Source organism: Streptomyces sp. NBC_01217 (assembly GCF_035994185.1).
Classification (GTDB): domain Bacteria; phylum Actinomycetota; class Actinomycetes; order Streptomycetales; family Streptomycetaceae; genus Streptomyces.
The window spans coordinates 7,270,898-7,501,583 of record NZ_CP108538.1 but is presented as its reverse complement, the minus strand read 5'-3'; the positions used below and the strand labels follow the sequence as shown (position 1 = coordinate 7,501,583).

The following is a 230,686-nucleotide window of genomic DNA, read 5'->3' as shown; positions in this document are numbered from 1 at the left end:
CAGCGAGCACCCGGACGTCGTCGAGGCGGTGCTGCGCGGCTCGGTGAAGACCAACGAGTGGATCAACGCCAACCCCGACAAGGCGAAGGCCTCCGCCAACGCCGCGCTGGAGAAGCTGACCGGCAAGCCGCTGCCGGCCGACATCCTCGACCCGGCGTGGAAGTCGATCCAGATCACCGACGACCCGCTGGCCGCCACGCTCGACGCGCAGGCCGAGCACGCGGTGAAGGCCGGCCTGCTGGAGAAGCCGGACCTGACCGGCATCTACGACCTGAAGCCGCTGAACAAGGTCCTGAAGGTCGCGGGCAAGCCCAAGGTCGCCGACGCCGGTCTCGGCGTCAAGTAAGCCGCCCGAACCCGAACCCAGGATTCCCAGGAGGTGACGACCATGGCGACCACCCTCACCAAGGCCGAGGACCGTACAGCGGTCGGGCACGCCGCCCGTATCGCGCATGTCTCCAAGTCCTTCGGCGGACCGCAGGGGCAGCAGCTCGTCCTGGACGACATCACGCTCGATGTCGCGCCGGGCGAGTTCGTCACCCTCCTAGGTGCCTCCGGGTGCGGTAAGTCGACGCTGCTCAATCTGGTGGCCGGACTCGACCGCCCGACCGCGGGGTCCATCGAGACCCCCGGCGGGCGGCCGGCCCTGATGTTCCAGGAACACGCCCTGTTCCCGTGGCTGACCGCGGGCAAGAACATCGAACTCGCGCTGCGGCTGCGCGGCGTGGCCAAGTCGGAGCGCCGCGCGGAAGCGGAGCGGCTGCTCGAACTCGTACGGCTGGGCGGGGCGTACGGGAAGCGTGTGCATGAACTCTCGGGCGGTATGCGGCAGCGGGTGGCACTGGCCCGGGCGCTCGCCCAGGACAGTCAGCTGCTGCTGATGGACGAGCCGTTCGCCGCGCTCGACGCCATCACCCGGGACGTGCTGCACGATGAGCTGACCCGGATCTGGCGCGAGACGAACGTCTCGGTCCTCTTCGTCACCCACAATGTGCGCGAGGCGGTGCGGCTCGCCGAGCGGGTCGTCCTGCTGTCGTCGCGCCCCGGCCGGATCGCCCGTGAGTGGACCGTGGACATCGAGCAGCCGCGCCGTATCGAGGACACCGCGGTCGCGGAGCTGTCCGTCGAGATCACCGAACAACTGCGTGGGGAGATCCGCCGTCATGGCCAGCACTGACACGAAGCCCGACGATCTGGCCGGTCTGGAGGCCGGGCTCGACGCGCTGGACGCCGTGCAGGTGCGCCGGACCCCGGTGCGCGAGGTGCTGCTGAGCAAGGTGCTGCCGCCGCTGCTCGCGGTGGCGCTGGTGATCGTCGTCTGGCAAATGCTCGTCGAGGCCCAGGTCACCGACGACTACAAGCTGCCGTCACCCTCAGCCGTGTGGGACAGCGCGTCCCAGATGTGGGCGCAGGGGACCTTGCTCGACGTCATCTGGACCAGCATCTCGCGCGGGCTGCTCGGCTTCCTGCTGTCGGTGGCCATCGGTACGCCACTGGGCCTGCTGGTCGCCCGGGTGAAGGTCGTACGGGCCGCGATCGGCCCGATCCTGTCCGGACTGCAGTCACTGCCGTCGGTCGCCTGGGTGGCGCCGGCCGTGATCTGGCTCGGGCTGAACGACAAGATGATGTACGCCGTGATCCTGCTGGGTGCGGTCCCCTCGGTCGCCAACGGTCTCGTCTCCGGCGTCGACCAGGTGCCGCCGCTGTTCCTCAGGGCGGGCCGTACGCTCGGCGCGACCGGGCTGCGCGGGACCTGGCACATCGTGCTGCCGGCCGCGCTGCCCGGCTACCTGGCCGGTCTCAAGCAGGGCTGGGCGTTCTCCTGGCGCTCGCTGATGGCCGCCGAGATCATCGCGTCCTCCCCCGATCTCGGCCTGGGGCTCGGCCAGTTGCTGGAGAACGGCCGCAACAACGCGGACATGCCCGGCATCTTCCTCGCCATCATCCTGATCCTGTTCGTCGGCATCGCGATCGACCTGCTGATCTTCAGTCCGCTGGAGCGGTGGGTGCTGCGCAGCCGCGGTCTCCTCGTCAAGAACTGAGCCACGCCATGTCCGCCCCGGTCCTCCTCGTCATCGCCCACGGCAGCCGCGATCCGCGGCACGCGGCGACAGTGCACGCGCTCACCGCGCGGGTGCGGTCGCTGCGGCCGGGGCTGCGCGTGGAGACCGGTTTCCTGGACTTCAACGCGCCGTCGGTGTCTCGGGTGCTGGAACGGCTCACGGCACAGGGCGCCGAGGACGTCATCGCTCTGCCGCTGCTGCTCACCCGGGCCTTCCACGCCAAGTCCGACATCCCCACGGTGCTGCACGAGGCCCGGACCCGGCTGCCCCGGCTGCGCATCCGGCAGGCGGAGGTGCTCGGCCCCTCGCCCCTGCTGAACTCGGCGCTGGAGCGGCGGCTGTACGAAGCCGGGGTCCGTCCCGGCGACCGCGGCTCGACCGGGCTCGTCCTGGCCTCGGCGGGCTCCACAGACCCGGAGGCGATCGCAGTGATCGCTGAAATCGCGCGGGAGCTGCGGCACACCGGTTGGTGCGCCGTGCGGCCTGCGTTCGCCTCCGCCGCATCTCCCGCGGGGTTCCCCCGCACCGAGGACGCCGTACGGGCCCTGCGCGCCGAGGGTGTACGGCGGGTGGCGGTGGCCCCCTATGTCATCGCACCCGGCCGGCTCCCGGACCGTATCGCCGCGGGAGCGGCCGGGGCGGACGTGCTGGCCGATGTCCTGGGCGCGTCACCGGAGTTGGCGCGGCTGCTGCTGGCCCGGTACGACGAGGCCGGTGTCCCGCTCGCACGGCCGGCCTCGCTCAGCGCGTGACCCGCTCCCCCTTCCTCCCCGTCAGCCGACGTCCAGGCTGCCCGTGCGGGTCCGCTTGAGTTCGAAGAGGTCCGGGTGCCCGGCGAGTACCCGGAAGCTGTCGAAGATCCGTGCCGCCTCCTCGCCGCGCGGTACGGCCCGCAGGACCGGCCCGAACCAGACCGAGCCGTCGACATGGATCGTCGGCGTACCGACGTAGGCCTTCGCCTCCGGATCCTTTCCTGCGTCGTGGCTGAGCCGCAGTGCCTCGTCGTGCGTCTCCGTGTGGGCGGCGTCGGCCAGCGCGGCGGGCAGTGCGAGTTCCGCGAGGGACTGGGCGATGACCTGGTCGAAGTCCTCGTTCTTCTGCCGGTGGATGCGGGTGCCCATCGCGGTGTAGAGATCGCGGAGCACACCGTCGCCGTGGCCGGCCGCCGCGGCGACCGCGACCCGTACCGGGCCGATCGACTTGTCGACCAGTTCCCGGTACCAGTCGGGGAGTTCGTTGCCGATGTTGTGCAGGTAGAGGCTCATGACGTGGAAACGGAGATCGATGTCGCGCTGCTGTTCCACCTCCAGCATCCAGCGGGAGGTGATCCAGGCGAACGGGCAGGCCGGGTCGAAGTAGAAGTCGACGACGGTCCTGTCCGTGCCCGGGGTGCGGTGAGTGGTCATTCGAAGAGCCTAGCCAGGTATTGGTATACGGGCCCGGGCCATTCATCACCCGGTCGGCTGGGCCACTTTCAGGCCCCGGTCCAGTGCGGGTCGCGCCCGCTGCGGGCCAGCGCCCGTTCGAACACCGACGCGGAAGCGGGGACCGTCACCTCGTCGGCGAAACCCTTGTACTGCCGGTAGAGCGCGGCGGTGCGGTCGATGACTTCGAGAACGTAGGCGGCCGCCGCGTCGGAGAGCTGAAGCTCCTGTCCGACGGCGCGGGCCACGTCCCAGGTGTGCAGGACGGTCTCCTCGATGAGCATCGCGGCGATCTCGGAGGCCGGGGAGGTCGAGCCCCCGAGGTCGATCTCGCCCTCCCAGACCGCCGGGTCCGACCAGGCGGCGACGGCGCGGTCCAGTTGTGCCGCGTAACTCTGCGCCCAGTCGGCGTCGGCGGTGAAGTCACGGGTGGTGAGCTCGTCGGGGAGGTCCTTGCGCAGGGCGCGGTGTTCCAGGCCGTGGGAGGTGTAGAGCACCCAGTGGTTGATGAGCCCGCGCAGGTCCCACTCGCCGCAGGGCGTGGTGGCCGTGTCGAGCTGTCCGTTGCTGATGGAGCGGGCGATACGGGCCGCCTCTGCGGCGCATTCGGTCATGTGAGCGTGCTCGTTCTTCATGCGCCCCACGCTAGGGCGGGCCGCCGCGGCCGGTATTGAAAAAAGGCGACGGCGGCCGGATCCGCTTCTTCAGGAGACGGCGTCGACGAGAGCGAGGAGTTCGGACACGGACATCGAGCCGGGCTGCCTGCGCTCGCGGGCGAAGGTGTCCGCGGTGCGCTGCAGCACGTCGTTGACGGGTGTGGGCACGTCGTGCAGACGGCCGAGGAGCACGATCTCGCCGTTGAGGTAGTCGGCCTCGATCGTGCCCGTGCCCCGGCTGAGGCTCTGCCAGGACGAACCGCCGCCGCGCGGGGAGCCGTCGAAGGGCTCGAAGCGGATCCTGCCGGCCCGTACCGCGGCCTGTTCCTCCTGGCCGACCGGATCGATCCCGGCGGCCGCGAGCACGGCCCTGCCCTCGGCGAGTGCCCGCTTGAACAGGGCGGATGCGTCCTGTTCGGTGAGCGGCCCGGTGACGGCCTCGATCGCGTTGGCGAGGTTGGCGAGCAGCTTGCCGTACTTCCAGCGCATCACGTCCGGCACGACCGGGGCGAGCATCTTCGACTTCTCCAGGTCGGCGGCGATCCGCCGGGCCGTGTCGTCGGTCCCGGTGGGGTAACGGCCCAGGTGCAGGATGCCGGTCAGGGGTGTTCCGGCGGCGGAGACCTCGCCGGGTTCGACGAAGGTGGCGGGCAGCCAGACGCACATGCCGGAAGCGGCGCAGTGCGAGGCGTTCGCTCTCCACCCCGTTCTGCGCGCAGACCAGCGGCAGCCGCTCCCCCGCCGTGGAGCCGCCCCGGACGGGCCGGACGCTCCAGGTGTCGAGGGCGGCCGTGCTGTCCTGCGTCTTCACCGCGAGCACGAGGACGTCGTCCGCTGTCAGGTCCAGTGCTTCGGGGCCGTCGACGACGGGGAGCAGATGGGTGCGGGGCCCGTCGGGTGTGACGAGCCGCAGCCCGCCGGTGCGCAGCGCCTCGTACTGCGCACCGCGTGCGACGAGTACGACGTCGTGGCCGGCCTCGGACAGCCGTCCCCCGATGGCGCAGCCGACGGCGCCCGCCCCGACGATGATGTAGCGCATCCCGACTCCCGTTCCGCGGCCTCACAGCTGAGAACACCGGTCACCGCAGGGCCGGCAACACCTCAGCATAGGACGCGGGGTTGTGGCGCCGATTGCCACTAGTGTTCCCGTCATGTCTGACACGTCACACCCCGCCTCCGAGGTGTTCCTGCTCGGTGGCGAGCTGCCCGTACGCCGTCTCGGTTACGGCACCGCCCAGCTGACCGGCCCCGGATACTGGGGGCCGCGCGGGGAGCGGCGGGATGCCGTGGCCGTGCTGCGGGCGGCCGTCGAGCGGGGTGTCACACTCATCGACACCGCCGACAACTACGGTCCCGGGCTGGCCGAGGAGCTGGTCGCCGAGGCGCTCCACCCGTATCGCGAGGATCTGGTGATCGCGACCAAGGGCGGTGTGGTGCGCACCGGCGACAGCGCCTGGCACATCGCGGGCCGTCCCGAGCAGCTGCGGGCGATGTGCGAGGCCAGTCTGCGGCGGCTGCGCACGGACCGGATCGGCCTCTATCAGCTGCACCGGCTGGACCCGCAGGTGCCCATGGCCGACCAGCTGGGCACTTTGGATGAGCTGAGGCAGGAGGGCAAAATCCGGTACATCGGTCTGGACACGCTCACCGCCGACCAGCTGGAGCAGGCTCTCTGCCTGACCGGGATCGCCTCGGTGCAGAACCGGTTCAATCTCCTCGACCGTGCGTCGGACGCGGTGCTGAAGGTGTGCGAGGCCCACGGCCTGGCCTTTCTGCCCTGGTTCCCGCTGGCCAACGGCGCGCTGACCGGTGAGGCAGCCGCGGCACTCGACGGTGTCGCCGATCGGCACGGTGCCACCCGAGGGCAGATCGCCCTCGCGTGGCTGCTGCACCGCTCCCCCGTGCTGTGCCCGACTCCGGGCACCGGTTCGCCCGTCCATCTGGCGGAGAACCTCGGGGCGCGACGGATCCGGCTGTCCGCCGAGGACATGAGCCGCCTGGAGGCGCTCGGGTCCTAGTCCTGCCCGGGACCGCTGTCGGCGGCCATGGCGAACGGTGTGGCCTGGTGGAAGTAGAGCACCCAGCCCGTGTCGGTCAGCCGCCACAGCGAGCTGCGGTGGGCGAGGTGTCCCTTGGTCTCGGTGTCGTAGGTGAGGTGGACGAATTCGTCGTCCAGCTGCTCTCCGCACATCCGGGACGCGGTGAGCGGGCCGGGGCGCGGGGCGTCCTCGGCGGTGAGCGAGGCGATCATCGTGTCGCGGTTCCAGACGCGGCCTGCGGAGTCGATCTCGCGGTAGTCGGGGTGCAGCACCTGGGTGAGGAGTTCGGCGGAGGCGCGTACCAGCGGGTCCAGGAGGCGGAGCTCGCCCTCCATGGCCGCGGCCACACCGGGGGAAGGTTCGGTCATGTGCGGGCTCCGTCATGTGCGGTCATCTCCACCAGCCTGACCACGGTGTTCCAGTTGCGGGTGGTGGCGGTGACGCCCTTGGTGAGGGCCGGCCGGGACAGGGCGTCGGCGAGTCTGGAGCGGCCCAGTCCGTCGGGGGCGTAGAGGTAGAGCGCGCGATCCCCGAGCCGGAACTCCTCGGGGAGGAAGTCCGCCGGGTCGACCGGGGCGAAGCGTGCGGCGTCGACTGGCTGCCCGTAGTAGGTGATGTGCAGCTGCCTGCCTTCGAGTTCGGCGGCGGGGAACGGGCAGGCCGCGGCAACTGCAGCGAGGTAGGCGCCGTCCCGGACCAGGCAGGGGACCGCGAAGCCGAACCGGTTCTCGATGGCCCGCTCCAGCTCGGCGGCGAGTGCGTTCTCGTCCTCCGATGTGCTGCTGAAGACGGCGTTGCCGCTCTGCAGATGGGTGCGGACGTCCTGGTGACCCAGTTCGGTGAGCAGTGTGCGCAGTTCGGCCATCGGAACCTTCTTGTGGCCGCTCACATTGATCCCGCGCAACAGCGCCGCGTACATCGTCATGGGCACACCATAGGACGATCCCCCCACGCAGTGCGGCCGCCGCGCCCCGTGGGGGAGGGCACGGCGGCCGCCGTTCAGGTTGCGCCGGGCGTCCGCTGCCCGGTCACGGCTGCGTGGGCCGGTTACTCAACGACCTTCAGCAGCTTGTTGGGCGTGCCCTCGGTCGCGTCGGAGATCGCGTCGGGGGTGGCCCCGTCGGTCAGCGCCGTGGCGACCTCCGCCGGGGTGGCGTCCGGGTGTCCGGCGAGGTAGACGGCGGCGGCGCCGACGACGTGCGGGGTCGCCATGGACGTACCGGAGATGGTGTTGGACCCGTCGTCGCTGTCGTTCCAGGACGAGGTGATGTCCGATCCGGGGGCGTAGATGTCCACGACCGAGCCGTAGTTGGAGAACGACGACTGCTCGTCGTCCACCGTGGACGAGGCGACCGTGATGGCCTCCGGGACGCGGGCCGGGGAGTTCTCGCTCGCGTCGGTGGACTCGTTTCCGGCGGCCACCGCGAAGGTGACTCCGGAGGCGATGGCCTTCTGGACCGCGGAGTCGAGCGCCTCGTCCGCACCGCCGCCGAGGCTCATGTTGGCGACCGAGGGGCCCTCGTGATGGGCTGTGACCCAGTCGATGCCCGCGACGACCTGCTCGGTGGTGCCGGATCCGGAGTCGTCCAGGACGCGGACGGCGACGATCTTCGCCTTCTTGGCGACCCCGTAGGTCGCACCGGCGATCGTGCCCGCCACGTGGGTGCCGTGGCCGTTGCCGTCGTCGGCGCTGTCGTCGTTGTCGATGGCGTCGTAGCCGGAGGTGGCCCGGCCCTCGAACTCGTTGTGCGTGGTACGGACACCGGTGTCGATGACGTACGCGGTGACGCCCTCGCCCGCGCTGTCCGGGTAGGTGTACGCGTTGTCGCCGGCCGTCTCGGTCTGGTCGATCCGGTCCAGCCCCCAGGACGGCGGGTTGTCCTGGGTGGCGTCGATGTGGAATTTCTTGTTCTGGACGACCTTGGCGACGGACGGGTCGGCCGCCAGGCGCTTGGCCTCGGCCAGTGAAAGGCCGCTGGCGGAGAAGCCGTTGACGGCGGAGCTGTAGTTCCGCTTGAGCTTGCCGCCGTACTCCTCGGCGAGCTTCGCCTTGTCGGCCTTCTGGTCCAGCATCACGATGTAGCTGCCCGAGACCGCGGTCGCCGCGTCCGCGCCGTAGACGGTGCCCGTCGCGGGGGCGGGTGCGGCTCCGGCGAGGGAGGTGCCCAGCAGGGTGACTCCGGCCGTCGCGGCGACTGCGGATATCGCCGCGGTCAGCTTGATCCGACGTGCGCGCTTGTGAACTGCCATGAAGAGGGGTCTCCTCGTCATTCTTTGTGGGGGGATTGACCCCCGGCCGGAAAATCTCCGGGGGTTGGCTCGAAACCCTCGCCGATTGACGCGCTCAGATCAAGGCCTTCATGCGGCTGTGACTTACTCAACAAGGTTTCGTAATAAGAAACCGGCCAGCCGCACCCAAGTCGGGCAGAGGCACCGCAACCTCCTTCACGCGTACGGGGCTTGCCGCTCCCGCAACGGCGGCCCGCACACTTCGCACGAGGGAACGCGGAGCCGGCGATCGCGCTCGGGCGGACGAGGAGACGGCCTGATTCCGCCCCCTCCTGTCAGCCGGGAAGTTCGGCCTCGATGAGGTCGGCCGCCTGCCTCATGCCGCCCTCCCCCGCCATCCGTTCCCGCACGGCCGCGGCCCTCTTCGCCACCTGGGGGTCACTCACCAGGCCGAGCACGGCGGCCCGCAGCGAGTCGGGCGTCACGTCCGCCATCGGGAGGTGGCGGGCGACACCGAGCGCCTGGAGCATGTCGGCGTTGCCGAACTGATCCACGGCCTGCGGCACGGCGACCATCGGGGTGGCGGTGGCGAGCCCCTCCTGACTGCCCCCGGCGCCCGCATGGGTGATGAAGGCGTCCGCCTGTTTCAGCACGGAGAGCTGCGGCACCCAGGAGTGCACCTCCACATTGGCCGGTACGTCGCCGAGTTCGGCGGCGTCGACCCAGGCGCCGATCTGGAGCACGACATGCCAGCCGGGCAGACCGCCGAAGGCGGTGACGCAGTCGCGGTAGAACCCCGGCTGGTCGGTGAAGGTCGAGCCGAGCGAAACCAGCAGCACCTTCTCCGCGCCCTCGGGGCGCTGCCACTCCCCCTGGTCGGCGCGGTCGCCCTGACACGCGCCCACGAAGGTGTGGACCGTTCTGTCGACGCGTTCGGCGTTCGGCTGGAGGACCTCGGGGATCAGGACGACGGACCGCGGCGGCCGGCCGACGAACGGGTCCGGGTGCCGGTCGATCCCGTTCTCGCTGAGCCAGTCCTGGAAACGCCGGTAGTAGGCCCGCCCGCGCTCGGACCGTTTCAGCTCGGCCGTCATCGGCTCGCCGACCTCCTCCTCGTATCCGTCCCAGGCGACCAGGTTGGGCGAGAGGGAGACGGCGGGCACGCCCCAGCGATGGGCGAGGACCCGTGCCGGGTAGGAGGTGATGTCGTGCAGGACGAGGTCGGGTTCGTCCCCCTCGAAGGCCTTGATGAGCTGGGGCAGGGCCTGGACGGCGTCGTCGAGGAAGGGTTCGAGGTTGTCGATCAGTTCGGTGCCCCAGGCGTCCGGGGCCTCCTCGGTCGGCAGCACCGAGGTGTAGAGCACCGGCCGTGCGCCGGTGGCGGCGACCTTCTCGGCGAAGGAGGCCGGGATGGCGTAACTGACGCGGTGCCCACGGGCGACGAGCTCCCGGATGATTTCCAGGCTCGGGTTCACGTGCCCGTGGGCGGCGATGGAGAACATGGCGACATGGGCGCGCTCGGTATTCGTCATGCCCCGACCGTAGGCGAGACGAGACGTCTCGTCCATATGGTTTTCCGGGTGCCTCAGCGCTGATAGCGGGCCAGCACCCGGTTCCCGTCGTCGACCAGACGCTTCCTCAGCTCCCCCTCGCCGATGGCCCCGCTGTAGTACTCCTGGAGGGCGGGTGTGGCGACCTTGTCCTTCCATTCCGGGTAGCCGCGGACCGACTGGGCGGGCGCCGGGCGGAGCTCCTTCGCCACGGCGACACCGGTCGACCAGCCGTCCTTGTCGGTGTGCAGGGCCGGGTCCGCGAGGGCGGCGGTGCCGGTCGGGAGCATCCAGTCACCCTTGGCCAGGCGCACCATGTTCTGCGGCCGGAGCAGGAAGTCGATGAACTGCGCGGCCTCCTTCTTGTGCGGGCTGGCCTCCGATACCGAGAGGGTCTGCGGGCTCACGCCCTGGGCCAGGCCCCCGCTTCCGACGGGAGCGGGCAGGACCGTCCACTCGAAGCCCTCGGGAGCCTGCTCGACGACCTGCTGACGGTAGGAGAAGCCGAGCGGGACCATCGCGTACTTGCCGCCGAAGAATCCGGGGAGCGTGTCGGAGCCGCCCATGCCCAGCGCGGTGCGGGCCGCGCTGTGGTCGGTGTTGACCTGGTCGTGAATGGTGCCGGGGACGATCCGGTCGCCCGCCTCCGCCCGGATGGTCACCTTGCCGTCGGCTCCGGGGTGGAAGAGCCGGCCGCCTGCGGAGAGTCCGAGGTTGAGGGTGACGGATACGGGCTCCTTGAGCGGCCAGGCCACGCCGTATCTCCCCTTGCCCGTCAGCTCCTTGGTCACCTGCCGGAACTCGGTCCAGCTCCAGGGACTGCCGGGAGTCGGGATACGGACCCCCGACTCCTTGAGGATTTCGGTGTTGGCTATCAGGACGCGGGGCTCCTGGAGGAACGGCACTCCGTAGACGCCGTCGCCGAAGGTCGTCGTCCGCCAGCTCTGCTGCGGGATGTCGGCGGTCAGCCGGCCGGGCAGCAGAGTGCGCAGATCGGCGAGGTAGCCGCCGTACGCGAAGTCGGCGAGGTCGTCGGAGGCGTCATGGATGACGTCCGGCGCCTCGTCGCCCTCGAAGGAGGTGAGCAGCTGGTCGTGGACGGTGTCCCAGCTGCCCTGTACGTAGTTGACGTGGATGTCGGGGTGGGTCTCGTTCCACTCCTTCACCAGCTGCTTGTTGGCGTCGACGGACTCCTTCTGCCAGGCCAGCGACTGGAAGTCGATCTCGATCCGCCCGTTGCCGTCCCTGCCGTCGCCCGTGCCCGCGCAGCCGGTGAGCAGCAGGGCCAGCGCGGTGGCCACGGCGGCGGCCGCCGTCCGTACGGGTGCGCGCATCAGCTCTTCACCGCCCCGGCCAGCATGGAGCCCGTGATCCGCCGCTGGATGATCGCGAAGACGACGAGCGAGGGAAGGGTCGCGAGGAACGCGGCGGCGGCGAGCGGTCCGAGGTCGGCCGCGCCCTCCGCGCCGATGAAGTGGGTCAGTACGACCGGCAAGGTCTGCTTCTCCGGTGTCTTGAGCAGGACGAGCGCGAAGAAGAACTCGTTCCATGCGGTGATGAACGCGAAGAGCGCGGTGGCGACGATGCCCGGGGCCAGCAGCGGGGCGGTGACCGAGACGAGCGTCCGCAGCCTGCCCGCGCCGTCGACCGAGGCGGCCTCTTCGAGCTCGGTGGGCACGGCTCGTACGTATCCCACCAGCATCCACAGCGCGAAGGGCAGCGCCCAGACGACGTACACCATGATCAGCCCCCACAGGGTGTTGATCAGATGGAGGTGCTTCAGGATCAGGAAGAGCGGAATGATCAGCAGCACGAACGGGAACGCCTGGCTGACCACGACCCATCCGGAGGTGGCCGCGGAGAGCCTGGAGCGGTGGCGGGCCATGACGTAGGCCATGGGCGTGGCGATGAGGACCGCGACGACGGCGGCGCAGAGCGCGGCGATCAGCGAGTTGGCGGCGGCCTGCGGCAGTGGTTGTTCGTCGAACGCCTTGCGGAAGTTGTCCAGCGTCGGATGCTCGGGGATCCAGGTCGGGTGCAGGGAGCCCAGTTCGCGCGCCGGTTTGAAGGCGGTGGAGATCAGCCACAGGAACGGGAACGCCAGGAAGACCAGATAGCCGAGCAGGGCGGCGTACTGTCCGGCGCGTGCGGATCTGCTGGTACGCAGGCTCATCGGTCCTCGCCTCCCCTGAGCCGGCCGACGAGGTACACCGCGAGGATCACCGAGATCACCGCGACCATCACACAGCCCATCGCCGCGGCGTAGCCGAACTGTCCGTAGCGGAAGGCCTCTTCGTACGCGAAGAGCATCGGCAGCCGGGTGCGGCCACCGGGTCCGCCGTTGGTCAGTACGTAGACCAGGGCGAAGGAGTTGAAATTCCAGATGAAGTTGAGCGCGGTGATGGAGAGCGCGACCGGTCTGAGCACGGGCCAGGTGACGGTACGGAACCGGCGCCAGGCTCCCGCTCCGTCCAGGGCGGCCGCCTCGTGGAGTTCGTGCGGGGTGTTCTGCAGTCCGGCCAGGAGGGCGACGGTGGTCTGGGGCATGCCGGCCCAGACGCCCACGACGATCACGGCGGGCAGGGCGGTGGCGAGTCCGGTGAGCCAGTCCCGGCCGTCACCGAGGCCGAGATCACGGATGGTCTCGTTGAGAATGCCCGCGTCCGGGTTGTAGACGAGCCGCCACATGATGCCGACGACGACCTCGGGCATCGCCCACGGAATGATCGCCAGCGCCCTCGCCAGCCAGCGCATCCGCAGATTCTGGTTGAGCAGCAGGGCGAGGCCGAGCGCCAGTACGAACTGAGGGACGCTCACGCCGACCGCCCACAGCAGACCGATCCGGAACGAGTCCCAGAAGAGGGCGTCGTGCAGCAGATCCTGGAAATTCAGCCCGCCGACCCACTGGGTGGAGCGGGTGCGGCCGGACTGGGCATCGGTGAAGGCCAGAGCGATGCCGTAGAGGAGCGGGCCGACGCTCAGGATCAGGATCGGGATCAGCGCGGGCAGTACCAGGAACCAGGCACCGGCGTTCCGGTCGACGGACCGGGACCGCTTGTCGTGCGGGCTGCCGGGCGGACCGTGCCTCCCGGATCGTACCGTTGCACTCGTCAATGTCATGAATTCGCCCCCTTGCGTCATTCAATCGGTTTGATCCCGTTTCGGCCGCTCAGGTAGCCCTCGTCATCGTGCTGACGGGCCGTCGGTTCGTCAACCCGGCCTGCACAGATGCGAAAATCGCAGCCATGAACGAGATGCGTGCGCGTGAGGTGCTGACCGCCGCCGGACTGTCCGGCGGTGCGGAGCTGCTCGCGCTGGGTGAGAACGCGGTGTTCGCCGTGGACGACCTGGTGGTCAAGGTCGGCCGGGACGCCGTGCAGCACCCGGAACTGCGGGACCGGGCCGAGCGCGAGGTGGCCGTCGCCCGATGGCTGGCCGCCTCCGGTGTCCCGGCCGTACGGGCCGCCGAGCCCGGGGCACGGCTGGTGGAGGGCCACCCGGTGACCCTCTGGCACCGGCTGCCCGAGGCCGTACGCCCGGCCGAACCGCAGGATCTGGCGCGGCTGCTCACCCAGGTCCACGCACTGCCTGCCCCGGAGGGGTTCACCCTGCCGCGCCGTGAGCTGCTGGGCGGGGTCGAGCGCTGGCTGCGGCTCGCGGGCGATGCGATCGACCCGGCCGACGCCGGCTATCTGCGCGAGCGCCGCGACGGCTTCGCGGCGGCCGCGGCCGCGCTGGTCCCCCATCTGCCGCCCGGGCCGATCCATGGTGACGCCCTCCCCCGTAATGTCCACGTCGGCCCGGACGGGCCGGTGCTGGTCGATCTGGAGACCTTCTCCGCGGATTTGCGCGAGCACGACCTGGTGGTGCTCGCGCTGTCCCGGGACCGGTACGGCCTCGCGGCCGAGGCATACGACGCGTTCACCGCCGCGTACGGCTGGGACGTCCGCGAGTGGGACGGCTGCGCGGTGCTCCGCGGGGCACGGGAGACGGCCAGCTGCGCCTGGGTGTCCCAGCACGCGCCGACCAACCCGAAGGCGCTCGCGGAATTCCGCCGCCGGGTGACGTCGCTGCGCGACGGCGACGAGGCGGTGCGGTGGCATCCGTTCTAGGACGCGGGTGACCGGGGCCGGGGCGCGAGTGACCGGGGCCGTCCGGTGGCCGTCGCGTCCTCAATCGCCGGACGGCTTGGTTTTCGCGCGCCGGACGGACCTGGATTCCGAGCCCGTCACCCGGGCCGGTTCTCGCAGGGGCCAGTGGCCGTCGATCACCGCATCCGCCGTGCCCTTGCGGCGCAGGAACTGCTGGAAGTCGGCCGCCCATTGTGCGTACCACTCCACCTGGCGTTCGTGCAGCTCGGCGGCGGTCAGCCCGGCCACCGCGCCGTGCCGCTCGGCTATCGCGTACGCCACCCGGACCGCGGCCAGCGCATCCGCCGCCGCGTCATGCGCTCCGCCGTGCACCACGCCGTACTCGACGCAGACCGCTTCGAGCGTGCGCTTGCCCTTGCGGTAGCGGTCGACGGCCCGGTCGATGGTGTACGGGTCGATGACCGGCCCGATCCCGCCCCCGTCGAGCCGGTCGCTCAGCGACGGCAGCCCGTGCCGCCGCAACTCCGCCGTCAGCAGCGTCAGGTCGAAGGCCGCGTTGTACGCGACGACCGGGACGCCCTGGCGCCAGTAGCCGGTGAGGGTCTCGGCGATCTCGTCGACCACCTCGCCCGCCGGGCGGCCCTCCGCCGCCGCCCGCTCGCTGCTGATGCCGTGGATCGCCGAGGCCTGTGCGGGGATCCGGATGCCCGGATCCGCCAGCCAGATGCGCTGCCGCACCGGCTCCCCGTCCCTGCCCCCTACGCCGACGACCGCGGCCGTCACGATCCGGGCCTCCAGCGGTTCCGTACCCGTCGTCTCCAGGTCGAAGCCGACCAGCGCCTCTCGGTGCCAGCTCATCCCGTACCTCCTTCGTGGTGCTCTCCCCCAGGTGATGACCACCCTCGCATGCACCACTGACAACGGACGGACAGCCCCTCAGGAACAGCCCTGCAGGAACAGCCCTTCAGGAGACGGGCCGGGAGTCCGTCCACACCGACTCGAATTCCTCGCGGTACGTCTCGAACAGCCCGTGCTCGCTGTCCTGACCCGCCCGGACCACCGCACGCCCGCCGCCCCGCAGCACCAGCACGGGTGCCTCCATGCCCCGTGCGCTCCGCAGATACGGCTGGACGACCCCGACCGCGTCCGTCCCGTCGCCGTCCACCAGATAGGCCGTGAAGCGTGGCGTCTCGTCGAAGACATGGATCTCGAAGGCGCCCGGGTCGCGGAGCTTGGAGCGGACCCGGCGCATGTGGAGGATGTTCATCTCCACCGACCGGCTCAGCTCGCCCTTCTTTAGACCCAGCTCCCGCTCCCGGCGCTTGACAGCGCTGCTCGCCGGATTGATGAAGAGCAGCCGGACCCGGCAGCCCGACTCCGCGAGGCGGATCAGGCGGCGGCCGGAGAAGTTCTGCACCAGCAGATTGAGTCCTATGCCGATCGCGTCGAGGCGGCGCGAACCGCCGAAGAGATCCTCGGCGGGCAGCTGGCGCTGGAGCCGCACCCGGTCGGGGTGGACGGAGACCACGTCCGCGTACCGGTCGCCGACCAGTTCCTCGACGGCATCCACCGGGAGCCGGTCGGCCGACGGGACCGCGGCGCCGCTGCCCAGGATCTCCAGCAGCCGGGCCGAGGCTCGCTCCGCCTGGGCGAGCACCGCCTCGTTCAGGGCGCGGTTGCGGGAGACCACGTTGCGGGCGACCTCCAGCTCGTCGAGGGCCAGCTCCACCTCGCGCCGGTCGTCGAAGTAGGGCTCGAAGCACGGCCAGTGCTGGACCATCAGCTCACGCAGCTGCGGCAGCGTGAGGAAGCTGAGAACGTTGTCGTCGGCCGGGTCCAGCAGATAGCCCTTGCGGCGCGAGACCTCGCGCACGGCGACGGCGCGCTGCACCCACTCCTGCCCGGCGGGTCCGGCGGCGGCCACCACCCAGTCCTCGCCGTGGACCGGCTCGTAGATGGGCCGGAGCACCGCGGCGACCACGGCGCGCAGCCGCTGCTCCACGAGATTCAGCCAGATGTAGGCGCGCCCCGCCCGCTGGGCGCGCGTGCGCACCTCGCCCCAGGCTTCCGCTCCCCAGTCCAGTTCCGCGCCGATCTCCATGGGTTGCGCAAGCGAGACCGCCCCGGGCGGGGCATCGGTTGAGTCCCCCTCGTGACCTGCGTCACCTGGGGGCAGCTCGAACCCTCCCGAGCTCACCCGCGCACCGCCTTCCACTCCCCCACCAACGATCAAGGAAGGGTACTCCGCGAGCGGGAGCCGGTGCAGCCGGATGCACAGGCTGCTCACTCAACTCCCCTATGACACAGGCACGTTCCCGAAGGGAACATCTTCCGTAGTGAGCGGATTCATAGTGATTAACCACCCCATCCCGGGCGCCGGACCGGGTCCTCGACCCGCCCTGGTCCCCGGATTCCGGTTCCGGGCGACACGGAGAGGCCCGATGTTGACCGGTCCGCGCGACGTCTTAGGTAGCCGCACCTCTTTCGGGGAAGATCTGGCTCAAGCAGCCCGCAAGCCCCAGGCACCCGGATCAGAAGTGGAAGAGTCAACCTATGCAGGTCTGGCCGGGACAGGCGTATCCCCTCGGTGCCACGTACGACGGCGCCGGGACCAATTTCGCGGTCTTCTCGGAGGCCGCCAACCGAATCGAGTTGTGCCTGCTGCACGACGACGGTTCCGAGACGGCGGTGGAGCTCAGGGAGACCGATGCCTTTGTCCGCCATGCCTATCTGCCCGGGGTGATGCCCGGTCAGCGGTACGGATTTAGGGTCCATGGGCCGTACGAACCGGAGCGCGGCATCCGCTGCAATTCGGCCAAACTGCTGCTCGACCCGTACGCCAGGGCTGTCGCGGGGCAGATCCAGTGGGGCGAGGCGGTGTACGGCTATCCGTTCGGCCGGCCCGACGCGCGCAACGATCTCGACTCGGCGCCGCACACCATGACCTCGGTCGTGGTCAACCCGTACTTCGACTGGGGCGACGACCGGCGGCCCCGTACGGACTACCACCGCACGGTGATCTACGAGGCCCATGTGAAGGGTCTGACGATGCTCCATCCGGGGCTGCCGAAGGAACTGCGCGGGACGTACGCGGGGCTGGCCCATCCGGAGGTGATCGCCCATCTGACGGAACTGGGCGTCACGGCGATCGAATTGATGCCGGTTCACCAGTTCGTCCAGGACCACCGGCTGGCGGATTCGGGTCTGGCCAATTACTGGGGTTACAACACCATCGGCTTCTTCGCCCCGCACAACGCGTACGCCTCCTGGGGGGACCGCGGTGAGCAGGTGCTGGAGTTCAAGCAGGCGGTGCGGGCGCTGCATCAGGCCGGCATCGAGGTGATTCTCGACGTGGTCTACAACCACACCGCGGAGGGCAACCACCTGGGTCCGACGCTCTCTTTCCGGGGTCTGGACAATGCCTCGTACTACCGGCTCGCGGACGACCAGCGGTACTACATGGACACCACGGGGACCGGGAACTCCCTGCTGATGCGGTCGCCGCACGTACTCCAGCTGATCATGGACTCGCTGCGGTACTGGGTCACGGAGATGCATGTGGACGGCTTCCGCTTCGATCTGGCGGCCACCCTGGCCCGGCAGTTCCACGAGGTGGACCGGCTGTCGTCGTTCTTCGACCTGGTGCAGCAGGACCCGGTGGTCAGCCAGGTGAAGCTGATCGCCGAACCGTGGGACGTGGGCGAGGGCGGCTACCAGGTGGGGAACTTCCCTCCGCTGTGGACCGAGTGGAACGGCAAGTACCGGGACACCGTGCGGGACCTGTGGCGGGGCGAGCCGCGGACCCTCGCGGAGTTCGCCGGGCGGCTGACGGGGTCGTCCGACCTCTACCAGGACGACGGACGCCGGCCGCTCGCCTCGATCAACTTCACCACCTGCCACGACGGATTCACGCTGCATGACCTGGTCTCGTACAACGACAAGCACAACGAGGCGAACGGCGAGGGCAACCGGGACGGCGAGAGCCACAACCGGTCCTGGAACTGCGGCGCCGAGGGCGAGACGGACCAGCCGGAGGTGCTGGAGCTGCGCGAACGGCAGATGCGTAACTTCATCGCCACGCTGATGCTCTCGCAGGGCGTGCCGATGCTGAGCCACGGCGACGAGTTCGCGCGTACGCAGCGCGGCAACAACAACGCGTACTGCCAGGACAGCGAGTTGTCCTGGGTGCACTGGCCCGAACCGGCCGCGGTCAGGGGGGGCGGCACGGACGATACGGACGAGGACGCTCCGGCCGATGGGGACGGCCTCGGCAGCAGTCTGCTGGAGTTCACCCGCGCGATGGTCTGGCTCCGCCGCGACCATCCGGTCTTCCGGCGCCGCCGGTTCTTCCACGGCCGTCCGGTCGAGGGCACGCACGACGAGCTCTCGGACATCGCGTGGTTCACGCCCGCGGGCGGCGAGATGAAGCAGCGGGACTGGCAGGCCGCGCATGCCAAGGCGCTGACGGTCTTCCTCAACGGCCACGCGATCTCGGAACCGGGGCCGCGCGGCGAGCGGATCTCCGACGACTCGTTCCTGCTGATGTTCAACGCGAGTGCCGAGCCGCTGGAATTCTCCGTTCCGGTGAATCACGGCCGGCAGTGGATGGTGGTAGTCGACACGGCGCGCCCGGCCGGGGTGCTTCCCGGTTCGGGGCCGAAGGTGTCGGCGGGCGAACGGGTGACGCTGGTCGGGCGGAGCATGGCGGTGCTGCAGCGGCCGGCGTAGGTCCCGTCCGCCGGTCCGGGCAGCGGCCGACGACACCGCCGGTCGAGCCCTTTGCGGTGTTCGGTGACACAGAAGCGGCCAGGCTGGGTACGTAACGGCGCATGACGCCCACCGCCACCTACCGGCTCCAGCTCCAGCCGGACTTCCCGTTCTCGGCCGCCGGACACGCCGTGCCGTATCTCGCCGCGCTCGGCGTCTCGCATCTGCATCTGTCCCCGGTCCTGGAGGCCGTGCCCGGCTCCAGACACGGCTACGACGTCGTCGACCACGGCCGGGTACGGGCCGAGCTGGGCGGTGAGGAGGGGCTGCGGGAGCTGGCCCGCACGGCGCGTGAGCACGGTCTCGGGCTGGTCGTGGACATCGTGCCGAACCACATGGCCGCCGTCCCCCGCCACAACCACGCGCTGTGGGAGGTGCTGCGCGAGGGCCCCGAGTCCCCGTACGCCCGCTGGTTCGACATCGACTGGGAGGCGGGCGGCGGCAAGGTGCTGCTGCCGGTGCTCGCCGGGCGGATCGGCGACGAGATCGACGGGTTCCGGGTCGACGGCGAGGTGCTGCGCCACGGCGAACAGGAGTTCCCGCTGCGGGCCGGCACCGCCCGGTTGCCGCTGCCCGAGCTGCTGGATGCCCAGCACTACCGGCTCGGCTGGTGGCGGCTGGCCCGTACCGAGCTGAACTACCGGCGGTTCTTCACCATTTCCGATCTCATCGGCGTACGGGTGGAGGACCCCGAGGTCTTTGCCGCCACCCACGGCAAGATCCTCGAACTGGTCCGGGACGGGGTCGTCGAAGGGCTGCGCATCGACCACCCCGACGGGCTCGCCGATCCCGCGGCCTATCTGGAGCGGCTCTCGGCGGCGACCGGCGGGCGGTGGACGGTGGTCGAGAAGATCCTCGGCCGTACCGAGCCGCTGCCCGCGGGCTGGGCCGTCGCGGGGACGACCGGGTACGACGTGCTGCACCGGATCGACGGACTCTTCGTCGATCCGATGGGCGCCGCGGAGCTGGTCGGCCGCTACCGGGAGTACGCGGGACCCGCCGGGGACCGCGGCGGTGACTGGCCGTCGACCGTGCGCCGGGCCGCGTACCGGGTGGTGACGCATGAGCTGGCCGCCGAGACCGCGCTGCTGACCCGGCTGGCCGCGCGCATCTGCGCCGGGGACCTCGCGCTGCGCGACCACGCCCCGTGGACGCTGCACACCGCCGTGCGTGAACTGCTCGTACGCGTACCCGTCTACCGCCCCTATGCGACAGCGGGCGGTCCCCGCACGGAGGCGGCGGAGGCGACGCTGACGGATGCGGCCGTACGGGATGCGAAGGCGGTGTTCTCCGTTCCGGAGGAGGCCTCGGCCGTCGACGTGGTGCGGGAGTTGGCGCTGGGGCGGATGGGCGGCGGGCCCGACCGGGCGGCGTTCTGCGCCCGGTTCGCCCAGACCGCCTCGGCGTTGCGCGCCAAGTCGGTCGAGGACACGGCGTTCTACCGGTACGTACCGCTGATCTCGGCCAACGAGGTGGGCGGCGATCCCGGGCAGCCTGCGGTGACGCCGGAGGAGTTCCATGCCTTCTGCGCCCGGCTGGCGCGCGACTGGCCGGCCACGGGCACGGCGCTGACCACGCACGACACCAAGCGGAGCGCCGACGTCCGGGCCCGGGTCGCGGTGTTGACCCAGTGTCCGGGGCGGTGGTCCGAGCTGCTGGTGGAGCTGGAGCGGGCGACGCCCGCGGCCGCGCCCGATGCGCAGCTCGCCTGGCAGGCGTGGCAGACGGCCTTCGGCTGCGTGAAGCTGCCGGTCCGGGAGATGGCGGGCCGGCTGGAGCCCGCGCTGCTGAAGGCGGTCCGCGAGTCGGGGCTCTTCACCAGCTGGACCGAGCCGGACGCGGCGTACGAGCGGGCGGTGACGGACTTCGTCGCTGCGGGACCGGCCGCCGACGACGGCCCGGTGCGCGAGGCGCTGGAGCGGTTCGCAGGCGGCCTGGACCCGCACGTACGGGCCAATGTGCTCGGCGCGGCGCTGGTGCAGTTGACGATGCCGGGGGTGCCGGATCTGTATCAGGGCACGGAGCGGGAGTATCTGGCGCTGGTCGATCCGGACAACCGGCGGCCGTTCGGAGCGCCGGCCGGGGACGGGGCCCTGGGCGAGAAGGGCGAACTCACCGCGGCAGCGTTGCGGCTGCGGCGCGAGCGGCCCGAGGTGTTCGGCGAGTCGGGCACGTACGCACCGTTGGACGCGCACGGCCCGGCGGCGGCGCACTGTCTGGCCTTCTGCCGCTCGGGCGAGGTGGTCACCGCGGTGACCCGGCTGTCGTTGCGGCTGGCGGAGTCGGGCGGCTGGCGCGGGACGGAGCTGACACTGCCGGACGAGGGGCCGTGGACGGATCTGTTGTCACCCGGCCGGAAGTTCACCGGGGCCTCGGTCGCGTCGGCGGAGCTCTTCGCCGAGCGGCCGGTGGCGCTGCTCAGCCGGGACGAACAAGAAGGGTCCGCGGACCGCGAGTGAGCAGTCGGCTGACCGTCACGCGGGACGCCGGAACCGGCCGATGCGGCCTGCCCTCAGGCAGGGGGGCCGAGGACCGGCGCCGAGAGGCGGAAGCTCATCCGTCCGAAGCTCACCTGGTCGCCGTCGCGGACCGGGACCGTGCCGGTGACCCGCTGGCCGTTGACGCAGGTGCCGTTGGTCGAACCGAGGTCGCGCAGCAGCCAGCGGCCGTCCTGCACGGTCAGTTCCGCGTGGAGCCGGGAGACGGTCTCATGGTTGAGCCGCAGGCCGTTGCCCGGATCGCGGCCGATCAGCAGGGGGTACGGGCTCGGTGTGGGGAGCAGGAGCTTCGGGAGCCGTTCGGTCTGCCAGACCCGGCGCACCCGGCCGGGGAAGCCGGACACCCCGCTCACGACCCGGAGTATCCGCCGCGCCCAGCGGCCCTCGCTCTCCAGGTCGGCGGTGAGCGCCTCCAGCTCCTCCGAGCGCCGTGCGGTGAGGGCCAGTTCCATGCGCCGCATGAAGGTGTCGTGGGACAGCTTGCCCTGTGCCGCGCCGTCTCTGAGCACGCCGAGAACACGGTCGCGCTGGGCGTCGGACAGCCGCGCGGGATACGTGTGGAACTCGAAGGGGGACGTCACGGAGCCAATTGTCGGGCCGACCGGGCCGGAGTGTCCAGAACAACCCCGCTTTCCGCCCCCCTGACCTGCGCGGAACACCCGCTCCGTAAATGCCGGGCGGTGCCGGCAGGACGTTGCTAATGTCACCCGCCGCGTGCCGCCCGCCGATCGCGGGGGCCTGTTGCGCCGTTGCGCACCTCAAGGAGACTTTGTGACCTCTGCACCACAGCAGTTGACCATCCGTCCGCTCGCCGGTCCGCAGGAGCTGGAGCTCTTCTGCCGTCTGTCGTACGTTCTCGACCACGAACTCGCCGAGGACCTGGAGAGCGGACGCCGCCGTCCCGGGTGGATGTGGGTGGCGCTGCGCGGCGAGCGCGTCGTGGCGCGGATCGCCTGGTGGAGCCGGGGCGGTGACGTACCCCTGTTCCTCGACTTCTTCGACCTCGACGACACCCTGCCCGAGCCCGAACGCGGCGAGGCGGGCCTGCGGCTGCTGGAGGCGGCGACGGCAGCGGTCGTGCCCGCGGGCATCCCACGGCCCGAGTACGGACGATTCGTACCGGCCGACTGGCGCGAGGACCCGGCGGTCCGTGATGCCGTCGAGACCCGGATACGGGTCATGGAGCGCTCCGGTGCGCGGATGCTGGTCGAGCGGCTGCGCCTGGAGTGGCGCGCCGGTACGCCGGTCCCCGCCGAAAGCGGCCGGCTGCGGTTCCGCCCGGTCGACGGGCGGGAGGATCTTCTCGCGCTGATGACACCGGTGATGGAGGGCACCCTCGACGCCCACGGCCGGGCCGACCTGGCCTCCGGACTCAGCGCCCGCGAGGCGGCAGAGAAGCACTACGACGAGGAGCTGGCGACGTACACGACACCACGGGAATGGTGGCGCATCGCCGAACTCCCCGACGGTGAACCGGTCGGGTTCGTGGTCCCGGCGCGCAACAGCTACAACCCGGTCATCGCCTACATCGGTGTGCTGCCCGCCCTGCGCGGCCACGGCTACATCGACGACATCCTCGCCGAGGGAACCAGGGTGCTGGCCGCGCAGGACGGGGTGGAACGGATCCGCGCCAGGACCGACCTCGACAACGTCCCGATGGCCAGGTCCTTCGAACGCCTGGGGTACGTGAACTTCGAGCGCAGCTTCGACATGGTCTGGGATTGATCCGGTGGACGGTACCCCGGAGGATGTCACGTGTGGTGTGCCACTCGGCGCGGTGAGGTGGTGGGTCAAGACAGGTTGCCGGGGAAGCGGAAGATGATGGTCGGCGTCTCAGTGGGCTGATCCGCCGGAGCCGGTGTCGGCGCCGGAGCCGGAGCCGGAGCCGGTCTTCTGTGTACGGATCAGGTCGCGGTACCAGATGTACGAGTCCTTGGGCGTCCGGCGCAGTGTCTCGTAGTCGATGTGGACCAGGCCGAACCGCTTGCCTGCGCCCTCGGTCCACTCGATGTTGTCGGTGAGCGACCAGGTGAAGTAGCCGCGCACGTCGATGCCCGCGTCGATCGCCGTCCGCAGGGCCTTCAGATGTCCTTCGAGGTAGGAGATCCGGCGGGTGTCCCTGGCCGGCTCGTCGACCGCGCAGCCGTTCTCGGTGATGTAGAGCGGCGGGAGGCGGTCGCCGTAGCGGCCGTCGAGCTGTACGAGGGTTTCGCGCAGGCCGTCGGGGACGACGGGCCAGCCGAAGTCGGTCTTCTCGTAGCCCTCTATCTCCCGGATGCCGAAGGGGAGTCCGGTGGGCATCCCGAAGCCGGAGAAGGAGTCCAGGGCCTCCGCGCCGGGGGCTCCGACGAGGGTGGGGCTGTAGTAGTTGACTCCGTACCAGTCGAGCGGGGTGGAGATGGTCGACAGGTCGTCCCCGACCGGGCCGGGCATCAGCGCGGCGAAGTTCTCGTCGGGGTAGCGGCCGGTGAGGATCGGGTCGGCGAACATCCAGTTGGTGATCGTGTCGTACAGCTCCGCGCCCAGGCGGTCCTCGTCGGTGTCCCCTGCGGTCCAGACGGGGGTGTGCGAGACGGCGACGCCGATGTTGTCCGCGCCCGCGCCGCGCAGCGCGCGCACGGCCAGGCCGTGGGCGAGGAGTTGGTGGTGGGCGGCGGGCAGGGCGTCGAAGAGGAGGGTGCGGCCCGGTGCGTGCTCGCCGAGCGCGTAGCCGAGCAGCGTCACCTCGGCCGGTTCGTTGATGGTGATCCACATCGGTACGCGATCGGCGAGGCGCTCGGCGACGATGCCCGCGTACTCGGCGAAGCGGTAGGCCGTGTCCCGGTTGAGCCAGCCGCCCACCTCCTCCAGCGGGAGCGGGGTGTCCCAGTGGTAGAGGGTGGGGGCCGGGGTGATGCCGTGGACGCAGAGTTCGTCGACGAGGCGGTCGTAGAAGTCGAGCCCCTGCGGGTTGACGGCTCCGCTGCCGCCGGGCACCACGCGCGGCCAGCTGACGGAGAAGCGGAAGGCGTCGGCGCCGAGTCCGGCCAGGAGGGCGATGTCCTCGCGGTAGCGCCGGTGGAAGCCGGTTCCGCGGGTGGTGTCGGTGCCGTCCTTGATCCGTCCGGGCTGAGCGGCGAAGGCGTCCCAGCCGGAGGGGCCCTTGCCGTCGGTGTCGGACGCCCCTTCGGTCTGGAAAGCGGAGGCGGAGGCTCCCCAGAGGAAGCCGGGCGGGAACGACGGCACAGTCATCTCGGCCTCCACGGCCATCAGAGGGAGTGCGTATTGAGCAGTGCGTATTAAGGAGTGCGTATTGATGCGTATTGAGCAGAACCCGACGGGGCAGTGATCAGGACCAGACCTTAATCGCCAGTAACGGGCTCGATCCAGTGTCGCGAGTCAGTCGCCGCGGCTGATGCCGACCATGGGGCACGGGAGCGAGGAGACGAGGAGCGTTGCATGCTGTTCGAGGTATGGGCACCGGTTGCGGACTTGGTCGGACTGCGGCTGGCGGGTGCGCTGCGGGCCATGGAGCGTGATCCCGCGCGGGACGGGTGGTGGACGGCCGAGGCGGAGGCGTCGGACGGGGACCGCTACGGCTTCGTGCTGACGGGGGGTGGGAGCGGGAGCGGCGGGGCCGATGGGACCGTGCTGCCCGATCCGCGCTCGCGCCGCCAGCCGGACGGGCCGGACGGCGAGAGCGCCGTCGTCGACCATTCGGCGTACGCCTGGCGCAACGAATGGGCGGGCCGCGGGCTGGCGGGCGCCGTCCTGTACGAGCTGCACATCGGTACGTACACCCACGAGGGCACCTTCGACGCCGCGGCGGCCCGGCTCGGCCATCTCGCCGAGCTGGGCATCACCCATGTGTCGCTGATGCCGGTCTGCCCCTTTCCCGGCACCCACGGTTGGGGGTACGAGGGGGTGTCGCTCTGGGCCGTGCACGAGCCGTACGGCGGCCCGGAGGGGCTCAAGCGCTTTGTCGACACGGCGCACGGTCTCGGGCTCGCCGTCGTCCTGGACGTGGTCCACAACCACCTGGGCCCGTCCGGCAATTACCTCCCGGCCTTCGGCCCGTACTTCACCGAGACCCACCACACGCCGTGGGGCGCGGCGGTCAACCTGGACGCGCCGGGTTCGGACGAGGTGCGGGCGTATCTGCTGGGCAGCGCGCTCGCCTGGCTGCGGGACTACCGGCTGGACGGGCTGCGGCTGGACGCGGTCCATGCCCTGGCCGACACCCGGGCGCTGACGTTCCTGGAGGAGCTGTCCACGGCGACCGACGCGCTCGCCGCCGAACTCGGCCGTCCGCTCTCACTGATCGCCGAGTCCGACCTCTGCGATCCGCGGACCACGACACCGCGCGAATCGGGCGGCACCGGACTGCACGCCCAGTGGAACGACGACTTCCACCACGCTCTGCACACCGCGCTGACCGGTGAGTCCCAGGGCTATTACGAGGACTTCGCCGCCGCCCCGCTGGCCGCCCTCGCCAAGACCGTGACCAGCGCGTTCTTCCACAACGGTACGTACTCCAGCTTCCGCGGCCGCAGCCACGGCCGCCCCGTCGACATCGTCCGCACCCCGGCCCACCGCTTCGTCGGCTACGCCCAGACCCATGACCAGATCGGCAACCGGGCCCTGGGCGACCGGCTCTCCGCCACCCTCTCCCCCGGACTGCTGGCCTGCGCCGCGGCCCTCGTACTGACAGGGCCCTTCACCCCGATGCTGTTCATGGGCGAGGAGTGGGGCGCCCGCACCCCCTGGCAGTTCTTCACCGACCACACCGACCCCGCACTCGCCGAGGCCGTCCGGAGCGGCAGACGCCGGGAGTTCGCGGCGCACGGCTGGGCCGGGGAGGACATTCCGGACCCGCAGGACCCTGCCACCCGGAACCGTTCCTGTCTGGACTGGAGCGAACCGGCACAGGAGCCACACGCCCGTCTGCACGCCTGGTACCGCGAGCTGATCGCACTGCGCCGTACTCTGCCCGACCTCTCCGACCCCGACCTGGCCTCGGTGCGCACCGCCCACGACGAGCAGGCGCGCTGGCTGGCGTACCGCAGGGGCGATCTGCGGATCGCCGTCAACCTCGACGAGAAACCGGCCACGATCGCGCTGGGCGGCGGCCGTCGCCGGGGCGGCGCGGGCAGGGTGGTGGCCGCGTGGGAGCGGGTGGAGGTCCCGGGCCGCGACGGGCTGCTGCATCTGCCCCCGGAGTCCTGCGTGGTTCTGGCCGACGACTGAGCTCCGGGGCGCGCGGCAAAGCGCGAAACCCTTGTCCTCGGGTGCGCTCCAACTCGTACGGTCATGACCATGAAGCAGCGATTTCTCGGCAGGACAGGGCTGCGCGTCAGCGAACTGTGCCTGGGGACCATGACGTTCACCAGGGCGGGCGACGAAGCGGCCGCCCACCGCATCCTCAACACCTTCACCGAGGCGGGCGGCACCTTCATCGACACGGCGGACATGTACGACCGCGGTGGATCGGAGGAGGTGCTGGGCCGCTGGCTCAAGGGGCAGGACCGCGACGGTCTCGTCATCGCGACCAAGGTGTGGGCACCGATGAGCGACTCCCCCAACGACGCCGGGCTGAGCCGCAAACACATCCTCTCGGCCGTCGAGGCAAGCCTGCGGCGTCTGGGCACGGACTACATCGACCTCTACCAGACCCATCTCTGGGACGCGAACACACCGATCGAGGAGACCTTGGCCACGCTCGACACCCTGGTCGGGTCGGGCAAGGTGCGCTACCTCGGTGCGAGCAACCTCGCCGCCTCGCAGCTCCAGCGGTCCCTCGATCTCGCCGGGCACCTCGGCCGGACACCGTACGTCTGCCTCCAGCCGCTCTACAACCTCCTGCACCGCGAGGTCGAGTGGGAGCTGGCGCCGTTGAGCGTACGGGAGGGTCTCGGGATCATCCCGTGGTCGCCGCTGGACGGCGGCTGGCTGTCCGGCAAGTACCGGCGCGGCATGGCGGACGCGCCCGCCGACTCCCGCGCGGCCCGCAACCGGGCGAGCGGGGGCGACGACTGGCAACGCAGGGACAACGAGGAGACCTGGCAGGTCGTGGACGCCGTCCTGGCCGTGGCCGAGGAAGCCGGCCGCACCCCCGCCCAGGTCGCACTGAGCTGGCTGCTCGGGCGGCCGGGCGTCACCGCCCCCATCGTCGGGGCGCGCACGATCGAGCAGCTCACCGACAATCTCGGCGCCGTGGGCTGGGAGCTGACGGCCGATCAGACAGCGAGGCTGGACGCCGCGAGCGCCCGTCCGCTGCCGTATCCGTACGACGTCCTGGAGCGGCTGAGCGACCGCGACCGGTAGCGGCCGGCCGGGCGCTACTCGACGATCGCCATCTCGCGCGGGGTGCTGTTGAGGCGTCGGCCGCCGTCCTCGGTCACGGTCACGATGTCCTCGATCCGGACTCCGAACCGGCCCGGCAGATAGACGCCCGGCTCCACGGAGAAGCACATCCCGGGCACCAGCAGCCGTTCCTCGCCCTCGATCATGTAGGGCGGTTCGTGAGTGGTGACGCCGATGCCGTGGCCGGTGCGGTGGATGAAGCGCTCGCCGTAGCCGAACTCGGTGATGACGGCGCGGGCGGCCCGGTCGATCTCCTGGCAGGCGACGCCGGGCCTGACCGCGTTGCAGCCCGCTTCCTGGGCCTCGCGCACGATGTCGTGGACCCGCTGCTCCTCGGCGGTGGGTTCGCCGACATGGACCGTACGTGAGGTGTCGGAGCCGTAGCCGTGCTTGAGGCCGCCGAAGTCGAGCACGACCATGTCGCCCCGCTCGATGGTGCGCTCGCCCGCCTCGTGGTGCGGATTGGCGCCGTTCGGCCCCGAGCCGACGACGGTGAAGTCCACCTGCGAGTGCCCGAACTCCTTGAGCAGACCGGCCAGATCGGCGGCGATGTCGGTCTCCTTGCGGCCGGCGAAGCGCACCTTGAGGATCTCGCCGTACGTGGCGTCGGCGGCGGCCCCGGCGGCCGCGATCCGCTCCAGCTCAGCGGCGTCCTTCACCGCGCGCAGCATCGGCAGGGCCTCGGTGAGGGAGACGTACGTGGTGTCCGGGAGCGTCTGCTGCAGTCCGAGCAGATGCATCGCCCAGGCGTTGTCGCTTACCCCGAACCGGCCCCGGCCGTCGAGCAGCGGGGCGGTGACGGCGTACGGGTCCTTGCCGTCGGTCCAGTCCCGCAGGGTGAGGGCCGGTGCGCCGACGGACTTCTCGGCGTCCGGGGCCTCCAGGGTCGGGACGACGAGGACCGGGTCCTGGCCGGCCGCGAGGACCAGGACGGTGAGGCGTTCGGTGTTCACGGGCCGGTAGCCGGTGAGGTACACCAGATCGGGTCCGGGGGCGACGAGCACTCCCGCGAGCCCGGCCTCGGCGGCGGCCCCGGCGGCACGCGCCATCCGGGCCCGGTAGTCCTCGGCGGTGAACGGTACGGGCTGGCTGGGGCTGGACATGCGGGACCTCCTGGCGACGCGACGCGGCATACAGCATCCTGCCCGTGCGTGCCGGTCCACGCGAGCGGGGGTCAGGTTTCCGGGTGCAGCCGTACTTCCGGGTGCAGCCGTACGAGAAGACCGGCGCGGGGGCGGCCCCGCTCGATCAGGCGCGCGTTGATCTCGTCGGACTCGGCCACCCAGCGCTCCGCGTACGGCCGCGGCTTGCCGAACCGCACATGCCGGTCGACGAGGCGGCGCACCCGCAGGTCCGGGTCGAGTTCCAGGAACCACGCCTCGTCCAGCAGCCCGCGCACGGGCGCCCAGGCCCCTTCGTCGTGCAGGAGGTAATTGCCCTCGGTCACGACCAGCGGGACGTCCGGGGGTACGGGGACGGCCCCGGCGATCGGCTCCTCCAGGGCGCGGTCGAAGGCGGGGGCGTACACGGTGGTTTCCGGTTCCGGGTGGCGCAGGCGCCGGAGCAGGGCCGCGTATCCGGCGGCGTCGAAGGTGTCGGGGGCTCCCTTGCGCCCGGCGCGGCCGAGCCGTTCCAACTCGGCCCGGGCGAGGTGGAAGCCGTCCATGGGGACGAGGACGGCGAGCCCGTCGAGGGCATCGACGAGTTGTGCGGCCAGGGTGGACTTTCCGGCTCCGGGCGGGCCCGCGATGCCAAGGATGCGGCGGTGTCCGGGGACGGCGAGGCGCAGAGCGCGGGCCGTCAGCCCGGTGAGGTCGGTGATGTCCATGTGCTGCATTGTCCCGGTGCGCCGCGGCGGGCGGGACGGCCGCCCGGCTGTGGTCACGGGCAGCAATGACCGCGCGAGCAAAGTGAGCCTTACCCTTCTTCGCTTCTCGACCCACGCGATCCGGCCGGCAATCTCATGCAGCGCGTGCCCGGCACCCAGGTGTGGCACTGGTCTGAAGTTCCACCGTTGATCTGGACAGACTGATACTGGGACGGATGGGTCCCGGAGGAAGCAGTCCAGGTAGTGAGTAGCAAGAGCAACATGAGCAAGCGGTATACCGCCGAGTTCAAGCGCGATGCCGTGGAGCTGGCGCTGGCCTCCGGCAAGACCGTTACCGAGGTCGCCCGGGACCTCGGAGTGAGCCCCGAGAGTCTGCGCGGCTGGGTCAAGCAGGCCAAGGCCGACCGGGGCCAGGGCCCCGAGGGTGCTCTGACCAGCGACGAGAAGGAAGAACTGCGGCGGCTGCGGCGGGAGAACCGGGAACAGCAGCAGACGATCGAGATCTTGAAAAAAGGTCTGGCCTTCTTCGCGAAGGACACGATGAAGTAGGCCAATTGTGCCGCTTCATCGACGCGGAGAAGGCCGCCGAGGACAACCCCGGCGGCTACAGCGTCAGTCTGCTGTGCCGGGTCGCGGGCCTGAACCGCTCCACCTGCTGCTCCTGGCTCGCCGCTCGGCCGGCGGTCGCCGGGCGTCGGCGTGCCGAGGACGAACTCGCCGAGGAGATACGGGAGATTAACGCCGCTTCGCGCGGCGCGTACGGTGCCCCGCGCGTCCACGCCGCGCTGCGGCGAGGGGGCCGTGCGATCAACCGGAAGAAGGTCGGGCGGATCATGCGCGAGCGTGACATCCGTGGCGTCACCCGCCGCAAGCGCCGCCATCTGACGAAGCAGGACACCAGGGCCGCCCCGGCCCCGGACCTGATCGGCCGCGACTTCACCTCGGCCGTACCCGGCACGAAGCTTGTCGGGGACATCACGTACCTGCCGACGATCGAGGGCTGGTGGTATCTGGCGACGGTCATCGACCTGGCGACACGCGAGGTGATCGGGTACGCGATGGCCGACCATCACCGCGCCGGGCTGGTCACCGACGCACTGCGGATGGCTGCGGCCCTCGGCGGCCTGCAGCCTGACTGCATCATGCACGCCGATCGCGGCAGCGAGTACACGGGCAGCGAATTCCGCCGTGAAATAAGGAAGTTGAACCTGAGGCAGAGCATGGGGCGAACCGGTATATGTTATGATAATGCCGCAGCCGAGAGCTTTTTCGGACTGCTGAAAGCGGAGATCGGCACCACGGTCTGGGAGAGCCGCGAAGCGGCCCGCGCCGATGTCTTCCGCTTCATCGAGGTCGAGTACAACCGCACCAGGCTCCGCAAACACCCCGAGTTCGGGTACCTCACCCCACTCGAAACCCGAGCCAGGCTGCAACAAGACTTCACCCCCGCAGCGTAAGCAACCGCTGTCCACGATCAGGGTGGAACTTCAGGAGGCACCTGGATCCGGTACGCCGCCGAAGACCCCCTACGGTCACCATCGGGCTGGACTCCACAGGGGACTCAACACAGTTGAACCAGTGAACTGGCCAGCACCCAGGCCGTGGTCGACTTGGGTGGTTCCTCATACCTGCGGGCGTCCCCTTCGGTCTGGTACTCCGCAGCGAGGCACCGATGACACCGAAGCGGTCAGCGGCAACCGTCAACGACCACGACCCAGGCGATCGGCCCAGCGACGAAGACCGCGCCGCGGACGGCGAGGACGCGGCCGAAGAGGCCGTAGGCCCCCCTCGCCCAGCTGACCGGCTTCGCCACGGCCCGGCCTCCATGGGTCGTCAGGCGAGAGTATCGGCACCTTACGTTCTGCTTGCGCCTGGATCTCATAGTGAGATTCGTGAGCAGTCCCATGGAATGCCTCATCGTAAGAGGCCATGGCTCCCCGGATGGCTGCACCGGCAACACCGCGGCGCCGGATAAGGGACGCCAGCCACGTAAAGAAGCCCATGACCACGGCCAGGGCACCGGCGACTACCAGAAGCGGCAGAAACTCATCCATGAGACGAGCCTATGTCCGACCGCCGCGTAGGTCAGTTACGCACCCGCCACCTTGCCGTCGCGGCGAGCTGATGACACTCGGGCCCCTTTCTCCACAGGTGCTGGCTCCACCTTGACGCGCGAACGCGGTCGGCCGAGGAGGCTGCCGCCTGCTGTTGCCGGGGGCTCACCTATCAGTGCGTCACACGACCAGGCTGGTCGGCGGTCCCGAGCAACCAGCCGACATGGCCCTTAGAGATCACGCAAGATCACGAACGCACCCAGCACAGCGGAGAACTCGCGACAGTTGATTACGCGAGCTCACCAGTATCACACCCCTGTTTCGGCCTCGGGCCGGAAAGCGCCTACGGCGGGAAAGCACCCGGAGGAACTGATCGGCCCGGCCCGTAATCGCCTTTCACGTCGGGCTGCCGCGGACTAGTGTGCGGGGCGGCAAGTGACCCATGAGGAGCGAGACATGCCCGGTCGTCCGAGCGCGCGTTGACGTCGTAGGCCGTGAGCGGCCTGTCATCGCGTGCTGCCCTTGATACGCGGCACAGCGAGCCTTTTCCCCGCCTGAACCCAGTCGGTGCACCTGCCGTGCGCCCGGTGGCGGGTCTCGTCCGCGGCAATTCAAGGGGTTTCTGTGCCGTCCGCTTCCGCCGGATCCGAATCCGTATCTCATCGACGTGTGCCGCCAGGTCCGTGGCGGGACGGCGACTTCCGCAGACTCTGGGTGGGCCAGACGGCCTCCCAGCTCGGCGAGCACGCCAGCCTGGTGGTCCTGCCGCTGATCGCCGTACTGACGCTCGACACCGATGCCGGCCGGCTGGGCGTCCTCCGCGCGGTGGGACAGGCACCGATCCTGCTGCTCTCGCTCTTCGTCGGCGCGTGGGTGGACAGATGGCGGACCCGCACTGTGATGGCACTGGCGGACCTCGGCCGCGCCCTCGCGCTGGGCGGAGCCGCCGTGGCCGGCCTCCTGGGCGGACTCGGCCTGCCGGCTCTGTTCATGGTTGCCTTCGCCGTCGGGGCCCTGTCCGTGTTCTTCGACGTGGCCTACCAGACGTCTCTCGTACGACTGGTGAAACGTGATCAGCTGGTGCGAGGAAACAGCGCACTCGAAGGCAGCCGGTCCGCGGCCCAGATCGGGGGCCCCGCCCTGGGCGGCATGCTGGTGTCGCTGCTGTCGGCACCGATCGCCGCCGCGGCCGGTGCGCTGTTCTTCGCGCTGTCGTTCCTGTCGATCAGGCGGATCCGCCGCCACGAGTCGGTCCCGCGACGGCCGGAACGCTCTCCTCGGGTCCGGCGGCGGATCCTTGAGGGCCTCCGCTTCGTCGTCGGTAACGCCTCACTGCGGGCCGTGGGCCTCGCCTCGGGTGCCTTCCAGTTCTCCTTCGCGGCCATGATGACCGTCCATCTGCTCTTCCTGACCCGGGAACTGCACCTGTCGGGCACCGCCGTCGGGCTGACGCTCGCGGCGACGGGACCGGGCGCGATCCTGGGCTCGCTGCTCGCGGCCCGCCTCCCCGGCCGGTTCGGTCACGGCACGGTGCTCATCTCCGCGGCGGCACTCGGCGACGGCGTGATGCTGTGCGTGCCCGCGCTGCACGGCGCCTCGGCGGTGACGATCCCCGCCCTGGTCGCGGTCAACTTCGTGTTCGGCACCTTCGGCCAGCTGGTGAACGTCACGGTCATGGCCGTCCGGCAGGCCGTCACTCCGGACGGGATGCAGGGCCGCGCGGTCGCCTCCATCACGTTCGTCGGCATGGGACTGACCCCGCTCGGCTCACTGCTCGGCGGCTTCCTCGCGCAGGAGTGGGGTCTGCGCGCCGGCCTCCTGGTGACAGCCACCGGCATGATGCTGTCCCCGCTGCTGATGGCCCTCTCCCCGCTCGCCCGCCTGGGACGAACGCTGCCGGCCCCGCAGGGCACGTAAGGGACCATCCCCACGGGTACGGGGATGGTCCCCGTTCAATGGACCGGTTGAACTCGGCGCGTTCCTGCTCCCTGCACCCGCGCAGGACGTCGTCCTCACCCGCGGCAAGTTGCTCCGGACGGCGGTTGGCGGTGCCGCGCACAGGAGTGCACTCCGGGTGCGGGAAGTGCGGCCGGCCGGTCGAGTTGCAGATCGTCCGGGTGGAAGAGTGCCTCGGCGATCCGCTGCACGTGTCGAGCCACATGTCGGCATCGGCTGCCTGGAAGACGATGCCGGAGTCGGCGCCGAGGTGCTTGGCTGCCCGTCCCGGCGTCGACCGGCGCAGCCCGTACCGTTCGCACCGATCCGTCAAGCGTCACAGGAGGCGAGACGACGTCCGCTCCGGCCTCGGCGTGCTGCACGGCCATCTGTCACATCAGGTGAGACGTCGCGGTGGGGTCGATGTCTCCGGTGAAGCAGGCAGCGGCAGTGCCGCTTCCCGTACCGCCGCCGCGGCCAGTGCGTCGAGCACCGGTGCGATCAGCGGGTGCCCCTCCGCGCCGTGCCGCACCGCGGCGAAGACACGGCGGGTCGGGGCGCTGCCCTCCACCGGACGCACCACCACCCCCGCAAGCTCCATCCCCCGCAGCGCCGACCGCGGCACCAGCGCCACCCCGGCACCCGCACCGGCCAGGGCGACCACCGCACGGAAATCGTCCGAGGAATGCTCCAGCCTCGGCTGGAAACCGGCGAACTCGCAGGCCAGGACCACCACGTCATGGCACGGGTTGCCGGGGTAAGGGCCGATCCACGGGTCCTTCTCCAGGTCGGCGATCGCCACCTGTTCCTGGTCGGCGAGCCGGTGCCCGACCGGCAGTACGGCGTCGAACGGTTCCGAGTACAGCGGTACCCGGGTCAGCCGCCGGTCGTCCTCGTCCGGTGCGCCCCGGTACTCGACGGCGACCGCGACATCGACCTGCCGGTCCAGCACCATCGGCACACTCGCATCGCCCTCCGCGTCCTGGACCCGGACCCGGATGCCGGGCGCGGTGAGCGTCAGTTCGGCGATCGCGGGGGCGAGGACCAGGCCGATGCCGGTGGCGAACGCGGCGACCGTGACCGTACCGGCGTCCCCCGCGCTGTAGGCGGCAAGCTCCGCCTCCGCCCGTTCCAGCTGGGCCAGCACCGCGTTGGCATGGGTCAGCAGGATCTCCCCTGCGGCTGTGAGCCGGACGCCGCGCGCGCCGCGGTCCACCAGCCGGTGCCCGGTCTCCTGCTCAAGCGCGGCAAGCTGCTGGGACACCGCGGAGGGCGTGAGATACAGCGCGGCGGCCGCGGCGGTCACCGTACGGTGGTCCGCCACCGCACGGAGAATGCGCAGCCGCCGTGCATCGATCATGTGCCCCATTGTCCCAGGTCACGAAGGGCCCGGACGACACCCGCCGACAGGCGCTACTCCCCCAGCGCGGCCCGCGCGTCGACGAACGCGTCCACGGCGCGGTTCACATCCGCCGTGGAGTGCGCGGCGGAGAGCTGGACGCGGATACGGGCCGCGCCCTGCGGGACGACCGGGTAGGAGAACCCGATCACGTACACACCGCGCTCCAGGAGCAGCTCCGCCATCCGGCCTGCCTTCGCCGCGTCCCCGATCATGACGGGGGCGATGGCGTGGTCGCCGGGCAGGATGTCGAAGCCTTCCTCGGTCATCCGGGTACGGAAGAGCGCGGTGTTGGCGTTGAGCTGCTCGCGCAGGTCGCCCGCGGCCTCCAGCAGGTCCAGGACCTTGAGCGAGGCCGCCGCGATGACCGGGGCGAGCGAGTTGGAGAAGAGGTACGGGCGCGAGCGCTGGCGCAGCAGGGCTACGATCTCGGCGCGGGCCGCGACGTAACCGCCGGACGCACCGCCGAGCGCCTTGCCGAGGGTGCCGGTGATGATGTCGACACGGTCCATGACGTCGTGCAGCTCGGGGGTGCCGCGGCCGCCGGGGCCGACGAATCCGACGGCGTGCGAGTCGTCGACCATGACCATGGCGTCGTAGCGCTCGGCCAGGTCGCAGATCTCGCGCAGCGGGGCGACGTACCCGTCCATCGAGAACACGCCGTCGGTGACGACGAGCCGGCGCCGGGCCCCGGAGGCCTCCTTGAGCTGCGTCTCCAGGTCGGCCATGTCGCGGTTGGCGTAGCGGAAGCGCTTGGCCTTGGAGAGGCGGATGCCGTCGATGATGGAGGCGTGGTTGAGGGCGTCGGAGATGACCGCGTCCTCCGGGCCGAGGATGGTCTCGAAGACACCGCCGTTGGCGTCGAAGCAGGAGGAGTAGAGGATCGTGTCCTCCTGGCCGAGGAACGTGGAGAGCCGCTGCTCCAGCTCCTTGTGGACCTCCTGGGTGCCGCAGATGAAGCGGACCGAGGCCATTCCGTAGCCCCAGCGGTCCAGCGCCTCGTGTGCGGCGGAGATCACCTCGGGGTGGTCGGCGAGGCCCAGGTAGTTGTTGGCGCAGAAGTTGAGCACCTCACCGGGGCGGCCGCCCGCGGTGACGGCGACGCTCGCGGACTGCGGGGTGCCGATCACGCGCTCGGGCTTGTGGAGCCCGGCGGCCTTGATCTCGTCGAGGGTGGTGCGCATGTCGTCGCGTACGGAGTCGAACATAAGGGTGTCTCCCGGCTCGATAGCTGGATACGGGTGGTCAGGAGGTCCAGTCGAGGATGACCTTGCCGCCGCGGCCGCTCGCCGCGTCGTCGAAGGCCGCTTCGAAGTCCCGGTACCCGTACCGGCCGGTGATCACGGGGGCGAGGTCGAGGCCGCCCTCCAGCAGTACGGACATGGCGTACCAGGTCTCGTACATCTCGCGGCCGTAGATGCCCTTGATCGTGATCATCGAGGTGACGATGCGGGACCAGTCGACGGGGAACTCCTCGGACGGCAGTCCGAGCATGGCGATCCGGCCGCCGTGCGTCATGTTCGCGATCATGTCGCGCATCGCCTCGGGGCGGCCGGACATCTCCAGGCCGATGTCGAAGCCCTCGCGCAGGCCGAGCTTCTGCTGACCGTCGGCGATGGTCTGCTCGCCGACGTTGAGGGCGAGGCTGACGCCGACCTTCCTGGCCAGCTCCAGCCGGGCCTCGCTGACGTCGGTGATGACGACATTGCGGGCGCCCGCGTGCTTGGCGACGGCGGCGGCCATGATGCCGATCGGTCCGGCGCCGGTGATCAGGACGTCCTCACCGACCAGCGGGAACGAGAGCGCGGTGTGCACGGCGTTGCCGAACGGGTCGAAGATCGCGGCGATGTCGAGGTCGACGGGAACCCGGTGCACCCACACGTTGGACGCGGGCAGCGCGACGTACTCGGCGAACGCCCCGTCCCGGCCGACGCCGAGCCCGAGGGTGGCGCGGCACAGGTGGCGGCGGCCTGCCAGACAGTTGCGGCACTTCCCGCAGACCAGGTGGCCCTCGCCGCTGACCAGGTCGCCGACGTTGATGTCGACGACGTCGGCGCCGGTCTCCGCGACCTCGCCGACGAACTCGTGTCCGAGGACGAGCGGGGTGCGTACGGCCTGCTGGGCCCAGCCGTCGTAGTTCCGGATGTGCAGATCCGTGCCGCAGATGCCGGTGCGGAGCACCTTGATCAGTACGTCCGAGGGGCCGATCTCCGGCTCGGGCACGTCCATCAGCCAGAGTCCCGGCTCGGCCTTCTGCTTCACGAGTGCCTTCACGGCTGCGGCTCCCTGCGCTGGTGCGGCGTTGAGTACCCCGGGCCGGGGGCAGCCCTGAGAAAGCCTGCGGCCCGGGGAAGAATGAGAGGGACGGCATGGCAGCACGCGTCGATCGGCTGCCGCGCACCATCCTCTGCCGTCACGGAGAAATCTGCCGCACCCCGCGCCACAGGTCCATCGAGGATTTCTTAAGCGCGCCCGCAGCTCCGCTTCACGCCTTCCCGCGATTCCGCTTCCTGCACGCCCGGGCTCCGCGCCGCACCTTTCCGTACGGCCCCAGGAAGCGCGCCCGCCCGCTTCATTCATCTGGTGCGGCAGCGAAGGGTGGCCCAGCTGTGATCGTTGCGGTTCGGGCGATGGTCCCTGACCGTCCGCCTGGTGCTGGTCCTCGCGGCCGCCGTCGTCACGGTGTTCTCCATAGGCACCGGTACGTACGTGCTCACGCCCGCCGAGGGGGTCCGCACCCTGTTCGGGGACGGGCCGCAGGGTGCCCACTTCATCGTGTGGGAGCTGAGGCTGCCCCGGGCCCTCGACGGGCTGCTGGTCGGCTTCGCCATGGGCAAGGCCGGTGCCGTCTTCCAGTCCCTGACCCGCAACCCACTGGGCAGCCCCGACATCACGGGGTTCGGCAACGGCGCATCCGCCGGTGCGCTGGTCTCCATCGTCCTCTTCGAATCCGGCGCTCCGCAGACGGCGATCGGCGCCGTCTGCGGAGGACTCGCGACCACCGCCGCCGTCTGCCTGCTGGCATGGAAGAGGGGCGTGCACGGCTACCGGCTCGTACTCGTCGGCATCGGGGCGTCCGCGGTGCTCGGCTCGGCCACCAGCTATCTCTACGTACGTACCGGGTCGGCGGGCCCCAACGTGCTGCCCGCCGCCTGGATGGGCGCGGTCCTCGTCGGCGGAGCCGACTGGGCGACCCGACGGATCGCCAGTACGACCCTGCTGCCGGTGGGGGTCGTCACCGGTGTCGCGGGCGGCGTCTACCTGGCGTGGCTGCTGCTGCGGCAACGCAGATCGGGCCGGCTGTGACGTGCCGGCTCATGACGCGCGCCAGCCGCTCCAGCGCAGGACCGAGACCTCGACGACCGGTCCGCCGGGGGGCCGGTCGGCGTACTGCCGGTATTTCGCCGTGAGCAGGCCGATGCCCCGGGCGGCCTGCGGCGACCGGCCCGGCGGCGGGAGCACGCGGGCCTCGCCATCGGCCCTGGCCCACCACAGACGGTCCCAGTCGTCCTCGTAGTGGTCGGTTAGCAGGCAGACCGACGGGTTGGCCGCGATGTTGGCCAGGCGTCTGAGCCGCGTCGTCCGCTTCGGCTTGTGGTCCACTGCCAGCATCACCGCGTCGCCGTCCAGGGCGAACACCACCGGAACCAGGTGCGGGCGGCCCGCCGCGTCGGCCGTCGCGAGGTGGGCGATGCGCGCCACGGCGAACCGCTCCCGTGCCTCGGCGCTCGTCAGGGCGGGCATCGCACCCGTCTCCCGTCGGCTCTCCCCTCGGCTCTCCCCTCAGCCGAACCGGGCCCTGAGTTCGACCAGCCGGTCCAGGTACTCCAGGGTCTCCCGTTCGGGCATCGTCGGCACGTAGAACAGCAAGCGCTCGACCCCCAGACGGCCGTAGCCCTCGACCTGCTCGGGATCGTCGGGAACCGCGTACACCGCCACCGGCACCTCCCGGTCGGCAAGCGCGCGCAGCCGCTCGATCTGCGGACCGATCTCCTGCGGCGACGTACTGAGGGCCAGCCACGCGTCTCCGAGCCGTGCCACCCGCCGGAACGCGCCCTCACCGCCGCCGACGTAGATCGGCGGATGCGGGCGCTGCACGGGCTTGGGCCAAGCGAAGACCGGGTCGAAGTCCACGAACTCCCCGTGGAACTCGGCCTTCTCCTCGGTCCAAAGCTCCCGCATGGCAAGCAACCGCTCGTCGGTGAGCCGGCCTCGGGTGGCGGGGTCGGTGCCGTGGTTCATCATCTCCTCACGGTTCCAGCCGATACCGACGCCGAGGATCACCCGGCCGCCGGAGACCAGGTCGAGCGAGGCCACCTCCTTCGCCATGATGATCGGGTCGCGCTGCGGGATCAGCGCGATGCCGGTGCCCAGCAGCAGCCGCTCGGTCACCACGCCGATCGCCGTCAAGGCGACGAAGGGGTCAAGGGTTCGGTAGTACATCTCCGGCAGCTCGCCCCCGGCCGGGTAGGGCGTCTTGCGGTCCACCGGGATGTGGCTGTGCTCGGCGATGAACAGCGCATCGAACTCACGTTCCTCAAGGGCGGCTCCGAGCGCGGTCGGGCTGATCCCCTGGTCGGTGATGAAGGTCGAGACCCCGAATTTCACGACGGCTCCTCAAAGGCTCGGGTACGGGAAGGACGGGTGGCACCGATCTCCTGACTACCCGCCCCGGGTGATCACGCCCCCATGACCACCCGGGTGAACCATCACGCCGTACGGCATGCGGCATGCGGCATGCGGCATGCGGCATGCGGCATGCGGCATGCGTGACATGACACCGCGCCGCACAACGGATCAACTCCGTTGCGCGGCGCGGCGGACATCAGTGGTCAGGCCTCGGACATCGGGCGCCGGACATCAGGCGCCAGGCGTCAGGAAAGCGCCAGCTCGATGATGTTTTCGGCCTCCAGGACCCACGACGCGTTCAGGCCGCCCTCCTTGACCCGTGCGTCGCCGTCGCCCCTGAGGACGCCGATGCGGTTGCCGGACAGGGCGATCTGAATGGCGTGGGCGTACTCGTGTACCCACGCCGCGCTCAGGCCGCCCTCCTTCACGTACGCGTCGCCGGTGTCCTTCAGGACGCCGATGCGCCGGCCCGACAGTTCGAGCTGGATGACGTCGTGGGACTCCTTGACCCACCTGGCGCTGAGACCGCCCTCCTTCACCCAGGCGACGCCGTCACTCGTGAGCACACCGATACGGTTGCCCGCCAGGTCGATGCCGATGACGTTGCCGGACTCCTTGACCCACGGGGCGCTGAGGCCGCCGTCCTTCACGTACGCATTGCCGTTGCCCTTCACGATGCCGATGCGGTTGCGGGACAGCTCCAGTTCCTTGACCTTGTGGGCCTCCAGGACCCACGGGGCGCTGAGGCCGCCGTCCTTCACGTACGCGTCGCCGTTGTCCTTCAGGACGCCGATGCGGTCGCCCGAGAGCGCGATCTGCTTGACGTCGTCGGCCTCCCGGACCCAGGTCGCGTTGAGAGCGCCCCCCTTCACCCAGGCGACGCCGTCACCGGTGAGGACTCCGATGCGGTTGCCGGACAGAGCAACCTGCTTGATCTCCCCGGCCTCCTTGACCCAGGTCGCGTTGAGGCCGCCCTCCTTCACGTAGGCATCGCCGTTGTCGCGCAGGGTGCCGATGCGGTTGCCTCCGTCGCCGGAGACCGTGCCGGGTACCGCGTCCGCCGTGGACGCACCGGTGAGGCCGGCCAGGGCCAGAACGGCGGCGAACGCGGAGAGAGTCTTGAGATTCATCCGAGTAACTCCTGTACGCAGAGCAACCCTTGGGCCCAAGGAGCGGAGCCCGCGGGGGATTGAACAATCCGAAGACGGTCAACGAACGGAACCGCGGACGGTGCGTGGGCCATTGGAGTGAGGGGGGCGCACTGAGCAGGGTTCCTGCCGCGCGCCGGGCTTGGACGGCAGGGACGTGACGCCGCCGGCCAGGATCAGTAGGCGAAGCTGGACTTGCCCAACTCCGTCGTCGCGACGCGCAGGACGGCGCTGCCCGGCGGAAGGACGGTCATCGGCTTGCGGGTGGAGTTGATCGTGCCGTCGCCGAGCTGCGCGTTGGCATCGGCGCCCCAGGCGATCACCGAACCGTCGTCGCGGGCGGCGACGGTGTGGTCCACCCCGCTCGCGATGTCCGTGACGCCCTGGAGGACATCGATCGGCACCGAAGTGGTCCGGTTGAACAGGGTGTCGTCACCGAGCTGCCCGACGTCGTTCGTGCCCCAGGCACTGACACTGCCGTCGTCCAGGGTGGCGAAGCTGCTGTAGGTGTTGGCGGAGAGCTTGGCAACGCCTTCGAGCCACAGGACGTCGACCGGCGCGTTGCTGTCGGTCAGCGACTCGTTGCCGAGCTGGCCGAAACCGTTGTAGCCCCAGGACTTGACGGCGCTCGGCGGCAAGGAGGACTACCGGCTGCACGCGGTCATCGACGGCCCCTCGCGTGCCGTGCCCGACCGCATGCTCCAGCGCACCGGCCCCATGTCCGAGGTGGAGAAGCAACGTTGTGCCGCGTCCCGGCCGATGACCAGCACCCCGGTGGGCGCGGGCTCCGCGGCATCCTCTGCGGACAAGGGCCAGTTGGACGTCCCGACCGCGCCGGGCGTGCGGGCGCTGCGTACCGTCCCGCTGGACTGAGCGCACCGCACGCCTCCGTGGCCGCCCCCCTCCGTGGCAGCTCAGTCCAGCAGGGTCGTGACCACCAGGAAGTCGTCGTGGGCCTCGCCGTACTGCTTGGCGGCGAGAAGGAACATGGAACGGTCGGTCAGGGCCCTGGCCAGCAGGGCCCGGCCTTCCTCCGCGCCCAGGTCGTCCAGGCGGCGGGCGAGTGCCACGCCGTTGTCGAAGAGCGGCCGGAGCGGTTTCAGAATGCGGTGGGTGCGGTTCTCCCGGTGGAGCGCCGAACGGATGGTCATCCTGCGGTGGGTGGCGATCAGCCCCGGGAGATGGCGGTGGGGGTCGGCCGCGGCCGCCTCGGTCAGGCGGGCGGTCTCCTCTTCGAGGGCGGGGATGCCCTCGACGTACGCCTGCCTGGTGTCGTGCGACCAGGTGGTGGAACCGAACGGCGGTGCGGGTGTACGGGCGGACGCCGCCGGCTCCTCCGCGCGGCCCGACAGGCTCAGCAGCATGGTCCACCAGGACAGGATGTTGCTCCAGCTCTTGCGCTCCCCCGTCTCCCCCAGTTCGGCGAGGAGACCGAGTGCCTCTTTCCTGGCCGCCCTGGCTCCGGCCCGACGCCCGGCGGCGTCCAGCATCTGGGAGTGGCGGACCAGTTCCCACGTCAGGATGGCCAGTGACGTGCTCCCGGCATCGAGTTTTCGGCGGCAGGCGTCCACCATGTCCGCGAAGGCGTCCAGGGCCTCGTCGCCGCGTTCCTTCTCCAAGTGGCAGGTGATCAGCGTGGCGTCGAGGTCCAGGACCAGACCGGGAAGCTTCAGGCCACAGGCCCGCGCGGCAGGTATGCCCCGTCTGATTTACGCGATCCGCGAGTGCCGGGGCCGCAAGGACGAACCGAAGGGCTTCGGCTGCCGCGATCTGGTCCTCCGCGCCCATGCGCAGCTCAGCGGTCCGATCGTGCTGGTGTGGGACAACCTGCGCATGCACCTGGTCACACCACTGCGGGAGTTCTTCGAGGCCAACGCCCAATGGCTCACCGTGTTCCAGTTACCGACGTACGCTCCGGACCTCAACCCGCAGGAGGGTATCTGGTCCCTGGTCAAACGCGACTTCGGCAACCTTGCAGCCGCTGACCTCGGCCAGGTCACCCGCGCCGTGAAGCGCAAGCTCAAGATGCTGCAGTACCGGCCGGAGGTGATCGACGGCTGCCTGGCGGGCACCGGCCTGACCCTGCCGGCGTGATCGTCAGAAGATGCCGAAGAAGCGATGCCACCAACTGGGCCGCTGAACGTGCCCGGGCAGCTGGCTCGGCCCGTCGTAGTCGAGCTCCAACAGCTCCTCGGCAACCACCACATAGCCGAGCTCGACCAACGCTCGATTGACCTTGGCAAGGTCAGCGCCGTCCAGCTCGCCCTCGGCCTGGGCGTCCTCAGTCCCAAGGAAGGCGCCGGGGTTGTCCGCGCAGACCAGAGCCAGTGAGCCGAACTTGCTCACACAGACGACGATCCGGGTTCCGCATACGGTCGCGTCCCCGGGCACGACGACGCGTCCGTACTCGCTGGAGTCCTGAGTGTCCTGCTCTGCCGTGCAGCGAGCTGCGAAGTCACCTTCGAGCCGAGTCACCAGACCGCCGATGAGGGCTGCGGTCTCACCGCGGTTGTAGTGCTGCGGCCACTCCAACCACTCCGGATCATCGAGCTCACGCAGCAACGCCAGCAGATCCGCTTCACTCTCGGTCATGTCCTCATCCTGACGCGACAGCCACACGCGGAGCGGCTCGGGGTACCACCACGTTCACGCTGCCCCGACAACACCCGTTCAAGTTCAGTAGCCTGCACGCAGAAAGTGACTTCCGCTTGGTACGACAGAACCCCTCGACAAGGTTCATCGTCCCAATTCGGAAGGCAATTTCGTGTTCTGGGCCACCACCTGAACCGCCGCAAATGAAACGGCGAGGTCAGCACGCTGTGGTGGAAGCCGGGGTCGTCCAGTTCCATGGCGTGAAGTCGGCCCGGAGCGCGGTCCCGGCCTTTCGGCCGGGTCGTTTCTCCGGGCCGCTTCCCGCACCCGCCGTGCGCCTCTCAACGCAACGGGCGCTCCACAAGCCCCGGTAGTTCCTTGATGGTTGCCTTCATCCCGTGATCGGCCATGGGGAGGGGATGACTGATCCGCGGTAGCGGTAGCGCGTGGTGTGCACTCTCGCCGGGCTGAACAGATCCCGTTCCTCGCTGGCCGGCCACCAGCCACCGCCGCAGAAGCGGCGGCGCAGGTCCTTCCAGTTCATCCGGGGGTGCTTGCGCCGAAGCCACCAGATCACCCGGCCCCAGACATATGAGCTCAGGTACTGGAAGACCGCGCTCGACACTCCCGGCCGGAAGTAGGCGCACCAGCCCCGCAGCATCCGGTTGAGACAGATGAGCAGGGTGTCGAACGGCACGTCCGTGCCTGTTCTGCGGCACTGTGCCTTGACCTTGGCCATCACGGCCGCGAGGGCCTTGCGTGACGGATAGGTGTAGACGTAGTGCTTGTTGGTGCCTCGCTTGCGATGGCGCTGGATGCGCCAGCCAAGAAAATCGAGGCCCTCGTCGATGTGGGTGATCAGTGTCTTCCCCGGTGACAGGCGCAAGCCCATCGTGGAGAGGACTTGGGCGGCCTCTTCCTTGAGCGCCTCCGCGTCGGCCTTGGTGCCCGACACGACCAGGCACCAGTTGTCCGCGTATCGGATCAGCCGGTAGTTCGGCAGTCCGCGACGGCGGCGTTTCTGGCGGTCGTTGAAGGTGCTCGCCGGACCTCCCGGGCCCCGGGCAACATGCTCGTCCAGGACGGAGAGGGCCACGTTGCTCAGCAACGGGGAGAGGATTGATCCTTGCGGGGTTCCAGCGCCGGTCTCCCTGAACTCCCGGTCCTCACCGAGGATCCCGGACTTCAAGAATGCCTTCACCAGGGCCAGGACGCGTTTGTCCGCGACGCGAGCGCGCACCCGGTCCATCAGGGCGGCGTGCGAGATCTCGTCGAAGCAGGCTTTGATGTCGCCCTCCACGATCCACTCGTAGGAGTGGGAGGTGAAGTGGCGGACCTCGGCCACCGCGTCATGGGCCCGGTGATTCGGGCGGAACCCGTAGGAACACGGGAGGAAATCCGCCTCGAACACCGGCTCCAGCACCCGTTTCAGGGACGCCTGCACCACCCGGTCCCTCACGGTCGCGATCCCCAGACGGCGCTGCTTGCCGCCCGCCTTGGGGATCATCCGTTCCCGGACCGGGAGCGGGCAGAAACTGCGGCCCTTGAGCGAGGAACGCAGCCCGTCGAGGAAGTTCTCGACGCCCCGCACGGTCTCCACGTAGTAGGCGGTCTCGCCGTCCACTCCTGCCGTGCGGGCTCCCTTGTTGCCCCGCACCCGAACCCACGCGACCAGAAGGAACGCGGGGTCGGCAACGAGGTTGAACAGATCACTGAACCTGCGATGAGGATCCTCGCGGGCCCACCGGTGCAGCTTCGTCTGGATCTCCAGTACCCGGTGCTCCGCCCTCATCAGGACGTACTCCAGCTCGTCGGTATTCACCAACGACACCTCCTGGCCTTCCAGTTCTTCCGCTGCTGACTTGCTGTCCTCCTTCGCCATGTACGCGCCTCTCGCGCGCTCGGACTACTACGAGGACTCCGCCACGATCCGCTGCCATCAGCCGACGACGGGCCTGCCCTCCGCCCGGTTGGCTGCCGGGATTTGGGCGGCATCGGACCGCTTCCCACGTTCACCGCTATCCGGTTGTCGAGTGAGCCGCCCAGCTGTACCCCGGCAGCATCGCCATGCCTACGCCGCAGACCTTCAGCATGGCCTCCGCGCCAGCGCACTTCACCAGCGGCGGAGTCGCGACCGCCGCGATTAGGCGGTCACGCGCACTGCACCCGGCCCAGATCCACCAGGTTCGAGCCGGTTCAAGTGTTACGAGGCTTCAGGCACTGGTTCCTCTCGTACGGCTTCTCGTCTCGCTTGCCGGGCCCGTACCGTCTGGCAGTACCAGTACGTCCCGTCGTTGTCAGGGCTGCTTGCCGCCCTCCCGCGCGTCTCCGCGATCAGGCTGCCCTCAGTTTCACCGGCCTGCTGCGACAGACCAGCAGCGGGGGTCTTTCACCCCCGCCCGGAAATAGCGGCGCCTCGTGGCGCACCATCGCGTACTTGAAGTCGATGCGTCAGCGGACCGCCTCGGCTGCCTGCCGGTCCGAGGACCGAACACGAACTGCAGCACGCAGACGGTGCCTTCGTATGCCGCGGCGACCACTGCGAGACCAGGCGGCCCCCTCGGAGATCAGCCTTCAACGCGGATCAGGTAGGGACTCATGTCGTCGTCGGCATCGCCGGCCTGAAATCCCGCGGATCCGAGAATTGCGATCAACGTCGCGTACATGTGCTCGGTCACAAAGCCGAAATACCGGAACGCCGATGACTGGATCTCACCCTTCTGCGCACTCTCCGCTGCAGCGCGATTGAGGGACGGATTGATCAGCCATCGAACGAAGACTCCTCCCCTGGAGTCATCTGCCGGGTCCACCCAGACCAGCGCGCCCAGCGCGGCAGACGCCTGGTTTACGTCCCGATGCACGGTGAACCCGGCCATCGCCAACGCTTCGGCCACCTTACCGGCCAGATCGTTCCGTTCGGCGATCTCCGCCTCGCTCGCCTTTTTGATTTCGAACATCACTACCTGCTGTCATTTCGCCATGAGGAGGGGTGGATGACCCATCGGGTCACCCACCCCATTGCATCACACAGGCCCTAGCCGGCCGAGATCAGGAGCTAGGGGCGCCCCTGGGCCTGGATCAGACCCGCCAGAACATTCTCGAACGCCCTGTTCATCAGTCCATTCGATCCCCACTGCACGGACCACGTGATCTCTGTGCCCTCCTTGAGGAGGTTCTCCAGATTCGGTCCGCACACGGGGCACGGCTGCCGTTCGGTGTAGAGCGCGTTGATCTGCTTCGGTGAGACATCCTTTGCGGCCAGCTGAGCGAGGATGTCGTCCTCCGCGTGGAACCCGCCCCCCTTACTGAAACCGATGACGAGATCGCCGGTCTTCGGGTCATTCCAGCCCGGCACCCTCGCGACGGCCACATTCCTGTTGCCGAAGATACCGAAACCCGACTCGATTCTGGCCCGATAGGCCATGTTGGAGAGTTCGGTGCTGTTGTACGCGATCAGCCCGACGCAGGAATACTCGGGAACCGGACTCCCGATGGTGCCCATCGGAACGACAGTCGCGACCCGCGGCTTCGGCGCGACAGAGGCGACCCGCGACACCTTCCGGCAGGAGGCGTAGAACTTCTCCGCCATCTTCCCGGCGATTCCGGCCATGGCGGCATCGGAAAGCCTGAGGGCGCTCAGCGCCTTCCACGCGTCGACGAAGCCGATTCCGGTCCTGGCGGCACCGTCCATCGCCCGGACGGCGTCCGCGATGGGACGGATGATCTTGCCGGCGAACATTGCCGCCACATCCACCACGGCCCAGGCGCAACCGCCCCAGCTCCCGTTCTCACCACCGGGGGTGAGTTTCTGGGCGCATCGGATCCAGCTGCCGAAGAGGATGTCGACGGGGTCGATGCCCTGCTGGTACTCCGCGATCGTGATGGTGTGCGTGACCTCGGTGTACAGCGTGTCCGTCTTGTGCTCGCCCAGGTACAGCGTGTCCCCGGAGAAGCACGAGTTCTCCCAGACCTCCGTGGTGCACATGTACAGATCGAGGTCGGCCTTGTACCCGATCTTCTGGGTCATCGTGCAGTCGCCGTCGTAGGCGAGCTGGTCCCACCAGCCGTCGCAGCCCTCGGTCTTCTTCAGGATCTGGGGTTCGCCGACCTGCTCGATGTGGTCGACGACGTAGAACACGCCACCGATGAGTCCGCCGGCGTCGTCCGGGACCGTCCCGGTCTCGATCTGCTTGGTGTTCCCCGCGTTCTCGGCCTGAGTCGCGGCTTCCTGGGCTGATTCGGCGTACGCCTGGGCGTCCTTGGCGGCTTCCTCGGCCGCTGTCGCTGCGGCGTCGGCCCGCTCGGCGGCGGCTCTGGCCTGGCCGGCGGACTCTTCCGCCTGCGTGGCAGCCGCGCGGGCGGCGTCCGCGTCGAGGGCGGCGGCGTCGGCGGAGGTGCGGGCGGTTTCGGCGTAGCCTTCGGCGCGGCCGGCGGCCTCGTCGGCGGCCACTGCGTCGGCGGTGGCCTGGGCCTGGTAGCCGATGGTGCGGGCCAGTGACTCCTGCGACTTCGCGGCGGCGGTCGCCGCGGCGGCCGCGTAGGTCAGTGCCTCCTTCGAGTAGCCGCGGGCGTCCGCGGCGTGTTTGGCGGCGTTCGCGGCGTGCTGGTAGGCGGCCTTGGCGTCGCCCTGTGCCTGGTCGGCGATGATCTGGGCGGCCGCGGCCTCCTCGGCCGCGTTGGCGGCGTGGGCGTCCGCGACGGCCTTCTGCTGCTCGGCGATGGTCTTCGCCGCCTGGCCGGACAGGACCACCAGAGAGGCGGCCGAGTCCTTGGTGACGTAGGGCGAGCCGAGCTGGATCGCGTCGTTCGCGGGAGCTGCGACCTGCGCGGCCGAGTTCCCGGCGTCCACCGCGGCCTGCGCGGTGACATAGGCGAACCCTGCCGCCTTCGCTGCGGCGACGGTGGCCTTGTCGGCCTCGGCCTTGGCCGCGTCCGCCTCGGCTTTGGCCGTCTTCGCCTGTGCCTCGGCCTCGTTGGCCGCCTTGACCGACAACGCGGCCTCGGCCGAGGCGTGCTCGGAGGCGTCGATGGCGTCGGCGGCGGCGCTGGTCGCGGTGCGCACCGCGGCGTCCGCCTTCAGCTTTGCCGCCTGCGCGTCGTCCGCGGCTGCGCGGGAGCGCTTGGCGGCGGCCTCCGCACGGGTCGCCGCCGCGTCCGCGTCCGCTGCCGCCTGGGTGGCCGCGTCGGCCGCAGTTCGAGCCCGGCCGGCCGCCGCCTCGGCGTCGTTCGCGTGCTGGTCGGCCTCATTGGCAGCCGCCCGCGCGGCGTCCGCCGCTTCCCCCGCTTCCAGGGATTCGGCGTAGGCCTCCTTGGCGTCGGCCTTGGCGCGCGCCGCGTCCGCCTTCTGCTGGGCGTCCCACGCGTCGTCGCGCAGTTCCCCGGCACGATCCTTCGCAGTTTCGGCGTCGTTCTTCCGGGCCACCGCCGTGGCCTCCGCCGTCTCGGCCCTGCCCTTGGCTGCCTCGGCGTTGGCCGCTTCGGCTTCCGCGGTCTGCCGGTGTTGGGCCGCCTCCGACTTTTTGAGGTCGGCGGTCTCCTTCTCCGCCTTCGCCGTAGCCTCTTCGGCCTCGGCCTTCAGCCGCTTGGCGTGCGCCTCGGCCGCCGCCGTTTTCGCGTCTGCCTCCGCGGCCAGGGACTCGGCGAGCTTGGCCTCGGCCAGCTCCTTGTCCTTCTTGGCGTTGTCACGGTGCAGCTTGGCCGCGTCCGCGGCCGCCTGGGCCTGCAGTTCGGCCCGGTAGGCCGCCTGCTTGCGGAACTCCGCCTTGGACTGCGCGGCCTGCGCCAGCGCCCGCTGGGCAATCGTGGCGCTGTCCGCGACAGCCGCCCGGGTGGCCGCCTCGGCGGTCTCGCCGGCCTTCACCAGCGCCGCGACCGCGGCCGCTACTCCCTGCGTGACCTGCGCCTTCTGCTGGCCTACCAGCAGACCGCGACCCCGCGGCGCCCCGTTGGCGTCCGCGATCGCGTACGCCGCCTGTTCGGCGGTGGCGCTGGCGGTCTGGGCGGCCGTCGCGGCCGTCGCCTGGCGCTTGAGCTCGGCCAGCTCGGCCTGCGCTCCTGCGCGCGCGGCGCTCAGCCGCTGTGACGCCTTGGTGAACTCCGTGGACGGCGGAACGCTGCCGTTGTGCTCGGAGACCTTGAACAGCACCTTCTGCGTGGCAGCGGTGCTGCAGGCGGCCGCGAGCGCGTCCTGCCCGGCGGTGTACGTGGGGAAGTTCAGGCACTTGTTCGCCCCCAGGTTCTGCAGGGTCGCGCTGACCCGGGCGCTGAACTTCCACGTCTGCATGGGCGTGCCGTTGCAGGTCCAGATCTGGATCTTCGTCTGGTTGGTGGCGACGTCGAGGCACTTCTGCGAGTTGACGTTCTGCAGGCTGTAGCCCTCGCCGTAGCCCCCGTTGATCCTCCACTGCTGGGCGGCTGCCGTGGAGCAGGCGACGACCTCGACAGCCGTGCCGTTCGCGGTGCCGGAACCCTGCACACCCAGGCACTTGCCGGTCGCACCCGGGATCTGGACGGCCATCGGGGAGGTACCGATCCAACCAATGCCGCCCGAGGACCAGTAATCCTGCCAGCGGGTGATGTGGTCGGCGACCCACGAGTGTCCGAGTATCTTGCCCATCGACTCGGATGCCATGGTCAGCGCCTGGACGGCGTTCTTGTTCGCGGTCAGGATGTCGTTGCGCTTGGCGGCCTGCGAACCGACTTCCTGCTGCCACTCCGCCCCGGCGGTCGCGGAGACCTCGCCCAGGACCTTCTCCGGGTCCATCGGATCACGCCACGCACAGGCGGCGAAACGGGACTTGAGGTCCTCGACCGCGACCCGGTGCTCGGCGGTACCCGGCACCGGCGCCTTGTCCGGGAAGCCGCCCGAGCTCAGGAAGAGGCGGGCGTTGTCCGCGCCGGTCGGCTCCAGGCTCCAGTCCGTCAGGTGCTCGTAGGCGGACCGCAGGGCGAGCTGTCGGTCCCAGTCCGGCAGGGACGGGTCGGGTTCGCTGCCGTACAGCGGCTGTCCCAGAGCCTTGACCGCAGCGACGGTCTCCGCGTCCGCCGGCGGAGTCGCGTCCTCGTAGAAGTCGCTCTCGTCCTTCCAGAACCGGTCGGCGATCCACCCCATGAGACCGGTCTGGGAATGGAAGTCCTCACCGTCGTCACCGCTGGTCCCGGGCGGCCACTCGAAGTCGGCGACAGAACCAAAGCCCCCGGGCGTCTCGAGCCCGGATATCTTCCAGCTGTCGTGAAGCGCGTCGAGCCGGTCCAGCTCAGCAGATGCGGCATCCCGGTCCGACTGGTACGCGGTGGCGAGCGGCGTGTCTTCCCAGTAGTCCCGGTTCGCCAACTCCCGCAGCCGCTCCGGACTCTGGTTGAGAGCGTCCTGCGCGCTGACGGCCATGGCCGGCCCGCCCAGCCGCAATACGTCGCTCATCAGGCACTGATCCTGCCGCAACTGCTCGGCGGCGGTGTCCTCGTACCAATCGTAGTCGGCGGCCAACTCGGTCGGCGGTGCCGTGTATTCGGTGCTCACACCCACCCCCGCCAACAAGGCCATGGCGAGCAACGGCGGGAGCAAACGGCCTGTCAGGCGGGAGAGTCTAAGCAGGGGTCTGGGAGACCCCGGGGGTCTGGAGCGCAATGGAATACCACTTCTGGCCAGGGAGCCGACCGAAGGCTGCGGCGGGGCCGGCATGACTCAGCGGCCTCGCGCCCTCGAACCTGACGGTCGCTCAAACAATGGGTCCGAACATAGAACAAAAGTCCGAACTTGGGGGCAGGATGGTACCCAGAGGGCGGCAGGCGTGAATAGAGGATGATCTTTCCCCGGCAGGAGAGTTGAGAAGCTGTTGTCTTTCCGGGTGCGGTCGCCGGGCTTTCAGCGGAGTAGCCGTCGGCACCGGCGGCTGGCAAGACTTCCAAGCCATCAGCTAACCCCACCGATCGTGTGCCGCGCCCATAACCATGGGCGCGGCACAGCCACATCAGCTCCGAAGAATCAGTGGAGACACCGGTAGCGGGTGCGCTTCGACAGCACGTTGTCGACGGCGAGTTGGGCGATCCGGGTACCGTCGGCAATTCTTGCGGGTGCGACGTCGGCGGCGCCCAGCTCCCCGCACGCTGGAGAAGTGCTCGATGACGCTCCGGTCGAAGTGCGGTGTGCACGGTATGTGACACTGATCGTCACGTGAAGCCACGGGCAGCGGACTTGATCTCAGCAGACCGGTTCCTACCAGGAACTTCACGCCCGTCCGGGAGCGGAGCTCCTCGCGCAGCAGCAGGCTCCCTTCACGCGGCCTCACGACCCGTTGCTGTCAGCAGCTCATCGACCCCTGGTTGTTTTCAAGCCATGGACGGATACCGGCTCCGGCCGATGACACCCGCCTCGCGCCACCCCAATTAAGTTCCGTTCAAGGGGAGTTGCCCGGGCGGCCCCGGCTGCCCGCCTCGCGTCTTCACGCGAGCACAACGGCATGGAAATGTTGTGATCGGCGCCACACCACAACGCTGCGTGCACCGCGCCGAGCCAAATTGATCGTTTTATGCGTGCATTACGGCGGCCCACCCACCCGACCTGCACATACACAGAGCCAGAAGCGCCTCTGCGCGCTCCGATGGCCGGTATGGACTCTTACTCGAAAACACAGGCTCCGCATAAATTTCCAACGTTTGCAGCGATCACGTTCATCCGCTTCAACGGGAGGGGAAACTCCATGTTCAACACACTCAGGTCCACCGTCTCCGCCGCACTGGCCGTCATCGCGGTCGTCGCTCTCGCCGCACCGCAGGCGTCGGCCGCGGAGCGGCCCAGCGCCTCGTCCGAGAATGCCGCCGTGCAGGTCGCGGAGACCGCCGACGCCACGACCCGGGCCATCGCCCAGTCCGACCCGCAGGCCGTGGCCGCCGCCGCGAACGTGTGCGGAACCGGATACACGCTGAGCAAGGGGATTCCTCTCCCGCTGGGAACCGATCCCCAGCTGCGCCTGGCCACCCTGTTCGCGTATGAGAACGGCGGCAAGGGCTGCGCGATCCTCGACAACAACGTGGGCGCCTCGCGGTACATGTACCTGAAGGTCTGCAAGGTGGACGGCACGGGCTGCGACACCGACACGGGCAACTTCAGCGAGTACGCGGGCCCGGTCTACGTCTCCAGCTTCGCCTGCGCACCGGTGACCGCAAAGATGGGAACGTCCTCCAGCAGCCTCTTCATCAACTACTCGTCCGACTACGTTTTCCCTTGTAACTAGAGGCGCGGCCGGCAAACGCCGGTCACTTGCCCCTGAGGCCTTTCGCCAGGGTGCATGCGGGGGCGGCGCGCCTTGATAGCGTCGCTCCCGCGATTGCGGACCGCTCCCCGCCGGGGTCGTCGCTGCGCCCGGATGGCCTGCCCTCGACGGCCGACGGAGCGAGCGTGTTGACGGTACGGGGACGTTCGCGGCAAGGACGAAGAGGGCCGACGCATGAGCCTCGCGCAGTTGCACTACACCTCTGCCTCTGCGGGGGACGACGGGGGCGACGCACGGTTCACGGCGGTCAGCGCCGGGATCCCCACACCGGTGCTGGCCGAGGCCGAGCAACTCCTCGGCTACGAACCGCCGCCCGGGGCCCCGTACCACCCGACCACCTCCGAACTCCGCGCGTTCCCCGAGGCGTTCAGCTTCAGCGCACTGTCCGACGGCAGCCATCTGCTGAGCCGTACGGTGGCCCTCGGCGGCCCCGGCGCCGGACGTTTCCACGCGCACGCCGTACATCTCCCCGCCGGTACCCAACTGCCGGGCGACGCACTGCCGATCACCGCGTGGCGGTCGCCGAACTGGGCCGCCACCGCACCAAGCGGCGGTACGCCCGGCCGAATAGCCTCCCTGCCCGCCTCCGCCTCCTTCGGGCCCGAGGCGCTCAATGACTTCGCGGTCTCCCGGAGCCCCTGGCTGGCGGCGGTCTTCGCCGATCTGCGCCGGGTGAGCGAGGAACCGTCCTCGGCACGCCTGGTTCTCGTGGAGCGGCAGAGCGCGGACGTGGCCCGGTGGATCGCGCTCGCCGGGGCCGTGCTCCCGCCGGAGCACGCGCGACGGCTGACCTTCACGACCTACACCCGGCGTCCCGCGCGGTCCCCGTACCAGATCGTCGGGGTGCTGCCGCAGGACGCACCGGGGCCCGGCGGCTCCGGCATCGCCTTGCGGGTGCACACCTGCACCGGGGCGCGCCCCGAAGGGGCGGTGGACGACGCCTGGGCCGAGACCTGCGCCAGGATCTGGCGCAGCCGGTCCCCGGAGCTGTTCCGGACGGCGGCGGAGCTGCCCGGCGAGCCCTTCGCCGCCGGACCGCTCGCCGTCACGGCGCTCTGCGCGGGCGTCGCGCTCGGCCCCGCCGGGCGTGCCGCAGCCGCGAAGTGGGCCGCCGAGCGGCCGTACGCGCTGGACGAGGAGCGGACGCGGCAGCTGACCGACGCGCTGACCGCTCCCGGCATCGACCGCACCACGGACGAACTCACCGGTGTCTCAAGCCTGTTGACGGCTCTGGACGGGCGGTCCCCCGCCGCCACGACCGCATCGCTCGCCGCTCTGCTGGTGACGGAGGCGGTACGCGGTGGCGATGTCGCACTCGAACCGCCCGCGCGCTCGGCCTTCGCCGAACCGGTCGGTGAGCGTGCCGCAGCGGCACTCGTCGCGGCCCTGGGCGACGACCTGCGTACCGAACTCGCCACCGGTGCGACCACCGCGGCGACCACGCCCACCGTGCCGGGCCGGGGTGTGGCACGCGCAGTGCAGCTGCTGCGGATCGCGCGGCTGCTCGATGTGGACTGCGCGGACCTGCTCCCCGATGTCGTACGCCGCATGGCCAGGTCGCTGCTGAACGAAGGGGCGACGGACTGCGCGCCGGTGCTGCTCGACCTCCTGGACGAGCAGTTCGACGTCCGTACGGCGCTGCTGGGCGAACTGGACCGGATCGCGCCGCACGATCCCGCGGCGACGGAGCGGCTGCTGACCGGGGTCGCTCTGCCCTTCACAGGAACGCAGGCGCTGCCGCATCTGCGGATGTGCGCGGCAGCGCCGGCCGCCAGGGCGGGCGGCGGCGACCGGATGAAGGTCCTGCACACGCTGGTCCGCGCCGGTGGAATGTCACCTTTCACCGAACCCCTGGTACTGCGGACCGGGATGGGGCTTGTGTGGGGCGAGGAGACGCCCACGGCCGGCGAGGCCCGGCAGCTGCTGGGCGGAACCACCTCCGACGCGCACCGCACGGCCGGTACGTGGTCCGCTCTCGTGGCGGCGGCGCTCGGCGCCCCAGCCGACGACGAGGAGGCCCCCGAACTCGCCCACGACCTGCTGCGCGGCTTCCCTCTGGAACTCGACGCCCGGGTGCGCGGCGCCCTGCTGCTCCTGGAGTTCGCGCGGGACGTGCGGTCGGGGGCGGCTGAGCCCGGCTGGGCGGAACGGGCGCTCAGGCTGCGCGCCGGGGCCGAACCGGTGGAGCCGGGCGTACGCGACCAGGCGTTCGGCGCGCTGGCCGGGAAGCTGCTCGCCGCGGACCGGCCCGAGGCGGAGCTGTACGCGTTCGTCCACAGCGACGACGCGGATCTCGTCGCGGCCTACGGCAGGATCGCCCGGCAGGACACGGTCCTGACCCGGCTGCGCTCCGACCCGTCCTATGTGGCCGACTGTTTCACCGTCTGGAGCTCCCATCCGCACGCGGGCCGCGCCTGGAGCGAGACCCGTACCGCACTGCTGGCGCAGGTGCTGCGGCCGGTGGTGCGCGGTCTGTCCGCCGATGAGGTGGGGGCGGTGGAGGAGGCCGCCGAGCGCACGGGCAGCAGCCGCACGGCGGAGGCGTTCCGGGCGTGGAACCGGCCGAGCGGCCTCGGCAGGCGGCTCGGCAGCAGACTGACGGCACGGGTGCGGCGGGCGCTGTAGCGGCAGCGCAAGCGGCCCCGTGGAGCCCTGGGTGTCATGGCCCGCCCGGGGTGACCGGTACCGTGTGACATACCGATCTCGTGTGCTCCCGGCGGGCTGCGTGACACCCCCAGGAGGAACAGATGACGACGAACCGCGGACGCAAGGACGTCATCCGGGACCGGATGGCCGCGACCGGAGAGTCGTACAACGTCGCCGCCCGCAATCTGAAGGCGATGAAGGACATGGGCGCCACGCGTGAGGCCGTCCTCACCCAGCGCTGGCACCCCGCCGACTCGCTCGACGTACCGTGCCCCTGCGGCGGCACGTGCGAGCCCGGCGAGCGGTGCGAGCGCTGCCACGCGCTGCACCGGCACGTGGCGCGGTACCCCGGCAGCGTCACGGATGTGGAGACCTGGGCGGACCGTTACGACTGCATGGGCTGCGCGTCCTCGTACATCCTGACCGTCGTGCTGCCCGGCCGGCCCTGGGGCGTCGCCGAGACGGTGGTCCGGGGCGGTTCCGCGGAGCCGGTCGTGCGGGCCCGGGTCTTCCCGGGTGTCGCCCATCCGCTGCTGCGGCAGGAGAACCCCAAGGACAACGAGAACCCCGAGAACGACGACGAGGGCTGACGCCGGGCGTCAGCCCCCGATCGGGTCGTGGCCGTCAGCCCTCGTCGGGCGTCAGGCGCAGTGAGATCGAGTTGATGCAGTACCGCTGGTCCGTCGGGGTCGGGTAGCCCTCGCCCTCGAAGACATGGCCCAGGTGCGATCCGCAGCGCGAGCAGCGGACCTCGGTGCGGACCATGCCGTGGCTGCGGTCCTGGATCAGTTCGACCGCGTCCGTGTCCTTCGGGTCGTAGAAGGACGGCCAGCCGCAGTGCGACTCGAATTTGGTGTCGGAGCGGAACAGCTCCGCGCCACAGGCGCGGCAGGAGTAGACGCCCGTGGTCTTGGTGTCGGTGAATTCACCGACGAAGGCGGGTTCGGTGCCGGCCTGGCGCAGGACCGCGTACTCGGCGGGCGTCAGCTCCGCACGCCACTGCTCGTCCGGCTTCTCGATGTCGTACGACACGTCGCTCCCTCAGCTCGACAGGTGGTCCAGGATCTGCGGGCCGAGGTCCGTGACGTCGCCCGCGCCCATGGTGAGAACGAGGTCGCCGGGCTTCGCCATTCCCGCGACGGCCTCGGGGACCGCCGCCTTGTCGTGGACGGCGGTGACGTCGGCGCCCGCGGACCGCGCGGCGTCGATGATCAGGTCGCTGGTGATCCCGGGGATCGGGTCCTCGCGGGCCGGGTAGATGTCCAGGACCACGGAGGCGTCGGCCAGCGCGAGAGCCTGGCCCATCTCGGCGCCCAGCTCCTGGGTGCGGGAGAAGAGGTGGGGCTGGAAGACGACCAGGATGCGGGCGTCGGATGCGGCGCCGCGCATCGCTTCGAGGTCCGCGGTCATCTCGGTGGGGTGGTGTGCGTAGGAGTCGATGACCTGCACGCCCGCGGCCTCGCCCTTGAGCTGGAGGCGGCGCTTGACCCCGGTGTACTTGCCGAGGGCCGAGGCCAGGTTGTGCGCCGGGATACCGAGGGCGACACCGGCGGCGAGGGCCGCCACGGCGTTGAGCGCGTAGTGGCGGCCGGGCACGGAGACCGTGAACGTGAGGTACTTCCCGTTCAGGATCACCGTGACCTCGCTGGTCAGGCCGCGCGGGGTGATCTTGTGGACACGTACGTCGGCGGTCTCGGACTCGCCGTAGGTGACGACGTTCACCGAGGACCGGGCGCGCACCCGCTTCGTCAGCTCGACGGCGCCCGACTGGTCGGCGGAGATCACCAGGGTGCCATCGGGGACGATCTTGCCGGCGAACGTCTCGAAGGATTCGTAGATCTCGTCCATCGAGGCGTAGTTCGCGTGGTGGTCCAGCTCGACGTTGAGGACGATCGCGACCTCGGGGTCGTACTTCTGGAAGCTGCGGTCGCTCTCGTCCGCCTCGGCTACGAAGATCCGGCCCTCGCCGTGCGTGGCGTTGGTGCCGGGGCCCGCGAGGTCGCCGCCGATGGCGTACGAGGGGTCGAGGTTCAGCTCGGACAGGGCGACGGCCAGCATCGATGTGGTGGTCGTCTTGCCGTGCGTCCCGGCCACCGCGATGGCGCGCAGTCCGTCCATCAGGGAGGCGAGTGCGTCGGAGCGGTGCACGACGGGGACCGACAGCTCGGCGGCGCGCACCAGCTCCGGGTTGTCGGGGCGGATGGCGCTGGAGACGACCACGCACGAGGCGTCGTCCGCCAGATGTGCGGCGGCGTGCCCGATGTGGACGGTCGCCCCCAGCGCCCGCAGTGCCTGGGCGGTTCCCGACTCCTTGGCGTCGCTGCCCGCGACCTTCGCGCCACGCTGGGTGAGGATCTTGGCGATGCCCGACATTCCGGCGCCGCCGATGCCGATGAAGTGCGGCCGTTCCATGGCGGCAGGAATACCGGGTGCCATGCGTGTTCTCTCCCCAGAAGTTGAAGCCAGGAGTTGCAACCAGAGGTTGCAACCGGATGCTGCAATCAGACCCGCACAGCCTATTCGCTGTGCGCGAAGAGCTTGAGCACCGGGACGCCGACCTTGTGCCGGGCCCGGGACGCCCAGTCCCGGTGGAAGAACTCTTCCACGTAGTGCGGGGCGGTCAGCACGATGACCTCGTCCGCCTCCGCGTCGTCGACCACGGACTTCAGCTTGTCCAGCGGGTGCTCCTCGATCACCTGTCCGACCGCTTCGGAGCCCGCCTGCCGCAGGGCTCCGAGTGATACTTCGAGCGCCAGTTCGGCGGATTGCCGGGCATTCTTGCCCTCCGGCTCCGCACCCTCCCGGGCGGCCTCCTTCAGTTCGCCCATCGCCAGGTCGTCGATGGCCCGCAACAGCACATCGGCCTGGTCACCGCGCGGCTGCATGAGCACGACGAAGGAGGTCTGCTCCTCCCCGTGCAGGGTGGTGACGAACTCGACGTCCTCGGAAGTGAGGGCCTTCTCGATCATCAAAACGCTGGTGAACACCACGGGCGCCCTTCTTCTTCAGTGACCGTCACCGGTCTCTGCTGAAACCATCCTTCCCCGTGCTCGCACGGGGACTGCGAGACTAATTGTGCCCACCGGGAGCTAACCGGAACGGCAAATTCCGCCGATTGTCAGATCCGACGGTATCGGGTGAAGAGGAACCCGGCCTCTTCCAGCATCGATGCCAGGGCGAATCGTTCCGGCACGGCCACCGAGGGACCACCGGCGATCCGCTGCGCATCCCCGGCGGTCAGCATCGGCGAAAGGGTCAGACAGAGCTCGTCCAGCACCCCGGCCGCCACGAACTGGCCCAGCATCCTGGGCCCGCCCTCGGTCAGCAGCCGCTTGAGTCCGCGCTCCGCCAGCTCCCTTACGGCCCGGGCGGGGTCCACCCGGGTGCCCTCCCCCGCGATCACCACCTCGGCGCCCGCCCTGCGGGCCGCCTCGATCCGGTCCTCGGGGGCCCCGGTACCGGTCAGCACGAGCGTCGGGACGAGCGGCGAGACGAAGAGCGGCAACGAGAAGTCCAGGTCCAGGCTGCCGCTCACCACCGCGATCGCCGGTGCGGGCCCCTGCCCTGCCGCGGCCCGGCGGGCGGCGAAGGCCTCGCGGGCCCTGGCGGGCCGGTAGCCCTCCTGCCGTACGGTCTCCGCCCCCGCCACGACCACATCGGCGAGACCGCGCAGGGTGCCGAAGATCCGCATGTCGCTCTCGCAGGAGATCGGCTGCGAGCGCCCGTCGTGCTGGGCGGCGCCGTCGAGCGTCGAAACCATGTTGGCGCGCAGCCAGGGGCCGTCCTGTTCGGGGTACGCGTAGGCATCGGCGAGATCGCCCAGGCTCCACTCCCCCTCGTCGTCAGCCGGTGTCAGGTCGGTCACAGGGAAGAGGCGTCGCATGTTCTGCAGTCTGGCACGGCGCTTAAGGTGGAGAGTTGTGTCGTCCTCCACCGCCGTGCCTGGGCAGAGCCCCATAGCCGAAACGGCCCCGCTGTCCCTGTGCGCCCTTGAGCCGCGCGTCCCCGCCGACCGCCTGGTCGCCGAGATGGTGCCGCCGCCGCGCTTCGACTCCGTACGCTTCGATACGTATGTCCCGGACCCGAACCAGCCGAGCCAGGTCGAGGCGGTCGAGGTCCTGAGCGGCTTCGCGGCCGGGCTCGGCGGGGCGCACGCCACCGGCTCCGGTCGGCGCAAGTGGTTCAGCAGGAAGCCCGCGGCCCCCGCGGCGCCTCGCGGGGTCTACCTCGACGGCGGCTACGGCGTCGGCAAGACACACCTGCTGGCCTCCCTCTGGCACGCCACGCCCGCCGCGCCCTCACTGAAGGCGTTCGGCACCTTCGTGGAGCTGACAAACCTCGTGGGCGCCCTGGGCTTCCAGCAGACCGTGCAGACGCTGAGCGGGCACCGGCTGCTGTGCATCGACGAGTTCGAGCTGGACGACCCGGGCGACACGGTCCTGGTGTCCTCGCTGCTCAGCCGGCTGGTCGAGGCGGGGGTCGCGCTCGCCGCCACCTCCAACACGCTGCCCGGCAAGCTCGGTGAGGGCCGGTTCGCCGCCGCCGACTTCCTGCGGGAGATCCAGGGACTGTCCTCGCACTTCCGTCCGCTGCGGATCGACGGCGAGGACTACCGCCACCGCGGGCTGCCCGAGGCTCCCGCGCCGTACTCCGACGAGCAGGTCACCAAGGCCGCGTACGCCACCGAGGGCGCCAGCCTGGACGACTTCCCCTCACTCCTGGACCATCTCGCCCGGGTCCATCCCAGCCGCTACGGCGCGCTGACGGACGGCCTGCGGGCGGTCTGCCTCACCGAGGTCCAGCCGGTGCCGGACCAGTCGACCGCGCTGCGGCTCGTCGTCCTCGCCGACCGGCTGTACGACCGGGAGATCCCGGTGCTCGCCTCCGGGGTGCCGTTCGACCGGCTGTTCAGTGAGGAGATGCTGAACGGCGGGTACCGGAAGAAGTACTTCCGGGCGATCTCCCGGCTGACGGCACTGGCGCGCGACGCAAAGGGGCTGGTGGCGCAGTAGGTTCGGATGCGGCAACTCCACCATCCGAAGGGAACCAGCATGGCTACCACGCGTCAGGCGCACACGGTCTGGGAAGGCAACCTGATCGAGGGCAAGGGCGTCGTCACCTTCGACTCCTCCGGCATCGGCGAATACGAGGTCTCCTGGCCGTCCCGCGCGGAGAAGGCGAACGGCAGGACGAGCCCCGAGGAGCTCATCGCGGCCGCCCACTCCAGCTGCTTCTCGATGGCACTGTCCAACGGTCTGGCCACGGCCGGTACCCCGCCGACCCGGCTGAACACCCAGGCCGAGGTCACCTTCCAGCCCGGCACCGGCATCACCGGTATCCACCTCACCGTCCAGGGCGAGGTCCCGGGGCTCGACGAGGCGGGCTTCGTCAAGGCCGCCGAGGACGCCAAGGCGAACTGCCCGGTCAGCCAGGCGCTCACGGGCACGACGATCACGCTCACCGCGTCCCTGGCCTGATCCCACGGGCCCCTGCGGTCCCGTGACACGCATGAGCCCCGGTGACCCGCATGGTTCCCGCGCGACGATACGCGTGGTACACACATGCGGGTCACTTCTCCTGTCCGCCAGCAGGGAGTTGCCTCATGTCATCAGCAGCAGCACGACAACACGCAACACGACGACAGGTCCTGGCCGGCAGCGGCGCGGCCGTTGCCTCGGTCGCCTTCGCCGGGGCGTTCTGCGAACTCTTCGCGGGTACCGCCGCCGCCCGTGGCCACCACGGCTACGGCCCGCTCATCCCCGACCCCGACGGCCTGCTCGATCTCCCGAAGGGCTTCCGCTACCGGGTCCTGTCCCGGGAGGGCGACCCGCTCCGCTCCGGCGAGGGCCGGGTTCCCGGCAATCACGACGGCATGGCGGCCTTCGCGGGCCGGCACGGTCACGTCCGTCTCGTACGCAACCACGAGAACCGCAACACCGGAAAGAACCCGGTCCCGGCCGTCGAGGGCCTCACCTACGACCCGATGGGCAAGGGCGGCTGTACGGCCCTGGAGCTGGACGGCCGCAACAACGTCCTCGGCGAACGCGTCGCCATCGCCTGTACCGCGGTGAACTGCGCGGGTGGCCGCACCCCTTGGAACACCTGGCTGACCTGCGAGGAGACCGAGGACAAGGCCGGCACCAACGGCTACACCAAGGACCACGGCTTCGTCTTCGAGGTGGACGGCGCCGATCCGCGCCGCACCGGGGCCGTGCCGCTCACCGCGATGGGCCGCTTCCAGCACGAGGCGATCGCGATCGACCCGAAGAGCGGGATCGTGTACGAGACGGAGGACGCCTTCGACAGGCCGTTCGGGCTCTTCTACCGCTTCCTGCCGAGGAAACCGCTGGGCGGGACGGGCTCGCTGCGGGCCGGGGGCGATCTGGAGGCCATGCGGGTGCCGGGCGGCCCCGACCTCTCCGTGATCCAGGAGCCCGGTGCGAGCTTCGAGGGCATCGAGTGGGTGCCCGTACCCGATCCGCAGGCGGCCGGGACCCCGATCCGCTTCCAGGACTTCGGCCCGAAGGGCATCACCCACGCGCAGAAGCTGGAAGGCTGCTACTGGGGCGGGTCGTCGGTCTACTTCGTCTCCAGCTTCGCGCACAGCTCGCAGGGTTCGGCGGCCGACCACTACGGCCAGGTGTGGCGGTACGAGCCGAAGCGGCGCCGTCTCACGCTGGTGATCGTCTTCGGCCCCGGTACGGATCCGCAGCTGCCCGGCGAGTCCCCCGACAACATCTGCCTGGCCTCCGACGGCGGGCTGATGGTGTGCGAGGACGGCGACGGCGCGCAGCATGTCTTCGGCCTCACGCGGGCCGGCGAGGTGTACGCGATGGCGCGGGGCCGGCAGAACACCGGGACGCCCGAGGAGCCCGCGTGGGGCGAGTTCGCCGGGGTCACGTTCGCTCCGGACGGCGGGACGATGTTCGTCAACTGCTATGCGCCGGGCACGACGTTCGCGGTGACGGGACCGTGGCGCTGAGCCGCTGACGGACTCGATGCGCCGAGGTCCCGGCCCGTCCCCGCACCCGTCCTAGCCGGAGCACGCCGTGCGCTGGGCCTCCTGCCATTCACAGACCGGACAGAGTGTGATGCCCTTGACGGACTCCGGGTACTCGGTCGGTTTCCGGCACAGCACGCACTCTGCGTACGGAGGTCCGGCGGCGGGTGCGGGGGCCTTGTCCGGCGTCCCGCAGTACGCCTCGTCGATGCGCTCGTCCATGCGTACGAGCCTACTCAGTTCCCACCCGGCGGGTTCAGTTGGCCGACGCCTTCTCGGGCTTGAGCTCGCTGGGCCGCACGATCACGAATCCTTCCCCGTCCAGCCGCAGCTGGACGGCCTCTCCGGACCCGCCGCGCATCATGGAACCGAAGCTCTGCGAGCGGTGCAGCGAGGTGGTCAGGTTGGCGCTCCATCCCACCACCGCGTCCGTGTCGACGCACACCGGCTGCTGGGATGTGACGGGTATCACGATGGGGTGGCCCTCGCACATCAGACCGAGCTTCCCCTGTCCGGTGAAGACGGTGTTGAAGATCCCGCCGCCGGTCATCCCGGCGCCCTTCACGGTCTTGATCTCGTAGGAGAGCGTGGCGTCGAAACAGAGCACGTTGCGGCCGTTGATGGTGAGGACGTCGCCCTGCTCCACGTCCACGATGAAACAGTTGGCGGCCTCGTGCGCGAACCAGGCCTCGCCCTGTCCGCGGACCGCCATCAGCGGCAGCCCCTCGCCGGTGACGGCGCGCTTGAGCATGCCGCCCAGGCCCTGGCCCTTGCGCTCGAACTGCAGATCGCCGCGGAAGGCGATCATCGATCCCTGGCGGGCGTGCATCTCGCCGTTGACGGCGTACTTGATGGATTTGGTGTTCTGCAGGGTCATCCCGGGAGCGGTTGCCTGCTGCGCCATGTTCTCGCTGGAAAAAAGATCGCTCTTCATGCGGGGCATCCTCACCCGGAGCGATTCATTCCGCCAAGAAGCGGCTCTCGGGCGGCTGGCAGACTGGGACGGGTGAGCAGCAACGACAGCACTTCCCCGGTCCTCTCGGACTCCCCGTTCCAGTCCGAGCCGAACAGTCGCGACGACGCCAGGCAGTACGTACTGCCGCTGGTCGTGCACATCGAGAAGACGGCTCCCCCGGCCCGTACCGACGCAACTCGCACCGCCGCCCGCGCGGTGCTCGTGATGCTCTCCGACGAGCGCTCGGCCGGCGAGGGCGAGTGGGCGCAGGCGATGCGGGACTGGCAGGACGCCCGGATCCGCAAGGTGGTGCGCCGGGCGCGAGGCGCGGAGTGGCGCAGGGCCTGCGAGCTGCCCGGCATCACGGTCACGGGCGAGAGCGCCGAGGTGCGGGTCTTCCCGCCGGTGCCGCTGGACGGCTGGCCGAAGGAGCTGGCGAAGCTCCAGGTGTCGGGGACGGATCTGGACGACCCCGAGCCGCCTGCCGCGCCCGACCTCGCGGGCCCGGTGCTGTGGCTCAACCCCGAGCTGGACATGTCGGCGGGCAAGGCGATGGCACAGGCCGGGCACGGTGCGCAGCTCGCCTGGTGGGAGCTGTCGGACACGGAGCGCAAGGCGTGGCGCGAGACGGGCTTCGCGCTGTCGGTCGCCACTGCGGAGGCGGGCCGCTGGCAGGAGCTGACCGCGAGCGGGCTTCCGGTGGTGCGTGACGCCGGGTTCACCGAGATCGCTCCGGGCTCGTGCACGGTGGTCGCCGACCACCCCGCGCTGCGCGGCTGAACGGTGCGGGCGCGGGTCCGTTGAACATCCGGGTTCGGCAATACGTACTCCCCGGTACTGCCGCAGTGGCAGTATTCGACGCCGTCACGCCTCGGCCCGGGAGAGACCTTGCTGCGACGCATCAACGGAACGGCCCTCATCATCGCGGCGCTCGTCGCCACGCTCGGCGCGCTCGCCTATCCCGTCTGGTCCTATGCCGACCGGTCGGGGACCGGCCAGGCCAATCTGAACGCGTCGACCGTGGCCACCCAGTGGGGTCCGCTCTCCGCGACCGACCGGGACCTCCTGGTGAAGGTGCGCCTCGCCGGGCTCTGGGAGCTGCCCGCCGGGCAGCAGGCGATCGAGCGGGCGCCGAGCCAGGCGATCGTGGCCGCCGGGGACCATCTGGTGGTCGGGCACACGGATCTGGACCGCCGGGCGCGTGATGTGGCGGCCAAGCTCGGTGTGGAGCTGCCGAACCAGCCGACCGAGCAGCAGCAGGGCTGGCTGCGCGAGCTGACGGCGGCGCACGGCGAGGAGTACGAGCGCAAGTTCGCCAATCTGCTGAGGAACGCGCACGGCAAGGTCTTCGCGCTGATCGCCCAGGTCCGGCACACCACTCGCAACTCACTGATCCGGCAGCTGGCGACCGATGCCAACCAGACGGTGCTCGACCACATCACCATGCTGGAGGGCACCGGCCTGGTCGACTTCGACGCGATCGCACGCGAGGCCGCGGGCGCGGCGACGGCCAGCCCGACGGGCCCGCCCGCTCCGGCCGGCACGGTCGTACCCCCGCCGGTTCCCGCAGAGCCGACCGGGGACATGTCGTTCACCTCGCGCCCCTCCACGATGCCGATGCCGATGCCGATGCCCTGAGCGCCCCTGACCGGGAACCTCAAATCAACCTCTGAACGTCCCCCTTTTCGGATTCACCACCGCCCGCCGGGGCCATCAGCCCTGCACGGAGTGGAGGAGGGGGACGGCATGAAGCTGGGAATCGGCATCGGCTGGCGGCCGGAGATCGCGGACGCCGTGGAGGCACTGCCGGGGATCGACTGGGTGGAGGCGGTCGCCGAGAACATCTGCACCGACCATCTGCCCGATTCGCTGGTACGGCTCAGGGCGCGCGGGGTCACCGTCGTCCCGCACGGTGTCTCGCTGGGCCTCGGCGGGGCGGAGCGCCCCGACGCCGGCCGGCTCGCGGACCTCGCGGCCCGGGCCGGGCTGCTCTCCACGCCGCTGGTCACCGAGCACATCGCGTTCGTACGGGCCGGGGGGCCGCGCACCGTCTCGCCGGGGCTGGAAGCGGGCCATCTGCTGCCCGTGCCCCGAACCTGGGACGCGCTGGACGTGCTGTGCGAGAACGTACGGATCGCGCAGGACTCGCTGCCGGTACCGCTGGCGCTGGAGAACATCGCAGCGCTGATCTCCTGGCCCGACGAGGAACTGACGGAGGGGCAGTTCCTGGCGGAACTGGTCGAGCGCACCGGGGTCCGGCTGCTGATCGATGTCGCCAATCTGCACACCAACCACGTCAACCGCGGCGAGGACCCGGCCACCGCGCTCGACGAGCTGCCGGTGGAGGCCATCGCCTACGTCCATGTGGCGGGCGGCGTCGAGAAGGACGGCGTCTGGCACGACACCCACGCCCACCCCGTCACCCGGCCCGTGCTCGACGTCCTCGCCGAGCTCCGCTCCCGGGTCGACCCGCCCGGCGTGCTCCTGGAGCGCGACGACGACTTCCCGCCGGCCGAGGAGCTGGCGGGCGAACTGGCCACGATCCGCGCCACGCTGGACCGGGCGGCTCCGCCCGGCGCCGGTGGGCCGGCGCCCGCCGGGAAGCCGGCGCCGGGGCCGGCCCCGAGCGCCGGTCCGTCCCCGGAGTCCGTGCGCGACCGGCTGGCGGTCGCCCAGACCGCGCTGCTCTCCGCCCTCGTCGCGGGCACTCCCGCGCCGCGGGGCTTCGACCACCGCCGGCTCGGAGTCCAGAGCCGCGCCCTGGCCGCCAAGCGGGCCGGGGTCGTCGCCAAGGCGGCGCCCGAACTGCCTCAGATCCTGGGTGCCGGTTACCGGGACGCCTTCCTCGCATACGCCAGGACCCGTCCCATGTCCGCCGGTTACCGGCGCGACGCACTGGACTTCGCCGAGCAGCTGCTGATCGCCGGCCTGCCCGCCGACGCCGCGGCACGGCGCCGGCTGACCCACTGGTGGCAGGACCGGGCCGCCGCGCGACCGCCAGGCCGCTCCACCCGGCTGGTACGAGCTGCCCGCTCGGCCCTGGTCGGAAGGTGACCGGCATGAATGTCCTCGCAGTGCTGGTGGACCTCGCCGTCGCGGTCTCCTCGGTCCTCCTGATCGTGGGGCTCGTGCGCGCCCGTGGCGGATCCGGCGGTTCCGTACACGACCTCTTCGAGGTCGCCTTCCTGAACGGCGGTCCCGGCAGGGTGGTCGACACCGCGCTCACCGCGATGCAGACGGACGGGCGGCTCGTCATCGGCGGTCCGGGCATCGTCGCCGTCCAGCGGGCGGATGCCCGTGACCCGGTGGAGCGCGCGGTGCTCCAGGAGCACGCCATGGCCCCCAGCGGCGCGCTGCACACCCTGCGCGAGGCGGTGATGCGGCACCCCGCGGTGCAGGAGATCGGCGACGGGCTCGCGGCGCGCGGTCTGCTGGCCGCGCCCGCCGCGAGCCGGACGTGGCGCCGCTGGGGCATCACGCAGGGGCTGGTCTGCGTGCTGGCCATTCCGCTCACGGTCGTGCTGACGGTGGTGCAGTCCATGAACGACTACCCGGCCGGGGACTTCTCCGTACCGTTCGTCTTCAAGGTCCTCCCGGCCCTGCTGGTCGGCTTCCCCGTCGGCCTCGTCTGCGCCGCCGTCGCCCGCGGGCGCGTCACCGGTGCGGGGCGCCGGGCCGCCGAGGCGTACCGCACCGCCCACGCGTACGATCCGCACCCGGCCCATCTGGTGGCCACGCACGGGCTGCGGGCCCTGCCCGATCCCGTACTGCAGACGCAGCTCATCACAGCGGCCCGGATGCGCCCGACCGGGCAGCCGCGGTTCTCGGGTTCGCCGTCGTCCTCGGACTCGTCCGCCATGTTCGTCGTCCCGGCGGTGTGGTGTGCCGGAACGAGCCCCGGCAACGGCGGCTGCGGAAGCTCCAACGACGGCGGCGGAGGCAGTGGAGGGGGCGGCGGAGGCTGCAGTTCGGGGTCCGGTTGCGGTTCGGGGTCGAGCTGCGGCGGTTCGAGCGGCTCCAGTTGCTCCAGCAGCAGCGGTTCCAGCTGTGGCGGCGGGTCGAGTTGTGGCAGCAGTTCCTGAGCGACGGCGGCGTCCCGCTCCTCGGTCCCGCACCGCCGAACCGTCCGCATGGTGAACAGGCCATGGCTTTCCGTGCCCGCCTCGCATAGAAATCCGCCATGCTCTGGGTTCTGTTTCTGCTGGTGGCGTGGGGCGCGGCAGCCATCTCGTGCATCCGTCTCTGTATCGTCTCCGCCCGCACGGGGCTGCTGCCCGGCGCATCCGCGGATGCCGTACGGAAGGTGACGGACGGTCATGAACTGACGCTGTACGAGACCGCGTTCCTGGCCGGCGGTCCGCACCGGGTGGTCGATCTGGCCCTGGTCACCATGCATCTGCGGCGTCGGCTGCTGCTCGCCCACACCGGCTGGGCGACGGTCGTCGACCCGGAGGGCCGCGACGAGATGGAGCGCACGGTGATACGTGCCATCGGTCCGGAAGGGCAGTCACCGATACCGCCGGTACGGACGGCCGCGGCCACCACGGACACCATGCGCACTCTGGCCGACCGGCTCGTCACCGCGGGTCTGGCCGCCCCCGGCGCCGGAGCGGATGTCGGCGCCGCGGTCCGTGCGGTGCGGGGCGCGGCGCTGCTGGTGGTCGCGATGGGCGCGGTGGCACTGCTGATACCCGGTGGGGAGCGGAGCGCGGACGGCCCGGTGGTGTCACTGCTCGTCTGGTTCGGGCTGCCTCTCGCGCTGACCCTGGGATGCCTGATCATCGCCCGGATGGAGGTCCATCCGTACAGCTCCTGGGCCTCACCGGCCGGTCAGCGGCTGCTGGCCGCGAGCGAGATCCCGGCGGCGGACGCGGACCGTGATGTCCTGGCGGCGATTGCCGTACGGGGTGCGCGCGCCGTGAACGATCCGGCGCTGCGGGCCGCGCTCGAAAGCGGCTGCGGTGGCGGCCTTATCCGGGGCCGATGAGACTCCGGGGCCGATGAGAAAGAAGGGACCGGTGCGGCGCGCGGAAGGCGCACCGCACCGGAAACCGAACCCGGTGTCGCTGGACCGACGGGCGGCGCGGGACGCGCCGGTACCCGCCGTCTGATCTTCCGGGTTGGGGTGGTCGGAGCCCGCTCGCTACGCGAGCCCGGCCACCAGGTCTGCGACCGACTTCCTGCGCCCCGTGAAGAACGGAACCTCCTCGCGGACGTGCATCCGCGCCTCGGAGGCCCGCAGGTGACGCATCAGGTCGACGATGCGGTACAGCTCGTCCGCCTCGAAGGCGAGGACCCACTCGTAGTCGCCGAGCGAGAAGGAGGCGACGGTGTTGGCCCGGACGTCCGGGTAGCCGCGCGCCATCTTGCCGTGGTCCGCGAGCATCCGGCGGCGGTCCTCGTCCGGCAGCAGGTACCAGTCGTAGGAGCGCACGAAGGGGTAGACGCTGATGTAGTTGCGCGGCGTCTCGTCGGCCAGGAACGCCGGGATGTGCGACTTGTTGAACTCGGCGGGGCGGTGCAGCGCCATGTTCGACCAGACCGGCTCCAACGCCAGGCCCAGCTTCGTGCGCCGGAAGAGGTTGTACGCCTCCTGCAACTCGTCCGCGGTCTCGGCGTGCCACCAGATCATGAGGTCGGCGTCGGCACGCAGACCGGAGAGGTCGTAGGTGCCACGGACGGTGATGTCCTTCGCCGCGAGCTGGTCGAACAGCTCCTGGACCTCGTCGGCGTAGCCGGTCCGGTCCGCGGGCAGGACATCGCGCAGCTTGAAGACGGACCACAGCGTGTAGCGGATGACCTCGTTGAGGTCCTTGGCCTTCTTACCCGCGTTGGGGCCCTTGCTTGATTTCACAGTCTCAGGCGCACTCATACGGCTATTGTCCCGCCTCGCTCCGTGTGCCCTGAACCAGGGTCGACGTGGCGATGATCTCTTCCCCGGGTCCGGCGGTGAGGTCGGCCGCGATCTCGTCCGCGGCACGGTGGGCGCTCGCGATGCACGCCGGGATGCCGACGCCGTCGTAGACCGCTCCGCAGACCCGCAGCCCGGGGAGCTTGGCGACCTCGTCGCGGATCCGGGCGACCCGGGAGAGATGGCCCACGGGGTACTGGGGCAGTCCGCCGATCCACCGGGTGACCTCGGTGTCCACGGGCTTCGCGGCCAGTCCGGTCGCCTCGGCGAGGTCGCTCAGCGATACGTCGACCAGTTCGCTGTCCTCGCGGTGCAGGTGGTCCTCCTCGCCGTAGCGGCCGACGGAGGTGCGCAGGACGAACAGGTCGGGAGCGGAGTCCGCGACCCAGTTCCACTTGTGGGTGGAGAAGGTGGAGGCCTTGATCGTGCGGCCGTCGACCGGCGGTACGAGGAAGCCGGAGCGCCCTTCGAGTGCGCCGGTGGCGGCGACGTCGGAGCGGCGGAACGCCAGGGTGACGAGCGCCATCGACGCGTACTCGACACCGGCGAGCTCGGCGGAGGCGGCCGGGGACTCGGCGGCGAGCAGGGTGGAGGCGGACCAGGCGGGGGCTGCCAGCACGATGCCGTCGGCGGTGATCACCCGGGTGTCCGTACGGACGTCCCAGCCGTCGGCCCCACGGGTCAGGCCGAGGACGGGGGTGGCGGTCAGAATCTCCCCGCCGGCCGCGCGTACGGCGTCGGCGACCGCGTACGGCAGGGTGCCGATGCCGCCGTCGAGGCCCTGGAAGACCGGTCCGGTCCGCTGCTGGGCGGCGGCCCGTTCCTGGATGCGCTGTACGCCGTCGAGCAGCGAGCCGCCCTCGCGCACCACCTCGAAGAGCTGCGGTACGGCGGCGCGCATCGAGATCCGGTAGGCATCGCCCGCGTACACGCCGCCGAGCAGGGGTTCCACGAGCCGGTCGACGACCTCGCGGCCGAGCCGGTCGGCGACGTACGCGCCGACCGCGACGTCCTCGCCGACGGGGGTCGGGGTCAGGTCGCGCTCCTGCGCGATGCGGGCGAGGCCCTGAGGCGAGAGCACCCCGCCGAGGGCGGCCGGGTCGCCCGGTACGCCCATCACATGGCCCTTGGGCATGGGCCGCAGGGCGCCGCGCGTCCAGACCGACGCGGTGGCGGCGGCGGGTGGCTGGAGGCGGTCGCCGAGCCCGACGGCGTGGGCCAGTGCGACCGCTTCCGGGCGCCGGGCGAGTACCGACTCGGCGCCGAGGTCGACCTGGGTACCGGCGATCTCACCGGTCATGAGTTTGCCGCCGAGCCGGTCGGTGGCTTCTAGGAGGGTGACCCGCAGCCCGGCCCCGAGGAGCCGGTGAGCGGCGGCGAGACCGGCGATGCCGCCGCCGATGACGACGACATGACCCGTACCTGTGTCCGCGCGATTTGGTGAACGCTGCATGCCTCCACTCTCTCAAACCCCTTCCGAGTCCTGAACGTGACCGCTTCGAAACCGGTATACGGCAACCCGTGCCCCCACCCCGTACGTCGAACCGGCACCATCAACCACTCGCCCAGGGGGAGCAGTTATGCAGACAGTCCGTCATCCCGGCCGTTCGGCCATCCGTCGTTCGCGCACGGTCCTGGCCGCCGGTCTCCTGGCCGGCCTCCTCGCTCTGAGCGGCTGCGGCGGTGCGAGCGACTCGGGCTCCTCGGCCGACAAGAAGGCGCTTGCCCCGGCCGAGCAGGGCGCCGCCGCGGACACCTCGGCCGAGAAGCCCGCGCAGGGCGCGCGGGGAGCCGATGGTGCGCAGGCGCTGCCGAAGAAGCCCGACGCCCTGCCCACAGCCACCCATGTCATCCGTACCGCCTCGCTCTCCGTGGAGGTGAAGAGCGTGCCGAAGGCCGCCGCGGCGGCGCGCTCCGTCGCGGAGAGTGCGGGTGGCCTGGTCTCACGCGAGGAGACGGAGCGGGTCGATGACACACATGAGACGTCACATATCGTGCTGCGCGTTCCACAGGCCGAGTACGACGCGGTGCTGAAGGACCTCGCGGGCGCCGGGAAGCTGCTGTCCCGCACGTCGACCGCGAAGGACGTCACCGACCAGGTGGTCGACGTGGAGAGCCGGATCGCCACCCAGCGCGCGAGTGTGGCGCGGGTGCGCAAGCTGATGGACCGGGCCGAGAGGCTCACCGACGTGGTCGCGCTGGAAGGCGAACTGAGCAGCCGTCAGGCCTCCTTGGAGTCGCTGCTCGCCCAGCAGGAGTCGCTGAAGGACCGCACCACGCTGGCCACGATCACCCTCGACCTCTTCGAGCCGGAGACGGTGGTGAAGGACGACGACGACCCCGGGTTCCTGGACGCGCTCGGCGGCGGCTGGCACGCGTTCGTCACGATGCTGCGGTGGCTCGCGATGGCGGTGGGCGCAGCGGCCCCGTTCCTGGCCGCGGTCGCCGTGCTCCTGCTGCTGTGGCGGCTGCTCAGCAAGCGGCTGCCCGGACGCCGTGCGGCGAGGACGCCCGAGCCGGCCGAGCCGGCCGAGTCCTCGTCCACGCCCCCGGCGTCGTAGCGTGGGCCCTTCGGACTCGGTGTCGAAGGGACCAGGCATGACGGCGGAGCGACTGGTGGTCATCGGTGGTGACGCGGCGGGCATGTCCGCCGCGTCCCAGGCCCGCAGGCTCAAGGGCCCCGACGAGTTGAGCATCGTGGCCTTCGAGCGGGGCCATTTCACCTCGTACTCCGCCTGCGGCATCCCGTACTGGGTCAGCGGCGACGTCCCGGAGCGGGACGACCTCATCGCCCGTACGCCGAAGGAGCACCGGGCCCGCGACATCGACCTGCGGATGCGCACCGAGGTCACCGAGATCGATGTCGCCGGGCAGCGGGTGCGGGCCGTGGACCGGGAGAGCCGTGAGACGTACTGGACGGGCTTCGACAAGCTGGTGATCGCGACGGGGGCCCGCCCGGTGCGTCCGGCGCTGCCCGGCATGGACGCGCCCGGGGTGCACGGGGTGCAGACACTGGACGACGGGCAGGCGCTGCTGGATTCGCTGGACCGGATGGCGCCGGGGCGCAGGCGGGCGGTCGTCGTCGGGGCGGGCTACATCGGCGTCGAGATGGCGGAGGCGATGCTGAAGCGCGGCTTCGAGGTTACCGTGCTCAACCGCGGCGAGCAGCCAATGGCGACGCTCGACCCCGACATGGGGCGGCTGGTCCACGAAGCGATGGACGGTCTGGGCATCACCACGGTCAACCGGGCCGAGGTCACCGCGATCCGCACCGGTCCGGACGGCCGGGTCCGCGCGGTCGCCGCGGGCGACATCTCCTATCCGGCGGACGTGGTGGTGCTCGGCATCGGCGTGGAGCCGGAGACGACGCTGGCGCGCGCCGTCGGCCTTCCGCTGGGGCCGCACGGCGGGCTGCTCACCGATCTGTCGATGCGGGTGGTCGGGCACGAGAACATCTGGGCGGGCGGCGACTGCGTCGAGGTCCTGGACCTGGTGGCGGGCCGTACCCGCCATATCGCGCTGGGCACCCATGCCAATAAGCACGGCCAGGTCATCGGGTCGAATGTGGGCGGCGGCTACGGGACGTTCCCCGGGGTGGTGGGCACCGCGGTGAGCAAGGTGTGCGATCTGGAGATCGCCCGCACCGGGCTGCGCGAGAAGGACGCCCGCTCGGTGGGCCTTCGGTTCGTCACGGCGACGATCGAGTCGACGGGCCGGGCGGGCTACTACCCGGGGGCGCAGCCGATGACGGTGAAGATGCTCGCGGAGTACCGCACGGGGCGGCTGCTCGGTGTGCAGATCGTGGGCCGGGACGGGGCGGCCAAGCGCGTGGACATCGCGGCCGTGGCGCTCACGGCCGGGATGACGGTGGACCAGATGACCGCCCTGGACCTGGGCTACGCCCCGCCGTTCTCACCGGTGTGGGATCCCGTCCTGGTGGCGGCCCGCAAGGCGGTGGGGGCGGTGCGCCGGGCGGGCACCGCCTGAGTGCGCGGTGCCCGGTGACCCTCTGCCCTCAGCGCGCGGTCCGCTCGTGCACGTACTCCACGAGGCGGGTCAGCGCGTCCGGGTCCATCGACGGCATCACGCCGTGGCCGAGGTTGAAGACGTGGCCCTCCAGTCCGGCGGCCGCGTCCAGTACCTCCTGGGCCTTCTCCTGAACCGTCGCCGTCGGCGCGAACAGCACCGCGGGGTCGAGGTTGCCCTGGAGCGCCTTGCCGGGGCCGACGCGGCGCGCGGCCTCGTCCATCGGGACCCGCCAGTCGACGCCGACGACGTCCGCCCCGGCCTCGCCCATCAGGCCGAGCAGCTCGCCGGTGCCGACACCGAAGTGGATGCGCGGGACCCCGTACTCGGCGACGGCCTCGAAGACCTTCGCCGAGGCGGGGAGCACCGAACGTCGGTAGTCGGCGGGAGCCAGCGCGCCCACCCAGGAGTCGAAGAGCTGGACCGCGGAGACACCGGCCTCGATCTGCACCTTGAGGAAGGCGCCGGTGATCTCGGCGAGCCGGTCGAGCAGATCCGCCCAGAGCTGCGGGTCGCCGTACATCAGGGCCTTGGTGTGCTCGTGGTTGCGGGACGGGCCGCCCTCCACGAGGTAGCTGGCGAGGGTGAACGGCGCGCCCGCGAACCCGATGAGGGGGGTGGCGCCCAGCTCGGCGGTGAGCAGCCCGATGGCCTCGGTGACGTAGGTGACGTCCTCGGGCGTGAGGTCGCGCAACTGGGCCAGATCGGCGCGGGTGCGGATCGGATCGGCGATGACCGGGCCGACGCCGGGCTTGATGTCGAGGTCGATCCCGATGGCCTTGAGGGGTACGACGATGTCGCTGAAGTAGATCGCGGCGTCGACCTTGTGACGGCGGACGGGCTGCATCGTGATCTCCGCGACCAGCTCCGGCATCATGCAGGAGTCGAGCATCCCGATGCCCTCGCGCACCTTCAGGTACTCGGGCAGCGAACGCCCCGCCTGGCGCATGAACCAGACCGGCGTGTGCGGCACGGGCTCGCGCCGGCACGCCTTCAGGAACGCCGACTCATGGGTGGCGGATGTCTGCGTCTGCTGGCCCATGGGGCGATCGTTGGCACTCACACCGAGAATCTTCGCACGAAGCCGTAAGCCGCCGGGCCCGCCCGGGTGTCCCTCCCTGCGCGAGGCTCCGGTTCCGCCTACTCTTCCCCGCATGGCTCCGGCTCAGGGACAGTTCTCCGATCAATCCGATGGCGCTGACAGCAAGGACAGCGCGGAGGGTGGTTCCGTCCCGCCCGCGTTCCGTTCGGCGGTGGACGCGCTGCGCTCGGCGCGGCTGCGTCCCGAGCTGGAGGTGGAGGCGACGCGGCCGCCGAAGCGGCTCGCTCCGTTCGCGTACGCCCTGGAGGCCGCGGTCGTCGAGGGCGAGGACGATCTCGCCGACGGCCGTCTCGTACTGCTCCATGATCCGGCCGGGCACGAGTCCTGGCACGGCACCTTCCGTCTGGTGACGCTGGTACGGGCCGAGCTGGAGCCGGAGATGGCCTCCGATCCGCTGCTGCCGGAGGTGTGCTGGTCGTGGCTGACCGGTGCGCTGGAGGCGCGCGGTCTGTCGTACGGGGAGGCGGGCGGCACGGTGACCCGGGCGGGATCGCACTACTTCGGCGCGCTGGCCACGAGGCGTCCGGCGACGCAGATCGAGATCCGGGCGTCGTGGACGCCGCGCGAGGGCCGTGGCGGGGTGCCGGACACGGGGGCGCATCTGATGGCGTGGGGGGATCTGCTGTGTCAGATCGCCGGTCTGCCGCCGTCGGACCCGGCCGATGCGGCGGTGGTGACACTCCCCCAGCGGCGCGGCCCCCAGGTTTCCTGAATCTGTCCTGATTCCGTCCTCAACCGCCTTGACCTCTCCCCTTGTCGGTAACGCTGCGTCACAACTGTCGCGGAGTTACCGGCATTTTTTACGTACAATCGATCGCTCGTCCGATTTGCCCGAATTGTTACTCACCAAATAGTGATCTTCCTCTAAAGGAGGACGGGTCTGCTGCCGAAGAGGTCAATGACCCTTCAAGCACGGTTCGCCCCGGCTTCATCCCCGAGCCGGCCCGTCCCGCCACTCCCCAGGAGGCCTGGTGTCCGTTCTCCTAGAGCAGCCCGCAAGCCTGGTCGCCTACCGCCCGAACAAGCCGACGGCCATGGTCGTCGTGGCCGACCCGCGCGTCCGTTCCACCGTCACCCGCCATCTGTGGGCACTCGGAGTACGTGACGTCATCGAGGCGTCGTCCATCGCGGAGGCTCGTCCCCGCGTCGGCAATCCACGCGACATCTGCGTAGCCGACGTCCATCTGCCCGACGGTTCCGGGCTGACCCTGTTGTCCGAGACCCGAGCCGCCGGCTGGCCGAACGGCCTCGCCCTCTCCGCCGCCGATGACATCGGCGCCGTACGCAACGCCCTCGCGGGCGGCGTGAAGGGCTATGTCGTCACCGGCACCCGAACCAATATCGGCCACCCCACCCGTCCCGGCGTCGCCCCCATCGGCGCCAATGCCGCCCGTATGCACCGCCGGCCCCCCGGCACCCCGAGCCACCCGGGCGGCTACCGCGAACTGTCCGGCCGCGAGGTCGAGGTCCTCCGGCTGGTCGCCGAAGGCCAGTCCAACAAGGCCATCGGCGTCTCCATGGGCCTGTCCGCCCTGACCGTCAAGAGCCACCTCGCCCGAATCGCCCGCAAGCTCGGCACCGGAGACCGTGCGGGAATGGTCGCCGTCGCCCTGCGAACGGGCATCATCCACTGAACCCCGCATCCCGGCAGGTATCCGCAGCCATGCGGACCGGCTGGTTTACATTCATCGGCGCCCGTCGACGGAACGTTCCGTCGACGGGCGCCGCACATACACAGATACCCTTGACACGTGACCGACGCCCAAGAGACCGCAGCAGACACTTCACTGCGAACCACCGGGGGCGCTCCCCCGGACGACGTCGCCCCGGCGCCGATCCCCCTGCTCGAACCTCGAGAGGGCATTCCCCCGGTGGTGGCATCCGACGACGCCCTCGCCCGGGTGATCGCCGCTTTCGCCGCGGGCTCCGGCCCGGTGGCCGTCGATGCCGAGCGCGCCTCCGGCTACCGCTACGGCCAGCGTGCCTATCTCGTGCAGCTGCGCCGTGACGGCGCGGGCAGCGCACTGATCGACCCGGTCGGCTGCCCCGACCTCTCCGGGCTCGGAGAGGCCCTGCACGGCAGCGAATGGATCCTGCACGCCGCCACTCAGGACCTGCCCTGTCTGCGCGAAATAGGGATGACTCCCACCGGGCTCTTCGACACGGAGCTGGCCGGAAGGCTGGCCGGATTCCCCCGCGTCGGCCTCGGCGCCATGGTCGAGAGCGTGCTCGGGTACTCGCTGGAGAAGGGCCACTCCGCCGTCGACTGGTCCACCCGCCCGCTGCCCGACCCCTGGCTGCGCTACGCGGCGCTCGACGTCGAGCTGCTGATCGACCTGCGCAACGCCCTGGAGAACGAGCTCGACCAGCAGGGCAAGCTGGAATGGGCGCGCGAGGAGTTCGACGCGATCGCCTCGGCGCCGCCCGCTCCCCCGCGCAAGGACCCGTGGCGCCGCACCTCCGGCATGCACAAGGTCCGCCGCCGCCGTCAGATGGCGGTGGTACGGGAGCTGTGGACCGCCCGTGACCAGGTCGCCCGGCGCCGGGACATCTCGCCCGGCAAAGTGCTGGGCGACGCCGCGATCGTCGAGGCGGCGCTCGCGCTCCCGCCCAACACACATGCGCTGACCGCGCTGCCCGGATTCGGCCACCGCATGGGGCGGCGGCAGCTGGAGCAGTGGCAGGCCGCCATCGACCGGGCCAAGGCGCTGCCGGACGCCGAGCTCCCGCAGCCCGGCCAGACGGTGGCCGGTCCGCCGCCGCCGCGCGCCTGGGCGGACAAGGACCCGGCGGCAGCGGCCCGGCTGTCGGCCGCCCGCACCGCGGTGTCGGAGCTCGCCGAACGGCTGCACATGCCGCAGGAGAACCTGATCACCCCGGACACGGTGCGCCGGGTCTGCTGGGAGCCGCCGAAGCATCCGACCCCGGATGCGATCGAGTCCGCGCTCACCGCGTACGGCGCGCGGCGCTGGCAGATCGAGCAGGTGGCCCCGCTGCTGGTCCGCGCGCTGCTGTCGGTGGCCTGAAGGGTCGCCTTCGAGGGTCGTAATCACGCCAGGTTGCGCGGCCTGCGGCCGCACGCCGTCCCGATCGCCGGACGGGCCGTTCTCTCGGCCCTGTCCGGCGATTGCCGTTTCGGCCCCTGCGGCGATTGAGGACGAAACGGTCCTCGCGTACAGCCCGCCCGCATGTGACCTTCGCCGCTCCCGCCACAGGGGCTGGGCAGCCTGGTTACCCGCAAGTAGCATGGGGGGAGCGGCGCGCCTGCGGGCGTGCCCCGCAGCAGTGCCATCCCGCACCCTGGAGGAGAGCCACCGTGCCTCGTACCATCCGGGACGTCGTCTTCGTCGACGGCGTCCGCACCCCGTTCGGCAAAGCGGGCCCGAAGGGCATCTACCACGAGACCCGCGCCGACGATCTCGTCGTGAAGGCCATCCGGGAGCTGCTGCGCCGCAACCCGGAACTGGACCCCGCGAAGATCGACGAGGTCGCCATCGCCGCGACCACCCAGATTGGTGACCAGGGTCTGACGCTGGGCCGTACCGCCGGAATCCTGGCCGGTCTGCCGCAGTCCGTCCCCGGTTACTCCATCGACCGCATGTGTGCGGGCGCCCTGACCGCCGTCACCTCGACGGCAGGTTCCATCGCCTTCGGCGCGTACGACGTCGTCGTCGCCGGCGGTGTCGAGCACATGGGCCGCCACCCGATGGGCGAGGGCGTGGACCCGAACCCGCGCTTCGTATCGGAGAAGCTGGTCGACGAGTCCGCCCTGTTCATGGGCATGACCGCGGAGAACCTGCACGACCGCTACCCGCAGATCACCAAGCAGCGCGCCGACGAGTACGCGGTCCGCTCGCAGGAGAAGGCCGCCAAGGCGTACGCCAACGGCAAGATCCAGCAGGACCTGGTGCCGATCTCGGTGCGCCGTACCAACGCCGAGGCCGGCGAGACGGGCTGGGGCCTGGTCACCGCCGACGAGCCGATGCGTCCGGGTACGACCCTGGAGTCCCTGGCCGGTCTGAAGACCCCGTTCCGCCCCCACGGCCGCGTCACCGCCGGTAACGCCGCGGGTCTCAACGACGGCGCCACCGCCTCGCTGCTCGCCGCCGAGGACGTCGCCCGCGAGCTGGGCCTCCCGGTCAAGATGCGCCTCGTCTCGTACGCCTTCGTGGGTGTCGAGCCGGAGGTCATGGGCTTCGGCCCGATCCCGTCCACGGAGAAGGCCCTCGCCAAGGCCGGTCTGACGATCGGTGACATCGGTCTGTTCGAGATCAACGAGGCGTTCGCCGTGCAGGTGCTCGCCTTCCTCGACCACTACGGCATCGCCGACGACGACGAGCGCGTCAACCAGTACGGCGGCGCCATCGCCTACGGTCACCCGCTCGCCTCCTCCGGTGTGCGTCTGATGACGCAGCTGGCCCGCCAGTTCGAGGAGCAGCCGGAGGTCCGCTACGGCCTGACGACGATGTGCGTCGGCTTCGGCATGGGCGCGACGGTCGTCTGGGAGAACCCGCACTTCGACAAGGCAGACGGAGGCAACAAGTGAGCTCCACCACTGAGCTTCTGAAGGGTGCGGCCGAGCTGTTCCCCGGCGAGGTCGTCACGCAGGCGCACGTACGCCACCTGGACCTTCCGGCCGGTGCGGGCCGCTTCGCCCTCATCACGCTGGACAACGGCCTGGACCACACCAAGCCGACCACCTTCGGACCGCAGTCGCTGGCGAACCTGGACGCCGCCGTCGACCAGGTCGAGAAGGAGGCCGCCGAGGGTGCGATCGTCGGCATCGGCATCACCGGCAAGCCGTTCATCTTCGCGGTCGGCGCCGACCTCAAGGGCGTCGAGCTGCTGAAGAACCACGACGATGCGCTCGCGATCGGCAAGGGCGGCCACGACGTCTTCCGCCGCCTCTCCGGCCTCGCGGTCCCGACGTTCGCGTACTACAACGGCGCGGCGATGGGCGGCGGTGTCGAGGTCGGTCTCCACTGCTCGTACCGCACCGTCTCCAAGGCGCTGCCCGCGTTCTCGCTGCCCGAGGTCTTCCTCGGTCTGGTCCCCGGCTGGGGCGGCTGCGCACTGCTGCCGAACCTGATCGGCGCCGACCGCGCGGTCTCCGTCATCATCGAGAACTCGCTGAACCAGAACCGTCAGCTCAAGGGCAAGCAGGTCTTCGAGCTGGGGATCGCCGACGCCCTCTTCGAGGGTGCGGACTTTTTGGAGCAGTCGCTGATCTGGACCGCGAACGTGCTGAACGGCACGGTCACGGTGGAGCGCCCCGAGGTCGATCGCGGTGACGCCTGGGACCAGGCCGTCGCCCGTGGCAAGGCCATCGCCGACTCCAAGGTGCACGGCGCCGCCCCGGCCGCGTACCGCGCGCTGGAGATCATCGCCGCGGCCAAGGACGGCGACCTGAGCGCCGGCTTCGACGCCGAGGACCAGGCCCTCGCGGACCTGATCATGGGCGGCGAGCTGCGCTCCGGGATCTACTCCTTCAACCTGGTCCAGAAGCGCGCCAAGCGCCCGGCCGGTGCCCCGGACAAGAACCTGGCCCGCCCGGTCACCAAGGTCGGCGTGGTGGGCGCGGGCCTGATGGCTTCTCAGCTCGCCCTTCTCTTCCTGCGCCGCCTGGAGGTGCCGGTCGTCCTGACCGACATCGACCAGGAGCGCGTCGACAAGGGTGTGGGCTATGTCCACGCCGAGATCGAGAAGCTGCTGGGCAAGGGCCGCATCAACCAGGACAAGGCCAACCGCCTCAAGGCCCTGGTCACCGGTGTGCTGGACAAGGCCGAGGGCTTCTCCGACGCCGACTTCATCATCGAGGCCGTCTTCGAGGAGATCGGCGTCAAGCAGCAGGTGTTCGCGGAGGTCGAGGCGGTCGCCCCGGCACACGCGATCCTCGCCACCAACACCTCGTCCCTCTCGGTCACCGAGATGGCGTCGAAGCTGCAGCACCCCGAGCGGGTCGTCGGCTTCCACTTCTTCAACCCGGTCGCGATCCTCCCGCTGCTGGAGATCGTCCGCGGCGAGAAGACCGACGACGCCTCGCTGGCCACGGCGTTCGGTGTGGCGCGGAAGCTGAAGAAGACCGCGGTCCTGGTGAAGGACGCCCCGGCGTTCGTCGTCAACCGCATCCTGACCCGCTTCATGGGCGAGATCCAGAACATCATCGACGAGGGCACCCCGGTCGAGGTCGCCGAGAAGGCCATCGAGCCGCTCGGCCTGCCGATGTCCCCGCTGGTGCTCCTGGAACTGGTCGGCCCGGCCATCGGCCTGCATGTCTCCGAGACCCTGAACCGCGCCTTCCCGGAGCGCTTCACCGTCTCCGAGAACCTCGCGGCGGTCGTCAAGGCCGGCAAGCGCGGCTTCTACGTGTACGACTCCGGCAAGCCGGAGCTGGACCCGGAGGTCGCCGCTCTCCTCAAGCAGGGCGACGTCGTCCTGTCCGAGGAGCAGGTCCGCGACCGCGTCCTGGACGCGGTGGCGCAGGAGATCGGCCTGATGCTGGACGAGGGCGTCGTCGCCGAAGCCCAGGACATCGACCTCTGCCTGATCACCGGCGCGGGCTGGCCCTTCCACCTGGGCGGCATCACGCCGTACCTGGACCGCGAAGGCGTCTCGGAGCGGGTGAACGGCAAGAAGTTCCTGGCGCAGGGCGTGGCGAGCGTTCCGGCGTAACGCCGCTGTTGCCAGACCGGCGGAGGGTGCGGCTCGCAGGGCGAGCGGCACCCTCCGCGCGGTTTTTCCGCTGCGCCCGCCGGGCAATGCCGACGCGATTCCACCCCCGCACGGAAAAAGACCCGGTCACTGACCGTAGCGATTTCGGCTGAGAAGATCACGCCGCCAGCATCGGTTCATAACTCTTCAGCATCTGACGATCAAAAATTCACGTTTCACCCGATCCAGAGTTCACCAAAAGTGTCACTAGTGTTTAAGGTCTGATCGGGTGCTTCACAAAATCCTTACGCACCGTCCGCGTGTCTATCACCGCGGCACGGCCCCATTGCGGTGGGCAGCATCACCCGCGCTCTGCTGGCAACGCTGCCGTGCGCCACAAATCACCGATGAAGGAGGGGCTGTCCGCTGATGGGCAAGGAGAAGCGCCGCGTAGCGCTGGGGATCCTGATCTCGAGTGCTCTCGTACTGAGCTTCGTGGGCATGCTGGCAGGTGTCGTGGTGGCCTCTCTTCACGTGTTCGCCGTCTCCGCGGCGGTCAGCTACCTGTCGGACCTGCTGCTGCACAACACCGAGTCCTCCACCCTCGACCGGCTCCGCGACTCGCGTTTCGGCCTGACCATCCGCTTCCTGATCCGCCAGTTCCTGCTGCTCGCGCTCTGCGGCTCCATAGCCGACCTCGACTCGTTCGTGGTCCGCATCGCCTCCGTTGGGCTGCTGCTGCTCTTCGTGCTGCAGCTCGCCTACGGAGCGGTGCTGAAGCAGGTGCGCAGCAAGCGCGCGGCTCTCCCCTTCACGACGCGGGCGCTCGACCTGGATGCCCTGGGCATCCGCCGGATGCCGCACCCCTTCCTGACCAACAAGCACGTCCGCAAGACCCTGCACCTCGACATTCCGCTGGTCGCGGGGGCGCTGGGCACGATCGCCACGGACGACTGGAAGTACGTCACCTTCGGCGCCATCATCACGGTCTCCGTGGCGTACGTGGCTCTCCTGGTCCTGCTACCCGGCGCGTGGGACGCCCTGTCGCTCCCCACCACCGACGAAGCACTCGACGAGCTGAACCGGCAGCTCGTCGACTACCGGCCGCAGGTCGCGCTGTACTTCACCTTCGCCGCGGTGTCGCGGGACTTCATGTACCAGGTGAACATGTGGCTGGAGGCGCTGGAGTCACTTGATCTGCGCCCGATCATCGTGCTGCGGGAGCGCGCAACCCTCCGATATCTGGACGCCACGTCGGTGCCGGTCATCTGTGTCCCCAAGGCCGACAACCTGGCCCGTGTGGAGATGCCCGAACTGCGCGTCGCGCTGTACCCGGGCAACGCCGGCAAGAACGTCCACATGCTCCAGCGCGCCGAGGTGAAGCATGTGTTCATCGGCCATGGCGACAGCGACAAGCTGGCCAGCAGCAACCGGGTGAGCAAGGTCTTCGACGAGATCTGGGTGGCCGGCCGCGCGGGCCGCGACCGCTACGAGCGGATCAAGCACGCCGTCAGCAGCAACCAGATAGTCGAGGTGGGGCGGCCCCAGCTGATGCCCCTGCACCACTGGACCGGCTCGGTGATCAACGAGGTCCCCACCGTCATCTACGCGCCGACGTGGGAGGGCTGGACCGACGATGCCTGCTACACCTCGGTCATTCCGGCCGGCGAGAAGCTGATTCGCACGCTGCTCGTGCACGACCGGCAGATCCGGATCATCTACAAGCCGCACCCGCTCCTCGGCACCCGCTCTCCCGCCGCCGCGGCCGCGCACCGCGCCATCATCGCGCTGCTCCAGCAGGACAACACCCAGCGTTTCGGCCGGAAGATCACCGATTCCAAGAGCGCGGCCCGCAAGCTGGCCCGGATCGACAAGCGGATCGCCGAGCTGTCCGAGCGCGGGGTGCGCTCCAGCTTCCCCGACCTCACGGAGGAGGAGCGGACCGCCCGCATCCGTCGGCACCGGAACCAGGCCGGGGCCCTGTACTGGGCTTCCCTGCCCGAAGAAGCCCACCATGTGGTGACCGAGCGGATTCCCACTCTCTACGACTGCTTCAACCATTCCGATCTGCTGATCGGCGACATGTCGAGTGTGGTGTCGGACTTCGTTGCGACACGCAAGCCGTACGCGATCTTCAACCTGGACGGACTGCCGGACCAGGAGTTCCGGAACGAACAGCGCACCGCCTACGCGTCGTACCTGCTGGACGCCGACTGCAACGGGCTCGGCGAGGCCATCGACGCCATGCTCGTACCGGAGCGGGACGTCATGGCCCCGTACCGCGGGCAGTTGAAGGAGTACCTGCTGGGCGCGGACTATCCGCCGTCCACCGTCCGGTTCAACAACGCGGCGAACGATCTGTACCGACGCGGCCTCGCCGACTTCCCGATCGAGTATCCGGAGCACCCGGAACACCCGGAGCAATCGCAGACCTCCGGTCTTCCGGTGTAGTCGACCCGCCTCTCTGGTTGTTGCCACAGCCCATTCAACCGGCCCAGCCCGCTCAACCCGTTCAGGAAGAAGACCTTTGTCCAGTTCAGCAGCCCGCAACCGCACTGTCGCCGTGATCCTCGCCGGCGGGACCGGGCAGCGCGTGGGACTCGAAATCCCGAAGCAGCTCCTGAAGATCGCCGGCAAGTCGATCCTGGAACACACCCTGCACATCTTCGAGAACGCGTCCGAGATCGACGACATCGTCATCATGATGGCGCCGGACCACCTCGCGGACGCGGAGAGGACCGTCGCGCGCGCCGGTCTGCGCAAGGTGTCGAAGGTTCTGGCGGGCGGGGCGACGCGCAGCGGTACCACTTCCCTCGCCATCCAGTGGGTGACCGAGCACCTGGCCGACGGCGAGGACTGCAACCTGCTGATCCACGACGCCGTACGCCCTCTGCTGTCCGGGCGCGTCGTCGAGGAGTGCGTGGCGGCCATGGACCGCTACCGCGCCGTCGACGTCGCCATCCCCTCGTCCGACACCGTCGTGGTCACCCGCGCCCATGGCGAGGACGGTGAGTTCATCACCGAGGTGCCGGACCGTGCGCGATTGCGCAGGGGGCAGACCCCCCAGGGCTTCCGTCTGTCGACGATCCGTCGGGCGTACGAGCTGGCCCTGGCCGACCCCGCCTTCCAGGCCACCGACGACTGCTCCGTCGTCGTGAAGTACCTGCCCGACGTGCCCGTCCATGTCGTCATGGGCGACGAGTACAACATGAAGGTGACCCAGCCGGTCGATGTCTTCATCGCCGACAAGCTCTTCCAGCTCTCCTCGCGCACCGCCCCGGCGCCCTCCGGCGAGGACTTCTACCGGGAGCACCTGGCCGGTCGCACCGTTGTCGTGTTCGGTGAACCGGGCGGTGTGGGCGGGGACATCGCGCGGCTGGCCGCAGGGTACGGCGCCCGGGTCTTCGCCCTGGGCCGCTCCACCACCGGCACTCTTTCGGAGAACCCCGAGCACGTCGCCGACGCCTTCGCCGACGTGTACGCCGAGACCGGCCGGATCGACCACGTCGTCAACACCACGGGCGTGATCAGCGTCGGCCGTCTCTCCGAGACCGACGACGAGACGCTCCAGGAAGCACTGGCGGTCAACTACCTGGCCCCGGTGAACATCGCCCGCGCCGCGTTCAAGTATCTCGAAGAGTCCCAGGGGCAGCTGCTGTTCTTCACGTCGAACAGCTACACCAGGGGTCGTGCGGGGTACAGCCTGTACTCCTCGACGAGGGCCGCGATCGTCAATCTGACCCAGGCTCTCGCGGAGGAGTGGGAGCCCGACGGCATCCGGGTCAACTGTCTGAATCCTGGGACCGTCACGACCCCCGCGCGGACCAGGGCGTTCAGCGAGGGGCCCGAGAGCTCTCGGCTCTCTTCGGAGTCCGTCGCAGGCAGCGCGATGGACGTGCTTCTCGCGGACATGACAGGCCATGTCGTCGACGCGCGCAAGCAGGATGCCGCAGCTCATCGATCGAGCTTCGACCAGGCGATCGCCTCCGTTCTCAGCGAGCAGTCCGACATGGAGCTGTGAGCGATTCCCGTCGTCGCATCCCGACGTCGTATCCGGAAGAGGGAGAGGTATGAACTACACGGCGGAGCCTGCCGCGCGTCGCGGCCGGATCTTCGTGGCCGGAGACTCGACCGCGGTAACCCGTCCGGTGAGCCACCTGCCGATGGCGGGCTGGGCACAGGCGTTGCCCCTCTTCCTCACCGATGACGTGGAAGTGGTCAACTGCGCCCGCGCCCGCGCCAGCTCGAAGAGCTTCCGGGAGCGCGGCCGGCTCCAGTGGATTCTGGAGAACATGTCCCCCGGCGACTATCTGCTCTTCGGGTTCGGCCAGATCGACTGGAAGCCCGATCCCGGCCTGCACACCGATCCGTACGGCAGCTTTCTGGAACACATGAGGGCCTACGCCACGGGAGTCCGTGACGCTCAGGGGCATCCGGTGGTCCTGCTTCCGTTCGAGCGGCGCCGCGTCGACCGGCACGGCAATGTCGCCCGCTTCCTCGGGGACTATCCGGTGGCCATGCGGCAGCTGGCCCGCGAGGAGCATCTCCCTGTGGTCGATCTGTACGGGCAGAGCCTCGCCTGGTGGGAGGAGCTGGGCCCGGAAAACTCCAAGGACGCCTTCACGTATCTCCGGCCCGGTGAGCCGCTCCAGGAGATCGTGCAGGACGCCGACAATGTGCACCTTCGCCCCGAGGGGGCCGTCGAGTGCGCGCGTTATGTGGCCCGGAGCCTGCTCAGGCAGCAGATCGTCCCGCCCCACTGGGTGACCGGTCTCGACCGGCGCACATTCTCGTACGACGAGCTGGGCTGGCTGGACGACGCCACCTTCGCCCACCTCACCAAGTCCCGTGTGTCCGTCCATCGCGGTCAGGAGTCCGGCGCGTGAACCATCTGCTGTGCCGGGGCCGGGCTGTCGGCACCGACCCCTCAGAGGGCGCGGTGTACGCCGGTCTGTACAGTTCCGCCGATCCGCTGGCGGGCGTCGCCCCCGGTGAACACGTCCAGCTCGGTCTGTCCGTGGCGCCCGCCGACGGAGCGCCACGTGGCTTCGCCTACCTGCTGGCCGACTCGCTCGCCGACGGGGCGGAGATCGTCGCCGTCCAGGGTGTGGAGTACTTCCCCGAGCAGGGTTGGTTCCGGGTCCGCGCCGAACCCGGTGAGACGCAGACCGGGGTCGTCTCGCTGCTCGTGGGGCGCCCGAAGAAGGCTCCCAGGCTCCGGCCCCAGATCATCGTCGCCGTACCGGACGCCTCGGGCCGCAAGCTGATCCGGACCGGACGCCTCAGTGACGCGGTTCTGCCGGTGCATACGGTGTCGGCGCCCGGCCTGCGTATCGTCACCGAGCCCAACACCCCCGGTTCGGTCCATGCGACGGCAGCTGTGGCGGCCGGCAGCTCCGTGATCTCGGTGACCCAGCCGGCCCAGGGAAGCACACAGCTGTCGCCGGACGGCTGGGTGACGTATCTGCCCGCTCCCGGCTTCCTGGGATACGACCGGTTCCAGTACACCGTGGGCACCCCGGACTCAACGAAACTGACCGCCGCCGTCAACGTCTTCGTGGGTCCTCTGGACCGGGTGCCGGGTGCATTCCCGCCGCACACCGTCACCACCGAGTTCCATCGCTGGCAGTGGCCCGAACTCACCGGGACGATGCCCTGGCCCCGGTCGCACGCGTCCTCGGAGAGTCGATAAGCCATGCTCAACACCGCGCCTGTCCATCCCGCCGACATCCGGGACGTAACCGTCGTCGTCCGCGTCAGCAACCACTCCGACACGCTCGGGGCCTGTCTCGACTCGCTGCTCAAGCAGTCGATCGGCACCGCCCGGATGCACATCATCGCCGTGGACGACGGATCGACGGACGACAGCGGGTCTCTGATGGTTCGTTTCGCCCATGACCATCCTCTGTTCGTCCGGGCCGGACAGCAGCCTCGGGGACTGGGCCCCGCCACCGCCCGCAACTGGGCGTTGAGCCAGGTCGCCACGCGCTATGTGATCTTCCTGGAGGGTTCCGACCGGCTGGCGCCCGATGCCCTGGAACAGCTGGTCGGCGCCGCGGACAAGAACGAGTCGGACGTGGTGCTGGGCAAGCTGGAAAGCTCCGGGCGGCATTCCGTGGCGACATCGATGTTCCGACGGAGCCGCGCCTCCGTCGATCTGTACGGCTCCCGCGTCTACTGGTCGCTCACGCCGGACAAGCTGTTCCGGACCAGTCTGCTGCGGCGGCGGGCGCTGGAGTTCCCGTCCGACATGCACATAGGCGACGACATGGCCTTCACCGCCGCCGCCTATGCCGGCGCCGACAACATCTCGGTGCTGGCCGACAGCACCTGTGTGATCAAGGGGCCCTCTCCGGCTGCCTCGGTGCGGCTCAGCGAGCGGGTGCAACTGGCAGCCCGGATGATGCAGCTGGTGAGCACGCTGGCCCCGGCCGGTGCCCAGCGGGACCATCTGCTCTCGCGCCATCTGGAGGCCGAACTCGGCAAGGCCACAGGCATCCTGCTCCTGGCCCAGGAGAGCCGGGCCGAGCGGGAGAGAGCCATGTGGGCCGCGCAGGAAGTGCTGCGCGCGCACGGCACGCCGGGCGCTCTCGCTCTGTTGCCGCGCCCGCTCGCCGTACGCCTGTCGCTGCTGTCGTCCGGGCGCTTCGCCGAGGCGGAGCGGATGGCCGAGTACGAAGCGGACAAGGAAAAGCCGGCGCCCCGCAAGACCGTGGAGGGCGGCCGGGTGTTCACCACGCTGCCGTTCTTCCGCGATCCGGAGACAGCCCTGCCCGATGAAATCTTCGAGATCACCGACCGGATGACGGTGAGTCACCAGCTGACGTCGGTCCAGTGGACGGGCTCGATCCTGAGTCTTGAGGGATTCGCCTTCTTCGAGCAGTTGTCCACCCGGGACCGGGCGACGAAGGTCGTGCTGCGAGAGCGTCACAGTGGGCAGGAGGAGCGCTTCTCCGTCACGGCACGCCGTGACGAGAAGCTGGTGAACTCCAAGGGAAAGCCGCGTGCGATGGGCCGGTTCTCGGCGCGCGTCAATCTGCGTCAGACATCCAGCGGCTGGCCGGTCCCTGCGGGGGTCTGGGATGTTTTTCTCGCGGTGAGCTTCGAGGGGGTCACCAAGGAGGTGCGCCTGGGCCGTGAGCGTTCCGCGGCCGTGGACATCACCAGCCGCAGCCCCGTCGTCGTCGCGCCGGCGCAGGGCTCGGCGCAGCTCGAACTCGTGGCCACTCCGGTCTACTCGGAAAGCGGCGATCTCTCGATCGAGATGGCCGAACGACTTCCGCTGCCCACAGGCCGGTGACAGACACCCGCCGGGCCGTCCGTGGCCGTGCCCCGGACCGGAGTTCGCCGCTGTGGGCCCCGGTGACGGGGCGGGGCACGGAACCGGGGCGCCCGCGCGGGTCAGTGCGCCTGGTGCCACGGGCCGAAGGCGAGCCCTTCCTGGGTCGTGTCCTGGCGCGTCACGTGCAGGACGCCCTGCTTGTCGAGCGCGGCCACCACCACCCGCCCGAAGCCGTCGACGACGGCCTGGACCGACTCCGCGTCGGGGCCGCCGAGCGGCGCCCACCACATGCCGTACCCCTCGTTCTCCGTGACGTAGGCGGCGACCTCCATGCCGCCGTGGAGGGCGATCTGGACGAGAACGGTGCAGTCGTACCCCCCGAGGATCACCCGCGTCACGCCGGGCGCGCCACGCCCGCCCGCGCCTCCGAGCGTCATCAGGCCCTCGCTGCCGGTGGCCTGCGGGCGCCAGGCCACGACGGAATTGTCGCCGGGGTAGCGCCAGAAGAACGTGGCGCGCTTGGGACCGGTCTCGTACGCCGTCGCGCTGCCCGCGGCGACTGGCGTTGCGATGCGGTCGGCGAGTTCGAAACGCCCCTGCGCCCTGCCCACCCAGCGGTCGGCCTCCGACACGCCCTGGACCAGGATCTCCAGCGGTCCGCCATCCGTCATGACCGCGGTGGGTTCACCCGGGCAGGGGCCGTTCGTGACGCTCTTCCAACCGCCCCAGTTGCCCTCGGGGTTGCGGCTGCGCCGGAAGATCTCGCCGGTGCGCGTGGCGATCAGCACATGGATGGATCCGGTGCTGAGATTCACGGTGGTCAGCGGTCCGAATGCGGGGGAATTGTCCACGTCGGGCGTGGACTTCGGTGCGCCGAGGTTGTGCCAAGGGGTCAGCGCGCGGCCGGTCTGGAACTGGGTCGCGAGCACGATCTCCGACCGGCCCGGGTCGGCGGCGACCGAACGGCGGGCGGCGAGATGCACGTAGCCCTCGCGCGTCCGGGCCGTGCTCAGATGACCGGCCCAGCCGGGCACCTCGATCGCTTCGGGACCCGTCCAGCCCTCTGCGGTGTGCTCGGTCCACCGGACCAGCCCCTGCGGGCCTTGCCCGTACGCGGTCATGAGTCCGTCAGGACGGGTGAACAGCCAGCGTCCGGGCGGCACGGCGGTCACCGACGGGGCGTGCGCCCCGGCCTCGTTCGTGCCCCCGCGGGGAACCACTGCCCTGCCACCCCTGCCACGGCTCACGAGCCCGTCCCGCCTTTCCGTAGCCTCACGGGCACCTACAGACATTCGGAGGAGAAGTTTGTCATACCGTCCACCTGGTCTTCACTTCAGCGTGAACACCCCCACACCATCAACTGTCCGAACATCTGTCTATCATTCACTCCATCCTGCTACAGACAGGTGGGCTGGTACCCCTCTGCCGCCCGGTCCCTCTCGCACGCGAGTGTCGCGTCCCGACGGAAGAAGCAGACGAGCCCATGACTGACCAGACCCCTGCCACCGGACAGCTGGAATCCGACAGTCCCCGTTCCCGAAGAGCCCCCCGCAAGCGCCGCCGCGGACTCAAGATCACTCTCGGTGTCCTGCTCGTCCTGCTGCTCGCCGGGGGCGGCACCGCCTACTGGCTCTACAGCAGTCTCGACGGGAACATCAAGGGCGTCGACATCGACAAGGCGCTCGGTGACGACCGCCCCGAGAAGCTGCCGACCAGCGGGCAGAACCTGCTGGTTCTCGGCTCGGACTCGCGGGCCGGTGCGGAGAACAAGGAGCTGGGCGGCGGCGGCAGCGTCAGCGGGGCCCGGTCCGACACCGCGATGGTCGTGCACATTCCCGAGGGCCGCACCAGGGCCGTCGCCGTGTCCATACCGCGTGACACCCTCGTCACCCGGCCCGAGTGCACCAAGGCCGACGGCACGGCCGTCCCCGCGGCGAACCGCGTGATGTTCAACTCCGTCTACTCGCAGGTCGGTCCGGCCTGTGTGGTCAAGACCGTGGAGAAGATGTCCAAGATCCGGATCGACCACTACCTGGAGATCAATTTCGCCGGGTTCAAGGATCTGGTCGACGCGATAGGCGGCGTCACCGTGGACGTCCCGCAGGACATCCACGACAAGTCCTCGGGCCTCGACCTCACCGCCGGACCGCACAAGCTCGACGGCACGCAGTCGCTCGCGTACGTGCGCACCCGGCACGGCATCGGGGACGGCAGCGACCTCGGCCGGATCGGGCTGCAGCAGCAGTTCCTGCTGGCGCTGCTGAGCGAGGTCAAGTCCCAGGACCTGCTGAGCAGTCCGACGGACACGTACAAGATCGCCAACTCGGCGACCAAGTCGCTGACGACCGACGACGGTCTCGCCTCGCTGAACTCGCTCTCGAAGTTCGCCCGCTCCATGCAGGGCGTCGACCCCGCCTCGATGGAGACGATCATGCTCCCGGTGGCGTACGACAAGGCCGATCCGAACCGGGTCGTGGCCGCGCAGCCGCAGGCCAACACCTTGTGGAAGGCGATCCGCGAGGACGCCACGATCCCAAAGTCCGCGAAGAAGTCCCCCGCCACCGGCGGCTGACGGACTCCGGCCGGGGCCGGCGCATGACACCCTTCGAGGATGCTGAGCGAACCGGCCCTGGTGATCGTCGACGCGGCCAATGTGGTCGGGTCGGTACCGGACGGGTGGTGGCGGGACCGGTGCGGTGCGGCCGTCAGGCTGCGGGATTCGCTGGTCCCGTTCGCCGTGGACGGGCTGGCGGTCCACCCCGGTCCCGCCGAGCTGGTCCTGGTCGTCGAGGGCGCGGCCCGGGGCGTTGCTTCGATTCCCGGGGTGCGGGTGGAGCCGGCGCCGGGGAGCGGTGACGACCGGATCGTCGAACTGGTCGCCGATGCCATGTCACATACGCCGTCCCGCATCTGTGTCGTCGTCACCGCAGACCGGGAACTGCGGCAGCGGGTGGAGGCGTACGGGGCGCGGTGCGTGGGCCCCCGTACGGTGCGGCCGCTGCCGCCGTCGCGCACCGGCTGAACTACGCCCGTCCGAGGGGCGCGTTGATCCTGCTGTGCCTGCGCCCGTACGCGAAGTAGATGATCACGCCGAGGGCCATCCAGACGGCGAACCGCAGCCAGGTCTCGGCCGGCAGATTGAGCATCAGCCAGACCGAGGCGGCCACCGAGAGGATCGGGATCAGCGGCACCCACGGGGTGCGGAACGCGCGGTGCAGATCGGGGCGGGTGCGGCGCAGCACCAGGACGCCGAGGGCCACGACGACGAACGCGAAGAGCGTGCCGATGTTCACCAGCGTCGCCAGTTCGTTGATGCTCGTGAAGCCCGCGACGACGGCGATGACCAAGCCGAGCAGGATGGTCGGGCGGTACGGCGTGCGGAAGCGGGGGTGCGTCACGGAGAAGAACCGCGGGAGCAGCCCGTCGCGGCTCATCGCGAAGAACACCCGGGTCTGTCCGAGCAGCAGGATCAGACAGACCGTGGTGAGGCCGACCGCGGCGCCGAAGCTGATGAATCCGGCGAAGACGGGATGGCCGACGACCTTGAAGGCATCGGCCAGCGGGGCCTCGACCGACAGCTCGCTGTAGTGCTCCATGCCCGTGACCACCAGCGACACGGAGACATAGAGCACGGTGCAGATGAGGAGCGAGGCGAGGATGCCACGTGGCATGTCACGCTGCGGCACCTTTGTCTCCTCGGCGGCGGTGGCCACCACGTCGAAGCCGATGAAGGCGAAGAAGACGACGGAGGCGGCGGTGAAGACGCCCAGGACGCCGAAGTTCGTGGGCTCGTAACCGAAGATCAGCTGGATGAGCGGCGCGGTCAGCCCCGATCCCGTGGCCTGCGGCTGTGCTTCGGGGATGAACGGCGAGTAGTTGGCGGCCTCGACGAAGAACAGTCCCGCGATGATGACGATCAGGACCACGGCGACCTTGATGGCGACCACGATCGTGGTGACCCGGGCGGAGAGCTTCATGCCGAGCACCAGCACGACGGTCAGGACGAGCACCAGGACGAAGGCGAGAAGGTCGAAGCCGAATCCTTTCGCCGCGTCGGGTCCGGAGAGCACTTCGGGCATGTTCCAGCCGAAGTTGTCCATCAGCGAGCGGACGTAACCGGACCAGCCGACCGCCACCACCGCCGTGCCGAGTGCGAACTCCAGCACCAGGTCCCAGCCGATGATCCAGGCGACCAGTTCGCCGAGCGAGGCATACGCGAAGGTGTACGCGGAACCGGCGACCGGCACGGTGGAGGCGAACTCGGCGTAGCAGAGCGCGGCCAGCGCGCAGACGATGCCCGCGGCGACGAAGGCGAGGGCGGTGGCGGGACCGGCGGTCTCCTTGGCCACCTTGCCGGTGAGTACGAAGATGCCGGTGCCGATGATGACACCCACCCCGAAGACCGTGAGATCCAGCGCGGAGAGGGACTTCTTGAGCGCGTGCTCCGGCTCCTCGGTGTCGCGGATGGACTGCTCGACCGTCTTGGTCCTGAACAGTCCGTCGCTGCTTGGTGGTGTGTCCTGCTGGGCAGTCACCGGCGTACCTCCACGCACTCGTCGTGTACGCCATGATTGGGACCGTATCTGCGCCGCAGGGCTCCGCCCCGGAGGATTTCACGCGAATGGGCCGGTCGGACCACCCGTACAGGGTGGCCCGACCGGCCCATTGGCCGTATCGCCTCGTGCGGGGTGTCAGTCGCGGGCGGGCTCGATCACGGACGCGCTGTCCGCGCCCGTCTCGTAGCGGCCGTCCAGCTTGGCGACCAGGCCGGTGACCTGGCGGGCGATGTCCGGCGCGGTCAGCCCGATCTCGGCCATGACCTCCTTGCGGGAGGCGTGGTCGAGGAAGCGCGGCGGGATGCCGAAGTCGCGCAGCGGTACGTCGACCCCGGCGTCGCGCAGCGACTGGGCGACGGCGGAACCGACGCCGCCGGCCCTGCTGTTGTCCTCGACGGTGACGACGACCCGGTGCCGCTCGGCGAGCGGGGCCATGGCCTCGTCGACCGGCTTGACCCAGCGCGGGTCGACGACGGTCGTCGAGATGCCCTGGGCGTCCAGCAGATCGGCGATCTCCAGACACATCGGGGCGAGCGCGCCGACGGAGACCAGGAGGACGTCCGGCCGGGTGGTGCCGGGCTCGCGCAGGATGTCCATGCCGCCGACCCTGCCGACGGCCTTGACCGCCGGGCCGACCGCGCCCTTGGAGAAGCGGACCACGGTCGGTGCGTCGTCGACCTCGACGGCCTCGCGCAACTGGGCGCGGACCTGGTCGGCGTCGCGCGGGGCGGCGATCCGCAGGGTGGGCACGCACTGCAGGATCGACATGTCCCACATGCCGTTGTGCGAGGCGCCGTCGGTGCCGGTGATCCCCGCCCGGTCCAGGACGAAGGTCACACCGCACTTGTGCAGCGCGACATCCATCAGGACCTGGTCGAAGGCCCGGTTGAGGAAGGTGGCGTACACCGCGAAGACGGGGTGCAGTCCGCCGGTGGCGAGGCCGGCCGCGGAGACCGCGCCGTGCTGCTCGGCGATGCCGACGTCGTAGATCCGGTCCGGGAATTCCTTCTCGAACCCGGTGAGGCCGACGGGCTGGAGCATGGCCGCGGTGATCGCGACGATGTCCTTGCGCTCCTTGCCGAGCTTGACCATCTCCTCGCCGAAGACGGAGGTCCAGTCGAGACCGGAGGTGGCGACCGGGAGGCCGGTGTCGGGGTGGATCTTGCCGACGGCGTGGAAGCGGTCGGCCTCGTCGAGCAGGGCGGGGGTGTAGCCGCGGCCCTTCTCGGTGAGGCAGTGCACGATGACGGGCCCGCCGAAGCGCTTGGCACGCTGGAGCGCGGACTCCAGGGCCTCGATGTCGTGTCCGTCGATCGGGCCGACGTACTTCAGGCCGAGGTCCTCGAACATGCCCTGCGGGGCGATGAAGTCCTTCAGCCCCTTCTTGGCGCCGTGCAGCGTCTCGTACAGCGGCTTCCCGACGACGGGGGTGCGCTCCAGGATGTCCTTGCCGCGGGCCAGGAAGCGTTCGTAGCCGTCGGTGGTGCGCAGGGTGGCCAGGTGGTTGGCGAGGCCGCCGATGGTCGGGGCGTAGGAGCGCTCGTTGTCGTTGACGACGATGACGAGCGGGCGGTCCTTGGCGGCGGCGATGTTGTTCAGCGCCTCCCAGGCCATACCGCCGGTGAGAGCGCCGTCACCGATGACCGCGACGACATGGTCGTCCTTGCCCAGCACCTCGTTGGCCTTGGCGAGGCCGTCGGCCCAGCCGAGCACGGTGGAGGCGTGCGAGTTCTCGATGACGTCGTGCTCGGACTCGGCGCGCGAGGGGTAGCCGGAGAGGCCGCCCCTGCTCTTGAGCTTCGAGAAGTCCTGGCGGCCGGTGAGGAGCTTGTGCACATAGCTCTGGTGACCGGTGTCGAAGAGCACCTTGTCCTTCGGCGAATCGAAGACCCGGTGCAGGGCGATGGTCAGCTCGACCACGCCCAGGTTGGGGCCGAGGTGGCCGCCGGTCTTGGAGACTGCGTCGACGAGGAAGGTCCGGATCTCCTCGGCGAGCTGTTCCAGCTGCTCAGGACTGAGCCGGTCCAGGTCGCGCGGTCCCCCGATGCGGGTCAGCAGGGCCACCCGTGCCTCCTTGCGTTTGAGCTGGTCGAGCATGCCGATCCGCTGAGTCTAATGTTCCGTCCGGGGTCCCGGTCATCGGGCGGTGTTTTCGGGTGCGGATCGGTGCGTGCGTACATGCGTACACGCAGGTGCCCGGCACCACGAAGGGTGCCGGGCACAGGCGCGGGTTCCGCGGTCAGGCGCGGCCCGCGGTCTTCTGGGTCTTGCGCGAGACCGAGTCGATGATCACGGCGATGAGGAGCACTCCACCGGTGATCATGTACTGGATCGCGTTCGACGACAGGTTCATCTGGTTGAGGCCCTGGACGATCGACTGGATGACCAGGATGCCCAGCAGCGCGGACCAGACCTTGCCGCGTCCGCCGAACAGGGACGTACCGCCGATGACGGCTGCGGCGATGCACATCATGAGCTGGTTGCCGCCACCGAGCGAACGGTCGGCGCCGCCGGTCGCGGAGGCCAGGAAGAGACCGCCGACCGCACCGAGCGTGCCGGAGATCATGAACACCGAGATGCGGATCCAGGACACGTTGATACCAGCACGACGCGCTGCCTCGATGCCACCGCCGACCGCGAAGATCTGACGGCCGTAGGTGGTGCGGCGCAGAACGAAGTCGGTGATGACCAGGATCGCGAGGAAGATCACCAGGGAGAGCGGGAGGCCCTGCTCCTGGTTGAACGCGTACGCGGCGAGGAGGCACAGGACGGCGATCAGCAAGGTGCGCAGGATGATCTCGCTCTGCGGGCGGTGCGGCAGCTCTGCGGCCTTGCGGCGGCTCGAGTCGCGCAGCTGCGCGAGGTAGAAGGCGACGATCACGACCACGGCGAGACCGTAGGCGGCGGCGACGTCGGCGAAGTAGTAGCTGGTCAGGTCGCGGACGAAGCTGCCGAGCGGGGTGGTGATGGTGGACTTGTCGCCCATCACCCAGGTCTGCAGACCGGCCCAGCCCAGGAAGCCTGCCAGCGTCACGACGAACGCGGGCACGCCGATCTTGGCGAAGACGATGCCGTGGAAGGCGCCGATGACCGTGCCGGACAGGATGCCGACCACGATGGCGAGGGAGTCGGGCATGTCCGTGCCGAGCACGGCCCACACCGAACCCGCGAGACCCGCGACGGAACCGACCGCGAGGTCGATCTCGCCGAGCAGCAGTACGAAGACGATGCCCACGGCCATGATGCCGGGGCCCGCCGCGTACAACGTGATCTGGTCGAGGTTGTACGAGGTGAGGAAGTTGCCGGTCTCGACCTGGAAGACGATCCCGATGACGATCAGGCCCACCACGACAGGCAGCGAGCCGATCTCACCCGAGCGCACCTTGCGCTTGAACTCGGTCCAGTAGCCCTTGAAGCCCTGCTCACGGATGAGCAGGCGGGGGTCGACGGCCTTGACTGCGCCGGCCGCTGCTACGGGAGCCTCGGTGGCCTTTGCCTGGGCCGGGACCTCGGCCGAAGTCTTGCTGATCTTGCTCACTTGGATGCCTCCGCGCTGCGGGACTTGCGACGGGTCACGGCGTTGTCCGTGGCGCCCGTGATCGCGGCGATGATTTCTTCGTGGCTGGTCGTCGCCACAGGGAAGATGCCGTTGTTGTGGCCGAGTCGCAGCACGGCGACCTTGTCGGCGACAGCCTTCACATCGGCCATGTTGTGGCTGATGAGGATGACGCCGAGGTTCTGCTCGCGCAGCCGCTCCACCAGGTCGAGGACCTGTGCGGTCTGCTCGACGCCGAGGGCCGCGGTGGGCTCGTCCAGGATCACGATCTTGGGGTTGCCGACCAGGGCACGGGCGATGGCCACGACCTGGCGCTGGCCGCCGGAGAGCGCGGCAACCGGGATACGGACGCTGGGGATACGGATGGAGAGCGTGGACAGGAGGTCCTGTGCCCGCTTCTCCATGGCGACCTCGTCGAGGACGCCACCCTTCTTGATCTCGCGACCGAGGAAGAGGTTGGCGACGACATCCAGGTTGTCGCAGAGCGCAAGGTCCTGGTAGACGGTGGCGACGCCGAGGTTCTGGGCGTCGTGCGGACGGTTGATGTCCACCTTCGCGCCCTCCCACTCGATGACGCCCTCATCGATGGGGTGCACGCCGGCGATCGTCTTGACCAGCGTGGACTTTCCTGCACCGTTGTCGCCGACCAGGGCGACCACTTCTCCGGCGTGGACTTCGAGATCGACACCGGAGAGGACCTGGACCGCTCCGAATCGCTTGAAGACTCCACGCAACGCCAGCACGGGCGTCTGTGACACGTGAACCATCTCCTTCGCCGCCTGACCGGCGGGGATGTGCCGCCTGACCGGCGGAGACGCCGCGCCACGAGGGGCAGCGTCGATGTACTGGAAGTACTGGGGGAAGAATGTCCGGCACCCGGCCGGCAGCGGGGTGTGGGCCGGCCGGGGCCGGACAGTCATGGGGGGGCAGACTCCGCCGTGCGGCGCGGATCAAACCCGTACGCGCCAGGGCCTGCTGGCCCTGGCGCGAGGAGGGACTACTGGATGCCCAGTGCGGTGCACTTGGCGGCGATGTCCTTGACGCAGATCGCGGAGGCCTGGTAGATGCCGTCCTTGACCACGGTGGACTCGATGTTGTCCTTGTTCACCACGGTCGGCTCGAGCAGCGTGGAGGGAACGCCGTCCGTCTCGCCCGAGGCGCCGATGTCCTTGCCCTGGAGCAGGTTGACAGCGAACTGGGCAGCCGTCGGGGCGAGCTGCTTCGGCGACTTGTAGATCGTGAAGGTCTGCGTACCGGCGATGATCCGCTGGATACCGGGGAGCTCGGCGTCCTGGCCACCCACCGGGATGTCCTTGATGCCGGCGTTGCCCAGGGACGTGATGATGCCGCCCGCCATGCCGTCGTTGGCGGAGTAGACCGCGTTGATCTTGCCCTTGCCGACCGAGGAGATCGCGGCGGTCATCTTCTCGCCGGCGATCTTCGGGTCCCACTCGCCGGACGCCTCGTAGGCAATCTTGATCTTGCCGTCGAGGGCCTCGTGAGCACCCTTCTTGAACAGGCCGGCGTTCGGGTCCTTCTCGTCACCGTTGATCATGACGAGGTTGGAGCCGGCCGCCTTGGAACCGAGGGCGGCGAGGACGGCCTCGCCCTGGAGCTTGCCGATCTTCTCGTTGTCGTGGCTGACGTAGGCGTCGGCACCGACGATGGCGCGGTCGTACGCGACGACCTTGACGCCCTTCTTGTGTGCGTCGGCAACCCACGCGGCGGACTTCTCGGCGTCGACCGAGGAGATCGCGATGACCTTGATGCCGTCGGCTATCTGCTGCTCGAACTGCTGCTTCTGCTGGCCGACATCACCGGCCGCGTTGTTGTAGACAACCTCGCAGTCCGCGCAGTCCTTCTTGACCGCTTCGATGAACAGCGGCTTGTCCAGCGTCTCGTAGCGAGCGGTCTTGTTCTCCGGGAGCAGCAGACCGATCTTGGTCTTGCTGCCCGAGTCCGCCGAGCCCTTCTTGTCGTCGCCCGCCTTGCCACAGGCTGCGAGGGAGACGGCCATCGAAACTGCGGCCGTGCCTATGACGATGCGTCGCGTCATTGCGTTCATTGCGGGTGTGCCTCCCTGACGAGGCCGCAACGTTGCGGCCGAGGTGGCTGGAAGTCAACTCGGCCGCGAAGCCGACGTCAAGGAGTAAATTCTTAACGAGATGACAACGGTGCCATTCGTTATCTAAGTGAAGGCAGGGGTCGCCGTCGACAGAGTGCCCTCCAAGAGGGTCGAATCGCCCATTTCGCTCAGCACCAGGGCCAGCGCGCCCAGCACCTCGGCCCGGCCGCCGAGCGCCCCGGGAAGCACCGAGAGCTGCCTCGCGGCGCTGGGAATGGCATAGCGGGAGACCGAGTCGCGGATCGGTGCGAGGACCAGTTCGCCCGCCTCCGCGAGCGAACCGCCGAGCACCACCCGGCTGGGGTTGAGCAGATTGCAGAGGTTGGCCACCCCGCTGCCGATGTGCCGCCCCACGTCCCCGATCACCCGGCGGCAGCCGGGATCGCCGCCACGGGCCAGCTGGACCACCCGCTCCATGGTGAGATCGGGCCCGTGGCTGGGCTGGAGCAGCGGCAGGACGTACCGCGCGGCGGTGAACGTCTCCAGGCACCCGCGGTTGCCGCAGCGGCACACCGGGCCCGATTCGTCGAGCGTGATGTGCCCGATCTCACCGGCCGTCCCGCCCGGCCCCCGGTAGATGTGCCCGTCGATCACCAGACCGGCGCCGACACCGCTGGCGACCTTGATGTAGGCGAGGTCCTTGACCCCGCGGCCGCTCCCCCAGACCAGTTCGCCGAGCGCCCCGAGGTTGGCGTCGTTGTCGACGTACACCGGTACGCCGAGCCGGCCCGCGAGCTCCTCGCTGGGGTTGATGCCCGTCCACCCCGGCAGGATCGACGTGGAGCCCAGCGTGCCGGACTCCACGTCGATCGGGCCGGGTACACCGAGGCCGACCCCGATCACCTTGTCCGGGCTGATCCCGGTCGTCTCGATCAGCCGCTTGACCAGGCGTTCCGCCCGTCCGAACCCCTCCGCGGCGGAGGCGTCGACATCCATCGGCTCGGACTCCTCGGCGAGCACCTGGTGGGCGAGATTACCGACCGCCACCCTCAGATGCGTATGCCCGAAATCGACGCCGATCACGATGCCTGCGTCGCCGCTGAGCGAGACGCTGCGGGCCCGGCGGCCGCCCGCCGAGGTGGGGGTCACCTCGACCGTGCCGCCGTCCTTCAGCTCGCGCACGATATTGGAGACGGTGGCCGCTGACAGGCCGGTGCTCCGCGCGATCTCCGCCTGGGTGAGCGAGCCGGCCATGCGTACGGCGCGCACGACCCGCTCAAGGTTGGCGCGATGCAGAGATGTCTGCGACCCCGGAGTCTCCATCGACTCTCTCACTCCTACCGTTTTCTCTAACATGTGAACTCTAAGCTGAGCGTTTTGGGGCACTCCCCGTCAAGACCTTGAGCATGCGAAGCCTCGGATGAGCACACGGCCCGCACCCGGTACGGCCCCGTAACACACACAAACCGCCCGCCGGCGATGCGCCGGCGGGCGGTTTGTGTGTGTGCGGAGAATACGGGGTGCTACTTCACCGCACCCGCGGTGAGCCCAGCGACGACCTGACGCTGGAAGATGATGTAGGCCGCGAGGACCGGCAGCATCGCCATCACCAGACCGGCGAAGAGACCGGACCAGTCACCCTTGTACCCCTGGCTGTTGGCCAGCTCGACCAGCCCCTGGGAGAGCACCCGGTGCCCCGGATCGGTGTTGAGCACCGTGGGCAGCATGTACTGGTTCCACTGCCCGAGGAAGTTGAAGATACCGACGCTGATCAGGCCGGGCTTCGCCATCGGCAGCATGACCTGGAAGAACGTCCGGGTGTGCGAGGCCCCGTCGAGCATCGCCGCCTCCGCCACCGAGGACGGCAGCGTCCGGAAGAACGAGGTGAGGAAGAAGACGGTGAACGGCAGCGAGTACGCGATGTAGACCATGATCAGTCCGTGCCGCGTGTTCAGCAGGCCCATGTTGTTCATGACGAAGAACAGCGGGACCAGCGCCAGGATGATCGGGAAGCTCATCCCGCCGATGAACAGGTAGTAGAGGAAACGGTTGCCGGGGAAGTCGAACCGCGCCAGTACGTACGCCGCCATCGAACCGAGCAGCAGGGTGCCGGCGAGCGAGCAGCCCACCACCACGACGGTGTTGAAGAAGTAATCGCTCATGTGCGCCTGGCTCCAGGCGCGCGACCAGTTGTCGAAGTGCAGCTTGTCCGGCAGCGCCCACGGCGTCGACAGGATCGAGTCGTCCGTCTTGAACGACGCCATCACCGCCCACAGCAGCGGCATGACGACCAGGATCGCCCAGATGATCAGCACACCGTGCGAGAAGACATTGAGGACCTGGCCCTCGCTGCTCTTCGCCTTGACGGCGGGCGCGGGCGCCTTGGCCACGGGGACCGGCTCCACCGCCGGGGCCGCGGGAGGGGTGTCAGTGGTCTTCATCAGAACTCCAGCCGCTCGCGCCGGCCCAGCCGCATCACGATGGCGGCGAAGGCCATGGTGACGATGAGCAGTCCGACACCGATCGTTGTTGCGTATCCGGCCTGCCCGTCGCGGAAGGCCGTCTGGTACACGTACAGCGGAAGGACCGTGGTCGAGTAGTCGGGGCCACCGGGGCCCACGGTCATGACCTGTACGGCGGTGAACGCCTCCACGCCGAGGGCCAGGATGCCCATGTAGACCCAGCCCGACTGCACCGTGTCCCAGAGCAGCGGAAGCGTGATCCGGAAGAAGGTCGTGAAGCGGTTGGCGCCGTCCAGGAGCGCCGCCTCGTAGAAGTCCTTCGGAATGGACGCCATTCCGGCCGAGAAGAGGACGACGAAGAATCCGACCGTCGACCAGACCAGTACCGACATGACGCAGACGAGCGCGAGACTCGGGTCACCCAGCCAGTCCGGCTGGATGGAACCGAGGCCGATTCCCTTCAGCGTCGCGTTCAGCATCCCGTCACGGGGGTTGAAGGCGAACTGGAAGAGCAGGGCGACGATGACGATCGAGAGCACCTGCGGGAAGAAATAGGCGATCTTGTAGAAACCCGAGCCGCGCACGCCGGAGACCGCGGCGTTCTTGCGCCGCCGGCCTCCGACATTGAGCATGAAGGCGAAGAACAGCGCCAGGCCCAGCGTCACCAGCGGCAGCAGCAGCACAAGCAACACGCTGTGCTGCAACGACTTCCAGAAGATGTCGTCCTTCAGCATCCTCGTGTAGTTGTCGATCCCGACCATCTTGAAGTCAGGGCTCAGGCCGGTCCAGTCCGTGAACGAGTAATAGATGGACTGGACGAACGGCCAAATGACGAAGACCGCGTACAGCGCGAGTGGGACTGCCAGGAACCCCACGATGAAACGGTACTTGCCATGCTGCATCGTTTACCGACCCCGATCTTTCCGCGGGTGCCGCCGCTGGTGACGGTTGCTCACTGGTGCTTGTAGTGCTTGATGGACTGATCCTTGGCCGCCGCGTCGGCGAAGGCCTGGATCTTCTTGATGGCTTCCGCCGGGGTCGCACGTCCGGCCATCATCTCGCCGATACCGGCGACACCGATCTGCTCCTTCTGGAGCTTCACGTACCAGTCCTGCAGACGCGGGTTCACCACGTTGTCGCCGGCCTTCTTCAGCGCGTCGACACCGGCCTGCATGGCGGTCGACAGGGTCAGACCGTCGGTGCCGCCGTTGAAGGCGCTGAGCGACTTGACCTGCTTGGTGAAGTTCTTCGAGGACTCCTCGGAGAGCATGATGCGCAGCTGCTCCATGCCGCCCTCGGGGTTCTTCGCCTTGGCCGGGACGACGAAGGGCTCGCCGCCGGACGCCCAGATGGTGCCGAACGGCATCTTGTCGGACGAGTCCAGGCCGGACGGCGCCGAGACCATCATCTTGAAGTCCTTGGGCGTGGTGGGCGCGGCCTCGTTCTCCACCCACGAACCGTTCGGGATGAAGAGCGCCTTGCCCTTGGTCCACTCGGTCTGCGACTGGATGTGGGTCAGGCCCGGGGTGCCCTTGAGGATGTACCCCTTCTTGTACAGCTCGTAGTACGCCTCGAACGCCGCCTTGACCGCGGGGTCCTTCCAGGCGTTCGGCTCCAGGTTGTCGATCTTGTCGAGAACCTCCCGGCCGCCGATCTTGGCGATGAACGGGTAGAGCGAGAACGGCAGGTAGTAGGGGTACTTACCGGCGTACGTCCAGCCGGCGATGCCCTTCTTCTTCGCCTTCTCGCACAGGGCGAGCATGTCGTCCCAGTTCTCGGGGTACTGCGCGTCGAGGTTGTCGAGCGCGGTCTGCGAGTACCAGACGCCGTACACGGTGTACGCGTAGTACATGATCCAGACCGGGTCGCCGTCGAACTGACCCATCTCCAGGACGCCCGGACGCAGCGTGTCGCGGACCTTCTTGGACGGGTCGTCGATGGACGGGGCGTCCATCAGCGGCGTCAGGTCCAGCAGCTGCTTCTTGCCGACCAGGACACCCATGTCCATCTGCTCGGCGCCGGAGTTGTCGATCAGGTCCGGCGGCGTGCCGCCGTTGAAACGCGGCTGCAGCTGCGACTGGATCTTCTGCGTCGCGGCGTGCTTGACCTTCGGGGCCTTCGGGAACGCCGCGTTGTACTTCTTCTCCGCGTCGATCGCGTACTGCTGGCCGAAGCCGCCGTCGAAGATGACCACCTCAAGGGGGGCCGTCTCGTTGACGCCGAGCGGGTTCGTCTTGCTGGTCTTGCCCTTCTCGACCTTCTTGTCGCTGCTGCTGTCGCTGCTCGCACACGCCGACAGGAAGCTCATCGTCGGAACGGTGATCAGGCCGAGTGCGGCAGATCGCTTGATCACATCGCGACGGCCGAGGCCCTCATTCTTGTGGGCGGAGGTGGATCCCATGCTCAAGTCCTCGCCTTCTCCAGGACTCAGGCGGTGTGTACCGGTCGCCCGTCGAAAATTCGCCTCAGGCGAAGGGCCCCGCCACCGCGGTCAGTTGCGCTTGGGTCATGCTGATTTCAGGCTAGCCATGTGCAGCGGGGGGGTTTGGGGAGATCGGGCAGCGGATGCACTTGCCACGCGTTCCTCGGCCGTTCCCCGTGTCCCCCTTGTCCGCGTCGCCGGAAAAAGCTATGCGGACGCCGACAGGTATAGTCCACTCCAAGCCGCCTGAGCAAGATCGAATGCAAGGTTGAGCAGCAGTCTTTCCCGAGTTGAGACCTCGCGGATACCTGGACCCCGCACGCCCTGGTCCAGGTGTAACGATTTCCGCAATACGGTCGATTCTGTCGGCGATTCACACCCAACACCCTTGACACATCAAGGCACTTGGCTCCCTACTGGACCTTGCGCAACTGTCTGACAACGTTGTCCATGCGCACTTCCTCGGGAGGAATGGCTCGGCATGCAGCCCCGACACGGTTCTCGCAAGAGACAAAGCCGCACGGCCGCACTGATCGCGGCTTCACTGGTTCTGGTCGTGACAGCCCCCGGCATGGCCGCCGCACAGTCGGCCGGGACAGTCAAAAAGGACCAAACCCCCTTGGGGGAACGGACGTTCAGTTCATCCTTCGAATCGGATGAAAAGCAGCCGGACTGGCGCAACACCGTCGAAGAAGGTCCTGACGGAGAGAAGCGGTCATCGGGTGTCGACGGCGGCTTCTCCGCCGGAATACCGGGCAACGTGACCGACAAGGTGACAGATGTCCGCGCCAGCGGCGAGAACACCGGCGGCGGGGAGGTGAAGGAGAACCTGATCGACGTGGAGTCCGGCACCAAGTGGCTGTCCTTCGAACCCACCGCCTGGCTCGAGTTCGACCTCACCGAACCGGTGAAGGTCGTGACATACGCGTTGACGTCGGCCAATGACCACGACGAGCGCGACCCGAAAGACTGGACCCTGCAGGGCTCCGCCGACGGCAAGGACTGGAAGGACCTCGACTCCCGGACCGGTGAGACCTTCACCGAGCGGTTCCAGACCAAGTCGTACGATTTCACCGCCGACACGGCATACCAGCACTATCGCTTGCAGATCACGAAGAACAACGGCGCCTCCGACGCGACCCAGCTCGCCGACGTCCAGTTCTCCGACGGCAACACCTCGGCCCCGGCGCCCGACTCGATGCGCAGCCAGGCCGACCGCGGCCCGTCCGGCTCCCCCACCGCCAAGGCGGGCGCGGGCTTCACCGGCAAGAAGGCCCTGCGGTACGCCGGTACGCACAAGGCGGACGGCCGGGCCTACTCGTACAACAAGGTCTTCGATGTGAACACGGCGGTCACCCGTGACACCTCGCTCTCCTATCTGATCTATCCCCAGATGGGCGAGACCGACCTCTCCTACCCGGCGACGCATGTCTCGGTGGACCTGGCGTTCACGGACGGCACGTATCTGAGCGATCTGCGGGCCACAGACAGCAACGGCGGTCTGCTGACCCCGCAGGGCCAGGCCGATGCCAAGCGGCTGTACGTCAACCAGTGGAACAAGGTCGACTCCTCGATCGGTACGGTCGCTGCGGGCAGGACCGTCGACCGGATTCTGGTGGCGTACGACTCCCCCAAGGGCCCGGCGAAGTTCCAGGGCTGGATCGACGACATCAAGATCGCCCCGAAGGCGCCCGAGAAGCGCCGCGCGCACCTCTCCGACTACGCGTCGACGGTCCGTGGCACCAACTCCAGCGGTGGTTTCTCGCGCGGCAACAACTTCCCCGCCACCGCCGTCCCGAACGGCTTCAACTTCTGGACCCCGGTCACCAACGCCGGATCCACGAGCTGGCTGTACGACTACGCGCGCGGCAACAACGACGACAACCTGCCCACCCTCCAGGCCTTCAGCGCCAGCCATGAGCCGAGCCCCTGGATGGGCGACCGGCAGACCTTCCAGCTGATGCCCTCGGCGGTCTCCGGCACCCCGGACGCCGCCCGCACGGCGCGTGCGCTGCCGTTCCACCACGAGAACGAGACGGCGAAGCCGCACTACTACGGTGTGACGTTCGACAACGGCCTCAAGGCCGAGATGACACCGTCCGACCACGCCGCCCGGATGCGGTTCACCTACCCGGGTGACGACGCGAGCATCGTCTTCGACAACGTCTCCAACGACGGCGGGCTCACCCTCGACCCGGCGACGAGTTCCTTCACCGGCTTCTCCGATGTGAAGAGCGGCGGCTCGACCGGCGCCACCCGGCTCTTCGTGTACGGCGTCTTCGACGCTCCGGTCACCGCGAGCGGCAAGCTGTCCGGTGGCGGTGGCGACGACGTCACGGGCTACCTGCGCTTCGACGCGGGCAAGGACCGCACGGTCGGCCTGCGGCTGGCGACCTCGCTGATCAGCATCGACCAGGCGAAGCACAACCTCGCCGCCGAGATCCCCGCCTCCCGCTCCTTCGGCCAGGTCGAGGACCGGGCGCAGCAGGCCTGGGACGGCATCCTGGGCAAGGTGGAGGTCGAGGGCGCGACGGCCGACCAGCTGACCACCCTGTACTCCAGCCTGTACCGGCTGTACCTGTACCCGAACTCGGGCTTCGAGAAGGTCGGCGGCAAGGACAAGTACGCCAGCCCCTTCTCCCCGCAGGTCGGATCCGACACCCCGACCCACACGGGCGCGAAGATCGTCGACGGCAAGGTGTACGTCAACAACGGCTTCTGGGACACCTACCGCACGACCTGGCCCGCGTACTCCCTCCTCACGCCGGACAAGGCCGGCGAGATGGTGGACGGCTTCGTCCAGCAGTACAAGGACGGCGGCTGGATCTCCCGCTGGTCGTCCCCCGGTTACTCCGACCTGATGACCGGGACCTCCTCCGATGTCGCGTTCGCGGACGCCTACGTCAAGGGTGTGAAGTTCGACGCGGAGGCGGCGTACGACGCGGCCCTGAAGAACGCCACCGTGGTCCCGCCGTCCTCGGGCGTCGGCCGCAAGGGCATGGAGACGTCCCCGTTCGTCGGCTACGCCAACACCTCCACGCACGAGGGCCTGTCCTGGTCGCTGGAGGGCTACCTCAACGACTACGGCATCGCGCAGATGGGCCGGGCGCTCTACAAGAAGACGAAGAAGGAGCGGTACAAGGAGGAGTCCGAGTACTTCCTGAACCGGGCCCGCAACTACGTCGACCTCTTCGACTCCAAGGCGGGCTTCTTCCAGGGCAAAAACGCCAAGGGCGACTGGCGGGTCGCCTCCGACGCGTACGACCCGCGGGTCTGGGGCTACGACTACACGGAGACGAACGGCTGGGGCTACGCCTTCACGGCCCCGCAGGACAGCCGGGGCCTGGCCAATCTGTACGGCGGCCGGGACGGCCTGGCGAAGAAGCTCGACACGTACTTCGACACGCCGGAGACGGCCGGTCCCGAGTTCGTCGGCTCGTACGGCGGTGTCATCCACGAGATGACGGAGGCACGTGACGTACGGATGGGCATGTACGGCCACAGCAACCAGGTCGCGCACCACGTCACCTACATGTACGACGCGGCATCGCAGCCCTGGAAGACGCAGGAGAAGGTCCGCGAGGTCCTGAGCCGCCTCTACACGGGCAGCGAGATCGGCCAGGGCTACCACGGCGACGAGGACAACGGCGAGCAGTCGGCCTGGTACCTCTTCTCCTCGCTCGGCTTCTACCCGCTCGTGATGGGCAGTGGCGAGTACGCGATCGGCTCCCCGCTCTTCAAGAAGACCACGGTCCATCTGGAGAACGGCCACGACCTGGTGGTCAGGGCGCCGAAGAACAGCGCGAAGAACATCTATGTGCAGGGCCTGAAGGTCAACGGCAAGAAGTGGAACTCGACTTCGCTGCCGCACGAGCTGCTGGCCAAGGGCGGTGTGCTGGACTTTGACATGGGTGCGAAGCCGTCATCGTGGGGCACCGGCAAGGACGCTGCGCCGGTCTCGATCACCACGGACGACAAGGTGGCGACGCCGAAGGCGGACGTGCTGAAGGGCGCAGGTGCCCTGTTCGACAACACATCGGCCACCTCGGCCACGGTCACCTCGGTGGACCTGCCGGTGTCCTCGGCCACGAACGCGGCCCAGTACACGCTGACATCGGGCGCGGCGGACAAGGCCCCGACGGGCTGGGTCCTGCAGGGCTCGTCGGACGGCACGACGTGGAAGGACCTCGACAAGCGGTCGACCCAGTCGTTCGCCTGGGACAGGCAGACGCGGGTGTTCTCGGTGAGCGCGCCGGGCTCGTACGCGCACTACCGCCTCGTGTTCGCCGGTGAAGGGACACTCGCGGAGCTGGAGTTGCTTTCCTGATCCGATGCTCCCGGCGCCCGTGGCGCAGCCGCGGCCGCTGACGGACGGCCGGTACCTCCTGCGAGGTACCGGCCGTTCTTCGCGCTCCTGGGGTGTTGTGTCCGGCAGCGGGTGTCCCACGGCCGGACACAACACCCCGGCCGGGGCACTACGCGCCGGCCCGGCACAACAACTCAGCCGGACACAACGCCCTCGGTCCCGCTCGGGAAGTCCGGAACGGCCCGGGGGAAGAGGCTCTCGGGCAGGGTAACGTTCCATGCCGTCATGACCGGCTGGCCGTGCTCGGTGCCGAGCCGGGAGACGGCCCCCGTGGCGAGCTGGAACAGCGTGCCCTCGGCGGGGGTCAGTCCGAGATAGCGGGCGGTGAGCACGCGCAGGAAGTGGGAGTGGGCGACGAGCGCGATGTCCTCGTCCGCGTCACGGCTCGCCGCCTCAGCGACCTCGGCCAGCACCCGGTCGGCGCGGGCACCGACCTCGGTGGGGGTTTCGCCGGGGTGCGCCTCGGGGCCGGGGGCGACTCCGTCGGTCCAGAGGTTCCACTCGGGGCGGGTGCGGTGGATCTCCTCGGTGGTCACCCCTTCGTAGCCGCCGTAGTCCCATTCGCGCAGCTCGGGGGTGATGCGGGGGGCGGCGAGTCCGGCGAGCTCGGCGGTGCGCCGGGCGCGTACCGAGGGACTGACCAGGGTGAGTGCGATCTGCCGGTCGGCGAGCAGGGGCGCCAGTGCGCGTGCCTGCCGTTCGCCCAGGGGGGTCAGGGGCAGATCGGTGTGACTCGTGTGCTGCCCGGACCGCGACCATTCGGTCTCGCCGTGCCGGATCAGGATCAGCTCGCCCATGGGTGTCATCCGCTCTCTGCGCTGTTCGTGCCGTGTAACTTGCCAAACCCCCCGGTCCACCATCGCATTCCGCGCGCCTCTCGGCCTCGCCCCACGCGCGGCGTCCCGCACGGCGGAGGTGTCATGCGGCGCACTCGTCGCCGGTGAGCACCTCGTGGATGACGTGTCGTGCGATGGCCGCCATGGCCGGGTTCGTCTCCCGGTAGTGGCGCAGCTCGCCGAGTGCGGTCGACAGCGCCCAGCCGCGGCCCCGGGCCCAGGCCGCGTCGTCAGCCTCCAGGGCGGTGCGGAAGGTGCCGCGTGCAGCGGCCGGCAGCAGGTACCACGCCGCGATCAGGTCGACGGCCGGGTCGCCCAGCCCCAGGCACCCGAAGTCGATGACGGCGCTGAGCCGCCCGTTGGCGATCAGCAGGTTCCCCGGTTGCAGATCCGCGTGGATCCAGACGCCCGGGCCGGTCCGCTCGGGGGCTCGCAGGGCCGCCTCCCAGACCGCGACCGCCGCGTCGGCATCGATGGTTCCGTGCAGCTCCCCGATCGCGGCGCGCGTCGATGCGTCGCGCGCAGCCAGGGGCTCGCTGCGGTAGGAGGGCGGTCCGTCGGTGGGGTCGACCCGGTGCAACGCGGCGACGAACCCCGCCAGATCCGCCGCGAGCAGTACGGGTTCGGCGGTGCGCCCGGCGCCCGGACTGCCACCATCCGGCCCGACGGTCGGATTGCGGCCCTCCAGCCAGCGGTAGACCGACCAGGGCCAGGGGTATCCGGCGGCGGGCTCTCCCCTGCCCAGGGCCACGGGGATCGCGGCGGGGAGCAGGGGCGCGAGCCTCGGCAGCCACCGGTGCTCCTTCTCCACATCACGTGCGGCCCCCGCGATGCGAGGCAGTCGCACGACCATGTCCTCGCCGAGCCGGTACATGGCGTTGGAGGTGCCCGCGGAGGCCACCGGTTCGGCGGGCAGCCCGGCCCACTGCGGGAACTGACCGGCGATCAGCCGGCGCACCAGGGGTACATCGATGTCCGGCTCGTCGGCATGCATCTTGCCCGCGGGCATGTGAACCATCCAGGAATCGGGTGATCTTCCCCACGTGACGCGTGTCGCACGACGCGGTGATGGGAGCGAAGTGCCGACGGCTGTCGGCCGGGGTTCATGAGAACGGCCCGGACCGGCACCCGTCAACTCGTTTCCCCCGGTGGCCCGATGGGCGAAGCGTGCGAGCCGCCGTACAGGTCCCGGGGCCCGTGCGCGGGACATCCGGTGGGCGGTCCCACGGCCCTGGCGATGTCGCGTCATCAGAACTTAACGAGCTGCTCACGCCTCAAGTGGCCTGCGCCACGGGCAATCCCCACCCGAAGAAGGTACGGTTCTGGCCGTACCTCGACGCGAGGTGCGTACGCAACAAGGGGGAACTTCGTCATGCCCAACACACTCAGCCCCGAACTGTCCTACACCCGGACCGTGGCCAGGTCACTGGTGCACCGGGCGGCGATCTGTGAGGTCTTCCTCACCGACGCGTCCCACCTCTCCGACAACGAGTATCTGATAGCCGCTCAGCTCCCGCGCGTCCACAGCTACTACAGCGACCACATCACCGCACCCGCGAGTTACGACCCGCTGCTGCTGGTCGAGGTGTTCCGCCAGGCGTCCATCTATGTCGCCCACCGGTTCCTCGACGCGCCGATCGAGAGCAAGTTCAGCTTCAACAGCGGCGACATGACCGTCACGGACCCGCAGGCCCTGCGGATCGGCGGGTTGCCCGGCCGCGTGGAGATCCATGCCACGCAGGCCTCCCTGAAGCACCGCGAGTCCGTGGTGACCGGCTCCGGCCTCGATCTGGTGCTCACGATCGACGGCCGTGAGGCGGCGACCATGCGTACCGTCACGCAGTGGATGCCGCCCGCCGCCTGGAACCGTCTGCGCGAGAAGGGGCGCGCCGCGCTCACCCTCTCCCCGGTCCGCTCGCACCACACCGGGCGCCGGATCGCCCCGGTCACCGTGGGGCGTTCGACGCCGCAGAACGTCGTCCTGTCCGAGGCCGTGGTGAACGACTGCGAGCTGCGGGCGCACGTGATCGTGGACCAGGCCAACCCGGCGCTGTTCGACCACCCGCTGGACCACATCCCGGGTGCGCTGATCTTCGAGGCGTACCGGCAGACCGCCGTACACGCGGCGCACGAGCTGTTCGGTCTTTCGCCGCGCGGACTGCTGCTGACCCGGGTGGAGACGGACTTCACCCGCTTCGGCGAGTTCGAGCTGCCCACCGACTGCCTGGCCCGGGTCGTCGAGTCGCCCGCCGCCGACACCGTGGCCTTCGAGATCACCATGGTGCAGGAGGCCGACACGATCGCGCGTGCCCGCGTCCACCTCACCCGGACCAGTCCCCTCCCGAACGCCCTGCTGAATCGGTTCTCCTCCGCTGCCGTCTAGGGATTTGCCCAACGAGGCCCGAGTCCCCGAATCCGACCGCACACCGAGGAGACAACAGTGTCCCTGCCCATGATCTGGTTCGACTTCGGCGGAGTGCTCTCGCCGCCGCTGGACGACCTCTTCGACCACTACCACGCCCGTACGGGCATCACGCCCCGCCAGCTCAAGAACGCCCTCGCCGCCGTCGCGACCGGGCTCGGCGAGGACGATCCGCTGGCCCCCATCGAGCTGGCCATGCTGCCCGAGCCCGAATGGGGCCGGGCCATGGCCGCCGCGCTGGAGTCGGCCGACCCCGGCATCGACCTCTCGCGAGCCCGCTTCGAGCGCTTCGGCGAGCAGTGGTTCGAGGGGGTGCGCGCCAACTCCGTCATGGTCGCCACCGCCCGGCACGCCAAGGAGCACGGCTACCGCGTCGGCATCCTGTCCAACAACGTCGTCGAGTGGGAGCCGTACTGGCGGGCCGTCGTCGAGCCGGTCGGCGAGGTGGACTGCATCGTCGACTCCTGCAAGGTCGGTGTGCGCAAGCCCGATCCGGAGATCTTCCGCCGCGCGGAGAAGGCGGCGGGTCTCGATCCGGCCGACTGTGTGCTGATCGACGATCTCGCGGTGAACTGCGAGGCCGCCCGGCGCACCGGTTGGCGGGCCGTGCACTTCCGCAACAACGCCCAGGCGACACGGGATCTGGCGGGCCTCATCGGTCTGCCGGCCCTCGTCTGACCCCTGTACCCCCACGCCTTCGAAGAACCCAACGGAGCACGCATGACCATCACCGCCGAGTCGGCGACCGTCACCGTCACCGACATCCCCGGGCTCGACCCGACGCCCCCCTTCACACCGCTCGGCGAACGCAGCACCGGCGGCGTCCCGCTGATCGAACTCCCCAGCAGCCACCGGGCGTTGCACCTGACCCGGTATGCCGACGTCCACAAGGTCCTCACCGACCCGAGCTTCGGGCGCACCGAGACGAACGTGGACGACGGCCCGAGCTTCCTGCCCACGACCATGCCGAAGGAACTGCTGCTCAATCTCGACGCGCCGCACCACGCCCGCATCCGCGGGTTCGTCGCGGCCGACTACAGCTCCACGGCGACCGAGCGGCTGCGCCCGGTGCTCGACCGGGTGCTCGACGAGGCCGTCGCCCGGCTGCGCTCGTCCGGCACGCCCGATCTGTTCCGGGACCTGATCGACCGGGTGCCGGTGACGGTGAACTGCGACTTCCTCGGCATACCAGTGGAGGACATCGACTACTTCCGCACCTCGTCCCGGATCGTCCAGATCGCCTCGCACGACGACGTACCGGATCTGGTGGAGCACTTCTACCGGGTGTACGGATACGTCGACGAGCTGGTCAAGGGCGTACGGCCGGTCGTGACCGGCGGTCTCATCGACCGTTTCCGGGCGCAGCGCGACCGGGCCGAACCGCCGCTGGAAGACTCGGAGTTGACCGGAATCTTCTTCGGTTCACTGCTCGGCGCCGACCAGAACATCGTCTCGGTCCTCACCAAGTCGCTGTACGTCCTGCTGTCGGCGCCCGCGCTGTGGCAGCGCCTGGCAGCCGAGCCGGAGATCGCGCCGCGTCTGGCCGAGGAGCTGATCCGGCTGATCCCGCTCGGTACGATCTCCGCCTTCCCGCGGATCGCCGGACGCGACGTGGAGACCAGCGAGGGCACGGTCCTGACCGGCGATGTGGTCTATCCGGACGCGTTCGCCGCCAACCGGGACCCGGCGGTCTTCGCCGCCCCGCTGACCGTCGACCCGGACCGGGAGCCGGGCAAGCGGCACCTGCAGTTCGGCTACGGCATGCACCACTGCATGGGTGCCGCGCTGGCCCGGATGGAGATCGTGAGCGTACTGACGCGGCTGGCACGGGAGTTCCCCGGCCTGGTGCTGGACACCGACCCGGCCGAGGTCCCGTGGGACCACGGCACGGTGCTGCGGCGGCCGACGTCGCTGCCGGTCCGCTGGTAGCGGGCCCGGGACGCGGGGGCGGGCACGGATTTGCGTGCCCGCCCCCGCGGTGTGCGTCAGCGCGGTTCGCCGAACCACTGCCGCAGCGTCCCTTCGAGCGCTCCGCCGTCCGACGCCCAGGCGATGTATCCGTCGGGGCGCAGGAGTACGGCCTCCCAGGGCAGCGGCCGGGGCGGCGCGGCCGTGACCGTATGGACCACATGGGCCCATCCGGCGGCCTGTCCGGCGTACGGGGCGGCCTCGTCGCTCAGCAGCAGGAGCAGCGGGCGGCCCTGGCCGAGGAGTCCGGTGACATCGGTCTTCGTGCCGTCGGCCGCCGTCAGCGGCAGGTTCGGCATGAACTGTCCCTCCCAGTCGGAGCCGCGCCCGGTGCGCGGCGGGCAGACGGTGTCCTGGGCGCTGACCATCGAGCCGAGGTGCTCGTTGACCTCTTTCAGACCGAGCAGTTCGGTGAACAGCCCCCGCAGCGGGTCAAGTCCGGGGTCGGGCCGCATCAGGGCAAGCTGGGCACGGGTGTTGTCGATGACCCGCTGTCCGGCCGGACGCCGTTCGGCGTCGTAGGTGTCGAGCAGGTCCTTTCCCGCGGTGCCCGCGAGCACATGGGCCAGTTTCCAGGCGAGGTTGACGGCGTCCTGGAGACCGAGGTTGAGGCCCTGGCCGCCGACGGGGAAGTGCACGTGCGCGGCGTCACCGGCCAGCAGGACACGGCCTTCGCGGTAGTCGTCGACAAGCCGGGCGTAGTCACTGAACCGGGAGAAGAACAGCGGGTCGGCCATCGGGACGTCGCGCCCGAGGATGCGGGAGCCCTCGGCACGCAGTTCGTCGAGGGTGAGGTCGGTGTGCCGGTCGGGATGCGGTCCGCGGAAGTCGATGGTGATGAACCGGCTGTGTCCGTACGGGTTGACTCCCGCGACGGTCCAGCCGCGCGGCGTACGGTTCCAGCCCGACGGGACGGCCGCCGGTTCGGTGAGGCGTACGAGACCGAGCAGGGCGGAGACGGTCGCGGGGTGCGTCGTGGCACGGAAGCCGGCCCGTTCTCGTACGGTGCTGCGCGCGCCGTCGGCGCCGACGAGATAGCGGGCGGTGAACTCCCGCACACCGTCCGGGCCTTCGGCGAAAACCTCGACGCTGTCGGGGCCCTGACGGACATCGGTGACGCGGTGTCCGCGCAGGACGGTGGCGCCGCGCTCGCGGGCGCGGGCCTCGAAGTCCCGTTCCAGGTCGGCCTGGGAGCGGCCGACGATGGGGCCGGCCTCGGTGCCGGGTGCGGAGATGGTCAGTCCGGACATGCCGGCGAAGTGGAAGTGGTCCGCGACGGGCCGGGCCAGCTGATCGGGGTGTGCGACGCGGGTCGTCAAGTAGCGTCGGCGGGCCAGCTGTTGGACGGTTCGGGCGTGCAGTGTGCCTGCCTTGGGCTGATCGACGGTGACGGGGTTGGTCTCCAGAACGGTCACCTGCACGCCGTGGTGGGCGAGTTCGGCGGCGAGGAGCATGCCGACCGGACCTCCTCCGGCGATCAGGACCGGGATGTCGTGGTCGGCGCGGTCCTCGGGGCGATGCTGCTCGGTCATGGGGCACGGTCCTCGGGTGCGGTGGCGTCACATGCGTACGGGAGGAGCCCGGCACCCGTGCGGGGGATCGCGGGTGCCGGGCGGTTCAGCGGGTGCTGCCGGTCACGCGGCCTGCTGTTCCTGGCGGTTGCCGCCGCGCAGCAGGGCGAAGACGACGGCGCACAGGACGAGGCAGGCCGCGGCGAGGCCCCAGAGCACGGTGTGGAAGGCGGAGTCATAGGCCTGGGTCAGGAAGTCGAGGAACCCCTGCCGGTCGGTGGCACCGGACACCTCGGCGGCACGGGCGAGGTCGCCGCCCGCCGCCTGGCTCGCCACCTCGGCGGCGTGACCGGCTCCGGCGTGCGCGCCGATGGAGTCGCCGATGTCCGAACCGAGGACGGTGGCGAGCGCCGAGCCGTACACCGCGACGGCGATGGCCTCGCTGCCGAGCCGCAGCGTGTTGAGGAAGCCCGCGGCCATGCCGGCCTTGGCCGGGTCGACCTGTTCGAGCGCCTGGCCGTCGACGAGCCCGGCGGCCAGCCCCATGCCCGCACCGGTGACGATCATCGGCAGGGCCACGACGGCGATGGCGATGTCCGGGGAGAAGAGGGTGAGGGCGACATCGCCGACGATCAGGCAGGCGAGGCTGACGTAGATCAGGGTGAGGGCGGAGACACCGCGGTTGACGAGCTTGGCGGCGAGCATCGGGCAGACCAGCACGGGCGCGGTGAGCAGCACCATGATCAGGCCCGCCGCCCCGGTGTCGCGGCCGGCGACGGCAGTGAGGTAGCTGGGCAGATAGGTCAGCATGGTGACGAAGCCGATGGAGCCGGCGACGGGGACCAGGCAGAGGCCGACGAAACGGCGGTTGCGCAGCACACTGAGGTCGAGCATGGGGTGCTCGCGCCGGTTCTCGACGTAGGCGAAGACGGCGAGGACCACGAGCGCGCCCGCGAACAGGGCGACCACACCGACGCTGCCCCAACCCCACTGGGAGCCCTGCACGATGGCGGTGGTCAGCAGCACCATGGCGACGACGAAGAGGCCGCTGCCCGCGAAGTCGATACGGGCTCCGGTGGAGCCGGTGGCGGGCACGGCCTTGGAGATGGCGGGCACGGCGAGCAGTACGACCACCAGGGCGATGGCGTGCACGGCGAACACCCAGCGCCAGCCGAGGGTCTGGACGAGCGCACCGGACAGGGACGGGCCGAGGGCCACACCGACTCCCGCGACGGTGCCGAAGTAGGCGAACGCCTTGGCCCGGGCGGGCCCTTCGAAGATGGTGGAGACGATCGCGGCGCCGCAGGAGAAGATGGCCGCGCCACCGATTCCGGCGAGGGCGCGGGCGACGTCGAGCCACAGCACATCGGTGGCGAAGGCGCTGGCGAGCGAGGCGGCGGCGTAGATCGCGGCGCCGGCGGCGAAGGCCTTGACGCGGCCGATGATGTCGGCGACGGAGCCCCAGACGAGCGTGAAGCAGGCGAAGGCCACGTTGAACGCGTTGACCACCCACTGGAGCGGGGCGAGTCCGGCGTGCGTGGAGGCGCCGATGTCGGGCAGCGCGACGGCCGTACCGGAGATCGACATGGGGACGACGAACACGGCGAGGAGTACAGCGATCAGGGTCAGGGTGCGGCCCGGCATCTCCTTTGCCGCTGACGCGGGCGGTGCGTCGGACGACGCGGTCTGCGTACTCATAGGACAAACTCCAGGCTCGGCCCGGCCGCCAAACGACCAGGTACGGTTTTCGTCGTACCTTAAGTTCGCACATCTTTTAGGTTGGAAGCAACCCGTACCTAGGATGGGAACAGCCCACAGCCGAGGTCAGGAGAGGAGAGCAGCGATGCCAGACGAGGAAGGCCATCCGGAACCGGAGGAATTGGACCTGCGCACGGTCCTGAACGCGATCTCCGACCCCCTGCGCTGGGGGATCGTCGTGGCCCTGCTCCGCGAACCGGAGGGCACGCCCCGCACCTGCGCGTCCTTCAATCTGCCGGTCTCCAAGTCGACCACCACGCACCACTTCAGGACCCTGCGCGAGGCAGGTCTGGTGCGGCAGGTGAACCGGGGCAACAGCCGCGCGGCGACCCTGCGCAGGGTCGACCTGGACAAGCGGTTTCCGGGGCTGCTGGACCTGATCCGCGCCAACTCCTGAGCCCCGCACGTGTTACGCGCAAGAGCCGCACCGGCCACGCGGAAGGGCCGCACCCCGGCGGGGTGCGGCCCTTCGCAACGTACCGGACTGCCTACTTGCGGATCAGGCTGCGGAGCACGTACTGCATGATGCCGCCGTTGCGGTAGTAGTCCGCCTCACCGGGGGTGTCGATGCGGACGACCGCGTCGAACTCCACACCGGTGTCGGTGGAGACCTTGACCGTGCGCGGCGTGGTGCCGTTGTTCAGCTCGGTCACGCCGGTGAAGGAGAAGGTCTCCTCGCCGGTCAGACCGAGGGACTCGGCGGTCGCGCCCTCCGGGAACTGGAGCGGGAGGACGCCCATGCCGATGAGGTTCGAGCGGTGGATGCGCTCGTAGGACTCGGCGATGACGGCCTTGACGCCGAGGAGCGCGGTGCCCTTGGCGGCCCAGTCGCGAGACGATCCGGAGCCGTACTCCTTGCCCGCCAGGATGGCCAGCGGGACACCGGCGGCCTGGTAGTTCTGCGAGGCGTCGTAGATGAACGACACCGGGGCGTCCGCCTGGGTGAAGTCGCGGGTGAAACCGCCCTCGGTGCCCGGGGCGATCTGGTTGCGCAGGCGGATGTTCGCGAAGGTGCCGCGAATCATGACCTCGTGGTTGCCGCGGCGCGAGCCGTAGCTGTTGAAGTCGCGGCGCTCGACGCCGTGCTCCGTCAGGTACTTGCCGGCCGGGGTGTCGGCCTTGATCGCACCGGCCGGGGAGATGTGGTCGGTGGTGACCGAGTCGCCCAGCTTGGCGAGCACGCGCGCGCCCGTGATGTCGGAGACCGGGGTGGTCTCCATCGTCATGCCCTCGAAGTACGGGGGCTTGCGGACGTAGGTGGACTGCGGGTCCCACTCGAAGGTGTTGCCGGTCGGGATCGGCAGCGCCTGCCACTGGGCGTCGCCCGCGAAGACGTCCTGGTAGGACTTGTTGAACATGTCCTCGCCGATGGCGTTGGCGACGACGTCGTTGACCTCGGCCTCGGAGGGCCAGATGTCCGCGAGGTGGACCGGCTTGCCGTCCTGGTCGATGCCCAGGGCGTCCTTGGTGATGTCGACCTTCATCGAACCGGCGATGGCGTACGCGACGACCAGCGGCGGGGACGCCAGGTAGTTCATCTTGACGTCGGGGTTGATCCGGCCCTCGAAGTTACGGTTGCCGGAGAGCACCGAGGTCACGGCCAGGTCGTGCTCGTTGACCGCCTTGGAGACCTCCTCCGGCAGCGGGCCGGAGTTGCCGATGCAGGTGGTGCAGCCGTAGCCGACGAGGTTGAAGCCGACCTTGTCGAGGTACGGGGTCAGGCCCGCCTTGTCGAAGTAGTCGGTGACGACCTTCGAGCCCGGGGCGAGGGTGGTCTTGACCCACGGCTTGCGGGTCAGGCCCTTCTCGACCGCCTTCTTCGCCACGAGCGCCGCGGCGACCATGACGTACGGGTTCGAGGTGTTGGTGCAGGAGGTGATCGCGGCGACGGTGACGGCGCCGTGGTCGATCTCGTACGTCGTCCCGTCGGGGGCCGTGACCGTGGTGGGGCGGCTCGGCACACCGTTGGTGGTGGCTGGGGAATCGGAGGCCGGGAAGGACTCCTTGCCCGACTCCTCGTCCTCGGAGACGTAGTTGCGCACGTCCTGGGCGAACTGCTGCTTGGCGTTGGCCAGGATGATGCGGTCCTGCGGGCGCTTCGGGCCGGCGATGGAGGGGACGACCGTGGAGAGGTCGAGCTCCAGCTTCTCGGAGAAGTCCGGCTCGGCGGCCGGGTCCAGCCAGAGACCCTGCTCCTTGGCGTACGCCTCGACGAGCGCGACCTGCTGCTCGTCACGGCCGGTCAGGCGCAGGTACTTCAGCGTCTCGTCATCGATCGGGAAGATCGCGGCGGTGGAGCCGAACTCCGGCGACATGTTGCCGATGGTGGCGCGGTTCGCGAGGGAGGTGGCGGAGACGCCCTCACCGTAGAACTCGACGAACTTGCCGACGACACCGTGCTTGCGGAGCATCTCGGTGATGGTCAGCACGAGGTCGGTGGCGGTGGTGCCGGCCGGGAGCTCGCCGGTCAGCTTGAAGCCGACGACGCGCGGGATGAGCATGGAGACCGGCTGGCCGAGCATCGCGGCCTCGGCCTCGATGCCGCCGACGCCCCAGCCCAGCACACCGAGGCCGTTGACCATGGTGGTGTGCGAGTCGGTGCCGACGAGGGTGTCGGGGTACGCCTGGCCGCCCCGGACCATGACCGTACGGGCCAGGTGCTCGATGTTGACCTGGTGGACGATGCCGGTGCCCGGGGGGACGACCTTGAACTCGTCGAAGGCGGTCTGGCCCCAGCGCAGGAACTGGTAGCGCTCCTTGTTGCGGCCGTACTCCAGCTCGACGTTCTGCGCGAACGCCTCGTTGGTGCCGAACTTGTCGGCGATGACGGAGTGGTCGATGACCAGCTCGGCCGGGGCGAGGGGGTTGATCTTCGCCGGGTCGCCGCCCAGCTCCTTGACGGCCTCACGCATGGTGGCGAGGTCGACGACACACGGCACACCGGTGAAGTCCTGCATGATCACGCGGGCCGGCGTGAACTGGATCTCCTGGCTGGGCTGCGCCTGCGAGTCCCAGCCGCCGAGCGCCCGGATGTGGTCGGCGGTGATGTTCGCGCCGTCCTCGGTGCGGAGCAGGTTCTCCAGCAGCACCTTCAGGCTGTAAGGGAGGCGCGCGGAGCCCTCGACCTTGTCCAGCCTGAAGATCTCGTACGACTCGTCGCCCACGCGCAGCGTGCTGCGGGCGTCGAAGCTGTTCGCCGACACGACAGTCTCCTTCATCAATGTGCGCGTACTCCGCGCCGCGCCTCATTACGGCGGGCGCCGCGTGGTGCCGCCTACGGCCCCTCGAACAATCCGCTAAGGTAAGGCTTAGTTAGGTAACCCTTACTGACTGGCGGACTGCGGTGCGCCTTCGGCATATATCTCGATGTCGAGATAACTCTAGTACATCACCGTCGAACGGTCATGCGCGGGCGGCCCCTGCATCGACCTCGCGCTGCGCCCGGACACCCAGGGAGCGGCCAGGTCGCGTACTGCTGCAGTCATCGCAGCACGGAAGGCCGGCCGGCGCTCGCGCGACGACGTCTTCGGGGCGAGGGGCCAAAAGCCCCGGAACGCGCCAAGAACCTGACCCGCTCCACCGATACCGACGACCGCATCGCCACCCGCACCCGACCCCCGCCTCGTGACGCGCCGATTCCGTCCGCCCCGCCCGGTCGTCATCGGGCCCTCTCCCCGGATGGACGTACACCGCGCGCCGTCGCGGAGGCCCGGGTGGACCATGGAACGCACGGCGCACCCGTGGCCGCACCTTTCACGTGCGTCTGTCTGCGTAACTGCCGCGCCTCCGCACGCAACCGTCACCCGAACACCACACCCCGCCAGAGGTCTCATCTCATATCTGAGATAACCTTTCGCCATGTCAGACGACTATCTCGTACGCATAGGCAAGCTCATCCGTGACGCCCGCCAGCACCGGGGCTGGACACAGAGCCAGCTCGCCGAGGCGCTCGCCACCAGTCAGAGCGCCGTGAATCGCATCGAGCGCGGCAATCAGAACATCAGCCTTGAGATGATCGCGCGCATCGGTGAGGCACTCGACAGCGAGATCGTGTCGCTCGGATACGCCGGGCCCATGCACCTGCGGGTGGTCGGCGGGCGCCGGCTCTCGGGCTCCATCGACGTCAAGACGAGCAAGAACGCGTGCGTGGCACTCCTCTGCGCCTCGCTCCTCAACAAGGGCCGCACGGTGCTGCGCCGCGTGGCCCGCATCGAGGAGGTCTACCGGCTCCTGGAGGTGCTGAACTCCATCGGCGTACGGACCCGGTGGATCAACGAGGGAGTCGATCTGGAGATCGTCCCGCCCGCCCGGCTCGACATGGACGCCATCGACGCGGACGCCGCCCGCCGGACCCGTTCCATCATCATGTTCCTCGGCCCGCTGCTGCACCGGATGGACTCCTTCAAGCTTCCGTACGCGGGCGGTTGCGACCTCGGTACGCGGACCATCGAGCCGCACATGATCGCGCTGCGCCGGTTCGGCCTGGAGATCGCCGCGACCGAGGGGCTCTACCACGCCCAGATAGACCACTCGGTCACGCCGGGCCGCCCCATCGTGCTGACCGAGCGCGGCGACACCGTGACCGAGAACGCCCTGCTGGCCGCCGCCCGGCATGACGGCACGACCGTCATCCGCAACGCCTCCTCCAACTACATGGTCCAGGACCTCTGCTTCTTCCTGGAGGCACTGGGCATACGCGTGGACGGCATCGGCACGACCACACTGACCGTGCACGGCGTCCCGCAGATAGACGTGGACGTCGACTACTCCCCCTCCGAGGACCCGGTCGAGGCGATGAGCCTCCTCGCCGCCGCCGTGGTCACGGAGTCCCGGCTGACGATCCGCCGGGTACCGATCGAGTTCCTGGAGATCGAGCTCGCGGTGCTGGAGGAGATGGGCGTCGACTGCGACCGTACGACGGAGTACGCCGCCGACAACGGCCGTACCCGGCTGGTCGACCTCACGGTCCGCCCCTCCAAGCTCGAGGCGCCGATCGACAAGATCCACCCCATGCCGTTCCCCGGGCTCAACATCGACAATGTGCCCTTCTTCGCGGCCATCGCCGCCTCGGCCCACGGCCAGACCCTCATACACGACTGGGTCTACGACAACCGGGCCATCTACCTCACCGACCTGAACCGCCTCGGCGGCAGACTGCAGCTCCTGGACCCGCACCGGGTACTGGTCGAGGGCCCGACCCGCTGGCGCGCCGCCGAAATGATGTGCCCGCCCGCCCTGCGCCCCGCCGTGGTGGTGCTGCTCGCCATGATGGCGGCCGAAGGCACCTCCGTACTGCGCAACGTGTATGTCATCAACCGCGGTTACGAGGAACTGGCGGAGCGGCTCAACTCCGTGGGCGCGCAGATCGAGATCTTCCGCGACATTTGATATGAGGATGCCGCCGCACCCCGTCTGACCTGCTACTTAGCGGGTCAGGGAGGGATGCGGCGGCACCTCTGGGACTTCTCTGGGACTTTTGGGCCGCGGTGGGCTACGAGCCGCGCTCCACAGGCTCTGCCGACCGGCCGCGGCTACGCGAAGATCGCGTCGATGGCGGCGCTGCCCCGTGCGCCCGCGCGGGGCAGGAAGTGGGAGTACTTCCGCAGCGTGAACCCGGGGTCGGAGTGCCCCAGCCAGCGTGCCAGGGAGACAACCGATTCGCCAGCCTCCAGTTCCTCGGAGGCGAAGAAGTGGCGCAGGGCGTGGAAGCCGTGCTCCCGGGACGGCTCCCACACGCGAGCGCCGTCGGTGCTGCCCTCCTCCAGCGGTGCGATCACGCCCGCCGCGGCCAGAGCCGGCTTCCACACGTAGGAGTTGAAGTAGTTCCGGTTGATGGCCTTCCGCTCGCGCCCCGTCACCAGGAGGTTGTAGGTTCTCGGCCGCCGGTGTTTGGCATCCACCGGCGTCTCGGCAGGAGTCGGGTCGTCCCAAGGCAGCGTGACCGGGACCGGCGCGAACTGCTCCGTGTGCTGCTGGATGGCCCGGGCCACGCTGGACGGCAGCGGCACGTCCCGGACCTTGCGACCCTTGGGAAGGGCGAAACACAACCTCGCCCGCACCATCTTGACCTGCCGCCGGACGTGGACGACTTCCTTGGCGAAGTCAATGTCCTCCAGGGCAAGCCCGAGCGCCTCCCCTTGCCGGAGCCCAAGACCCGCTCCGATCACGAGGAGGAGCCGGTAATGGTCCGGCAGGGCCGCCCGTACTGCCAGCACCCGTTCGGGCGGCCACGCCTCGACCCTGCCAGGCGTGGCGGCCGGAGGGCCGACCGTGCTGGAGCGGCACGGGTTGCGTCCGAGGCGACGGTCCTCGACAGCGGCCTGGAGGATGCTGGAGAGCGTCGCCCAGACGAGACGGATCGAGGTCGGACCGAGGTCCTTCTCCAGCCGCTTCTTCCAGCGGCGCAGGACTTCCGTGCCGATGGCGTTGAGCGGCTGAGCGCCCAGGTGGGGAACGATGTGCCGGCGTACCCTCTGCTCGATCCGCTCGATCGTGGACGGGTCACCGCTCTGGGTGGGCCACCAGTGGGTGGCGATGTAGTCCTTGAGGGAGATGGCCCCATCGCGCGGATCGACGAACTCGCCACGGCGAGCGTCGGTCTGAGCCTGGGCGAGCCAGGTCTTGGCGTCCTGGAGGGCATCGAAGGAACGGTCCTTGACGCCGGGGATGCTCTTGACGCGGTAGCGGGTGCACTTGCCATACAGGGCTGTGCGTTCGCGTTTGCCGGTTTTCGGGTTGGGACGCTTCTTCAGCCATCGGTCTTCTATGTAGCCGGCCAGGTGGAACTCCTTGGTGATGGGGATGGAGACAACGCTCTACGGCGCTTGGGGCTTCAGGCGCCGAGGAAGCGGCTGGACCGCTCCTGCAGGGGGGTGTTGAGCGGGTTGAGGGCCGGGTTGGAGCGGGAATCGGCCTGTTCCTGTTCGCGGACCCAGGCGTCGAGCACTTCGAGCCGGTACATGACGCGACCGCGAGGTCCCATGCGGAAGCTCGGGGGTCCCTGGCGACGGTGGCGCCAGACGTAGAGCGTGTGGGGTGAGAGGCCGAGATAGTCGGCGGCGTCCTTCACGGTCAGGAAGGCGGCGGATACGGCGCCTGAGGAAGCGGTGGCGGCAAGCAAAGATCGTCCAGGCATCGATGGTTCTCTGTGAGGTTGGGGAGGAGTGAGCCCGGGTGGGCGGACCGCGCCCCTTTTGGCGCCAGTCGTAGAAGGTGGAGCGAGCGATCTGCAGTTCGGCGCAGACTTCGTCCACCGTCAGCTTCTGAGCGGGCCTCGTTGCTACTGCCATGCGCTCATCGCCCCTCGCGAAGCAATCGAGGAGCTTGGCAACTTCCCCGAAGGATCGGTCCACGGGCAGGGGGGTATCGCGGATCGGCGCATGGGCGGGATTTCCTTGCTGAGGTACGAGGAGCGACAGAAACGGCGGCAGCACAACTTCGCGCGACGTGCGCTAGGACAATCGCCTGCCGGCGATCCGTGCTGCCCATGGCAGGACTGCCGTGGCAGAACCGCTCCGCGCCCCCTCTCGACTGCACGAAGCTGCCTGCGTTCGCCACGGCTCCACCGCCAAGCGCAGCCGAATGCGAACACCTCAATGGTCTTGACGATCGCCGGTTTGGCTAACCGGCGATCGTCGGCTATATTGCGCGTCGCCTCAGATGACGCCCCCGGCCGTCTGCCGTCAGGAAGCCAACTGATACGAGCGCAAAGCCGGGGTCTCGTCGTCCGATGCGACCGCCAGCAGGCCGTCACCCGTGAGTCGGTTGAGACTTCGCGCAGCGAGGCGCTGGGGAATGCTGATGGCCTGTGCCACTCGCCGTGTTGTGGCACCGGGATGTGCCGCTACATACGCGAGGACGGCACGATCGCCGCGATAGCTCCGTTGCAAGAGATCCTCGCCGAACAGACCGGCCGCGCAGACGCAGACACAGAGTCCGGTGGATACGGCAAGGTAGTCACCCACCGTTTGGCCAGCCCAAGCGTTCAGTCCGCCAAGGACAAAAAAGTGCGGGTGAAGTGAAGCGGGCGGAACGGATAGCGGATTCAGACAGACACGCCTCCCAAGTACGGACCATGCCAGCGCGGCAACCTCGCACGGTTGGGTTTTAGAGTGGTTCATCACCCTGCCGTGTAGCCCCGCCGTCTGACCTGGTGTTTTTCCGGGACGTTGTACGTTGACATGGTCCCGGCGGAGGTATCCAGTCCTGTCGTCCTATTTCTCGTCTGCCGTGAGCGAATGCCCGTCGGCGGCCTGCATGAAGTCCTCCTGTCGTGGGCCTATGGAGGCGCAAGGAATGCGCCGACGCCTGCATCATGCAGCCGCACCACCTCGTTGATGAGTGGACCTGCCACCGCAGTGCCGAAGCGACGCGCAACCCCGAATGACACGCTGCCGTCTGGCTGATCCACGTCGTGGTCGAGCCCCACTCACCTTCACGGCCGGCGACCGGCTTTCGGTGTGCCCGGGACAGCTGGGTAGGGTCGCGGTACCCGAGCTGGAGAGGTAGTTGCATGGCCAACGATATTGTGATTGCGCAGACGACCAGCGACAACGAGGATCAGGCGAAGGCACTGGCCCAGGGCGCGGTCGAGAGCAAGCTGGCAGCGGGCGTTCACATCGATGCGCCGATCACCGCCTTCTACTGGTGGAAGGGGAAGGTCGAGGCGGCGCAGGAGTGGCGGATCTCGTACATGACTACGACGGACCGTCTACCGGCGCTGGAAGCGTGGCTGCACGAGAGGCACCCGTACGACGTCCCCCAATGGATCACACTGCCCGTGACCGGCGGGTCGGAGGCGTACCTGTCCTGGGTTGTCGAGGAGACGGCACAGGACTGAGGAGCGACGGGCCGGACGTACGACAGCATTCGCGTCCCGATTTTGCCGCGTACCGCCGGAGGGGGCTCAGGATGCGAACTGCCGCAGATAGACGGCGAGTTCTCGCTCTCTGTCGGGGAGCGACGCTGCGATAGTCTCTGCGCGCTCCTTGCCCATCGTGTTGGGCTTGGCCTGTGCCGCCGTAGCGAATTGGCGTGACACGTAGACGCCTTGGTCGACGTCGCCTCCGCGCAGTAGGGCCGAAGCGAGATCGCCGAGAACCACCACGCCCCCGTCCGGTAGTTCGTCCCCTAGACGGTCGACTGCGGTATCTGCTGTGGACGTGAGTTCGGGACGCCCCAACTGGCCGTAGACGGAGAGTGCTAACGAGTCCATGCGGTACGGGGTCACGAACCGGACCCACGCCTGCTCGCTGGTGTGATCCGCGAAGTCGTAGGCGAAGCGCGCTCGCTCCAAGGCCCGGAGTGCCCCCGTCTCGTCGCCGGCCGCCGCAGCTTCCTCCGCGTGCCTGCCGAGGACCCAGGCGGCAGCAGTAGCGTTGCCGTGGCCTCGCACGTCGCTAGCCGCTTGAGAAAGGAACTCCAACTTCGCCTTCGGCGTCGAGGCGCCGTAGCTGGTGTAGGTCAGGGCCAGGGCTCGGAGTGGAGGGTGCCCGGCGGTCGCCGCGCACTGCGACGTGACCTTGTAGTAGGCGTCGGCTTTGTCGTGCTCGCCCAGGTCCCAGGCCACCCAACCAGCCAGAGCGGCAGTTTCTCCGGCGGCGATAGTGAGAGCCCGTTCGTGTTCGCCGGCACGGGGCAGGGCCGCGGTGATCGCGTCAAGATGTGACTCGACCGTGTTTTGTAGTCGCCGGGCACTGAGATTGAGTTCCTGGACGTGCAGTTCAGCGGCCCGGTCGATGAGCGCGACGGCGGAGGGCGAATCGATCTTGGACCCCTTACTGAGGGCGAAGGCCAGGCGCCCCCAGGGCTCGGCAGCCGCGCTCACGCCGATGGCGGCACCACCCAGCAGCGTGCGACGCTTCACGGCGTCCTGATCCTCCCCTGCATTGGCATGCCCCTCTCTCTTCCGAGCGCGGGCAGCCTTAGCCTCCCGCTGTAGTTCCTCGAAGGGGACACCGCAGGCCGCCGCGATATGGCCGATTGTGTGATTGGTAGGAATGTTCTCAAAGTTCTCATAGCGGCTGATCTCTCGGCGGGTCATGGTGTCCCGGCCGGAGACAGCGTTGATCGCGTCTGCCTGCTCCTCCTGCGTCCGGCCCGCATCCTGCCGAAGCCGGAGGAGCAGGTCGGCGAACGGATCTGGCATGAGTGTGACCTCTGTTGGTGGGCGGAATCCAATCATGGCCTCAATTCCCCCTCTGGTTTCCCCCCTTGACAGATTTTTCCCCCTCTGGATTCCCCTGGTCGACGGCGTCGCCGCGCGGTGCGATAACCCCCATGACCAGGCTCCAAGAGGCGACCCCGCCCGGCGGGGGCATCCGTAGTTCTGCGGCCACAGCAGGCACGTCGTGTGTGAGGCCGGCCCAGGAGGACCGACGCAGCACATCGGCATGGGCCGACATACCGGCGGCACCCCATGCCTGTCAGGCGGCCTTTCTCCCGGATCCCACGAAAGCTGGGGAGATGCGGCAGACAACCAGGGCGTTCCTGCGACGGTGCCGCGTTTCGCAGCCGGTGGCGGGGTTCGTCGTGCTGGCCGTTTCGGAGCTGGTCACCAACGCCATGGTTCACGGTGAGGGCGAAGTCGTGCTCCGGATCACGGTGACCGTCGACGTGGTGCGGGTCTCGGTAACCGACCGCAACCCTGCCCCCGCTGTACTCAAGGAAGCAGGACCCGACGGTGAATCCGGTCGCGGGATCCGGCTTGTCCATGCGATCTCAGACGCGTGGGAGAGCAGCGGCGAAGAAACCTGGTGTGAGTTCCGGTACGCGAGGGCTGCGGCTTGAGTCAGACCTCCAGCTGGTCCCCGACCAGCCAAACGAGGAGCAGCACAGCTCAGTCACTCCCGTTACGCAGGGCGCTCCGAGGGCCGTTCGCTTGCCTTCGCCCAGTAATTCGGTTCGAGCATCTCGCCAGGCCATGCGGGCTGATGGATCGGGCCCCGAGGTCCCATCTGTTCGAAGTACGGTGCCAGGTCGATCACGGGCGTTCCGTCTACGGCGTCGAGATCGGTGACCAGGAGGTCCCGGCCTTCGACCTTGAGCAACCGCGGGTAGCTGATCGCCAGTTGGTTGGGGCGCCGGTGGTTGCGGTGGACGAACGTACCGGTCGCCGGCCAGTTCTGGTTTCCCCGTGGGCTGCGTGCGTGGAGCTGGACGTCTTCGGGTCGCGCCAGGTGGAAGCGCCAGGTCACGGTCAGGTGGGAGAACTCCTCGATGCCCTGCAGCGTTTCGAGGGGGTACGCGTCGTCGAGTCTGATGATCGATTCGACACCGCCCTGGTAGTCGTCCTGAACGCGGGTGTGGCCCCCGACGACCGTTGCGATCGATTCGACCTCGTACGTCGTCATCAGCGCTCGTTCCTCTCCATGGGCGTAGCGTGTGCGGCGGCCTCCGGTCGGCGCCGCGGATCTGCTCTACGGTCAGCCTATGGCGCGCACCATGTCTCGCGCGCGACGGTCCAGTTCGGCAACGTGGCGACCGCCGCGTTGCCGGACGGGCGAGAGGTCGCTCTGCATGCGGACGATGACGTCGCGGGCGCGGCCGGACTGGACGCCGGCCATGGCGTCGAGGGCTTGGTTCCAAGTGGCGCACGCCTCGTCGAGGCGTCCCTGCTGGACCTGGACGGCGCCGAGGTAGCCGAGGGTCACGCTGTGGGTGCGGGCGTATTGCTGGCGGCGTCGGGTGGCGACGCTGCGCTGGAAGTGGATCTCCGCGTCCAGCGGCTGGCCCATGTCGCGCAGGGCGCAGGCGGTCTCGTGGGCCAAGGAGGCTTCCTGGAAGAAGCCCACGCGACTGGGGGCGTCGTTGTTGTCGGCGCGGGCAAGGTCCCGCTCTGCGCGGCTGATGGCCGCGAGAGTGCCGGCGCGGTCGCCGTCTGCCGCGAGGGCTCGGGCGTGCACGATCGCGAGCAGGGCCTTCTCTCGGGGGCTGGCCTGGCCGTAGCGGTCGCGGGACATGGAGGCGTCGGCCAAGGCGAGCGCTCTGCGAGGGTGCCCAAGGTCCACGGCTTGGTGTGCGAGGGCGCGCAGGATGTGGCCGCCGAGCGGTCCGTCGCCAGCTTCGGCCGCGATGCGGGCGGCAAGGGTGAGGTAGCGCTGGGCGGTGCGGTGCTCGGAGGCGTCGAAGGCCATCCAGCCTGCGAGGTAGGTCATCTCCGCCACGGCCGAGTACGTGTCGCGGCGGAGCTGCTCCGTGCGGAACCTGCTGCCGAGCAGGGGCACCGCATCGTCGCGAAGGTGGCCGGCGAGTGCCGAGCGCCCCGAGGCTCCACCGCGCTGCTGGTCCCGAGCGGAGTAGAAGGTCGTCAGGTCGAGGACATCATCGATGTCGGCTTGGGCCACCAGCCGGGGGGAGACTGCTGGGCGCTTCGCCGCTGCGGCAGGGGCGGCTGCCCACCACGAGGCGGTGGGCAAGGCGAGGCCGGCGGCCGAGTACGCGGCGGTCGCCAGCAGCTTGCGTCGGTGCATATCGAGGTCGTCGCTTCCCAGCTCGGCCAGCACGGTCAGAGGGTCGACGCTCCAGTCGGAACCACTGTCGGTCGTGCCTGTCGGCCCTTCTTCCAGCCCGAGGTCGGCCAGGGTGAGGCGGCGGCCGAGTCTGCGGGACAGCGTCTCGCGCAGGATACGGGGCGCTCTTCCGCTCGGCCGCGTGCCCTGGACCCACATGGCGATGTGCGAGCGGGAGATGGCCTCCAGCTCGCGCGCACCGCTCTCCGCGGCTACTCGGACGACTGCGGCGGCTACTTGTGGCTGGGACCAGCCTGCTTCGCGCAGGAGTGCGGCGAGGGCGATGTTTCGCGCACGGGCCATGGGCTGCCCCTCGGTTCCGAAATGATCTTTGACGCCTTTGACGGCCTTGGGGGCCGCGCAGGCATACCCCTCGGCGGGGATTCACGGTTCGCTCAACGTAGCCGCCGGATCACTCACTTTGCACGCCAGCCGTCGGCACCGTACGACGATCTCCACTCAACTTGGCTTGATCTGAACAGGAGTTGTGTCATGCGTCTCTCGCTGGCTCCCCGCCGGGAAGCCTGTCAGCGCGTTGGTCGGGGCAGGCGGGATCGCGTCCCCGCCGCACTGGGTCCGCAGCGAAATCAGGCGGTGGCCGCAGCGGAGACGGTGACGCTCGTGCTGGACGAGGACTCGTCGCTGCCGGAGAGCGCCGCTGACGTGGAAGAACTCGCGCGGCGCCTGCGTGGCCACATCAGCCAACTCGGAGTCATGGCGTCGCCGGGAGAACCGGCCTTGTGCCGCGCGCACCAGGTCGGCTCGGAGAGCGTTCCCGACGGCTACATGCCCAGCAGGGTGTACCTGGTCAAGCTCGCCGAAGCGACCCAGGAACTCGTTGCGACCGTGCAAGCACACGGCGTCGGCCCCCCGAAGCCGACGCGGAGACGGCCTTGGTGGAAGCCGCAGATCAACCTGCTGCGCGGCGCGGTCTTCGCCGTCGCCTTCGCCTGCTTGGTTCTGGCCGCGTCGGTGCCCCGGACATGACCGTCACCGGGGCAGTTCTGATCGCGCTGATTCTCGGCCCCATGGCGTGGCTGGTTCTCCGCGGCGGTCGTGCGACCGGTCCTGCCGCTCCACCCGGCGAGGATTCCCCGCCGACGCAGATCGAGCCTCCCCCGCTCCGGTGACCACCGGAGTCTCTCCTCACCGACCGTTCCCGGCCGTTTCGGCGGCCCTCAAGCCATCCCCGGATCCGCGGGGCCTAACGGAGACCCACACGATGAAACGCCTTCCGCGTATCGAGCAGTACGGCCTGATCGGCGACATGCAGACCAGTGCCCACGTCTGCGACGACGGCTCGATCGACTGGCTGTGCCTTCCCCGCTTCGACTCGCCGGCACCCTTCGCTGCGCTGCTCGGAACGCAGAAGCACGGGGCGTGGCGCATAGCCCCGGCCGCCGCGTACGTAGGAAGAGCCGGTGCGGTTGCCGAGCGGCGCTATGTCGGCGAGTCCCTCGTGCTGGAGACGGTGTGGACGACGCCTTCCGGCAGCGCGAAGGTCACCGATTTCATGCCGCCCCGGGACGGAGCACCGCAGGTGATCCGGATCGTGGAGGGAACGGTCGGCGAGGTCGCGATGGTCTCCACGCTGCGTGCCCGCCCCGGCTACGGACGGGTCAGCCCGTGGATCCACGAGCTGGGGGGACGCATGATCGCCGAGGGCGGCGGGGACGCCCTGTGGCTGGACACGTCCATCGAACTGGACGAGAAGGACGGCGCGATCGTCAGCTCCTTCACGGTCGCCGCCGGCGACACCGTCCCCTTCGTCCTGAGCTGGGAGCCCTCTCACGGGGCCGCGCCGGAGATCCCGGAGCCCGAGGCGGCGCTCGCCGCGACCCTCGCGTTCTGGGAGGACTTGGCTAGTCAGTGCACCTACAACGGCGCTCACCGGGAAGCCTTCGTCCGGTCGCTGATCACCCTGAAGGCGATGACGTACGCCCCCAGCGGCGGCATCGTCGCCGCACCGACCGCGTCGCTGCCGGAGGAGATCGGCGGGGGCCGGAACTGGGACTATCGCTACACCTGGCTGCGCGACGCCTCCACCACCCTGACCGCCTTGCTCGGGTCGGGGTACCGGCAGGAGGCCGAGGCGTGGCGGCGGTGGCTGCTGCGGGCCGTGGCCGGCGATCCGGAGAACCTGCAAATCATGTACGGGATCACCGGGAAGGGTGATCTGGAGGAGCGGGAGCTGGGGTGGCTGCCCGGATACGAGAACTCGGTCCCGGTCCGGGTCGGCAACGGTGCTGCGAACCAGCTGCAGCTCGACGTGTACGGCTACGTGATCGAGACCCTGTACCTCGCGCACCTCGGCGGGGTCGCCCGCTGCGGCGACACCGCCGTCCTGCACCAGCGGCTGGTCAAGCACCTTGCCGAGCGGTGGGAGATGCCCGACGAGGGGATCTGGGAAGTCCGAGGTGAGCGCCGCCACTTCGTGCACTCCAAGGTCATGGCCTGGGTCGCGGTCGACCGGACGATCCACCTGATCGAGGCCGGCGCCCTGGACGCCGACCTGTTCGCTCTGATGGAACTGCGCGAGGCCATCCACCACGAGGTGTGCACTCGCGGCTTCGACACGGGCCGCAACACCTTCACGCAGTCGTACGGATCGCAGGAGGTCGATGCCGCCCTGCTGCTGATCCCCCGGGTGGGATTCCTGCCCCCCGACGACCCCCGCGTGCTGGGGACGGTGGGGGCAGTGCGCCAGCAACTGTCCACCCCGGAGGGATTCGTACGGCGCTACCCGACCGCCGGCGACCACATCGGGGTCGACGGCCTGGCCGGTGACGAGGGGACCTTCCTGCTCTGCTCGTTCTGGATGGTCGACTCGCTCGCCCTGACCGGCCGCCTGGACGAAGCCCGCGCTCTCTTCGACCGGCTCCTGGCCCTGCGCACCGACCTCGGCCTGCTCGCCGAGGAGTACGACCACGCCACCGGGCGGCAACTCGGCAACTTCCCGCAGGCGTACAGCCACATCGGAGTGATCGGGTCCGCGCTTCTACTGCAGCAGCTCGGCTCGCGGGCGCCCGCAGCCAAGGCCGACGTGCTCCTGGCGGCGGGTGTCTGATGAACGCGACCGCCACCACCATGGTCATCCTGCTCGCCACTGCGGCCATAGTCGCCGTGGCAGCGGCCTGGGTCGCCCACCGCCGCTGGCAGAAGGCGCGGCAGCAGGCCCACCTCCTGGCCCGCGAACAACAGGCGACCGAGCGTGCCCTGCAGAAACTGGTCCACGACACGCTGCCCCAGATCCACCAGGCGGGCGGTCGGATCTCCGTGCCGTCCCCTGCACCGGAACTGGCCGGCACCCTGGTCGGTGAGCGGCTGACCGCGGCGGTCAAGGGCACCGCCGGCGTCGTCCAGGCTGTGGTGCGCGACATCCAGTACGCGGCGCACCAGGAGATCGAACAGGCGAAGACGCTCGGAGCGGAGGAGTTGCGGCGTTCGCACACCGCCGCGCAGGAAGAGATCGCGCGTGTACGTGCCACGGCCTTGCGGTCGACCGAGGCTGCGGTGCGCAGTGTGTCGTCGGCGCTCGTGGGCATGGCGGCCAAGACCAGCCGCAAGGTCAGCGAAGGCGTGCGCGAGCACGAGGACGACGCCGCGTTCGAGACGCTGACCGGTATCGACCACACGGTCCAGCAGATGTTGCTGGTCGCCCAGGGCTGGACCATCCTGGCCGGCGGCAAGTTGACCCGGCATTGGCCCACGACGACGCTGACCGATGTGGTGCGGGCCGCGATGGGCTACGTCGAGGACTACCAGCGCGTACAACCTCAGGAACTCAACGTCGCGGTGAGGACCCGCGTGGTCGGGCCCGTGGTGCACACCCTCGCGCTCCTGCTGGACAACGCACTGCGTTTCTCGCCACCACAGTCGAAAGTGCACGTGTCCTTCGAGCAGGGCCACCACGGGGTCACCATCTTCGTGGACGACAGCGGCCTGCGGATGACGCCTGAGCAGCTCGACGCTGCCCGGGACATCCTTACCGGGTACCGCACGGACGACATCACGCAGCTCGGCGCCCGCCCGCAGACCGGATTCAGGGTCGCCGCCGCCCTCGCGAGCACCTACGGATTCCGGGTCGACGTCCAGGCACCCAACTCCCTGCTGGGCACCCGCGCGCTCCTCACCCTCCCCCAGGACCTCCTCACCACGACACCGCAGGCGCCGCCGGCACTCACGAAACCGGCACAGGACGCTCCGCCGCCGCTCGCGCTCGCCCCCGTCCCGGCCGGCCAGCCGCCCGCGCTCGCCCCGTTCCCGGTGACCCCGCAGCCCGCGCTCACCCCCGCCCCGGCGGCCGGGGAGTCCGGCCAGGCACGCCCCGCTGCCCGTACGACCGACAGTGGGCTGACGGTGCGCGACCGCCGAACCGCACCTGCCCCCGCTCCCGCCCCACGCCCGGCCAACGCCGAGCCGGGACGAGCGAGCGTGATTGCCGCCTGGGCCCGTGGCACCCAACGCGCCCGCACCGAGCAAAACACCCAACTCCCCATCGCCGACACCGATCAAGGACATGACTCATGAGCGACAAGAACATCGGCTGGCTCCTCGAAAGCCTGGAGGACACCGCCGGCGTGGAGTACGCCGTCCTGGTCGCCGCGGACGGCATGAGCCCGGCCCACACCGACCGGCTGCAGCGCGAACGCGCCGAGAAGATCTCGGCGATCGCCTCCACGCTATGGGGTGCATCACGGGCCTACGACCGGGAGACGAACGGCGGTGGCGTCCGCCAGTTCGTCATGGAGTCGGTCGACCACATCCACCTGCTCATCCCGGCCGGCAAGAACACGATGCTAGCCGTCCGGACCAACAGCCCCCACGCGGACATCGGTGTGATCAGCGAGGCCGCCCTGCGCCTGGCCGCGAGCGTGGGCGACCGGCTGGGTGTCAAGACGCGCGTCGCCGACGGCACGGAACCACTGGCATGAGCAGGCCGCGGCAGGACCCGGATCTGGTCAGGCCCTACGTCCGCACGGGCGGACGCACCCGTCCCAGCAAGGACGTGCGCCTGGAGAGCCTGGTCTTCGCCGCGACCGGCACACGCCCCGGCCTGAACCCGGACGCACGTCGCGTGCTCGCCCTGTTCGCGCCCTCGCAAGGCGGAGGACTGTCCGTCGCCGAGATCGCCTCCGCCTTGGCCCTCCCACCCTCGACCACCCGGATTCTCGTCGCCGACCTCATCGGACACGGACTGATGACCCTTGCCCAGGGCCAGGACGACGGCCGGCCACCGGCCTCACTCATTGAAAGGGTTCTCAATGGACTCCGCGCTCACGCCTGACCGGTTCGTCGCGCGCACGGTGACGGCTACCGCGAAGATCGTGGTCGCCGGAGCCTTCGGCGTGGGCAAGACCACCTTCGTCAGCAGCGTCTCCGAGGTGCCTCCGGTCCACATGGAGGAGACCATCACCCGCGCGAGCGCCCTGGTCGACGATCTCGCCCGCACGCCGGCCAAGTCCACCACCACCGTCGGTGTGGACTTCGGGCGCAAGCACCTCAGCGACGACCTCGTGCTCTACCTGTTCGGAACACCAGGCCAGGCCCGATTCAGCTTCCTGTGGCAGGAGTTGATCATCGGCGCCCTCGGTGCCTTGGTCCTCGTCGACCCGCGTGACCTGGACGCCTCCCACGAAATCCTCGGCCTCCTCGAAGAGAACGGCGTCCCGTACGCGGTCGCGGTCAATCAGTTCGACGGCGCACCCCACTATCCGCTCGACGAGGTCCACGAGGCCCTCGCCCTGGAGGGACATACGCCGCTGACCGTGTGCGACGCCCGCGAGCGAGCGTCCTGCATGCAGGCCCTGATCCAGCTCACCGAATACCTCGCCCGTCTCGCGCACCGTCTGGAGCCCCGACCGTGAGCAACGCGATCCACCAAATTCCCCTGTACGAACCGGACTTCGCCCAGCATCCGCACGCCGCCTACCAGCGCATGCGCGAGCAGTTCGGCCCCCTGGTCCCCGTGGACCTGGCCCCCGGAGTGCCCGCCACGCTGGTCGTCGGCTACGAGGAGGCGCGCCGCATTCTCGGCGACCCGCAGCGCTTTCCCGCCGACCCGCGCCGGTGGCAGCAGTCTGTCCCCGACGCCTGCCCCATCCGGCCGATGATGGAGTGGCGCCCCAACGCCCTGCGGTCGGCCGGCGCCGAACACGCCCGCTACCGAGCCGCGAACACCTCGGCCCTGGGAGCCGTCGACCAGCACGCGCTGCACGCTCATGTCGAACTGGTCGCCGAACAGACCATCAAAGCCTTCAAGGCCGGCGGCAAAGCGGACCTGCTGTCGCAGTACGCCTGGCCTCTGGCGTTTCGGACGCTCAGCCACCTGCTCGGCTGCCCCGCCGAGGTCGGCCACCGGATCGCGGACGGGATGGCGAAGATCTTCGACGGGGTCAACGCCTCCATTGGTAACCAGATCCTCACCCAGGCCGTGGCGGACCTCGTCGCCTTGCGCCGCCGGCAGCCCGGCGACGATGTGACCAGCAGGCTCCTCGCCCACGTCGCCCGGCTGAATGACACCGAGATGGGCCACCAGCTCATCACCCTCTATGGGGCGGGCATCGAGCCCCTGACCAACCTGATCACGAACACGCTCCTGGAGATGCTCACCAACAGTAAGTTCTCCGGAGACCTGCACGCCGGCGACGCCTCCGTCCGCGAGGCCCTGGACAGCGTCCTCTACCGCGACCCCCCGCTGGCGAACTTCGCGATGACCTACCCGACCCGGCCGGTCGACATCGGCGGCTTCCTGCTTCCGGCCGACCAGCCGGTGGTCATCAGTTACGCCGCCTGCAATAACGACCCCGCCCTGGGATCCCACCGGTCTCTGGGCAATCGGGCCCACCTCGCCTGGGGAGCCGGCCCGCACAGCTGCCCGGCCAGCTCGCACGCGTACCTCATCGCCGAAGCCGCCATCCTCCACATCCTCGACGCCCTGCCCGAGATGGACCTCGACGGCCACCGCGACGACCTCGTCTGGCGCCCCGGCCCCTTCCACCGCTCGCTGGTCGCCCTGCCCGTCACCTTCCCCACAAGCTGAAAGAGACCTCAACATGCCCGAACAGCAGATACTCGTCCTCGACCCGACCGGATCCGACCCGGACGCTGAACACCAGGCCCTGCGCGAGCGCGGCTCCGCCACACTGGTGGACATCCTCGGCGTGCGCGCCTGGTCCGTCTCCGACCCGGCGCTCCTCAAGCAGCTCCTCACCAGCAAGGACGTCTCCAAGGACGGCCGCGCCCACTGGCCGGCCTTCGCCGAGACCGTGCCCACCTGGCCACTGGCCCTGTGGGTGGCGGTGGAGAACATGTTCACCGCCTACGGCGACAACCACAGCCGCCTGCGCCGCATGGTCGCCCCCGCCCTCTCGGCCCGCCGCACCGCCGCCCTCCAGGCGGACATCGAGGCCCTCGTGGCCAGCATGCTCGACGATCTCGACGCCCTCCCGGCCGGCGAGGTGGCCGACCTGCGCGAGCACCTCGCATACCCGCTCCCGATCGCCGTCATCGGCAAGCTCATGGGCGTCCCTGCCGACCGGCGCACCGAGTTCCGCACCGTGGTGGACAACGTGTTCGCCACCCACCTCTCCGCCGAGGAACAGGCCGCGAACACCGCCGCCCTGTATGGCCTGCTGGACGCCCTGATCGAGATCAAGCGCACCGAGCCTGGCGAGGACATGACCTCACTGCTGATCGCCGCCCGCGACGAGGAAGACGGCTCCGCCCTCAGCCACGCCGAGCTGCGCGACACGCTCCTGTTGATGATCAGCGCCGGGTACGAGACCACCGTCAACGTCATCGACCAGGCCATCACCACCCTGCTGTCCGACCCGCAGCAGCTCGCCCACGTCCGGGACGGCCGCTGCACCTGGCAGGACGTGGTCGAGGAGACCCTGCGCCACCAGCCCGCGGTCAAGCACCTTCCCCTGCGCTACGCCCGCACCGACATCCCCCTCCCGGACGGGCAGACGATCAAGACCGGTGAGGCGATCCTCGCCTCCTACGCCGCCGCCAACCGCCACCCCGACTGGCACAAGGACGCCGACCGCTTCGACGCTACCCGCCCCAGCAAGGAACACCTGGCCTTCGGACACGGCGTCCATTTCTGCCTCGGCGCCCCGCTGGCCCGCCTCGAAGTCGCCACCGCGCTGCGCCTGCTCTTCGAGCGCTTCCCCGACGCCCAACTCGCCACGGAGCGAGCCGCGCTGGAGGCGCTGCCGAGCCTGATCAGCAACGGACACACCTCCGTCCCCGTGCGTCTGCGCCCGACGTCGAGCCGCTGACCGATACCGACGAGGAAAACCACCATGACCGCCCCCGCCCCGATCACGCCGCTCACCCCGGCCGAGCGGCGCATCGCCCAGCATGTGGTGAACGGCCTGCCGGCACGCCAGATCGCCATCACCGAGACGCTGTCGCACCACACGGTCCGCGCGCACATGCTCTCCCTGCGCAGGAAGCTGCACTGCCCCGCACGCTGCTCCCTCACCGTCGTCACCCACCGACTGCTCAGCGCCAACGAGGCCACGGTCCCGGTGCCGGACACGCCCGCCCCTGACCTGAGCCCCGAGCAGACGAACCTGCTGAAGGCCGTCACCGAGCACAGCAAGCCGCTCGACATCGCGCGCGGCGCCAACATCGCCCCCGCGGACCTGCGCGCGGCGCTCGACCAGCTACTCGCCGACGCCAGGGCGTCGGACACCACCCGGCTGGTCGCCTGGGCTCACGGCTGGAACCTGCTGACCGCCGAGCAGACCAGCACGGTGCGGAGCGGAGCGAGCCAGTGAACACGTCCCCCGTTCCCACGGCCGCCGGGCAGTCCCCCGCGCCCCTGCACCAGCGCCCGGCACCGTTACCTCCCGTGTACGAGATGCGCTCGCTGCGCACGGACGCTGAACGGGCCGAAGCCGCCGCCCTCGTCCAGGACCGTCAGCGCTGGCTCACCCTCCGCGGTCTGCCCTTACCCGCCCGCGCCGATATCCCGGCTCTCTTCCGCGACCCGCAGGCGGAGCCGGCCGGCCTGTTCGAGGACGGACTCCAGCTCGCTTGCATGATCCTGCAGCGCGAGCCCGACCTCGGCTGGGGCGAGGGCCCGTGTCTCTTCCTCGGCCATGTCCACACCCTCCCCGACCGCTCCGACGACATGATCCGGCTGATCACCCTCTGGGCCTCCGACTTCGCCGCCCGTCTCGACCTGCCGCGCGTGCGGGCCGACGCTCTCGCCCGCCATCCCCTCGACGCCGATCCCATCGCCCGTTTCCTGAACCGCCTCACCGACATGGGCTGGGACCTGCGCGGCTCTGGAACGGGACAGAGGGGCGAGCGAGTCGCCCGCCTCGAACTCGCCGCGGAGCACCGGCCAGGGCTGGACGCCCTCGTCGGTTGCAGTGTTTACCAGTCGCGGTCCGCCGCGGACGAGCGGAGTGTTGCGTGACGACCGCCGAACCGCTGCGGCCGGAACTCGCCCGCGAGCTGATCACCCTCGCGGAACGGTCGGCTGCACGCCGGGCACAACGCCTCCGTAACCAGCTCGACGCCGTCCAACTCGGGCGGGGCCGTCACGCCGACCATGCCAGCGCCAAGGTGCTACGGCGCATCCTGGCCGACCACGACTGCTGGCCCGGCCATCGCCTCGTCGGCCCCGACGCCGCGCGCGCCGCCTGGAGTATCGCCCTCCACTCCAACGACGAACCCGACTTCCAGCGGGCAGCCGCCGTCCTGCTGCGCCGCGCCGTCCAAGCCGACGACGCACCGATCCAGCACTGGGTGCACCTTCACGACCGTGCCCTGATCAACAACGGGCACGACCAGGAGTTGGGTACCCAATTTTTCCTCGGCGCCAACGGGATTGAACTATGCCCCACGCGTGAACCGAGCACCCTGGACCAGCGAAGGGCCGGCGTGGGGCTCCCGCCGGTCGCCGTCGCCTTGGAGAAGGTGCGTCACCGTTTCGCATCGATGCGCGGTGACGGCGGCTCTCCGACGGTCGTGCTTGCGGGGGCCGCATGACGGAAGACGAAGCCCCGTTCCTGGTCGCCGAGGCCGGCGGGCCAAGCCCTGCCGTAGGGGTCATCGAGGTGGCCCTCCAGACGCGGGCCTCACCGGCCTCGCGGCCGGGCGACCTTCCTCGTGCACCCCATAACCCGTTCTACGAAAGGACCGTTGACGCTCGTCCCACCCAGGGGCCTCCGGCAGATGCGGGACCCACCGCCTGCCGGATCTCGAACCCGATTGCCAACCCCTGTGTGAATCCCTCCGGCGACCGAAGCCAACCCGTCCCCAACTCCTCAAGGAAACCCATGGACTTCAGTGCCGTTCCACTGCCTCCCGGCGCCTTCACCATCGGTAAGAAGTTCGGCTTCGAGGCCGGCCACCGGCTTCCCGGGCTGCCGTCCGAGCACAAGTGCTCCCGCCAGCACGGGCACAGCTACGAGGTCGAGGTCATTCTCACCGCTCCCTCGCTGGAGGAGCCCGGCTTCGTCACGGACTTCGGGGCGCTCGCTCCGTTCAAAGAGTTCCTGAACACCGAACTCGACCATCACAACCTGCACGAGATTCTTCCCTTCGAGCCGACCTCGGAGCGCCTGGCCCAGTTCCTGGCCGGCTGGTTCATCCAGAACCTTCAGCCCGCCATCCCCGGCCGCCTGTTCGCCGTCCTGGTCCGCGAGACCCAGAGCAGCTGGGCCCGCTTCGATGTGGAGGGACAGTGACCACATCCGAGCCGATCAACCTCGAACCGACGGCTGACGAAGGCGAATCCCGCCTGATCGTCGCGGAGTGCTTCGGCGTCGAGGTGCCGACCTTCCAGGGCGAGGGACCGAGCTGCGGACACCCGGCGCTGTTCATCCGCCTGTCCCGGTGCAACCTCACCTGCGCGAAATGCGACACGAAGTACACCTGGGACTGGTCCCAGTTCGATCCGCGCAAGGAGTCGACGAAGCGGTCCGTGGCGGACCTGGTGGCCTGGGCCGCGTCCTCGCCGGTCGAGCTGGTCGTGATCACCGGCGGCGAGCCGTTCATCCAGCAGGCGCGGCTGGTGCCTCTCGTCCGGGGCCTGATAGCAGCCGGCAAGCGGGTCGAGTTCGAGACGAACGGCACCATCGCGCCCGCTCCCGAGCTGGCGGCCGACGGGGTCCGGTTCAACGTCTCGCCCAAGCTCGCCAGCTTCGGCGTGAAGGAGACCACGAGCATCGTGCCCGCCGCGCTGGAGGCATTCGTGGCCTCCGAGCAGGCGGCGTTCAAGTTCGTCGCTTCCACGGTGGCCGACCTCAACCGGATCGCCGAGCTGGCCGACACCCACCGGCTCGCGCCGGTGTGGGTGATGCCGCAGGGCACCACCCCCGAGGTGATCACCGCAACCACCCGGGTCCTCGCCGACGCGGTCGCGGCCCGGCACTGGCACTTCACCACCCGCCTTCACGTGTTGGCCTTCGAGGACGCCAGAGGCCGCTGACCGCACGCGCCACCACGCCCCATCCGTCCCCCCAGTCCCCGGAAACGAGAGACGCCCATGACGACCTCTATCGCCAGCCCGGCAGCGGCGCCGACCGTCGCCGTCCCCGGGCCCGCTCCGGCCATCGACACCAGCCGGGTCGCCGGCCTGATCCACCAGCTCTTGGTCGAGCTAGGCGAGGACCCTGCCCGCGAGGGGCTGACCGGCACCCCGGACCGCGTCGCGGCCTGGTGGAACGCCTTCCTGTCCCCGGACGGCGCCGCAACGGCCACCTGCTTCACCGAGGCCCAGCTGGGCGGACAGCTGGTCATCGTGGGCGGCATGAGCGTGTGGTCGCTCTGCGAACACCACATGCTGCCCATGAACTTGCAGGTCACGGCCGGATACGTGCCGGACGGCGAGGTGGTGGGCCTATCGAAGTTCGGGCGGCTCGCCCAGCACTTCGCCGGCCGACTGCAGGTCCAGGAACGCTTCACCCGCCAGGTCGCCGAATACCTCAACGGCGTGATCGGACACGAGGACGTCGCCGTCGCCGTGCGCGGCGTGCACCTGTGCATGAGCATGCGTGGCGTACGGATGGAGGAGGCCCGCACCACCACGGTGCAATCGGGCGGGCGCTTCGGCACCGATCCCGTCCTTTCCCAGCAGTTCCTCACCCTCACCACTGGGCTGTGGGGGGCGCCGTGATCACCACCACGGGCATCGGCTTCTCCGTCATCGCTCCGCCTCTCTACCTGGAGAACTTCGTCGCTCAGGAGCCGGCCCGAGTCCACCACGTGGCCGCCCAGCACGTGCTGTCCGACGAGATCTACCGGGCCTTCTTCGCTCGCGAGGCCGAGCGAGGCGCCGAGATCGTCGTCGACAACGGGCTCTTCGACCTCGGCTACGCCCTGCCCGCGGAAGGCCTCGTCGAAGCCGCGCTGGCGGTGTCCGCGAGGGAGATCATCCTGCCGGACGTCATGCGGGACGGGGCCGCGACCTTGAAAGCGAGCGAGAAGGCCGCGCGACAGATCCGGGAGCTGTCCGGCGACGCGTTCCGCCTGTGCGCGGTTCTGCACGCCGCGGACGACGACGAGTGGCTGCGCACCTACGACGCCTTCGTGACCAGCGACTGGGCCGGGGCCATCGCCCTGCCGGCCTCGCGTCGACCGGATCCCGACGAGCAGCTGTGCCGCACCCGCTGGTTGGCAACCGCCTACCTGCAGGACCACGGCCTAGTCGACGATCTGCTCGTCTACCGACTGCTCGGCCTGGGCCGGACCGGGCACCTGGAGCTGATCGAGCAGCGCGAGCACGACTGGATCTCCTCCGTGGACGGCGCGGCCCCGGTCATCCTCGGCGCGATGGGCATCCCCCTGCTGCCCGAAGGACCGTACGAGAAGCCCTCCACGCCCCGAATCGAGCAGCTCGGCCCGATCCCCGAAGACCGGTTCGACCTCATCCGGAAGAACATCTCCATCGTCCGCGCGGCGGCCGGCAGCACCGTCACGATCGCCGAGGAGCACCGATGACCCCCTTACTGGCCGACCCCGCCCCCGGGCTCCTGCGCACCACCCCGATCGAGCCAGCCGGGCACACCATGACCCACGCGAGGCTGCTGCGCTACCTGGAGATCAAGGTCCACCACCTCATCCAGGACCAGGACTGGGACAGCATCCGCGTCATCGGCAGCTACGACCGCACCGCGGTGGTCTCCCGGCACGAGAAGACCGGAAAGCTGTTCAACACCGAACGGCCCACCGCAGAAATCCGCGGCCGTGACCTCGTCGTCAAGGCGTTCCCCGGAGCCGACTACGTCCAGCACTACGCCCTGATCATCGCCACGTACCTGGCCATGACCAACCGCCCGGCCGACACCGTCACCTATCAGCCGCCCGAGCAGGAGGAGTGCCGAACGGCGCTCAACGCGCTTGACCTGGAACTGGACGGCGACCTGGTGATCGTCGGCTGGGGCCTTCAGTACCTCGCTCCCGAGAACGGAGTGTGGACCCGCGGACCCGGCTACGCTTGGCAGCGCACCGAGGTCGCCGGCCGTCGCGTGGTCTACCTCGGGTTCCTCCACAGCATCTGGGGGGACGTGGCCGGGCGGGTCGTCGCGCGCCTTGCCGAACTCGGCGCCGGCGACGTCGTCTACGTCGGCAAGGTCGGCTCGCTGACCCCCGGCATCGAACCGAACACCTGGCTGGCGACCGGCAACACCAGCCTGGTACGCGGGGCGATGGTGAGCTGGGACGACTTCTTCGGCGACTACGCCGCCGCCCACGACGGGGTGCACAGCGGCCTGCACGTCTCCTCCCCGTCGATCCTGCTGGAGAACCGCGACTGGCTGGTCCAGCACACCGCCTCGTACGCCTTCGTCGACCCGGAGATCGGCCCCATGGGGGCGGCGGCGCGCCAGGCGGGGATCAGATTCGGTTACCTCCACGTCATTTCCAACAACCTCGCCACCCACTATCCCGCCGACCTGTCCAATGAGCGTCACAGCGACGTCCTGCGCCAGCGCGCCATCCTGGTGAACCGCATCCGCACCATCTTCACCGGCCGCCTGACCGCCAGCCCGACCCACACCCTGGGAGAATCCCGATGACGGCGAACGCGTCGACCACCACCGCAGCCGGGAAGCTGATCACCTTCGTCGGCGGTGACGGGGCCGGCAAGTCCACCCTCGCCGCCCGCCTGCACCAGGCCCTGAACGACGCAGGCCACACGGCAGTCCTCATCGGTAAGCACAGCACCAACGTCCCCCAGGACCCGGAACTGTCTGCCTACCTCGACCGCCTCAACGAGCTGGTCTACCGGCGCGACGCCCGCGTCGCCCAGGCATGCGGCGACCACTACTGGCTGCTGGCCCTGGCCTCCTGGTACACCCTGCAGGACCGGCTCGTCATCCAGCCAGCCCTCGCCGCGGGCACCCACGTGATCCTCGACAACGCGCACCACAAGATCCTCGCCCGGTACGCGGTCAACCCCGAGGTCGCCCCTCACCTGTGCGAGCAGGTCTTCGCACACCTGACGAAGCCGGGCCTGGTGTTCTTCCTGAACATCGGTGCCCGCGAGGCTCTCGCCCGCAAGGGCTCGTTCACTTCCCTGGAGGCCGGCCACGCCGGCGGCGGTGACGAGGACTTCATCCGCTACCAGGACACCGTCCTGGACCAGATGCGCGAACAGGCGGAGCACGGCGCCTGGCTGACGCTCGACGTCACCCAGTTGGACCGCGACCAGGTCTTCAAGGCCGCCTCCGCTGCCCTCGCCGACCGACTGCACCTGACCGTCTGACCCGGCCCGAACCCCGATCGACAAGGAACGCACCATGGACCAGGCCCTGCCCGCCAGCGGGACATACGTCTGCCACGGCATCACCTGGGCGAGCGGAGACCCCCGTCTTCTGCTCGCCCCCGTGACCGGCGCAACGCTTGTCTACACCCCGGTCACGGGCAGGCGCCTGGGTTACCAGGTGAGCGATACCAGCCGGTGGTGCACCGGCCGGTACCGGTTCGCCGACCGCGTCCGCGTCGAGGCAGTCGCCTGCCCTGACCGGGCCCCAGCCGAGGCCGGCGGTCAGTGCGCCGCCTGCGCCGGCCGGGACGACTTCCGCTTCGCCCACCGATTCCACTCCGGCGGGCACGTTCCCGACGCACTGGCGGCGTACATGGCCCAGCCTCACTGGCTGTACCTGGCGACGTTCGCCGACGGCACCACCAAGATCGGCACCGCGGCTGAACCCCGCAAGCGTTCCCGCCTCGACGAGCAGGGCGCCGTGATCGCGACCTACCTCGCCCAGAGTCCTGACGGCCGCGCCGTGCGGTTCCTGGAGGACGCCCTCACCCGCCGCCTCAACCTAACGCAGACCGTGCGAGCCGCGGCAAAGCTGACGGCCCTGGCCGAGCTGCGCGACCTCGCCTCGGCCCGCGCCGCCCACCAGCAGAACCTCAACCGCGCCACCGAGGCCCTGAGTGGCCTGAACGTCCCGGCTACGCCGGAGCCGTGGACGCCGCCCGGCGAAGGCGAGCTGCTGCGGACGCCGGGGACCGGGCGCGTCCTGTACCCGCACGACCCACGCTCGGGTGAACACGGACTGACAGTGCTCTCCTGCCTCGGCTCCCAGGTCCTCGCCTCCCTCGACGGCGACGGTGGACAACTGCCCTACCTGCTCGATCTCGGCGCCCTCAAGGGCCGCCGCATCGTCCTCGGCGCCCAGTTCTCCTCACCGCCCGCCGCCGTAGAGTCCGCGCTCTTTTGACCTGCCCGAATGCCCGGCCTGGACTGCCGGGCCGCCCTGAGAAGCGAGGCCACCGCAACATGGCACCCCAGGACGCCATCCTCGGCTGGGACGAGGACACCAACGCCGAGGCGTACAACGCCTTCACCCGCGCCCACCCCATGTACGACGCGACCAGCCGCGACCTCGCCCGCCGAGGCCAGCTGGCCAACGCCAGCCTGGTGGTCGACCTGTGCGGCGGCGCCGGCGCGACCGCCCGCGCGATCCTCGACCTCATCCCGGCCCGAGCCCGGGTCGTCTCCGTCGACAACGCCGCCGCGATGCAGCGTGTCGGCCGCCGCACCCTGACCGACGCCCGCCTGGCCTGGATCACCTCCCCGGCCGAGCAGCTCGCCGACCACCTCCACGCTGACAGCGCCGATGCCGTGGTGTGCAACTCCGCGATCTGGAAGACCGATACCGCCGCAGTGTTCACGGCCGTCGCCCACATCCTGCGCCCAGGCGGGCAGTTCGTCTTCAACATCGGCGGAGGCTTCGCTGGCGTACGGCATCCCGACGAACAGTCCGTCCGCACCGGGCCCTCACTGAACGCCCTCATCCGCCAAGTCGCTGCTGACGCCCACGGATACACCCCGCCGCCGACGGCCGCAGACGCGCCGCCGAAGCTGCCGCTGGAGACGGTTGCCGAGCAGCTGACCGCAGCCGGACTCACTGTCCTCGATACCGAGGTCACCGCCCAGCACAGCACCATGGCCGAGAAGAAGGCGTGGCTGTCCATTCCCGTCTTCGCGCGGCCTGATGGCGACTTCACCCACGCCCAGCGGATGCAGATCCTCGACACCGCCTATGCCATGACCACCCCCGACGCCCCGACCGTGACGAGCTGGCTCGTGGTCGTCGCCCAGCGGCCGGAGGCCACCGCATGACCCTGGCCGCCCCGGTGCCCGGCAGCAAGGACCGCCTCTGTGACCACACAAGCGTCGGGGTACTGGTCTCCTCCCCGAGCGGCCTCCTGGTGTTCGAGCGGGCGACCGCTCCGGCGGGAATCGCCCCGGTCGCCGGCCACGTCGACCAGCATGGCGGCCCCAAGCAGGCCGCCCGCGACGAGGTCACCGAGGAGGTCGGCCTCACCGTCACCCACCTGCAGCCGCTGCTGGACCAGTGGCGGCCCAACCGCTGCCGCCGCACGCCCACCGGTCCGGTCGGCCACCACTGGTGGATCTTCCAGGCTGAGGTTTCCGGATCACTGTGCCCCTCTCCCCGTGAGGTCCGCGCCCCTCGGTGGATCCACCCCGATGAGCTACAGCAGCACGCGCTGCGGACCGCCGCGTACGCCGACGGACACCTGAGCCAGGAGCAGTTCGAGCGGGAGCCCGGCCTGGAGCCGGTGTGGTGCCGCTTCCTGCACGACCTTGGGCTAGTCACCCTGCCCTCGGTCGACCTCGACCGGATTGACGCGGTCCTGTGAACGGTGACCAGAGGCGTCGCTCAGCAGGAGCCGACCGCTCGGCTGGCCGCAAGGCGCCGAGCGTGCGCACGGATCCGCTCGCGGTCCTCGGGGAAGACGCTGTCCCAGTCGGTGTCCAGACGGAACCATGCCGCCGGCTGGTTCTGCTCCCCGGCGAGCGGCACGTCGCGGCCGACGATCGCGGCATAGGACAGGCCCAGCGTCGGAGACCAGTCGGCCCGGTAGGAACGCACCGCCACGGCTGCGGGCTCGGGCAGCAGCTCGGTGGCCAAGCCGGTCTCCTCCAGCAGCTCTCGTGCCGCCGCCGCACGCGGCGCTTCGCTCGGCTCCACCTTGCCGCCGGGCGGCACCCATCCGCGCACGCGGTGCTTGACCAGCAGGACGTGCTCGAAGGCAGGGTCCGTGACCCACACCTCGGCCGCCAGCGGCTCCATCGGATGCCGACGTGCTTCCTCCAGCCAGACCCGTGCACCGTCGAACTCCCATGCGGCGAGGCGGGCATCCGCAACAGCCTCGTCCAAGATCACCTGACCGACTTCACCATGACTCACCCGTCCCACCCTAGGCCGACGGACCGGCCGGACGTCGCAGCAACGAGCGGGCAGCCATCCGGCCGTGTCCGGCCGACCCGGTTGCCCCCTTGGGCTATAGAGCGATCACCCGTGGTGCCCGCTTCACACGAAGGAGTCCAGCGTGCACGATGAACAGACCTCGGACCGAGGAGCCTGGGTCGTCCTCGGCGGAGTCCACCTCCTCAACCGCACCGCGCCACGGCGGCCCAACGAGCCGATCGTGCTCGTACGGGTGCCACCGCAGGAGGTGTGCCAGCCGGCCACCACCGTGATCGTCCGCTGGAACGCGCTTGGGCCCTGCCCGACCGAAGCGCTGCACCCCGGCGGCACCCGGCTCGGGTCAGCCCGGATCGACGGCGGCGAACTGTTCCCCGACGCCATCGCCGGCCTCGCCCTGCGCGGCTTGGTCGGCGCCGAGGCCGCCCCGGGGCTGGTGCCGCTGTGCTACCTGGCCGAACACCCCGGCGGCGGCTACCACGCGTACGCGCAGATCCGCTTCCACCCCGAGGACTCCTGCTTCGTCCGCACCACCCGCGAACCAGTCGGCCACGGCCCGGTCGAGGAACTGCGCTGGCTCGACCCCGTGCTGACGGCTCACGCTGAGTCGAGCACGGCGCTCAACAACCACCTCCGGTACTTCCGCAAGCACTTCTCCGGTACCGAGCTGGAGTTCAAGTACACCCTCGACCCGGCACCGGACATCTGGTCCGCGTCCATGGAACTGCTCAAGGCACTGCGCGACGGCGAACTGGAAGGCTGCCGCCCGGAGTACCGGGAAGAGTTCCAGATCCATCACACCGAGAACCACCTGTTCGACGTCACCGGCCCCGAGTCCGAGATCGGCTACGCCTCCTTCATTCCCACCGTCACCGCCGGGCACGTGCTCAAGCGGAAGTGGTTCACGGAGGACGCCTTCGCCCGCCGCGAGGAACTGACTTCCGGTCTCGACATCACCCCCGACCGCTTCGAGGCGTACCTGGGCGAAGATTTGGGCCTAGAAGTCCGGGCTATGCCGCCCTTCCGACGCGTCCGCTACGACATCCAGTGCGAGTCGATGCGCACCGGACACGTCTACGGCATCTTCGTCGACCGCTGCGCCCTCCTGGCGGCACCCGAAGTAGTGCTCTCCCAGTGCGAGCTGGAGTACCTACGCTCGCGCAGCATCCTCGATCACGACCAGGACGAGGTCCTCATCGAGATGGAGCGGATCGACAACTGGCTCTGTGAGTACCTCGCCAGTCACGGCTGGGCGACCGCGCACACCTTCTACTCGAAGCGCAGCTTCCTTCGCGACGCCATCGCCCTCCGACCGGAGCTCGCAATGTCATGACCAGCCAGGCGGCGCCCGGCAATCCCCCGGAGGAGTTACCGCGACCCACATGAGTGATCGAACACAGCATCACAGCCCGTCACACTCGGCCGCACAAGGAGAGTGCCTGCTATTCGAAATCGGGTTCTAGATTTCGCCCGCTCCCACCCGTTACGGCGACAGCAGAACCTCCGTTACCCGATCACCTGTCCGCATCTCGTCCCGAGGAGCCTCCATGCATCCCGTACGCCGCCCTGCGCTCGTTCATCCTGCGTTCGAAAACATCGCCGTCTCCTGGGGCACCAACCCTCACATCGCCTCCGACCGCGCCGCCCTGCTCGCCGAGGGGTCACGACCGGATACGAGGTACCTGGCATGACGGAATCCACTCGTGCTTCCTCCTCCCTCGCCACCTGGGTGGAGAGCGTCCTGGGCCCCTTGAACTGTGTGCGGGGCACCTCGCACGCCCGCGACAACTCCCAGGTGTGGAGGGTGACCGGACCGGCCGGCGACCACTATGTGGAAGTGGCGCCCGAGCCGATCCTGTATACGCGCGAGACCCGCGCCTACCGGGTGGCCGTTCCTCACCTCGGCCACGCCAACGCCCCGGTGCTGCATGACAGTTCTGCAGAGCTGCTCGCCCTGATCCTTACCGCTGTGGACGGCGACCCGTTGAAGGAAGAGGAGTCACCCGCGCGCCGCCGCGTTGCCCACCGCCAAGCCGGCGAGCTCCTGCACCGCTTCCACGACGCAATGACCGGCCCCCTGGTCCAGCCTGAAGCCGCCAAAGTCGTCGAGAAGACGGTGGCCGGCCTGGACAAGCACCTCGCGGAGGCTGGCGACCACCTGTCCGCCGCGGAAGCCGACACGCTGCGGTGCCTGGTGAGCGCGCTGCCGGGCTGCGGACCGCTACCGGCTGGGTGGAGGCACGGGGACTTCTGGGAGCGCAACCTGCTGTGGAGCGGCCGACGCTGCGCGTTGATCGACTTCGAGCGCAGCGAACCGGGGCCTCTCGTCACCGACTTCGTCAAACTCGCCACCTCGCTGTGGCTGGACGACCCCGGACTGCGAACCGCCCTGTTCGAGGGGTACGGCCGGCCTCTGTCCGAGACAGAGGAAAAGGCGCTGACAGCGTTCGCTGCAGCTGCCGCCGCCAGCGCCCCTCGCCTACGGCCCCCGTCACGGCGACCCTCTCGTGACCGCGAGCGGCCGGCGCACCGTCGAATGCCTGATGCAGGAGGGCCGTCTGTGAGCGACGCGCCTCACCTGCTGATCTCTGATGTGGCCCAGGTCCTGCTCCATGCCAACGGTGACGCCCTGTGCGTGCGCCGCAAGCCGGGCGCGGCCCTCGCACCGGGACAGATCATCGTCGTAGGCGGCCATCTCGAAGCCGGCGTACCGCTCGATCGCGCCGCGCGGCGCGATGTGAAAGAAGAGACGGGGGTCCGCATCAGCGTTGACCAGCAGGAGTTCTGCGGCCTCATCCACCACCACGAACCTGGCGATGGCTTGGAGATCACCGCCGTGTTCGTCGCCCAGTCCTGGACGGGCGAGCCGCACAACGCCGAGCCGAACAAGCACGAAGGGCTGTTCTGGGTACCGATGGAGAAGCCCCCGCCGGACTGCCACCCCTACACCACCCACATCTTCCACATGCTCACCCACGGCCCGTCCTACCGGGCTCTGAACTGGCCGACGCAGGGAGGCAGCGAGTGAAGCGATTCTTCGGCAAGGTCCGCATGGCCGAGCCTCAGGTCTCCGACGCAGAGCGCGAACTCTTCGGTGGGCCACTGCGCTACGACATGGGCTGGTCCCAACACGAGCATGCGGGGCTGGACTTGACCATGCGGACAGCGCTGCGTCAGATGCCCGGACTCGTCAGCGCCACCCTGCGGATGGCCTGGAGCGCGGACCATCGCGCGCTCGTGGCGGTGGCGATCAGCGAACTCGGCCAGGGCATCGCCGCCGCGGTCGGCCTGCTTGCCATCAACGCAGTCATGCACGCGCTCCTGGGGGCCGGAGACCCTGTCGAGCGGCTGCACGCCTTGCTGCCGGGCCTGCTCGCCGCTGCAGGCGTCGCCGTCGTGAACTCCGCCTTGGCCGGCTGGTCGACCGCTCGGGCCGGACGCCTCGAACCGCTCGTCGAGCGGATCGCCACGACGCAATACCTGGCCGCAGCGACCGCCGTCGAACTCGAAGCGATTGACGATCCGGACTTCCGCCGCCTGATCGACATCGCACAGTACGGGCCCGCCTCCGCGCGCCGCATGATCGGCGCCTGCGTCTCCGCGCTGAACAGCACCATCTCGTTGATCGCCACGGCCGGTGTGCTCACCGTCTTGCACCCGGCACTGCTGCCCATGCTGCTGGTCATCGCAGCACCCCGCGGTTGGGGCGCCATGCGGGTGGCACAGGAACGCTACGTGTCGATGATGAGCTGGATCGAGCACCTACGGGCCAGCCGCCTCATCGGCAACCTCCTCACCGAGCGAACGGCCGCCCAAGAAGTACGTATCCACGCCGTCGGCCCCTTCCTCCTCGACCGGTACCGGCGTATGGCCGCGAGCGCAGAAGCGGAACAGGAACGCCTGGCCTCCAGCAAAGCCATCACCGAATGGGTCGCCTCCGCGCTGTCCGGGCTAGCGATGGCCGCCACCTACGGAAGCATGATCTGGCTGATCGTCGCCGGGCACATGAGCCTCGCCGTCGCCGGCACCGCCGTGATCGCGGTACGGACCGGGTCAGCGAGCCTGGGCGCCCTGGTGATGAACATCAACCAGCTGCACGAAGAGTCCCTCTACGTCAGGGACCACGGGCAGTTCCTGGTCGATGCCACCCAACGCGCCATCCCGCAGACCGGCAGTCCCGTCCCTGCCCGGGTCAGGCAGGTCTCCTTGGAACACGTCACCTACCGGTATCCCGACCGCGACGCACCGGCCCTGGACGACGTGACGCTCACCTTCCCCATGGGGTCGGTCATCGCCGTGGTGGGCGAGAACGGCTCCGGCAAGAGCACGTTGATGAAGATCCTGTCCGGTCTGCTGCTCCCCCACGACGGAACCGTGAGATGGGGTGAGGCCGACATCTCCGGGCTGGAGCGCTCCCAGGTCTTCGACCGCGTCTCCCTTCTCACCCAGGACTTCCAACGCTGGCCCGTAACTGCCGCGATGAACATCCGCATCGGCCGCCCCGGCCACGCCGCCTCGACCCGCGACCTGCAGACATCCGTCGACTACGCCGGAGCCGGGCCCATCACCGCCAAACTCCCCAACGGGCTGGACAGCATGCTCGGCCGCATGTTCCGCGGAGCCGTCGAACTCTCCGGCGGTGAATGGCAGAAAGTGGGCCTGGCCCGCACCCACTGGCGTAGCTCAACATCGCAGGCGGACAGCGTCCTCATCGTCGACGAGCCCACCTCCGCCCTCGACCCCGAAGCCGAGATCGAAGCCTTCGACCGTATCCGCCGCCTCGCCGCGCCGCACCGGGCCGTCGTCCTGGTCACTCACCGCATGTCCGGCGTCCGCCACGCCGACCGCATCTACGTCCTCAACCAGGGGCGCCTCGCCGAACACGGCACACACGACGCACTCATCGCCGCGCGCGGCCGGTACGCCGCCATGTTCGACACACAAGCCGCCCAGTACGCCCCCACCGCCAGCATCCCGAACCCCGCCGCACCCCCCGTCTCGGACCCCGCATGACCCGCTCGCCCGAAAGGCCCGCCGTGACGACACCCTCCACCACGGACCTCGGCGAAGCACGCGCCCTGCGCCACCAGCTGGCCGACCAGCTCGCCGAGGCGGGTCACATCCGAACCCCGGCGGTCGACGAGGCCCTGCGTACCGTGCCCCGGCACGCCTTCGCCCCCGAAGTGCCGGTCCAGAAGGCGTACGCCAACGACATCGTCGCCACCCGTCACAGCGACGACGGCAGCATCATCAGCTCCATCTCTGCGCCCTGGCTGCAGGCCGACATGCTCGAAGCTGCCCGCATCCGGCCTGGCCACCGTGTCCTGGAGATCGGCTCCGGCGGCTACAACGCCGCCCTCATGGCCGAACTCGTCGGCCCGACCGGCAGCGTCACCACCCTGGACATCGATCCGGCCGTTACCGACCGCGCCACCCGCTTCCTGCCCCAGACCGGATACGACCACGTCCACTGTAGGTTCCGCGGTTTCGTGAGCACTTCCGCGTGATCATGAGCACCGGTTGAGCATTTTCACGTGATCATGAGCAATCCTCACGTGCAGTAGTTGTCAGTAGTCGGCTGATTGCGATCTTCTGGTTTGGGCGGTGTGTTCCCCTCGCACTGTTCCAGTATGGCGACAGAGCGCCCGAGCAAGGGCCGTAGCAGGCACAGGAGCCCGACGGCGTCGATTCGGTACGTGGATGGATCGACTCGTGAGATTTCGTTCGCTCAGCTTCGGTTGGGGGATTTCACCGAGTCGGAGCCGTGGCGTCGTGTGCGCTCGGTGCACGGCATGACGCACTACTCGGGCGACTACGCCTCCGCGACGACGGGTGGCCAGGTCGTTTACGAGAGCCGTCTGGAACTGGCCCGTCTGCTGCTCGCCGACTTCGATCCGTCGGTGTGCGGCATCTTCGCCCAGCCCTGCCGCATGGTGGCGCGGGTCGACGGCAAGGTACGCAGCCATGTCCCGGACTTCCTCCTGGTGATGGGGTCGGGAACGGTGCGCGTGGTCAACGTCAAACCGGCTTCTCGCCTTGAGGATCCCCAGGTCGTAGAGGCGTTGGCCTGGCCGGGGCAGTTGATCGAGCGGCACGGCTGGGAGTACGAGATCTGGTCGGGGGCGGAGCGGACTCTCCTGGAGAACGTCAGGTTCCTGGCGGGATATCGGCACCCCGGAGTCGTGCCCGAGGACGAGATCGAGCGGGCTTGGCAGGAGGTCGTGGACGGCGAGGAGATGGCTCTCGCCGAGCGCCGTCTGGCGGGTGGCCGCCCGCCGGAGGAAGCCCGTCCGGCGCTGATGGCGTTGCTGTGGGCGGGTCGGCTGTGCACGGACCTGTCGGCCGGTCTGTTGTCGGGAGAGTGTGTTTTGCGGAGGCGCGGATGACCGGGTGGACGACAACGCTGCGCCTGGGGCTGCCGGTCAGCTTCGACGGTGAGCAGTTCACCGTGGCGGAGATCGAGGGGCGGAGGATTCTCCTGCGACAGTCCGCGCTGGCCGGGCCGCCGAAGCTGAGGCAGGTCGATATCTCGGTGCTGCTGGCGCATCCCACCACCGAGTTCCTGGAGCCGGTCCCTGAGGAGGAGACGGCTGCCGCTGCTGTGCTGAGCGGTCTGGCCGACGAGGAGGACGACGATCTGACCGTGAAGGTCCAGCACCTCCAGGAGGTGCTCACCGGGTACCGTCTTGGCGACGCCGAACTGGCGTTGGAGGGAGAGCCGCGTGCGGATTTCGCGCCGGGAGTTCCGATGCTGCACCGGTACGCCGTCAAGGCCACCGAGCTCGGGGTCGGCTCCAGCACGATCCGCCGGTGGACTGCGGCGCTGAAGAAGTCGGGCCCGGCCGGTCTCGTCGTGGACCGGCCGGTGCGCAACGTGGTGGAGCGGGCGGACCCCCGCTGGTTGGATATGGCCGAGTCTGTTCTGCAGGCGAATGTCAAGGCGAGCCGCCCGGTGCGGGGGCTGATCCTGACCGAGATCGAGGAGCGGCTGGTTAAGGAGCACGGGCAGGGCACGGTGCCGCTGCCAGCGCGCACGATGGGCTACGCGTTGCTGCGGCAACTTTCCAAGGGGACCAACGCGTTCGAAGGCAGCACGAAGGGTAAGCGGTCCATCGCGGATGCTCCGCAGGGCACGTACGGCAGGCTGCGTGCCACGCGGCCGGGCGAGTACGTGGTCCTGGACACCAACAGCCTGGACGTCTTCGCGATGGAGCCGGTGACCTGCCGGTGGGTGCGGTGCGAGCTCACCGTCGCCATGGATCTGTACAGCCGGTGCATCGTGGGTCTGCGGCTGACCCCGGTGTCGACGAAGTCGGTGGATGTCGCGGGCGTGTTGTATGAGACAGTACGTCCACGCCAAGCCCCCACGGACGGCGAGGAGGCGCTGCCGTATTGCGGAGTGCCGTCGGCCGTGGTGGTTGATGCGGAGAAGCTGGTCGACCGGGACGGTCAGCCGCTGCTGCCGACGGTCGCCACGGAAACGATCATCTTCGACCACGGCAAGGTCTATCTGTCGAACCACATCAAGAGCGTCTGCGCGAAGTTGCGGATCTCACTGCAGCCGGCCCGCCCCAAGACCCCGACGGACAAGCCGGTGGAACGCTGGTTCCTGACCTTGAACAAGGGCATCCTGGCCGCACTGCCCGGGTACAAGGGCCCGGATGTGCACAGCCGCGGCGAGAAGGTCGAGGACGAGGCGTTCTTCTTCGTCGACGAACTCGAAGCGATCATCAGGGAATGGATCACTACGGTCTATCACCGGCGCCACCATCGTGGGCTGTGCATCCCTGAAGTACCGGGGCTGAAACTGAGCCCGCTGGACATGTTCGAGCACGGGGTCACTCGGGCCGGGCCGCTGCGCATCCCGCTGCGACCCCATCTCGCCCTGGACTTCCTGGAGGAGTCCCGCGTCCCGATCCACCACTACGGGGTGGAGGTCGAGGGCCTACGCTACAACGGGGACGGGCTCAACGGCCACCGCAACCAGCCCAGCCCCTATCGGGGCGTTGACGCCGGGAAGTGGCCGATCGCCGTCGACTCCGGCGACATCACCAAGGCGTACTTCCAGGACCCGGAAACGCGGAACTGGCACGTCCTGGACTGGGAGCACGCGGCGGCACTCAACGGTCCGGTGAGCCGGGAGGCCGTGGGCTACGCCCGCAGGCTCGCCAAGAAGACGCACCGGTTCCCGGACACCAAACGTGCACTGGTCGAGCTGCTTGAGCGGTGGGGCGCGGGGCTGGCCCGGGACCGCACCGAGCGGCGCATGGCGGTGCGGTTGTCGCAGGAGCGGTTGCGCATGGTCGGCGACGACGAGGCACCGAACGAGGCGGATGTTGTGGCCTCGCTGCCGTCCTTGCGGCGGTTGGCAGCACGCGGCGGTCCCGGGGCGGACACGGACGACCCCGGAGAGGTCGATCTGCGGGTCGTGGACGCCGTGGAGCAGGTCCCGGGCGGCGACGATGACGAGGACGACGAACTGGAAGCGGTCTTGCCCGGCGAGGAATACACCGGAGCGATCGACGACGAGGACTACTACGCCGACGTCTGGGAAAGCCGTTGAGCACGGCGAGCATGGACGCCGAGCCGTTCGAGGGCGACGACCGGCAGTACAGCCCGACCCGACTGTCCGGCTGGCTGGTCGAGGTCTTCGCCCCGGACCGCATCCAGCCCGATCAGCTGACCCGGGCCCAGCTCGCCGGGCTGTCGCCGCGGGCGCTGCTGGAACACAACGACCGACGCGAGGTGTGGCACGCCAACATCGGCCCGATCGACACGCCGCAACTTCTCGCGCTGCACGCGGATCTTGCCGAGATCGTGGAAGCCAATCGCCAGGACGGCGACAAGACCAAGCCCGCCGCCCTCGTGGACGCCTATCCTGGGCTCGGCAAGAGCACAGCGGCACGCGCCTACGGCCGCGCCCTGTACCGCAAGCAGGTCGCGCTGCGCGGCGAGACCACAGCGGCCGGGGACCGCCGCGTACCGATGATCTACATCGCACTGACCGGGAACACCTCCGTCCGCGGCCTGAACGCCTCCATCTGCCGCTTCTACGGGCTGCCGACGTCCGGAAACGCGGACATGCTCGCCGAACGCGCCGTGGACGCGGTGCTGAGCATGAACACCATCGCGATCATCATCGACGACGTGCACTTCATGTCCGGCTCGAACAGCAACGCGGTCCGGATGGCCAACCAGCTGAAATACCTGGCCAACGTCTTCCCCGTCACCCTCATCTACATCGGGGTCGGGGTACAGCAGCGCGGCCTGTTGCGCGAGGGCCTGTCCCCGCAGCAGGCCCTGCTGGCGCAGTTCGGACGCCGCACCACCCCGCTGACGCTGCTGCCGTTCCAGGTCGAGGACAACATGGGCCGCCGCCAGTGGCACACACTGCTCAAGACGATCGAGAAGCAGCTGGTGCTGGCGGACAAGTACCCCGGCATGCTCGCCAGGGACCTGGCCGACTATCTCTACTCCCGCTCCACCGGGCACTTCGCCTCACTGATGACGTTGATCAACCGCGGCTGCCTGCGCGCGATCCGCTCCGGGCACGAGCGCCTGGACAAGCGCCTGATGGATCAAGTCAAGAACGACGCCGCAGCCGAAGACGCCCGGCAAGAACTCCAGGCGGCGATCGAGGCCGGACTGCTGACCACCCATCCGGACGACGGCGAGCAGCCCCGGAAGTCGGCATGAGCACCTGGACGCCGGACAGGATCCCGATCGCCCTGACGCCGTTGCCCGGCGAGGCCCTGGACAGCTGGATCAGCAGCTACGCGCGCAGGTTACGCACGACCGACCGGGGCTTCTTGCACCACATCGGGCTGCCCGCCGCCCGCGTCGACCACATGCTGCTGCGGCTGACCGAGCCAGAGGCCCACGAGCTGCACAAGGCGACCGGCGCTCCCGCCGCGGTGCTGCGGGCCATGACGCTCGACTCCTACGACACCTTCGCCGTCAACATCTCGCCGGGCCGCCGCCAGCTCGAGCGGCCGCCGACCTGGGCGTTCCGCAGCAGCCGCACCCGCTACTGTCCCGCCTGCCTGCGCGAGAAAGGCGGCCGCGGGATGCTGCTGTGGCGACTGCCGTGGGCCTTCGCCTGCACCGAACACCAGCTGCTCCTGGCCGACTTCTGTCCCGCCTGCGGCCGCCCGCCCCACCCATGGAAGATCAGCTTCAAGGGGCCCCGCGACGTCGGCATCTGCACGCGCGACCGACTCGATCACGCAGCTGAGGGCCGCTGGCGCCCCTGTGCCACTGACCTGCTCCACGCCCCGGCGATCTCCCTTCCCCCCGACGGCCTGGTGCTGCGCGCACAGCACCGCGTGGCCGGACAACTGGCCGTCCCGCCGGACGAGCGGCCGCAGACCCTGGTCGAACTCAAACAGCTCTACGCCCTGGCCTGGCGGGCGCTGCGCGGCCTGCGGACCAACCGCGACCAGGCGCCCGACCTCGTCCACACCGTTCTCGACGAATGCGGCGGCACGTTCCCCGCCCCCTTCCCGGACGGCAGCGGACAGGCGGCCTACCACCTGTCCGGCAACAGCGGCAGCCGCCGCCGTGAGAATGCTGCCAGCCTGCAGACCCCTCACGTCGCCGCGGGTACGGCCCTGGCCCACGTGGCGCTACGCGGCGGACACCCCGAGCACCAGCGTCTCTTCGAATGGATCGTGCAATCGGACCGCCCGTTGGCGGCGCGTGACCTCAACCTCGGGCAACTGGCCCTCCGGTGGCGCGACAGCGGCCCGGACCTGTTCGCCCGCGTCATGTCCCACCAGGATCCGCACACCCTCCTGCACAATCGGCTCCGCTACGCCAGCGCCACGCCCACCCCCCGACGGCCCGACCGCAGCAAAGCGGACATCCACCGGCGGGCCACCATGATCCCCGCGATGCTCTGGCCCGGATGGGCCCTGCGCCTGCTCCCTGCGGACCGTCTCCGATCGCAAGGTCGTGTCTTCCGTGTCGACGCCTTCCGCCATGGCTGTTCCGGCCTCCTTCTCGTCCCGGGCGGGCCGGCCAACCTGCCGTATGTACGCGCCGCGCCGCTGCTGGGCAACGTCCGCGCCGCCCGCGACCGCGAAAGCGTCGAGCAACGCGTGTACCGCGACAAGGACCTCACCCCGCTGGCCTCCACGCTCGCCCAACTCGCCCACGCGCTCGACGAACACGGCTCACCCATCGACTACGCCCGCCGCCGCGTCACGTTCACCGAGACCACCGTCGAGTTGAACCCTGACGCCTACCGGCGCCTGATCCTCCAGCACGGCTGGCTGGCCGGCGGCGAGCACCGGCAGCAGGTCATGCGCTGGTACCTGCTGCTTTTGCTGACCGGGCACAGCCCGCCCGCGCCCAAAGGAGCGGCTACCCGCTTCGCGTGGAGCTGCACCGAATTCCGCTACCGCGCTCCGCTGCCGCTGCGCGCCTTCCTGTACGCGCAGGCGGAACAGAGCCTGGTGGCCCACGGCATCGACGAGCCAGTGACCTGGGAGCCCCCCGCCCACTGGGTCCGCGACGTCGACTGGCCGGGCATCGCACCCGAGCGGGTCGACGTCACCGGGCTCCGTGCCGCCCTGAGCAGGAGCGATACGAACGCCCCGGTCGCCGAGGCCACCGGGATGACCGCAGAGCATCTCCGTCTCTACTTCGAGATCGACCACACTGTCACCGGTCCGCCGGATCAGCTCTTGGGCAGGATCCGGGCATCGGACCCCGCCACCCGCGCCGCGGTACTCGCACCCCGTCGGCTGCGCGAGCTGTACGTCACCGAACGCAAAACCACAGTGGAGATCGCCGGCATGGCCAAGTGCGCGGCCACCACGGTCCGTGCCCTCCTCGCCCTCGACCGTATCCCGCTCCGCACCCTGCGCCCGGAAACCGAACCGCCCGACTTCCTGCGCACCTGGCTGCACCGAGAACATGTCGAAAAGCGGCGACCTCTAAGCGAACTGGCACGCGAATGCGGCATGAGCACCTGGGGCCTGTCGCGGAAAGCCCGCCGGTGCGGCATCACCGTCCACCCTCCAGGCCACTACAACGGCCTTGGCCACATCGACCTCCCCGCACAGCTCTCACCGGCGATGCAAGCCGTCACCGCAGGCCGCGAAGCGCTGAACCGACTACGCACCATCGTCCAGGTCGCAGGCCACGACAGTATTCCCGCAGCTGCCGACAGCTTCTACGGCGGCAAGAGCATCACGCTTGCCCGGCGCATCTACGCTATCGAACGCAGGGCAGGCTTCCGCATCATTGACCGCGACGCTCGGCCCCTCACGCCCACACCCCGCGGGCGGGACTTCCTGCGAGAAGCGCAGCAGATCCTGCGCATCGCACACGACGCCGAACCAACCCGGCAAGATTCACCGTGAGCACAGGGCCAGGTGCCGCAGACAGTGTCGGCCCGGCCCCGGGTTCGCCTGATCACCCGAATCGCCTACTCGACCGCCGCGCCCATGATCAAGTCTGCGTGCGCGGCGGCGAGGATCTCCTCGGAGAGTGGGGAGCCCTTAACGGCCCGGGACAGAACCAGCGCACCGAACAGGGTGCAGAGACGGACGATGCCCTCCTGCTCGCCATCGGCGAGGAAGTCGGCGAAGTCGCAGCTCTCGCCCCCCCCGGCATCGCGCGCGATGCCGGGGGGTGCCTCTATGTGTTTCGTCAAGGCGCCCGTGGTGGGTTTGGGGTAGTTCGGTGTTGCTGGGGTCACGCGGCGAGCTCAACGTCTTTCGGCGCCCGAGTCTCGTAGAAGGTGCCGTCGCGGAGCATGGCGAACAGGACGCTGATGCGTTGGCGGGCGAGGCGGAGGAGGGCTTGGGTGTGGGTCTTGCCGCGGGCGCGTTGCTTGTCGTAGTAGGCGCGGGAGGCGGGGTCGGCGTTCATACAGGCGAAGGCAGAGAGGAACATGGCGCGTTTGAGCTGCCGGTTTCCGCCTCGGGGGGCGTGTTCGCCGTGGATAGAGGTGCCCGACTGCTTTGTCGTGGGCGCGAGACCGGCGTAGGAGGCCAGGTGGGCGGCGGTGGGGAAGCTGGAGCCATCGCCGACGGTGACCAGCAGGACGGCGGCGGTCCTGACGCCGACGCCGGGCATCGAGGTCAGGACCTGGGAAAGAGGGTGGGCCTCCAGCAGGGCGTTGATCTGGGCTTCCATTGCCCGGCGTTGGGTGTGGACGGCGGCCAGGGACGCGGCGAGAGAGGGGATAACGATGTCGAGGGTGCCGGCGCCCGGGACCACAACGGTTTGCTCGTCGAGCGCGTCGAAGACCTCGTCGATCAGCCGCTGGGCCATGCGTGGGGCCTTGGGCCGGATCAGTTCGACGAGCCTGCGGCGGCCGGCTTTGCGCAGGGCGGACGGGGAGCCGTAGCGCTCCAGCAGCCAGGTCACAGCCTGGTGGTCCAGACGTGGCCCGAGGACGCGTTCCAGGGAGGGGTGGAACTGGGTGAGCAGGCCGCGTATCCGGTTGGAGGTGCGGGTGGCCTCTGCGGCGAGGTCCTGGTCGAAGCCGACGAGGACGGTGAGCTCGGCGGTGATCTCGTCGGTGAGTTCGAGCGAGCGCAGGGTGTGCGGCATGGTGCGGGCCGCGTCCGCGATCACCGCGGCGTCCTTGGCATCGGTCTTGGCCTCGCCGGGGTAGAGGTCGGCGATCCGGCGCATGGCCAGGCCGGGCAGGTAGGCGACGCGGCAGCCGGCGTCGCGGGCGACGGTCAGCGGGAGGGCACCGATGGAGGCGGGCTGGTCCACGATGACCAGGACGGTGCCGAACTTCGCGGCAAGTTTGTCGAACACGGCCCGCAGCTTCGGTTCGCTGTTGGGCAGCGGCTTGTCGAAGACCTTCTTGCCGGCCGGGGTGAGTCCGTGGCCGTGGTGAGCGGACTTGCCGACGTCCAGGCCGAGGAACACGCCCACGTCTTCGATCTCGAACATCGCACCCTTCCAGGGGTGTTGACGGTGCCGGCCTCGGCTCGGGTGTCGTGCTCGCGCATCCACGTTATGCAGACCTGCCGCCCGCGAACTGCCCGGCATTGCGCCGGACCGGACGGTGGCCGGACCTCTGATCAGCGTCTCCGACGAACACCCCCGGACCCGGCGACACCACCCCCCAGGTCATGCCTTCGACAGGGGGCAACAGTCATACCGGGCCCGGAGGCCAGCGGCCCCGTTGCAGGACCGCGAAAAAGATAACGGGGCGAGAGCTGCGACCGGGCAACCGTCCGCCGGGTCGTCGCGGTGTTCGACGGAGAGGGAGATGTCGATCAGGGCCTGCTGGGTGGCGTCGCGCCGACCGTCGTACCGCTCGAGTCCGGCCGCATGGCGTCGCGTGACCTCGGCGAAGGCGTGGGCGGTGGCCTCGTCGACGAGCGACTCCTTGGAGGCGAACGGCTTGTAGAAGGCGCCGTGCGTGAGACCGACCGCCTTCATAGATCGGCGACGCTGACGTGGGTGCCTTTCCTGGTCGAGAGGTACGGCGACGAAGCCGGGATGCGTGCCGCCGAGGTGCCCGCCCCCAGGTGGGTGCGGACGATGTCCTGGTCAAGATCCACGCAGCTGGAGTCAACCCGCTGGACCTCAGGATCCGCAACGGGGACTTCAAGGCGTTCATGTCCTACCGTCTGCCGATTGTCCTGGGCAACGACCTCGCCGGCGAGGTCCCCCAGGTCAGGTCCTCCGTCACCCGCTTCGCGGTGGGCGACGAGGTCTACGCCCGGCCCGACAAGGACCGCATAGGCACCTTCGCCGCACTCCTCGCCGTCCACCAGAAACGTCGCCACCCGCACCGAGGGCACCAACAACCGCACGAGCCCCAGCGCCGCCGTCGCACCAACACGGGTGCGGACATCGAGCAAATAACGGATCGTGCGATCTGCCGTGTGCCACTACGAGCCCTCGGCAGATCGCCAAAATGTACATGGGCGACGCATCTGCGCCGCCCATGTACATTCAGATCATGACTCTGAGATCTCTGAGGGAAAGACGAGATGGCCCCCGAAGCGTTCCAGCAATCGCCAGGACTCGGCCCGGGATGCGGTCGCAGGGAAGACCTCCACGGCGATGTCGTGCTCGATGTCGATCCGAAGGTCGCCGAGTGGGTTCGTCCGGATCTCCTGCACGACGGGAGCGGTCCGGTCGAGGTAGCCCTCCAACATGGCTGCCCCTCGATCGAAGGGACCGCCGCCGGATCGCCGAAGCTCCTCCGAGCCGACAACGACCCGGGCCGCGCCCTGGGTGATCCGGAACGGGCACGCCACGTGCAGGGCGTACCGCGACGCTGTGAGGGTGCCAGCGCCCGACGGGGCATCCCAGGAGACGCGGTCCCCGAAGCCGAGAACCGCCATCTCCCCCACCCGTCCGCTCTCCACGAACGGCTTCCCCGCGAAGTCGTTCGGGGTGAACTCGCACGCCGGTCTCTTCAGATCCCTCAAGTCCCTTTCTGCCTCTTCTACTTCCGATCGACTATTGGAGTGAATTCGTCGATGTAAATCTTCGGGACCTGCGGAACTGGCCCCATGCGTGGGGACCCGATTACCGCTTTATCCCGCCTGGTTTTTCCCGGAGGGACGTCCTGGAGCCAGAATCGGTTGTACGCGGTCCAGCCTTTACCGTCAGCGATGCTGATCTTGATTGAGTACGTCGCGGTCCGCTCGTAGGTATTGGCTACCTCGATCTCGGTGCGCACGCCGCTGGTTTCGGGCGTGGCGCGCACGACCAGGTCCCCGTAATCCAGGACACGCGTACGGCCTTCGGAGTGCACCGAAGCCACCGGCGATGGGTGCGCTCGCGGAGTGCTCTGCACCGCGCTCGGAGTCACTGATCGCTGTGACGCCGGGGGCTTGGCAGATTCGTCGTCCGTACATCCGGCGGCCAGCAGGCACGCCGCCATGAGGCAAAGTGCCTGGACCATGCGTGGTCCGGGCACTACCGTTTCGATCTTCATTGCGGGGACGCCGCCATCTGCTTGCGCGCGGCAGCGATCTCCTTGCCGTGCTGCCCCTGAATGCCGGTCAGCTGGCTCTTGTTGTCGGCGATCTGCTTCTTCTGGATTACAGACTCGACATCGGACCAGATCTTCACCAGGTCCGTCTGCTTCTTGCAGTCAATGTCGTCGACCGCCAGAGCGATGGACTCCTTCGACGGCTTCCCATCGTTCGTCACACCCTGATCCATCGCCTTGTACGGATCAGCAAGACCCGCGTGTCCCTTGCCGTTCATGCAGGAGGACCACGCGGCGATGGCCTTGATGACCTTGTCGTCCTTCAACGACTGCATCAAGCTGTCCCCGGCGAGCTGCGCCACGACGATCGAGTCGGCTTCCTTCACGCCGAGTTGGCTCTTTGACCAGCCGATGCAGCCGCCCGTCTTCAGCTTCTTGCCGTCGTACTCGGATCGAGCGGGGGCGACTCCCTGGCCGGGGGCGGCCATGGACACCCCTGCCTTGGGAGCCTGCGTCGATTCGGGCTTGGTGTGGCCGGTCAAGACCTCGACCTCGACACCCGACAGGTCTCGCATGGGCTGCTCGGTGTGTTCCTGCAGCGCCGGGGGGAGTTCGTAGCCGTACTTTTCGGCTTCGGCCCGGTCGGTGATGCCGTAGCGGCGTTCGATGTTGGCGTCGTTGTCGCTGGGCGGGGGGTTGGCGCCCGCGCGTGGCAGCGTCAGGTCGATGCCGTAGTCCTTCATGCAGGACTGCTGGAGATCGTTCGCGGCCTGCTCGACGGTGACCTGGTCCTCGTAGGAGGACATGTACGCCTCCAGGGGAAGGGTCAGGTTCTTGGTCAGGCCGCTGGTGGGGATCTTCTTGGGCCAGTTTTCCTTGTTCACGATCGGTCTGCCGTCGGCTGCGTTCTTCGTGGTGTCGGGAGCCGTGCCAGATGAGCAGGCGCTGAGCAGGAGGGTTGAAGCGGTCAGGGCTACTGCGGCGGCTATCCGCTTGGTGTGCTTCACGGGGTTCCTTCTTACGCGAAGTGGGAAGATGCATTGTTGTTATGCAGGGCGGATATCAGGTCAGTGAGGCCGCAGTCTCCGTAGGGCCCGTTCTTTACGAAGTACTGCGATGTGCCGCCGTAGCCAGAGTTGTAGTACACGCGGTAGTTGTCATCCCGGGCGCAATTCTGAACGGACCCCGCATTGTTCTTCATGTACTCGCCGTTGCCATTACCGCCGCTACCGAATACGTACCGGTAGGTCGACAGTGTCGATCCCTGGTACTGGCTCGTACCCGAGTGGTCGTTAACGTCGCCATAGAACGTCGTATACGCCGACTTGATGTATCCGTCCTGGACGGCATATTGCTTCGTGTTGTAGAAAAGCCACAGATCACCGTACGAGCAAGTGATCCACGGAACATCACAGTTGTCGGTGACCTTGAACTCCGCCGCATGCGCGGGAACGGCGGTCGCCATCACGGCCGCCAGGGCCGCGAAGGACGTGGCGAAGGCGGCTGCCTTCTTCTTGAAGCGGATCCTCTTCATCGCATCTCCATCAGTTGATCATTTGGGCGATAGGGATCTTCACACCTGGGCGGGCGTCATGGCCAGAGGCGTTGCAAGATCGAGATGCGCCACAGGGATGCGCCACAGGCACGACCTGACGGTCCGTCGGCCCGCCCGCGCCGATGCGCTGAGCGCGCAAGTTGGGCAGTGCGCGCCTCGACCGACCGGTCCGATCCGGCAACCAGAACCTCCACAATCCGGCTATTTGCGCAGCTCAGCCTCAGTCGACTGCATGGCCACGTCCTCCACTGAAAGCCCTGACGACGCCGCCGCCGGATTCGCGCCCGGATCAGCAACTACCGCCAGCGACGCCACTCCCCGGGGCGGCAGCTGCCGTATTGCCGGGCAATCCTTTAGCGAACCTTTGCATGGCGCAATTGCGGCCACCGTGATCGAGTATGGGGTGTTTGTCGCGTTGGCTCTTCAGCCACATATGGCATTTTCTGCATGAAATTCCGGACTATCGAGACAATTGACCGGATGATCAACTGGCGGACATCGTTGCTCCACAAGGTGAAGTTCCATTCACCGAATATGGCAATTTGGCGATTTCGCGAAAAAGGGCCAACCAGGGATGAGAACCATGCTCCACGACAGAAGACGATCCAGACGGCTCGGAAGAACCATCGTGAGGAGATGGCGGAAGCTGGGGTTGCCCGGCGTGATCGTGCTCGCGGGGTCCCTGATAGCGGGGACCATGTCCCCTGCGGCCGCTGCCGACAAGCCGGCTGCCGCGCCGTCGAAGCCCGTGTCGTTCTCGTCGTCGCCCGAGGACGCCGCCGGGCCGGCGGCCGATGTGATGGTCAACGGCTGGGGTGACGGATCCGGTTACCACCTCGGGCTGGCCACCGGCGCCGGTGGCTATACCTGGCGGGAGCTGGCGGTACTGCGCCCGGCAGGTATCGACGACTCCTCGTGGACGGGCTATCAGTGTGTGTCCGGGGACGGCAAGTACGCCGCGGTCGCGATCCTGCCCGCCTCGTCGGTGAATCTGGCGGCAGCCCGGGATCACGGGGCGTTCGCTTACACGGTGGATCTGCGCAGCGGTGTGGTGAAGTCGGTGGCGACCGGTGTGGCCCTGAAGTACCACTCGCCGGGTTGCGGAACTGGTGATTCTGCGGAGTTCACGATCAACCCTGGTGACAACCAGCGTCGCACGCAGGTGCTGACGGTGGACATGCTCAAGGGCAAGATCGAGCACTCTGTCACCGTTGATGGCCAGGTCACCAGTGTGGTTCCCACCGAGCAGGGGCCGGTCGGTGTCCTGGGTGGTTCGCTGGTGCGGCTGCCGCGCAAGGGCTCAGCCACCGGCCGTCCGGTGGAAGTTGCAAAGACCGGTGGGCTGGCGTACGACCTGCGCCCGGAGGCCGGCGGGGGTGTGGACTTTGCCGTGCAGCTCGCCGCAGGTAAGTCGTCGCTGATCATGCGTGAGCGGTCCGGGAAGCTGACCAAGCTGGGTGAGGGCAAGCACTCTGATCTGCAGTTGCTGCAGGGCCGGGCTGGTCACGCGATCGCGGTCGGCGCTTCCAAGACGGTGGCGAAGTCGGGCCTGCGCAAGGTGAGCACGCACGGTCTGCCGAACGGCGCCACGGGTGTGTCTCTGGACGGCGGGGCGGTGATGGGCCTGGGTGCCAAGACCGACCAGTCCGCGCCGCTGATCCTGGCAAGCCGCAGCGGGAAGCTGCTCAAGCGGACGGCAGCCGGATCGTCGAAGCGACCGTCGACGTCCCTGCCCGCCCCAGCACCCAAGGCGCCGGGCGCCACATCCGTAGCAAAGTCCGCCTATGTCACAGGTTCCGCCTCGCAGGCGGCGTCGCCGGGTATCCAGCCCGCGTCGCTGCGTACCGCGACGGCGGACACGACGGCCGCCGCGCCCGCCACGTTGACCGCTGCCTCCTCGACGACCCCGAAGTGTGCGGTGGGGCGTAACGAGGAGAACCGGCAGGTCATGCAGCCGGGCACCGCGCAGGTGTCGTGGGCGGCGCAGATGGCCGAGCAGGGGCTGTTGACGGGTTCCGCTTATCAGCGGCCGTCGAACTACGCGAACCTGGGCCTGGTCGCCTACTCGCCCAACGGCGACTTCGCCAAGGTGGCCCTCAAGCACCCGGCCGGCGATTCCTGGGATTCGGTTCCGCGCTCGGTGTACCAGGCGATCGTGGCGCAGGAGTCCAACTACAGCCAGGCGTCCTGGCACGCGCTGCCCGGCATCCCCGGCAACCCGCTGATCGCCGACTACTACGGTGCCGGTGGCCTGATCACCAAGATGGACTACGCCAAGGCCGACTGCGGCTACGGACTGGGCCAGGTCACCACCGGCATGGCCAACGGCGACACGAGCTACTCCGCGCACGGCCAGTGGAAGATCGCCACGGACTACCAGGAGAACATGGCCGCCGGCCTGCAGATCCTGGAGCGCACCTGGAACCAGCTCTACGACGCGGGGATCACCGTCAACGGCGGTGACCCGAAGTACCTGGAGAACTGGTACTTCGCCGCCTGGGCCTACAACTCCGGCATCCAGCCGACCGCCGCGTTCGGCAACACCACCGGCTGCACCCCGGGCCCCGACTGCACCGGAGCCGACGGCACGTGGGGCCTGGGCTGGGCCAACAACCCCCGCAACCCCGACTACCCGCCCACTCGCGCTCCGTATCTGCGTGACTCGTACGCGGACGCCTCGCACCCGGCGAGCTGGCCCTACCAGGAGCGGATCATGGGCTGGATCGGCCAGCCGATCCTGCGGTTCAACGAGCCCGCGTACGCCAAGCCGGACTATCACGGCGGCAAGACCTGGCTGCAGATCCCGCCCGTGGACGCTTTCTGCACCAGCGACAACCTGTGCGACCCGACCGGTGCGCAGAACTCCGACTACTGCTCCCTGTCGGACTACGAGTGCTGGTGGCACCAGCCCGTTACCTTCATATCCGACTGCTCCACCACCTGCGCCACCAGTAGCTACACCGCAGGCGCCGGGTCCAGCGAACCCGCGGTCGTCAAGCCGCACCCGCATCCGCCGTCCTGCTCGCTGGACACCACCCATGTGCACGACGAGGGACACGGCTCACCCATCATCGTGGACGAGTCGCAGAGCCAGCCACCGCTGAACCTCGTCGGCTGCGGATCGTCCAACTGGTCGCAGGGCGGCACGTTTACGTACTCGCCCGGCACCAACAGCGCCGGTGATCCGATCGGGTCGCTCGACACCCACCAGCTCGGAGTCGGCTTCGGCGGCCACATCCTGTTCACCCACACCGAAGACGGCTCCAACCCGGCCGAGATCGACACCGGCACCTGGGCACCGAGCCTGCCGAAGCTGCAGTACTACAAGATCAAGCTGCACTTCCCGTCCACCGCGGCAAGCGCGACCAACGTCGTCTACACCATCAACCCGGGCGGCGGGGCGAGCCCGTGGAAGATCCGGGTGAACCAGAACTGGGGCACCGAGGAATGGGTCACCATCGGCACCTTCGCGATGGAGGACGGCGCCACGATCAAACTCACCAACAAGAGTGAGATCACCGGTTCCGGGAACATCAACTACGCGGACTACGACGTCGCTTACGACGCGGCAGCGTTCATCCCGGAGGGCGGCACCCCGGGGAAGCCGATCGGCGGCCCGCCCGGTGTGAAGGACGCCCCCAAGGGCAGCAATCCGTCCTGGGTGCAGTGTGGTTGCGTGCGGCGCACCGCGGGCGACCCGGTCGACACGAGCACCGGCTACTTCGGTGACACCTTCACTGACCTGTCGACGCCCGGCCGCGGCATGCCGCTGGACTTCACCCGCAGCTACGCATCGGCGATGGCCAGCCCCGACGGCCCGAACGCCGCGCTCGCCGAGAACGGCCCGTTCGGCTGGGGGTGGACGTACTCCTACAACCTGAGCACCAGCACCGACTCGGCCAGCGGGGATGTCACCGTCAAGCAGGAGGACGGCTCCCAGGTCACCTTCACCAACTCCTCAGGGGTCTATACACCCAGTGCCCCGCGCTATGACGCGACGTTGACCAAGTCCGGCTCGAACTACATCTTCACCCGCAAGTCGAAGGAGATCTTCACCTTCGACAGCGTAAGCGGACATCTGACCGAAGAGACCGATCTGGTCGGCAGCAAGGCCAGCCCGTCGTACGCCACGAAACTGGCCTACGACACCGACGGCCACCTGCACACGATCACTGACCCGGGCGGCCGCGTCTACACACTGGCCTGGACCGGGAGCCACATCACCGCCCTGACGGACTCGGCAGGCCGCAAGGTCACCTACGGCTACGACGCCAGCGACAATCTCACCGACGTCTATGGCGTGGGCACCACCCGCACGCCAAGCCTCAAGGACGACGACCACGCCCAGTACACGTACACGGCCGCGCACCTGATGAAGGCGATGCGCAAGCCGGTCCAGTACGGCAGCACCGCCACGCCGGCACCGGTCACGTCGATGACGTACGACACCGCGGAGCGGGTGGTCACGCAGACCGATCCGACGGGGAAGACCACCGGTTTCGCCTTCGGCCCCAACCTCGATACGGGCCTCACCGCGGGGCAGACCCTGGTCACCGACCCGGCCGACCACAAGATCCTCTACACCTATGCCGACGGCATGCTGCAGTCGGAAACTCGTGGCTACGGAACAACCGAAGCCGGAACGTGGACGTACACCTACGACCCGATCAGCCTCGGCGTCACCTCCGTCAGTGACCCCGACGGCAATCTGCAGACCTACGCCTACGACGACCACGGCAATCAGATCTCCGCCGGAGACGCCCGCGGCTTCACCACCAGCCATGTCTACGACGACAAAGACAACCTGATCACCACCATCGACCCGTCCGGCCTGCGTACCGACTACGCCTACGACGAGAGTGGGCATATCGCTGCTTCCGGAACCGGGTTCGGACTGCTGACCAGCACCACCCAGCAGCCTGCGGACGGCAGCGCGTCGACCCGTACCACCAGCGTCTACTACGACGACACCGCCCACCCGGGAGACGCCACCCGTAGCGTCGACCCGCGGGATAACACCAGCAAGACCGCGTACGACACGGCAGGCGACGTCACCAGCACCACCGACGCGGAGGGCGACAAGACCCAGTACGGCTACGACACCGACCGCGGTCTGCTGACGTCCACGGTCTCCCCGGCAGGCACCGCAGCGGGCATCACAACCACCTGCAAGCCGCCGGCCAGGGGTTGCACCACATACGGGTACGACGGATGGGGCAACCGGACCACGACCACAGACCCACTCGGCCACACCACCGAAGCGGCCTACGACGCCAACGGCAACAGGACGTCTACCACCGACGGCAACAACAAGAAGACCGCCTACGGCTACGACGCCGCCGACCAGAACACCACCGTCACACGGCCCGATGCCAGCGTCCTGAAGACCGCCTACAACGCAGACGGCACGGTCGCGAAAACCACGGACGGTGCGGGCGCCGACACCACCTACGGCTACGACGCCCAGGGCCGCCAGACCACCAGGACCGACCCCTCGAACCACACGACCACATCGGCATACGACGCCGCAGGCAACCTCACAAAGGTCACCGACCCCTCAGACCGCACCACCACCTACACCTACGACCCCGCAGGCAACGCCACCACGGTCGACTACTCCGACAGCGCCACACCCGATGTCACCAACATCGAATACGATGCCGCAGGTCGGCGCACCTCGATGACAGACGGCACCGGCACCAGCACTTGGAGCTATAATACCTTCGGTGAACTGACCGCCCAGGCCAACGGAGCCGATAGCACAGTCGGCTACAGCTACGACGACGCCGGGAACGCAACCTCCGTCAGCTACCCGGGCAGTACGACACACAACGTCACCCGGACGTTCGACAAGGCCAACCGGCTCAGCGGCGTCAAGGACTGGAACAACAAGTCCACAACGTTCGGCTACAGTGCCGACGGTCAGTGGAAGAAGACCACGTACCCCAACGGCACAGCCGCGGTCACCGAATTCAACGACGCGGGACAGGCCACCTCCGACACCCTGAGCGGCGGATCGGGAACCCTCGCCTCCCTGACCTACACCCGCGACAACGCTGGACAGCTCAGCACGGACACCCCCACCGGGGTCCCCGGAAGCGCGCAGACCTACCAGTACACGCCGAACGAGCAGCTGGAATCGGCCACTTCCGGAACAAACACCACATCGTTCGCTTACGACGCGGCCGACAACGCCGTCCAGGTCGGCGACAGCGGTCAGTCCTTCAATCCGGCCAACCAGCTGTGCTGGTCCACGACCAGCACCATGCCCACCAACCCGGCCTGCGCCAGCGCACCCTCCGGGGCCACCACTTACACCTACGACGCCCAGGGCAACCGCACCAAGAGCACCCAAGCCGGCACCGCCACCAGCTACACGTACAACCAGGCCGACCAGCTCACCGCAGTGACCGCAGGGGCCACCAACGCCGCCTACACCTACGACGGCACCGGCCTACGCGCCTCCAAGACCATCGGCGCCACCACGTCATCCTTCACATGGGACGTCGGACAAATCCCCAACCTGCTCTCCGACGGAACCACCGACTATCTCTACGGACCTGGCGATCTGCCCGTCGAACAGATCGCATCAGACGGAACCCACTGGTACTTCCACGACCAACTGGGATCCACACGGGCGCTGACCAACAGCAATGGGACGGTCGACTGCACCTACGACTACACCCCATACGGTGCGGTCCTCGGCCACACCGGAACCGCGTCAACTCCGATGCAGTACACCGGCCAGTACACCGACACGGAGACCGGCCTCGTCTACCTCCGCGCCCGCTACTACGACCCGACCACCGCACAATTCCTCACCGTCGACCCAGCAGTGGAGCAAACGCTCAGCGCATACGGATACACCACGAACAATCCGCTCAATCTAATAGACCCGACTGGTCTGTGGAGCCTGGGCGGATTCATTCACAAGCACGCGGCTGTCATCTCACACATCAACGCCATTGCTACCGCGGTGACGGGCGTCGCGGCACTGGCGGGAACGGTGTGCACTGTGCTCACATCGGGCGCGTGTGCCCCGGTAGCGGCAGCGGTCTTCTGGACTAGCTACGCCGTGATGATGACCACGCAGGTTGCCCTCAACTACGACAAGTGCGCCTACGGTAGCGGCTGGGACTGTACGGAATCCACGGCCATTACGGTGGGTTCCGCAACAGCTGGTGGCACCGTGGGAGCGGTCACTAAGTTCAGAGGCTTGCTGCCCGTCCGGATGGAACAGACAGTCAACAATATCCGGAAGATCTGCGGTTTGTAGACCGAGACGAGGCGGCGCCCCGGAGCATCATGTACGGGGCGCCGCCGTCGTCGCAGCTGTATCAGCGGCAACACGACGAGCAACAGAAGGAAGAGAATCAGCATGCCTCCATCATGTCGGGACGCGTCCGCACGGCCCGATTTCCGTTTCCTTTTCCTTCCGCTCTTCCCCTTCATGGCGCTGCTCCTGTTCCGCGCCATGGTCGAAAACGACATGATGTTGCGCATCGCTTGGGTTCTTCTGGCGGCAGCAATGGTGACGGTGCCATTCGTGCTATCCCGTGCCTTTCTGGTCTCACTCGAGGACGGTCAGATCACCATCCGCAAAGGCTGGACAACCCGCAGACTACGAGCGGCGGACCTTGAGGCTGTGGAAGTGGACCGAATTCAGAAACGAGGCCAAAGTTACGTGGTCCTCTTTCGGCAGCGCAACGCGCCAGAGGCCAAGTTTGCGCTCACCGCCATCAGTGCTGACGAAAGACGGCGCCTCATGGAGGCGATCCGCCAGTCGGTTGATTCTGGCGTGCTCCGGGACAGTGAGGCGCTGCGCGAAGCCTTGCGGTAAAGCGCCGGTGAACCGTCACGATCGACGCAACTGTTCAGGGGTGCCCTGGCCTGTTGCTCGTGGTGCGGGTGGGACTGCGCCGAATCCTCGCTCTATCTTGGAGTCGATGTGGCGACGTTCGGCGGTACATCCTGGGCGACAGGCAAGCTCCCAGGAATGCGGTCCGCGCCCATCGACCCGCTGATCAGCAATCTGAGGAAGATTTGCGGAGGGTGAGCATGCGACAGAGAGAGGAAGGTCCGTTGTCACTGAGAGAACACCGTGAACCGGACCTTGTCGTCCGGCCTGCCCTCCGGTTCAGTCTGGTGCTAGTTGCACCCGGACTGCTGCTTCTGCTGCCACGGGTGGCTCTCAGCCACGGTGTCCAAGGGCGGTTGTTGTGGGGCGGTCCGGCTGCCGCACTGCTGGCGATACCGCTGCTGACCAGACTGATGCAGATCAAGCTGGGGCAGGAGGGTGTTGCGGTGCGTCTCCGCGGACGTACGTCGCAGATCCTCTGGACCGAACTCGCCTCGGTGTCGGTTACCGTCCGCAGCACAGAACGGTCGAAAAACGCCGGTCTGCTCGTGCTGGAAGGAACCCAGGGTCAGCGAATGGAAATGCCGCTGCTGTTGGTCTGCCTGTCCGACCGGCAACGGCTGCTGTCCGCCCTGGAGCGGCGAACGGCGCCGGGCACGCTCCACGGCGACGGCGAACAGTAGAGGAGTTACGAGGAAACGGGGAGCGGAGGTTGGATGGCCACCTCCGCTCTCCCCCCGGCGGTGCGACGCGATGTATGCGCCGCTGGGTGACCTCTCATGGGATCTGTGAAGTGACTGCAGGGCAAATCGTCAAGCGCCTCCTTCGAAGCGGCCGCGGCCTGCTCGTGACGCTGGTTATCTTCGACGTGCTCGTGGCGTGGACGGCTGTGGCGCTGCTGCCGCCCAGCTATCTGATGGTCGCGGGGGCACCCGCGGTTGTGGTGAACGCGCTCCTGATCACTCGCTGGAGCGGATCCGCGCGATAGCGGGGGGCTCGACCGCGTCGTTCAGCCAGCCACATCTCGGGTTGTCGACACGGGGACGGAGGCGCGGAGTAGCGAAACCACTGGGGCGGTCTCGATCATGGGCCCAGTCCGTAGGTGCCGCCCGCATCCCACACGAACACCTGCAGCCAGCATGCATCCGCCCGGAACCGGCAGAGACGCCACGTAAAATTCACCCCAGACGGCGGGTCAGTTCTCTGTCAGTAGTTGCCGGACGACGTATCCGGCGGAGTCCACGCCGGATCGGCCGCCTTCGACCAGGGCCGCTACGGCGATGCGGGAGTCGTACGCGGTCAGCCAGCCGTTGGTGTGGTCGCCCTCCTCCGCGGTGCCTGTCTTGGCGCCCACCCCTGGGAGACCGCCGAGGCGCGGGGCGGCGGTGCCGCTGGTGGCCACGCTGCGCATCATCGACTGCAGGTAGCCGGCCGTGCGGGACGAGATCGGCCGGGGCGCGGTGTCCTGGTGCTGGCCCGGCAGGATGACCGGCTGCTTGAAGCCGCCGTCTCGCACGGTCGCTGCCACGGATGCCATGAACAGTGGTGTGGCCGTGACCTTGCCCTGGCTGATGAACTGGGCCGCCTGGTCGCCGCCCTGGACGTCTGCCGGGATGCTCGGGTCGGTGGTGGCGACCCTGCCACCGATCGACCAGCTGCCCATGCCGAAGACATTAACCGCCTCGTCGTGCAGCGCGGAGGCGTCCCCGTCATGTACGAGGTGGTGGAAACCGTCCTTGATGAAGGAGGTGTTGCACGACACAGTGAATGCCTGGGCGATCGAGGAATTGGCGTTCGCTCGCACCCCGGAGTCGATGTGGAACGTCTGGCTGTTGGCCGTCAGCGAGTCCGTACACGGGGCGGCGATCGCGAGGAGGTGGCCGGTCTGCCAGTCGAGTGCCACCGTCCCAGCAGGCTTCTCCTGAAGATGAGTGCTCTTCACCGCGCGCTCGTCCACGGCCTGGAGGCGCGCGTCGATAGTGGTTCTGATCGTCGCGGCCCGACCCTTGGAGAAGACCTGCAACGTCTTGGCACCGTCACCGGCGGCATTGACCACGGCTACGCCGCTGCCGGTGTTGCCGCCCTCGGGGGTGGCGTTCTTGCGGATCGTCGCCGTGATCTCCCGCAGCGAAAGGAAGCCGGACAGGTCCGTCTTTCCGTCGCTCGCGACCACCTTCGCTGGGACGGCGTCTGCGGGGAGCTTGCCCGCCGACAGCGACTGGTCGTCGCCAGGCCGGGTAGAGCACCGATTGTTCCAGTGCACCGCCAGCTGGCCGTCCGTGCTCTGCAGTACCGCTACCGCACTCGGGTAGGTCCAGGTGCCGCCCGCAACCTGGGCAGTGACGCTGAAGGTGACCTTGGTGGCGCCCGATGTCACCGCCGACGGGCCGGCCGAGGTCACCTGGCCGAACGATAGCTTCTTCAGGTGCAGACCGTCCGTGTACCCCTGCAGCGCCTGCGCGGCGCGTCGGTGTCGCTCGCAGCACCGTCCAGGTGTTTCTGCGCCCAGTCATCCAGGAATGTCCGGGCCAGCTTGACGGCCTTGGCATCCGACGGCGGTGAACTCGACACCGCCGCCGGGTCGAAGCTGCGCCCCGCCCCGGGATGACCGCCGCCCGTCCCCCCGGAGGACAGCCCATGTGCAAGGTTGTACGCGCCGAATCCCCCGAGGACGAGCAGCGCGGTACCCGTACCGGCGATGCCGACCTTCACCGCTTTGTTCATTCGACGGATCGTATATTTGTGCCTGCCATCTACACGCGGGCTCCCCGAAACCGTTACCAGACCGTCAGGTCGGTCCTCGGCGCAGAGCTGCCGCCACACGCTGCCATTCTGACCGGCACCTCCTACGTACTGGCCCACGCCAAGGCCCAGGCCGAACGCGCCGAGGTGCGTGGGAGGTGCCTCTCACGCGGCGCGTGTGACCTGCTGTCGATCTGTACGCTCCCCACGGGAGGTGAACATGGTCGATGCAGTGATCCTGGGGGTGGGCGGTCTCGGCTGCGCGGCTTTGGGCTTGTGGTTCATCAGGCGGCAGCACCGTCGGCACAACGGCACCCGTGCTGGTTGGGGCGCGATGGCACTCGGGCTGAGTCTGATCATTCGCGCGGCCGGCTTCCTGGTCGGGAGCCGTCAGCCGTTTGGCTTGATCCTTGCCCTCTTCTTCGCAGGATTCAGCGTTGGCGGATATCTCCTGTTGGCGGGCGACCGTGAAAAGCGCCGGAACGGCCTGGGCGGCCGAAAACGCCGGAAGCTGCCTGCGCTGCCCCCATGACGAGTGGATACCGGTCGGTGGGTCGGACGGGCGCTGGCGAACCGGACAGGACCAGCGCCCGCCGGCCCATACGCGCGGGGGCCCTTGGCGAAGGCCACTGCACATAGCCGGAGACCCGCCTGTGGGTGCCAGCGCTGTCCGTGCTGGAAGCCGATCGCGAGCATGTGGGGATCGCCGAGCACGTCGGAGAGCTGGAAGTCATCCACGCCGCCGGCCTGGACTACCCAGTCATGCTCGCGGGAGCACAGCTGCAGCGCGACGATGTGCGCCCCTGGGGGTCGGCGCCGCGATCCACTCGGCCAGACACCTGCCTGAGTGGGGCGCGGACGCCCTGATCGCCACAGGGTGCCCAAAGGCGTACGAGGGACGCGATCCCGAACTCGACCGAGTCGCGCCTACCAGCCGCGACGCCGTACGGAGATCTGTCGGCAGGAGGTGCCTCAGGTTGGCTGAGCGAGTCAGCGGCTGTCAGGGTGCCGACCGGTTGATACGCGACGCTCGCCAGGCCGCAAGTCCGCAGGGCTTCCGTCGTGGCCGTCCGGTGCTCGGCGGTGTACTTCAGCGCATCGATGGACATGGCATCGTCGGGGCAGGATTCACGTCGTCGTTCCGTTGATGGTTACAGCCAGTCGTTGATTCGTTGAGTGGGAGTATCAAGATTGCTCACTGAGCGTCGGCATCAGCGCTGCTCACCTGGCGTGGATTCCAGCGTTCCTGCAGCACGCAGTGCTCATGGCCGCGCGGATCCTAGATCCACGTGGTCACCGCGGACGCCGAGCACCTGCCCGCCGGCATCGTGCCGGAAGGCGGCTTCGACGCCATCCTGGTCACCGTCGACACCTGGGACCTGCCCTGGATCGACGCTCTCACCGACGGCGGACGCCTCGTCGCGCCGCTGCGCCTGCACGGGTACCACTGGGCGATCGGCTTCACCAAGCGCGACGGGGCACTACTCAGCGACGAGCCGCTCATTGTCTGCGGGTTCGTCGCCATGCAGGGTGACGGCGCCTGGAACGCGAACCGGCGCAGCGTCCCCGGCACCGGCGTCCACCTGTCTTGGGAGGACGGCGCCCCGCTGCCCGTCGACCAGCTCGCCCCCGCCCTCACCCGCGAACCGACCGTGGCGCACACCACCCACGTCACCGTCGGCGGCCAGGAACCCTTCGACGGCCTCACCCTCTACCTGGCCGGCGCCCTGCCCGGCTTCTGCCGCCTTGCGGTCGACCCCGACGGCGACAACGGGGTCCTGAACCCGCCGCCCAAGCACTGGCCCGGCGCCGCGATCGTCCGCGGTGCCTCCCTCGCGCGGCTGGCCACCAAGCGCATCTCCGACGGAGACGACGGCAACGGCCTGTACGAGTTCGTCGTCCACGGCTACGGTCCCCACGGCCACCTGGCCGCGAAGGAGATGGCCGAGCAGGTCCAGCACTGGCAGCGCAACCACCGCGCCGCCCTCTGCCCGCGCATCACCATCCGCCCCCTGGACGACAACAGCCCCACGACCGCGACCGGTGCTCCGCACGTGTTCGTCAAGAAGCACACCCTCGTCGCGATCGACTGGCCGACGATTCCCGGTACCGCGGCCCTGCTTACCGACGACGAGGGCCGCTACCTGCTCCACCTTCGCTCGGCGCACAAACCGATCTGGCGCCCGGGACACTGGGCCCTGCTCGGCGGACACACCGAGATGGGCGAGACCTGCGACGAAGCCATCGCCCGGGAACTCGATGAGGAGATCGGACTGGTCATCCCGGACCTGACCGGCTTCGTCACGCTGGACACGCTGGATGCCAGCGGGGCCTTCAAGGGCCGCGTGCGCGTCTACCACGGCACGCTGAACACCCCCGCGCACGAGATCGAACTCCGCGAGGGCATCCAGCTTCGCTGGACCCGTATCGAGGAAATCGACGAGATGACCATGGACCCCGGCGCCGCCGCGGTCCTGCACGCCCACCACAACGCGGACCAGCCCGGTGGGCGCCAGGACGCAACGCTTCCTGTGGTGGAAGTCCGCGAGCCGCGCGATCACCGCAGCCGCAGCATCGTCGGCGCCCACCTCGTCCTCCTCCGTGACGGAGCCGTCCTTCTGGGCAAGCGCCACCCGGACAGTGCCTTCGCCCCCTCGACCTGGCACCTTCCCGCCGGCCACCGCGAAGACATGGAATCCGCCGTCACCTGCATGGTCCGGGAAGCGGAGGAAGAGACCGGACTCCGCATCCCGCAGAGCGACTTGTCACTCGTCCACGTCCTCGACCTGCTCGACCCCGGGAGCACTGTCCCGCGCATGGGGCTGTTCTTCGCGCCCTCCCGCTGGGAGGGCGAGCCTGTCGTACGCGAACCCGAGTGCTGCACCGAGTGGTGCTGGTGGCCGCTGGATGCGCTGCCCGAGCCCATCGTCGAGTACACGCGCGTCGCCTTGGAGGCCATCTCCAACGGCACCTTCTACGTCCCCATGGGCTGGTCCTGACGGGGTCTGCATCCGGACGACCGGCTTGGCGGCACTCTCAGCGGCTGCGCTGCACTGCCGTCGCCAGAACCGCTACCGAGAAGGGTGTGCCTTCGCAGATGTTCACCACGCAGGACGAAGAGGACCGCGGAAACGCCGAAGGGCGCCGCACGCCGTCGAGCACGCACGACGAGGAGGAAGCTGCGCCCCAGCGCCAGCACCACTTCCACCTCATGGGCCGCTACTACGGGCAGGTGGAGTCGGGACGCAAGACAATCGAGGTCCGCGTCGCCACGCCGGAGAAGGCGGCCGTCGAGGTGGGGGACGCCGTCGTCTTCCACGACCGGGACAGCGACCGGGAACTCGACATCATCGTGAAGCGGATCACTCCGTACGCCTCGTTCGAGGCTCTGCTCAGCGCGGAGGATGCCACCCGTATCGACCCGGACGGAGCGCGCGAGGACCTCCTGCTCAACCTCCGCGCCATCTACCCGCCGGCCAAGGAGGCGCTCGGCCCCCTCGCCTTCGAGTTCGACCACCGCCCTGCCCGGCCCGGCCGCCCCATGCCGATAATGCCCTCGCAGTACGCGCAGACCGTCCCCCACCACACGGTGTACGGCTGCCTGTACGTCCGGGACGAGCACGACCGGCCGGTACAGCTGCGCTCGGTCTACGGCTCGCGGCTCTGGCAGTTCCCGGGCGGAAACCTCGACGCGCAAGGGGAAGATCCGCTCCAGACCGCCCGGCGTGAAGCGGTCGAGGAGACCGGCCTCGAACTCGGCCTGGAGGCACCGAGGCTGCTCCTGACGCACTTCCTGCACGCCGGGCCCCACATGCCGCTGAACAAGGTGGGTCTCATCTTCGACGGAGGCCGGCTGACCGCAGACCAGCTTCGCCGGATCCGTCTCGATTCCGCCGAGCACGACATGTGGGCCGTGCACGACATGGCCGACTGGCAGGAGTTGATGGCGCCCCGCGCCTTCGCCCGTCTCGACGCCATCGAACGAGCCCGGGGCGGCGAGGGCCCCGCCTACCTCATCACGCACACCTGATCCGCATCACGCCCACCGAGGAGGCATCGTGCCCGTCGAGGACATCAACACCCACGCCTGGAAGGTCTACGGCCAGCGTCAACTGGCCCGCGCCTACGCGCCGCCCATTCCCGACCAGATGTCCTGGGCGCCCTGGGAGGGAGTCGGGCCGGGAGGTGAAGTCCTTGGCGACATCACCGGCCGCCGCGTCCTGGACATCGGTTCCGGGGCCGGCCACCACGCCGTCCATCTCGCCCAGGCTCACGGCGCTCGCGTCACCGGAATCGAGCTGTCCCCGACCCAGCACGAACGCGCCGCCTCCAGCCACGCGGACGTTGAGGGCGTGGAGTTCACACAAGGGGATGTAGCCGAGTACCTGGCCGGGGCCGAGCCGTTCGACGCCGCGTACGCCATCGGCACGCTGGGGTTCATCGACCCGCACCGTGCGCTGCCGGCGCTGCGCGACGGACTGCGTCCCGACGCGCCGCTGATCCTCTCGCTCCTGCACACCGACCTGCACGGCCGCGGGCCGTCCACGGAGGTGGCACCGCGCGAGCAGATGATTCTGCTGCGTGACGATCCGCCCTTGCCGACTCAGATGTGGGTCTTGGCGCCGCAGCTGTGGGAGGACCTGCTCCCGGAGTACGGCTTCCGCGTCGAGGCCATCGACCTGCTGCACCACCCTGACGAGAACGCCCCGGTCATCCAGCAGCTCATCCGCGCCCGCCGCCTGCCCGACCGGCCGGCACGGGTTGCCAGCCGCCCCCGCAGCACCAGACCGCCAATGTCGCACGCGGCCGTCGGTGTCGGAGCAATCCTCCTCAGCGAGCAAGGACTCCTGCTGGGCCGCCACCGCCGCGGCACCCTCGAACTGCCCGGCGGAACCGTCGAGGCCGGAGAGTCCTTCGAAGCCGCGGTGGTCCGCGAAGTCGGCGAGGAGACCGGTCTGATCGCCCGCCCCGGCGACGTCAGGCTCCTGGGCACGCTCGTCGACCACATCGAAGGCGTCCTACGGGTCACCGTCGGCGCGCTCGTCCACGCCTGGCGGGGACAGCCGGCCACACAGCCGGACGAAAGCGTCGGCGACTGGGCCTGGCACCCTCTCGATCAGCTTCCCGACGGCCTGTTCGTGTGCAGCGCCCAGATCCTCACCGCCTGGCGTCCCGACCTGCCCATCGACCACACCCCCGCACACTTCACGCCCTTCACCCACGGCACACCGACCACGACGACGGTGGACGGCCTGGCATGACAGCCAACGCAGACTCGAGTCTGTGGCGCCACCGCGACTTCCGCCTCTACTGGACGGGCCAGGCCAGCGACGTGCTGGGCTCCTCGCTCAGCTCCGTCGCCATCCCCCTGGTCGCGGTCGTGAGCCTGCACGCCACGACGTGGCAGGCCGCCGTCCTGGCGGCCGTGCAGAAGACGCCGCCCCTGCTGTTCTCGCTGCCGGCCGGTGCCTGGTGCGACCGCGTCCGCAAACGGCCCCTGATGATGACGACGAGCCCGGCCTGCGCGGCAGCGATGGGATCGATCCCCCTGGCCGCCTCCTTCGGCAGGCTGACCCTGATGCAGCTGTGGGTAGCGGCGTTCGTCGTCGGCTCCTGCCACGTCGTGGGCATGGCCGCGAGCCTGTCCTCCATCCCGCATCTCCTGCCGTCACACCGGCTCATGGAGGCCAACGCCAAACTGGCCAGCGCAAACACACTGGCCGACATCGGCGGCCCGGCCCTCGCCGGAGCCCTGATCGGCGTGATCGGCGCTGCCCGCGCGGTCGCCGCAGACGCGGTCTCCTACCTAGTCACCGCCTGGTGCACCCTGCGCATCCTCAGCCCCGAGACCGTGCCGGAGCAGCGCACCGCAAAACGGAGCGTGCGCAGCGAGATCCGGGCCGGCCTCGCCTACACCTGGCGACATCCCGTCATCGGCCCGCTCGTGACCACGAACGCGATCACCTCCACCGTCCTCGCCGGCACCAACGCCATCTGGGTCGTGTACCTGATTGTTCCCGCTTAGCGACGGTGTTGCTTACTGCCGAATGCCCCACCTGACCTGCTTGTTTGTGTGTTGCACTCAGCTGAGTTGCATTGATACTCATCGGCCATGCACCAATCGACGTACTCATCAGCAGGGTGGGAGTCCTGGGGACTTGCCTTCAGGCCGGCGATCCCGGAGGGGATGCCGCTGCTGTTCGACGACGACCTCCTCTTCGAGGACAGCAACGGCATCCGTCCCACAACCGTGATCAACTGCTGGGCTTGCGAGCTGCCGGCGAATGGATGCCCATCGCCGAATTCGTGGCCCTACTACGTGCGTACGGTGCGTGAGTGGCTGGAGTTCATATCCGAGCACGGAGTCGCCCTGTTCGACACGCGGCGTCGTCTGAAGGCGGCGTTGGGCGCGTACTCCGTCTATCGAGCTCAGGGCCCCATCAAGCATCGCTTCGAGGCATCTACGTGGAACCAGAACATGGGGATTCTGGCGGGGTTCTACAAGTGGGCGAAGGATGAGGAGTACGCCGACTCCGAGCCGTTCACGTACCGGCAGGCGGTTTGGGCGTTCAAGGGGCAAGTCCGTCGCGGGCGGGTCAACCAGTCACGGCGGCGCCAGGCCAAGCCTCATGTGACGATCAAGTATCTCGACGACGACTTCACGGACATGTTCCTGAAGGGGTTGGCGGGTCTGGGCCCCGCGGGGGAGCGGGATCTGCGGTACAGAGGGCGGGAGTTGGCCCGGAACTCGGCGGTCGGTCGAATGATCGTCTCCAGCGGGCTACGCAGCCAGGAGTACACGTATCTGCTGGCCTGCGAGGTGCCCGCGCTTCCTTCGCGACGGACTGCGGTGCCGGTGTCGTTTCCGGTCCCTTCCGGAATCACCAAGGGAGGCACGTACCGCGAGTCGTGGATCGATTACGACGTGCTGGCTGAGCTGCACTCCTACATCGCTCTCGCCCGGGCGGCGGCGACGTTCGGATCGTCGTGGCGTCCGCCGGCCCGCTGGGGGGAGCCGCTGTTCGTGACGGACGCCGACCAGCGGGGAGGGCGGGTTAACGGGGTCCGTGTGCAGTGGAGTTCGCTCGGCCCTGGCGAACGGCGGCGTCTGGTCGCTCCGGAGGGCGGTTCGATGCTGCTGTCGGTGTGGGGCCAGGGACGCCCGTTCACCGGATGGGCCACGGTCTTCGCCAGGACCGCGGATCGCATCCGCGAGCGCTACGAACCGCGTTTCCCGCACGTCAATCCGCACCGGCTGCGTCACACCATGGCCATGGCGACCATGGCTCGGCTGATGCGTGGCTGGTACGAGCAGGCTGCTCGGCAGGTCCGCGACACTGATGACGATGCCGCCCTGGCGCAATACCTGCGGACCCAGGAACCGCTGCTGATTCTGCGCGATCTGCTCGGCCATTCCAGTTCGTTGACCACGGAAGCGTACCTCCACCGTCTGGACGTGCTCCGCCTGTTCACGTCCCTGTACCGGCGGGTCGGCAAGGAGTACGGCCTGCTGGACGAGGAGGTCGAGCTGGAGCTCGAGACTGAGTTCGACGACGAACTGGCGGTGCTCTGATGCCGGCGGTCGTCACGCTTGACCCCCTGGGCGTGCACTGCATCTTCAGTGACGGGTCGGAGTACCTCCGCCCCCTGCGTGTGCGGCGAGCAGTGGAGGTCCCTGGGCTGGCACGCACTCTGCTGGAAGGCGTTACGGACCTTGTCCATCCGCACGGACAGGTCGACAGCCCGGGAGGTATCGATCTCTACCTCACGGCCGTCCGCGCCTTTACCGACTGGCTGGTCGAGTTCGGGTTCACCGGCGAGGCATCCGATCTGACGCGCGCGCTCCTCGCCCGGTACTGGCGCCAAGGGGTGCGATCCTCCCAGGAGAGCGCGCTGCGGGCGATGCTGCGTTGCGCCGACGACCAGGATCAGATTCTGGCGCCGGACGTGCGCGCGTTCGTCGACGGCCGGCTGTTCAACACGGGTGAGAGGTACGGCTCGCACCAGCCGTACAGCGAGGCGGAATGGGCCCGGCTCATCCGTACCTGCCGGGACGAGGTCGATGCTGCCTTCCGCACGTTCTGCGCGGCCCGTGACCAGGCTTCGGCAGGTGACGGGCCAGGGCCCTCGCTTCGTGAGCGCACTGCCCATCACTGGCTGGTGCTTCACAACGGGCCCGACCCTCTCGTCAACGAGATGGCAGAGCACGGTTCCTTCCCCTTCCGGCAGAGATACGGGGTGGGGCTTCGCGCGGTGCTGGATCCGCTGATCCCGACCCTGGACGTGATGATCGCCTACCAGCTGTTGTTCGGCGCCTACACCGGGGTCGTGCCGGACGGGATCGCGGACCTGGGACTCGACGACATCGAGTGGGCGGGTGACGAGAAGATCCTCCTCAGCTATGTCAAGGGCCGCACTGCGGCGGAGAGCCTTGCTCTGTCCCGTCAGGCCACTCGCCTGCTGGAACAGCGGCTCGATCACTCCGCGGTGGCCCGCCGTTTCGCGCTCGAGGAATTGCGCCGCGAGCTCTGGGTGCGTTTCGCGCCGGGCGGCACACGGGCGGGAGAGCGATGGCTGGCCAAGCCGGCGACGCGCGCGTCCGTACGCGCCTGGGTCGAGCGGCGGCAGGCCGTCGACAAGGACGGGCGCCCCGTGCAGATGACCGGCGACGACGGTCTCCCCCTGGCCCTTCACCTGCACCGCATCCGTACTACCCACGACGCGTTGCAAGACCGGTCGCACTGGCGCGGCAGCCGCCGGGCCACGCTGGATCCGAACCGGTCCCCCGGTGTCGAGGGGGACCACTACCTGACGAACACGACGCCGGCTCAGCGCGAGGCGGTGGAAGACATCATGGCCGAGGCCCAGGAGGACCTCGTGCGCCGGGCCCTGCCGCCCTTGGTGCTGGCAGGCGCCGAGATGGCCGACCTGGTGGAGAACTATCCCGAGCATATGAAGCGGCTCGGCCTGGACGACGACGCCTTGGCGCAGCTGCTGTCCGGGGAACGCGATGTGTTCACCGCGGCATGTGGAGACCAGTTGTCGGGGCTGCACGGGCCGAAGGGCAAGCCCTGCCCGGCACGCCCGTGGGTGTGCCTGCTGTGCCCGCTGGCCTTGTTCGCGCCCCGCCATCTGCCGAACCTGTTGAGACTGCGGGCGTTCTTCTCTCGCCAGTGGCAGCAGATGACCACCGCCGAGTTCATCCCCGTCTTCGGCCCGTACGCCCACCGTCTCGACGAGATCCTGACCCCCGACCGGCACTTCTCCGAGGACGCGCTGCGCACAGCGGCTGCCGAGGTCACCGACTCCGATGTCGAGCTTCCCCTGCGGCCTGAGGAGCACACCGTATGACCACCCTGCACCACCCCACGACCCCTTCGGCTGCCTTTCCACACTCCGTCTTTGGAGGTGAAGACGTGTGCGCTGCGGCCGGTCTGCCTGTCTACGGCGCGGGCCCTCATCCTCAATTCGACGAGAACGTCTGGGACTTCGCCGGTGTCATCGGACTGCCCCGGTATCTTGCCCGGCACGCGCGGATCTTGTCTTTCATCGAGATCCTCAATCCCCGGTGGAGGGCACTCGCAAAGGAGTTCATCTTCGCCCGGCTCGCTCCGGACCATCCTGCTGTGCGGGAACTTACCCATGCCTACCGGACGCCGGTGCTGATGGCCACGGTGAACGGGCGGCTGACCCGGCTGACCGGCTGGCTGAACTGGCTCACCGAACAGGGCGTGGACAACCTCGGGGACGTCACCCAGCAGCACTGCGCCGCCTATCTGGAGTTTCGCAAGAAGGTGCGGGACAAGCACGGCGTCGTCATCCGCGACAGCAGTCCCGGCTACCGCATGGAAGTCGTGGCGGTCATCCAGGAACTGGGCTATTACACCGAATTGTTCTCCGTCGGCGGCTATGCGCCCACCTTCCGTCCGTGGGGGCGGCGCACGGCGTACTCGGTCGCTGGAATGGTCCGCCAGAGGGGCAACAAGACACCGCCGCTGAGCAACGACGTCTTCCAGCCGCTCGTCGCGGCAGCCCTGTATGTGGTGGAGGTGCTGGCGCCGCACGTCGTTGAACTCCAGCAGCAGTTGCAGGAGATGATTCCGAACCGGCCGGGCCGCAACAGCAAGCGTCCGGGCTGGAAGGTTGAGGTCGGGCAGGCGATCGACCGCCACGTGCAGGAGGGCGATCCGTTCGATGTCGCCCTCGACCATGTCGTAGCCGAGCGGCTGGCGTACGGCTGGGCTCCGGACGATCCGCTGCTGCGGGTCAACCTGATCTCCCTAGCCCATGAGACTGGACGGCACGCCTTCTACTCCACGTGGCTGCCCGCCCTGCGCGGCCGTCTCGAAGAGGCAGTGAGGGACGTCGGCGTGGCCAAACGCTGGGGCCGGGCTGCTGCCCTGGTAGAGCGCGCCGACGGACGGGGCAGCGTCCCCTGGACCCCGCCCATGAACACCACCGAGGCCCGAGTGCAGCTCTCCCGGGCCCGCACCGCCTGTGTCATCGCGCTCGCCGCACTGACGGGAATGCGTAAGAGCGAACTGGCCGAGCTGACCCCCGACTGCCGTCAGCCGCCTGAACAGCTCGGCGAGGGGCGCCTCCGCTATCGCTTGAAAGGCAAGGTCATCAAGGGCCGAAAGCTGGGTGGTGAACACGATCAGTGGGTGACCATCAAACAGGCGTACGACACGGCCGGTGTCGCAGCCTCGCTCGCCGATCCTGTGAAGAACAGCGGCCATCTGTTCAAGTCACTCTCTTTCTACACCCCGTACGAGTGGTTCCTGACCTGGGTCAATGGCCCCGAGGGGCGGCGGCTTGGTCTGGCGCCGATCCCCGAGGAGCCGGTCAGCCTGCGGATGCTCCGTCGCACCCTCGCGGTGGAAATGGCGCACCGGCCCGGTGGTCTGCTTGCCGCCAAGATTCACCTCAAGCACATCTCCGTGGTCACCACCGAGGGCTATGCCGACCGCCCTGGTGGAGCCCAGTCGGTGCTATTGGCAGAGTTCGGCCACGAGGAGCGAGAGGCCAAGATGCGCATCGCCCTCGATGCCTTCCACGACTACCAGAACGGCATCCGGCCTGCCGGGCCCGGCGCCAGCGACCTCCTGGACTTCTTCGCGTTCGTCGACGAACAGTTGGATTCGTCCGGGGCGCCGAACATCAAGCGCAGCGATCAGGAGGTGACGAACCTGCTCGCCAAGCGGGCAAAGGCTCTGCATCTGGGGCCGGCGAACTACTGCTGGTTCCTCGACCCGTCCAAGGCGCTGTGCCTCAAGCTCGCCGGGGCCCACGCCCGCGGGGCGACGGAACCCCTGATCGGGATGTGCGATTCGGCACGGTGCCCCCAAGCCACCCACCATGCCGGGCACCGCCCGGTGTGGGCGGCCAGCGCGGAGAGCAAGAAGGTCTTCATCGCCACCATCGGGCGCGCACAGCGGACGGAGAAGGCCCGGCTGTGTGCGGAACTCGCCCGCGATGAACGGGTGTTGTCCGAAATCGACGCCAATCCCGGAACGGGGGCATGACGTGGCCCGCATCAGCGACGAAACCCGACGGGAAAACGAGGCGGCCATCCGGCACGTCATGGACCGGCTCCTTGCCGGTGAGGTTCCCACGGGCAGCAAGTGCGACATCAAAACCCTCGCGGCCCAAGCCGAGGTCGCCCGCACCGGCTTCTATCCCAAGAAGAACCGCGACGGCTCGCCGCGGCCAGGCCCCTACCAACACCTGGCGCAGGAGTTCGAGCGCAGGCTAGCCGAGCTCCGGGAAACGGGTGTGATCCCGGACCCGCGGGCTGCGCAGATCGAGCGCCTCAAAGAACAGGTCTCCGGACTGAAGGAGCGCCTCGCCGCGCGTGACGTGCAGATCGACGGTCTCACCGACTTCAGGGAGCGGGCACTGTCGCAGATCGCCGCCCAGCGGATGGAGATCGAGCGACTTCGCGGTACCTTGGCCGCGCCGTCGAATGTCTCGGCCCTGCCGAACAGTTCCAGACCGAGTGCGCCGTACGGATCGTGTAGCTGACTGCCACCTCTGGCCTCGGTGCCTGCGTAGCTTGCGACGCTTGGGGCGGGGCGCGCGGCGAAGACTGCCGGGCACCCCGCCCCCGCGTTGCCGAGTGATCTCCTCGCTTTGGAATAAGGGCGCGCACCTTGTCCAAGGCGATCCCGAACTCTCCTGTCCCCCAGCACGTAGGGCCGATAGCAGGATCAACGACGCGGACGGGTAGCGAGCACGAGGAGAGCGGCGGCTGCCGACACAGCGGCGAGCAGCACGAAGAGGTGCGGATATCCGCCGAGTGGTCCGGCAAGGGCTGCGCCAGCGAACGGGGCGAGGGCGCTCGCGATGGTGGCGGGGGCCGCGAGGACGGCGGAGAGACTGCCGTAGTGGGTGGTGCCCCAGCGGTCGGTGACGGCGGTGGCCTGGAGGAGAGTGAGGTTGCCTCGGACGACTCCGGCCAGGACGGCGAGCAGGACCAGAAGCGGGATCGGGCCGGAGGTGAGGCCGAGTGCCAGTGTGGTGATTCCTCCGGCGGCGATCAGGGCCATAGTGCGTGTCGTGACGCCCGTGCGGCGCGTGAGGGTCGCGTAGAGGGTGCGGCCGAGGGTCTGGCCGGCGCCCCCGAGTCCTAGTGCCCAGGCGGCCGTCGTCGCGTCCGCGCCGCGTGCGGTCAGCAGTGGGACGAGGCCGATGACGACGGCGTACAAGGCGAACCCGGACAGCGTGAAGGCGGCGGCCAGGAGGAGAAAGGGGCGGCTTCGGGCGATCCCGTCGCGGCCCTCGTGCAGGTGCGCGGGCTGGGGAGGAGGCGCGGGCCAGGGGGCGCGCAGAGCGAGGGCGTGGGCGGGGATGGTGATGGCGGCGAGGATCGCCGCGAGCACGGCGTATGTCGCACGCCAGCTCATGTGATCGGCCAAGGTCGCGGTCAACGGGGCAAAGACCGTGGAGGCCAGGCCCCCCGCCAGGGTGACCGTCGTCAGGGCGCGGATCCTGTCCGGGCCCCACCAGCGGGTCAGTGCGGCGAAGGCGGGCTGGTAGAAGGTGGCGGCCATGGCGACTCCGGCGAGGAGCCAGGCGGCGACGAAGCCCGTCAGGTTCGGGGTGGCGGCAACGGCGAGTAGGGCCACCGTGGCGAGGATCGAGCCGAAGGTCATCACCGCGTGCGGGCCGCGCCGGTCGAGGATCCGGCCCACTGGTATCCCGGCTGCCGCGGAGACCAGCAGAGCGGCGGAGAACGCGGCCGGGGTGGCGGTGGTTGGCCAGCCGGTGTCGGCGGTGATGCGGGCGTTGAGGACCGGGAAGGCGTAGTAGACGATTCCCCAGCTGGTGATCTGGGTCGCGCAGAGGGCGGGCAGGGCGGCGCGAGGCCGCGACCGGTCCCCGGTTCCGGTCGCGGCCTGGCTGGTGTGTAGGTCAGTCATCCGGCGATCAGCAGCAGCCAGTTGCGGCGACCGGTTCGTTCGCGCCGGTGTCGACCGGCGCCGGGCCGGCGCAGCAGGTGCTGCCCTGTTGCTTGGCCAGGTTGTCGGCGTCGGCCTTGACGACGTACACCTCCCAGGGTTCCTGGCCGGGGCCGTGGACCCAGACCTTGTCCTGGAGGGCGTAACAACAGGTGGTGTCGTTCTCCTCGTCGGTGGTGAGGCCGGCCTCGCCCAGGCGGGCGGTGGCGGCGTGGACCGCCTCGGTCGTCTCGACCTCGACGCCGAGGTGGTCCATGCGGGTCGCCTCGTCCGCCGTTCCTTCGATCAGGACGAGCTTGAGCGGAGGCTCGGCGATGGCGAAGTTGGCGTAGCCGTCGCGGAGTTTGGCGGGCTCGGTGCCGAACAACTGGCTGTAGAAGGCGACCGAGGCGTTGAGGTCGGGAACGCGGAGCGCGAGCTGTACGCGAGACATGACGAACCTCCGTGTATGGGTGCAGAGTTCAGCAGCCGCCGGAGGAGACCGGGGCGCCGATGCCGATCTGGATGGTGGCGGGGGCGGCGCAGCAGCCGCCGCCGTCGCCAGCCTGCGCCGCCTCGGGCTCGTCGAACAGACCCGCGCCGCCGCACACGCCTGTATCCGGGAGAGTCAGCTCGACGCGCTCGGCGGCCTCACGGTCGCCGGCGATCGCGGCGGCGATGGAGCGGACCTGCTCGTAGCCGGTCATCGCGAGGAAGGTGGGCGCGCGGCCGTAGGACTTCATCCCGACGAGGTAGACGTCCTGCTCCGGGTGGGAGAGCTCGTTGACGCCGTGCGGGTAGACGGTGCCGCACGAGTGCTGGTTGGGGTCGATGAGCGGGGCCAGGGCGGTCGGGGCCTGGAGGCGCTCGTCGAGGCCGAGGCGGAGCTCGGAGAGGAAGGAGAGGTCGGGGCGCAGGCCGGTCAGGACGATGACCTCGTCGACCGGGTCGAGGCGGCGGCCGTCCTCGCCGACGAGGACCAGTCGGCCGTCGTCGTTGCGCTCGATGGCGTCGGTGCGGAAGCCGGTGACCGCGTCGGCGTGGCCGTCGTCGACGGCGGCCTTGGCGGCGAGGCCGAGGGCACCGCGGGCGGGGAGCTGGTCGGCGGTGCCGCCGCCGAAGGTGGAGCCGGAGATGCCGCGGCGCAGGATCCACACGCCCTTGGTGCCGGTGCCGTCGTCGGACGTGGCGAGGTCGGCGAGGTAGGCGAGCGCGGTGAAGGCGGAGGCGCCGGAGCCGATGACCGCGGTGCGCTTGCCCGCGTAGCGGGCGCGGACGGCGGGGTCCTTGAGGTCCGGGACGCGGTAGGTGATCCGGTCGGAGGCGGCCTTCTCTCCGAGGGCCGGGAGGCCGCTGGCGCCGGCCGGGCTGGGGGTGGTCCAGGTGCCGGAGGCGTCGATCACCGCGCGGGCGAACAGCCGCTCCTCGTGGCCGTCCGGGTGGGCGATGTGGATGACGAACGGCTGGGCCTCGCGGTCGGCGTCCACGATCCGGTCCCGGCCCGCACGCGAGACGCCGGTGACGGTGGCACCGAAGCGCACCTGCTCGCCGAGGACGTCGGCGAGCGGCTGCAGGTACGCCTCGGCCCAGTCCCCGCCCGAGGGATAGGTGGCACTGTCCGGCTTCACCCAGCCGGTGGGGGCCAGCAGCTTCTCGGCGGCCGGGTCGGTGACCTCGCCCCAGGTGGAGAACAGCCGCACGTGCGCCCACTCGCGCACCGCCGCGCCGGCGACCGGGCCGGCCTCCAGGACCAGCGGGGTGAGGCCACGGTCGACCAGGTGGGCGGCGGCCGCGAGTCCGGCGGGACCGGCTCCGATCACGACGACGGGCAGCTCGGTGGTGACAGGCGCGTTCACGGTCGACTCCTCGGTGTTTCGACATCCGTCGATGGCTTGCGCGGCCAGCATGCCACCTGATTCGATAGACGTCAACATAGATATTCATCGAATCCGGGGGGTTCTTTCATGGAGCACGTCGACGTCGCAGTGATCGGCGGCGGGCAGTCCGGGCTGGCCACGGCGCACGCTCTACGGCAGCGGGGCATCGCGCCCGTGGTGCTGGAGGCGTCCGATCGGGCGGCGGGATCGTGGCCGCGCTACTACGACAGCCTCACGTTGTTCTCACCCGCCCGGTACAGCTCACTGCCAGGGATGCCGTTCCCCGGCGCCGACCCGGACCGTTACCCGCACCGGGACGAGGTCACCGACTACCTCACCGCGTACGCCGCCCGGCTGGACGCCGACATCCGCACCGGTCGGTGCGTCACCGCCGTCCGCCAGGCCGACGAGAAGTTCGAGGTGGAGCTGGCGGGCAGCGAGCGGCTGGCGGCGCGCGCCGTCATCGCAGCCTCGGGCACCTTCGGCCGCCCGCACCGCCCGGCACTGCCGGGCCTGGAGGGCTTCACCGGCGCGCTGCTGCACGCCGCCGACTACCGCAGCCCGGAGCCGTTCACCGGGCAGCGGGTCGTTGTGGTGGGTGCGGGCAACTCCGCCGTGCAGATCGCGGCTGAGCTCGCCGTGGTCGCCCGGGTCTCACTGGTCAGCCGCGCCCCGGTGAAGTTCGCCCGCCAGCACATCGGGGGCCGTGACCTGCACTTCTGGCTCAAGCGGACCGGACTGGACGTCGCGCCGCTCGGTCGGCTGCTGCGCATCCCGCCGTATCAGCTCGTCATCGACGACGGCCGCTACCGGGCCGCCCTCGCCCAGGGAGCGCCGGACCGGCGAGAGCTGTTCACCGGCATCGACGGCGCCAAGGCCCTCTGGCCGGACGGGACGCGGGAGGAGGTGGACGCGATCATCCTTGCCACCGGCTACCGGCCCGACCTGCCCTACCTGACCGGCCTCGACGGCGCCCTCGACGCGGCGGGGCAGCCCCGGCACCGCGGCGGCGCCTCGCTCACCCACTCGGGTTTGGCGTTCGTCGGGCTGGAGTGGCAACGCAGCCTGTCGTCCAACTCCCTGCGCGGCGTGGGCCGGGATGCCGACCGCGTCGCGAGGCGGCTGGCGCACCGCCTCGCCCGGGGCTGACCGCTCCGCGCCTCGCCCGCCTGGTTCGATGTGTGTCAACATAGACGTATGTCGAATGTCAAGGTGCTGCCGCTGATAGAGCCCGCCGACGGCCAGGCCGTGGCGCCGTGCTGCCCGCCATTGACCGAGCGCCCGTTCAGTGCTGAGGAGGCCGAGGTGGCCGCGCGGATGTTCAAGGCGCTCGGTGACCCGGTGCGGCTGCGGCTGTTCTCCGCGGTCGCCTCGCACGAGGGCGGCGAGGCGTGCGTGTGCGACATCTCCGATGTCGGCGTCTCGCAGCCGACCGTCTCCCACCACCTGAAGAAGCTCAAGGAGGCCGGGCTGCTGACCTCCGAGCGGCGCGGGACCTGGGTCTACTACCGGGTCGAGCCGTCCGTGCTGGCCGCGATGGGCAAGCTGCTGACCATCGCGCCGGTCCCGGCCTGAGCGTGATCAAGGGCCGGGGCGAAGGCCGCCGTGGCCAGACCGACCCCGGCTGAAGCATCCCGGGTAATCGTTTGGCGTGGACGCGCGTGGAGCGGTGCTCGGTTGGGTGCTGCCACGAGCGGGTGCGGGGTGATCGTGCTGGACCGTCGCAGTCCGCGCGTCAGCCGGCCGCGCTCTCGCTGCCGAGGGTGAGTTGGCGGTGGTGGAAGTCGAAGTGCTGGGTCGGGTAGCGGTAGATGTCCGCGAGGGTCATGAAGTCTTTGAAGAAGGGATCCCAGCGGACCGGGTAGTGCATGCCGCGAGCGAGGTCCGTCTCGGACTCGGCGGCAAACTGTCGCTGCAGGGAGTCTGTGACGCGGTCGAAGGCGGCGCCCATGCGGCGCGGCCCGAAGACCGTCACCGCCCCGCACGGACCGAGGTGGTTGACCAGGTCGAACGCCACTGTGGCCGCGTTGAGCACCCGCGCGAACATTTTGCTCGCCCGGCGGGGCAGTCGCCCGAACACGCGCACCAGGATGAGCAGGGCCCGCACGACCATGTAGCCGAAGAGCATGTGCCACAGCAGCTGCTGGTTGGTCCACTTGGTGCCGCGGGTGGGCCGGGCGAGATCATCTTTCGACGCGCCGGCGAGGAGTCGGTGAAAGGTCTGGCGGGCGCGCGCGTAGTCGTCGTACACGGCTTGGCGGTCCATCGGTTCCGCGTTCGTCATGGCCTGCTCGTTCTCGGTCTCAGCCCCGCCCCGGGACTGCGATGATGCCCGCCCCGGGGTGGGGCCTCACCGGTCGCCGCCGTGTTCGTCCTGAAGAATCGGGCCGAAGGTCTGCTGCCCGATCTGCATGGCCCGGTCCTGGCTGACGACCTGGCCGCTGATCTCGAGGTGGGCTTGCTGCCACTGATGCCCCGAGGCGCGGCCGGTGAAGAAGTTCAGTGCGTCGCAGCACACCGCGGCGGCCGGTCCGTCGGCTTCGCGACGGCCGATGAACACGACCGCGTCCGTCGGCTCCCAGTGTGTGCTGCCGGCGGTGAAGGTGATGGTCACCGACTGGTCGTTGACCGGGTCGCAGGAGGAGATCCGTACGTCCTGGCCGCCGAGCATGGCGGAGATGCCAAGGGCGTCGACGGCGCACATCGACCACACTTGCGCTCCGCTCGCCAGGCTCACCCGGTGCCGGGTCCCGACCGCCGAGAACGGGTAGGCCGCCCGGATCCGCCCCACTGCGTCGAGGGTCAGGAAGTCCTCGCGGTCCAGCTCGGCGAGGACGTCAGCCGCAGTCCTGCCCGCGACGGCGGCTATCGGATCGAGTGCGGCGCTATCCGGTGCCGCGCCTTCGGCAGCGAAGTGCCGCAGCACCGCCTGGTGGACGGCGCGCAGCCCGCGCTCGGCCGGGGCGCGCCGGCCACGGCCGAACCGTCCGACGGGATCTAGCAGATCGTCCGTGCAGCACTCCTGCTCCTCGGCGGCCTGGATGCCCAGGGCCTGGCGCAGGGCCTGGATGCTCGGGGCCCCGTCCGTGCGACCGTCCGCGCCCCGGTAGAGGCGGCAGGAGACACTCGCCGGGGCCCCGGTCATCGCGAAGGGGTCGACGCCGTTGAGCAGGACGGTGGGTGAGCCCGTCATGCCCCAGTGGGCGGCCTCGGCCTCCTGGCGCACCTCGACGACCTCCACCTGGGCGCTCCGGCCGGCCAGCGCCGCGGTGATCCGCTCCCGTACGACCGGCACGTTCGGGCAGTCAGGCACCGCAAGGATGGTGATCCGCATGTCCGCTGTCCTCCCTGGCCAGGGTCACTCGCCCCGACCGTAGACCTTCCAGCGCACTGGAAGGTCAAGGCGCTAGCGTGGAGGTATGCGTATCGGCGAGCTGGCGGCGGCGGGCGGGCTGACCACCAAGACCATCCGGTTCTACGAGCAGGCCGGACTGCTGTCCGCGCCCCCGCGTACCTCCGGCGGCTACCGCGACTATCCGCAGCACGCGGTCTCCAGGCTGGGCTTCATCCGGGAGGCCCAGGCCGCCGGGCTCACCCTCGCCGAGATCCGCTCCGTGCTTGCCCTGCGCGACAGCGGGCAGGCGCCCTGTGCCCAGGTCGGTGCGCTGATCCACCAGCATCTGGCGGAGATCGACCGGCGGATGGCCGAGCTGCGCGAGGCCCGTGCCGCGCTGCGGGAGCTGGCCCGGCGGGCAGCGGTGACCGATCCCGATGAGTGTTCCGAGGGCGAGATCTGCACCATTCTCAGCCGGCCATGACCGACTTCCGGTCCGGGGCCGGTACGAGGCGGGGGATGAGGCGTACGTAGGCGACCATGCCGATGACCTCGACGAGGGTCTGGGTGACCACCACGACCGCGGCGACGGCCAGATCGTCGGGCAGGGCGAGAGCGAGCGGCAGGACGACCAGCGAATTGCGGGTGGCGCCGGTGAAGACGACCGCCCGGGACGCGGGGGCGCCGAGCCGGAACAGGCGTGCCACCACCCGCCCGGCGAAAGCCATGACGATCAGGAAGACGGCGTAGACAGGGATGACGGCCGCCACGTCGCCGAGGCGGCCGTCCAGCTTGGGGACCTGGGAGGCGACGACCGTGATCAGGGTGGCGGCCATCAGCGGCACCATGGTGGTGGTCGCGGCGCCGGAGACCTTCTGGCCGGCCTGACGGCGCGCGGCCCACGCCTGCAGGGCCCAGGCCAGGGCGAGCGGGATGACGATCAGGAAGAGGAAGGCTTTGAGGAACGGGCCCGCCTTGACGATGTTCCCCAGGTCCGGGCCCATGAACAGGTACAGGAAGCCGGGCAGGAGCAGCATCTGCGCGACGAGCAGGAGCGGGGTGGCGGCCAGCAGGCGGCGGCTGTCGCCGCCGGCCAGTCCGCTGAAGACGATCACGTAGTCCACGCACGGGCACAGCAGCACGAGCAGGACGCCGACCCGGACCGCCTGGTCTGCGGGCAGGAACGTGAACAGGGCCGCCACGACGAGGGGCACGACCACGAAGTTCACGGCCATCGCGGCGGACAGGAACCTGCCGTCGCGCAGCGAGCGGATCAGGTCCGAGGCCGGGACCTGGAGGAAGGTCACGAACAGCAGCGCGCCGAGGACGGGATTGATGGCGTGCTCCAGGCCGGGGCCGGCGGCGGGCGCCGCCCAGCCGAGGAGGCCGCCCAGGGCCATGGCGCCGAGGTAGATCGCAATCTGGTGGGCTTCCATCCGCTCGACCAGACCGCGCGGTTGCGGCGACACCCTGTCCGACTCCCTTGCTGCTGTTCGCCCTGCTGTGTGGCTGCCCGCTGTGAGGGGGCGGTTCATTGTGGCAAGTGGCCGGGGTCGCGGTCCGACGGGATCCGGGTGGGCATGTCCACATCCACAGGTCCGGGTCCGCTCCGGCAGGCCGACGCCTTCTGTCGGCGGCGGTGCAGCCACAGGGCCGCCACGACGGCGGCGACGGCGACCACGGCGAGGGCCGGTATCCAGATCGCGCCGATGACGGAAGCGGCTCCGATGCCGCCCAGAACGGCCAGCAGTGGTCCCGCGCAGCACACCGCGCAGGCGGCCACCGCGAAGAGCCCCATGCTCAGGGCGGACTTGCGGGAGGAGGGCGGGGTGGTCACGAGATGGCTCCGAAGAGGTCGGCCAGCAGGGATCCGGCGGCCTCGGGGGCGCGCACGGTCAGCGCCAGCGAGGCAGGGCTCAGGTGCAGGGAGAAGTCGAAGAATGCGCAGCAGCCCTGCTCGGCCGCCGCCAGCGCGGCGAGTTCGGCCGCCAGTGCGGGGGTGCTGGGAAAGGTCAGGCGCACCCCGTCCGAGACCTCCTCTCGCCCCGTGGCCCGGGCGATCAGAGCCCGCCACTGCTCCGTCCGCTCACCGAGCTCATCACCGCCCAGGGTGCAGGCCACCGGCGCCTGCCGCCACGACTCACCGGCCTCGGCCGGCACCGGCGACGTGGCGGGCGGACGGGTGGGTGACAGCTCCACCAGCACGGGGCCCGGCGCCTCGTTGTCGCTGGTGCAGCCGCAGTCCGGGCCGCAGGCACCCGAAGGAGCCGGACCGGCCAGCCGCTCGTGCACGTCGGCTAGGCGGGCGGAGAACGCCGTCAGCTCGCCCGCACGGCGGTCCGCGTCCGCGATCCGGTCGGCGACCAGCGGCACCATCCGGGCCCGCACCGCCGCGCACACTCCCGCGTCCCGTACATCGAGCAGGTCGCGGATGTCCTCCAGTGCGAGCCCCAGCAGCTTGGCGGAGGAGATGAAGGCCAGGCGCTCCACCGACTCCTCGTCGTAGAGGCGGTAGCCGGACGCGGTGCGCTCGGCCGGCAGGAGCCCGGCCGTCTCGTAGAACCGCAGCGTGGACGCCGGAACGCCACAGCGTTCGGCCAGCTGGGATATCCGCAGAGTGCTCATGCCTCGAACGTAAACCTTCAAGTCGACTGGAAGGTCAAGCCCGCAGCAGCCCTGCGATCTCACGGGCCGCGTCCCGGGCCGGTCGGCCCACGCCGATGAGGGTCGCGGAGGCGGGGCCTGTCCAGTCGCCGTAGCCGAGCAGGTGCAGGCGTGGCTCGTCCGCGGCTCGCGTGCCGTGGGTGGCGATGTGGCCGAGTCGGCCTCGGAGCTGGAGTGGGGCAAGGTGGGAGAGGGCCGGGCGAAAGCCCGTGCACCAGATGATCGCGTCGGCCTCGGCCTGGGTGCCGTCGGCCCATTCGACGCCGCCGGGGACGAGGCGGCTGAACATCGGTGCAGCAGTCAGCAGTCCGCAGTCGCGGGCTTCGCGGACGGGCGGTACGGCGACGATGTCACCGAGCGAGGCGACGCCTCCTGTGTCGGTGCGGCCCTCGTCGAGGGCCCGGCGGCGGGCGGAGGCGGCATCGAAGAGGGCACGGCCGTCGATGCCGTCGGCCAGGAAGCGCGGCGGACGTTGAGTGGCCCACGTCAGCTGGGTGTTGTAGGCGACGTCGGCGGCTATCTGCGCGCCGGAGTTGCCGCCGCCCACCACGACGACGCGGCGGCCGGCGAAGTCCTGCGGTCGCCGGTACTCGACGGTGTGCAGCTGCTGTCCGCCGAAGTCCTCTCGGCCGGGGACGGCGGGGAGGAAGGGCCGCCACCAGGTGCCGGTCGCGCTGATCACGGCTCGGGCGTGCCACGTGCCGGAATCGGTCTCCACCCGCAGAAGCCCGCCTTCGCGGTGCACCCCGGAGACGCGTACCGGCCGCTCGACGGGCAGCCCGTAGCGTTTCTCGTAGTCCCGTAGGTAGGCCACCACATGTCCGGCGTCCGGATACTCCTGCCCCGGCTGCGGGGGCATGAGCCGCCCAGGCAGGGAGGAGAAGGCAGCCGGGGAGAACAGGTGGAGCGAGTCCCAGGTGTGCTGCCAGGCGCCGCCGGGCGTGGGCTGGGCGTCGAGGATGACGAAGTCCACGCCCAGGCGGCGCAGGTGGTAGCCAGCGGCGAGGCCGGACTGGCCGCCGCCGATCACCACCACCTGTGTGCGCCCGCCGCCGGTCACGGTGTCCGGACGGTGTCGGCGGACTGGGGGCAGCAGGCGGCGTGCGCCTGGTGGGCAGCCGAGCAGGTCCGGCACAGCAGCCGCCGAACGGGCGGGTCGGTGGTGACCGTGCGGTTGATCGCCTTGGTGCAGGTCAGGGTCTGCTGCCCCATCTGGACGTGCTGGGCGCACGCGGCGGCCCCGCACTGGCGGCAGACGCCGATCGCCGGCGTCTGCCGCCCACCGCTGTAGCAGTCCAGGCAGTGCATCAGCCGTCCTGCCGTACCGGGGTGAGCTGCTGGGCGGCGCTGAACTTCCGCCGCCAGGCCAGGGAGACGTACACGAGCGCGACCAGGACCGGGACTTCGATGAGCGGGCCGACGACCCCGGACAGTGCCTGACCGGAAGTGACACCGAAGGTGGCGATGGCTACCGCGATGGCCAGCTCGAAGTTGTTGCCGGCCGCGGTGAAGGCGAGGGTGGCCGTGCGGTCGTAGGCGAGGCCGATGGCCTTGCCGAGGGCGAAGGTGCCGAACCACATGACCGCGAAGTACACGAGCAGCGGCAGCGCGATGCGGGCGACGTCGAGCGGCTGGGAGGTGATCGTCTTTCCCTGCAGGGCGAAGAGGATGACGATCGTGAAGAGGAGGCCGTACAGGGCCCACGGGCCGATCCTCGGGAGGAAGTTGGACTCGTACTTCTCCTGGCCGAGCTTCTTCTCGCCGATGCGGCGGGTGAGGAACCCGGCCAGCAGCGGGACGCCGAGGAAGATGACGACGTTCAGGGCGATCTTCCACATGGAGATGTCGAGGTGCTCGCCGTCGCCGAGGCCGAGCCAGCCGGGCAGCAGGTCGAGGTACAGCCAGCCGAGCAGGCCGAACGCGATGACCTGGAAGACAGAGTTGAGGGCCACGAGCACGGCAGCCGCCTCGCGGTCGCCGCACGCGAGGTCGTTCCAGATGATGACCATGGCGATGCAGCGGGCGAGTCCGACGATGATCAGGCCGGTGCGGTACTCGGGCAGGTCCGGCAGGAAGATCCAGGCCAGCGCGAACATGATGGCCGGGCCGACGATCCAGTTGATGACCAGCGACGACACCATGAGCTTCTTGTCGCCGGTGACGGCGTCGAGCTTGTCGTAACGGACCTTGGCCAGCACCGGGTACATCATGATCAGCAGGCCGACGGCGATCGGCAGGGAGATGCCGCCGATCTCGACCTTGGCGAGGGCGTCGTTCAGGCCGGGGATGGCGCGGCCCAGGCCGAGGCCGAGGGCCATCGCGGCGAGGATCCAGACGGCGAGGAAGCGGTCGAGCGTCGACAGCTTCGCGACGACCGAGGACTCCTCGGCGGTCGCGGCTGTTTCGGTGGGGGTCACGGGCAGGCCCTCTTGTTCTCGGCGGCGTTGCGAGCGGATTCGGCCAGGTCGGCGAACTGGCCGGCGAGCTGGGCGATGACGTCGGGGCGCAGCTTGTAGTACGTGTACCGGCCGCAGGGTTCCGTTTCGACCACCCCGGCCTCGCGCAGGACTCTCAGGTGGTTGGAGAGGTTGGTCTGCTTCGCACCGGTCTCTTCGATCAGGTGCGTGGAGCAGAGCGTTTCCTGGGCGAGGAGGGTGACGATCTGGAGGCGGAGCGGGTCGGCGAGGACTCGCATCAGATCAGTGTCGACTGACGTCATCATGGACTGATACTGTCACATCAGTGGTGGCTGACACCACCGGGTGCTGAATTCATTCGGCCCTGATGTCGTCGTGAGACAAGAGAGACCTCCTGATGTCCGAGAAGCCCTCCGTGCTCTTCGTCTGTGTCCACAACGCCGGCCGTTCGCAGATGGCCGCCGCGTGGCTGACCCACCTGGCCGGGGACCGCGTCGAGGTCCGCTCCGCCGGCTCCAACCCGGGCGCGGGCGTCAATCCGGCCGCCGTCGAGGCCATGGCCGAGGTCGGTATCGACATCTCCGCCGAGGTCCCGAAGATGCTCACCGTGGACGCGGTCAAGGAGTCGGACGTCTGCATCACCATGGGCTGCGGCGACACCTGCCCCGTCTTCCCCGGCAAGCGGTACCTGGACTGGCAGCTGGAGGACCCGGCGGGCCAGGGCGTCGAGGCGGTACGGCCCATCCGCGACGAGATCAAGGTGCTCATCGAGGGCCTGATCAAGGAGATCGCGCCGGAGCCCACGGCATGAACGCGAGCACGGACATCCGCAACGTCATCGTCGTCGGCTCCGGCCCTGCCGGATACACCGCCGCCCTCTACACCGCCCGCGCCTCGCTGAAGCCACTGGTCTTCGAGGGCGCGGTCACCGCCGGCGGCGCGCTGGTCCAGACGACCGAGGTGGAGAACTTCCCCGGCTTCCGCGACGGCATCATGGGCCCGGACCTGATGGACAACTTGCGGGCCCAGGTCGAACGCTTCGGCGCCGAGCTCGTCCCCGACGACATCGTCGAGGTCGACCTCACCGGCACGGTCAAGACCGTCACCGACAGCGCGGGGACCGTCCACCGCGCCAAGGCCGTCATCGTGGCGACCGGCTCGCAGCACCGCAAGCTGAACCTGCCCGGCGAGGACGCACTCTCCGGCCGGGGCGTGTCGTACTGCGCGACCTGCGACGGCTTCTTCTTCCGCGAGCACGACATCGTGGTGGTCGGCGGCGGCGACACGGCGATGGAGGAAGCCACTTTCCTCTCCCGCTTCGCCCGCTCCGTGACGATCGTCCACCGCCGCGACACCCTGCGCGCCTCCAAGACCATGCAGGACCGCGCCTTCGCCGACCCGAAGATCTCCTTCGCCTTCAACCGAGAGGTGGCCGAGATCCACGAGGACGGCGGCGCACTCGCCGGTCTCACCCTGCGCAACACTGTCACCGGCGAGACTTCCCGTCTCCCGGCCACCGGCCTGTTCGTCGCCATCGGCCACGACCCGCGCACCGACCTGGTCACCGGCCAGCTCGACCTGGACGCCGAGGGCTACCTCAAGGTCGCCTCCCCCTCCACGCGTACGAACATCCCCGGCGTCTTCGGTGCCGGCGACGTCGTGGACCACACCTACCGCCAGGCCATCACGGCCGCCGCCTCCGGTTGCGCGGCGGCACTGGACGCCGAGCGGTACCTCGCCGCCCTCACCGACGCACCCGCAACGGCCGCGGCCGTCGCCGCCGTCTGACGGCACCCGCCCCACCCCTGTACGAGGAGACCCGCATGGCTCTCAAGAACGTCACCGACGCATCCTTCGAGCAGGACGTCCTGGGTAGCGACAAGCCTGTGCTCGTCGACTTCTGGGCGGCCTGGTGCGGCCCGTGCCGTCAGCTCACCCCTTCCCTGGAGGCGATCGCGGCCGAGCACAGCGACGCCATCGAGATCGTCAAGCTCAACATCGACGAGAACCCGGACACCGCCGTGAAGTACGGCGTGATGTCGATCCCCACGATGAACGTCTACAAGGGCGGCGAGGTCGTGCAGACGATCGTCGGCGCCAAGCCGAAGACCGCGCTGGAGCGCGAACTGGCCGACCACCTCGGCTGAGCGGCCACAAAGAAGGACCGGCTCCCCGAAGGGCCGGTCCTCGCGCCGCCCGCCGCACAGACGGCGGCCGAAGCTGTGGTGCTGGCGCGGCTACACCCGGTCGAGTGCCTGGGTCGCCAGTGCGCCGACCGACCGCTGCAGGATCGTGCGCACCCTGTTCAGGCCGTCGCAGTTCACCGAGTACCAGGACCAGGTGCCGCGGCGTTCGCGGTTCAGGAGGCCCGCCTCGGTCATGATCTTGAGGTGGTGGCTGACGGTCGGCTGCCTGAAGCCCAGGCAGCCGGCGAGGTCGCAGACGCAGGCTTCGCCGGACGGTGCGCGTTCGACGATGCGGAAGATCTGCAGCCAAGTGGGGTCGGTGATGGCCTTGAATATGAGGGCCAGACGCTCGGCCTCGTCCCGCTCGATGAGCAGGCACGCAAGACCGGGACCACAGCTCTCCGCTGCCGCCTCACCCGCTTCCTCAGCGCCGCTCAATTCAGTGATAGCCATCTATTCGTCGTAACTGAGGGCCCGACCCAACCATGTTCCGTAGTGAGAGCGGTGTTGGAGCCGCAGACCGAGGAGCCGCCCCATGGACGAGCAAAGCCCTCTCGGCCGAGGCCGCCGAGCAGCACCGCATCTGCAGGACATCGATCCCGTACTCGAACGCATCACGGCCCGGCTCGCCGTACGCCACGGCGGGGCGTTCTCCCGTCAGACCGTGGAGCGGTATGTCGAGGAGTGCTCCTGGGTGCTGTCGGCGAAGGCGCGCGTCGCCACCCACGTGCCCGTTCTGGTCGAGCGGTTCGCCGACCAGCGGCTCGGGGCCCTGGCCCGCGGTATGGGGCTGTCGCCGAAGCCGGTGCCCGAGGTGCTGTTCGTGTGCACCGAGAACGCCGGGCGTTCGCAGTTGGCCGCCGCGCTGCTGCGGCATCGGGCCGGGGACGGGGTCCGGGTGCTGACGGCCGGTTCCGAGCCCGGCTCGGAGATCACCCCGGTCGTGCTCCGGCTGCTCGCCGAGCAGGGCATGAACGCGGACGAGGAGTTCCCCAAGCCGCTGACCCGCGAAGTCGTCACCGCCGCCGACGTCGTCGTCACCCTGGGCTGCGGGGATGCCTGCCCTGTCCGGCCGGGGCGCCGCTATCTGGACTGGGACCTGCCGGACCTGAGCGGCCTGGACATCGAGAGCGCGCGAGCGGTACGGGACGGCCTCGCTACCCGTGTCGACGTACTGGTGGATGAACTCCTGCCGGGTGGGGCTGGGGCGGGAAACGTCCGCGGACGTCGAGCCGGTGAAGGCGGCGTGTAGCCGGACCTGACAGGGCTGGTTGGTCGCAGCGCCGCATCATGTCGATCTTGAGCGTCTGCGGGGGAGACAGCGGGCTTTGGGCTCGATACGGTGTAAAGAACGCGTCAAGAACTGGCGCGGGGTGTGCCGGGAAGTCTGGTCGGCGTCCGTGGGGCCGTGTGCCCTTTTTCCACCGACGCCCGGAGGACTCCCCGCCGTGTCCGATGTTCGCTCGCGTTCCTACTTCCTGGGCCTGCTCCCCCTTCCCGAGCGTCAGGCCGTCGCCCGTGCGCTGCGGACCGAGACCGTCGGTGGCCTGGTCCTCCTTGCCGCTGCGGTGGTGGCGCTGGTGTGGGCGAACAGCCCATGGAGCGGGGCGTACGAGGAGATACGGGATTTCCATTTCGGGATACCGGCCCTCGGCCTGGACCTGTCGGTGGGGCACTGGACGGCGGACGGGCTGCTCGCGGTGTTCTTCCTGGTCGCCGGGATCGAACTCAAGCGTGAACTGGTCGTCGGCGAGCTGCGTACCCCCGCGACGGCGGCGCTGCCGGTGATCGCCGCGGTGTGCGGAATGGCCGTGCCCGCCGCCCTGTATGCCGTGACCGCCTCGGTGGGCGGCGGGAGCCTGGACGGGTGGGCGGTGCCGATGGCCACCGACATCGCCTTCGCCCTCGCCGTGCTCGCGGTCCTGTCCACCCACCTGCCGGCCGCGCTGCGCGCGTTCCTGCTGACCCTCGCGGTCGTCGACGACCTCGGCGCCATCTTGATCATCGCGGTGTTCTTCACCTCCGACCTGAACCTGTGGGCGCTGGCCGGGGCGGTCGCCGGACTCGTCGTCTTCTACCTGCTCCAGCGGGCGCGGGTACGTGGCTGGTGGTGGTACGTCCCCCTCGGCGTCACGGTCTGGGCGCTGACGTACAACGGCGGCGTCCACGCCACGGTCGCCGGGGTCGCGATGGGGCTGATCCTTCGTACCACCCGTGACGCCGGTGAGAAGAAGTCCCCGGCCGCACGGGTCGCGCACCTGGTGCACCCGGTCTCGGCCGCAGTCGCGGTGCCGCTGTTCGCGCTGTTCGCCGCCGGGGTGAGCATCAGCGCCGGGGCCCTGGGCGAGGTCTTCACCAGTCCCGAGCCCCTCGGCATCGTCATCGGTCTGGTCGCCGGCAAGACCGTGGGCATCTTCGCTGGGACGTACCTGGCCGCCCGCTTCACCCGCGCCCGCCTCAACCCCGACCTGGCCTGGGCCGACGTGCTGGGCCTGTCGGTGCTGGCAGGGATCGGCTTCACCGTGGCCCTGCTGATCGGCGAACTCGCCTTCCCCGACGGCCAGACCACAGAGCACGTCAAGGCGGCGGTCCTGATCGCCTCCGTGCTCGCCGCCCTGATCGCCGCCGCCCTGCTGCGCCGCCGGAACACCATCTACCGGCGGCTGTACGAGGCGGAGAACCTCGACGCCGACGCGGACGGCATCCCCGACATCTACCAGCAGCCCCACGGGGCAGTCGGCACCGGGCCGGACAGGCAGGACACCTGATGGGCGGCAGCGAGACATCACTGCTCGCACCCGTGATCATCGTCGCGGCTCTCGTCATCCGCACCGCGTTCGCCGAGATCCGCCACCCGGGCAGCGCCCGCCACGAATGGGCCTTCGCGGCCGATCGGCGGGCGATGGCGGCCGGAGGCGTGGTCGCGGTGAGTGTGACGGCCATCGGCTGGAGCCAGTCCGGGTGGGCTGCCGTCGCCTGGGCCCTCCTCACCGGCGCCCTGACCGCACACCTGATCGGCAGGGACAGGTGATGCCGTCACCGCAGCAGCCCCAAGAGGAGCAGCGCATGTCCAAACGTCGCATCCAGGCCGTGCTGGCGGCCGTCGGAGCTCCACTCACCCTGCTCGGGGCGTTGACGTACGTCCTGCCCGGCCCCGGCCTCCCCGTCCTGGTCATCGGCATGGCCTTGCTGATCACCGGTCTGGTCATGGCCGCCACCGGCCACCGGCGACATCCCACCCGCGTATCGGGACTCTGGGCTCGCACTCCCACCAGAAGGGGATGACGACGATGCTTTGGCAGTTGTTCGCACCGGCAGTCTCCACTCTCCCGATCGCCGGCGCTGCCTGGTGAAGCGGGCCCCGCGACGGTGGGCAGAAGCCACCTCCGTCACCGCATGGTGGATCACGGTCGCCTTCGCGCTGTGGCTACTGGGCATGGCACTCGGGCAGCCGGTGAGCCTCGCCGGGTGCGCCGCATCGGCCGCCCTTCTGGCCGCGATCGGAGAGGCCGGAGAATGGCTGCGGCGTCGCTGGGTTGCACGCCGCGGCGGTGGCCGGCGGGGCCCCTGGGCCGGACCGAGGTGACGCGTTGAGCTCGCGTCCACGGACCACGCTCGCATCTACGGGCAGGTGACCGACGTGCCCTGAGGAACTACTCGGGATTGTTCTCGCGCTGCTGGAGGGCGGCATAGTCGGCGTGGGCTGCTGCGATGGCTTCGGGGTACGCCACGCCTGTCGTTCGAACAGCGGAGGACCCCGGCGGTCGGCCGGGGTCCTCTCGGGTTTCGCTGGGATGGGTCAGTGGCTGGTGAGTTCGCCGGTGAGCTTGCCGTGGAGGTCGGCGCTGGGGTTGTTCAGGCCGATGATCTCCACGGTCTTGCCGCGCTGGGCGTATTTGGTCTCGATCGCGTCGAGGGCGGCGACGGAGGAGGCGTCCCAGATGTGGGCGGCGGACAGGTCGATGACGACCTTGTCGGGGTCGGTGGCGTAGTTGAACTGGCCGACGAGGTCGTTGGAGGAGGCGAAGAACAGCTCGCCGGTCACGGAGTACACCACCGTGCTGCCGTCGGGGTCGGTGACGGCGGTGACGTTGGCCAGGTGAGCGACGCGCTTGGCGAAGATGACCATGGCGGTGACGGAGCCGACGACGACGCCGATGGCGAGGTTGTCGGTGGCGACCACGCAGATCACGGTGATGACCATGACGGCGATCTCCCCGGCGGGCATCCGCTTGAGGGTCTTGGGGGCGATGGAGTGCCAGTCGAAGGTAGCGAACGACACCATGACCATGACGGCGACCAGGGCGGCCATGGGGATGTCGGAGACGACCGGGCCGAAGACGATGCACAGCACCATCAGGAACGCGCCTGCCAGGAAGGTGGAGAGGCGGGTGCGGGCGCCGGACACCTTCACGTTGATCATCGTCTGGCCGATCATCGCGCAGCCGCCCATCCCGCCGAAGAAGCCGGTGACGATGTTGGCGACGCCCTGGCCGATCGACTCGCGGGTCTTGGAGGAGTGCGTGTCGGTAATGTCGTCGACCAGCTTGGCCGTCATCAGCGACTCCATCAGACCGACCAGCGCCATCGCGAAGGCGTAGGGCGCGATGGTGGTCAGGGTGTCCAGGGTGAACGGCACGTCCGGCAGGCCGGGCACGGGCAGGGAGGACGGCAGGTTGCCCTTGTCGCCGACGGTCGGCACCGCGATGCCGGCGGCGACCGTGATCACGGTCAGGATGACGATGGACACCAGCGGGGCCGGGATCACCGTGGTGACCTTCGGGAAGAACACCATGAGGGCCAGACCGGCCGCGATCAGCGGATACACCGCCCAGGGCACGTCGTGCATCTCGGGAACCTGGGCCATGAAGATCAGGATGGCGAGGGCGTTGACGAAGCCGACCATCACCGAGCGCGGCACGAACCGCATCAGCTTCGCCACCCCGAGCGCGCCGAGCGTGACCTGGATGAGACCGGCCAGGATGACCGCGGCGACCAGGTAGCCGAACCCGTGCTCACGGTTGAGCGGGGCGATCACGAGCGCGACCGCGCCGGTCGCGGCGGAGATCATCGCCCGTCGGCCACCGACGACCGAGATGACCACGGCCATGGTGAACGAGGCGAAGAGGCCGACGGCCGGGTCGACACCGGCGATGATCGAGAACGAGATCGCCTCAGGGATCAGCGCGAGGGCGACGACCAGGCCGGCCAGGACCTCGGTACGCCAGACCTTCGGATCGTTCAGCCAGTCGGGGCGCAGGCCGCGCAGCCGCGCGGCGGGAGTCACAACGGTGGAAGACAAGGAGATGAGTACCTGTCGTGCTCGGGCACACCCCATTGGCAGGCCGGGGCGTGGGGGAGAACGCGGAGGAGCCGGGCCGGCACCCCGCGGTCGGCCCGCGAGGAGCGGGCCGGAAGTCGAAGAAGTGGCGGAGCCGGGGCCTGCGCGAGGGCGCGGCCGAGCGGCTCACATCGAAGGGCGAAGGGTCACGGCGGGCAGGCGGCGGCGGTGGGCGTCACGGGCTCGCGCACACTCTCTCCTGCAAGAATCGGATCTTCGCCGGAGGCGCCATCGGCCCCGGAACGGCAGTCGCGGGGCAGCCGGGCCGCCCTCGCCGTCAGCAACTCTACCCTAACGTTAGAGTAGAAATCAGCGGGGCGGCACGGGGCGCGGTCCCGGCAGGAAGAGAAGGGTCAGGACACGGGCGTGGACGACAAGCACATGCAGATCGGCGAGGTCGCCGCGCGGACAGAGCTGTCCCTGCGCACCATCCGGCACTACGAGGAAACCGGCCTGGTCGTCCCCTCGGCGCGCTCCCAGGGCGGCTTCCGTCTCTACACCGAGACCGACGTGCAGCGGCTCATGGTCATCCGCCGTATGAAGCCGCTCGGCTTCACCCTCGACCAGATGCGCGACCTCCTGGACGCCACCGACCGCCTCGACCACGAGCCCGGCCCTGACGCCAGCGAACGCAAAGCCCTGTTGGACCGCGTGCGCGAGTACGAGCAGGCCGCCACCGAGCAGGTCGAGAAGCTTCGGATCCAGCTGGCCCGCGCCGAGGACTTCGCCGCCACCCTCGGCGCCCGCCTGCACCAGACACCGTCGGCGTCCTCCTGACGACCGGACACAGCCACCGACCCGTACGTCCTGGCGGGCCCCGGCTTCACCTTCGTCCTCCCCGCCAGCCTGCCCCTCCTCGTCACCGGGCTTGTCACGACCGCCGTCGGCCGCCGCGAGCCTGAGCGGTATGACCATGAGGGCGTAGCGGGCAGGGACCGCTACCAGCGAGGATGCCTGCCATGGCTACCGACCAGAATTTCGTCTCGCTACGTTCGACGCACTCGACACCGATGGTGTTCGGTGCAGGGGCGGCCATTGGCGTACTTGGGGGGATGATCGGTCTGGGCGGCGCGGAGTTCCGCCTGCCGCTGCTGATCGGCCTGTTCGGGTTCGCCGCGCTTTCTGCGGTCATCCTGAACAAGGCGATGAGCCTGGTCGTGGTGCTGATCGCGCTGCCCGCCCGCCTGTCTGCGGTCCCGGCCTCCGATGTGTCCGCGCACTGGTCCGTCACGGTCAACCTGCTGGCCGGGAGCCTGCTGGGGGCCTGGGCCGGAGCGGCGTGGGCGGTGCGGATGCGTACCGCCACCCTGTACAGGGTGCTGGCCGGGCTGATGGTACTCATGGCGGCAGCCCTACTGGCCACGCACATCTCCACGCTCGGGACGCTCGCCCTGCCGCTGTGGGCTCAGGTGCCGATCGGGGTGGTGGCCGGCTTCGGCATCGGGGTGGTCGCGGCGATCATGGGTGTAGCCGGGGGCGAACTGCTGATCCCGACGATCGTGCTGCTCTTCGCGGTCGACATCAAGACCGCGGGAAGCCTCTCCCTGCTGGTGTCACTGCCGACCATGCTGGTGGCCTTCGCCCGATACAGCCGTGACGGCAGCTTCGCGGTGCTGGGCGCCAACCGCCGCTTCACCCTTGTCATGATCGCAGGCTCGATCGCCGGTGCGATGCTGGGCGGGCTGCTCCTCGGCGTGTTCCCGGAGCTGGTGCTCATTCCTGTACTGGCCCTGATCCTGCTCATTTCCGCCGTCAAGCTCGCCCGGCACGACTGACTCCGCCAAGACTGGTGGCCAGTACACAGCGGACCGGCGCCGGAAGCTCGCTCCCCGGACCGGGCGCCGCATGGCCAGCCGTTCCACGCCCCCTGCTCGGTGCTGACCGTTCGCTGCCGGCCCCGGTAGGCCCTCTCCGGCCCATGGCGTGCGACGGTGGGCTGGCCTGGAGGGGCAGAAGGCGCACACTGGAAGAGCACACCCGGGACGGGAGTGCCGGTGATGGGGCTCACCGCAAACGCGGAGGCGTCCGCTGACGGTCCCTGGTCCAGCCGTGCTGACCAGGAGGAACCATGCCCGCATCCTCACCCGGCAGTGGCACCGCCTTGCGGCATCGTGCCGTCTGCCTCGTCACACGGCTGCGTCCGTCTCCCGGACCGCCGCGCCTACCGCGCCCGGGCCAAGTGCGAGCGCTGCTCGCGGTGCTGGACGATGCCGTCGCCATCCAGCTACGAGCCGACGCGGCGGTGGCCTCCTGTGGGGAGCCGGGCCCCGTCTCCGGGCAGGCCGCCCGGGACTGCGTTGACGCGAGCTCGGCCTTCCTCCACCTTCGCGCTGCCGCTCACAGACCCCGACCTCGTACAGGCGCAGGCGTACGCAGGGCGGCTGCTGGACTACGACCAGTGGATGGTGCACCAGTCGGTGAACCTGGCCTTCACCGTGCACCCGGACGCCCGTACAGAGGCGGCCCGGCTGCAGCTGAACGGCCTTGGGCGCCCGGCGGACGACCTACGTCGGCTGCGCGACACCCTCGAGTCGGAGGAGGGCGCGCCGTGAAGGCAGACGATTCAGGCCACCGCCCGAGCCCCGGTCCAGGTGGATGCGGATGCGGTCGAGCACCGCCTCGGTCTCGGTGCGCTCCAACACTTCCTGCACGCTGAGCAGGAAGCCCCACAGCTGGTCCTTCTCGTCGCCGACGAGCACGACCGCGGGCGGGCCCTCGGCGGTCAGGTGGGTGGGGCGCTCGCGCGGGCCAGCCACCAGGGTGAACAGAGCCCGTACGAAGTCGGCTTGACCAGGCCAGCCACCGGGAGCGGGACATCGACGAGGCAAGGAGGCCGTCGTGGAGTTCGACGTGATCGTGGAGATCCCTCAGGGGTCCCGCAACAAGTACGAGATGGACCACGAGCTGCACCGCATCCGGCTGGACCGGTTGCTGTTCACCTCGACCAAGTATCCGGCCGACTACGGCTACATCGACCACACTCTGGGCGGTGACGGGGACCCGCTCGACGCGCTCGTCCTGGTCGGTGAGCCGACGTTCCCCGGTTGCACCATCGAGTGCCGGGCCGTCGGCATGTTCGTGATGCGGGACGAGCACGGCCCGGACGAGAAGGTCCTGTGCGTGCCGGCCCACGATCCGCGGTGGGCGGGCGTGCAGGACATCGGTGACATCCCCTCCTTCGACCAGTTGGAGATCACCCACTTCTTCGAGGTCTACAAGGACCTGGAGCCCGGCAAGTCCGTCGAGGGCTCCCACTGGGAGGGGCGGGAGCAGGCGTATGCGGAGATCGAGGCGTCCCGCGTCCGGGCCGTCGACGCCTCGGCCGGGAAGCCCTCGTGAGCGTGCCGGGCACGCTGGTCCTGCTGCGGCACGGGCAGAGCACCGCCAACGCGGAGGGCCGCTTCCCCGGCTGGGCCGACGTGCCGCTGACGGCCCACGGGGAGAAGCAGGCCGCCGCCGCGGCGGAGCTGCTGGCCCGGGAGGGGCCGGTGCCCGATGTCGTACACACCTCGGTGCTGCGGCGGTCGATCCGCACCGCGGACATCCTCCTGGAGGAGCTGGACCGCCTCTGGATCCCGGTTCACCGCACCTGGCGGCTCAACGAGCGTCAGTACGGGGCGCTCACCGGCCGGGTCAAACGGGAGGTCCGCCGCGAGGTGGGGCCCGCGCGGTACCTGGCGTGGCGCCGCTCGCTCACCGCCGCACCCGGCCCGCTGCCCGGCGACGAACTCGCTCGCCTGCGGGCCGATCCCCGCTACGCCGCGCTGCGCGGCGGCGGGCTGCCGGCCGTGGAGAGCCTGGCCGACATGATCGCCCGGGTCGCCCCGTACTGGGTGGACGTTCTCGCGGGGCAGCTGTGCAGCGGGCGCCGGGTGATGGTGGTCGCCCACGGCAACGCGCTGCGCGCTCTGATCGCGGTCCTGGACCGGCTCACCGGGCAGGAGGCCGAGGACCTGAACATCCCCACGGGGGCGCCGCTGCGCTACGACTTCGACCGCGGACTGCGACCTGTCGTGCGCGGAGGGGGCTATCTGGACCCCGACAGTGCCCGAGTGGCCGCAGCGGCCGTCGCTGCCGAGGGGCACGCTTGAACGGACAGCCCACGCGACGAACCGTCACCTCTCCGACCGGACGACGGAGGAACCCAGCATGTCCCTGCACATCGCACAGCTGCACGCCGTGGAGATCCTCGACTCCCGTGCCCGCCCCACCCTCGCCGTCACCCTCACCACGGCCGACGGCACCCGCGTGCGCGCCGGGGTCCCCTCCGGCGCCTCCACCGGCACCCGCGAGGCTGTCGAACTGCGCGACGGCGACAAGACCCGCTACAACGGGCAGGGCGTGCTGACGGCCGTCGGCCACGTCAACGGCGAGATCGCCCAGGCCCTCACGGGCCACACCTTCGCCTCGGCCACGGAGATCGACCGTACGCTGATCGAACTGGACGGCACCGACACCAAGTCACGGCTCGGAGCCAACGCCATCATCGGAGTCTCGCTCGCCGCCGCCCGCGCCGAAGCCGCCCCCGCGGGACGGGAGTTGTGGCAGCACCTCGCCCAGGTCGCGGGCACGACGCCACGCTTGCCGGTGCCGCACTTCAACGTCGTCAACGGCGGCGCCCACGCCGCAAACAGCCTGGACTTCCAGGAGTTCATGCTCGCCCCGCTCGGCGCCCCGAGCCTGCCGGAGGCGGTTCGTGCCGGGGCCGAGGTCTACGCCCGGTTGAAGGCCCGCTTGTCCGCCGACGGGCACGCCACCGGTCTCGGCGACGAAGGCGGCTTCGCACCGGCCATCGACCGTCCCGAAGACGTCCTCCAGCTCCTCGTCGACGCCATCACCGACGCCGGATACACCCCCGGCCGGGACGGCATCGCCATCGCCCTGGACCCTGCCGCCAGCGAGTTCCGCCACGGGGAAGACGGCCTCTATCACGTGGCGGGCGACGCCCTGACCAGTAACCAGCTCATCGACCGCTACGAGGCGATCACCGACCGCTTCCCGGTCTGGTCGATCGAGGACGGGCTGGCCGAGGACGACTGGGACGGCTGGGTGCGCCTGACCGAACGCCTCGGCGACCGCGTCCAGTTGATGGGCGACGACATCTTCGTCACCAACCCGACCATCATCAGTGAGGCGATCGCCCAGCAGATCGGCAACTCCGCCCTGATCAAGGTCAATCAGATCGGTACGGTCACCGAGACCCTCGAGGCGATGCGGATCTGCCGGGAGGCCGGCTACACGCAAATGGTGTCCCACCGCTCCGGTGAGACCGAGGACGCCTTCATCGCCGACCTCGTCGTCGGCACCGGCAGCGGCCAGCTCAAATCCGGTGCCCCGGCGCGAGGCGAGCGCGTCGCCAAGTACAACCGGCTCATCGAGATCGCTGCTGCCGAGCCCGCCTTGCCGTACGGGCTGAACCGCTGACGGGCACCTGGGGTAAAGCCGTGGCATAGAGCGGTGGTTCAGGAAGCCGGCCACCTTGACCACCGGTCCGCGGAGTTGTTCACTCGCTTGTGGCGATGGATCCCGCCGGGACCGCTCTGGTCCGAACCGCCTGCCCGGGCTGATGGTTCCTGACCTGGTCAGGAACGCATGCCTTCCCGGAGGTGCGCAGGTGGAGTCGCCGTACAGGACCTCGCTCCCCGTACTCATCTGTCGACATGGCCCGCAACGTGCTGCTGCCGGCCATCAAGCACATGTAGCTGCGAGGCTCCTCGGACGGGCTGGGCCGCGCCCATGGCGGGCTCCCGCGGTTCCGGCCTCCAGCCCTTTGACGCGGGTCCCACCGGGCGACCACCCGCGCGCCCGGTCGCGGCAAAGGGCTCGGTTGGGGGCACGCCGCCCGACAGGTGGCGTGCCCCCAACCCAAGACGCTCCCGGGATCAGCGCCGCATGGCTCGCGTGGCGGCCAGCAGCACCACAGCGAGGACCTGGATGGCAACCACGACTGTGATCAGCAGGGGGATCGAGTAGCCGTAGAGGCCGCCGGTCAGGGCGCCGCCGGCCAGGCTGGCCGCGCCGACGACGCCGGCGAACAGGCCGTAGGCGGTCGCCCGCCGCCCGCGGGGCACCAGGTCCGCGACCGTGGCGCGCAGGGTCGACTCCTGGATCCCCATGGCCGTGCCCCACACCAGGGACCCGGCCACCGCGATCGCGACCGTGTCGGTGAACGCCAGCACTGCGACTGCGGCGGTCAGGACCGGCAGCGCCATCAGCACCCGCGTGCCGTGACGGTCGTACAGCCAGCCTGTTGCGAGCGCGGCGACAGCATCGACGGCCATGGCAGCGGCGTACAACACCGGCACCCAGGCCGCGGCCATCAGATGCCGCTCGACGAGGTGGTACGAGAGCACGCCGAAGGTGGCGAACCCGGCCGTGGTGGCGGCGGTGAAGGCCGCGTACGTCCAGAACGCGGCCGGCAGACGGCCGTCCGATGCAGGCTCACCCGCGGATGCGTCCACTTCCCGTTCGTACGCCTCGGGGTCGGGCACCCGAGCCCGCAACCACACCAGCAGTCCCAGCACCGCGACACCCGGGAAGGCGAGCACGCCGAGCGCCGGTCCGTACTCGCCGCCGGTGAGCGCGAGCATCCCGGCCACGACGAGCGGCCCGACCAGCGCACCGACCTGGTCCATCGCCTCGTGCACGGCGAAGCCGCGCCCACGCCCGGTCGCAGCTGTGGCATGCGACAGCAGCGTGTCCTTGGCCGGCGAACGCACCGCCTTGCCCACCCGCTCGGCGACAACGAGCGCGCACGCCGCCCAGAGCGCTCCGGCCACGCCGAGCAGGGGCACGGAGATCACCGTCAGGGCATACCCGGCGATCGCGAGCCCCCAGAAACGGCGCGTCCGGTCCGCCAACGGTCCCGACACCAGCCGCAGCCCCAGGGCCGCCGCCTCACCCGCACCCGTCACAACACCGACCACCAAGGCCGACGCGCCGAGCGAGGCCAGCAGGGGGCCGGTGATGGAGCGGGCGCCCTCGTAGACGAAGTCCGCGAGCAGGCTGACCGTGCCGAACCAGACCACGAACCGCCAGGGCCCCATCACGGCCGGCGGCTGGCTGATCTCCCTCTTGGTCACGCCCAGAATGCCTCGGCGAAGGCGACCCCGACGAACACCGCGCCCAGTCCGGCCACCACGCTCGCGATCACGTTGGCGGCGGCGAAGAACCGTGCCCCGTCCTCGGCCAGCCGTAGCGTCTCGTAGGAGAACGTCGAGTACGTCGTCAGCGCCCCGCACAGCCCGGTGCCCAGCAGCAGCTGCACCTGCGAGGAGGCTGCCCCGGCCACCACGGCCCCGCTCAGCAGGCCGAGCACGAAGCTGCCCACGACGTTCACGGTGAAGGTGCCCCACGGGAAGACGGTGTCGTGCCGCTTCTGCACCGCACGGTCGGTGAGGTAGCGGAGCGGGGCGCCCATCGCGCCGCCGACGATGACCAGCAGCCAGTTCACGCGTTGCTTCCCCTGCCCACGTACCGTATGACCTCGCAGTCGTCGAGGATCACCAGTCCCTCGGAGACGAGCTCGTCGAGCTGGGGCAGAAAGGCGCGCACCAGCTCCTCGGTGTCCACGATCACGATCGCCACCGGCAGGTCCTCGCTCAGCGACAGCAGCCGCGAGGTGTGGATCAGCGAGGACGCGCCGAAGCCCTCGATCCCCCGGAAGACGCTCGCTCCCGCCAGCCCGGCCTTGTGGGCGCGGTGCACGATCTCGGTGTAGAGGGGCTTGTGGTGCCAGATGTCGTTCTCCCCGATGAAGATCGTCACCCGTAGGGCTCTGCCCGTCAGCCTCGTCATCCCTGCCTCCATGCCAGTACACGGCGCGTCGCTGTCACCGTGAGCCATACGGCGGCGAGTGCCGCCAGTGCCGTCGCCGCGAGATAGGCCAGACCGGTGCGGGCATGGCCGCCGTCCACGAGCTTCTGGATGTCGACGGTGTACGTCGAGAAGGTTGTGAAGCCGCCCAGGACACCGGTGCCGAAGAACGGCCGCACCAGGCGGTGCGCCGCCCACACATCCGTGATCACCACCATGAAGACGCCGATGACCGCACAGCCGACGGCGTTGATCCACAGGGTGGTCCAGGGGAATGCCCCGGCCGAGGCCGGCCAGAGAAGCGAGGCCCCGTACCGGGCGGAAGCCCCGATCCCTCCGCCGAGCGCCACCACCGCCACGATCGGCCCCTGTGCCCGCCAGGACTGCTGCCGCTGGGCGGGCACGCGCAGATCGACGTCGGGGTCCGTGGGTTCGTCCACCGCCTGGGACTTCGGGGCTCTCATGAACGTACGTCTCCTACTCGCCGGGGCCCGCGCGCACGCGGGCGCACACCATCGCAAGTAGGGACTGTTGGCGGCACCAATGCCGCGGTTCGGGTACGGCGAGCCCCACCGCCGCGCAGTGGCCACGGATCGCCGCGGTCGCTGCCGGAGAACAGGGTAACGCCACCGCTCCCCGGCTGCCCGGCCGGGCTGAGCCTGGACATGCCCGTCACGGAACACCTGGCAGAGCTGGTGCGGGGCCTGGACGCCGGATGGAAGCAGCTCGCCGAACGCCTGGAAGAACCTGCTCGGCCGCTACAGCTTCACGGCCAGTCTCCCGCCCGTCGGCGTGCTGCGCCCGCTGCGCGACCCGGACGCGCCTGGGCTGGATGAGGACGACGACGCGGCCGCACCGGACTGAGAGCGCCGTCCGCCGGGACGCGGGAGGCCGTTCGTGACTGGCTTCAGGCTCGTGATCAGTCAGTCCTGCAGCGCTCGGAGGGTGGCGTCAAGGTCGGTGGTGCGGGGCTGGTTGTGGGGGAGTTTGGCGAGGGCGGCGGCCATGCCGCAGGTGTTGGTGGCGGCGGAGAAGACCAGGCCGCCTCCGATAGCGGCGGACAGCCAGCGGGCGGGGCGCCAGCGGGTGCCGGCGGCGAGGCCGGCGACGACGAGGGATCCGGCGGCGAGGCGGACCTGGCGTTCCATGGGCCAGACGGCCGAGGCGTTGTCGGGGCGGTGGAGGGTGCGGCCCTCGCCGGCCCAGGCGGTGGTGCCGCCGGTGAGGGTGGTGGCGGGGATGTCGGCTGCGGCAAGTTCGGTGCAGGCGGTGGTGGAGCGGTTGCCGGAGGCGCAGACCATGAGGAGGGTGCCGCGGGCGGCTGCTGCCTTGAGGGCGGGCAGGGCGGTGTGGAGGTGGTCGAGGGGGATGTTGTGGGCGCCGGGGAGATGGCCGGAGGCGTATTCGCCGGGGGTGCGCACGTCAATGACCGTGTAGTGGTCGAGGCGGGCGGCGGCCTGGGCGGGGATGAGGGCGGTGGGGGTGCTCATGTGCGGGGTGGTCCTTCCGTGCTGTTCCGGGGGCGGGGTGCCCGGACCCGGTATGATACCCCTAGGGGTATTTGATTTTGTGGAGGTGGACGGTGGAGCTGGAGATGGCGGCCGACGAGCTGAAGTCGGTCCTGAACCGGCTGAGGCGGGCCCAGGGCCAGATCGCGGGGATCATCAAGATGATCGAGGAGGGCCGGGACTGCGAGGACGTGATCACGCAGCTCGCGGCGGTCTCCCGTGCGCTGGACCGGGCCGGGTTCGCGATCATCGCGACCGGCCTGCAGCACTGCATGGCCGAGGGCGGACAGGAGACCGGTGACCGGGACCAGATGCGGGCGAGGCTGGAGAAGCTCTTCCTGTCCCTGGCCTGACGGGCGCGGTGGCCGGAGTGTTCACACGATCACGTCGATCAGCATGGACACGGCCACCGCCAGGAGCACCCCGGCGAAGACCTTTTGCAGGCGGTTGCCGGAGACCTTGACACTGAGACGTTTGCCGTCCCAGGCGCTGAGGATCGCCGCCCCGGTGAACGGCCCGATCAGCGCCCAGTCGAGACCGCCGCCGGTCCCGGCGCGGGCGATCAGGGCGGCGAGTGAGTTGACGGTGATGACGAGCAGGCTGGTGCCCACCGCACGGCGCATGGTCAGGCCGAGGACGCTCACCAGGGCCGGGACGGCGAGAAAGCCGCCGCCGACGCCGAGGAAGCCGGTTACCGCGCCGAGTCCGGCCCCGGCCCCGGCCGCCTTGCCGGGGCGTATCCGGCCTACCGGCTTGTCGGCGGAGGGGCGGAGCATCCGCACGGCCGCCAGCGCCGCGATCACCGAAAACGCGATGGTCAGCACGGCTTCGGGTACGCGTCCGGCGGCTGCCCCCGCGGCGTAGGCGGGGATGATGCCCGCCGCCGAGAAGAGGGATCCGACTTTCCAGGCGACGTGGCCGTCGCGGGCGTGGGCGTACAGGGCGGTGGCAGAGGTGGCGGCCACGATGATCAGGCTGGCGGTGGTGGCCGCGGACGGGCTGAAGCCGAGCAGGTAGATCAGGGCGGGCACGGCCAGGACGCTGCCGCCGCCACCGAGTGCTCCGAGGGCGAGGCCGACGATGGCCCCGGCGATGAGGGCGAGGACGAGCGCGGTCACGCTATCTGGCCGTGGTTCCCGCGTTCGTCGAGGACGGGGTGTCCGGCGGCGGCCCACGCGTTCATGCCGCCCTTGACGTCGACGGCCTGCGCGCCGCGCTGGGTGAGGAGTTTCGCGGCCTGCTGGGAGCGGTGTCCGCTGCGGCAGATCACCACCAGCGGACGGCCCTCAGCTTCGGCGGGCAGTGCGGCGCCGGTGACCAGTTTCGTCAGCGGTACGTGGACGGCGCCCGGGGCGTGGCCCGAGTTCCATTCGGGCTTTTCACGGACGTCCAGCAGAACCGCGTCAGGCCGGTCGCCACTGGTACGGCTGCGTGCCTCGTCGACCGTGACACGGGGCCCGTTTCGGCGAAAGAGGAACATCACACGTTTCCTTCCTTGCGAGAGGGGACGGCCGGAATTCAGCCGGAGGTCAGGGACAGCCCGGCCTCCGCCGCGGCGTCGAAGCCGTCGTCGACGGCGACCACGTCGCGGCCGGCGGCATCGAGCAGGGAGGCGGCGATCGCCGCGCGCATCCCGCCGGCGCAGTGCACCCACACCGTGCCGTGCGGCACCTCGCCTATACGACCGTGCAGCTCGTGGATCGGGATGTGGACCGAGCCGTCGATGTATCCGCCCGCCCGCTCGGAGTCCCGGCGCACGTCCAGAACCACCAGATCAGCGTTGCCCTGCCCGGCGAGCCCGGCGAACGTCGAGCGCGGGAAGGAGGCCGGTGCCTGTCCGGCGGGCAGCCAGGCGTCGGGGGTGCCGGTGGCGGCGGCGGCCGGGCGGTCGATGCCCACCCGCACCAGCTCACGCTGGGCATCCGCGAGCTGCTCGGCGGACTCGGCGAGCAGGGTGACCGGCTTGCCCCAGGGGATCATCCATGCCAGGTAGGTGGCGAGCTTGCCGTCGGCCTCGAAGTTGAACGACCCGGCCACGTGCCCCTCGGCGAAAGCGACACGGTTGCGCAGGTCGACGACCCACTCACCGGCCGCGAGGCGCGCTGCGATCTGCTCGGCGTCCGCGCGGGCGGGCGGCGTCAGATCGACCGGGGCGGGGCCGGCGGCGTTGGCCGGGCCCATGTGCGCGTAGTAGGCGGGCATGTCCTCCAGGCCGGCCAGCAGGTCCGCGACGAAGGTGTCCACGTCCACGGTCAGCGCGCTGTTCGCGCTCTTCTCCTTGCCGATCGTGGTCTCCTCCCCCTCGGACTGGGCCGAGGAGCAGAAGCTGCCGAAGCCGTGCGTGGGTAGCACCGCCGTCTCGTCGGGCAGATCGGAGGCCAACCGGTGGGCGGAGGCGTGCTGGGCACGGGCCAGCTCCTCGGTCAGCCGCGGCTCGACCAGGTCCGGGCGGCCCACCGTGCCGATCAGCAGCGACCCGCCGGTGAAGACGGCCACCGCACGGCCCGCCTCGCGCAGCGCGTAGGAGGTGTGGTGCGGGGTGTGTCCCGGCGTCGCGATCGCGGTCAGGCTCACCCCGCTGCCGGGGTCGATGTCCATGCTGTCGCCGTCGGCGACGGGGACACGGGTGAAGGAGACGTGCGCGTCGGCCGGCACGAGGTATTGGGCGCCGGTGATCCGGGCGAGTTCGAGTCCACCGGTGACGTAGTCGTTGTGCAGGTGGGTCTCCACCACGTGGGAGATCCGTACCCCGCGCCGGGCGGCGGCTGCCAGGACCTGGTCGATGTCGCGCGGCGGGTCCACCGCGACCGCGGTGCTCTCGCCGCCGGCCAGGTAGCTGCGGTTGCCGAGACCTTCCAGCTCGATGGTGTCAACGAAGAACACGCCAGTACTCCTAACGAATGGAAATTACCCGGGGGGGTATCTGTTTCCACCGTAACACCAGTACCCCCGGGGGTATATTCCAGGTCAGGGCCCACCCTGAGCAGGTACCCGCCGACACCGGACGCATCAGTGCAGCGGACGAAGAAGAATGGGGAACGGCCATGACCTACAGCCGCACCGTGCACGTGGACGGCACCTTCGAGGACACCGTGAGGGCCGTGCGTGAGGCACTGGCCGAACAGGGCTTCGGGATCCTCACCGAGATCGAGGTGCAGGCCACGTTGAAGGAGAAGCTGGGCCACGAGATGGAGGACTACCTGATCCTCGGCGCCTGCAACCCGCCCCTGGCCCACCAGGCGATCGAGGCGGACCGCTCCATCGGCCTGCTCCTGCCCTGCAACGCCGTCGTCCGCACCGACGGCGACCGTATCGCCGTCCAGGCCCTCGACCCCGGCACCATGGTCACCCTGACCGGCCAGGACGCCCTCAAGCCCGTCGCCGAGGAAGCCACCCGCCGACTGGACGACGTCCTGTCCGCGCTCACCGGCGGCATGGAATAGCACAAGGCGCGCGGAGCCACCGCTCAGGAGTGAGCGGCCTACGGCACCGCGGGCCGTGCCTCCGGTAGGCCCGTCGGACGCGGGGCCCGGCGGGAGCCGGGCTGCGGGCGCCACGTTGCCACCAGTGCGGCGGCCAGGAGCAGCTCGGCGATGTCGCCGCCGTAGTACATGATCTGGGCTCCGCCCTGGTCGACGGGGGCGTGGATGTTGATGCCGAAGCCGCCGTACATGAGCTGTGAGATCACCGCGTGCGCGGCGATCGCCACGCCCAGCACCACCAGCCGTACCGGAACGCTGGGCCGAGCGGGGGCCGGGTCGGGGTCGGCGATGACGTAGGCGAACAGGCACCCGGCGAGCAGGAAGTGGGCGTGCAGCAGCCAGTGCAGCATCATGTTCGCCGACATCGTGTTGTAGAGCGGTGTGAAGTACAGCAGCCCTAGTTGTTCTGTCCACGGAGGTTGGTGACGGGGTTCACGGTTGAGTGATCTTGAAATGGGTGAGGGCCTTCTGGCCTGGTGTGGATTGCGACATCTGCACCGGCGACCAGAAAGGCCCTCGTGCCTCACCGTAATGCACCCCTGACCGAGACCGGACGTCTGCGTCTGGCCCGTTGTGTCGTCGAGGACGGCTGGCCTCTGCGGCGGGCGGCCGAGCGCTTCCAGGTCTCACCAACGACAGCCCAGCGATGGGCGGACCGTTACCGGCTGTGTGGCGAGGCGGGCATGGCGGACCGGTCAAGCCGTCCGCACACCAGCCCACGCCGGACCCCGACGCGGACCGAACGACGGATCATCAAGGTCCGGATCCTGCGGCGGTGGGGACCGGCCCGCATCGCCCACCTGCTCGGCTTGGTCCCCTCGACCGTCCACCGCGTCCTGACCCGCTTCGGGCTGGCCCGCCTGACCCACCTCGACCGGGCGACCGGCCGCGTCATACGCCGCTACGAACGCGACCGGCCCGGCGAACTGGTGCACGTGGACATCAAGAAGCTCGGCAACATCCCCGAGGGCGGCGGCCACATAGCACTGGGCCGCCAAGCGGGCAGGAAGACCCGGTCCGGGGCCGGCTACAGCTACATCCACACCGCCGTCGACGACCACTCCCGCCTCGCCTACAGCGAAATCCTCACCGACGAGAAGAAGGAAACCGCCACCGGGTTCTGGCAACGGGCCCAGACCTTCTTCACCTCGTGCGGGATCACCGTCGAACGCGTCCTCACCGACAACGGCGCCTGCTACAAGTCCCATGCCTGGCGCAACACCCTCGCAGCGGCCGGGATCACCCACAAACGAACCCGGCCTTACCGTCCGCAGACCAACGGCAAGGTCGAACGCCTCAACCGCACCCTGCTCGACGAATGGGCCTACGCCCGCCCCTACCGCTCGGAACAGGAACGACGCGACGCCTTCCCGCAGTGGCTGCATACCTACAATCACCACCGCGGACACACCGCGCTCGCAGGCCAACCACCCGCCAGCCGCGTCCCCAACCTCACAGGGCAATACACCTAGTGTCCCGACGCTGAGCAGCAGCGCGGTGACCGGGTTGGCCAGTACGTGCAGCGGCCTGCTCTGGACCAGGCCGGTCAGGCGGCGCCCCTGGCCGGCGGGAAGGTTGCGCAGCAGCAGCGTGACGGGCGCCGCGAGCACCAGTCCCAGCGGCGCGTACATCCCGATGCTGGGTCGCTTCGCACAGGCCGGACGCGAGCTGCCGGTCTACACGACCTCCGTACGACTCACCCCGGGACGCCGCTTTCTGTTGGACACCGTCGAACGCACCGAGGACGCACCTCTTGTCCCGGAACTCGGTGCCCCTGTCCTGCGCGACCTGGAGCCCGGCGCCTTCCTCGCCCCATGTCTCGGCTGCACTCCAGGACCACTCTGCTCGCAGCGAAGCTCTCCTGACGATGGTCGAGCACACCCCGCAAGCGGCGGGGTCCCACGTGCCCGCCGGCCAGGACGAGCCCACCGGGCAACGGCCCGGCACTGCGGCGTGATCCCGTGCGTCAGCCCGCCGTCGGGTCGGCGCCCGGCTCGCCCAGCTCCTCGGCGAGCTGGAAGAGGGCCGGCAGCGCACCCGCGATGGCCACGCGTGCACCCTCGTTGAGGGCACCGAGTGCCGTATCCATACGGCGTTCATGAGCCGCGGTCCAGGCGGCGAGCTGCTCGCGTCCGGCATCGGTGAGGGTGACGACGGAGGCGCGGCGGTCGGCGGGGTCGACCTCGCGGACGACCAGCCCCGCAGTGATCATCTGACCGATCAGACCGCTGACGGTGCTGGGCGCCAGGCGCTGGCGGGCGGCCACATCACTGATCCGGGCCGGTGAGTGCTCGCCGAGCACCTGCAGCAGTTCGACCTGCGCCATGGGGAGGGTCTCCCACGGGTAGTCGGTGCGGATCGAGGCGCGTAGCGCGCGGCGCAGCCGGGTGACGGCCTCGGTGAGCAGCCGGGCGTCCGACGCCTCGGCGGCTGGCCGGGACGCGGGAGTTTCGGAGCGGGGCTGCGCGGACATGCGGCAAGACTAACGGGACGGCCCGCGGGTGCCTGCCCTTCATCCTGGGCTCCGACCGCCAGGTACTTCGGTGTCCGATGTATTGTCGGGCGGGTCTTCCCCGGCACGTCGTCGGGCCTCGCACATGCAGAACGGTCGAGCTCATGAACCTGGCGTTCCTGCCCAGTCCCTCCCAGGGCGTGTGGCACCTCGGACCGGTGCCGATTCGCGCGTACGCGCTGTTCATCCTGGCCGGCATCTTCACCGCCGTGTGGCTGACCGGCCGCCGCTGGGAGGCCCGGGGTTGCCGCCGGGAGGACATCGCGGACATCGCGATCTGGGCGGTGCCGTTCGGGGTGGTCGGCGGCCGCCTCTACCACGTGATCACCGACCCGGAGTTGTACTTCACCGCCGGCAAGCAGCCCATCCGCGCCCTCTACATCTGGGACGGCGGCCTGGGCATCCCCGGCGCAGTCGCGCTCGGCGCGGTCGGCGCCTGGCTGGGATGCCGTCGCCGCGGCATCAAGCTCGCCGACTTCGCCGACGCCGTCGCGCCCGGTCTGGTGCTGGCGCAGGCGATCGGCCGCTGGGGCAACTACTTCAACCAGGAGTTGTACGGCCGTCCCACCGATCTGCCATGGGCGCTGTACATCAACCCTGCGAACCGGCCCGCCGACAGCCCGGACATCGCCCTGTACCACCCCACCTTCCTGTACGAGTCGCTGTGGAACCTGGCCGTGATGGCGCTACTGCTGTTCCTCGACAGCCGCTGGCACCAACGACTGCGCAGGGGACGGCTGTTCGCCTGCTACGTGCTCGCCTACACCGCCGGCCGAGCCTGGATCGAGGCGCTGCGCATCGACCACGCCAACCACTTCCTGGGCCTGCGGCTCAACGACTGGGTGTCCTTGGCGCTGTTCACCGGCGCGCTGGTGTACCTGATCATCACCCGCCGTCCGCGCCCGGACGACGACGCGCCATACCCGGGCGAGGAGGGGGAAGAAGGGGTGCCAGAGCCCGCCCAGGTGTCCGGCGGGACGCGGTCGTGACGTCCGTCCCGGACACAGAGGCATCACCGGCCGCGACCGAACAGCCCTACACGGGCCGGCACATCGGCCCGCTGCTGCCCGCCCGGCTGCGGCCGGTCACCCGGCCCCGGCTGTGGGTGGAGCTGGCCTTCACCGCGCTGCTGTACTGGGCCTACACCCTCACCCGCAACGCCGTGCCCTCCCACCGCACCACCGCCCTTCACCGCGCCCACGAGATTCTGGACACTGAGCACACCCTGCACGTGAACATCGAGCTGGCGGTCAACCACGCGGCCGACAAGGTGGACTGGCTGATCGTGGGGATGAACTACTACTACGCCACCCTGCACTTCATCGTCACCACCGCCGTGCTGGTGTGGCTGTACGTCCGCCACTCCGACCGCTACCGCTCGGTGCGCACCGCCCTGTACGCGGCCACCCTGCTGGCTCTGGTCGGCTTCGCGTTCTGCGCCACCGCCCCGCCCCGGTTCCTGACCGGGCAGGGCTTCGTCGACACCGTGGTCACCCACCACACGTGGGGCTCCTGGGCATCCGGAGACGTGGCATCGCTGTCCAACCAGTACGCCGCCATGCCCTCGGTGCACATCATCTGGTCGACCTGGTCCGGTCTGACCTTGGTCTTCCTGGCCCGCCGCACCTGGGTGCGGGTGCTGGGAGCCTGCTATCCACTGGCGACTTTCACCGTCATCCTGGCCACCGCCAACCACTTCGTCACCGATGCCCTCGCCGGTGCCGCGACCCTTGCCGTGGCATCCCTGCTCCAGCGGTTGCTCACCGGCCGCCGGGCCTATCCGTCACTGCGGTTGCCGGTCGGCGCGGCCGCGCGCTGACCGTCCCGGAAGTTGACCTCGGCCAGATGTCCGATCCGGCCGTGCGCTCACCAACCGTCCGGCCCTTGGCGCACGTCACGCCGCACCGCACTTCGGCGGGCCCGCAACGCCAGCCGCCCCTGCCTCAGGGCGAGGACAAGCCACAGCCCTGCCGGCGCGCGCCCAGCCATCGGAGATGGGTTAGCAGCCCAGGCCCCCACGGTGACCGCCAGGTCGGCGGCAGCCACGGCAACGTCCCGCGCCCACGGCCGTGTATCCCCGACGGGTTCACGCCTCATCAAAAACGCCGTTCCGGCGGGACCCCGGCCGCCGCGGCGCCGACGGCCGCGAGCCCGACGCACAACAGGACGAGCACGGCCCATCGCTCGCCTCCCGCCGCGCCGCCCAGATGCAGGGCGAGGGTCGGCCAGGGCGACGCCGAGTGCGGTGCCCACCCCGCGGGTCATGTTGACCAGTCCGCCGCCGGTCCCCGAGCCAGGGCGGCCGAGGAATGTCCAAACGGTGCTGTCGGGGGCCGTGCCCGAAAGAGCTTCACCAAGCCCCGGCCCCACGAGGGAAGCCATGCTGATCGAACTGGACGAGGACATCGCCATCCAGCACGTCACCGAGCACCTCAAGACCTCACACGGCGACACCCACACACCCGACGAGATCGAGACCGCGGTCGTCACGGCCTGCGCCTCCCTGAAGACCGTGCCGTTTGCGGCTACGTGCCCGTGCTCGTGGAACGCAGGACCCACATCCTGTGCGAGCACACAGGCTGAACGCCCGCGCCACCTGAAACGCGGACAGACCTGCTCGGTCCGGCCTAGGGTGCGTCCATGCTCAACGACGTCATCGTCCGGCAGACCGAAACCGACCTGCTCTCCACGCCACGCACCCTGGACACTGCGGTCACCGACCTGCCCACCACGGCGGGCCTGTACGCCTGGTGGGCACCAGCCGAAGTGCTGGCCCCCTTCGCCGGTCCCGCCAACTCTGGCCGCCCTGAGCTGCGGCTTCTGTACGTGGGCAAGGCCAAGCGGCTGCGGTCCCGCATCGTCTCGAACCACCTGAGGGACTCCGGCCGCTCCACCCTGCGCCGCACCCTGGCCGGACTGCTGATGTCCGCCGAGGGCTACCGCACCGTCTGGACCGACCGCGTCGTCCTGGTCGGCGAGGACGAGCAGCGCCTCACCGACTGGATGCACCGGCACCTCACTCTCACCTGGAGCGAGTACCACGATCCCGTCCCGCTGGAGACGGCGCTGATCTCCCGTCTCCGCCCGCCGCTGAACGTCGACGGAGCCGAGCACGGCACCGCTTTGGACTGCGTCAAGCAGGCCCGGTCCCTCTACTACGCCAGCGCCGGGTCCCGTCCGGACAAATAGCCGCCGGCCGGCTCCCGACGGGGATCAGGAGGCGTTCAACAGTGCTGCGGCTTCCGGACGGCTTTCCAGCCAGGCTGCCGCGTCGGGGTTCTCACGGAGCCAGCGGGCACATACGGCCCATTCCACGTGCTCGCTGGCGGCGTCACTCAGTACCACGTCGGCGATGAGGGGTGTGCACTTCGCCGAGGCGCCATGCGCGCTGCACGCGCTCTTGTCGTTCGCGTGCGGAGCGATGGAGACGATCCTGGACGACATGGTCCGGACATCCTCGGTGTAGATGCGGTCGAACCAGTCGATGAACTCGCGGACCGTGCCGATCTTGGCGACGCGGTCGTGCAGGGCCTTCTGGTCGTGCCCGGTCAGGAACCAGCCCAGGGTGACCGGCGCGCCGCAGCCGCAGCCGCACATCCGGGCCGCGTGCGGGGACTCGAAGTACGTCACTGGGTTGCGGGTCGGCTCGACCGGTTGGGGCTTTCCGACGTACACGTCGTGAACCGGGTGCCCAGCCTCAAGGAATCGGCCCTCGATCGCCCGGCGGCCGCCGGAGACCGCAACCAGGCGGTCGATCTCGATCGCCTGGCGCACGATGCCCTGAAAGGACAGCAGGGCGTACTGCTCCCGGTCGGCTCGTTCGCCCAGCACCCAGCATCCCCGGTTGGCGCGGAACAGTGCCTCGTCGTCCATGTCCGGGTCCCAGCCGACATGGTCACGGCCCAGCTGGTCCTCCTTCGGGTTGACATAGCGCATCGCCCCGAGCGTGATATGGATCATGAATGCCCCCAATAGACGGATAGTCCGGGCCACTTGCCCTGCAACTATCCACACCCTGCCCCATGCATCCGATACTTTCAACCCCTAGGCCCCTATAGTTATCACCGCTCCGTCGGGGGTGTGCCGGTCGTGGCACCATCGACTCCCCTGCCGTGAAGCGACCCGCCCGGTCGTCGAATACGTCCGCTCCATCCGCTGCGAGAGCCTCGCGACTTCGTCGCCGTCTTCGTCCCTGAATACGCCGTCGGCGACTGGTGGGAGAACCTCCTCCACAACCAGTCCGGCCTCTGGCTCAAGAGCCGCCTGCTCTTCACCTCCGGCGTGATGGTCACCGGCTTCCCCTAGCAGCTGACCTCCTCGGCCCGCGCCGACCGCCCCGCAGGCCGCGCCCCCGGTTCCGTCCGCCGAGAAGCCCCCGAACTCGGCTGAGCTTCCGGACAGCCCTCTGGGATCCCGGCGCGCGCATCCGGCCAAGCCGCGCCCGCGAGCAGGAGGTTCGTCGTCCTGACCCCGAACACCAAACCGCTCGCTAGAGTGTGGGCTTCGTCACGTGCTGGCCAGGAGAAAGCGACACGATGAGCTGTGCGAATGCGACACAGGCCCAATCAGCAGCTCAGCTGTAAAGCAACACAGCCTGCGTGGGACACGGCCAGTGCTGAAACAAACCTGCTCCGCGAACTGCACTGGTCACCGCAGGCGTTCGCCGTGGTCATGAGCATCGGCGCGAGCGGAGGATTCCTGGCCTCCCTCACCACGCCCCGTCTCACCTCACGCTACGGAGCGGGCCCGGTCATGATCACCGCGCTGGCCCTGGCGCCCGCCAGCCAACTCCCTCTCCTGCTCGCCAGCCCCGGGCTCGCCGGGCAACTCGGCATCGGCTGCGGCCTGTTCGCGCAGCTCTTCGGCGCGGTCACGCATGGCCTGACCCAGCGCACCGTCCGCCAACGGGCCTGCGCGCCCGACATGCAAGGCCGCATGCAGGCAACCGGCCAGTGGACGGCGTTCGGGTTGCGCCCCTTCGCCGCCCTCCTCGCGGGCTACGCCGGCACCACCCTGGGCCTGCGTACCACCCTGTCCCTCGGGGCCTGCCTGCTCGTGTTGCCGCCGATGCGCCTCGCCCTCACCTCGATCCGCACCCTGCGCCTGGCCGCCCCATGACCTCAACCCACCGCACCGAAGACTTCCCGCGCGGACCGCGCGCCCGCCTCGGCAACCGCTCCCCGTCACCCAGCCCGCCGGCACACCGCCGCCAGCTCACCCCAGAGGAAACGTAGTTGAAGATCGTGCTGATGTCCGACCCCCGTGTCGCCGCCATCCCTGTCCAGGACTGCGGCGATGAACTCATCGACATCCGCGCATCCGGCCACCCATCCGCCTCAGCGTGGACGAGGAGGTCCACCGCCTCCCCGGCCGGCACGGCGTCGACTACCCCGAGCACACCTACTTCGATCGAGAAGCGGCCGTCGGCGCAGCGGCGCGCGCAACTCGTGCAGCACCTCCGTTTGGCCGACCCGCGTCCCTCTGGCCAACGGCGTCAAAGACTGATTCCCCCGGCCATCCCTCCGAGAAGCGACGCCAGGTCTTCGGCTATTGCAAGCAATGTCCGGTCCGAGTAAGACGGCCCCACAAGCTGCACGCCGATCGGGAGCCCCTCCACGTTTCGCGCAACAGGTATGACCAGGCTGGGTAGACCAACGTGGCTGGTGAGGTTGGCCCAGCCGGTCTGGTCGAAGAAGTTCCACTCGACGCCATCGACCGTGAAAGCGCGGGTGCCGGCCGGGATTGCGGGAGTGGGGGCGGCCGGGGTGATGAGTACATCGTGCTCGGCGTCGGCGAAGAACCGCTGCCAGGTCTCCCTAAGCCGGAGGCGCTCCTCGTTGGCGCGGAGCCAGACTCGGTGCGTCTGCGTCCGGCGCCGGAGAATGGCAGCCCGTGGGCTCGCGTCATCGTCTTGCAGATTTCGCGCTGCCGCGAGCTCGGCCGCGCCGGCTTCGTCGTCGGTGGCGGCCGTCGCGGTGGCGTGGAGGAGCTGCTCGAACAGTCGGAGAGAGTCGGTGAAGCCGACCGGTCCTGTGGTGCGGCGGACGTTCGTGCCGGCGGAGGCTAGTGCCTGCTCGACGGTGGCAAGAGCATCGGCAGTTTCGCGGTCGACGGGGCAGCGTGCGTCCTCGGCCCACACCGCCACGCGGAGCTGGCCGATGCCGCGGTACGCCGTGGGCAGTTTAACGCGCCAGGGGCTGTTCTCGGCGGGTGACGGTGTTGTCAGCGCGTCGAGGAGCAGATCGAGGTCGCGGGGGTGGCGTGCCAGGGGGCCGGGGGTGACCATGTCGCTGCTGGTGATCCATCCCGGCGGGCGGGGGATGTGGCCGCGAGCCGGGACGAGTCCATGCGTGGGGCGCAGGCCGTAGACGCCGCAGTAGTGAGCCGGAAGCCGCAGTGAGCCGGCGAGGTCGCTGCCGAGGTCGGCGGGAGTCAGGTGGGCGGCGACCGCGGCGGCGGGACCGCCGGAGGAGCCGCCGGCGGTGCGCTCGGAGTCGTGGGGGTTGAGCGTGCGGCCGAACAGCCTGTTGTCGGTGTGCAGGTCCTGGCAGTACGCCGGCGTGTTCGTCTTACCCATGATCACGGCGCCTTGATGGCGCAGCCGGGCGACCGCGTCGGCGTCCCGTGCGGGTACGTGATGAGCCAGGTCCTCGGCGCCACTGGTGGTGCGTAGGCCGGCCGTCTCGAAGCTGTCCTTGATCGTGAGGGGAAGGCCGTCGAGGGTCCCGCTGCTCTCGTTCCGGGCGCGGCGTTCGTCTGCCGCTCGTGCGGCGGTCCGGGCCGCGTCGTCGTCACGGGTGACGACAGCGTTGACGTGGCAGGCATCAATCCGGCCGAGATGGAGGTCGAGCAGCTCGCGGCTGGAGATCTCGCGGCGGTCCAGTGCCTGGAGCTGGACGTGGGCGGGCTGGTGGGTGAGGTCGGTCGTCATGCGGAGACTCGCTCAAGGTGGGGGGCTCGTGCGGGCTGGCGGCGAAGGTGGCGAGCGACATCGAGGAGAGCGTCGATGTCGTCCATGGGCCGACTGGTCTGGCGTTCGGAGTCGGCGAATTCGGTGAGCTGGTCGGGAGCCGGACGGGCGCCTTCGGCCCTGGCGGCGATTCCGGCGAGGATCTGGTCGGCCGTGACGGCGGCCGACAGCTCCTGGCCGCGAAACCCTCGGGCCCGGTGGTGGGCTTCGCTGGCGTCGCGGACTGCGGCATCGAGGTACTGGCGGATCACGAACCGGCCGTCCCGGATTTCGACTGCTCGGCGGTAGAGCCGGATCGCGATGCGGCGGAAACGGCGCCTCTGAGCCGGGTCGACTCGATCGATCGGCAGCTCGATCTCAGGCGCCTCGCTGTAGAACGCCAGCCATAGGGGGCGCAGCCCGTAGTAGCTGCGGTACTGCTTAATCCGGTACTGGACGCTCTGGGCCTGGTCACTGATGGTGGGCACGAGCCAGCCGACGAGCGTGAGCATGGCGCCGACATCGCCGCAGGTCCAGGCGAAGCCCTCCCAGTCTGAGATTGAGGTGTCAAAGGCACCGGCGATCACGTTGCCGATGCGGACCGCGCTATATCCGAGGGTGACGGTGGCCCCGAGGGCGACGACGCGCAGGCCGTAGCGGACGGACCCGCGGGTGCTGCGGCGGGCCAGGCGCCAGCAGGCGCGGGCGAGGAACAGCTCCCCGATGGTGTAGGCCATGACGTACAGGGTGAGGTACGCGGCGTACCAGCCGTTGTGCGCGTAGTACAGCGTGAAGTCGATCGGATGAGGCGCGCTGGGCGTCAGCAGGGCGAACAGCACCAGCAGCCCGGCGATCACCGAGAAGCCCGCCCCGAGCCACCGGCGACTCCGCTGGCGGGCGACCTCGGGCGGGGATCCCCAGTAGGTGAGGACCACCTGCTGGCAGGCCAGGAGCGCGACCACGCAGCCTTGCGCGAGGGGCACGGAGAGGTTGACGGTGCCGAGGACTCGGTCGAGGTAGTTCCACGTCGGCGTGATGGAGAACAGGAACGACAGTCCTGACAGCAGGAAGACGGCGGCCAGCGCAGTGGAGGCGGGGTCTCGGCGGCGGGTCGGCACGTCCCGCAGGAGGCAGAGGAAGCCGAGCGTGGCGACGACGAGGCTGATCGGATGGAGCAGGTCCTTCACAGCCGGGCCTCCCGTCGACGCAGAAGCGTGTGCGTGACCCTGTCCTGCACCTCGTCTCCGGAGGACTCGTCGCTGCGCAGCCACCGGTCGATGATCCGGCGCTGGAGCAGCGAAGCGAGGAGTTCGGTGTCCCGCTCCTCGTCCTCGTCGTACTTGGCGCGCCCCAGCATCATCTGCACGGTGGCCGGGTCCACGCTGGTGATGAAGGCCGGGGGCAGCGCGGACACCGGTCGATTTTCGTGGTGGCCGAGCAGGAGGTGGCTGAACTCGTGGGCGATGATGTGGTCCTGGTGCAGGGAGCTGGTCCGCGGGTCGTAGAACACGAAGACGGCACTCTCCGTGACGGCGCATGCCCCACACACCGAGGGCGCCTGCTCCTGGGGCTCTAGGACCACCTTCCGTCCGGTGCGGCGGGAGACCTCGTCGCTGAGATCGCGGATATTGGTGACGTGCGGGAGCTTCAGCGCGGCCAGGATGTCAGGCCGGCGCGGCCTACGTACAGACCACATTACTTTTCCTTGATCACTTACTGAACTAAGGCCGTTTTACGCGCCAGTTGAGGGCGGCAACCCCTCGGATTTTCGTACACTCTCGACGATCCCCAGGACGGCGTCTTTTCCGTCTGCGGAGACGTCGGATAGGCGAAGAAGAACGTTCTTGATCTTCGCGTCGCGAAGCAGTGCGAGCAACTCAAGCTCCTGCACGGTCTTTTCAGCGACGGCATCGTCGAACCAATAGGCGGGATCCACCCCGAAAAACCCTGCGAGCGCTTCGAGATGACGCTTCGTCGGGTTATCGCGCTGCCCCGTCCGCAGGAGCCACAGGTACTGGGCCGACAGCTTGCCCAGCCCCCGCTTCTCCATCAGTTCGGCCACTTCAGCGTTGCTGAAGGGGCCGCGATCGGGCGGGTGCACCGTGTCGAACAGGCGGTTTAGGCGGTCCATGAGCCCCTTGGGGTTCACCTGACCTTCGGTCGGCTCTTCCATGATCCTTTCCCGGGCGGGCTTCGTGGGCACTTCAACCACCCTACCCCGCGATAAACACCAGTTGACGGGCCGATCCCGCGTATGGAAAGTTCTTCCTCACCGGCACGTTTCCGTGTGGCGCGCACCGCCCGTTTCAGGTCGGCCTGCCCGTTTCTACCGGCAGGAGTATGCCGGGCGACGTGGCGCAAGCCACACTCACTCAGCGACATACGTCACGTCTGGCGCACAAGGCTTTGATCTTCGACCGGAAAGCGCGGGAGGCGACAGTGGAAACACCTCATCCGCATCGCATTTCCGTCGCAGGAAATACCAGACACCCGCTCCAATTCGGACACAATGGCACGCTATCGACGTTTGGGGCAACCGCGGCAACGGTGCTCCTCGACGCCAGAGGGCGGCCCGCGCCGAGCCCCACAGACGGCTCCGGCGGCAGATCGTGCGGTGACTCTCTGCAACCAGTACAGAGTTTAAGAACCAAGTCTGGATCTTGACACGGGTCCGTGCGTATGTTCGTCGTCCCCGGGCAGCCCGCCCGCGACTGACGGACGTGAGGAGCCAGCAAGCACGGACCGGACCGATTAGGTCCCGAATAACAGCGACGGCGCCCGAGAGCGAACTCCCGGACGCCGAACGCTAAGCGGCATACCCGCCCCGGCAAGGGCGGAGATTGCCCACCAT

206 protein-coding genes, 9 pseudogenes and 1 riboswitch (1 of these 216 only partly in view) are annotated in these 230,686 nt (G+C 69.4%); of the genes and pseudogenes, 116 read left to right on the top strand and 99 right to left on the bottom strand.

The annotated features are described in order from the left end of the window. The 4 genes in view from OG507_RS33530 to OG507_RS33515 are tightly spaced (at most 42 nt apart) and all read left to right on the top strand, a layout consistent with a single transcriptional unit that may run on beyond the window. On the top strand, positions 1-346 hold the 3' portion of the coding sequence (locus OG507_RS33530; protein WP_327370854.1) for an aliphatic sulfonate ABC transporter substrate-binding protein. It extends 767 nt beyond the left edge of the window; only the last 346 of its 1,113 coding nucleotides appear in the window; the start codon falls outside the window, past its left edge; its stop codon occupies positions 344-346. A 42-nt stretch (positions 347-388) separates the two neighbouring features. After that, a complete protein-coding gene (locus OG507_RS33525) occupies positions 389-1,177 on the top strand; it encodes an ABC transporter ATP-binding protein (RefSeq protein ID WP_327370853.1) in 789 nt (262 codons plus the stop codon). Continuing rightward, the gene (locus OG507_RS33520) at positions 1,164-2,042 is read left to right on the top strand and encodes an ABC transporter permease (protein WP_327370852.1); all 879 of its coding nucleotides are present in this window, start codon (positions 1,164-1,166) and stop codon (positions 2,040-2,042) included. The genes OG507_RS33525 and OG507_RS33520 overlap by 14 nt, the downstream gene beginning before the upstream one ends. Before the next feature lie 8 nt (positions 2,043-2,050). Continuing rightward, complete coding sequence (locus OG507_RS33515) at positions 2,051-2,815, top strand: sirohydrochlorin chelatase (protein ID WP_327370851.1); 765 nt, start codon at positions 2,051-2,053, stop codon at positions 2,813-2,815. A 21-nt stretch (positions 2,816-2,836) separates the two neighbouring features. Here OG507_RS33515 and OG507_RS33510 read toward each other — a convergent pair whose 3' ends face one another. From OG507_RS33510 to OG507_RS33500, 3 genes and pseudogenes are all read right to left on the bottom strand, one after another. Continuing rightward, positions 2,837-3,469: a DsbA family protein gene (locus tag OG507_RS33510; RefSeq protein ID WP_327370850.1), complete on the bottom strand. Its 633-nt coding sequence runs from the start codon at positions 3,467-3,469 to the stop codon at positions 2,837-2,839. Between the two features lie 68 nt (positions 3,470-3,537). Further along, positions 3,538-4,122: a TIGR03086 family metal-binding protein gene (locus OG507_RS33505; RefSeq protein ID WP_327370849.1), complete on the bottom strand. Its 585-nt coding sequence runs from the start codon at positions 4,120-4,122 to the stop codon at positions 3,538-3,540. Between the two features lie 69 nt (positions 4,123-4,191). Further along, positions 4,192-5,182, bottom strand: a pseudogene (locus OG507_RS33500) (ketopantoate reductase family protein). 112 nt (positions 5,183-5,294) lie between these two features. On the opposite strand from OG507_RS33500, the gene OG507_RS33495 reads away from it, so the two are divergent. Beyond that, the gene (locus OG507_RS33495; protein WP_327370848.1) at positions 5,295-6,161 is read left to right on the top strand and encodes an aldo/keto reductase; all 867 of its coding nucleotides are present in this window, start codon (positions 5,295-5,297) and stop codon (positions 6,159-6,161) included. Here the strand turns inward: OG507_RS33495 and OG507_RS33490 are convergent. The 7 genes from OG507_RS33490 to OG507_RS33460 form a co-directional block, all read right to left on the bottom strand. Next, positions 6,158-6,550 (bottom strand): nuclear transport factor 2 family protein, encoded by a 393-nt coding sequence (locus tag OG507_RS33490; RefSeq protein WP_327370847.1) that lies wholly within the window; start codon positions 6,548-6,550, stop codon positions 6,158-6,160. The two genes, OG507_RS33495 and OG507_RS33490, sit on opposite strands and share 4 nt — an antisense overlap. Continuing rightward, positions 6,547-7,107 carry a DUF1697 domain-containing protein gene (locus OG507_RS33485; RefSeq protein ID WP_327370846.1) on the bottom strand — a complete coding sequence of 187 codons (561 nt, stop codon included), beginning with the start codon at positions 7,105-7,107 and terminating at the stop codon, positions 6,547-6,549. Before OG507_RS33485 ends, OG507_RS33490 begins: the two co-directional genes overlap by 4 nt. A 122-nt stretch (positions 7,108-7,229) precedes the next feature. Further along, positions 7,230-8,432, bottom strand: coding sequence for a S8 family peptidase (locus OG507_RS33480; protein ID WP_327370845.1), 1,203 nt, complete (start codon positions 8,430-8,432; stop codon positions 7,230-7,232). A gap of 314 nt (positions 8,433-8,746) precedes the next feature. After that, positions 8,747-9,979 carry a macrolide-inactivating glycosyltransferase gene (gene mgt / locus OG507_RS33475; RefSeq protein ID WP_442811058.1) on the bottom strand — a complete coding sequence of 411 codons (1,233 nt, stop codon included), beginning with the start codon at positions 9,977-9,979 and terminating at the stop codon, positions 8,747-8,749. 17 nt (positions 9,980-9,996) lie between these two features. Next, the gene (locus tag OG507_RS33470) at positions 9,997-11,295 is read right to left on the bottom strand and encodes an ABC transporter substrate-binding protein (RefSeq protein WP_327370843.1); all 1,299 of its coding nucleotides are present in this window, start codon (positions 11,293-11,295) and stop codon (positions 9,997-9,999) included. Then, positions 11,295-12,134: a carbohydrate ABC transporter permease gene (locus OG507_RS33465; protein ID WP_327370842.1), complete on the bottom strand. Its 840-nt coding sequence runs from the start codon at positions 12,132-12,134 to the stop codon at positions 11,295-11,297. Before OG507_RS33465 ends, OG507_RS33470 begins: the two co-directional genes overlap by 1 nt. Next, positions 12,131-13,081 (bottom strand): carbohydrate ABC transporter permease, encoded by a 951-nt coding sequence (locus OG507_RS33460; RefSeq protein WP_327370841.1) that lies wholly within the window; start codon positions 13,079-13,081, stop codon positions 12,131-12,133. Before OG507_RS33460 ends, OG507_RS33465 begins: the two co-directional genes overlap by 4 nt. A gap of 125 nt (positions 13,082-13,206) precedes the next feature. Here OG507_RS33460 and OG507_RS33455 point away from each other — a divergent pair, with 125 nt between their 5' ends. Then, entirely contained in the window at positions 13,207-14,073 is an 867-nt protein-coding gene (locus OG507_RS33455; protein ID WP_327370840.1) for a phosphotransferase enzyme family protein, read from the top strand. Between the two features lie 60 nt (positions 14,074-14,133). On the opposite strand, the gene OG507_RS33450 is transcribed toward OG507_RS33455, so the two are convergent. Then, positions 14,134-14,910: a 3'-5' exonuclease gene (locus OG507_RS33450; protein WP_327370839.1), complete on the bottom strand. Its 777-nt coding sequence runs from the start codon at positions 14,908-14,910 to the stop codon at positions 14,134-14,136. Between the two features lie 106 nt (positions 14,911-15,016). Beyond that, the gene (locus tag OG507_RS33445; protein WP_327370838.1) at positions 15,017-16,249 is read right to left on the bottom strand and encodes an SAV2148 family HEPN domain-containing protein; all 1,233 of its coding nucleotides are present in this window, start codon (positions 16,247-16,249) and stop codon (positions 15,017-15,019) included. Positions 16,250-16,605: 356 nt separating this feature from the next. On the opposite strand from OG507_RS33445, the gene glgX reads away from it, so the two are divergent. Continuing rightward, on the top strand, positions 16,606-18,780 hold the full coding sequence (glgX, locus tag OG507_RS33440) for a glycogen debranching protein GlgX (protein ID WP_327370837.1): 2,175 nt from the start codon (positions 16,606-16,608) through the stop codon (positions 18,778-18,780). A 101-nt stretch (positions 18,781-18,881) separates the two neighbouring features. Next, positions 18,882-21,278, top strand: a complete 2,397-nt coding sequence (treY, locus tag OG507_RS33435; RefSeq protein ID WP_327370836.1) for a malto-oligosyltrehalose synthase — start codon at positions 18,882-18,884, stop codon at positions 21,276-21,278. Positions 21,279-21,331: 53 nt separating this feature from the next. On the opposite strand, the gene OG507_RS33430 is transcribed toward treY, so the two are convergent. After that, the gene (locus OG507_RS33430) at positions 21,332-21,898 is read right to left on the bottom strand and encodes a DUF1707 and FHA domain-containing protein (protein WP_327370835.1); all 567 of its coding nucleotides are present in this window, start codon (positions 21,896-21,898) and stop codon (positions 21,332-21,334) included. Positions 21,899-22,088: 190 nt separating this feature from the next. Between OG507_RS33430 and OG507_RS33425 the strand changes: the two genes are divergently transcribed. After that, entirely contained in the window at positions 22,089-23,042 is a 954-nt protein-coding gene (locus OG507_RS33425) for a GNAT family N-acetyltransferase (RefSeq protein ID WP_327370834.1), read from the top strand. 108 nt (positions 23,043-23,150) lie between these two features. Here OG507_RS33425 and OG507_RS33420 read toward each other — a convergent pair whose 3' ends face one another. Further along, positions 23,151-24,548 (bottom strand): GH1 family beta-glucosidase, encoded by a 1,398-nt coding sequence (locus OG507_RS33420; protein WP_327370833.1) that lies wholly within the window; start codon positions 24,546-24,548, stop codon positions 23,151-23,153. 207 nt (positions 24,549-24,755) lie between these two features. On the opposite strand from OG507_RS33420, the gene treZ reads away from it, so the two are divergent. Further along, complete coding sequence (treZ, locus tag OG507_RS33415) at positions 24,756-26,543, top strand: malto-oligosyltrehalose trehalohydrolase (protein WP_327370832.1); 1,788 nt, start codon at positions 24,756-24,758, stop codon at positions 26,541-26,543. Between the two features lie 69 nt (positions 26,544-26,612). Continuing rightward, the gene (locus OG507_RS33410; RefSeq protein ID WP_327370831.1) at positions 26,613-27,620 is read left to right on the top strand and encodes an aldo/keto reductase; all 1,008 of its coding nucleotides are present in this window, start codon (positions 26,613-26,615) and stop codon (positions 27,618-27,620) included. A 14-nt stretch (positions 27,621-27,634) separates the two neighbouring features. On the opposite strand, the gene OG507_RS33405 is transcribed toward OG507_RS33410, so the two are convergent. Together OG507_RS33405 and OG507_RS33400 are read right to left on the bottom strand one after the other, a co-directional pair. Next, positions 27,635-28,762 carry a M24 family metallopeptidase gene (locus OG507_RS33405; protein ID WP_327370830.1) on the bottom strand — a complete coding sequence of 376 codons (1,128 nt, stop codon included), beginning with the start codon at positions 28,760-28,762 and terminating at the stop codon, positions 27,635-27,637. Between the two features lie 71 nt (positions 28,763-28,833). Beyond that, a complete protein-coding gene (locus tag OG507_RS33400; RefSeq protein ID WP_327370829.1) occupies positions 28,834-29,487 on the bottom strand; it encodes a nucleoside/nucleotide kinase family protein in 654 nt (217 codons plus the stop codon). Positions 29,488-29,748: 261 nt separating this feature from the next. Here OG507_RS33400 and OG507_RS33395 point away from each other — a divergent pair, with 261 nt between their 5' ends. From OG507_RS33395 to OG507_RS33385, 3 genes are all read left to right on the top strand, one after another. Continuing rightward, the gene (locus OG507_RS33395) at positions 29,749-30,036 is read left to right on the top strand and encodes a transposase (RefSeq protein WP_327370828.1); all 288 of its coding nucleotides are present in this window, start codon (positions 29,749-29,751) and stop codon (positions 30,034-30,036) included. A 5-nt stretch (positions 30,037-30,041) separates the two neighbouring features. Then, positions 30,042-30,944 (top strand): IS3 family transposase, encoded by a 903-nt coding sequence (locus OG507_RS33390; RefSeq protein ID WP_327370827.1) that lies wholly within the window; start codon positions 30,042-30,044, stop codon positions 30,942-30,944. 1,266 nt (positions 30,945-32,210) lie between these two features. Continuing rightward, the gene (locus OG507_RS33385; protein ID WP_327370826.1) at positions 32,211-33,458 is read left to right on the top strand and encodes an MFS transporter; all 1,248 of its coding nucleotides are present in this window, start codon (positions 32,211-32,213) and stop codon (positions 33,456-33,458) included. A 415-nt stretch (positions 33,459-33,873) separates the two neighbouring features. Here OG507_RS33385 and OG507_RS33380 read toward each other — a convergent pair whose 3' ends face one another. Genes OG507_RS33380 through tdh form a run of 3 tightly spaced genes read right to left on the bottom strand, consistent with a single transcriptional unit; the run spans position 33,874 to position 37,149 of the window. Further along, entirely contained in the window at positions 33,874-34,836 is a 963-nt protein-coding gene (locus tag OG507_RS33380; RefSeq protein ID WP_327370825.1) for a LysR family transcriptional regulator, read from the bottom strand. Between the two features lie 53 nt (positions 34,837-34,889). Beyond that, positions 34,890-36,083: a glycine C-acetyltransferase gene (locus OG507_RS33375; protein WP_327370824.1), complete on the bottom strand. Its 1,194-nt coding sequence runs from the start codon at positions 36,081-36,083 to the stop codon at positions 34,890-34,892. A 37-nt stretch (positions 36,084-36,120) separates the two neighbouring features. Then, on the bottom strand, positions 36,121-37,149 hold the full coding sequence (gene tdh / locus OG507_RS33370; protein ID WP_327370823.1) for an L-threonine 3-dehydrogenase: 1,029 nt from the start codon (positions 37,147-37,149) through the stop codon (positions 36,121-36,123). Between the two features lie 342 nt (positions 37,150-37,491). Here tdh and OG507_RS33365 point away from each other — a divergent pair, with 342 nt between their 5' ends. Continuing rightward, positions 37,492-38,181, top strand: coding sequence for a FecCD family ABC transporter permease (locus OG507_RS33365; RefSeq protein WP_442811057.1), 690 nt, complete (start codon positions 37,492-37,494; stop codon positions 38,179-38,181). A gap of 9 nt (positions 38,182-38,190) precedes the next feature. On the opposite strand, the gene OG507_RS33360 is transcribed toward OG507_RS33365, so the two are convergent. From OG507_RS33360 to OG507_RS33345, 4 genes are all read right to left on the bottom strand, one after another. After that, entirely contained in the window at positions 38,191-38,619 is a 429-nt protein-coding gene (locus OG507_RS33360) for a TIGR03668 family PPOX class F420-dependent oxidoreductase (protein ID WP_327370821.1), read from the bottom strand. A gap of 39 nt (positions 38,620-38,658) precedes the next feature. Continuing rightward, positions 38,659-39,483: an LLM class F420-dependent oxidoreductase gene (locus OG507_RS33355; RefSeq protein WP_327370820.1), complete on the bottom strand. Its 825-nt coding sequence runs from the start codon at positions 39,481-39,483 to the stop codon at positions 38,659-38,661. Positions 39,484-39,749: 266 nt separating this feature from the next. Continuing rightward, on the bottom strand, positions 39,750-40,634 hold the full coding sequence (locus OG507_RS33350) for a peptidase S1 (protein ID WP_327370819.1): 885 nt from the start codon (positions 40,632-40,634) through the stop codon (positions 39,750-39,752). 194 nt (positions 40,635-40,828) lie between these two features. Beyond that, positions 40,829-41,290: an RCC1 domain-containing protein gene (locus tag OG507_RS33345; protein ID WP_327370818.1), complete on the bottom strand. Its 462-nt coding sequence runs from the start codon at positions 41,288-41,290 to the stop codon at positions 40,829-40,831. Between OG507_RS33345 and OG507_RS33340 the strand changes: the two genes are divergently transcribed. Further along, positions 41,271-41,525 carry a hypothetical protein gene (locus OG507_RS33340; RefSeq protein ID WP_327370817.1) on the top strand — a complete coding sequence of 85 codons (255 nt, stop codon included), beginning with the start codon at positions 41,271-41,273 and terminating at the stop codon, positions 41,523-41,525. The genes OG507_RS33345 and OG507_RS33340 overlap by 20 nt on opposite strands. 41 nt (positions 41,526-41,566) lie before the next feature. Here the strand turns inward: OG507_RS33340 and OG507_RS33335 are convergent, their stop codons facing one another. Then, a complete protein-coding gene (locus tag OG507_RS33335) occupies positions 41,567-42,271 on the bottom strand; it encodes a hypothetical protein (protein ID WP_327370816.1) in 705 nt (234 codons plus the stop codon). Between the two features lie 82 nt (positions 42,272-42,353). On the opposite strand from OG507_RS33335, the pseudogene OG507_RS33330 reads away from it, so the two are divergent. After that, a pseudogene (locus tag OG507_RS33330) lies at positions 42,354-42,746 on the top strand (transposase); the annotation flags it as partial. Positions 42,747-42,749: 3 nt separating this feature from the next. Here OG507_RS33330 and OG507_RS33325 read toward each other — a convergent pair. The 4 genes from OG507_RS33325 to OG507_RS33310 form a co-directional block, all read right to left on the bottom strand. Then, a complete protein-coding gene (locus tag OG507_RS33325; RefSeq protein ID WP_327370814.1) occupies positions 42,750-43,244 on the bottom strand; it encodes a hypothetical protein in 495 nt (164 codons plus the stop codon). Between the two features lie 391 nt (positions 43,245-43,635). Next, entirely contained in the window at positions 43,636-45,126 is a 1,491-nt protein-coding gene (gene ltrA, locus OG507_RS33320; RefSeq protein WP_327370813.1) for a group II intron reverse transcriptase/maturase, read from the bottom strand. Positions 45,127-45,811: 685 nt separating this feature from the next. Continuing rightward, complete coding sequence (locus OG507_RS33315; protein ID WP_327372185.1) at positions 45,812-46,201, bottom strand: hypothetical protein; 390 nt, start codon at positions 46,199-46,201, stop codon at positions 45,812-45,814. Between the two features lie 98 nt (positions 46,202-46,299). Next, complete coding sequence (locus OG507_RS33310) at positions 46,300-50,787, bottom strand: nucleic acid/nucleotide deaminase domain-containing protein (protein WP_327370812.1); 4,488 nt, start codon at positions 50,785-50,787, stop codon at positions 46,300-46,302. A 1,156-nt stretch (positions 50,788-51,943) separates the two neighbouring features. On the opposite strand from OG507_RS33310, the gene OG507_RS33305 reads away from it, so the two are divergent. From OG507_RS33305 to OG507_RS33295, 3 genes are all read left to right on the top strand, one after another. After that, a complete protein-coding gene (locus tag OG507_RS33305) occupies positions 51,944-52,477 on the top strand; it encodes a hypothetical protein (protein ID WP_327370811.1) in 534 nt (177 codons plus the stop codon). A 213-nt stretch (positions 52,478-52,690) separates the two neighbouring features. Continuing rightward, on the top strand, positions 52,691-55,141 hold the full coding sequence (locus tag OG507_RS33300) for a GTPase-associated protein 1-related protein (RefSeq protein WP_327370810.1): 2,451 nt from the start codon (positions 52,691-52,693) through the stop codon (positions 55,139-55,141). 122 nt (positions 55,142-55,263) lie between these two features. Further along, positions 55,264-55,752 (top strand): hypothetical protein, encoded by a 489-nt coding sequence (locus OG507_RS33295; RefSeq protein WP_327370809.1) that lies wholly within the window; start codon positions 55,264-55,266, stop codon positions 55,750-55,752. Positions 55,753-55,786: 34 nt separating this feature from the next. Here the strand turns inward: OG507_RS33295 and msrB are convergent, their stop codons facing one another. From msrB to OG507_RS33275, 4 genes are all read right to left on the bottom strand, one after another. Continuing rightward, positions 55,787-56,194, bottom strand: a complete 408-nt coding sequence (gene msrB / locus OG507_RS33290; protein ID WP_327370808.1) for a peptide-methionine (R)-S-oxide reductase MsrB — start codon at positions 56,192-56,194, stop codon at positions 55,787-55,789. Positions 56,195-56,203: 9 nt separating this feature from the next. Then, on the bottom strand, positions 56,204-57,598 hold the full coding sequence (gene murC, locus OG507_RS33285) for a UDP-N-acetylmuramate--L-alanine ligase (protein ID WP_327370807.1): 1,395 nt from the start codon (positions 57,596-57,598) through the stop codon (positions 56,204-56,206). An 80-nt stretch (positions 57,599-57,678) separates the two neighbouring features. Further along, the gene (locus OG507_RS33280; RefSeq protein ID WP_327372184.1) at positions 57,679-58,131 is read right to left on the bottom strand and encodes an indole-3-glycerol phosphate synthase; all 453 of its coding nucleotides are present in this window, start codon (positions 58,129-58,131) and stop codon (positions 57,679-57,681) included. A gap of 149 nt (positions 58,132-58,280) precedes the next feature. Further along, positions 58,281-59,045 carry a pyrimidine reductase family protein gene (locus OG507_RS33275; RefSeq protein WP_327370806.1) on the bottom strand — a complete coding sequence of 255 codons (765 nt, stop codon included), beginning with the start codon at positions 59,043-59,045 and terminating at the stop codon, positions 58,281-58,283. A 37-nt stretch (positions 59,046-59,082) separates the two neighbouring features. On the opposite strand from OG507_RS33275, the gene zapE reads away from it, so the two are divergent. From zapE to OG507_RS33260, 3 genes are all read left to right on the top strand, one after another. Next, on the top strand, positions 59,083-60,174 hold the full coding sequence (zapE, locus tag OG507_RS33270; RefSeq protein ID WP_327370805.1) for a cell division protein ZapE: 1,092 nt from the start codon (positions 59,083-59,085) through the stop codon (positions 60,172-60,174). 39 nt (positions 60,175-60,213) lie between these two features. Continuing rightward, entirely contained in the window at positions 60,214-60,639 is a 426-nt protein-coding gene (locus tag OG507_RS33265; protein ID WP_327370804.1) for an OsmC family protein, read from the top strand. Between the two features lie 125 nt (positions 60,640-60,764). Continuing rightward, on the top strand, positions 60,765-62,144 hold the full coding sequence (locus OG507_RS33260) for an alkaline phosphatase PhoX (protein ID WP_327370803.1): 1,380 nt from the start codon (positions 60,765-60,767) through the stop codon (positions 62,142-62,144). Positions 62,145-62,195: 51 nt separating this feature from the next. Here OG507_RS33260 and OG507_RS33255 read toward each other — a convergent pair whose 3' ends face one another. Then, positions 62,196-62,384 (bottom strand): hypothetical protein, encoded by a 189-nt coding sequence (locus tag OG507_RS33255; RefSeq protein ID WP_327370802.1) that lies wholly within the window; start codon positions 62,382-62,384, stop codon positions 62,196-62,198. A gap of 34 nt (positions 62,385-62,418) precedes the next feature. Beyond that, positions 62,419-63,096 carry an AIM24 family protein gene (locus tag OG507_RS33250; protein ID WP_327370801.1) on the bottom strand — a complete coding sequence of 226 codons (678 nt, stop codon included), beginning with the start codon at positions 63,094-63,096 and terminating at the stop codon, positions 62,419-62,421. Between the two features lie 63 nt (positions 63,097-63,159). Here OG507_RS33250 and OG507_RS33245 point away from each other — a divergent pair, with 63 nt between their 5' ends. From OG507_RS33245 to OG507_RS33225, 5 genes are all read left to right on the top strand, one after another. Further along, complete coding sequence (locus OG507_RS33245) at positions 63,160-63,897, top strand: aminoacyl-tRNA hydrolase (protein WP_442811124.1); 738 nt, start codon at positions 63,160-63,162, stop codon at positions 63,895-63,897. A 111-nt stretch (positions 63,898-64,008) separates the two neighbouring features. Further along, positions 64,009-64,755: a DUF4142 domain-containing protein gene (locus OG507_RS33240; RefSeq protein ID WP_327372183.1), complete on the top strand. Its 747-nt coding sequence runs from the start codon at positions 64,009-64,011 to the stop codon at positions 64,753-64,755. 108 nt (positions 64,756-64,863) lie between these two features. Continuing rightward, entirely contained in the window at positions 64,864-66,171 is a 1,308-nt protein-coding gene (locus OG507_RS33235; protein WP_327370799.1) for a DUF692 domain-containing protein, read from the top strand. Positions 66,172-66,176: 5 nt separating this feature from the next. Continuing rightward, positions 66,177-67,199 (top strand): TIGR04222 domain-containing membrane protein, encoded by a 1,023-nt coding sequence (locus OG507_RS33230; RefSeq protein ID WP_327370798.1) that lies wholly within the window; start codon positions 66,177-66,179, stop codon positions 67,197-67,199. 98 nt (positions 67,200-67,297) lie between these two features. Next, positions 67,298-68,104 carry a TIGR04222 domain-containing membrane protein gene (locus OG507_RS33225; RefSeq protein WP_327370797.1) on the top strand — a complete coding sequence of 269 codons (807 nt, stop codon included), beginning with the start codon at positions 67,298-67,300 and terminating at the stop codon, positions 68,102-68,104. A 156-nt stretch (positions 68,105-68,260) separates the two neighbouring features. Here the strand turns inward: OG507_RS33225 and hemQ are convergent, their stop codons facing one another. Both hemQ and hemG read right to left on the bottom strand, forming a co-directional pair. Beyond that, the gene (hemQ, locus tag OG507_RS33220) at positions 68,261-68,989 is read right to left on the bottom strand and encodes a hydrogen peroxide-dependent heme synthase (RefSeq protein ID WP_327370796.1); all 729 of its coding nucleotides are present in this window, start codon (positions 68,987-68,989) and stop codon (positions 68,261-68,263) included. A gap of 4 nt (positions 68,990-68,993) precedes the next feature. Next, positions 68,994-70,481 (bottom strand): protoporphyrinogen oxidase, encoded by a 1,488-nt coding sequence (hemG, locus tag OG507_RS33215; protein ID WP_327370795.1) that lies wholly within the window; start codon positions 70,479-70,481, stop codon positions 68,994-68,996. Between the two features lie 127 nt (positions 70,482-70,608). On the opposite strand from hemG, the gene OG507_RS33210 reads away from it, so the two are divergent. Both OG507_RS33210 and OG507_RS33205 read left to right on the top strand, forming a co-directional pair. Beyond that, the gene (locus OG507_RS33210; protein WP_327370794.1) at positions 70,609-71,589 is read left to right on the top strand and encodes a DUF4349 domain-containing protein; all 981 of its coding nucleotides are present in this window, start codon (positions 70,609-70,611) and stop codon (positions 71,587-71,589) included. Positions 71,590-71,626: 37 nt separating this feature from the next. After that, positions 71,627-73,015: an FAD-dependent oxidoreductase gene (locus tag OG507_RS33205; RefSeq protein WP_327370793.1), complete on the top strand. Its 1,389-nt coding sequence runs from the start codon at positions 71,627-71,629 to the stop codon at positions 73,013-73,015. A gap of 28 nt (positions 73,016-73,043) precedes the next feature. Here the strand turns inward: OG507_RS33205 and hemE are convergent, their stop codons facing one another. Continuing rightward, positions 73,044-74,117 carry a uroporphyrinogen decarboxylase gene (hemE, locus tag OG507_RS33200; RefSeq protein WP_442811056.1) on the bottom strand — a complete coding sequence of 358 codons (1,074 nt, stop codon included), beginning with the start codon at positions 74,115-74,117 and terminating at the stop codon, positions 73,044-73,046. Between the two features lie 91 nt (positions 74,118-74,208). On the opposite strand from hemE, the gene OG507_RS33195 reads away from it, so the two are divergent. The 10 genes from OG507_RS33195 (at position 74,209) to OG507_RS33150 (ending at position 88,107) form a co-directional block, all read left to right on the top strand. Next, entirely contained in the window at positions 74,209-74,868 is a 660-nt protein-coding gene (locus tag OG507_RS33195; protein WP_327370792.1) for a DUF3000 domain-containing protein, read from the top strand. A 259-nt stretch (positions 74,869-75,127) separates the two neighbouring features. Next, on the top strand, positions 75,128-75,790 hold the full coding sequence (locus OG507_RS33190) for a helix-turn-helix transcriptional regulator (RefSeq protein WP_024488613.1): 663 nt from the start codon (positions 75,128-75,130) through the stop codon (positions 75,788-75,790). Positions 75,791-75,907: 117 nt separating this feature from the next. Next, the gene (locus tag OG507_RS33185; RefSeq protein ID WP_327370791.1) at positions 75,908-77,182 is read left to right on the top strand and encodes a ribonuclease D; all 1,275 of its coding nucleotides are present in this window, start codon (positions 75,908-75,910) and stop codon (positions 77,180-77,182) included. A 290-nt stretch (positions 77,183-77,472) separates the two neighbouring features. Beyond that, positions 77,473-78,702, top strand: a complete 1,230-nt coding sequence (locus OG507_RS33180; RefSeq protein ID WP_327370790.1) for a thiolase family protein — start codon at positions 77,473-77,475, stop codon at positions 78,700-78,702. After that, positions 78,699-80,828 carry a 3-hydroxyacyl-CoA dehydrogenase NAD-binding domain-containing protein gene (locus OG507_RS33175; RefSeq protein ID WP_327370789.1) on the top strand — a complete coding sequence of 710 codons (2,130 nt, stop codon included), beginning with the start codon at positions 78,699-78,701 and terminating at the stop codon, positions 80,826-80,828. Before OG507_RS33180 ends, OG507_RS33175 begins: the two co-directional genes overlap by 4 nt. 408 nt (positions 80,829-81,236) lie before the next feature. Beyond that, complete coding sequence (locus OG507_RS33170) at positions 81,237-83,258, top strand: hypothetical protein (protein WP_327370788.1); 2,022 nt, start codon at positions 81,237-81,239, stop codon at positions 83,256-83,258. A 76-nt stretch (positions 83,259-83,334) separates the two neighbouring features. Further along, positions 83,335-84,828: a bifunctional cytidylyltransferase/SDR family oxidoreductase gene (locus OG507_RS33165; RefSeq protein WP_327370787.1), complete on the top strand. Its 1,494-nt coding sequence runs from the start codon at positions 83,335-83,337 to the stop codon at positions 84,826-84,828. Positions 84,829-84,877: 49 nt separating this feature from the next. After that, positions 84,878-85,693 carry a rhamnogalacturonan acetylesterase gene (locus OG507_RS33160; protein ID WP_327370786.1) on the top strand — a complete coding sequence of 272 codons (816 nt, stop codon included), beginning with the start codon at positions 84,878-84,880 and terminating at the stop codon, positions 85,691-85,693. Continuing rightward, entirely contained in the window at positions 85,690-86,499 is an 810-nt protein-coding gene (locus tag OG507_RS33155; protein WP_327370785.1) for an Ig-like domain-containing protein, read from the top strand. The genes OG507_RS33160 and OG507_RS33155 overlap by 4 nt, the downstream gene beginning before the upstream one ends. 3 nt (positions 86,500-86,502) lie before the next feature. Next, positions 86,503-88,107 (top strand): glycosyltransferase, encoded by a 1,605-nt coding sequence (locus tag OG507_RS33150; RefSeq protein WP_327370784.1) that lies wholly within the window; start codon positions 86,503-86,505, stop codon positions 88,105-88,107. 101 nt (positions 88,108-88,208) lie between these two features. Here OG507_RS33150 and OG507_RS33145 read toward each other — a convergent pair whose 3' ends face one another. Beyond that, complete coding sequence (locus tag OG507_RS33145; RefSeq protein WP_327370783.1) at positions 88,209-89,309, bottom strand: hypothetical protein; 1,101 nt, start codon at positions 89,307-89,309, stop codon at positions 88,209-88,211. A 263-nt stretch (positions 89,310-89,572) separates the two neighbouring features. Between OG507_RS33145 and OG507_RS33140 the strand changes: the two genes are divergently transcribed. Further along, positions 89,573-90,661, top strand: a complete 1,089-nt coding sequence (locus OG507_RS33140; RefSeq protein ID WP_327370782.1) for an LCP family protein — start codon at positions 89,573-89,575, stop codon at positions 90,659-90,661. Between the two features lie 39 nt (positions 90,662-90,700). Beyond that, entirely contained in the window at positions 90,701-91,111 is a 411-nt protein-coding gene (locus tag OG507_RS33135; RefSeq protein WP_327370781.1) for an NTP pyrophosphohydrolase, read from the top strand. A gap of 1 nt (position 91,112) precedes the next feature. On the opposite strand, the gene OG507_RS33130 is transcribed toward OG507_RS33135, so the two are convergent. The 9 genes from OG507_RS33130 to ngcE form a co-directional block, all read right to left on the bottom strand. Then, on the bottom strand, positions 91,113-92,624 hold the full coding sequence (locus tag OG507_RS33130; protein ID WP_327370780.1) for an amino acid permease: 1,512 nt from the start codon (positions 92,622-92,624) through the stop codon (positions 91,113-91,115). 156 nt (positions 92,625-92,780) lie between these two features. Further along, positions 92,781-94,709, bottom strand: a complete 1,929-nt coding sequence (dxs, locus tag OG507_RS33125; RefSeq protein ID WP_327372181.1) for a 1-deoxy-D-xylulose-5-phosphate synthase — start codon at positions 94,707-94,709, stop codon at positions 92,781-92,783. 175 nt (positions 94,710-94,884) lie between these two features. Next, the gene (locus OG507_RS33120) at positions 94,885-96,183 is read right to left on the bottom strand and encodes a sugar ABC transporter permease (protein WP_327370779.1); all 1,299 of its coding nucleotides are present in this window, start codon (positions 96,181-96,183) and stop codon (positions 94,885-94,887) included. After that, entirely contained in the window at positions 96,180-96,968 is a 789-nt protein-coding gene (locus tag OG507_RS33115; RefSeq protein ID WP_030979331.1) for an ATP-binding cassette domain-containing protein, read from the bottom strand. Before OG507_RS33115 ends, OG507_RS33120 begins: the two co-directional genes overlap by 4 nt. Positions 96,969-97,198: 230 nt before the next feature. Then, entirely contained in the window at positions 97,199-98,266 is a 1,068-nt protein-coding gene (locus tag OG507_RS33110) for a sugar ABC transporter substrate-binding protein (RefSeq protein WP_442811055.1), read from the bottom strand. Positions 98,267-98,389: 123 nt separating this feature from the next. Next, positions 98,390-99,589 carry an ROK family transcriptional regulator gene (locus OG507_RS33105; RefSeq protein ID WP_327370778.1) on the bottom strand — a complete coding sequence of 400 codons (1,200 nt, stop codon included), beginning with the start codon at positions 99,587-99,589 and terminating at the stop codon, positions 98,390-98,392. A 200-nt stretch (positions 99,590-99,789) separates the two neighbouring features. Continuing rightward, entirely contained in the window at positions 99,790-100,707 is a 918-nt protein-coding gene (locus OG507_RS33100; protein ID WP_327370777.1) for a carbohydrate ABC transporter permease, read from the bottom strand. After that, positions 100,707-101,630, bottom strand: coding sequence for a carbohydrate ABC transporter permease (locus OG507_RS33095; RefSeq protein WP_327370776.1), 924 nt, complete (start codon positions 101,628-101,630; stop codon positions 100,707-100,709). The genes OG507_RS33100 and OG507_RS33095 overlap by 1 nt, the downstream gene beginning before the upstream one ends. Before the next feature lie 50 nt (positions 101,631-101,680). Next, positions 101,681-103,129, bottom strand: coding sequence for an N-acetylglucosamine/diacetylchitobiose ABC transporter substrate-binding protein (gene ngcE, locus OG507_RS33090; protein ID WP_327370775.1), 1,449 nt, complete (start codon positions 103,127-103,129; stop codon positions 101,681-101,683). Positions 103,130-103,631: 502 nt separating this feature from the next. Between ngcE and OG507_RS33085 the strand changes: the two genes are divergently transcribed. Continuing rightward, positions 103,632-107,477 carry a GH92 family glycosyl hydrolase gene (locus tag OG507_RS33085; protein WP_327370774.1) on the top strand — a complete coding sequence of 1,282 codons (3,846 nt, stop codon included), beginning with the start codon at positions 103,632-103,634 and terminating at the stop codon, positions 107,475-107,477. A gap of 173 nt (positions 107,478-107,650) precedes the next feature. On the opposite strand, the gene OG507_RS33080 is transcribed toward OG507_RS33085, so the two are convergent. Continuing rightward, positions 107,651-108,313: a histidine phosphatase family protein gene (locus tag OG507_RS33080; protein WP_327370773.1), complete on the bottom strand. Its 663-nt coding sequence runs from the start codon at positions 108,311-108,313 to the stop codon at positions 107,651-107,653. A 121-nt stretch (positions 108,314-108,434) separates the two neighbouring features. Continuing rightward, positions 108,435-109,361, bottom strand: a complete 927-nt coding sequence (locus OG507_RS33075) for an aminoglycoside phosphotransferase family protein (RefSeq protein WP_327372179.1) — start codon at positions 109,359-109,361, stop codon at positions 108,435-108,437. Between the two features lie 363 nt (positions 109,362-109,724). On the opposite strand from OG507_RS33075, the gene OG507_RS33070 reads away from it, so the two are divergent. Genes OG507_RS33070 through OG507_RS33060 form a run of 3 tightly spaced genes read left to right on the top strand, consistent with a single transcriptional unit; the run spans position 109,725 to position 112,703 of the window. Continuing rightward, positions 109,725-110,735: a ScbA/BarX family gamma-butyrolactone biosynthesis protein gene (locus tag OG507_RS33070; RefSeq protein WP_327370772.1), complete on the top strand. Its 1,011-nt coding sequence runs from the start codon at positions 109,725-109,727 to the stop codon at positions 110,733-110,735. Positions 110,736-110,792: 57 nt separating this feature from the next. Continuing rightward, complete coding sequence (locus tag OG507_RS33065; RefSeq protein WP_327370771.1) at positions 110,793-111,452, top strand: HAD family hydrolase; 660 nt, start codon at positions 110,793-110,795, stop codon at positions 111,450-111,452. Between the two features lie 42 nt (positions 111,453-111,494). Further along, positions 111,495-112,703 carry a cytochrome P450 gene (locus OG507_RS33060; RefSeq protein WP_327370770.1) on the top strand — a complete coding sequence of 403 codons (1,209 nt, stop codon included), beginning with the start codon at positions 111,495-111,497 and terminating at the stop codon, positions 112,701-112,703. Positions 112,704-112,759: 56 nt separating this feature from the next. Here OG507_RS33060 and OG507_RS33055 read toward each other — a convergent pair whose 3' ends face one another. Next, entirely contained in the window at positions 112,760-114,274 is a 1,515-nt protein-coding gene (locus OG507_RS33055; RefSeq protein WP_327370769.1) for an FAD-dependent monooxygenase, read from the bottom strand. 102 nt (positions 114,275-114,376) lie between these two features. After that, positions 114,377-115,951 (bottom strand): MFS transporter, encoded by a 1,575-nt coding sequence (locus OG507_RS33050; RefSeq protein WP_327370768.1) that lies wholly within the window; start codon positions 115,949-115,951, stop codon positions 114,377-114,379. Between the two features lie 145 nt (positions 115,952-116,096). Here OG507_RS33050 and OG507_RS33045 point away from each other — a divergent pair, with 145 nt between their 5' ends. After that, positions 116,097-116,408: an ArsR/SmtB family transcription factor gene (locus OG507_RS33045; RefSeq protein ID WP_327370767.1), complete on the top strand. Its 312-nt coding sequence runs from the start codon at positions 116,097-116,099 to the stop codon at positions 116,406-116,408. Positions 116,409-116,499: 91 nt separating this feature from the next. Here OG507_RS33045 and acnA read toward each other — a convergent pair whose 3' ends face one another. Then, the gene (gene acnA, locus OG507_RS33040) at positions 116,500-119,214 is read right to left on the bottom strand and encodes an aconitate hydratase AcnA (RefSeq protein WP_327370766.1); all 2,715 of its coding nucleotides are present in this window, start codon (positions 119,212-119,214) and stop codon (positions 116,500-116,502) included. 655 nt (positions 119,215-119,869) lie between these two features. Here acnA and OG507_RS33035 point away from each other — a divergent pair. After that, the gene (locus tag OG507_RS33035) at positions 119,870-121,399 is read left to right on the top strand and encodes a helix-turn-helix domain-containing protein (RefSeq protein WP_327370765.1); all 1,530 of its coding nucleotides are present in this window, start codon (positions 119,870-119,872) and stop codon (positions 121,397-121,399) included. Positions 121,400-121,542: 143 nt separating this feature from the next. On the opposite strand, the gene OG507_RS33030 is transcribed toward OG507_RS33035, so the two are convergent. From OG507_RS33030 to OG507_RS33020, 3 genes and pseudogenes are all read right to left on the bottom strand, one after another. Beyond that, positions 121,543-122,226: a tyrosine-type recombinase/integrase gene (locus tag OG507_RS33030; RefSeq protein ID WP_327370764.1), complete on the bottom strand. Its 684-nt coding sequence runs from the start codon at positions 122,224-122,226 to the stop codon at positions 121,543-121,545. Between the two features lie 617 nt (positions 122,227-122,843). Beyond that, on the bottom strand, positions 122,844-123,146 hold the full coding sequence (locus OG507_RS33025; RefSeq protein ID WP_327370763.1) for a helix-turn-helix transcriptional regulator: 303 nt from the start codon (positions 123,144-123,146) through the stop codon (positions 122,844-122,846). A 67-nt stretch (positions 123,147-123,213) separates the two neighbouring features. Beyond that, positions 123,214-123,363 (bottom strand): annotated as a pseudogene (locus tag OG507_RS33020) (helix-turn-helix domain-containing protein); the annotation flags it as partial. Between the two features lie 1,160 nt (positions 123,364-124,523). On the opposite strand from OG507_RS33020, the gene cutA reads away from it, so the two are divergent. Beyond that, positions 124,524-124,850, top strand: a complete 327-nt coding sequence (gene cutA / locus OG507_RS33015) for a divalent-cation tolerance protein CutA (protein WP_327370762.1) — start codon at positions 124,524-124,526, stop codon at positions 124,848-124,850. Positions 124,851-124,916: 66 nt separating this feature from the next. On the opposite strand, the gene OG507_RS33010 is transcribed toward cutA, so the two are convergent. Then, complete coding sequence (locus tag OG507_RS33010) at positions 124,917-126,158, bottom strand: helix-turn-helix transcriptional regulator (protein WP_327370761.1); 1,242 nt, start codon at positions 126,156-126,158, stop codon at positions 124,917-124,919. A gap of 254 nt (positions 126,159-126,412) precedes the next feature. On the opposite strand from OG507_RS33010, the gene OG507_RS33005 reads away from it, so the two are divergent. Continuing rightward, positions 126,413-126,799 carry an ATP-binding protein gene (locus tag OG507_RS33005; protein ID WP_327372178.1) on the top strand — a complete coding sequence of 129 codons (387 nt, stop codon included), beginning with the start codon at positions 126,413-126,415 and terminating at the stop codon, positions 126,797-126,799. Positions 126,800-126,861: 62 nt separating this feature from the next. On the opposite strand, the gene OG507_RS33000 is transcribed toward OG507_RS33005, so the two are convergent. Both OG507_RS33000 and OG507_RS32995 read right to left on the bottom strand, forming a co-directional pair. Beyond that, complete coding sequence (locus OG507_RS33000) at positions 126,862-127,362, bottom strand: SAM-dependent methyltransferase (protein ID WP_327370760.1); 501 nt, start codon at positions 127,360-127,362, stop codon at positions 126,862-126,864. Positions 127,363-127,434: 72 nt separating this feature from the next. Continuing rightward, positions 127,435-128,823, bottom strand: coding sequence for a Tat pathway signal protein (locus tag OG507_RS32995; RefSeq protein ID WP_327370759.1), 1,389 nt, complete (start codon positions 128,821-128,823; stop codon positions 127,435-127,437). Positions 128,824-129,012: 189 nt separating this feature from the next. Here OG507_RS32995 and OG507_RS32990 point away from each other — a divergent pair, with 189 nt between their 5' ends. The 20 genes from OG507_RS32990 to OG507_RS32895 all read left to right on the top strand — a co-directional run bounded on the left by OG507_RS32990 (position 129,013) and on the right by OG507_RS32895 (position 145,662). Then, positions 129,013-129,507 carry a DUF6415 family natural product biosynthesis protein gene (locus OG507_RS32990; protein ID WP_327370758.1) on the top strand — a complete coding sequence of 165 codons (495 nt, stop codon included), beginning with the start codon at positions 129,013-129,015 and terminating at the stop codon, positions 129,505-129,507. Between the two features lie 235 nt (positions 129,508-129,742). Further along, complete coding sequence (locus tag OG507_RS32985) at positions 129,743-131,587, top strand: glycoside hydrolase family 15 protein (protein ID WP_327370757.1); 1,845 nt, start codon at positions 129,743-129,745, stop codon at positions 131,585-131,587. Beyond that, on the top strand, positions 131,587-133,050 hold the full coding sequence (locus OG507_RS32980) for an ATP-binding protein (RefSeq protein WP_327370756.1): 1,464 nt from the start codon (positions 131,587-131,589) through the stop codon (positions 133,048-133,050). Before OG507_RS32985 ends, OG507_RS32980 begins: the two co-directional genes overlap by 1 nt. After that, positions 133,047-133,454 (top strand): roadblock/LC7 domain-containing protein, encoded by a 408-nt coding sequence (locus OG507_RS32975; protein ID WP_327370755.1) that lies wholly within the window; start codon positions 133,047-133,049, stop codon positions 133,452-133,454. The genes OG507_RS32980 and OG507_RS32975 overlap by 4 nt, the downstream gene beginning before the upstream one ends. Next, on the top strand, positions 133,451-133,807 hold the full coding sequence (locus OG507_RS32970; RefSeq protein ID WP_327370754.1) for a DUF742 domain-containing protein: 357 nt from the start codon (positions 133,451-133,453) through the stop codon (positions 133,805-133,807). The genes OG507_RS32975 and OG507_RS32970 overlap by 4 nt, the downstream gene beginning before the upstream one ends. Further along, entirely contained in the window at positions 133,785-134,387 is a 603-nt protein-coding gene (locus OG507_RS32965) for a GTP-binding protein (RefSeq protein ID WP_277312460.1), read from the top strand. Before OG507_RS32970 ends, OG507_RS32965 begins: the two co-directional genes overlap by 23 nt. Next, positions 134,384-135,562: a cytochrome P450 gene (locus OG507_RS32960; protein ID WP_327370753.1), complete on the top strand. Its 1,179-nt coding sequence runs from the start codon at positions 134,384-134,386 to the stop codon at positions 135,560-135,562. The genes OG507_RS32965 and OG507_RS32960 overlap by 4 nt, the downstream gene beginning before the upstream one ends. 13 nt (positions 135,563-135,575) lie before the next feature. Beyond that, a complete protein-coding gene (locus OG507_RS32955) occupies positions 135,576-136,805 on the top strand; it encodes a cytochrome P450 family protein (protein ID WP_327370752.1) in 1,230 nt (409 codons plus the stop codon). 24 nt (positions 136,806-136,829) lie between these two features. Beyond that, positions 136,830-137,309: a helix-turn-helix transcriptional regulator gene (locus OG507_RS32950; RefSeq protein ID WP_327370751.1), complete on the top strand. Its 480-nt coding sequence runs from the start codon at positions 136,830-136,832 to the stop codon at positions 137,307-137,309. 74 nt (positions 137,310-137,383) lie between these two features. Then, positions 137,384-137,956: a hypothetical protein gene (locus tag OG507_RS32945; protein WP_442811123.1), complete on the top strand. Its 573-nt coding sequence runs from the start codon at positions 137,384-137,386 to the stop codon at positions 137,954-137,956. After that, entirely contained in the window at positions 137,953-138,531 is a 579-nt protein-coding gene (locus OG507_RS32940) for a DUF6624 domain-containing protein (RefSeq protein ID WP_327370749.1), read from the top strand. Before OG507_RS32945 ends, OG507_RS32940 begins: the two co-directional genes overlap by 4 nt. A gap of 290 nt (positions 138,532-138,821) precedes the next feature. Then, complete coding sequence (locus OG507_RS32935) at positions 138,822-139,232, top strand: 6-pyruvoyl trahydropterin synthase family protein (protein WP_327370748.1); 411 nt, start codon at positions 138,822-138,824, stop codon at positions 139,230-139,232. After that, positions 139,229-139,975, top strand: coding sequence for a 7-carboxy-7-deazaguanine synthase QueE (locus OG507_RS32930; protein ID WP_327370747.1), 747 nt, complete (start codon positions 139,229-139,231; stop codon positions 139,973-139,975). The genes OG507_RS32935 and OG507_RS32930 overlap by 4 nt, the downstream gene beginning before the upstream one ends. A gap of 57 nt (positions 139,976-140,032) precedes the next feature. Continuing rightward, positions 140,033-140,662 (top strand): GTP cyclohydrolase I, encoded by a 630-nt coding sequence (gene folE, locus OG507_RS32925; RefSeq protein ID WP_327370746.1) that lies wholly within the window; start codon positions 140,033-140,035, stop codon positions 140,660-140,662. Continuing rightward, positions 140,659-141,486 carry a hypothetical protein gene (locus tag OG507_RS32920; RefSeq protein WP_327370745.1) on the top strand — a complete coding sequence of 276 codons (828 nt, stop codon included), beginning with the start codon at positions 140,659-140,661 and terminating at the stop codon, positions 141,484-141,486. The genes folE and OG507_RS32920 overlap by 4 nt, the downstream gene beginning before the upstream one ends. Next, positions 141,483-142,562: a hypothetical protein gene (locus tag OG507_RS32915; protein WP_327370744.1), complete on the top strand. Its 1,080-nt coding sequence runs from the start codon at positions 141,483-141,485 to the stop codon at positions 142,560-142,562. The genes OG507_RS32920 and OG507_RS32915 overlap by 4 nt, the downstream gene beginning before the upstream one ends. Then, the gene (locus OG507_RS32910) at positions 142,559-143,251 is read left to right on the top strand and encodes a dTMP kinase (RefSeq protein WP_327370743.1); all 693 of its coding nucleotides are present in this window, start codon (positions 142,559-142,561) and stop codon (positions 143,249-143,251) included. The genes OG507_RS32915 and OG507_RS32910 overlap by 4 nt, the downstream gene beginning before the upstream one ends. Before the next feature lie 34 nt (positions 143,252-143,285). Next, entirely contained in the window at positions 143,286-144,215 is a 930-nt protein-coding gene (locus OG507_RS32905) for a DUF2797 domain-containing protein (RefSeq protein ID WP_327370742.1), read from the top strand. A 59-nt stretch (positions 144,216-144,274) separates the two neighbouring features. Next, the gene (locus OG507_RS32900; protein WP_327370741.1) at positions 144,275-145,120 is read left to right on the top strand and encodes a class I SAM-dependent methyltransferase; all 846 of its coding nucleotides are present in this window, start codon (positions 144,275-144,277) and stop codon (positions 145,118-145,120) included. Next, the gene (locus OG507_RS32895) at positions 145,117-145,662 is read left to right on the top strand and encodes an NUDIX hydrolase (RefSeq protein WP_327370740.1); all 546 of its coding nucleotides are present in this window, start codon (positions 145,117-145,119) and stop codon (positions 145,660-145,662) included. The genes OG507_RS32900 and OG507_RS32895 overlap by 4 nt, the downstream gene beginning before the upstream one ends. A gap of 20 nt (positions 145,663-145,682) precedes the next feature. On the opposite strand, the gene OG507_RS32890 is transcribed toward OG507_RS32895, so the two are convergent. After that, a complete protein-coding gene (locus tag OG507_RS32890) occupies positions 145,683-146,213 on the bottom strand; it encodes an NUDIX domain-containing protein (RefSeq protein ID WP_327370739.1) in 531 nt (176 codons plus the stop codon). A gap of 142 nt (positions 146,214-146,355) precedes the next feature. On the opposite strand from OG507_RS32890, the gene OG507_RS32885 reads away from it, so the two are divergent. The 8 genes from OG507_RS32885 (at position 146,356) to OG507_RS32850 (ending at position 158,599) form a co-directional block, all read left to right on the top strand. Next, positions 146,356-147,564, top strand: coding sequence for a hypothetical protein (locus tag OG507_RS32885; RefSeq protein WP_327370738.1), 1,209 nt, complete (start codon positions 146,356-146,358; stop codon positions 147,562-147,564). Between the two features lie 354 nt (positions 147,565-147,918). Beyond that, on the top strand, positions 147,919-149,259 hold the full coding sequence (locus OG507_RS32880) for a phosphotransferase (RefSeq protein ID WP_327370737.1): 1,341 nt from the start codon (positions 147,919-147,921) through the stop codon (positions 149,257-149,259). Next, positions 149,256-151,244, top strand: a complete 1,989-nt coding sequence (locus OG507_RS32875; protein WP_327370736.1) for an ABC transporter ATP-binding protein — start codon at positions 149,256-149,258, stop codon at positions 151,242-151,244. Before OG507_RS32880 ends, OG507_RS32875 begins: the two co-directional genes overlap by 4 nt. Before the next feature lie 23 nt (positions 151,245-151,267). Continuing rightward, positions 151,268-151,738 carry a hypothetical protein gene (locus tag OG507_RS32870; RefSeq protein ID WP_327370735.1) on the top strand — a complete coding sequence of 157 codons (471 nt, stop codon included), beginning with the start codon at positions 151,268-151,270 and terminating at the stop codon, positions 151,736-151,738. A 123-nt stretch (positions 151,739-151,861) separates the two neighbouring features. After that, positions 151,862-152,617, top strand: a complete 756-nt coding sequence (locus OG507_RS32865; protein WP_327370734.1) for a TnsA-like heteromeric transposase endonuclease subunit — start codon at positions 151,862-151,864, stop codon at positions 152,615-152,617. Then, complete coding sequence (locus OG507_RS32860) at positions 152,614-154,794, top strand: integrase (protein ID WP_327370733.1); 2,181 nt, start codon at positions 152,614-152,616, stop codon at positions 154,792-154,794. The genes OG507_RS32865 and OG507_RS32860 overlap by 4 nt, the downstream gene beginning before the upstream one ends. Next, positions 154,791-155,927, top strand: coding sequence for an ATP-binding protein (locus tag OG507_RS32855; protein WP_327370732.1), 1,137 nt, complete (start codon positions 154,791-154,793; stop codon positions 155,925-155,927). Before OG507_RS32860 ends, OG507_RS32855 begins: the two co-directional genes overlap by 4 nt. Further along, positions 155,924-158,599: a TniQ family protein gene (locus OG507_RS32850; protein ID WP_327370731.1), complete on the top strand. Its 2,676-nt coding sequence runs from the start codon at positions 155,924-155,926 to the stop codon at positions 158,597-158,599. Before OG507_RS32855 ends, OG507_RS32850 begins: the two co-directional genes overlap by 4 nt. Positions 158,600-158,664: 65 nt before the next feature. On the opposite strand, the pseudogene OG507_RS32845 reads toward OG507_RS32850, so the two are convergent. From OG507_RS32845 to OG507_RS32835, 3 genes and pseudogenes are all read right to left on the bottom strand, one after another. Further along, positions 158,665-158,862 (bottom strand): annotated as a pseudogene (locus tag OG507_RS32845) (hypothetical protein); the annotation flags it as partial. A gap of 71 nt (positions 158,863-158,933) precedes the next feature. Next, entirely contained in the window at positions 158,934-160,151 is a 1,218-nt protein-coding gene (locus OG507_RS32840) for an IS110 family transposase (protein ID WP_327367044.1), read from the bottom strand. 261 nt (positions 160,152-160,412) lie between these two features. Continuing rightward, positions 160,413-160,708 (bottom strand): annotated as a pseudogene (locus OG507_RS32835) (TetR/AcrR family transcriptional regulator); the annotation flags it as partial. Between OG507_RS32835 and OG507_RS32830 the strand changes: the two are divergent. Then, positions 160,707-160,984: pseudogene (locus OG507_RS32830) on the top strand (alcohol dehydrogenase catalytic domain-containing protein); the annotation flags it as partial. The pseudogenes OG507_RS32835 and OG507_RS32830 overlap by 2 nt on opposite strands. A gap of 186 nt (positions 160,985-161,170) precedes the next feature. On the opposite strand, the gene OG507_RS32825 reads toward OG507_RS32830, so the two are convergent. The 4 genes from OG507_RS32825 to OG507_RS32810 are packed head-to-tail and all read right to left on the bottom strand — an operon-like array spanning position 161,171 to position 163,690. Beyond that, positions 161,171-161,647, bottom strand: a complete 477-nt coding sequence (locus tag OG507_RS32825; RefSeq protein ID WP_327370730.1) for a hypothetical protein — start codon at positions 161,645-161,647, stop codon at positions 161,171-161,173. A gap of 17 nt (positions 161,648-161,664) precedes the next feature. Then, on the bottom strand, positions 161,665-162,159 hold the full coding sequence (locus OG507_RS32820; RefSeq protein ID WP_327370729.1) for a hypothetical protein: 495 nt from the start codon (positions 162,157-162,159) through the stop codon (positions 161,665-161,667). Further along, complete coding sequence (locus OG507_RS32815) at positions 162,156-163,163, bottom strand: hypothetical protein (RefSeq protein ID WP_327370728.1); 1,008 nt, start codon at positions 163,161-163,163, stop codon at positions 162,156-162,158. Before OG507_RS32815 ends, OG507_RS32820 begins: the two co-directional genes overlap by 4 nt. A gap of 11 nt (positions 163,164-163,174) precedes the next feature. Beyond that, positions 163,175-163,690, bottom strand: a complete 516-nt coding sequence (locus OG507_RS32810; RefSeq protein ID WP_327370727.1) for a hypothetical protein — start codon at positions 163,688-163,690, stop codon at positions 163,175-163,177. Positions 163,691-164,408: 718 nt separating this feature from the next. Between OG507_RS32810 and OG507_RS32805 the strand changes: the two genes are divergently transcribed. The 4 genes from OG507_RS32805 (at position 164,409) to OG507_RS32790 (ending at position 172,557) form a co-directional block, all read left to right on the top strand. Beyond that, the gene (locus OG507_RS32805; protein ID WP_327370726.1) at positions 164,409-170,987 is read left to right on the top strand and encodes an RHS repeat-associated core domain-containing protein; all 6,579 of its coding nucleotides are present in this window, start codon (positions 164,409-164,411) and stop codon (positions 170,985-170,987) included. Between the two features lie 174 nt (positions 170,988-171,161). Then, a complete protein-coding gene (locus tag OG507_RS32800) occupies positions 171,162-171,551 on the top strand; it encodes a hypothetical protein (protein ID WP_327370725.1) in 390 nt (129 codons plus the stop codon). A 344-nt stretch (positions 171,552-171,895) separates the two neighbouring features. Further along, positions 171,896-172,252, top strand: a complete 357-nt coding sequence (locus tag OG507_RS32795) for a hypothetical protein (protein WP_327370724.1) — start codon at positions 171,896-171,898, stop codon at positions 172,250-172,252. A gap of 110 nt (positions 172,253-172,362) precedes the next feature. Next, the gene (locus OG507_RS32790; protein ID WP_327370723.1) at positions 172,363-172,557 is read left to right on the top strand and encodes a hypothetical protein; all 195 of its coding nucleotides are present in this window, start codon (positions 172,363-172,365) and stop codon (positions 172,555-172,557) included. 207 nt (positions 172,558-172,764) lie between these two features. Here the strand turns inward: OG507_RS32790 and OG507_RS32785 are convergent, their stop codons facing one another. Next, complete coding sequence (locus OG507_RS32785; protein WP_327370722.1) at positions 172,765-173,970, bottom strand: penicillin-binding transpeptidase domain-containing protein; 1,206 nt, start codon at positions 173,968-173,970, stop codon at positions 172,765-172,767. Positions 173,971-173,990: 20 nt separating this feature from the next. Next, the gene (locus OG507_RS32780) at positions 173,991-174,293 is read right to left on the bottom strand and encodes a hypothetical protein (RefSeq protein ID WP_327370721.1); all 303 of its coding nucleotides are present in this window, start codon (positions 174,291-174,293) and stop codon (positions 173,991-173,993) included. Positions 174,294-174,531: 238 nt separating this feature from the next. Between OG507_RS32780 and OG507_RS32775 the strand changes: the two genes are divergently transcribed. From OG507_RS32775 to OG507_RS32735, 9 genes are all read left to right on the top strand, one after another. Further along, entirely contained in the window at positions 174,532-174,843 is a 312-nt protein-coding gene (locus OG507_RS32775) for a hypothetical protein (protein ID WP_327370720.1), read from the top strand. Positions 174,844-175,600: 757 nt separating this feature from the next. Continuing rightward, positions 175,601-177,310 (top strand): NUDIX domain-containing protein, encoded by a 1,710-nt coding sequence (locus OG507_RS32770; protein ID WP_327370719.1) that lies wholly within the window; start codon positions 175,601-175,603, stop codon positions 177,308-177,310. An 86-nt stretch (positions 177,311-177,396) separates the two neighbouring features. Beyond that, positions 177,397-178,341 carry an NUDIX domain-containing protein gene (locus OG507_RS32765; RefSeq protein ID WP_327370718.1) on the top strand — a complete coding sequence of 315 codons (945 nt, stop codon included), beginning with the start codon at positions 177,397-177,399 and terminating at the stop codon, positions 178,339-178,341. Positions 178,342-178,369: 28 nt separating this feature from the next. Beyond that, on the top strand, positions 178,370-179,572 hold the full coding sequence (locus tag OG507_RS32760) for a bifunctional class I SAM-dependent methyltransferase/NUDIX hydrolase (RefSeq protein ID WP_327370717.1): 1,203 nt from the start codon (positions 178,370-178,372) through the stop codon (positions 179,570-179,572). After that, positions 179,569-180,336 (top strand): MFS transporter, encoded by a 768-nt coding sequence (locus tag OG507_RS32755; protein WP_327370716.1) that lies wholly within the window; start codon positions 179,569-179,571, stop codon positions 180,334-180,336. Before OG507_RS32760 ends, OG507_RS32755 begins: the two co-directional genes overlap by 4 nt. Positions 180,337-180,498: 162 nt before the next feature. Then, entirely contained in the window at positions 180,499-181,884 is a 1,386-nt protein-coding gene (locus tag OG507_RS32750) for a site-specific integrase (RefSeq protein WP_327372177.1), read from the top strand. Further along, positions 181,884-183,662: a hypothetical protein gene (locus OG507_RS32745; RefSeq protein ID WP_327370715.1), complete on the top strand. Its 1,779-nt coding sequence runs from the start codon at positions 181,884-181,886 to the stop codon at positions 183,660-183,662. Before OG507_RS32750 ends, OG507_RS32745 begins: the two co-directional genes overlap by 1 nt. A 65-nt stretch (positions 183,663-183,727) precedes the next feature. Continuing rightward, positions 183,728-185,836, top strand: coding sequence for a site-specific integrase (locus tag OG507_RS32740; RefSeq protein ID WP_327370714.1), 2,109 nt, complete (start codon positions 183,728-183,730; stop codon positions 185,834-185,836). 1 nt (position 185,837) lies between these two features. Further along, a complete protein-coding gene (locus tag OG507_RS32735) occupies positions 185,838-186,335 on the top strand; it encodes a hypothetical protein (RefSeq protein ID WP_327370713.1) in 498 nt (165 codons plus the stop codon). Between the two features lie 185 nt (positions 186,336-186,520). Here the strand turns inward: OG507_RS32735 and OG507_RS32730 are convergent, their stop codons facing one another. From OG507_RS32730 to OG507_RS32720, 3 genes are read right to left on the bottom strand one after another with little or no spacing between them, the layout of a single operon-like run. Then, positions 186,521-187,732: an MFS transporter gene (locus tag OG507_RS32730; RefSeq protein ID WP_327370712.1), complete on the bottom strand. Its 1,212-nt coding sequence runs from the start codon at positions 187,730-187,732 to the stop codon at positions 186,521-186,523. Between the two features lie 7 nt (positions 187,733-187,739). Next, a complete protein-coding gene (locus OG507_RS32725) occupies positions 187,740-188,204 on the bottom strand; it encodes an ArsI/CadI family heavy metal resistance metalloenzyme (protein ID WP_327370711.1) in 465 nt (154 codons plus the stop codon). A 28-nt stretch (positions 188,205-188,232) separates the two neighbouring features. Next, a complete protein-coding gene (locus OG507_RS32720; RefSeq protein WP_327370710.1) occupies positions 188,233-189,606 on the bottom strand; it encodes an NAD(P)-binding domain-containing protein in 1,374 nt (457 codons plus the stop codon). 108 nt (positions 189,607-189,714) lie between these two features. On the opposite strand from OG507_RS32720, the gene OG507_RS32715 reads away from it, so the two are divergent. After that, on the top strand, positions 189,715-190,776 hold the full coding sequence (locus OG507_RS32715; protein WP_327370709.1) for a flavin-containing monooxygenase: 1,062 nt from the start codon (positions 189,715-189,717) through the stop codon (positions 190,774-190,776). 48 nt (positions 190,777-190,824) lie between these two features. After that, positions 190,825-191,202: an ArsR/SmtB family transcription factor gene (locus tag OG507_RS32710; protein ID WP_327370708.1), complete on the top strand. Its 378-nt coding sequence runs from the start codon at positions 190,825-190,827 to the stop codon at positions 191,200-191,202. A gap of 160 nt (positions 191,203-191,362) precedes the next feature. Here the strand turns inward: OG507_RS32710 and OG507_RS32705 are convergent, their stop codons facing one another. Further along, positions 191,363-191,911, bottom strand: coding sequence for a DinB family protein (locus tag OG507_RS32705; RefSeq protein WP_327370707.1), 549 nt, complete (start codon positions 191,909-191,911; stop codon positions 191,363-191,365). Positions 191,912-191,977: 66 nt separating this feature from the next. Continuing rightward, the gene (locus tag OG507_RS32700) at positions 191,978-192,961 is read right to left on the bottom strand and encodes an alkylmercury lyase family protein (protein WP_327370706.1); all 984 of its coding nucleotides are present in this window, start codon (positions 192,959-192,961) and stop codon (positions 191,978-191,980) included. 85 nt (positions 192,962-193,046) lie between these two features. On the opposite strand from OG507_RS32700, the gene OG507_RS32695 reads away from it, so the two are divergent. After that, positions 193,047-193,445, top strand: a complete 399-nt coding sequence (locus OG507_RS32695; protein WP_327370705.1) for a heavy metal-responsive transcriptional regulator — start codon at positions 193,047-193,049, stop codon at positions 193,443-193,445. Here OG507_RS32695 and OG507_RS32690 read toward each other — a convergent pair. The 7 genes from OG507_RS32690 to OG507_RS32660 form a co-directional block, all read right to left on the bottom strand. Further along, positions 193,432-194,397: a bile acid:sodium symporter gene (locus OG507_RS32690; RefSeq protein WP_442811122.1), complete on the bottom strand. Its 966-nt coding sequence runs from the start codon at positions 194,395-194,397 to the stop codon at positions 193,432-193,434. The genes OG507_RS32695 and OG507_RS32690 overlap by 14 nt on opposite strands. Positions 194,398-194,492: 95 nt before the next feature. Next, positions 194,493-194,798, bottom strand: a complete 306-nt coding sequence (locus OG507_RS32685) for a hypothetical protein (protein ID WP_327370703.1) — start codon at positions 194,796-194,798, stop codon at positions 194,493-194,495. After that, positions 194,795-195,586, bottom strand: coding sequence for a MerR family transcriptional regulator (locus tag OG507_RS32680; protein ID WP_327370702.1), 792 nt, complete (start codon positions 195,584-195,586; stop codon positions 194,795-194,797). The genes OG507_RS32685 and OG507_RS32680 overlap by 4 nt, the downstream gene beginning before the upstream one ends. A gap of 34 nt (positions 195,587-195,620) precedes the next feature. Then, positions 195,621-196,685 carry an ArsO family NAD(P)H-dependent flavin-containing monooxygenase gene (locus tag OG507_RS32675; protein WP_327370701.1) on the bottom strand — a complete coding sequence of 355 codons (1,065 nt, stop codon included), beginning with the start codon at positions 196,683-196,685 and terminating at the stop codon, positions 195,621-195,623. After that, the gene (locus OG507_RS32670; RefSeq protein ID WP_327370700.1) at positions 196,682-196,933 is read right to left on the bottom strand and encodes a DUF2180 family protein; all 252 of its coding nucleotides are present in this window, start codon (positions 196,931-196,933) and stop codon (positions 196,682-196,684) included. The genes OG507_RS32675 and OG507_RS32670 overlap by 4 nt, the downstream gene beginning before the upstream one ends. Beyond that, the gene (gene arsB / locus OG507_RS32665) at positions 196,933-198,042 is read right to left on the bottom strand and encodes an ACR3 family arsenite efflux transporter (RefSeq protein WP_327370699.1); all 1,110 of its coding nucleotides are present in this window, start codon (positions 198,040-198,042) and stop codon (positions 196,933-196,935) included. The genes OG507_RS32670 and arsB overlap by 1 nt, the downstream gene beginning before the upstream one ends. Beyond that, positions 198,039-198,347, bottom strand: a complete 309-nt coding sequence (locus tag OG507_RS32660) for an ArsR/SmtB family transcription factor (protein WP_269647416.1) — start codon at positions 198,345-198,347, stop codon at positions 198,039-198,041. Before OG507_RS32660 ends, arsB begins: the two co-directional genes overlap by 4 nt. A gap of 92 nt (positions 198,348-198,439) precedes the next feature. Between OG507_RS32660 and OG507_RS32655 the strand changes: the two genes are divergently transcribed. Genes OG507_RS32655 through trxA form a run of 3 tightly spaced genes read left to right on the top strand, consistent with a single transcriptional unit; the run spans position 198,440 to position 200,189 of the window. Next, positions 198,440-198,853, top strand: a complete 414-nt coding sequence (locus OG507_RS32655; protein ID WP_327370698.1) for an arsenate reductase ArsC — start codon at positions 198,440-198,442, stop codon at positions 198,851-198,853. Continuing rightward, positions 198,850-199,830 carry a thioredoxin-disulfide reductase gene (gene trxB / locus OG507_RS32650; RefSeq protein WP_327370697.1) on the top strand — a complete coding sequence of 327 codons (981 nt, stop codon included), beginning with the start codon at positions 198,850-198,852 and terminating at the stop codon, positions 199,828-199,830. The genes OG507_RS32655 and trxB overlap by 4 nt, the downstream gene beginning before the upstream one ends. Before the next feature lie 35 nt (positions 199,831-199,865). After that, a complete protein-coding gene (trxA, locus tag OG507_RS32645) occupies positions 199,866-200,189 on the top strand; it encodes a thioredoxin (protein ID WP_327370696.1) in 324 nt (107 codons plus the stop codon). Between the two features lie 90 nt (positions 200,190-200,279). Here the strand turns inward: trxA and OG507_RS32640 are convergent, their stop codons facing one another. Further along, positions 200,280-200,681, bottom strand: a complete 402-nt coding sequence (locus OG507_RS32640; RefSeq protein ID WP_327370695.1) for an ArsR/SmtB family transcription factor — start codon at positions 200,679-200,681, stop codon at positions 200,280-200,282. 82 nt (positions 200,682-200,763) lie between these two features. Between OG507_RS32640 and OG507_RS32635 the strand changes: the two genes are divergently transcribed. The 4 genes from OG507_RS32635 (at position 200,764) to OG507_RS32620 (ending at position 203,513) form a co-directional block, all read left to right on the top strand. Next, a complete protein-coding gene (locus OG507_RS32635) occupies positions 200,764-201,480 on the top strand; it encodes an arsenate-mycothiol transferase ArsC (protein WP_327370694.1) in 717 nt (238 codons plus the stop codon). A gap of 196 nt (positions 201,481-201,676) precedes the next feature. Then, positions 201,677-202,996 carry a Na+/H+ antiporter NhaA gene (nhaA, locus tag OG507_RS32630; protein WP_327370693.1) on the top strand — a complete coding sequence of 440 codons (1,320 nt, stop codon included), beginning with the start codon at positions 201,677-201,679 and terminating at the stop codon, positions 202,994-202,996. After that, on the top strand, positions 202,996-203,259 hold the full coding sequence (locus tag OG507_RS32625; protein WP_327370692.1) for a hypothetical protein: 264 nt from the start codon (positions 202,996-202,998) through the stop codon (positions 203,257-203,259). The genes nhaA and OG507_RS32625 overlap by 1 nt, the downstream gene beginning before the upstream one ends. A gap of 35 nt (positions 203,260-203,294) precedes the next feature. Beyond that, complete coding sequence (locus OG507_RS32620) at positions 203,295-203,513, top strand: hypothetical protein (RefSeq protein WP_327370691.1); 219 nt, start codon at positions 203,295-203,297, stop codon at positions 203,511-203,513. 514 nt (positions 203,514-204,027) lie between these two features. On the opposite strand, the gene OG507_RS32615 is transcribed toward OG507_RS32620, so the two are convergent. Beyond that, positions 204,028-205,530 carry a SulP family inorganic anion transporter gene (locus OG507_RS32615; protein ID WP_442811054.1) on the bottom strand — a complete coding sequence of 501 codons (1,503 nt, stop codon included), beginning with the start codon at positions 205,528-205,530 and terminating at the stop codon, positions 204,028-204,030. A 405-nt stretch (positions 205,531-205,935) separates the two neighbouring features. Between OG507_RS32615 and OG507_RS32610 the strand changes: the two genes are divergently transcribed. The 3 genes from OG507_RS32610 to OG507_RS32600 all read left to right on the top strand — a co-directional run bounded on the left by OG507_RS32610 (position 205,936) and on the right by OG507_RS32600 (position 208,121). Further along, positions 205,936-206,346: a MerR family transcriptional regulator gene (locus OG507_RS32610; RefSeq protein WP_327370689.1), complete on the top strand. Its 411-nt coding sequence runs from the start codon at positions 205,936-205,938 to the stop codon at positions 206,344-206,346. 182 nt (positions 206,347-206,528) lie between these two features. After that, the gene (locus OG507_RS32605) at positions 206,529-207,344 is read left to right on the top strand and encodes a sulfite exporter TauE/SafE family protein (protein WP_327370688.1); all 816 of its coding nucleotides are present in this window, start codon (positions 206,529-206,531) and stop codon (positions 207,342-207,344) included. Positions 207,345-207,866: 522 nt separating this feature from the next. Continuing rightward, positions 207,867-208,121, top strand: a complete 255-nt coding sequence (locus OG507_RS32600) for a hypothetical protein (protein ID WP_327370687.1) — start codon at positions 207,867-207,869, stop codon at positions 208,119-208,121. Here the strand turns inward: OG507_RS32600 and OG507_RS32595 are convergent. Further along, positions 208,074-208,325 carry a hypothetical protein gene (locus OG507_RS32595; RefSeq protein WP_327370686.1) on the bottom strand — a complete coding sequence of 84 codons (252 nt, stop codon included), beginning with the start codon at positions 208,323-208,325 and terminating at the stop codon, positions 208,074-208,076. The two genes, OG507_RS32600 and OG507_RS32595, sit on opposite strands and share 48 nt — an antisense overlap. Positions 208,326-208,407: 82 nt before the next feature. Between OG507_RS32595 and OG507_RS32590 the strand changes: the two genes are divergently transcribed. The 3 genes from OG507_RS32590 to eno are packed head-to-tail and all read left to right on the top strand — an operon-like array spanning position 208,408 to position 210,993. Continuing rightward, on the top strand, positions 208,408-208,908 hold the full coding sequence (locus OG507_RS32590; RefSeq protein WP_327370685.1) for an inorganic diphosphatase: 501 nt from the start codon (positions 208,408-208,410) through the stop codon (positions 208,906-208,908). After that, positions 208,905-209,660, top strand: coding sequence for a 2,3-bisphosphoglycerate-dependent phosphoglycerate mutase (locus OG507_RS32585; RefSeq protein WP_327370684.1), 756 nt, complete (start codon positions 208,905-208,907; stop codon positions 209,658-209,660). The genes OG507_RS32590 and OG507_RS32585 overlap by 4 nt, the downstream gene beginning before the upstream one ends. Before the next feature lie 58 nt (positions 209,661-209,718). Continuing rightward, complete coding sequence (eno, locus tag OG507_RS32580) at positions 209,719-210,993, top strand: phosphopyruvate hydratase (RefSeq protein ID WP_327370683.1); 1,275 nt, start codon at positions 209,719-209,721, stop codon at positions 210,991-210,993. An 82-nt stretch (positions 210,994-211,075) separates the two neighbouring features. After that, a riboswitch (Fluoride riboswitch) is annotated at positions 211,076-211,152 on the top strand. 299 nt (positions 211,153-211,451) lie between these two features. Here eno and OG507_RS32575 read toward each other — a convergent pair. The 5 genes from OG507_RS32575 to OG507_RS32555 form a co-directional block, all read right to left on the bottom strand. Next, positions 211,452-212,651, bottom strand: coding sequence for an MFS transporter (locus OG507_RS32575; protein ID WP_327370682.1), 1,200 nt, complete (start codon positions 212,649-212,651; stop codon positions 211,452-211,454). After that, positions 212,648-213,022 (bottom strand): fluoride efflux transporter CrcB, encoded by a 375-nt coding sequence (gene crcB, locus OG507_RS32570; protein WP_327370681.1) that lies wholly within the window; start codon positions 213,020-213,022, stop codon positions 212,648-212,650. The genes OG507_RS32575 and crcB overlap by 4 nt, the downstream gene beginning before the upstream one ends. Next, the gene (locus tag OG507_RS32565; RefSeq protein ID WP_327370680.1) at positions 213,019-213,366 is read right to left on the bottom strand and encodes a DUF190 domain-containing protein; all 348 of its coding nucleotides are present in this window, start codon (positions 213,364-213,366) and stop codon (positions 213,019-213,021) included. Before OG507_RS32565 ends, crcB begins: the two co-directional genes overlap by 4 nt. Continuing rightward, positions 213,363-213,848: a FluC/FEX family fluoride channel gene (locus OG507_RS32560; RefSeq protein WP_327370679.1), complete on the bottom strand. Its 486-nt coding sequence runs from the start codon at positions 213,846-213,848 to the stop codon at positions 213,363-213,365. The genes OG507_RS32565 and OG507_RS32560 overlap by 4 nt, the downstream gene beginning before the upstream one ends. 459 nt (positions 213,849-214,307) lie before the next feature. Further along, a complete protein-coding gene (locus OG507_RS32555) occupies positions 214,308-214,874 on the bottom strand; it encodes a rhodanese-like domain-containing protein (RefSeq protein WP_327370678.1) in 567 nt (188 codons plus the stop codon). A gap of 92 nt (positions 214,875-214,966) precedes the next feature. Between OG507_RS32555 and OG507_RS32550 the strand changes: the two genes are divergently transcribed. Then, positions 214,967-215,245 carry a metal-sensitive transcriptional regulator gene (locus OG507_RS32550; RefSeq protein WP_327370677.1) on the top strand — a complete coding sequence of 93 codons (279 nt, stop codon included), beginning with the start codon at positions 214,967-214,969 and terminating at the stop codon, positions 215,243-215,245. Between the two features lie 21 nt (positions 215,246-215,266). Here the strand turns inward: OG507_RS32550 and OG507_RS32545 are convergent, their stop codons facing one another. The 3 genes from OG507_RS32545 to OG507_RS32535 are packed head-to-tail and all read right to left on the bottom strand — an operon-like array spanning position 215,267 to position 217,775. Further along, positions 215,267-216,010 (bottom strand): sulfite exporter TauE/SafE family protein, encoded by a 744-nt coding sequence (locus OG507_RS32545; RefSeq protein ID WP_327370676.1) that lies wholly within the window; start codon positions 216,008-216,010, stop codon positions 215,267-215,269. Beyond that, entirely contained in the window at positions 216,007-216,372 is a 366-nt protein-coding gene (locus tag OG507_RS32540) for a rhodanese-like domain-containing protein (protein ID WP_327370675.1), read from the bottom strand. Before OG507_RS32540 ends, OG507_RS32545 begins: the two co-directional genes overlap by 4 nt. Positions 216,373-216,410: 38 nt before the next feature. After that, positions 216,411-217,775, bottom strand: a complete 1,365-nt coding sequence (locus OG507_RS32535) for an MBL fold metallo-hydrolase (protein WP_327370674.1) — start codon at positions 217,773-217,775, stop codon at positions 216,411-216,413. 161 nt (positions 217,776-217,936) lie between these two features. On the opposite strand from OG507_RS32535, the gene OG507_RS32530 reads away from it, so the two are divergent. Beyond that, positions 217,937-218,335 (top strand): DUF302 domain-containing protein, encoded by a 399-nt coding sequence (locus OG507_RS32530; protein WP_327370673.1) that lies wholly within the window; start codon positions 217,937-217,939, stop codon positions 218,333-218,335. 38 nt (positions 218,336-218,373) lie between these two features. On the opposite strand, the pseudogene OG507_RS32525 reads toward OG507_RS32530, so the two are convergent. Further along, a pseudogene (locus OG507_RS32525) lies at positions 218,374-218,784 on the bottom strand (cytochrome c oxidase assembly protein); the annotation flags it as partial. Between the two features lie 108 nt (positions 218,785-218,892). On the opposite strand from OG507_RS32525, the gene OG507_RS32520 reads away from it, so the two are divergent. Beyond that, positions 218,893-219,846, top strand: coding sequence for an IS481 family transposase (locus OG507_RS32520; protein WP_327370672.1), 954 nt, complete (start codon positions 218,893-218,895; stop codon positions 219,844-219,846). A gap of 51 nt (positions 219,847-219,897) precedes the next feature. Here OG507_RS32520 and OG507_RS40550 read toward each other — a convergent pair. Both OG507_RS40550 and OG507_RS32510 read right to left on the bottom strand, forming a co-directional pair. Then, positions 219,898-220,005, bottom strand: a pseudogene (locus OG507_RS40550) (cytochrome c oxidase assembly protein); the annotation flags it as partial. A 335-nt stretch (positions 220,006-220,340) separates the two neighbouring features. Further along, positions 220,341-220,847: a MarR family winged helix-turn-helix transcriptional regulator gene (locus OG507_RS32510; RefSeq protein WP_327370671.1), complete on the bottom strand. Its 507-nt coding sequence runs from the start codon at positions 220,845-220,847 to the stop codon at positions 220,341-220,343. Positions 220,848-220,990: 143 nt separating this feature from the next. On the opposite strand from OG507_RS32510, the gene lgt reads away from it, so the two are divergent. From lgt to OG507_RS32495, 3 genes are all read left to right on the top strand, one after another. Continuing rightward, positions 220,991-221,875 (top strand): prolipoprotein diacylglyceryl transferase, encoded by an 885-nt coding sequence (gene lgt / locus OG507_RS32505; RefSeq protein ID WP_327370670.1) that lies wholly within the window; start codon positions 220,991-220,993, stop codon positions 221,873-221,875. Further along, on the top strand, positions 221,872-222,705 hold the full coding sequence (locus tag OG507_RS32500) for a phosphatase PAP2 family protein (protein ID WP_327370669.1): 834 nt from the start codon (positions 221,872-221,874) through the stop codon (positions 222,703-222,705). Before lgt ends, OG507_RS32500 begins: the two co-directional genes overlap by 4 nt. Positions 222,706-223,526: 821 nt before the next feature. Then, positions 223,527-224,075, top strand: coding sequence for a GIY-YIG nuclease family protein (locus OG507_RS32495; RefSeq protein WP_327370668.1), 549 nt, complete (start codon positions 223,527-223,529; stop codon positions 224,073-224,075). A gap of 24 nt (positions 224,076-224,099) precedes the next feature. On the opposite strand, the gene OG507_RS32490 is transcribed toward OG507_RS32495, so the two are convergent. Further along, entirely contained in the window at positions 224,100-224,846 is a 747-nt protein-coding gene (locus tag OG507_RS32490; protein ID WP_327370667.1) for a hypothetical protein, read from the bottom strand. A 145-nt stretch (positions 224,847-224,991) separates the two neighbouring features. Between OG507_RS32490 and OG507_RS32485 the strand changes: the two are divergent. Both OG507_RS32485 and OG507_RS32480 read left to right on the top strand, forming a co-directional pair. Continuing rightward, positions 224,992-225,275: pseudogene (locus OG507_RS32485) on the top strand (DNA-binding protein); the annotation flags it as partial. A gap of 282 nt (positions 225,276-225,557) precedes the next feature. Further along, positions 225,558-226,004, top strand: a complete 447-nt coding sequence (locus OG507_RS32480; RefSeq protein ID WP_327370666.1) for a hypothetical protein — start codon at positions 225,558-225,560, stop codon at positions 226,002-226,004. A 376-nt stretch (positions 226,005-226,380) separates the two neighbouring features. On the opposite strand, the gene OG507_RS32475 is transcribed toward OG507_RS32480, so the two are convergent. From OG507_RS32475 to OG507_RS32460, 4 genes are read right to left on the bottom strand one after another with little or no spacing between them, the layout of a single operon-like run. After that, the gene (locus OG507_RS32475) at positions 226,381-227,817 is read right to left on the bottom strand and encodes an amidase family protein (RefSeq protein ID WP_327370665.1); all 1,437 of its coding nucleotides are present in this window, start codon (positions 227,815-227,817) and stop codon (positions 226,381-226,383) included. Beyond that, the gene (locus OG507_RS32470) at positions 227,814-229,022 is read right to left on the bottom strand and encodes an MAB_1171c family putative transporter (protein WP_327370664.1); all 1,209 of its coding nucleotides are present in this window, start codon (positions 229,020-229,022) and stop codon (positions 227,814-227,816) included. The genes OG507_RS32475 and OG507_RS32470 overlap by 4 nt, the downstream gene beginning before the upstream one ends. Then, positions 229,019-229,531 (bottom strand): hypothetical protein, encoded by a 513-nt coding sequence (locus OG507_RS32465; RefSeq protein WP_327370663.1) that lies wholly within the window; start codon positions 229,529-229,531, stop codon positions 229,019-229,021. The genes OG507_RS32470 and OG507_RS32465 overlap by 4 nt, the downstream gene beginning before the upstream one ends. 36 nt (positions 229,532-229,567) lie before the next feature. Beyond that, positions 229,568-230,008 (bottom strand): XRE family transcriptional regulator, encoded by a 441-nt coding sequence (locus tag OG507_RS32460; protein WP_327370662.1) that lies wholly within the window; start codon positions 230,006-230,008, stop codon positions 229,568-229,570. Positions 230,009-230,686: the final 678 nt, after the last annotated feature.

Bases quoted from the DNA above. Each gene is read 5' to 3' on its own strand.
- OG507_RS33525 (WP_327370853.1), top strand. From the start codon at position 389: ATGGCGACCACCCTCACCAAGGCCGAGGACCGTACAGCGGTCGGGCAC.
- OG507_RS33520 (WP_327370852.1), top strand. From the start codon at position 1,164: ATGGCCAGCACTGACACGAAGCCCGACGATCTGGCCGGTCTGGAGGCC.
- OG507_RS33515 (WP_327370851.1), top strand. From the start codon at position 2,051: ATGTCCGCCCCGGTCCTCCTCGTCATCGCCCACGGCAGCCGCGATCCG.
- OG507_RS33510 (WP_327370850.1), bottom strand. From the start codon at position 3,469: ATGACCACTCACCGCACCCCGGGCACGGACAGGACCGTCGTCGACTTC.
- OG507_RS33505 (WP_327370849.1), bottom strand. From the start codon at position 4,122: ATGAAGAACGAGCACGCTCACATGACCGAATGCGCCGCAGAGGCGGCC.
- OG507_RS33495 (WP_327370848.1), top strand. From the start codon at position 5,295: ATGTCTGACACGTCACACCCCGCCTCCGAGGTGTTCCTGCTCGGTGGC.
- OG507_RS33490 (WP_327370847.1), bottom strand. From the start codon at position 6,550: ATGACCGAACCTTCCCCCGGTGTGGCCGCGGCCATGGAGGGCGAGCTC.
- OG507_RS33485 (WP_327370846.1), bottom strand. From the start codon at position 7,107: ATGACGATGTACGCGGCGCTGTTGCGCGGGATCAATGTGAGCGGCCAC.
- OG507_RS33480 (WP_327370845.1), bottom strand. From the start codon at position 8,432: ATGGCAGTTCACAAGCGCGCACGTCGGATCAAGCTGACCGCGGCGATA.
- mgt (WP_442811058.1), bottom strand. From the start codon at position 9,979: ATGGACGAGACGTCTCGTCTCGCCTACGGTCGGGGCATGACGAATACC.
- OG507_RS33470 (WP_327370843.1), bottom strand. From the start codon at position 11,295: ATGCGCGCACCCGTACGGACGGCGGCCGCCGCCGTGGCCACCGCGCTG.
- OG507_RS33465 (WP_327370842.1), bottom strand. From the start codon at position 12,134: ATGAGCCTGCGTACCAGCAGATCCGCACGCGCCGGACAGTACGCCGCC.
- OG507_RS33460 (WP_327370841.1), bottom strand. From the start codon at position 13,081: ATGACATTGACGAGTGCAACGGTACGATCCGGGAGGCACGGTCCGCCC.
- OG507_RS33455 (WP_327370840.1), top strand. From the start codon at position 13,207: ATGAACGAGATGCGTGCGCGTGAGGTGCTGACCGCCGCCGGACTGTCC.
- OG507_RS33450 (WP_327370839.1), bottom strand. From the start codon at position 14,910: ATGAGCTGGCACCGAGAGGCGCTGGTCGGCTTCGACCTGGAGACGACG.
- glgX (WP_327370837.1), top strand. From the start codon at position 16,606: ATGCAGGTCTGGCCGGGACAGGCGTATCCCCTCGGTGCCACGTACGAC.
- treY (WP_327370836.1), top strand. From the start codon at position 18,882: ATGACGCCCACCGCCACCTACCGGCTCCAGCTCCAGCCGGACTTCCCG.
- OG507_RS33420 (WP_327370833.1), bottom strand. From the start codon at position 24,548: ATGACTGTGCCGTCGTTCCCGCCCGGCTTCCTCTGGGGAGCCTCCGCC.
- treZ (WP_327370832.1), top strand. From the start codon at position 24,756: ATGCTGTTCGAGGTATGGGCACCGGTTGCGGACTTGGTCGGACTGCGG.
- OG507_RS33410 (WP_327370831.1), top strand. From the start codon at position 26,613: ATGAAGCAGCGATTTCTCGGCAGGACAGGGCTGCGCGTCAGCGAACTG.
- OG507_RS33405 (WP_327370830.1), bottom strand. From the start codon at position 28,762: ATGTCCAGCCCCAGCCAGCCCGTACCGTTCACCGCCGAGGACTACCGG.
- OG507_RS33400 (WP_327370829.1), bottom strand. From the start codon at position 29,487: ATGGACATCACCGACCTCACCGGGCTGACGGCCCGCGCTCTGCGCCTC.
- OG507_RS33395 (WP_327370828.1), top strand. From the start codon at position 29,749: ATGAGCAAGCGGTATACCGCCGAGTTCAAGCGCGATGCCGTGGAGCTG.
- OG507_RS33380 (WP_327370825.1), bottom strand. From the start codon at position 34,836: ATGATCGATGCACGGCGGCTGCGCATTCTCCGTGCGGTGGCGGACCAC.
- OG507_RS33375 (WP_327370824.1), bottom strand. From the start codon at position 36,083: ATGTTCGACTCCGTACGCGACGACATGCGCACCACCCTCGACGAGATC.
- OG507_RS33360 (WP_327370821.1), bottom strand. From the start codon at position 38,619: ATGCCCGCCCTGACGAGCGCCGAGGCACGGGAGCGGTTCGCCGTGGCG.
- OG507_RS33350 (WP_327370819.1), bottom strand. From the start codon at position 40,634: ATGAATCTCAAGACTCTCTCCGCGTTCGCCGCCGTTCTGGCCCTGGCC.
- OG507_RS33325 (WP_327370814.1), bottom strand. From the start codon at position 43,244: ATGACCGAGAGTGAAGCGGATCTGCTGGCGTTGCTGCGTGAGCTCGAT.
- ltrA (WP_327370813.1), bottom strand. From the start codon at position 45,126: ATGGCGAAGGAGGACAGCAAGTCAGCAGCGGAAGAACTGGAAGGCCAG.
- OG507_RS33315 (WP_327372185.1), bottom strand. From the start codon at position 46,201: ATGTTCGAAATCAAAAAGGCGAGCGAGGCGGAGATCGCCGAACGGAAC.
- OG507_RS33310 (WP_327370812.1), bottom strand. From the start codon at position 50,787: ATGGCCTTGTTGGCGGGGGTGGGTGTGAGCACCGAATACACGGCACCG.
- OG507_RS33305 (WP_327370811.1), top strand. From the start codon at position 51,944: ATGTTCAACACACTCAGGTCCACCGTCTCCGCCGCACTGGCCGTCATC.
- OG507_RS33300 (WP_327370810.1), top strand. From the start codon at position 52,691: ATGAGCCTCGCGCAGTTGCACTACACCTCTGCCTCTGCGGGGGACGAC.
- OG507_RS33295 (WP_327370809.1), top strand. From the start codon at position 55,264: ATGACGACGAACCGCGGACGCAAGGACGTCATCCGGGACCGGATGGCC.
- murC (WP_327370807.1), bottom strand. From the start codon at position 57,598: ATGGCACCCGGTATTCCTGCCGCCATGGAACGGCCGCACTTCATCGGC.
- OG507_RS33280 (WP_327372184.1), bottom strand. From the start codon at position 58,131: ATGATCGAGAAGGCCCTCACTTCCGAGGACGTCGAGTTCGTCACCACC.
- OG507_RS33275 (WP_327370806.1), bottom strand. From the start codon at position 59,045: ATGCGACGCCTCTTCCCTGTGACCGACCTGACACCGGCTGACGACGAG.
- OG507_RS33265 (WP_327370804.1), top strand. From the start codon at position 60,214: ATGGCTACCACGCGTCAGGCGCACACGGTCTGGGAAGGCAACCTGATC.
- OG507_RS33260 (WP_327370803.1), top strand. From the start codon at position 60,765: ATGTCATCAGCAGCAGCACGACAACACGCAACACGACGACAGGTCCTG.
- OG507_RS33255 (WP_327370802.1), bottom strand. From the start codon at position 62,384: ATGGACGAGCGCATCGACGAGGCGTACTGCGGGACGCCGGACAAGGCC.
- OG507_RS33250 (WP_327370801.1), bottom strand. From the start codon at position 63,096: ATGAAGAGCGATCTTTTTTCCAGCGAGAACATGGCGCAGCAGGCAACC.
- OG507_RS33235 (WP_327370799.1), top strand. From the start codon at position 64,864: ATGAAGCTGGGAATCGGCATCGGCTGGCGGCCGGAGATCGCGGACGCC.
- OG507_RS33230 (WP_327370798.1), top strand. From the start codon at position 66,177: ATGAATGTCCTCGCAGTGCTGGTGGACCTCGCCGTCGCGGTCTCCTCG.
- OG507_RS33225 (WP_327370797.1), top strand. From the start codon at position 67,298: ATGCTCTGGGTTCTGTTTCTGCTGGTGGCGTGGGGCGCGGCAGCCATC.
- hemQ (WP_327370796.1), bottom strand. From the start codon at position 68,989: ATGAGTGCGCCTGAGACTGTGAAATCAAGCAAGGGCCCCAACGCGGGT.
- hemG (WP_327370795.1), bottom strand. From the start codon at position 70,481: ATGCAGCGTTCACCAAATCGCGCGGACACAGGTACGGGTCATGTCGTC.
- OG507_RS33210 (WP_327370794.1), top strand. From the start codon at position 70,609: ATGCAGACAGTCCGTCATCCCGGCCGTTCGGCCATCCGTCGTTCGCGC.
- OG507_RS33205 (WP_327370793.1), top strand. From the start codon at position 71,627: ATGACGGCGGAGCGACTGGTGGTCATCGGTGGTGACGCGGCGGGCATG.
- OG507_RS33195 (WP_327370792.1), top strand. From the start codon at position 74,209: ATGGCTCCGGCTCAGGGACAGTTCTCCGATCAATCCGATGGCGCTGAC.
- OG507_RS33170 (WP_327370788.1), top strand. From the start codon at position 81,237: ATGGGCAAGGAGAAGCGCCGCGTAGCGCTGGGGATCCTGATCTCGAGT.
- OG507_RS33160 (WP_327370786.1), top strand. From the start codon at position 84,878: ATGAACTACACGGCGGAGCCTGCCGCGCGTCGCGGCCGGATCTTCGTG.
- OG507_RS33150 (WP_327370784.1), top strand. From the start codon at position 86,503: ATGCTCAACACCGCGCCTGTCCATCCCGCCGACATCCGGGACGTAACC.
- OG507_RS33140 (WP_327370782.1), top strand. From the start codon at position 89,573: ATGACTGACCAGACCCCTGCCACCGGACAGCTGGAATCCGACAGTCCC.
- OG507_RS33135 (WP_327370781.1), top strand. From the start codon at position 90,701: ATGCTGAGCGAACCGGCCCTGGTGATCGTCGACGCGGCCAATGTGGTC.
- OG507_RS33115 (WP_030979331.1), bottom strand. From the start codon at position 96,968: ATGGTTCACGTGTCACAGACGCCCGTGCTGGCGTTGCGTGGAGTCTTC.
- OG507_RS33110 (WP_442811055.1), bottom strand. From the start codon at position 98,266: ATGAACGCAATGACGCGACGCATCGTCATAGGCACGGCCGCAGTTTCG.
- OG507_RS33105 (WP_327370778.1), bottom strand. From the start codon at position 99,589: ATGGAGACTCCGGGGTCGCAGACATCTCTGCATCGCGCCAACCTTGAG.
- OG507_RS33100 (WP_327370777.1), bottom strand. From the start codon at position 100,707: ATGAAGACCACTGACACCCCTCCCGCGGCCCCGGCGGTGGAGCCGGTC.
- OG507_RS33095 (WP_327370776.1), bottom strand. From the start codon at position 101,630: ATGCAGCATGGCAAGTACCGTTTCATCGTGGGGTTCCTGGCAGTCCCA.
- ngcE (WP_327370775.1), bottom strand. From the start codon at position 103,129: ATGGGATCCACCTCCGCCCACAAGAATGAGGGCCTCGGCCGTCGCGAT.
- OG507_RS33085 (WP_327370774.1), top strand. From the start codon at position 103,632: ATGCAGCCCCGACACGGTTCTCGCAAGAGACAAAGCCGCACGGCCGCA.
- OG507_RS33080 (WP_327370773.1), bottom strand. From the start codon at position 108,313: ATGGGCGAGCTGATCCTGATCCGGCACGGCGAGACCGAATGGTCGCGG.
- OG507_RS33075 (WP_327372179.1), bottom strand. From the start codon at position 109,361: ATGCCCGCGGGCAAGATGCATGCCGACGAGCCGGACATCGATGTACCC.
- OG507_RS33070 (WP_327370772.1), top strand. From the start codon at position 109,725: ATGCCCAACACACTCAGCCCCGAACTGTCCTACACCCGGACCGTGGCC.
- OG507_RS33060 (WP_327370770.1), top strand. From the start codon at position 111,495: ATGACCATCACCGCCGAGTCGGCGACCGTCACCGTCACCGACATCCCC.
- OG507_RS33055 (WP_327370769.1), bottom strand. From the start codon at position 114,274: ATGACCGAGCAGCATCGCCCCGAGGACCGCGCCGACCACGACATCCCG.
- OG507_RS33050 (WP_327370768.1), bottom strand. From the start codon at position 115,951: ATGAGTACGCAGACCGCGTCGTCCGACGCACCGCCCGCGTCAGCGGCA.
- OG507_RS33045 (WP_327370767.1), top strand. From the start codon at position 116,097: ATGCCAGACGAGGAAGGCCATCCGGAACCGGAGGAATTGGACCTGCGC.
- OG507_RS33035 (WP_327370765.1), top strand. From the start codon at position 119,870: ATGTCAGACGACTATCTCGTACGCATAGGCAAGCTCATCCGTGACGCC.
- OG507_RS33025 (WP_327370763.1), bottom strand. From the start codon at position 123,146: ATGCCTGGACGATCTTTGCTTGCCGCCACCGCTTCCTCAGGCGCCGTA.
- cutA (WP_327370762.1), top strand. From the start codon at position 124,524: ATGGCCAACGATATTGTGATTGCGCAGACGACCAGCGACAACGAGGAT.
- OG507_RS33010 (WP_327370761.1), bottom strand. From the start codon at position 126,158: ATGCCAGATCCGTTCGCCGACCTGCTCCTCCGGCTTCGGCAGGATGCG.
- OG507_RS33000 (WP_327370760.1), bottom strand. From the start codon at position 127,362: ATGACGACGTACGAGGTCGAATCGATCGCAACGGTCGTCGGGGGCCAC.
- OG507_RS32995 (WP_327370759.1), bottom strand. From the start codon at position 128,823: ATGGCCCGTGCGCGAAACATCGCCCTCGCCGCACTCCTGCGCGAAGCA.
- OG507_RS32990 (WP_327370758.1), top strand. From the start codon at position 129,013: ATGCGTCTCTCGCTGGCTCCCCGCCGGGAAGCCTGTCAGCGCGTTGGT.
- OG507_RS32985 (WP_327370757.1), top strand. From the start codon at position 129,743: ATGAAACGCCTTCCGCGTATCGAGCAGTACGGCCTGATCGGCGACATG.
- OG507_RS32980 (WP_327370756.1), top strand. From the start codon at position 131,587: ATGAACGCGACCGCCACCACCATGGTCATCCTGCTCGCCACTGCGGCC.
- OG507_RS32975 (WP_327370755.1), top strand. From the start codon at position 133,047: ATGAGCGACAAGAACATCGGCTGGCTCCTCGAAAGCCTGGAGGACACC.
- OG507_RS32970 (WP_327370754.1), top strand. From the start codon at position 133,451: ATGAGCAGGCCGCGGCAGGACCCGGATCTGGTCAGGCCCTACGTCCGC.
- OG507_RS32965 (WP_277312460.1), top strand. From the start codon at position 133,785: ATGGACTCCGCGCTCACGCCTGACCGGTTCGTCGCGCGCACGGTGACG.
- OG507_RS32955 (WP_327370752.1), top strand. From the start codon at position 135,576: ATGCCCGAACAGCAGATACTCGTCCTCGACCCGACCGGATCCGACCCG.
- OG507_RS32950 (WP_327370751.1), top strand. From the start codon at position 136,830: ATGACCGCCCCCGCCCCGATCACGCCGCTCACCCCGGCCGAGCGGCGC.
- OG507_RS32935 (WP_327370748.1), top strand. From the start codon at position 138,822: ATGGACTTCAGTGCCGTTCCACTGCCTCCCGGCGCCTTCACCATCGGT.
- folE (WP_327370746.1), top strand. From the start codon at position 140,033: ATGACGACCTCTATCGCCAGCCCGGCAGCGGCGCCGACCGTCGCCGTC.
- OG507_RS32915 (WP_327370744.1), top strand. From the start codon at position 141,483: ATGACCCCCTTACTGGCCGACCCCGCCCCCGGGCTCCTGCGCACCACC.
- OG507_RS32910 (WP_327370743.1), top strand. From the start codon at position 142,559: ATGACGGCGAACGCGTCGACCACCACCGCAGCCGGGAAGCTGATCACC.
- OG507_RS32905 (WP_327370742.1), top strand. From the start codon at position 143,286: ATGGACCAGGCCCTGCCCGCCAGCGGGACATACGTCTGCCACGGCATC.
- OG507_RS32900 (WP_327370741.1), top strand. From the start codon at position 144,275: ATGGCACCCCAGGACGCCATCCTCGGCTGGGACGAGGACACCAACGCC.
- OG507_RS32895 (WP_327370740.1), top strand. From the start codon at position 145,117: ATGACCCTGGCCGCCCCGGTGCCCGGCAGCAAGGACCGCCTCTGTGAC.
- OG507_RS32880 (WP_327370737.1), top strand. From the start codon at position 147,919: ATGACGGAATCCACTCGTGCTTCCTCCTCCCTCGCCACCTGGGTGGAG.
- OG507_RS32865 (WP_327370734.1), top strand. From the start codon at position 151,862: ATGGCGACAGAGCGCCCGAGCAAGGGCCGTAGCAGGCACAGGAGCCCG.
- OG507_RS32860 (WP_327370733.1), top strand. From the start codon at position 152,614: ATGACCGGGTGGACGACAACGCTGCGCCTGGGGCTGCCGGTCAGCTTC.
- OG507_RS32850 (WP_327370731.1), top strand. From the start codon at position 155,924: ATGAGCACCTGGACGCCGGACAGGATCCCGATCGCCCTGACGCCGTTG.
- OG507_RS32840 (WP_327367044.1), bottom strand. From the start codon at position 160,151: ATGTTCGAGATCGAAGACGTGGGCGTGTTCCTCGGCCTGGACGTCGGC.
- OG507_RS32820 (WP_327370729.1), bottom strand. From the start codon at position 162,159: ATGAAGATCGAAACGGTAGTGCCCGGACCACGCATGGTCCAGGCACTT.
- OG507_RS32810 (WP_327370727.1), bottom strand. From the start codon at position 163,690: ATGAAGAGGATCCGCTTCAAGAAGAAGGCAGCCGCCTTCGCCACGTCC.
- OG507_RS32805 (WP_327370726.1), top strand. From the start codon at position 164,409: ATGTCCCCTGCGGCCGCTGCCGACAAGCCGGCTGCCGCGCCGTCGAAG.
- OG507_RS32800 (WP_327370725.1), top strand. From the start codon at position 171,162: ATGGCGCTGCTCCTGTTCCGCGCCATGGTCGAAAACGACATGATGTTG.
- OG507_RS32780 (WP_327370721.1), bottom strand. From the start codon at position 174,293: ATGAACAAAGCGGTGAAGGTCGGCATCGCCGGTACGGGTACCGCGCTG.
- OG507_RS32775 (WP_327370720.1), top strand. From the start codon at position 174,532: ATGGTCGATGCAGTGATCCTGGGGGTGGGCGGTCTCGGCTGCGCGGCT.
- OG507_RS32755 (WP_327370716.1), top strand. From the start codon at position 179,569: ATGACAGCCAACGCAGACTCGAGTCTGTGGCGCCACCGCGACTTCCGC.
- OG507_RS32750 (WP_327372177.1), top strand. From the start codon at position 180,499: ATGCCGCTGCTGTTCGACGACGACCTCCTCTTCGAGGACAGCAACGGC.
- OG507_RS32745 (WP_327370715.1), top strand. From the start codon at position 181,884: ATGCCGGCGGTCGTCACGCTTGACCCCCTGGGCGTGCACTGCATCTTC.
- OG507_RS32730 (WP_327370712.1), bottom strand. From the start codon at position 187,732: ATGACTGACCTACACACCAGCCAGGCCGCGACCGGAACCGGGGACCGG.
- OG507_RS32725 (WP_327370711.1), bottom strand. From the start codon at position 188,204: ATGTCTCGCGTACAGCTCGCGCTCCGCGTTCCCGACCTCAACGCCTCG.
- OG507_RS32715 (WP_327370709.1), top strand. From the start codon at position 189,715: ATGGAGCACGTCGACGTCGCAGTGATCGGCGGCGGGCAGTCCGGGCTG.
- OG507_RS32710 (WP_327370708.1), top strand. From the start codon at position 190,825: ATGTCGAATGTCAAGGTGCTGCCGCTGATAGAGCCCGCCGACGGCCAG.
- OG507_RS32705 (WP_327370707.1), bottom strand. From the start codon at position 191,911: ATGACGAACGCGGAACCGATGGACCGCCAAGCCGTGTACGACGACTAC.
- OG507_RS32700 (WP_327370706.1), bottom strand. From the start codon at position 192,961: ATGCGGATCACCATCCTTGCGGTGCCTGACTGCCCGAACGTGCCGGTC.
- OG507_RS32695 (WP_327370705.1), top strand. From the start codon at position 193,047: ATGCGTATCGGCGAGCTGGCGGCGGCGGGCGGGCTGACCACCAAGACC.
- OG507_RS32690 (WP_442811122.1), bottom strand. From the start codon at position 194,397: ATGGAAGCCCACCAGATTGCGATCTACCTCGGCGCCATGGCCCTGGGC.
- OG507_RS32680 (WP_327370702.1), bottom strand. From the start codon at position 195,586: ATGAGCACTCTGCGGATATCCCAGCTGGCCGAACGCTGTGGCGTTCCG.
- OG507_RS32670 (WP_327370700.1), bottom strand. From the start codon at position 196,933: ATGCACTGCCTGGACTGCTACAGCGGTGGGCGGCAGACGCCGGCGATC.
- OG507_RS32660 (WP_269647416.1), bottom strand. From the start codon at position 198,347: ATGATGACGTCAGTCGACACTGATCTGATGCGAGTCCTCGCCGACCCG.
- OG507_RS32655 (WP_327370698.1), top strand. From the start codon at position 198,440: ATGTCCGAGAAGCCCTCCGTGCTCTTCGTCTGTGTCCACAACGCCGGC.
- trxB (WP_327370697.1), top strand. From the start codon at position 198,850: ATGAACGCGAGCACGGACATCCGCAACGTCATCGTCGTCGGCTCCGGC.
- trxA (WP_327370696.1), top strand. From the start codon at position 199,866: ATGGCTCTCAAGAACGTCACCGACGCATCCTTCGAGCAGGACGTCCTG.
- OG507_RS32640 (WP_327370695.1), bottom strand. From the start codon at position 200,681: ATGGCTATCACTGAATTGAGCGGCGCTGAGGAAGCGGGTGAGGCGGCA.
- OG507_RS32635 (WP_327370694.1), top strand. From the start codon at position 200,764: ATGGACGAGCAAAGCCCTCTCGGCCGAGGCCGCCGAGCAGCACCGCAT.
- OG507_RS32625 (WP_327370692.1), top strand. From the start codon at position 202,996: ATGGGCGGCAGCGAGACATCACTGCTCGCACCCGTGATCATCGTCGCG.
- OG507_RS32620 (WP_327370691.1), top strand. From the start codon at position 203,295: ATGTCCAAACGTCGCATCCAGGCCGTGCTGGCGGCCGTCGGAGCTCCA.
- OG507_RS32605 (WP_327370688.1), top strand. From the start codon at position 206,529: ATGGCTACCGACCAGAATTTCGTCTCGCTACGTTCGACGCACTCGACA.
- eno (WP_327370683.1), top strand. From the start codon at position 209,719: ATGTCCCTGCACATCGCACAGCTGCACGCCGTGGAGATCCTCGACTCC.
- OG507_RS32565 (WP_327370680.1), bottom strand. From the start codon at position 213,366: ATGACGAGGCTGACGGGCAGAGCCCTACGGGTGACGATCTTCATCGGG.
- OG507_RS32560 (WP_327370679.1), bottom strand. From the start codon at position 213,848: ATGAGAGCCCCGAAGTCCCAGGCGGTGGACGAACCCACGGACCCCGAC.
- OG507_RS32555 (WP_327370678.1), bottom strand. From the start codon at position 214,874: ATGAGCACCCCCACCGCCCTCATCCCCGCCCAGGCCGCCGCCCGCCTC.
- OG507_RS32540 (WP_327370675.1), bottom strand. From the start codon at position 216,372: ATGTTCCTCTTTCGCCGAAACGGGCCCCGTGTCACGGTCGACGAGGCA.
- OG507_RS32530 (WP_327370673.1), top strand. From the start codon at position 217,937: ATGACCTACAGCCGCACCGTGCACGTGGACGGCACCTTCGAGGACACC.
- OG507_RS32510 (WP_327370671.1), bottom strand. From the start codon at position 220,847: ATGTCCGCGCAGCCCCGCTCCGAAACTCCCGCGTCCCGGCCAGCCGCC.
- lgt (WP_327370670.1), top strand. From the start codon at position 220,991: ATGAACCTGGCGTTCCTGCCCAGTCCCTCCCAGGGCGTGTGGCACCTC.
- OG507_RS32495 (WP_327370668.1), top strand. From the start codon at position 223,527: ATGCTCAACGACGTCATCGTCCGGCAGACCGAAACCGACCTGCTCTCC.
- OG507_RS32490 (WP_327370667.1), bottom strand. From the start codon at position 224,846: ATGATCCATATCACGCTCGGGGCGATGCGCTATGTCAACCCGAAGGAG.
- OG507_RS32480 (WP_327370666.1), top strand. From the start codon at position 225,558: ATGAGCATCGGCGCGAGCGGAGGATTCCTGGCCTCCCTCACCACGCCC.
- OG507_RS32475 (WP_327370665.1), bottom strand. From the start codon at position 227,817: ATGACGACCGACCTCACCCACCAGCCCGCCCACGTCCAGCTCCAGGCA.
- OG507_RS32465 (WP_327370663.1), bottom strand. From the start codon at position 229,531: ATGTGGTCTGTACGTAGGCCGCGCCGGCCTGACATCCTGGCCGCGCTG.
- OG507_RS32460 (WP_327370662.1), bottom strand. From the start codon at position 230,008: ATGGAAGAGCCGACCGAAGGTCAGGTGAACCCCAAGGGGCTCATGGAC.